Below are 197,196 nucleotides of genomic sequence, written 5' to 3'. Positions count from 1 at the left end.
GCCTCCGGGCCGAGCACCTCCGCGGTGGGAAAATCCACGTACTGCAACAGCCTCGCCCCGTGCAACATGCCGGTTATCTGCATCGCCTCGCCTCCTCGGGTTCTCACGCATCGCTTCCCCACCCTGCACGGTCGGGAGAACGATCGACTGGGGAACGGCGGGGTCGACCACCTTCGGGGTGGCAGTCCAGAACCGACGCCGTTCGTTGACATCAGGCACGAATCAAGATTTCGTGCATCAATAAACGTCATTATTGACGTGGAGAATATTTACAGCATTCCTTTGATGATTCAAATGCAAAAATTTTTATTTTTATTTATTTTAAGTTATTAATAGGTGCGCTCAGGGAAGAATGGAGTGCCACGCGGGCCGAGGAGCCCCGGTAGCCAGGGAGAAGGGCGTCAAGCCCGTTGAGCGTCGGGTCTGCGCAGCGCGTCTCGACGGGCCAGGCCCGATGCGCAGGACGAGTCGGGGCCATCGAACACCTTGTAGAGGCACGGGATCGGCGCCCGCGAAGCCGGGAGGCTCGACAGGGATGGCAAGCGGGCGCTCAACGCGCCCTACTCCACGACGACGGATACGTCAGCAAGCCGTAGGGCTAAAGGAGACGGGGGGCACGAAACAAGAGAGTGTTGACATCGAAACAAGGCTCGGCGTAAATGCAAATATTAAAATTATTATTTACATAAGAGCATGAATTACGACCTTCAAGATCTCCGCGCCTTCGTCAAGATCGCTGAGTTCGGCAGCTTCCACGAAGCGGCCCAATGGCTGCACCTCTCGCAGCCGGCGCTGACGCGACGCATGCAGAAGCTCGAAGAGAACCTCGGCATCCAGTTGCTGGACCGCACCACACGGCGCGTGAGCCTGACCGCGGTGGGGCGCGACTTCCTGCCCAAGGCGCGCCGCCTGCTGGACGATTTCGAGAACTCGATCCTCGGTATCCGCGAACTGGCCGAACGCCAGTCGGGCGTGGTCACGCTGGCCTGCATCCCGACCGCGGCGTTCTACTTCCTGCCGACGGTGATCAAGGCATACAACCGCGAGTACCCGAAGATCCGCATCCGCATCCTCGATCTCAGCGGCAACGAAGGACTGGAGAGCGTGATGCGCGGCGAAGCCGACTTCGGCATCAACATCACCGGGGGGCAGCAGCCGGAGGTCGACTTCCTGCCGCTGATCGACGACCCGTTCGTGCTGGCGTGCCGGCGCGACCACGAACTGGCCCAGCACGAGCGGGTGAGCTGGCGCGAACTCGAACCCTTCCGGCTGATCGGCGTCGGACGCAGCAGCAGCAACCGCATGCTGCTCGACCACGCGCTGGCCGATCTCACCTGGCGCCCGCGCTGGTTCTACGAGGTGCAGCACCTGTCGACCTCGCTCGGACTGGTGGAGGCTGGCCTCGGGGTATCGGTGCTGCCGGGCCTGGCGATGCCCGGCGACGATCACCCGATCCTGGTCAGCCGCCCGCTGGTCGAGCCGGTGGTCACGCGCAAGATCGGCTTGGTGCGCCGCCACGGTGCCTCCCTCTCCCCCGCCGCCGACAAGTTCGTCGGCCTGCTGCTGAGCAAATGGCCACAGGCAGCGGGCACCTGAAGCGCACGAAAGCCTCCGGGGAGATCGGATGGGCGGAAATGACATCACCGCCGCCGCGGGGGACCACGGCGGCGGTGATGGCGTCTTGCCGATGCGTGCGGGCCGCAGCGGCCCGGCTGCGGCGGCTCAGCGCTTGAAGCGCTCCTCGGCGAGGCGATCGGCGATCACCGCGGTCGACACGCCTTCGCTGGCGGCACGCTCGAAGATGGTGGCGAGCGTCGCCGCGATGCGCTCGACGTGCGCCTTCACCGCGGTGGCGTCAAAGCCGATGCGCTCGTAGCAAACGTCGATGATGCCGCCGGCGTTGATCGCGTAGTCGGGCGCGTAGAGGATGCCGCGGGCGCGCAGGGCCTCGCCGTGACGGGCCTCGGCGAGCTGGTTGTTGGCCGCGCCGGCGACCACCGCGGCCTTCAGGCGCGGGATGGTGTCGTCGTTGAGGATCGCGCCCAGCGCGCACGGGGCGAACACGTCGACGTCGAGATCGAAGATCGCCTCGGGCGCGACCGCGGTGGCGCCGAGCTCGGTCACCGCGCGGTCGAGGTTGGCCGGGAACACGTCGGTCACCCACAGCTGCGCGCCGGCGTCCTTCAGGTAGCGGCCGAGGCGCAGGCCGACGCTGCCGGTGCCCTGGATCGCCACGCGCAGGCCGCGCAGCTCGGTGCTGCCCAGGCGGTGGCGCACGGCCTCCTTGAGGCCGACGAAGCAGCCGTAGGCGGTCGCCGGCGACGGGTCGCCGCTGCGCGTGCTGCCGTCGGTGGTCGACTTCTCGTGGATGCCGGAGAGGTGCTGCGTGCGCTGCGCCATCACCTTGACGTCGGGCACCGAGGTGCCCGAGTCCTCGGCGCCGATGTAGCGCCCGCCGAGGCGCTCGATCGCCTCGCCCATCGCCAGCAGCAGCGCCTCGGTCTTGTCGTGGTGCGGGTCACCGATGATCACCGACTTGCCACCGCCGATCGGCAGCTCGGCCAGCGCGTTCTTGTAGGTCATGCCGCGCGACAGGCGCAGCGCGTCGCGGATCGCGTCGTCCTCGCTCGCGTAGGGGTACATGCGGATGCCGCCCATCGCCGGGCCGCGCGCGGTGTTGTGGACGGCGATGATGGCCTTGAGGCCGGCGCGCGCGTCGCGGGCGAACACCACCTGCTCGTGGTCGTCGAAATCGATCTGGGTGAAAACGCTCATGGGTGCCTCTCCTTCGTGTGGTGAGTGCAGGGCCGCGGCGGGGTCGCCGGCCGCGGCCGGGTGGGCCGCTCAGGCAGCCTTGTAGGCCTTGGGCGGATTGCGCCAGGTGGCGAGCAGCTCGCGCTCGCGCGCCTTGGCCTTGCCGAGGTGCTCGTCCTTCACGTGGCCGTAGCCGCGGATGTGCTCGGGGATCGAGGCGATCTCCACCGCCAGCGCAAGGTTTTCGGCATCCAGCCGGGCCAGCAGTTCGTCGACCGTCGCCGCGTAGTCGCCGATCAGCTCGCGCTCGCCGCGCCGCTCGGCGGTGTAGCCGAACACGTCGAACGGGGTGCCGCGCAGGCGCTTGCCCTTGGCCAGCCATTCGAAGGCACGCAGCATCCACGGCCCGAAGCTCTGCTTCTTCAGGTGGCCGGTGGCCGGGTCGCGCTTGGCGAACAGCGGCGGCGCCAGGTGGAATTCGAGCGTGTAGTCACCCTCGAAGGTCGCGTCGAGCTGCTCGCGGAAGGCGCCGCTGGTGTACAGGCGGGCGACCTCGTACTCGTCCTTGTAGGCCATCAGCTTGAAATAGTAGCGCGCGACGGCCTCGGTCAGGCGCGTGCTGCCGCCGGCCTTGTCGGCCTCGGCCTTGCGCACCTTGTCGACCAGGGCGCGGTAGCGCGCGGCATAGTCGGCGTCCTGGTAGTCGGTGAGGAAGGCGACGCGGCGCGCGATGAGCTCGTCGAGCGACACCGGCCGGCGCAGCTCGACCACGGTGCCGGGGTTGGCGATGCGCGCGACCGCGGCGAGGTCGACCGCCGCGCGGCGGCCCCACAGGAAGGCGGCCTTGTTAGCCTCGATCGCCGCGCCGTTGAGCTCGATCGCCCGCTCGATCGCCTCGCCGGACAGCGGCACCAGGCCCTTCTGCCACGCGTAGCCGAGCATGAACAGGTTGGCGGCGATGGAGTCGCCGAGCAGCTTGGTGGCGATGCCGGTGGCGTCGACGAAATCGGCGTGGTCGCGGCCGGTGGCCTCGACGATCGCCGCCTCCATCGAGCCCGCCGGGAAGACCAGGTCGGGATTGCGCAGGAACGCCGCCGTCATCGACTCGTGGGCGTTGATCACTGCGTGGCAGCTGCCGACGTCGACCTTGGCGAGCGCCTCGTAGCTTGCCGCCACCACCATGTCGCAGCCGAGCAGCAGGCTGGCACCGCCGGCGGCGACGCGCACCGCGTGGATCGCCTCGGGGGTGTCGGCGATGCGCACGTGGCTGACCACGGCACCGAACTTCTGCGCCAGGCCGGTCATGTCGAGCACGCTGACGCCCTTGCCGGCGAGGTGCGCGGCCATGCCGAGCAGCGCGCCGATGGTGACCACGCCGGTGCCGCCGATGCCGGTGATGACGATGCCGTAGGGCTGCGCGGTGCCCGGCAGCACCGGCTCGGGCAGCGGCAGGGTCCACTCGGCGGCCTGCGCGGACTTGTTCTTGCGCAGCTTGCCGCCGTGCACGGTGACGAAGCTCGGGCAGAAGCCCTTGGTGCACGAGAAGTCCTTGTTGCAGGCCGACTGGTCGATCGCGCGCTTGCGCCCGAACTCGGTCTCCTTCGGCACCACCGACAGGCAGTTGGACTGCACGCCGCAGTCACCGCAGCCTTCGCACACCGCGGCGTTGATCAGCGCGCGCTTGGGCGGATCGACCATGATCCCCTTCTTGCGCCGGCGCCGCTTTTCGGCGGCGCAGGTCTGCACGTAGATGATCACCGAGCAGCCCGGCACCTCGCGCAGCTCGCGCTGCACGGCGTCGAGGTCGTCGCGGTGGTGGAAGGTCACGCCCTCGGCGAAGGCCGAGCGCACGGTGAACTGCGCGGGGTCGTCACTGACCACGGCGATGCGGCGCACGCCCTCGCCGTAGAGCTGGTGGCTGATCTGCGGCACCGAGAGCTGGCCGTCGATCGGCTGGCCGCCGGTCATCGCCACGGCGTCGTTGTAGAGGATCTTGTAGGTGATGTTGACCTTGGCGGCGATCGCTGCGCGGATCGCCAGGTAGCCCGAGTGGAAGTAGGTGCCGTCGCCGAGGTTCTGGAACACGTGCGGCGTGTCGGTGAACGGCGCCTGGCCGATCCAGGTCACGCCCTCGCCGCCCATCTGCGTGAAGGTGTCGGTGCGGCGGTCCATCCACGTCACCATGTAGTGACAGCCGATGCCGGCCATCGCGCGGCTGCCCTCGGGCACGCGGGTCGAGGTGTTGTGCGGGCAGCCCGAGCAGAAGTGCGGCACGCGCTCGATCGTCTCGCGCGGCTTGGCGAGGGCGGCTTCCTTGGCTTCGAGGAAGGCGAGGCGCTTTTCGATGCGCTCGCTGGTGTGGAAGCGCGCGATGCGCCGGGCGATCACGCGGGCGATCATCGCCGGGGTGAGCTCGCCGGTGGACGGCAGGATCCACTCGCGGTTCTCGTCGAACTTGCCGATCACCCGCGGGCGCACGTCCTCGCGCCAGTTGTAGAGCTGCTCCTTGAACTGGTTCTCGATGACCGCGCGCTTCTCCTCGACCACCAGCACCTCTTCGAGGCCCTGGGCGAAATCGCGCACGCCGTCGCGCTCGAGCGGCCAGCTCATGCCGACCTTGTACACGCGCAGGCCGATGCGCCCGGCCTCCTGCTCGTCGATGCCGAGGTCCTCCAGCGCCTGCATCACGTCGAGGTAGCTCTTGCCGGTGGTGACGATGCCCAGCCGCGGGTTCGGGCTGTCGAGCACGATGCGGTCGAGCTTGTTGGCCTTGGCGAAGGCGAGCGCGGCGTACAGGCGGTAACGCTGGTGGATGTACTCCTGCTCCAGCGGTTTGGTCGGCCAGCGCCCGTGCACGCCCTCGGGCGGCAGTTCGAACTGCTCGGGCAGCACGATGCTGACGCGGTGCGGGTCGATGTACACCGAGGCCGAGGAGTCGACGGTCTCGGCGATGGTCTTGAAGCCGACCCAGGCGCCGCAGTAGCGCGACAGCTCCCAGCCGAAGATGCCGAGGTCGAGGATCTCCTGCACCCCGGCGGGATTCAGCACCGGGATCATCGCGTCCATGAACGCGTACTCGCTCTGGTGCGGCAGCGTCGAGGACTTGCTCGCGTGGTCGTCGCCCGCCACCACCAGCACGCCGCCGTGCTTGGCGGTGCCGAACATGTTGCCGTGCTTGAAGACGTCACCGGTGCGGTCCACGCCCGGCCCCTTGCCGTACCACATCGCGAACACGCCGTCGTACTTGGCCTGCGGGAACAGGTTGACCTGCTGGCTGCCCCACACGGCGGTCGCCGCGAGGTCTTCGTTGAGGCCCGGCTTGAAGGTGATGTGGCCGGCCTCGAGGTACTTGCGCGCCTTCCACAGCGCCTGGTCGAGCGCGCCCAGCGGCGAGCCGCGGTAGCCGGAAATGAAACCGGCGGTGTTGAGGCCGGCGGCGGCGTCGCGCGCCCGCTGCATCAGCGGCAGGCGCACCAGCGCCTGCGTGCCGGTCAGGAACACGCGACCGGATTCGAGGGTGTACTTGTCGTCGAGCGTGACGGCGGCGATGGTCATGCGGCGTTCTCCCATGACGGTGCTCCGGGGCATCGGCTCCCCGGCGAAGAGTGAGCGGGACGGAGGCGGATGCTCAGGACGTGGCGCGGGCCACGGCTGCGGCCGCCGGCAGCGGCAGGGGATCAGCGAACGGGCATGCGGCTGGGCCGCGACGCGAAAGCGCGTGGGGCATGGCGGTTCTCCTCGGGAGCAGGGTGGCTGCCTTGAGTCGTGCGTGCTTAGGTCTAGCCCTTTTGGGGCCGGAACGCCGCGCAGAGTAAGAACGGTTGACGTAAACGTCAATCGTCGGATTGACGTTTACGTAAAGTCGCGTGGACGCCCGCCGGCGCTCAGCGCCCGAGCACGCGGTCGTAGACGGCCGCGTACTGCGCCACCATCGCGGCGAGGCTGAAGTGCGCCTCGGCCCGCGCGCGACCGGCGCCGCCGTGGCCGGCGAGGCGGGCCGGGTCGTCGAGGTAGGCGAGGATCGCCGCCGCCATCGGCTCGGGCGCCGCCGGCGGGACCAGGACGCCGGTGACCCCCGCCTGCAGCAGTTCGGCATTGGCACCGACGCGGGTCGCGATCACCGGCAGCCCGCTCGCCATCGCTTCGAGGATGGTGTTGGAGACCCCCTCGGCGCGCGACGGCAGCACGAAGACGTCGAGAGCCCGCAGCAGGGCGGGCACGTCCTCGCGCGCCCCGGGCAGCCACGCGAGCGCGCGCGCATCGGCCGCCTGCAGGATCGCCTCGACCTCGGCGCGGTGTTCGCCCTCCCCCACGATCACCAGGCGCAGGCGCGCCCGCGCGGCGGGATGCTCGGCCAGCGCGCGCACGAAGGCGCGTGCGAGCGTCGGCTGGTCCTTGACGTTCTGCAGCCGCCCGACGGTGCCGAGCACCACGGCATCGGCGGGCGCGAACCCCGGCGGCAGCAGCGCGCGCCGCCCCGCTCCGCCGGGATGGAAGCGCTGCGTGTCGACGCCGTTGAAGATGCAGCTGATCCGCGCGCGCGGCGCCCCGACGCGGTCTTCGAGGTAGCGTGCGATCTCGCCGCCGAGTGCGACGTAGTGGCCGACACAGGGGCGCAGCAGGCGACGCAGGCGGTGGTGGCGCGCGGGTTCGCCTTCGGGGCCGGCGGCATTCCAGCCATGCTCGCCGTGCACCCGCCCGCGCACGCCGCCGAGGCACGCGAGCACCTGCGCCTCCAGCGTGCCGAGGTTGCGGGTATGGACGATCGCCGGGCGCAGGCGTCGCAGCACCCCCCATAGGCGCCGGTACAGGCCGACGTCGTGGCCGGGGCGCTTGTGCAGCGCGATCACCTCGACCTCGGGCGAGGCGATGCGGGCGCGGAACTCGGTGTAGTCGGTCAGGCACACCACCGCGTGCCGGAAACGCTCACGCGGCATGTGGTTGACGAGGTTGACCACGCCATTCTCGAGCCCGCCGATGCTCAGCCGATGGATGACGTGGGCGACCAGCGGCGGCGCCTGCGGTGCGACCGTCACGGCAGCCTCAGGGCGCGGCGACGTACTGTTCGCGCAGCGTCTGCCAGTGAGCCGCGACGAAGGCCGTCAGGCGCTCGCGGGCCTCGTCCGGGCGATCGGCCGAGGCGGTCGCCAGCGCCACGACGAGATCGCGACGCGGCCCTCCGGTCAGCGATTCCCAGGCCTGCCAGGCCTTCGCGGCGGGCATCGACACCACATGGCGCGGCCCGATCGCGTACCACGACCAGATCATGCGCCGCCGCTCGCCCGAGATCAGGCGCAGCTCACGCACCTCGAACGCCTGCCCGGCCACGCTGACGGTGCGCAGCTCCTCGCCGGCATGGATCCACTGTTCGGCGTCGTAGAGGAGGTTGCCCGAACTCACCAGCGGTGCCGCGCCGCGCCGCGCCGGGTAGGCAGCAGCCAGGAACTGCACGCGCCCCTCGCCGCCGTCGCGCAGGTAATCGGCGCGCACCTGGCCAGCGGCATTGCGGTAGGTGTGCCGCCACTCCCCAGCCGCGGTCACCGGCCATGCCCCGTCGGCCGCGGGCGGCGTCGGCAGCGTCACCGTGGCGTCGCGCTGCGCCTCGTCGAGCCGCATCACCAGGATCGGCCCCGCCGCGGTGGCGAGCAGCGCGGCCGCGAGCATGCCGCCGAGCGCGCGCCGCGTCGGCGCAGGCGCGGAATCGGGCGGCACCGCCGCCGCGGCACCGGCGACAGCGGTGTCGTCGGCCCAGAAGCGGCCGATCCAGAACATCAGCATCACCACCAGGCCGAAGAACAGCCAGCCGTAGATGATGTGGTCGACGCCGGTGGCGAGCTTCATGTCGGACAGCAGCGCGATCATCACGATGCCGTAGGCACGCACGCCGTTGGCGACGATGGGCATGACGATGGCGAGTGCGATGAAGGCGAGCCGTCGCCACGCGGCGCGGTAGGTCAGGTAGGCGTAGAGGCAGCCGAGGGCGACCGAGGCGATCAGGTAGCGGATCCCGCTGCACGCCTCGGCAACCTCGAAGTTGCCGGTCGGCGTGGTGATGTAGCGCCCTTCGGAGAACACCGGGATGCCGCTCAGGCGCAGCGCCTTGACGGTGAACACCGCGGTGAAGTCCTGCAGCGGCTCGACCAGGCTCTCGCCCATCGGCACGGCGAACAGCAGGTAGGCGAGCGGGAAGGCCGCCGCCCACAGGACGCGCCGGCCGAGCACGGCCCACACCATGGCCGGCACCATCACGGCCAGCGCGAGTTGCTGCACCACGCCCACTTCGGCCGCCGCCGCCACGGCCCAGCCGAGCGACAGCGCCAGCAGCGCCAGCACGCCCGCGCTGTCGGGGCGCGGGGTGATCCGCCCGATCTCGGTGCGCCGGCCGGCGAGCATGTACACCACGATCGGGCCGATCAGCATGCCGTGGGCAAAGGTGTCGGAACGCCACCAGATCGCGGCCATCGCCGCGAGCGTGTCGTGGAACAGGATGAACAACGCGAGCAGGCCGGCGCCGAGCGCCACCAGCGGGTGCCGCCAGATCCCGGCCCTGCGGGTCTGCTCGGCAGCGGACAGGTCCGCGAGGGGCTTGTCTGCGGGTACGGCCATCAGTCCTCCAGATAGGCGTCGAGCGCGCTCAGGTTGCGCGTCCAGTCGTAGTGCGCCAGCACGTGCGCACGCCCGAGCGCCCCCAGGCCGTCGCGGTCACCGTCGCGCAGCACGGTCACGGCGCGCGCTGCGAGTTCGGCGGGTACATCGGAAACCAGCGCGTCGAAACGGCGATCGGGCACGATGCCGTCCATCGCGGCGGGTGTTGCCAGCACCGGCCTGGCCATCGCCATCGCTTCGAGCACCTTGTTCTGCACCCCGCGGGCGATGCGCAAGGACGCCACGGCGCTACGGGCGTGCGCGAGATAGGGGCGGATGTCGGGCACGCCACCGGTGACGTGCACGCCGGGCAGGTCGCCCAAGGCGCGCACCTCGGCGGTGGGCCGTGAGCCGACGATCCAGAACACCGCCGTCGGGACCTTCGCACGGATGAGCGGCAGCACGTCGCGTGCGAACCAGGCCACCGCGTCGACGTTCGCCCAGTAGTCCATCGCCCCGGTGAACACCAGCGGCAACGATCCCGCCGGGTAGGGGTCGCTCCCCCCGTGGGCCGCATCGAAGTAGACGGCATCGACGCCGTTGTCGTAATGCGCGACCCGCCCCGCCGAGTCGGGCGCCAGGCGCCTGAACAACTCGGCCTCGGCGGCGGTCACGAACAGGGCGACGCGGCTCGCCGCGGCCACCCGGCGATCGAACGCGAGCAGGCGGGCAGCCTCGCGCCGATACACCCAATTCATCGGCCAGCGCTTGGCGGTCGCGTATTGCAGCCACTTGTCGGAATCGACGTCGACGAAGTCGGTGACGCGCGTGATACCCGGCACGTCAAGGACGTACTGGGCCATCGCCGACGAGAACACCACCGATTTGCGCACCCCGCGGTCGAGCACGCTCCGCACCCAGTTGCGCATGCCCCGATCCCGGTAGTACGGCAGGCTCAGGGCCTCGCCGGCGAGCAGCCCGCGCAGGCTGCGCAGGCGCGCCTTGCGCGTATCGAGCGGCAGCAGGTGGACGTCGGCACACCAAGCCCGCAGCGCCTCGGCGTGACGCCAGTCATCGGGGTCGTCGACGAAGGCGCCGAGATGCACGCGATAACGCGCCGCCAGGTGGCGCAGCAGGCGATACGAACGGATCTTGTCGCCCTTGTTCGGCGGATACGGGATCCGGTGCACGAGCAGCAGGAGGTCATCCATGGGGCGATCAACCGAGGCTGCGGGCGATCAGGGGTCCCAGCCGCCGGCTGAGCCACAGCGGCAGCTTCTGCCACGCCGCGATGAACAGGCGGTACTTCGGGTTGAGGGGATTGACGTCGGGCAGGTGCGTGGCCCTGACCAGATAGAACTCGTAGTACAGCGGCTCGGGTTCGAAGCCCCAGTTCTTCTTGAAGCTGAACGAACCGGTGCCCACCTTGCTGCGCCCGTAGTCGAAAACCCGGCAGCCCCGTTCGCCGGCGCGCCGCAGCAGGTCCCAGTACATGAAATCGTTGCCCTTGACGTCACGCGCGCTGGCCTTGCCGCCACCGTAGTAGGGCAGCACCTCGTCGCGGAAATAGAAACTCATCACGCTGGCAACCGTGGCCCCGTCCCGGGTCACCGTCAGCACTTCGCAATCGTCGCCGAACACGTCCTTGAGGATGCCGAAGTAACGCTTGGGGAACACCGGTGTGCCGAGATTGCGCACGCTCTCGGAGTAGGCATCGAACAGGCGTTCGACGTCGCGGTCGAGTTCGCCGACCAGCCCGGCGTCGATTCCCTTGCGCACCATCGCGCGCTGCTTGCGCGGAATCGCCTTGAGATTGGCGTCGGCATCGGCGGCGATGGCCCTGCGGAAGGTCACGTAGAGCGCGTCCTTGCATGGCCACTCCGGACACTGGCGGCTGCGGTTACGCAGTTCGAGATGATCGACGCCGAGTTCGCGGGCAAGCGCGCAGGCGGCCTCGATCAGCGGCCGTCGCACCAGCGGATCGGTGGCGGCGACACCGCCATAGACGCAGAACGGCAGCGAGATCAGGGCATCGCCGAACAGGCGGCTCTTCACCCGCCCGAGCGGCAGCACGCCGACGATCACCCCCTCGCGTTCCGCGTACAGGAAGTACGTGGGATGACCGAAGGCCCGCTCGAGCACGGTCTGCCAGCCGGCGCGGTGGAAGAACGTCGCTTCCGGGCAGGCGACGACAAAGGCATCCCAGCGGGCGTGATCGTCGGGCGTGAGTTGACGGATGACGATGGCCGTTGTGTCGCGATCGGTGATGGCGCTCATGCAGCGACGCTCGTGTGAATGGTGGTGGTGCCGTCGGCGAGGAACACCCGGTCCATGCGATCCCAGGCGAAATCGACCAGGAGGCGGCGCAGGCGCAATTCGGTGCGCTCGAGATTGAGGTAGTGGCGTACCCGCGTGCGCAGGCCGATCCCGGTCTGGCGTGGTTGCTGCGGATCGATTTCCCACGGATGGAAATAGAACAGCGCCGGGCGTCCATCGTATCCGTTCACCCGCCGCAGCAGGGTGCGTGACAGCGCGTACGGAAACAGCCGGAAGAACCCCCCGCCCGCCGCCGGCCAGCGGCGACCGGCGAACTCGACCGTGGTGATCGGGATCTCGAGCAGCCCCGGGGCGTTGTCCGGCCGGAATGCGAAACGCGGCGCCGCGGGCATGCCGTACAGGTCGTGCCGGCCGGGGAAAATGCTCGAACTGTATTCGTGACCCGCATCCGCCAGTTCGGCGAGCGCCCACAGATTGCGCTCACCGATGGAGTAACTCGCGGCACGATAACCGCGGACCTTGTGCCCTCCCAGATCCTCGAGCAGCGCCTTGGTACGCCTGACATCGGCGCGGAACTGTTCGGGCGTCTGGTGGATCACCCGCACATGCTCCCAGCCGTGGCTCGCGAGTTCGTGCCCCTCATCGACCACGCGTCGCACCAGGCCGGGAAACCGCTCGGCCACCCAGCCCAGCGTGAAGAAGGTCGCCTGCACGCCCGCCTCGGCGAAAAGGTCGAGCACCCGGTGGGTATTCGCCTCGACCCGGCAGGGCAGACGCTCCCAATCGTCGCGTCGAATGTGGGATTCGAATGCGGACACCTGGAAGTAGTCCTCCACATCCACCGTCATCGCATTCACGGGGCCGGGCGCGGCCATGGCAGGGTCCTCGACGTACAGCGGGGAAAATCGGAAAGCGGGCGGGAGCAGCCGTTCCGCCTGCAGCTAGGCGCGATCGTTCTCGGTGAGCCGCTCCAGCACCTCGGTGAGGCGCACGAAGCCTTCCTTGAGCGCCCGTACCGTCGGTTCGAGTTCGGACAAGCGTCGTTCGACGTCGGGCACCTCGGCACCACCGGCCGTCTGCGCCATCAACAGCCCGTTCACCGCACGCTCGATGCGTTCGAGCCGGTGATCGAGTCCGCTGTCGGGTGCGTACGGCGCCGCGGCCGGTCGCGGCGCCGCAACGCTGGCAAAGCCGGTGGCCGCCTTCCCCGGTTCGATGCTGAACACTTCCTGCCCGAACTCGCTTCGCGTCGCCTCGATGGCGGTCTCGTCGAATTCACGCAGTTCTTCGAGAAAGCCATGCAGCAGCACGCGGTCGCAGAACACGTTGATGCGCCGTGGCACGCCTTGCGCACTTCGGTGAATCGCCGCATACGCGCCGTCGGTGAAATGCGGCTGCCCGCTCCAGCCCACGCAGCGCAGGCGATGCTCGATGTACTCGCGCGTCTCGGCCTCGCTCAGCGGATTCAAATGGCACGAAGCGATGACGCGCTGGCGCAACTGCTCCATGCCAGGCCCACCGAGTGTTTGTCGGAATTCCTCTTGGCCGAGCAGGAAGCTCTGCAGCAGCGGTTTCTCGGAAATCTGGAAATTGGACAGCATCCGCAGTTCTTCGAGTGAACGCGGCGGCAGGTTCTGCGCCTCGTCGACGACCAGCAGCACGCGCCGGCCTTCACGCGCACAACTGCGCAGGAAGTCCTCGAAATATTTGAGCAGCGATGCCTTGCTGACACTCTCGTGGGCAAGGCCGAACGACGCCACCACCATCCGCAGCAGGTCGTCGGCCTCGAGCTGGGTCGTGACGAGCTGAGCGGCGACGACGGAGCTCGGGTCGAGCTCGGCGAACAGGCTACGCACCAAGGTGGTCTTGCCGGTACCGATGCCACCGGTAATGACGATGAATCCTTCGCCCTGGCTGATCCCGTAGCGGAGATAAGCCAAGGCGCGCTTGTGCCCGGAACTACCGAAGAAGAAGCGCGGATCGGGACTGAGTTGAAAGGGCTTGGCACTGAAGCCGTAGTAGTGCGTGTACACGCCTTCAGAACCTCATGTTGATGGTCATGGTGAGGCGGTTTTCGTCGTAGCCCAGGTCGGAATCGACGTCGCTGCGCGAATGCTTGTATTCCAGCAATCCGTCGACATCGGCCGCGAGCTGATGCGTCACTCCGATGGTTCCGACCAGGAGATCGCCGTCGGTGGCACCATCGCTGCTGGAGGTGCGCTCCCATTCGGTGCTGACGACCGAACGCGTGCGCGGTGCGAAGCGCCAGGACCAACTCAAATTGAAACCCAGCGATTTCTCCTGAGCGGCATCGCCGCTCAGGAAGTCGCGCTGTTCCTGGTAAATACTGCCATAGACCAGGCTGCGACCTTTCTCATAACTCGAGTTGAGCTGAAACCGTTTGCGCTCAAAACTGCCGTCGCGTAACGTGAAGGTCTCTTGACGATTCAACAGGCGTCCGGTCACAGGATCAAAAAACATGGTCTGCCCGGTCGCCGGATCGAGAAAGGAAATCAGACCGTTCGTATTTGCCGTGAGCTGCTGAACATTGGTCACTTCGTCAATGTAACTAGCCCCCCAGGACGAATACGCCGTACGATGTGAAAAGTCCATGTTCCAGCGCGGCCCGGAGTCCTCACCAACCGCACGATCAGAGAAACCAAGATGAAATGTCGTGCGCTCGGTCGGTTTCAAATCAAGCGTGTACTCTTGGTCCTTTCTGCCATACCATGCCGCTGCACTGACCTTGCGACTGGGCGACCAGCGCAGACCACCGCTCCAGTATGCGCCGTTCTCGATGATATTGTTAAGATCGCTGATGTTATCCTGAGTATAGCCCCAGCGCGCAAGTACGGCCCAGTCGTCGGAAATGGCGTAACTGGTGTTGGCTTCCGCAGAGTTCGACGAGTCACTCGGCGTATTGCCGGAGTAACTGGTCACTTCGCGATCGAGGTCAAGTGACCACTGCAGGCGCGTCGCGCCATCACCGCTTTTGATGTTCCAACTGGCAGAGCTAATGTCGCTATCACTTGCCGTGCTGTTTTCGAAACGCGTCAGCGCATAGAGCAAGGTAAGGTCGGACTCAGCGAAACTGCCGAAGCGCTCGCGCCAGCGCGGACTGATACGCGCCGAACCGACATTGGAGTAAGTGCCGTCGGCAAGCAGGGAATCCAACGACGCATTTACCCCTGGACTGTTCGCCGTCTGGAAGTAATTGGCACCCACATCAACAAACAGTCGCTCTTCGACAAGCTCGGTCGTCGAAAAAAAGTTGAGCCGGTTGGTGAATGATGAGAGGTCTGAGTTATCAGTATAAAAAGTTCCCTGCGCTTCGTAGTCGAGTCCCAGATCGACGCGACCACCGGTACCGCGTAACGAAATGCCCGGTCGAACCTCAATCACAAAATCGCCATTTTCCTCTCCTCTTGGCAATTGATCGACGTTGTCACTGAGAATGCCCGATACGGACACGAACGGCTGAGCCTTCCAGTCTGCGGCCCAAGCGTCTGTCGCGCCACCGAATGCCACCAATCCCGCGGCAGCACCCACCAACGCGGCCGCCCCCCCCATCCTCGATTTCCACTCACTCACGGCTCGGTTCGCCATATCCGTAATAGTAAGGTCCATAGTAATCATTGCCGAGTGTGCCACGGGATTTGTTGAGCACGAATCCCACCGTCATGTCCGGATCAAGCAGCGCCAAGGCCTCGCGCACCATCGACTGCCGAGTGCGCTCCGCCTCCACCACCATCACGACTTGTCCGACCAGGCTGGCGAGAACACTTGCTTCGGTAGTTGCCAGCAAGGGAGGCGAGTCCATCACGATGATGCGGTCGGCATAGCGCTGACTCATTTCCCGAGCGAGTTGGCGCATGTTCTCGGACGCGAGCAGTTCGGTCGACAGGTGGTGCGAATTACCCGCTGGCAATAGAACCAGCGACGGGATGTTGGTTTCGACCAGAACCTCGGACAGATCAATGTTGTCGTCGATCAGGAAGTCGACGAGCCCCGGACCGTTGTCGATTCCGAAGAACTTCGACACGCTCGGCTTCAACACGTCGGCATCGACCAGCAGTACCGTCCGGTCACGCTCGGTGGCCATACTGAGCGCCAGATTGATCGAAGTGAATGTCTTGCCCTCGCCGGGTTGCGAACTCGTCACCATGATCAGGTTGGAGTTCTCGTTGATCGCGGCTCCTTTGCCAGCCGCATTCGCCAGCAGCGGGCGCTTGATATGGCGGTATTCCTCCTTGATGCGGCTACGGTTACCGTCAGGAACTACCATGCCGGCATCACGGATGCGTTGCAGGTCGAGCGTGACCGAGCGTCGGGTACGGCGGATGGCCACGCGACTCGCCACGTTGTTGGTATCGAGTCGCGGGGTCGGGGCAGACGAGTTCACAGAGGCCGGTTGCGACGCAGCCATCGGCGGGCGCGTTTCGATCACCGGTTCGGCAGCGGCACGCGCCACATTTCCTTCGACTGCGGGTGATTTGCGAGCCGACAGGCGTTCGATTGCTTTCTCGATGGTATCCATCAGTCCATCCTCGGTCCGTCAAAGGAACCGGTAACCGGTGGCCTGCGCCACCGCGAGACCGGCATAAACGATCACCAGCATCGCACCTATACCAGCGTAACTGATCAACCCGATCTTCTGGCGCCGCAGGACTTGAGGCGAAACGATCATGCTGACGGAACCGAGGACGGGCAGACTGGTGATCTCCGTGAGAATGCGGCGGTTGTCGAAGGTAGGCCGCAGTTGCGACATCAGGAAGGCCAACACCAGACCGGCACCGAGCCCGGCGACGAACACCGTGGTCATCAGTGCAAGCCGATTGGGGCCGGTCGGCGTGTTCGGCACGCGCGGCGGATCGATCACCTTGAAACGGATGTCCTCGTTGGTCTGCCCCGCCTGCTGTGACAGACGCGCCGACTCCCGCCGGGCCAGAAGTTGGTCGTAATTTTGCCGTGTCACTTCGTAATCGCGGTTCAGCGCCTTCAATTGTGCTTCGATCTCGGGAACGCTGTTGACGAGCTTCTGCATCTCGGTCAGTCGGGATTCGTACTCCTGCACACGCACCTTGATGGCTGCGATGTTCGCCTCTTCCTGGCTGAGCGTCAGTTTGAGCTGCTGGTAAAGAGGATTGCTGACACCGGCGGGAACCGGCATTCCGTTCCCGTCGTTCTCGGCGGATGCCGTGGCGGTCATCGATCTGGTGATTTCTGCCATCTCCGCATCCCTCTGCTTCTTCAGATCCGCGAGGGTCTGACGCACGGCGATCACATCAGGGTGCTTGTCCGTGAATTGCAGCAGCAGTTGATCCAGGCGTTCCTGCATCCCTTGGATACGCGCATCCACCGGCAATGTGATATTGGCACGCTTGGGGTCGGCCGCAGGCGAGCGATTGCCGTAGCCGAAAGTCGGCAGTTCGCCTTCGATCTGTTGGCTCAAGGCATCACGCCGTTGTTCGGATTCGCGCAACTCCAGGCGTGCCGCAGCCAGTTGACCACTGAGCGTCTGCATGCGCGCATAGTGGTCCTGTCCGGAGTCGGGCATGACACCGACGTTCTGACGCTTGAAGGTCTTCACCCGCTCCTCGGCCGCGAGCAGGCGCGCTTCATATTCGGCGATCTGTTTGTCGAGGAAGCGCTGCGCGCTGTCGGAATCCTGCCGGGTCTCGCCCAGTGCGTTCTCGACGAAGATCGTGAGCAGAGACTGCACGACCTTCTTCGCAAACTGCGGGTCACGATCCTGATAGACGATCGAATACAGGTTCTCGCGACCGGCGCTGCGCAGCGAGATGTTCTTCGCGAGCCCGTCGATGAGTTCGTCCATCTGCTTGGTGTCACGCGCCTTCAGATCGAGGTCGGTCATGCGCGCGACCTTCTCCAGATTCGGCCGGCTCAACAGGGTACGCGTCATCAACTGCACCTGCGAGTCGGTGTTCACGTCGACGGTGAGCCCGCGCAGCAGTGGGCGCAGGATCGACTGCGTGTCGACATAGACGCGTGCCGACGCCTCGAACTGGTCGGGCAGACGCTGCACCCCCACCCAGCCGGCGATGCAGACGATCCATGCGAGCCCGAGCGCATACCAGCGATAACGCCAGATGCCACGCAGATAGCCCAGAAGCTGCTCAACGATGTCATGCATATACAAATACCGATCAGGAGGGCGCGCGGAGGCTGCTTACAGCCACGATTCAGGAACGATCAGGACGTCGCCGGGCAGCATGTCGATGTTGGCGGTGATGTCGCCATCCTTCAGCAGGTCGTCGATGCGCACCACGAACTGCTTCTGCTGACCGTCGACCAGCCGCACGATCTTGGCCTGGTTGCCGCTGGCGAACTGCGTCAGGCCACCCACCTGGATCATCACGTCGAGCAGCGTCATCTTCTCGCGGTACGGCAGGGCCTGGGGCCGCGCCGCCTCGCCGACCACGCGGATCTGCTCACTGTAGGGCCCGCCGAAGCCCCCCATGATGACGGTCACGATCGGCTGGCGAATATAGGTTTCCAGCACCTTCTCGATGTCGCGGGCAAGCTGGGTGGGTGTCTTGCCCGTCGCCGGGAGGTCCTCGACCAGGGGGGTGGTGATCTTGCCGTCCGGGCGCACGGTCACGCTCTGCGACACTTCCGGGTTGCGCCACACGAAGATCTGCACGCTGTCGCCGGGACCGATCAGGTACTGATACTTCGCGGGATCGGTCGTGCTGGACCCGTAGTTGGCCGTCGTGGGCAGGGTCGGCAGGTCCGGTGAACCCGCGCATCCGGCGAGTGTCGTCCCTATTGCTGCAGCCAGTGCGATACGGCTCAGTGGTGTCCTGCCCGAGTGCATCATCGTGGTACCCCATCCATCAAACGTTGAGTGGGCGGCAGTGTGCCAAGCGCCCGCAGGAGGTGTCGACCCGGAGCCGTGACGCCGGGCAGTTAAATGCTGTTTCCGTCAACGACTTCCATGCCGCTGCGCCATCGCGCCGGGAAGATCACGACCGGTACGTTCGGGAAACTTTACAATTATGGCCCTTCCATCGATCACAGCCAGTCCGCCGTCTTTCGCCGTCGTCATCGAGCAGGTCGCACACCACGTCACCGAAGGTGAGCGGCGGCGCGAACTGCTGGCCGGCGTCAGCGCCGCCATCGGGGCAGGCGAGAGCGTCGCCTTGCTCGGCCCGTCGGGCTCGGGCAAGTCCACCCTGCTGAATCTCGTCGCCGGCATCGACCTGCCCGACGCAGGGGTCGTATACGTGGCGGGACAGGCGATCACGGCCCTCGCCGAGCGCGAGCGCACCCTGTTGCGCCGCCATCGCATCGGCATCGTGTTCCAGGCCTTCAATCTGGTACCGACGCTCACCGTCGCAGAGAACATCGGCCTCGCGCTCGAACTTAACACGTGGCCGCGGGCCGCGGCCGCCGCGCGCGTCGACGAACTGCTCGCGGCGGTCGGCCTTGTGGAGGCCCGCGCACGTTTCCCCGGCGAGTTGTCGGGCGGCGAGCAGCAGCGGGTCGCGGTGGCGCGCGCCGTGGCGCACCGCCCCGCGGTGGTGCTCGCCGATGAGCCCACCGGCAACCTCGACGGCGCCACCGGCGCGCAGGTGCTCGACCTCCTGTTCGGTCTGTGCGGTGCAGGGGGCGGCGCCTGCCTGATCGTCACCCACAGCGCGGAAGTCGCCGCACGCGCCGACCGCCGCCTGCATCTCGTCGATGGCCGCCTGTGCGAGGAGGAGCGGTGACGCCGGCGCTGCTGCTGCGCGCCGGATGGCGGCAATGGCGCCAGCAGCCCTGGCAGCCCGTGCTTGCGATCGCCGGCATCGCGCTGGGGGTCGCCGTGGTGCTCGCGGTCGCGATCGCCACCGACAGCGCCCGCCTGAGCCTGCACGAGGCGCTCGAACGCCTCGGCGGCCGCGCCACCCACACGATCACCGCGGGCCCGGCCGGCGTGGCCCAGGACGTCTATCGCAGGCTGCGCGTGGACGCAGGGCTGCACGAGGCCGCACCGGTCGTCGAAGGCTGGCTGCAGCCGGTCGCGACGCCGGGACGCTGGCTGCGGCTGCTCGGCTTCGATCCGTTTGCCGAAACCGGCTTCGGGCGCCTGCCCGGCGTCGACGCGGACGTCGATACCGGCGCCCTGCTCACGCGCCCGCGTGCGATCCTGCTGCCCGCCGGACTCGCGGCGCAGCTCGGCCTGCGCGCGGGCGACACCGTGGAGGTGCGCATCGGCGAGCACGCCACCACGCTCGACGTCGCCGGCACGTTCGCCGCCGACGGGGGCAGCGGCGACTGGGTGATCGCTGACATCGCCACCGCGCAGGTGCTGCTCGGGCTCGGCGATCGCATCACCCGCATCGACCTGCGGCTCGACGCCGCCGCCGCCACGGCCCTGGCTGCCCGCCTGCCGCCCGGCGTCACGCTCGAAGCCGCCGGCGCACGCGCGCGCACCGGCGAGCGTCTCACCGCCGCCTTCGAGCTCAACCTGACCGCGATGAGCCTGCTCGCGCTGCTGGTCGGCACCTTCCTGATCTACGAAACGATGACCTTCTCGGTGCTGCGCCGGCGTGCGCTGTTCGGCAGCCTGCGCGCGCTCGGTGTCACCCGCCGCGAACTGCTCGCGCAGGTGCTCCTCGAAGCCGCCGCGCTCGGGGTGCTCGGCACCGCCGTCGGCCTGCTGCTCGGCAGCGTGCTCGGCGCGCGCCTGGTGCCGCTGGTCGGGCGCACCGTCAACGACCTCTACTACCCGCTGGTCGACACACGCCTGCACCTGCCGCCCGGCGTCTTCGCCGGCTGCGCCGCCCTCGGGCTCGGTGCCACCGTGCTCGCCGCCCTCGCCCCGGCGTGGGAGGCTGCCGGCTCCGCCCCGGGGCGGGCCAGCAACCGTGCACAGTACGAAAACCGCTGGCGACGCCTGTCGCGGCAGTTGCTGCTCGGCGCGGCCGCACTCGGCGCGGCGGCCGTGGCCGTGCTCGCGGGCAGCGACGGCCTGCCCGGCGGCTTCGGCGCGCTGCTGCTGCTGGTGCTCGCCGCGACGCTCGCCACGCCGCGGCTGCTGCTCGCCTTCACCGCCGTGCTCGCCCCGTCCGCAGAGCGCCGGACCGGGCCGCTGGCACGGCTCGCGGTGCGCGACCTGCGGCGCAACCTGAGCCGCACCGCGGTGGCGGCGGCCGCGCTGGCGGTGGCGTTCGGCGCCGCGCTCGGCGTGACGCTGATGGTCGACAGCTTCCGCGCCGGGGTGACGCTGTGGCTCGAAGACCTGCTGCGCGCCGACGTCTACGCGGCGCCGCTGGCGGGCACCGACGGACACGGTTTCGTGCCGCTCGCCCCCGCCGTGATCGCCGCGTGGCGGACCGTCCCCGGCGTCGTCGCCATCGCCACCTACCGACGCTTCGACACCCGCATCGACGAGCAGCCGGTGCAGCTCATCGCCGCCACCCTCCCCCCCGCCGCCCGTGCCGGCTACCGCCTGAGCGACGGGCCGCCGGAGCGTGCCTGGGCGGCCTTCGACGCCGGTGCGGTGCTGGTCTCGGAGCCCCTCGCCTACCGCCTGAAGCTCGCCCCCGGCGCCACGCTGCGCCTGCCCACCGATGCCGGCACGCGCGACTTCACGGTCGCCGGCGTATTCCACGACTACGGTTCGGAGCACGGCCGCATCCTGCTCGACCACGCGCAGCTCGGCCACTTCTGGGCCGACACGCGCATCGGCTCGGTCGGCGTGTTCGTCGCCGCGGGCGCCGACCCGACGGCAGTGCGCGCGCGGCTGGAAACCGCGGCGGCACCGCTGCAGGCGGTGAAGACGCAGGGCAACCGCGACATCCTCGCGCTCTCGCTCGCGGTGTTCGAGCGCACCTTCACGATCACCGCGCTGCTGCGCGCGCTCGCCGTCGGCGTGGCGTTCTGCGGAGTGCTGAGCTCGCTGCTCGCGCTGCAGCTCGAACGCGCACGCGACTTCGCCGTGCTGCGCGCGCTCGGCCTGACGCCGGCCGAGCTCGGGCGCCTGGTCAGCCTCGAATGCGGCGTGCTCGGCCTCGCCTCCGGGCTGCTGGCGCTGCCGCTCGGCCTGGGCATCGGCGTGCTGCTGATCGAGGTGATCAACCGCCGCGCCTTCGGCTGGACCATGCCGTGGGCGTTCGACCCCGCCGCGCTGCTGCAGACCGTGCTGCTCGCCCTCGTTGCCGCGCTGCTGGCCGGCGTCTACCCGAGCTGGCGGCTCGCGCACAGCCGCCCGGCCGCCGCGCTGCGCGAGGAGTGAACGCATGCGCACGCCCGTCGCCCTGCTGCTCGGCGCCACCGCGATGGCCGCGACGCTGTACGCGCTGCGCCCGCAGACGCCGCCGGCAGCGGCGATCAGCGTCTCCAGCGCGCTCGGCGCGACCGCGGACGCCGGCTTCCTGCGCGCCGAGGTCCCGCGTCCGTTCACATTCCCCGCCGACCACGGCCCGCACCCGGGGTATCGCAACGAGTGGTGGTACTTCACCGGCCACCTGCACGACGCCGCCGGCCGCGAGTACGGCTACCAGCTGACCCTGTTCCGCATCGCGCTCGCCCCCGGCGCGCCGCCGGACGATTCCGCCTGGCGCACGCACACGTTCTACATGGGCCACCTCGCGCTCACCGACGTGGCCGCCGGCCGTCACCGGGCCGTCGAGCGCTTCGCCCGTGCCGCGCTCGGGCTCGCCGGGGCCGGGTCCGCACCGCCGCAGGTGTGGCTGGAGCGCTGGGAGGCACGTCTTACCGACGCCGCCCGCGGTACCTGGCGCATCAGCGCGCAGGACGACGACATCGGGCTCGAGCTCGAACTCGTCCCGGCCAAGGCGCCGGTGCTGCAGGGCGAGGCCGGCCTGAGCCGCAAGAGCGCCGCCCCCGGCAACGCCTCGTACTACTACTCGGTGACGCGCCTGGCGAGCCGCGGCGAGCTGCGCGTCGACGGACGCCGCGTTGCCGTCGACGGCACGAGCTGGCTCGACCGCGAATGGAGCACCAGCGCCCTCGGCCCCGAGCAGAGCGGCTGGGACTGGTTCGCGGTGCAGCTCGACGACGGCCGCGAGCTGATGTTCTACCGCCTGCGCCGGCGCGACGGCGGCCTCGACGCCCACAGCGCGGGCACGCTGGTGGCCGCCGACGGCACCTACACGCCGCTCGCCGCCGGGGCCGTCGAACTCACCCCGGAAGGGCGCTGGAGCAGCCCCGCGAGCGGCGACGCCTACCCGGCGCGCTGGCGCCTGCGCGTTCCCGCCGCCGCCCTCGAACTGCAGCTCACGCCGAAGGTGGCCGACCAGGAGATGCGCCTCAGCGTGCGCTACTGGGAGGGGGCGGCGCGGGTCGAGGGGCGCGATGCCCGCGGCCCGGTGCGCGGCCAGGCCTACGTGGAGATGACCCGCTACGCCGAGTGAGGTGGGCGCGTCACGGGCGCAGCTTCGCGAGCTGCTCCTCGACGCGCTTCGCCGACACCGGATAGGCGGTCCTGAGCTCCTGGGCGAACTGCGACACGCGCAGCTCCTCGATCATCCAGCGCAGGTGGTCGAGCTCCGGGTCGTGGCCGCCGCGCCGGGCCTGGCGCTCGGCGCACTGGCGGTAGGCGTTCCACAGGCGCTGGATCTCGGCGCGGCGGGCACGGTCCTTGTCGAGCTGGCCGTTCAGGCGCTGCAGGCGCAGCTCCACCGCCTTCAGGTAGACCGGCAGCCGGCGCAGCGCCGCCGCCGGCGTGGCGCTGACGAAGCCCGGATGGACCAGCGCGTCGAGCTGCCCGCGGATGTCGGCGACGGCCTCCATCCACGCCAGCGGCACCTGCCCGCCGATGCGCTTGCGGATCTCGTGGTAGCTCGCGAGCGCCTGCGCCACCTGCGCGCAGACCTCGTTCGCGATCGCCATCAGGCGGCCGCGGCCGTGTTCGAGGGCGCGCTCGAAGGCCGCGCGCTCGCGCGGCAGGCCGTCGGCGAGGAAGGCGCGGTCGACGATCGCGCCCATCAGGTCCTCGCGCAGTTCCTCCTGCGTGCCGGCCTTGACGAAATGCAGGGCCATCGCGGCGAGCCCCGGCAGGTTGCGGCGCAGGTGCTTGACCGGCTCGCGGGCACGCAGCGCAATCAGCCGCCGCAGCCCCTCGCGGTGCGCCGCGGCGGCGCGCTCGGGGGCGTCGAGCACGCGCAGCGCGAGCCGCTCCCCTTCCGCCACCAGCGCCGGGTAGCCCTTGAGGGTGACGCCGTTGCGCACGAAGGTGAGCTCGTCCGGCAGCGGGCCGAAGTCCCAGTCGCCGACGTCGGCGCGCTCCAGGCGGGCGACCGGATCGTCGGCGGGCACGGCCGCCGGCGTGCGCGGCCCGCGCTGCGCCGCCCGGTCGCCTGTGGCCGGCGCCGGCGCGCCTGCGCGGGTCGCCGGCGCCTGCGCGCCCGCGGCGGCCAGCGCGCTCGCCAGCGCGCCGAAGCTGGTGCGGGCGGCATCGCCCAGCGTGCGGCGCAGCGCGGGCAGGTCGCGCCCCTCGCCGAGCACCTGGCCGGCGGGGTCGACCACGCGGAAGTTCATCGCCAGGTGCGGCGGCAGGGCGTCGGCGTGCCAGGCATCGTCGGGAACGGGCACCCCGGTGCTGCGCGTCAGTTCCGCCGCCATCGCCTCGGCGAGCGGCCGGTCGGCCGGGGCCAGCGCCTGCATCAACTGCTCGACGGTGTCGGGCACCGGCACGAAGTGCCGGCGCAGCGTCTTCGGCAGCGACTTCAGCAGCGCCGCGATGCGCTCCGGCAGCAGCCCCGGCACCAGCCACTCGCAGCGCGCCGCCGGCACCTGGTTGAGCGCGGCGAGCGGCACCACCAGGGTCACGCCGTCGTCGGCCGCGCCCGGCTCAAAGCGGTATTCGAGCGGGAAGGCCACGCCGTTCAGCAGCAGGTGATCGGGGAAGCGCGCGTCGGTGACGTCGGCGGCAGCGTGCGCCATCAGCACCTCGCGCGTGAGGTGCAGCACGTGCGGGTCGTCGCGCTCGGCGACTTTCAGCCACTTGAAGAAGGCCGGGCCGCTGTAGATGCCCGCCGGGATGCGCGCGTCGTAGAAGCGGTAGAGATCCTCCTCGTCGACCAGCACGTCGCGCCGCCGGGCCTTGGTCTCGAGCGCCTCGATCGCCGCGATCAGCGCGGCGTTGTCGTGGAAGAACGCCGCGCCGCAGGTGAAGTCGCGCTCCACCAGCGCGTGGCGGATGAACAGCTGGCGCGCGAGCGCCGGGTCGAGCGGGCCGTAGTTGACGCGCCGGCCGACCACCACCGGCAGGCCGTAGAGGGTCACGCGCTCCTTCGCGGCGACCTGCGCGGCGCGCTTCTCCCAGTGCGGCTCGCTGTAGCTGCGCTTGAGCAGGTGCCCGGCGAGCGGCTCGATCCACTCGGGCTCGATGCGCGCGCAGGTGCGTGCGTAGATCTTCGCGGTTTCGACGATCTCGGCGGCCATCACCCACCGCGGCGGCTTCCTGGCGAGCCCCGAACCGGGGAACACGTGGAAGCTGCGGCCGCGCGCGCCGAGGTAGGCACCGTCCTCCTGGCGCAGGCCGACCTGGCCGAGCAGGCCGGTGAGCAGCGCGCGGTGCAGCGCCGCGGCGTTGGGAGGCCACGGCGCTGCCTCGGGGTGTTCGTCGCGTCGCTGGCCGGGTTCGGGCGGGGGCGGCGCCGCTACCCGTGCTTCGAGCTTCAGGCCCATGCCTGCGACCAGTTCGGCGAGCTGCGCGTGCAGTTCGTGCCACTCGCGCAGGCGCACGAACGACAGGAAATTCGTCCGCGCGAGCTCGCGCAGCTTCGACTTCGACAGCCGCCGCGCCTGCGCATGCCACCAGTCCCACAGCCGCAGCAGCGCGAGGAAGTCGGAGCGCTCGTCGCGAAAGCGCCGGTGGCGCTCGTCGGCCGCCTGGCGGGCGTCGAGCGGCCGCTCGCGCGGGTCCTGCAGCGCCAGCGCGCTGGCGATCACCAGCACGTCGGCAACACAGCCCTCGTCGCGCGCGGCGAGCACCATGCGGCCGAGGCGCGGGTCGAGCGGCAGCCGCGCCAGCTCGCGGCCGAGCGGCGTCAGCTGCCGGCGGGCGTCGACCGCCTGCAGCTCCTGCAGCAACTGGTAGCCGTCGTTGAGGAGGCGCGCGTCGGGCGGCTCCACGAACGGGAACTCGGCCGGATCGCCGAGGTTCAGCGCCGCCATCTGCAGGATCACCGCGGCGAGGTTGGTGCGCAGGATCTCGGGCTCGGTGAAGCGCGGCCGCGCGGCGAAGTCGTCCTCGCCGTACAGGCGCATGCACACGCCGGCCTGCACCCGGCCGCAGCGCCCGGCACGCTGCGCGGCGCTCGCCTGGCTGATGCGTTCGACCGGCAGGCGCTGGATCTTGGCGCGGTAGCTGTAGCGGCTGATGCGTGCCGTGCCGGGATCGACCACGTAGCGGATCCCCGGCACCGTCAGCGAGGTCTCGGCGACGTTGGTGGCGAGCACGATGCGCGGGCGGCCGTGCGGCTGGAACACGCGGTTCTGCTCGGCCGCGGCGAGGCGCGCGAACAGCGGCAGGATCTCCACGCCCGGCGGATGGTGCTTGCGCAGCGCCTCGGCGGTCTCGCGGATCTCGCGCTCGCCGGCGAGGAACACCAGCACGTCGCCGGGGCCTTCGGCCCAGAGCTCGTCGACCGCGTCGACGATCGCCTGCTGCAGGTCGCGGTCGCGCGCGTCGTCGTCCTCGGCGAGCAGCGGGCGGTAGCGGGTCTCGACCGGGTAGGTGCGCCCGGACACCTCGATCACCGGGGCGCCGTCGAAGTGGCGGGCGAAGCGTTCGGGGTCGATCGTCGCCGAGGTGATCACGACCTTCAGGTCGGGCCGGCGCGGCAGGATGCGCTTCAGGTAACCGAGCAGGAAGTCGATGTTGAGGCTGCGCTCGTGCGCCTCGTCGACGATCAGCACCTCGTAGGCCTCGAGCAGCGGATCGCCCTGGGTCTCGGCGAGCAGGATGCCGTCGGTCATCAGCTTGACCGCGCACTCGGGGCCGGTGTGGTCGGAGAAGCGCACCTTGTAGCCGACGTGGCGCCCCGGCGGTTCGCCCAGCTCCTCGGCGATGCGCGCCGCCACCGAGCGTGCGGCGATGCGCCGCGGCTGCGTGTGCCCGATCAGTCCGGCGGCACCGAAGCCGAGTTCGAGGCAGATCTTCGGCAGCTGCGTGGTCTTGCCCGAGCCGGTCTCGCCGCACACCACCACCACCGGGTGGTCGCGGATCGCCGCCGCGATCTGCGCCCGCCGGCCGTTGACCGGCAGGCCGTCATCGAACGTCGGCCGCGGCAGCGCGGCGCGGCGTTCGGCGCAGGCGGCCACCGCCGCCTCGAGCGCCGCCGTCAGTTCGGCGAGCCCGCGGTCGATCGGCTTGCCGGCGGCCCGCCGCCGACGCAGGCCGTCGAGCCGGCGCGCGAGCCCGGCACGCATGCGCACCGGGCAGGCCGCGAGGCGAAACTGCAGTTCGGCAAGGGTATCCACGGATGGCGGCAGCGGGCGGGAACGGGCCGGCGATTATACGAGCGCCCGTCGCTTTGGCGGCGATGGTGCGGCACGACATCGAATTCGCTTGCCGCGTGTGCGGGCATCGCGTACTTTCGGCGCCGCGTTCATGCAGATGAGCGTCGTATAGCCGATCTTTACCTGGAGCCGCGTCATCACCCGTTTTGCCCGGCGCCCGGTTGGTTCAGCGCAGTAGCAGTAGTTTTTTTATTCAGAGGTTGTCTTAATGCGTTCTGGAACTGTTAAGTGGTTTGACGAGGCGAAGGGTTTCGGCTTCATCGCCCCCGAAGACGGCAGCGGCGATGTGTTCGTCCACTACTCCGCCATCGACGGCAAGGGCTTCAAGACGCTCGCCGAGGGCGAGAAGGTCGAGTTCGAATCCAAGGCCGGCCCCAAGGGCCCGCAGGCCACGATAGTCCGGAAGCCCGCCTGATCGGCGTCTTTCGTACGCTTCGACTCGACGACCCCGCCAGTTGGCGGGGTTTTCATTTCTGCGGCGTCCGCCGGCACCTGCCGCAGCGCACAAACCGGTATACTCCGCGCGTTTCCGCCCTCCCCGGTATTGGTCCCGTGATCGCAAAGCTCCGCAACATCGCCATCATCGCCCATGTCGACCATGGCAAGACCACGCTGGTCGACAAGCTCCTGCAGCAATCGGGCACGCTCGACGAACGTGCCGTGCCGACCGAGCGGATGATGGATTCGAACGACATCGAAAAGGAACGCGGCATCACGATCCTCGCCAAGAACACGGCGATCCGCTGGAACGATTACCGCATCAACATCGTCGACACGCCGGGCCACGCCGACTTCGGTGGCGAAGTCGAACGCGTGCTGAGCATGGTCGATTCGGTGCTGCTGCTGGTCGATGCCGTCGACGGCCCCATGCCGCAGACGCGTTTCGTGACGCAGAAGGCCTTCGCGATGGGCTTCAAGCCGATCGTGGTGATCAACAAGATCGACCGCCCGGGCGCCCGCCCCGACTGGGTGCTGAACCAGACCTTCGATCTCTTCGACCGCCTCGGCGCGACCGACGAACAGCTCGATTTCCCGGTGATCTACGCCTCGGCGCTGAACGGCTACGCCGGTCTCGACCCGGACATCCGCTCCGGCGACATGACGCCGCTGTACCAGGCGATCATCGACCACGTGCCGGCCCCCGACGTCGACATCGACGGCCCGTTCCAGCTCCAGGTCTCCTCGCTCGACTACAACAGCTACGTCGGCGTGATCGGCATCGGCCGCATCAAGCGCGGCAGCGTGCGCACCAACACGCCGGTGGTCGTGGTGGACCGCGAGGGCGGCCGCCGCCAGGGGCGCGTGCTGCAGATCCTCGGCTTCCACGGCCTCGAACGCGTCGAGTTCCCCGAGGCGTCGGCGGGCGACATCATCGCCTTCACCGGCATGGAGAAGCTCAACATCTCCGACACCCTCTGCGACCCGGCGGCGGTCGAGCCGCTGCCGCCGCTGACCGTCGACGAGCCCACCGTGAGCATGACCTTCCAGGTCAACAACTCACCCTTCGCCGGCAAGGAAGGCAAGTACGTCACCTCGCGGCAGATCCGCGAGCGCCTGCAGCGCGAACTGATCCACAACGTCGCGCTGCGCGTCGAGGACACGGACGACCCCGACAAGTTCAAGGTGTCCGGCCGCGGCGAACTGCACCTGGCGATCCTGATCGAGAACATGCGCCGCGAAGGCTACGAACTCGGCGTGTCGCGCCCCGAGGTCATCGTCCGCGAGATCGACGGCGAGCGCTGCGAGCCCTGGGAAACCCTGACGGTCGACGTCGAGGAGCAGCACCAGGGCAAGATGATGGAAAAGCTCGGTGAGCGCGGCGGCGAGCTGAAGGACATGGTGCCGGACGGCAAGGGGCGCGTGCGGCTCGACTACGTGATCCCGGCGCGCGGCCTGATCGGCTTCCAGACCGAGTTCATGACCGCGACCAGTGGCACCGGCCTGATGTACCACGTGTTCGACCATTACGGCCCGCTCAAGCGCGGCGACTTCGGCGCGCGCATCAACGGCGTGCTGATCGCCAACGCCGCCGGCAAGGCGCTGGCGTACGCGCTGTTCAACCTGCAGGAGCGCGGCCGCCTGTTCATCGGCCACGGCGACGAGGTCTACGAGGGGATGATCATCGGCATCCACTCGCGCGACAACGATCTGGTCGTCAACCCGCTGAAGGCCAAGCAGCTCACCAACATCCGCGCCGCCGGCTCGGACGAGAACATCATCCTGACGCCGCCGCTGCGGATGACGCTGGAGCAGGCGCTGGAGTTCATCGACGACGACGAACTGGTCGAGGTGACACCCCGCTCGGTGCGCATCCGCAAGAAGCTGCTGGACGAGAACGCGCGCAAGCGCGCGTCGCGCAAGTCCGAGGAGTAGAGGCGTAGCCGCCCCGGGCGACCCGCGACGGCCCGGGGCGGGCGCTGCGGCGTGGCCGCCTCAGTGCAGGCACGCCTCCAGTTCGTCGACCACCTCGGCCCAGTCGGAATCCTCTTCCAGGGCCTCGCGCAGGAAGCTGGCCTGCGCCGCCGTCCAGAACGGCGCATCGGCCACGCGTACGTCCGCGGCCAGGCGGTGCTCGCCGATGAAGCGGTCGATGCTGGCGGCATCGGCCGCCAGGCCGAGTTGCACGAACAGGTTGCTCAGGCTGTGGGCGCTGGTATCCATGATCGGTCTCCGGGGCAGCTTCGGAGCCACCTAGCGTAGTCGGTGTTTCGGCCCCGCGCCGGGGTGCCAGGGTGTAAGGTCCACGGCGGCGGGCGGACCGCCGCGCCATTCGAGGAGCCGCAACGTGTCCATCTCCGTCGCCGATCTGCGTCGCAACTACTGCCTGGGTTCGCTCGACGGCGCCGACGTCGATCCCGACCCGATACGCCAGTTCGCCCGCTGGTTCGAGGAAGCCGTCCGCGCCGAGGTGACCGAGCCCAACGCGATGACCGTCGCGACCGTCACCCCCGAGGGCCGCCCGCGCGCCCGGGTGCTGCTGCTGAAAGGCTTCGACGCCCGCGGCTTCACCTTCTTCACCAACTACGAGAGCGCCAAGGGCTGCGAACTCGCCGCCAACCCCACCGCCGCACTGTGCTTCTGGTGGGTCGAGCTGGAGCGCCAGGTGCGCATCGAGGGCACGGTGACCCGGCTCGACCGCGCCGAGTCGGCCGCCTACTTCATGAGCCGGCCGCTCGGCAGCCGGATCGGCGCGTGGGCGTCGCAGCAGAGCCACGTGATCGCCGATCGCACCACGCTCGAAGCGCGCTTCGCGGAGCTGGAAGCCCGCTACGCCGACGGTGACGTGCCGATGCCCGACTACTGGGGCGGCTACCGCCTCGCCCCCGACCGCATCGAGTTCTGGCAGGGGCGTCCCAGCCGCCTGCACGACCGCATCCGCTACCGGCTGGAGCAGGGCAGCTGGGTGATCGAGCGCCTCGAACCCTGACACGCCCTCCTCCGGCATGGATCCGTTCACGCACGCACAGGCACGCGTCGCCGCGCTGCTCGGCGTGAGCGCCGGGCGCTGCGCCGGCGTCTTCACCGCCCTGCTGCGCGCGCTGCTCGACGGGCACCTGCTCGACCGCTCGGCGAGCCTCGCCTACACGACGCTGCTGTCCCTGGTGCCGCTGCTCGCGGTCAGCTTCTCGGTGCTCAAGGCCTTCGGCGCCCAAGACGTGTTCGGGCCGCTGCTCGACCGCGCCCTGGAGCCGCTCGGCACGCAGGGCCACGAGGTCGCCGCGCGCATCCTCGAGTTCGTCGGACGGCTGCAGGTCGGCGTGCTCGGCTGGGTCGGCCTGATCCTGCTGTTCTATTCGGTGATCACGCTCGTCCACAAGATCGAACTCGCGTTCAACGCGATCTGGGGCGTGCCGACCGCGCGCGGGCCGGCCCGGCGCGTCGCCGACTACCTGAGCGTGCTGCTGATCGGGCCGGTGCTGATCTTCGCCGCCCTCGGGCTCACCGACACCGTGCGCAGCTGGGTGAGCGCACTCGGCCTCGGCACCTTCGCCCCGCTCGCCGAGGCGGGTGGCGCGCTGCTGAAGGGCCTCCCCCACCTGATCGGCGGGTGCACCTTCGCCTTTCTCTACGGCTTCCTGCCCAACACGCGGGTGCCCGCGGTCGCCGCCGTGGTGGGCGGCGCCGTCGCGCTGCTGCTGTGGCTGGTGGTCGGGCAGCTGTTCGGCACGCTGATGGCCAATTCCGGCAACTACCCGGCGATCTACTCGGGCTTCGCCGGTGCCGTGCTGTTCATCCTCTGGCTCAACGTCGCCTGGCTGATCGTGCTGCTCGGCGCCGAGGCCGCCCACGCCTGGCAGCGCCCGCCGCACCGCTCACCCGAGGACACCACGCGCGCCGAGCGTCTCGCCTTCGGCGCGCTGATCGAAGTCGGGCTCGCCTACCGGCAGCGCCGCGCGCCGCCCGACGCGCCGGCGCTCGCCACCCGCCTCGGCTGTGCGCAGACCCAGCTCGACGTCGTGCTCGACCGCCTGCTCACGGCCAGCCTGCTGCGCGAAACCGCGGCGCCGGCGGGAGGTCTGGCCCCGGGTTGCGACCCGGCCACCCTGCCGCTCACCGACGTACTCGCCGCCATCCAGGGAACGCCGGACGCGCACGACGCCGTCGGCACCCTGCTCACCGAGATGCACGCCGCCGTCGAGCAGACGCTCGCCGGGCGCACGCTGCACGATCTGCTCGACGCCGCCGAGCGCGCCGCGGTCGCGCCGTAGCCGCCGGCGGCGCCAGCGGGGCGCGCTGCCCCGCTACAGCCCGCGGCGCTTCGCTTCGTCCCAGAGTGCATCCATTGCCGCGAGCCCGGCCTGTTCGGGCAGCTGCCCGGCGGCGGCCAGGCGATCTTCGACATGCGCGAAACGGCGCTCGAACTTCGCATTGGTCCCGCGCAGCGCGGCTTCCGGGTCGACGCCGAGATGGCGCGCGAGGTTGGCGACCGCGAACAGCACGTCGCCGAGCTCGTCGGCGAGGCGCTCGGGCGTGGCGTCGCACTCGACTTCGGCACGGATCTCGCGGAGCTCTTCGTCGATCTTGTCGAGCACCGGGCCGAGGCTGCCCCAGTCGAAACCGACCCGCGCGGCCTTCTTCTGCAGTTTCAGGGCACGCGTCAGCGCGGGCAGCGCCAGGGGCACGCCGGCGAGCACGCGCGGCGGCCGCCCGCCGCCTTCTTCCGCCTTGATTTGCTCCCACGCCGCGCTATGCTCCGCGCGGTCACGGAACTTGGCGTCGCCGAACACGTGGGGATGGCGACGGATCATCTTGTCGGTGATACCGCGCGCGACGTCGGCGAAATCGAACAGGCCCTGTTCGGACGCGATCTGCGCGTAGAACACCACCTGGAACAGCAGGTCGCCGAGTTCCTCGCGCAGGTGGTCGAGGTCGCCACGCTCGATCGCATCGGCGACCTCGTAGGCCTCTTCGAGCGTATGCGGCACCACGCTCGCATAGGTCTGCTCACGGTCCCAGGGACAGCCGTGTTCAGGGTCGCGCAGACGCGCCATGACTTGTAACAACGCGGCGATTTCGCTCATAGATAATCCCGGCACTCGAGAACGGTAGATGGCGGCGCCGGCCGCACGGGAGGTGTCCGAAATGTCCAAATTCCAACCGGATTCCAAGCAACTCTGCGTTCTGGTGCTCGCGGTCGCGCTGGCGGTGGTCTCGTTGCTGGTGCCGCTCGATGCCCGCCAGCCGCCGTCGCCGACCGCCGTGACGATCGCCTCCGCCCGCTGAGCACCGACGGGCGCCTCAAGGGCGCCGCCGCTTGTCGAATCCCCTGCCCGAGGCCGCGCTCCGCGCGGCCTCGTCGTTTCGGGCCCCGCCGCCGCGCGGCACGCGGGTGCCATCGGCCCGCGGCGGCAACCCGGTGTGCTGCGTCGTGAAGGGCTGCTGCGCCGGGCGCTTGCCGATGCCGCGCCGCCCCTCCCCGCCGCTGAGCCCGGTTCCCGCCGGCTGGAACGCGGGGACCAGGTGATGCTTGCCGTTGCCGATCAGGTCGGCGCGTCCCATGGCCTTGAGCGCCTCGCGCAGCATCGGCCAGTTTTCGGGATCGTGGTAGCGCAGGAAGGCCTTGTGCAGGCGCCGCTGCCGCAGTCCCTTCGGCGACACCACCGTCTCGCCCCCTTCGCGCTTGATGCCCTTCAGTGGATTGCGCCCGGAATGGTACATCGCCGTCGCCAGCGCCATCGGGCTCGGCAGGAAAGCCTGCACCTGGTCGGCGCGGAAGCCGTTGCGCTTGAGCCAGCGTGCGAGGTTCATCATGTCCTCGTCGCTGGTGCCGGGGTGTGCGGCGATGAAGTACGGGATCAGGTACTGCTCCTTGCCCGCCGCCTGCGAGAACTGCTCGAACATCGCCTTGAAGCGATCGTAACTGCCGATCCCCGGCTTCATCATCTTCGACAGCGGCCCGGCCTCGGTGTGCTCCGGGGCGATCTTCAGGTAGCCGCCGACGTGGTGGGTGACGAGCTCCTTCACGTAGGCGGGGTCGCGTACCGCGAGGTCGTAGCGCAGGCCCGAGGCGATCAGGATCTTCTTGATTCCCGGCAGGCTGCGCGCCTTGCGGTAGAGCTGCACCAGCGGCGCATGGTCGGTGTTCAGGTTCGAGCAGATGTCGGGCCACACGCACGAGAGCTTGCGGCAGCTGCGCTCGATCTCCGGCGACTTGCACGCCAGGCGGTACATGTTGGCGGTGGGGCCGCCGAGGTCCGAGATCACGCCGGTGAAGCCCGGGGTCTTGTCGCGGATGTCCTCGATCTCGCGCAGGATCGAATCCTCGGAGCGCGACTGGATGATGCGCCCCTCGTGCTCGGTAATCGAGCAGAACGTACAGCCACCGAAGCAGCCGCGCATGATGTTGACCGAGAAGCGGATCATCTCGTAGGCCGGAATGCGCGCGGCGCCGTAGGCGGGGTGCGGCACGCGCGCGTACGGCAGGTCGAAGACGCGGTCCATTTCCGCGGTGCCGAGCGGCAGCGGCGGCGGGTTCAGCCAGACGTCGCGGTCGCCGTGGCGCTGCACCAGGGCCCGCGCGTTGCCGGGGTTGGTTTCGAGGTGCAGCGCGCGCGAGGCGTGCGCGTACAGCACCGGGTCGTCGCGCACCTGCTCGAACGCCGGCAGGCGGATCACCGTGCGCTCGCGCGGGTGCCGGCCGCGGCGCTCGAAGCGCAGCGGCTGCCCGCCCGCCTCGCCGGACGGGCGCGGCGCGCAGGCGGCAGCGGCCGGTGTTTCCGCATAGGGGTTCGGCAGCGCCTCGACCGCTCCGGGCGTGTCGATCGTGCTCGAGTCGAGCTCCAGCCAGTCCTCGGGCAGGCCGCCGCTGCGCACGAAGGCGGTACCGCGGATGTCGGTCATCGCGCGCGGCTGCTCGCCGGCGGCGCTGCGGTGCGCGATCTCGACGATGGCGCGTTCGGCATTGCCGTACACCAGCAGGTCGGCCTTGCTGTCGATCAGCACCGAGCGGCGCACCTTGTCCGACCAGTAGTCGTAGTGCGCGATGCGTCGCAGGCTGGCCTCGATGCCGCCGATCACCACCGGCACCTCCGCATACGCCTCGCGGCAGCGCTGCGAATAGACGATCACCGCGCGGTCGGGGCGCCTGCCGCCGGCGTCGTCCGGCGTGTAGGCGTCGTTCGAGCGCACGCGCCGGTCGGCGGTGTAGCGGTTGACCATCGAGTCCATGTTGCCCGCCGCCACGCCGAAGAACAGGTTCGGCCGCCCCAGCGCACGGAAGGCCGCGGCCGAGGTCCAGTCGGGCTGCGCGATGATGCCGACGCGAAAGCCCTGGGCTTCGAGCACGCGCCCGATCACCGCCATGCCGAAGCTCGGGTGATCCACGTAGGCGTCGCCGGTGACGATGATGATGTCGCAGCTATCCCAGCCGAGCGCATCCATCTCCGCACGCGACATCGGCAGGAACGGCGCCGGTCCCAAGCGGTGCGCCCAGAACTTGCGGTGCGAGAACAGGTTGCGCGGAACGGGCAGGGTCGACATGGGGGGCGTTTGTCCGAGTGTAACGTTCGGGAATTATACGGACCGCGGCCCCGGCTTGTCCCGCGCGCCGCAGCCCGGCCGATTGACGCCCGCGCCGGCCCCCCACCAGAATCCGCGCGCCCGCCCGCCGCCGGACGCCCCGCCATGACCGCCGCTCCCCGCCCTCTCGAAGGCCTCCGTGTCCTGGAACTCGGACAACTGCTCGCCGGCCCGTTCGCGGGCACGCTGCTCGGTTACTTCGGCGCCGAGGTGATCAAGATCGAGCCGCCGGGCGGCGACCCGATCCGCCAGTGGCGCGTGCTGCGCGACGGCACCTCGCTGTGGTGGCGCAGCCTCGGACGCAACAAGCGCAGCGTGCGCCTCGACCTGCGCACCGCCGCCGGGCGCGACCTCGCCCGGCGGCTCGCGGCGCGCTGCGACGTGCTGATCGAGAACTTCAAGCCCGGCACCCTCGAACGCTGGGGCCTCGGCCCCGAGGTGCTGAAGGCCGACAACCCCGGCCTGGTGATCGCGCGCATCTCGGGCTACGGGCAGACCGGCCCCGCCGCCGACAAGGCCGGCTATGCGTCGGTCTGCGAGGGCTACGGCGGCCTGCGCTACGTCAACGGCGTGCCCGGCGAGCGCCCGGTGCGGCCCAACCTGAGCCTGGGTGACACGCTCGCCGGCCTGCACGCGGCCTTCGGCGTGCTGCTCGCGCTGCAGGCGCGCGGCAAGACCGGCCAGGGCCAGGTGGTCGACGTCGCGCTGTTCGAGGCCGTCTACAACCTGCTCGAAGGCGTGGTGCCGGAGTACGACGGCGCCGGCGTGGTGCGCGAGCCGTCGGGTTCGACGGTGACCGGGATCGTGCCGACCAACACCTACCGCTGTCGCGACGGCAAGTTCGTGATCATCGGCGGCAACGGCGACTCGATCTACAAGCGCCTGATGCACGCCGCCGCCCGCCCCGATCTCGCCGAAGACCCGCGGCTCGCCACCAACCCGGGCCGCGTCACGCACGAGGCCGAGATCGACGCCGCGCTGTCGGCGTGGACCGCGACGCTGACCTTGACCGAGGTGCTCGCCGCGCTCGATGCGGCCCAGGTGCCCGCCGGCCCGATCTACAGCGTCGCCGACATGTTCGCCGATCCGCACTACCACGCCCGCGGGCTGTTCGAGCGGGTGGAGATCGACGGCGCGCCGCTCAGCATCCCGGCGCTGCTGCCGAAGCTCGCGGCCACGCCGGGCGCCACCACGTGGCCGGGCGGCGCGGTCGGCAGCCACACCGAGCAGGTGCTCGGCGACTGGCTCGGGCTCGACGCCGCGGCGCTCGACGCGCTGCGCGCCGACGGCGTGATCTGAGCGTCAGTGCCGGCTGCCGAGGCCGGCCGCCTCGGGCAGGCCGCTGACCAGGTTCAGCGACTGGATCGCCGCCCCCGAGGCCCCCTTGCCGAGATTGTCGAGGCGCGCCACCAGCAGCGCCTGCCCCGCCCGGTCGTTGGCGAACACGAAGAGTTCGAGGTCGTTGGTGTCGTTGAGGGCGTCGGGGCGCAGGAAGGCGCCGCGCTCGAGCGCCTCGGCGCCGCCGAGCGGCATCACGTGCACGAAACGCGCGCCGGCGTAGTGCGCGCGGTAGACCTCGACCAGCCGCGCGCCGTCCACTGCGCCGGCCAGTTGCTCGTAGTGCAGCGGCACCGTCACCAGCATCCCCTGTGCGAAATGCCCGACCGCCGGGAAGAACAGCGGCGCGTGGTCGAGCCGGCTGTAGCGGCGCATCTCCGGCAGGTGCTTGTGGGCGAGCGTCAGCGCGTACATGCCGAAGGGCTCGGCCTGGCCGGACTCGTGGATCTCGATCAGCGCCTTGCCGCCGCCCGAGTAGCCCGAGACGCCGCTGACGGCGAGGCGCGTGTCGGCCGCCAGCAGGCCGGCGTCGCGCAGCGGCCGCAGCAGGGCGATCGCACCGGTCGGGTAGCAGCCGGGGTTGGCGATGCGCTTCGACGCGCTCAGCGTCTCCCGCTGCGCGGCCGACAGCTCCGGGAAACCGTAGGTCCAGCCCTCGGCCACGCGATGCGCGGTGCTGGCGTCGATCACCACGGTGCGCGGATTGTCGATCATCGCAACCGCCTCGACCGCCGCCTCGTCGGGCAGGCAGAGGATGACCACGTCGGCGGCGTTGAGCAGTTCGCGGCGGGCACCGGTGTCCTTGCGGCGCTCGGCCGGGATCGACAGCAGTTCGAGTTCGGGGCGGCCGGCCAGCCGGCTGCGGACCTGCAGCCCGGTGGTGCCGGCTTCGCCGTCGATGAAAATGCGGATGCTCATGGCCAGGGTCCTCTGCGCCGCCAGCGGGCGGAATCGGTCGGGACCCACAGGATACGGGAAGCCGGCGGCGGCCCGCGACCGCACCGCCGCCGGGCGCACGCCGCCCTCAGGTGCTGGCGACCTGCTGCGGCGGCCGCGGCGTGGCGCTGCGCAGCAGGCGACGCACCACCAGCCAGTAGAGCGCGTACAGCAGCAGCACCATCAGCGCCGGGTGGGCACGGTAGCCGGTCAGCGCCGCGACGATGCCGCCGACGCGGGTGCCGTCGTCGAGCAGCCGCGAGCTGTCCCACAGCGGGTCGACCAGCGCCGGCAGCCAGTCGAGCGCGATCAGCTTCTCCACCCCGGTCACCAGCAGCGAGCCGCCGAGCAGCAGCAGCAGCGCCTCGCTGACGCGGAAGAAGCCGCGCCACGACAGCACCCGCCCGCCCAACTGCAGCAGGTGGAAGGTGGCGAAGGCGAGACCGAAGCCGGCGAGCGCGGAGCCCGCGAACACCAGTTGGTCGACGCCGCGCTGCTGCAGGCCGAGGCCGAACAGGAAGATCACCGTCTCGCTGCCCTCGCGGGCGAGCGCCAGCGCGACCACCGAGACCATGCCCCACCAGTTGGCGGTCTCGAAGCTGTCGCGCATGTCGTGCTCGAGCTCGGACTTCAGCGTGCGGCCGTGGCGGCGCATCCACACCACCATCTGCACGATCAGCGCACAGGCGACCAGCACCATCGCGAGCTGGAACACGTCGCCGGCATTGCCGTCGAACCACTGCGCCGCGTACATCAGGGCCGCGCCCAGCAGGCACGCGAGGCCGATGCCCACACCCACGCCGAGCCACAACCAGCGCAGCCCGCGCGCCGCGTCCGGCTGGCGGCGCAGCCACGCGTAGAGGATGCCCACCACCAGCAGCGCCTCGACGCTCTCGCGCCAGACGATGAACAGCACGTCACCCATCATCGCGGTTGCCCTCACCCGTACCCGGCGCGGCGCTCAGTGCGCCACGATCTCGCCCTGCCCCGCCTTTTCGGTCTCGCGGAACTCGTTGACGAACTTGTACCCGCCCGGCTTCAGCGCCTGGAACTCCAGCGTCGTGCTGGCGCCGGCGGCGATGATCTTCTCCTTCTTCAGCGGCTTGCTCTCGAACTCGATGGGCGCCTTGCTGGCGTTGGTGACGTCGAGCCGGAAGCGCTGGCCGGCGGTGACCTCGAGCGTGCTCGGCTCGAAGCCCGCGTCGGTGACCGTGAGCTTGTACGCCGGCAGCTCGTCGGCCTGCGCCGCCACGGCCACGCAGGCGGCGGCGAAGGCGAAAATGCGGATCATGCGGGTGGACATCCGGCAAGCCTCTCTCGGTAGCGAAGACAGATGATAATTATTATCAACTCTGCCTTACAAGCCCGCCGTGGGCAAACCGTTGTGTCGCCCCGTGCGCAGGGCGGCGGAGCGGACGCGTGCCGGCCGGCCGCTCCCGCGCCGGCCGGCACGCGCCGGGTTCAGCGCGCGCCGTGCTCGCGCGTGGCGCTGAAGCGCACCTCGGGCCAGCGCTCCTGCGTGAGCTGCAGGTTGACCCGCGTCGGCGCGATGTAGACCAGCTCGCCGTGGTGGTCGAGCGCGAGGTTGTCGAAGCACTTGTTGCGGAATTCCTCGAAGCGCTTCGCGTCGGCGCAGCTCACCCAGCGCGCGGTGGTGACGTTGACGTTCTCGAACAGGCAGTCGGTGTTGTACTCGCTCTTCAGCCGGTAGGCGGCGACGTCGAACTGCAGCACGCCGACCGCGCCGAGGATCAGGTCGTTGGAGTTCAGCGGCTTGAACAGCTGGGTCGCACCTTCCTCGCAGAGCTGTTCGAGCCCCTTGACGAGCGCCTTGGTCTTCAGCGGGTCGCGCAGGCGCGCGCGGCGGAACAGCTCGGGGGCGAAGTCGGGCACGCCGGTGAAGGCGAGCGCCTCGCCTTCGGTGAAGGTGTCGCCGATGCGGATGGTGCCGTGGTTGTGCAGGCCGATGATGTCGCCGGGGTAGGCTTCGGCGACGTGCTCGCGCTCGGCCGCCATGAAGGTCAGCGCATCGCTGATCTTGACCTCGCGCCCCAGGCGCACGTGGCGCGCCTTCATGCCCGCGCGCCACACCCCCGAGCACACGCGCAGGAAGGCGATGCGGTCGCGGTGCTGCGGGTCCATGTTCGCCTGGATCTTGAACACGAAGCCGCTGAAGGCCTCCTCGTGCGGGGCGACCGCGCGCGCGTCGGCGGCGCGCGGGCGCGGCGGCGGGGCGTAGCGACAGAAGCCGTCGAGCATCTCCTGCACGCCGAAGTTGCTGATCGCCGAGCCGAAGTACACCGGCGTCTGGCGCCCGGCGAGGTAGTCGGCGTGATCGAAGGGATCGGCCGCGCCCTGCACGAGCTCGATCTCCTCGCGCAGGGCGTCGATCACGTCGGGGCCGAGGGCGGCGGCGGCCTCGTCGCTGCCGAGGCCGGCGATGATCGCGCCCTCGTTGATGCGCCCGTCCTTCGACGGCGCGTACAGGTGGATGAAGTCTTCGAGCAGGTGGTAGACGCCCTTCAGCTCGCGCCCCATGCCGATCGGCCAGGTGACCGGCGCGCAGCGGATCCGCAGCACCTTCTCGACCTCGTCGAGCAGTTCCAGCGGTTCGCGCCCCTCGCGGTCGAGCTTGTTGATGAAGGTCATGATCGGCGTGTCGCGCAGCCGGCACACGTCCATCAGCTTGATCGTGCGCTCCTCGACGCCCTTGGCGCAGTCGATCACCATCAGCGCCGAGTCCACCGCGGTCAGCGTGCGGTAGGTGTCCTCGGAGAAGTCCTCGTGGCCGGGGGTGTCGAGCAGGTTGACGATGCGGTTGCCGTAGGGGAACTGCATCACCGAACTGGTCACCGAGATGCCGCGCTGCTTTTCCAGTTCCATCCAGTCGCTGGTGGCGTGGCGCGCGGCCTTGCGGCCCTTGACCGTGCCGGCGAGCTGGATCGCGCCGCCGAACAGCAGCAGCTTCTCGGTGAGCGTGGTCTTGCCGGCGTCGGGGTGGGAGATGATGGCGAAGGTGCGCCGCCGGTTCATCTCCTGGAGGAATTCGCTCATGGCTCGTGGTCCGGTACTGCGCGGGAAAGCCGCGCAGTCTACAGGACGCCCCCGCGCGGCGGGCAGCCGGCTTGGCCGCCCGCCGCCGCTTGCGGCACACTCGCGCATCCACTCCCCGCCCGTTTCCGCACGCCGATGACCGACCTGCTGCGCCGTCGCCTCCTGCTCGCCCTGGTGGCGTTACCCGCCGCCGCACTGCCCGCCTTCGCCGCCCCGGCGAAGACGACGCCCCCGCGCGCCGCACCGCGGCCGAAGCCCGCGCCCAAGGTCGCCGCCGCCCCGGCGCCCGCGCGCCGCAAGGCCGCCGCGCCGCGCAAGGCCACGCCCCGCGCCGCGCCGCCGGCACCGCCGCCGCTGCTCAACGCCAAGGTGCAGGAGCGCCTCGGCGAGCTGCGCAGCGCCGGCCTGCTCGGCCTCGGCGAGACCAGCGCGTGGGTGGTGCACGACCTCACCTGGAACCGCACGCTGGTGGCGATCAACGCCTCCACCGGCATGCAGGCGGCGAGCATGATCAAGCCCTTCGTCGCCGCCGCGTACTTCATCCAGTCCGCCCGCGGCACGCCGGCGCTGCGCTATACCGTCGAGCGCCGCGCGCGGCTCGAAGACATGATCGTGCACAGCGACAACGACGCCACCAACGGCTTCATCCGACTGTGCGGCGGCCCGGCCGGCGTGCACGCCACGCTCAGGCGCTTCGCGCCCGACGTGTTCCGCCAGACCGCGGTGCTCGAGTACATCCCCGGCGGCGGGCGCACCTACCGCAACCGCGCCTCGGCGCTCGACTACGCGCGCTTCATGCAGGCGCTGTGGGCGCGCCGCTTCCCGAACGCCACCGAGCTGCTGCGGGTGATGAACATCCCCAACCGCGACCGCCTCTACGAAGGCGCCGACGGCGTCGCCCGCACCACCGAGGTCTACGACAAGACCGGCACCACCGCGCGCCTGTGCGGCGACATGGGCATCCTCGTCGCCCGCGGGCGCAGCGGCGGCGAATACCCCTACGCCTTCGCCGGCATCATCCAGCGCAGCTCCCTGGCGCCCGACTACGGGCACTTCATGCGCACCCGCGGCGACTGCATCCGCGCGGTGTCGAGCCTGGTCTACCAGGAGCTGAAGACGATCCACGGCCTGGTGTGAGCCGCCGCGCGCGCCCTCACGACAGGCCGTGCGGCGCGCGCGCCACCCCCGCCGACACCACCTGCCGGCACGGGTTGAGGCCGATGCCGTAGGCGAGTTCGCCCGGCCGGTCGATCGCCCACAGCGCGAAGTCGGCCGCCTTGCCGACTTCGAGCGTGCCGAGCTGGTCGGCGAGCCCGAGCGCCCGCGCGGCGTTGCGGGTGACGCCGGCGAGCGCCTCCAGCGGCGTCAGGCGGAACAGCGTGCAGGCCATGTTCATCGCCAGCAGCAGCGAGCCCAGCGGCGAGGTGCCGGGGTTGCAGTCGGTCGACACCGCCAGCGCCACGCCGGCCTCGCGCAGCGCCGGCAGCGGCGGCAGCCGGGTCTCGCGCAGGCAGTAGAACGCCCCCGGCAGCAGTACCGCCACGGTGCCGGCGGCGGCCATCGCGGCGATGCCGTCCGGCGACAGGTACTCCAGGTGGTCGGCCGACAGGCCGCGGTAGCGCGCCACCAGCGCCGCCCCGCCCTGGTCGGAGAGCTGCTCGGCGTGCAGCTTGACCGGCAGCCCGAGCCGCGCGGCAACGCCGAACACGCGCTCGGTCTGCGCCACGCTGAAGCCGATGCGCTCGCAGAAGGCATCGACCGCATCCACCAGCCCCTCGGCGGCGAGCGTCGGCAGCAGCTCGTCGCAGACGAGGTCGATGTAGGCGTCGGCGCGCCCGGTGAACTCCGGCGGCAGCGCGTGGGCGCCGAGGAAGGTCGTGCGCACGCGCAGCGGCAGCCGCTCGCCGAGCGTGCGCGCCACCTGCAGCATGCGCCGCTCGGTGGCGAGGTCGAGGCCGTAGCCCGACTTGATCTCGAGCGTGGTGACGCCTTCGGCGAGCAGGCCGGCCACCCGCGGCAGGCTGGCGGCGAGCAGCGCGTCGGCGCTGGCCGCGCGCGTGGCGCGCACCGTCGACACGATGCCGCCGCCGCGCCGCGCGATCTCCTCGTAGGGCACGCCGTTCAGGCGCGCCTCGAACTCGTCGCTGCGGTTGCCGCCGTAGACGATGTGGGTGTGGCAGTCGATCAGCCCCGGCGTCAGCCAGGCGCCGCCGCCGTCGTGCTCGACCGCGGCGCGCGCCCCGGCCGGCAGCGCGGCGCGCGGCCCCAGCCAGGCGATGCGCCCGTCGCGCACGGCGATCGCGGCGTCACGGATCTCGCCGTAGTCGCCGGGTGCGGCCAGCGTGGCGAGGTGGACATTGCGCCACAGGGTGTCCCAGGCCGGGACCGGCGGGTTCTGTTCAGTCACTGGCATGCTCCCGTTTGCATGAGGTGCGCGGCGTACAGGCACGCGGCGGGCGCCGCGTGCAGTTCGAGGGTTCGCCCCTGTGCTCCGGTTGCAGGGACGATCAGCGCCTCGCCGGCCGCGAGCGCCAGCGACGCGCCGCCGCCCCGGCAGCGGACGCTGCCGCCGGCGCAGTACAGCACCAGCAGCTCGCCCTCCGGTGCGAGCTCGGCGCGCCCCTGCACGTGCAGGCACTGCAGGCGATGCGCCCAGCGCCCGCGCCGGGTCATCACGTTGAAATCGGTCAGCGGCCCGGCGTCGGGGTCCGCCAGCTCGGCCGTCACCGCCTGCTCGCCGGCGAAGACGAACGGCGGGTCCGCCGGCGTGAGCCGCACGCTCAGCGGCCCCGCCCCCTCGTCGACCGGCGCCACGTGCAGCAGCAAGGCCCCACCGTCGATCACGGCGAGCGAGCGGTCGACGCCGGGGAAGGGCGAGAACGGCCCCGCCGCCGACACCTGCGCGCTGCTGATGCGCCAGTCGAAGTCGGCCAGGTCCGCGCCCGGCGGGGCGATCGCCAGCTCGACGGTCTCGCCGCCGCCGTTCTTCCACGGCATGCGGCGATAGTCGGCGGGGCCCAGCCTGCGCATCGCCGGGCTCACGCGGCCGGCCGCACGGCGGCCACGCCGTCGGCCACCCGCGCCACCAGCCGCGCGGCCACCCGCGCGGTGTGGGCGTCGATGTCGAAGCGCGGGTTCAGCTCGGCCACGTCGGCCAGGCGCAGCTTGCCCGAGGCGACCACGGCGTCGATCAGCGGCTCGATCACCTCCAGCCCCACGCCGCGCGCGGCCGGCGCGCTCACGCCGGGCGCCACCGCGGCCGGCAGCACGTCGAGGCAGATCGTCAGGTAGACGTGGTCGACGCCGTCGAGGAAGGCGCCGAGCGTCGCCAGCGTGGCCTCGCGCTGGGCGAGGTCCATGTCGACGTCGCGCCGCCACACCGTGCCGAGCTGCCGCGCGCGCTCGAACAGCGCCTCGGTGTTGGCGTAGTCGCTGACGCCGAGGCAGCAGTAGTGGAACGGCCAGCCGCGCGCCGCGCAGTCCTCGGCGATCTGCCGGAACGGCGTGCCGGAGCTCGCGCGCGCCGCCAGGCGCAGGTCGAAGTGCGCGTCGAGGTTGACGATGCCGATGCGCGGCGCGCGCCCCGGCGCGTGCTGCGCCAGGTGCCGCGCCAGGCCGCCGAAGGAGCCGAAGGCGATCTCGTGGCCGCCGCCGAGCCCGAGCGGGAACAGCCCGCGCCCGAGCAGCCCGGCGAGCGCCTCCGCCAGCTCGGCCTGCGCGACCTCCAGCGCGGTGTCGTCGGCGGCGTGCGGATCGGCCGATGCGCACACCACGTCACCGGCATCGACCAGCGACTCGGTGCGGCGCACCGGCAGGTTGCCGAGCAGCGCGCGGATCGCCGCCGGGCCCGCGCTGGCGCCGGTGCGGCCGTGGTTGCGCGCCACCCCGGCATCGCAGGCGAAGCCGATCAGCGCCACGCCGCCGGCGTCGCCGGCATCGGGCGCGTCGAGCGCGCGCACCACCTGGTGCCAGCGCCGTCCGCGCGCGCCCTCCTCGGCATCGACGCGGCCCTGCCAGTCGTTCATGTCGGCCATCCGTCGCATCGCCGCAGCCCCCCCGTCACGCCGCCCAGACGGGCTCGAACAGCGCGCGGCAGGCCGCACCGGGCGCGCCCTGCAGCACCAGCCGGCGCGCCGCCTCGATGTCCGGCGCGAACAGCCGGTCGGCGTCATAGAACGGCACCTCGGCGCGCAGGCTCGCCAGCACCGCCTGCAGCCGCGGCGAGGTCGCCAGCGGACGGTGGAACTCGGTCCCCTGCGCCGCCGCCAGCCATTCGATGCCGACGATCGTCGCGGTGTTCAGCGCCATCTCGTGCAGGCGCCGGGCGCCGAAGGTCGCCATGCTGACGTGGTCCTCCTGGTTGGCCGAGGTCGGCAGGCTGTCGACGCTCGCCGGGTGCGCCAGCGACTTGTTCTCCGAGGCGAGCGCCGCCGCGGTGACGTGCGCGATCATGAAGCCGGAGTTGATCCCCGCCTCGCCGACCAGGAACGGCGGCAGCCCCGACAGCGAGGCGTCGATCAGCAGCGCGATGCGCCGCTCCGACAGCGCGCCGATCTCGGCGATGGCGAGCGCCAGCATGTCGGCGGCGAAGGCGACCGGCTCGGCGTGGAAGTTGCCGCCGGAGATCACGTCGCCGGCATCGGCGTAGACCAGCGGGTTGTCGGTCACCGCGTTGGCCTCGATCAGCAGCGTGCGCGCGGCCTGGTCGATCAGGTCGCGGCAGGCGCCCATCACCTGCGGCTGGCAGCGCAGGCTGTACGGGTCCTGCACGCGCTCGTCGTTGGCCAGGTGCGAGCGGCGGATCGCGCTGCCGGCGAGCAGTTCGCGGTACACCGCGGCCAGCGCGATCTGCCCCGGCTGGCCGCGCACCGCGTGCACGCGCGGGTCGAACGGCGCGTCGCTGCCCTTGGCGGCATCGACCGCCAGCGCGCCGACCGCCACGCCGGCCTCGAGCAGGCGCTCGGCCATGAACAGGCCGTGCAGTGCCAGCGCGGTCGACACCTGCGTGCCGTTGATCAGCGCGAGTCCTTCCTTGGCGGCGAGCGCCACCGGGGCGATGCCGGCCGCGGCGAGCGCCTCGGCCGCCGGCTGCACGCGGCCCTGCACGCGCACCTCGCCCTCGCCGAGCAGCGCGAGCGTCATGTGCGCGAGCGGCGCGAGGTCGCCCGAGGCGCCCACCGAACCCTTGGCCGGGATGCACGGCATGATGCCGGCGTTGTACAGCGCGATCAGGGTGTCGATGATCAGCGGCCGCGCGCCCGAGTGGCCGCGCGCCAGGCTGCCGATCTTCAGCGCCAGGATCAGCCGCACCACGGCGTCGTCGATCAGCTCGCCGGTGCCGACCGAGTGCGACAGGATCAGGTTGCGCTGCAGCAGTTCGAGCTGGTGGTCGGGGATGCGCGTCTTCGCCAGCTTGCCGAAGCCGGTGTTGATGCCGTAGGCGGCGTCGCCCTTGGCGACGATGCGTGCGATCGTCGCCGCGGCGGCCTCGATCGCCGGGTAGGCCGACGGCGCCAGCGCGAGCGCCGGTGCCTGCGCCCAGATGCGGCGCAGTTCGGCCAGGCTCAGGTGTCCGGGTTCCAGGGTCAGTCGTGCGTGGGTCATGGTCGTTCTCTTCCAGTGGTGTGCCGGGCGCTGCGGCGCCCGGTCCGGCCCGGCGGTCGCCGCTCAGGCGCCCGCCGGGGCCTCGGTCGGATAAATCGTCCGCGCCGGGACGTTCGCGGTCCTGCTGCCCCAGGCGTAGTACAGGCCCCCGGTCACCAGCAGGCCGATGATCCAGGAGATGTCGGCGCCGCCCAGCATCTTGGTCAGCGGGCCGGTGTACAGGTGCTGGGCGAGGAACGGGATCTGCACCACGGTGCCGGCCGCGTAGCAGCTCAGCGCGGTCACGTTCCAGCGCCCGTAGCGCCCGTTCGGGTCGTACAGCGCCGGGATGTCGATGCGCTCCTTCGAGATCAGGTAGTAGTCGACCAGGTTGATCGCGCTCCACGGCGTGAACGCCATCAGCAGCAGCAGCACGAAGTCGCGGAACTTGGCCAGGAAGTCGGCCGAGGCCAGCAGCGCGATCAGCACCGAGGCGGCGATGAAGGCGAAGATGAACGCCGCCCGTGCCGCCGACGACACCCGGTAGCCGCGGGTGACCGCCGTCACCGTGGTCAGCAGGGTCATGAAGCCGCCGTAGGCATTGAGGCAGTTCACCGCCAGCTTGCCGGTGACGATCACCATGTAGATGAGGATCGCCACGGCACCGCCGCCGGCCAGATCGCCGATGAAGGTCACCTGCGACTTCAGGAAGGCCGGCCCGGACACCGCGGCGACCAGTGCGCCGATCGTCATCGACCACTGCGAGCCGATCACGCTGCCGAAGAAGGTGTAGAGGAAGGTGCTGCGCTCCCTGGTGTGCTGGGGCAGGTAGCGCGAGTAGTCGGCGACGTAGGGGCCGAAGGTCAGCTGCCAGCCCGCGCCGAGGGCGATCGCGAGCAGGAACGTGCCGAGCTCGAACGGCTTGGCGCCGAGCAGGGCCGGCACGTCGTAGCTGCTGAACAGGCGGATGCCGAGATAGGCGAAGCCGATCGAGCCGACCACGCTGGAGAGGCGCCCCAGCGTGTGGATCAGGCGGTAGCCGACGGTGGCGACCAGCATCGTCAGCGCGCCGAAGATCAGGATGCCGAGCGCGCTGCCATCGGTGCCGATGATCCGGTTGATCGCCTGGCCGGACAGTACGGTGCCGGTGGCGGCGAAGCCGAGGTACATCAGGATCACCAGCAGCAGCGGCAGGCAGGCGCCGTAGACGCCGAACTGGGCGCGGCTGGAGATCATCTGCGGGATACCCATGCCCGGCCCCTGCGCCGAGTGCAGGGCCATGACGATGCCGCCGGCGACGTTGCCGATCAGCAGGCCGATGATCGCCCACAGCGGGTCGGCGCCGAACACGACCGCGAGCGCGCCGTCGACGATCGCGGTGATCTGCAGGTTGGCGCCGAACCACAGCGTGAACTGCCCGAAGGGTGTGCCATGCCGCTCGGCGTGAGGAATGAACTCGATCGTGCGTCGTTCGAGAACAGCCATCGGAATCTCCTTGCGCCGGCCGCGGCCGGCGCAATGTCGTGCGGGGTGGAGATGGATCAGCCCTTGGCCAGCATCGGCAGCTTCAGGCCCTGCTGCCGGGCGGTGGCGATGGCGCGCTCGTAGCCGGCGTCGGCATGGCGCATCACGCCCGAACCGCAGTCGTTGACCAGCACGCGGGCCAGACGCCGGGCGGCCGCCTCGGTGCCGTCGGCGACGATCACCATGCCGGCGTGCTGCGAGTAGCCCATGCCGACGCCGCCGCCGTGGTGCAGGCTGACCCAGGTGGCGCCACCGGCGGTGTTCAGCAGCGCGTTCAGCAGCGGCCAGTCCGACACCGCGTCGGTGCCGTCCTGCATCGCTTCGGTCTCGCGGTTCGGGCTCGCCACCGAGCCGGTGTCGAGGTGGTCGCGGCCGATCACGATCGGCGCCTTCAGCTCGCCGTTCCTGACCATCTCGTTGAACGCGAGCCCGGCCTTGTCGCGCTCGCCGAGGCCGAGCCAGCAGATGCGCGCCGGCAGGCCCTGGAAGGCGATGCGCTCGCGCGCCATGTCGAGCCAGCGGTGCACGTGGCGGTTCTCGGGGAACAGCTCCTTGATCTTGGCGTCGGTCTTGTAGATGTCCTCGGGGTCACCCGACAGCGCAGCCCAGCGGAACGGCCCCTTGCCCTCGCAGAACAGCGGGCGGATGTACGCCGGCACGAAGCCGGGGAAGGCGAAGGCGTCCTTCACGCCCATGTCGTGGGCGACCTGGCGGATGTTGTTGCCGTAGTCGACGGTCGGGATGCCCATCGCCTGGAAGTCGAGCATCGCCTGCACGTGCACCGCGCACGAGCGCGCGGCGGCGTCGGTGAGCCTGGCGTGCTGCTCGGCGTCGCGCTGCGCGGCCTTCCACTGCGCCACGCTCCAGCCGATCGGCAGGTAGCCGTGGACCAGGTCGTGCGCCGAGGTCTGGTCGGTGACCAGGTCGGGCCTGATGCCGCCGGCGCGCGCGCGCCGTACCAGCTCCGGCAGGATCTCGGCGGCGTTGCCGAGCAGGCCGATCGACACCGCCTTCTTCTCGGCGGTGTACTTGGCGATGCGCGCCAGCGCGTCGTCGAGGTCGCTGGCCTGCTCGTCGAGGTAACGCGAGCGCAGGCGGAAATCGATGCTCGACTGCTGGCACTCGATGTTCAGCGAGCTCGCCCCGGCGAAGGTCGCCGCCAGCGGCTGCGCACCGCCCATGCCACCGAGGCCGGCGGTGAGGATCCAGCGCCCGGCCATGTCACCGTCGTAGTGCTGGCGGCCGGCCTCGACGAAGGTCTCGTAGGTGCCCTGCACGATGCCCTGGCTGCCGATGTAGATCCACGAGCCCGCGGTCATCTGCCCGTACATGAACAGGCCCTTGCGGTCGAGCTCGTTGAAGTGCTCCCAGTTCGCCCACTTCGGCACCAGGTTGGAGTTGGCGATCAGCACGCGCGGCGCATCGGCGTGGGTCTTGAACACGCCGACCGGCTTGCCCGACTGCACCAGCAGCGACTCGTCGTCCTCCAGCTCGCGCAGGGTGGCGAGGATGCGGTCGAAGCACTCCCAGTTGCGCGCGGCACGGCCGATGCCGCCGTAGACGACGAGGTGCTGCGGGTTCTCGGCCACGTCGGGGTCGAGGTTGTTCTGCAGCATCCGGTACGCGGCCTCGGTGAGCCAGCTCTTGCAGTGGAGCTGGCTGCCGTGCGGGGCGCGGATCACGCGGGTGGCATCGAAGCGGGGATCCTGGTCGGCGGTGCTCATGGGGTTTCTCTTCTCTCGCGGTGGTCGGTGGTTCGGTCGGCGTCGGGTCGATCCGTGACGGGATCACGGCCCGCGCTACATGCCGGGTCCGGACTCGCGGCGGCGCCGCTACGAGGGCTGCTCGTGCGGCGCAGGGGCCCGCTCCTGCCCGTGGGTACGGCCGCCGCAGGGGTGTCCGGCGCGGCCGCTCCGGCTGTGGAGCTTTTATATCAGCACCAAGTTGTCTATGCAACTTACAAATTAACAGTTATATTTGTCTATACATTAATGTGGTTCTCGGGCTCCGCATCCGCGGGCACAATGGCGCCCACGGTGCGTGACGACGAGGAGGGCACAGGTGGACAGGCACAACGGGAGCGACAGCGGCAAGCCCGCGAGCGCGGCGGCAGCAGCCGACGGCGGTCGCGGCGCGGGCACGGCAACGCCCGCGTACCAGCGCATCAAGGACTACATCCTGAGCCAGGTGCAGAGCGGCCACTGGCGGGAAGGCGACGCGATCCCGGCCGAGCAGGCGCTGGCCAAGACCTTCGGCGTGTCACGGATGACGGTGAACCGCGCGCTGAGCGAGCTCGCGAGCGAGCAGGTGCTGATCCGCGTGCAGGGCTCGGGCACCTTCGTCGCGCAGCAGAAGTTCGAGGCGACGCTGGTCGACATCCGCAGCATCGCCGAGGAGATCCGCGCCCGCGGCCACGCCCACCGCAGCGAGCTGCACCGTCTGGAGCGTGGCAAGGCGCGCGAGCCGCTCGCCGGGCAGTTCGGCGTGCCCGTCGGTGCCGCGCTGTTCCATTCGGTGATCGTGCACTTCGAGAACGACCTGCCGATCCAGGTCGAGGACCGCTGGGTCAACCCGGAGCAGGCCCCCGACTACATGCAGCTCGACTTCACCCGCATGACCGCCAACGAGTACCTGATGCGCGCCGCCCCGCTGCAGGGCGTGCGCTACCGCATCGAGGCGCTGCTGCCGCCGCGCGAGATCGCCGACATGCTGCACATTCCGCCGCAGGAGCCGTGCCTGGTGCTGCACCGCCAGACGCTGTCGCAGGGCCGGGTCGCCTCGATCGCCACGCTGTGGCATCCGGGCAGCCGCTACCAGTTCGCCGGCGGGTACTAGCCGCCGCGACGGGGGGAAGGAAGGGAGGGAGGACGGGCGCCGCCGGTCAGTCGGCGAGCTTGCGGGCCAGGTTGACCAGCATCGCCGCGGTCGCGCCCCAGATGTAGCGGTTTTCGAACGGCAGCACGTAGAACTGGCGCGCCCGGCCGTCGACCAGCCGGCTGCCGCGCGTGTGGTTGCGCGGATCGAGCACGAAGTCGAGCGGCACCTCGAAGGCCTCGGCCACCTCGAAGGGGTCGAGCGCCAGCGCGAACGGCGGCGTGATGAACGCCACCACCGGCGTCACCAGGAAGCCGGTCACCGTCTGGTAGAGGTCGAGGTAGCCGACCACCTCGACGTGCCGGCGCGCGAGCCCGATCTCCTCCTCGGCCTCGCGCAGCGCCGTCTCGATCGCATTGCCGTCGGCACGCTCGCTGCGCCCGCCCGGGAAGCTCACCTGCCCCGGGTGGTGCGCGAGGTGGTCGGTGCGCTGCGTCAGCAGCACGGTCGGCCCGGCGGGGCGCACCACCAGCGGCACCAGCACCGCGGCCGGCATCAGCGGCCCCGCGGCGGGCGGCAGGCCGGCGACGGCGTGGTCGCCGGTCAGGGCGCGGGGGTCCGGCACCTCGAGCACGCGGCGGCGGATGTGGGTGAGCAGGTCGGTCGGGCGTTCGCGGTTCATGACGCTAGTGTGACGGTGACGCTGCTCCGACAAGCGCAGGTGTCACCTTGTTTCACAGCACCGCGCCCGCGACCGGCACGGCGTCGCGGAACAGGCGGAAGAAGTTGGCGGTGGTCGTCGCCGCCACCTGCTCGAAGCTCTCCTCGCGCAGTTTGGCGACGAACGTCGCGACCTCGCGCACCCAGGCCGGGTGGTTGGACTTGCCGCGGTGCGGCACCGGCGCCAGGTAGGGCGAGTCGGTCTCGACCAGCAGGCGCTCGGCGGGCAGGCGGCGCGCGGCCTCCTGGATCTGCACCGCGTTGCGGAAGGTGACGATGCCCGAGAACGAGATGTGGAAGTTCAGGTCCACCGCGCGCGCCGCCATGTCCCAGTCTTCGGTGAAGCAGTGCAGCACGCCGCCGACCTCGGCCGCGCCCTCCTCGCGCAGGATGCGCAGGGTGTCCTCGCGGGCCTCGCGGGTGTGCACGATCAGCGGCTTGCCGGCCTCGCGGGCGGCGCGCACGTGGATGCGGAACCAATCGCGCTGCAGCGCCGCCGAGTCGGCGCCGTAGTGGTAGTCGAGCCCGGTTTCGCCGATCGCGACCACGCGCGGCCGCGCGGCCAGCGCCACCAGTTCGGCGACGGTGGGTTCGCGCCCCGCCTGCTCGCTCGGGTGCACACCCACCGATACCGACACCTGCGGGAACGGCGCCACTTGCTCGACCATCGCCGGCCAGTGTTCGAGGTCGATGGCCACGCACAGGCAGTGGCTGACGCCGGCAGCCGCGGCCGCGGCGAGCACGGCTTCGAGGCTGCCGCCGAACGCGTCGAGGCGGACGCGATCCAGATGGCAGTGTGAATCGACGAGCATGGTACGGACTTCCGGGCCGCCGGCGGCGGCCGTGCTGGGGGTCGGCTGCAACGCTACAGCGTGTGCGTGGGACGCTCGGACTGCTGCATGCCGGCCAGGTAGGTATCGATCTTCTTCAGCACCGTGGCGCTCTCCATGCCGGTGAACTGCACGCCGATGCCGGCCGGCCGCGCGCCGATCGAGGTCTTCGGCGTCAGCCACACCACGCGCCCGGTGACCGGGTAGCGCTGCGGCTCGTCCATCAGCGTGACCAGCAGGAACACCTCGTCGCCGAGCTCGAAGGGCTTCTCGGTGGCGATGAACAGGCCGCCGTTCTTCAGGAAGGGCATGAAGGCCTGGAACAACGCGTTCTTGTCGCGGATCGCGACCGACATCACGCCCTGCTTGGCCGCCTTCGCGGACGGTTCCAGCATGCTTCACGCCCCTCGCGCGGCGCGCGCCGCCGCGGCGCCAGCCCAGCCGATGAAGAACTCCTCGAGCAGCAGCGTGGTGTTCGCCTGCGTGGTGGTGGCGAGTTCACGCGCACGCACCGCGGCGTCGAGCCGCTCGAACAGGAACACCGCCGGAACGCCGGCGGCGAGCCGCCGCAGCGTCGCGCCGACATCGGGGTTGGCGAGGCGCGGCGGGGTGCCGGCCATGGTAAGGCGGATCATGTCCTGGTGCCAGCCGACGAGCCAGTCGAGCGCCTCGGGCAGGGCGCCTTCGGCCCAGATCTCGGCGGTTCGCACCGGATCGGCACGCCCGCCGACGAGTTCGGCGAAGGCGTCGAACAGGCCGCGGCGCCGCGGCAGCGCGGCGCGCAACGCCCGCGCGCGCAGCGGCGCGCCGCCGGCGAGCGCGAGCAGGGTGCCGGCGTCGTCGGCGCCTTCCTGCGCGGCGAGCCAGGCGCCGGCCTCCTCCGCCGGCGGCACCGGGAAGGCGAGTCCCTGGCAGCGGCTGCGCACCGTCGCCGGCAACTGCCCCGGGCACTCGCTGACCAGCAGCAGCACGCTGTGCGGCGGCGGCTCCTCGAGCGTCTTCAGCAGGCTGTTGGCGGCGTTGACGTTCATCTGCTCGGCCGGCTCGATCAGCACCACCTTGTCGCCGCCGAACTGCGCGGTGCCGCCGAGGAACTCGGCCAGTTCGCGGATCTGGTCGACGCGGATCGGCTTGCGCGGCTCGGCCGGCGCCACGTGCCGCCAGTCCGGGTGATGCCCCGCCGCGCGCGTGCGGCAGCCGCGGCAGCGACCGCAGGCACCACCATCGGCAGTGGGCGTCGTGCACAGCAGCGCCGCGGCGACGGCGTGGGCGAAGTCGCGCTTGCCGACGCCGGCCGGGCCGCTGAGCAGCCAGGCATGGGCGAGCCGCCCGGCGGCACGGGCCTGCGCGAAGCGCGCCCAGGCCGTGCGCTGCCACGGATACGGCGCACTCATGCGCCGGCCCCGCCGCCGAGCAGCGGCGCGAGCGCGTCCAGCAGCCGCGCCTGCACGGCCTCGACCGACTGCGCGGCGTCGATCACCGCGTAGCGCGCCGGCTGCGCCGCGGCACGCTCGCGGTACACCGCGCGCACCCGCTCGAAGAACCCGAGCGTCTCCGCCTCGAAGCGGTCGGCCGCCCCGCGACGTCCGGCGCGGGCGAGGCCCTGCGCCACCGGCAGGTCGAGCACCAGCGTCAGGTCCGGACGCAGGCCGCCCTGCACCCAGTCCTCCAGCATGGCGATGCGCTCCGGCGCCACGCCGCGGCCGCCGCCCTGGTAGGCGTAGGTGGCATCGGTGAAGCGGTCGCACAACACCCACTCGCCGCGCGCGAGCGCCGGCCGGATCACGCGCTCCAGGTGCTCGGCGCGCGCGGCGAACATCAGCAGCAGTTCGGCGTCGCGCGCCATGCCACCGTCGCGCGGCGCCAGCAGCACGCGGCGCAACTCCTCGCCGAGGGCGGTGCCACCGGGCTCGCGGGTGGTGAGCACGCGCAGTCCGCGGGCCGCGAGCGCCTGCGCGAGGGCGTCGAGCTGGGTGCTCTTGCCGGCGCCCTCGACGCCTTCGAGGGTGATGAAACGCCCGCACGGGCGCGGCGTGTCGGGGTTCATGGCGCACTCCGCTGGCGTTGCAGATAGTCGCGCACGTGCCGGTTGTGTTCTTCGAGCGTGGCCGAGAACACGTGCCCGCCGTCGCCGCGGGCGACGAAGTACAGTTCGTCGCCGGGCAGCGGGTCGACCGCCGCGGCCAGCGCGGCGAGCCCGGGCAGCGCGATCGGTGTCGGCGGCAGGCCGCGGCGCGTGTAGGTGTTGTACGGGGTGTCGCTGCGCAGGTCGGCGCTCTTCAGGCGCCCGTCGTAGCGCTCGCCCAGGCCGTAGATGACCGTCGGGTCGGTCTGCAGCGGCATGCCGCGGGCGAGCCGGCGCACGAACACGCCGGCGACGCGCCGGCGCTCCTCGGGCACCGCGGTCTCCTTCTCGATGATCGAGGCGAGGATCAGCACCTCGTCGGGGCTCGCCAGCGGCAGGTCGGAGCGCCGCCGGGTCCACACCTCGTCGAGCCGCTGCTGCATCGTCCGGTAGGCCCGGCCGAGGAACTCCAGGTCGGTGGTGCCGGCGGCGAAGCGGTAGGTGTCGGGAAAGAAACGCCCCTCGGGGTGCTCGCCCGGGTGGCCGAGGCGCGCCATGATCGTCGCCTCGTCGAGGCCGGCCAGCGTGGCGCGCAGCTTCGGGTGCGCCTGCACGGCGGCGAAGGCCTCGCGGAAGGTCCAGCCCTCGACCAGCGTGAGATCGTACAGCACCACCCGGCCGGCGGCCCACTGCTCCAGCAGCGCCCGCGCGCTGGTGCCGGTCGCGAGCCGGTACTCGCCCGCCTTGAGGCGCGGCGCGTAGCCGCTGACCCGCGCGTAGACGACGAACAGGCGCGGCGCATCGAGCACGCCCTGCTCGGCGAGGCGGGTGGCGAGCTGGCCCACCGAGCTGCCCGGCGGCACCTCGAAGGTGAGCCCTTCCGGCGGCAGGTTCAGCGGGCGGTCGAGCAGGCGCTGCACCTGCAGCGCGCCGGCGAGCAGCCCCAGCACGACGAGCGCGGCGACGAGCGCGAGCAGACGCCCGCGCCGCGCGCGCAGCCGGTCGAACCAGCCGCCGCTCATGCGCCGCGGGCCACGGTGACGGCGGCGGCGAGGCGGCGCAGGTCGGCGTGCACCGCGTGCCAGGTCCGCCCTTCCAGTTCGCGCACCGGCCACAACCCGATCACGCTGTTGCTCAGGCCCACGCCGTCGGCCGCCAGCACCTCGGCCGGCCGCAGCGCCGCCTGCGCCACCACGAGGCCGAGCCCGCGGGCGGCTTCGAGCACCACCTCGCGCATCACCCCGGCGATGCCGGCGCCGTCCAGCGGCGGCGTGAGCAGGCGACCGTCGCGCAGCACGAACAGGTTGCTCATCGTGCCTTCGACGACGTGGCCGTGCGGATCGCACATCAACCCCTCGGCGATCGTCGGATCGTCCCACTCGGCGCGCGCGAGCACCTGATCGAGGCGGTTCAGGTGCTTCAGCCCCGCCAGCCGCGGGTTCAGCGACAGCGGGTGGGCGCACCAGCGCACGCGCACGCCGCCCGTGGCGTGGCCGGGCGGATGCGCCGGCCACGGGTGCAGGCTCAGCACCCGCGTCGGCCGGCACGGCCGCGGCGGCGCGTAGCCGCGCCCGCCGACGCCGCGCGTGACGATGAGCTTGAGCACCCCCCGGGCGACGCCGCGGCACAGCTGCTCCGCCTCGGCGGCGAGCAGGCCGGGGTCCGGCAGCGGCAGCGACAGGCGCTCGCCGCCGCGCGCGAGGCGGGCGAGATGCGCCGTCCACAACTCGGGGCGGCCGTCGCGCACGGCGAAGGTCTCGAACAGGCCGTCGCCATACTGCAGCCCGCGATCGGCGACCGCGAGGGCATCGGCCGGACGGCCGTCGACGAGCACTCCGGGCATGCTCATACCGCGGGCGCCCCCAGCGCGAGCAGCACGCCGCGGGCCTTGGCGCGGGTTTCGTCGAGTTCGCGCGCGGGCACCGAGTCATAGACGATGCCGGCCCCGGTGCGCAGCCGCAGCCGCTCGCCGTCGAGGCTCAGCGTGCGGATCAGGATGTTGAGGTCGAGGTCGCCGTCGCGGTTCAGGTAGCCCATCGCCCCGGTGTAGGGCCCGCGGCCCACCCCCTCCAGCTCGGCGATGATCTCCATGCAGCGCACCTTCGGGCAGCCGGTGATGGTGCCGCCGGGGAACACCGCGCGGATCGCACGCCCGGGCGTGATCCCCGCGCGCAGCTCGCCGCGCACGTTGGAGACGATGTGGTGCACGTGCGCGTAGCGCTCGAGCACCATCAGTTCGTCGACCCGCACCGTGCCCGGCCGGCACACCCGGCCGAGATCGTTGCGCTCCAGATCGATCAGCATCACGTGCTCGGCGCGCTCCTTGACGTGCGCGAGCAGTTCCGCCGCGAGGGCGGCGTCGCTGGCCGCATCGGCACCGCGGCGGCGCGTGCCGGCGATCGGCCGGGTCTCGGCGATACCGCCGCGCACGCGCAGCAGGCGCTCGGGCGAGGAACTCACCACCGCGGCCGCGCCGAAATGCGCCAGGCCCGCGAACGGCGCCGGGTTCGCGGCACGCAGCCGTGCGTACAGCTCCCCGGCATCGACACCGGCGGCGATGCGCCCCTGCCAGGCGCGCGACAGGTTCACCTGGAACACGTCGCCGTCGACGATGTAGCGCAGGATGCGCGCGACGCCATCGAGGTAGGCCGCGGCGTCATCCTCGACCAGCGCGCCGTCGAGCACCGCCGCCGTGCCCGGCGCGACCGCCGCGGTGACGCGTGCGACGTCGGCCTGCAGCACGTCGAGCAGGGCGTCCTGGCCGGCCTCGGCGACCGCCCAGGCGCACTGCGCGTCGTGGTCGATGACGATCGCCGCCGGGATGCGCGTGGCGCACGCCAGCGGCAGCGCCTCGGGTGGCGCCGGCAGGTGCAGGCGCGGTTCCACCTCGGCGGCGAGTTCGTAGCCGAGATAGACGAACCAGCCACCGCGGAACGGCAGCGCGGCGGCGGCGGGGTCGGCCGGCAACCGCTCGGCCGACCAGGCCGCGTCGAGCGCACCGAGAAAATCGACACCGGGCGCGGCGACGAGGCGCGCGCCGGGACAGGCGAAGACGATGCTGTGCCGCGCCAGCGGCCCGCCGCGCGCCGCGCTTTCGAGCAGATAGGGGTAACGCGCGGGGTCGAGGCGGTGCAGCGCCAGCGGATCGGGCACCGCGCCGAGGAGGCGATGCGGGGTCATCGATGAAACGCTCGCAGCCGGGTGGCGGAAGGGTCGCGACGGACTGCGGCAGGGCATCCCACGGCAACGTGCTGCGTACCGGCCGACCCGTCGGGGTCGGACCGGTACGCAGCACGCCGGGCAGGTGGATATCAGCGCAGCCGACGGAAGATCACGGTGCCATTGGTGCCGCCGAAGCCGAACGAGTTCGACAGTGCGACGTCGATCGGCATCTCGCGCGCCGTGTGCGGCACGTAGTCGAGATCGCAGCCCTCGCCGGGATTGTCGAGGTTGATCGTCGGCGGCGCCACCTGGTCGCGGATCGCGAGCAACGCGAAGATCGCCTCGATGCCGCCGGCGGCACCGAGCAGGTGGCCGGTCATCGACTTGGTGGAGCTGACGGCGACCCGGCGCGCGGCATCGCCGAAGGCCGCCTTGACGGCATCGCTCTCGGCGACGTCGCCCGCCGGCGTCGAGGTGCCGTGGGCGTTGATGTACTGGACGTCACCGGGGTTCAGCCCGGCGTCGCGCAGCGCATTCAGCATGCAGCGCCGCGCACCGTCGCCGTTCTCGGCCGGCAGCGTCATGTGGTAGGCGTCGCCGCTCATGCCGAACCCGGCGAACTCGCCGTAGATGTGCGCACCGCGCGCCCGCGCGTGCTCGTACTCCTCCAGCACCATCACCCCGGCGCCGTCGGCGAGCACGAAGCCGTCGCGGTCGCGGTCCCAGGGCCGGCTCGCCTGCTCGGGCGCGTCGTTGCGCGTGGACAGCGCACGCGCCGCGGCGAAGCCGCCGAGCCCGGTAGGGGTGGTGGCCATCTCGGCGCCGCCGGCGATCATCACGTCGGCATCACCGTAGGCGATCATCCGCGCGGCCTCGCCGATGTTGTGCGTGCCGGTGGTGCAGGCGGTGACGATGGCGATGTTCGGCCCCTTCAATCCGTAGCGGATCGACAGGTTGCCGGAAATCATGTTGATGATGCTGCGCGGCACGAAGAACGGCGAGATCTTGCGCGGGCCGCCTTTCAGGTAGGACTCGTGCCCCTCTTCGATGCCGCCGAGGCCGCCGATACCCGAGCCGATCGCCACGCCGATGCGCTCGGCGTTGGCCTCGGTGATTTCGAGCCCGGCATCCTCGATCGCCTGCACCGCAGCACCGATGCCGTAATGGATGAAGGTGTCCATCTTCTTGGCATCTTTCTTCGGGATGTAGCGATCGAGGTCGAAGTCGCGCACGGCGCCGCCGAAGCGGACCGGGAAGGCGCTGGTGTCGAAGCCCGTCAGCGGCGAGATCCCGCTCTTCCCGGCCAGGATATTGGCCCAGGCGCCCGGCACGCTGCTCCCGACGGGGGACACGATGCCCAGCCCCGTCACTACAACACGTCTCTTGGCCAAACGGTTGTCCTCTTTGTCGGACTGCGGTCGGCACCGCGCCGCAGCGCCATCACTGCGGCTTACGGACGCGGCCGCAAACGGCTCACCCCAGATGCGCGCTGACGTAGTCGATCGCCTGCTGCACCGTGGTGATCTTCTCGGCATCCTCATCGGGAATCTCGCACTCGAATTCCTCTTCGAGCGCCATCACGAGTTCGACGGTATCCAGCGAGTCGGCACCCAGGTCGTCGACGAAGGAGGCGTCGTTGGTGACCTGTTCTTCCTTCACGCCAAGCTGTTCGATGATGATCTTCTTGACGCGTTCTTCAATGCTGCTCATGGAGTCCTCGCAAACGAAAGGTCGGGGGCAAATGCCGCCGGTATTGTAGGTAAAACATCGTGTCCCATCCACCGCAAAGAAGCTCGAAGCAGCCACCATGTGGTGGGAAAGGCTCTTGAAAATCAGTAGCTAAACAACACGAGCGGAGCCGTTGACGGGCTCACGCCATGTACATGCCGCCATTGACATGCAGCGTCTCGCCGGTGATGTAGCCGGCGCGCTCCGAGGCCAGGAAGGCCACCGCGGCCGCCACGTCCTCGGGCGAGCCGAGGCGCGCGAGCGGCACCGCGCCGATCAGCACGGCGCGCTGCTCATCGGGCAGCGCACGCGTCATGTCGGTGTCGATGAAGCCCGGCGCGACCGCGTTGACCGTGATGCCGCGCGATCCCACCTCGCGCGCGAGCGACTTGGTGAAGCCGAGCAGGCCGGCCTTGGCGGCGGCGTAGTTGGTCTGGCCGGCATTGCCCATGCTGCCGACCACCGAGCCGACGTTGATGATGCGCCCGTACTTGGCCTTCATCATGCCGCGGATCACCGCCTTGCTGAGGCGGTACACCGACGTGAGGTTGGTGGCGAGGATCGACTCCCACTCCTCGTCCTTCATGCGCATCAGCAGGTTGTCGCGGGTGATGCCGGCGTTGTTGACGAGGATCGTCGGCGCCCCGAAAGCTTCGGTGACCGCCTTCACCGCGGCCTCGACCGAAGCGGCATCGGTGACCTGCAGCACCAGCCCCTGGCCGCGCAGGCCCTGGGCGAGCAGGTCCTGCGTGATCGCGTCCGCGCCGGCGGCCGACGTGGCGGTGCCGACGACGACCGCGCCCTCGCGGCCGAGTTCGTGCGCGATGGCGCGGCCGATGCCGCGGCTGGCGCCGGTGACCAGCGCGACCTGCTTGTCCAGACTCATCGTTCAGTTCCTCCCGAGTTCGGCGAGCACGCCGTCGACGCTCGCGCAGTCGGCGAGCGCCGGCGCCGCCAGCCCCTTGACGATGCGCTTGTTGAGGCCGGCGAGCACCTTGCCGGGACCGCATTCGACCACCGTGGTGACCCCCTCGGCCGCCATCCGCGTGATCGTCTCGACCCAGCGCACCGGGCTGTAGAGCTGGCGCACCAGCGCCTCGCGGATCGCCTCCGGCGCGTCGTGGCTGGCGACGTCGACGTTCTGCAGCACCGGGATCGCCGGCCGCTGCACCGGCACCTCGGCCAGCAGCAGCGCAAGGCGCTCGGCCGCCGGGCGCATCAGCGCGCAGTGCGACGGCACGCTCACCGGCAGCGGCAGCGCCCGCTTGGCGCCCCGCACCTTGGCGGCCTCGCAGGCCCGTGCCACCGCCGCCGCGCTACCGGCGATCACCACCTGGCCCGGCGCGTTGAGGTTGACCGGGCTCACCACCTCACCCTGCGCGGCCTCGTCGCAGGCCGCCTGCACGTCGGCGTCGGACAGCCCGAGGATCGCCGCCATGCCGCCGGCACCGACCGGCACCGCCTCCTGCATCAGCCGCCCGCGCGCCGCGACCAGCCGCACCGCGTCGGCGAATTCGAGGCTGCCCGCACACACCAGCGCGGTGTATTCACCGAGGCTGTGCCCGGCGAGCAGCGCCGGGCGCGCACCGCCCGCGGCCTGCCACACCCGCCACAGCGCCACGCCGGCGGCGAGCATCGCCGGCTGGGTGTTGTGGGTCTCGTTCAGCGACGCCTCCGGCCCCTGCTGGACCAGCGCCCAGAGATCGAAGCCCAGCGCGTCCGCGGCCTCCGCGAAGGTGGTGCGCACCTCCGCGCGCCCGGCGCCGTCGGCGAGCATGCCGACGGCCTGCGAGCCCTGGCCGGGAAAGGTGAACGCGAGGCTGGAAACGGTCGTCATCGATCCTCTCCTGTGGTGAACGTCGGGCGACGGCGCAGACCCGGCGGGCGCTTCAGAAGCGCACCAGCGCCGAGCCCCAGGTGAAGCCGCCGCCGAAGGCCTCGAGCAACAGCAGCTGGCCGCGCTGGATGCGTCCGTCGCGCACCGCGACGTCGAGCGCCAGCGGCACCGAGGCCGCCGAGGTGTTGCCGTGCTCGGCAACCGTGATCACGACCTTGTCGAGCGGCATGCCGAGCTTGCGCGCGGTCGCCGCGATGATGCGGATGTTGGCCTGATGCGGGATCAGCCAGTCGATGGCGTCGGGCGCGAGGCCGTTGGCCTCGAGCGTCTCGACGACGATCGCGCCCAGCGTGTTGACGGCCATCTTGAACACTTCGTTGCCGCGCATCTCGACGAAGGCGCGGTTCTGGCGGGTCTGATCGTAGCCGCTGGACACCCCGTTCGGCACCCAGAGCAGTTCCTTGTAGCGACCGTCGGCGTGCAGGTGGGTCGACAGGATGCCGGGCTCGTCGGCGGCTTCGAGCACCACGGCGCCGGCACCGTCGCCGAACAGGATGCAGGTGCCGCGATCGGTGTAGTCGAGGATGCGGGTGAAGGTCTCCGCACCGATCACCAGCGCGCGCCGCGCCGTGCCGAGGCGCACGTACTTGTCGGCGATGTCGAGCGCGTAGACGAAGCCCGCGCACACCGCCTGCACGTCGAAGGCCGGACAGCCGTAGCAGCCCAGCCGCTGCTGCAGCTGCGTGGCCACGCTCGGGAACACGTGATCGGGGGTGGTGGTGGCGACGACGATCAGGTCCACGCTCGCCGGGTCGACGCCGGCCATGTCGAGCGCGCGTCGGGCGGCCTGTTCGGCCAGGTCGCAGGTGGTTTCGCCCGGCGCGGCGACGTGGCGCCGCTCGATGCCGGTGCGCTCGCGAATCCAGGCGTCGGTGGTATCGACCAGCGCCTCCAGCTCGGCATTGGTCAGCACCTTCTCGGGCAGGTATCCGCCGGTGCCGGTGATCTTGGCGTGGCTCACTGGGCTTGTCTCTCGGCGTGGAGCGCCGCAAGGCGCGTGTGGATGCGCTGGGGCACCGCCTTCTCGACCTCCAGGATGGCGATCTCGATGGCATTGGCGAAGGCGAGCCGGTCGGCGCTGCCGTGGCTCTTGATCACGATGCCCTGCAGGCCGAGCAGGCTTGCGCCATTGTAGCGGCGCGGATCGATCCGCCGCCCGAAGGCTTTGAGTACCGGCATCGCCGCGAGTGCGGCGAGGCGCGTCAGCAGGTTGCGCTTGAACTCGAGCGTCATGAAGTGCCGCGCGAGCTTGGCGACGCCTTCGCTCGTCTTCAGCGCCACATTGCCGACGAAGCCGTCGCAGACCACCACGTCGACGTCGGACAGGAAGATGCCATCGCCCTCGACGAAACCGATGTAGTTGAGGCCGCTCGCCACCAGCAGGCCATTGGCGTCCTTGACCTGCTCGTTGCCCTTGATGTCCTCGGCGCCGATGTTGAGCAGCCCCACCCGCGGCCGTTCGATGCCGTCGACGGCATGGGCGAGCTCCGACCCCATCACCGCGAACTGCAGCAGGTGCTCGGCCTTGCTGTCGACGTTGGCGCCGAGGTCGAGCATGTGGGTATGCCCGTGCACCGAGGGGATCGACGTGCAGATGGCCGGTCGATCGATGCCCGGCAGGGTCTTCAGCACGAAACGGGCGGTCGCCATCAGCGCGCCGGTGTTGCCGGCACTGACGCAGGCGTCCGCCTCGCCGCTGCGCACGAGGTCGATCGCCACGCGCATCGAGGAGTCCTTCTTCGTGCGCAGCGCGAGCGCCGGCGCGTCGTCCATCGCGACCACTTCGCTCGCGTGACGCAGCTGCAGGTTCTCGCGCGCCGTGGCCTTGGCGGCCGCGAGACGCGACTCCAGCTCCTCGCGGCGCCCGACCAGGATCAGGCGCAGGTTGCTGTGCGCATCGAGAGCGGACAGTGCGGCGGGCACGACCACATCGGGGCCGACGTCCCCACCCATCGCGTCGAGCGCGATGGTCGGCGGTCTCGTCATGAGCGACAACCCGGGAACAAGGGAACAGTTCTAACGATCACGCCTCCGCAAGGGAGGCGTGGCGACGGCAAACGGCCCGGCACGGTGCCGGACGTCGCTCAGGCGTCGGACTTGGGCGCGATCACGCGCCGGCCGCGGTAGAAGCCGTCGGGCGACATGTGGTGACGCAGGTGGGTTTCACCCGAGGTCGGTTCGACGGACAGCGCGTTGGTCGCCAAGTGGTCGTGGGCGCGGCGCATGTCGCGCCTGGAACGGCTCTTGCGATTCTGTTGGACGGCCATCGTGGATTCACTCCTGAGTTTTCGATTCTTTCAACAAGGACGGCAGGGCCGCGAAGGGGTTGGGCTTCGCCTCGCTTACCGCCGTCGTCGCCGGCTGCGGCACGACGTAGCCGCAGGCCTCGCATTCGTGCAGCGTGTCATGCATCGCCACCAGCGGCAGGGCGAGGATCAGTTCGTCCTCGACCACGTCGGCGGGCACGACGCCTTCCTCCCCCACCACCAGCGGCTCGTAGGCCCCCGGCAGCGCCGCCGCGCGGCCGTCGTCGGCGATCGGCGCCAGCGTCGAGTGCGCGTGCAGCGCCGTGCGTACCGGACCGAGGCAGCGCTGGCATTCCAGCAGCACGTCGGCGTCGATTTCCGCTTCGAGCAACGAACGCCCGTCGGCATCCACATGCCCCGTCAGCCGGTAGCGCGCTTCGCCTTCCGCGCTCTGCAGCGCACCTGCCAGCCGTTCGAGGCGTGCCAGCGGCAGGGAGCCTTCGAGCGTCTGCCCGGTGCTTGCGAACTTCCAGGGATCGAACGTCGCGAAGGGGCGGCTACGCATAAGGCGCGCAACTATAGTGACTGGCCCGAACCAAGTCAAAGCGCGCGGACAGCGGCGCTTGCACCGATATCGGGCGCCGCCTACGCTGCGCGGCTCTCCCAACGACACCGCTCCTCACCATGTCCGACGCCCTGCCAGACGGCCGCCGCCTCGTGCTCGCCTCGACCTCCCGCTACCGGCGTGAACTGCTCGCGCGCCTCGGCCTGCCGTTCACGACCTGCGCGCCCGACTGCGACGAGACCCCGCGACCCGGCGAGGCGCCGGCGGTGCTGGTGGAGCGGCTGGCGCGCGCCAAGGCGGCGTCGGTCGCCGCCCGCGAGCCGCACGCCCTGGTGATCGGCTCGGACCAGGTGGCGGTGCTCGACGGCGCGATCCTCGGCAAGCCGGGCGACCACGCGCGCGCCGTCGCCCAACTCGCCGCCGCCGCGGGGCGCCGGGTCGAATTCCTCACCGGCCTGTGCCTGCATGACGGCGCGAGCGGCCACGTGCAGTGCGACGTGGTCCCCTACGCGGTCGAGTTCCGCGCGCTGACGGCGGCGCAGATCGACACCTACCTGCGCCGCGAGCAGCCCTACGACTGCGCCGGGAGCTTCAAGTCGGAAGGGCTCGGCATCGCGCTCTTCGAGCGCCTCGACGGCGATGATCCCAACGCCTTGATCGGACTGCCGTTGATCCGCCTCGTGCGAATGCTCGAAGCGGCCGGCGCGACGGTGCTCTGAGGGGCGGCATGTAACGCGACATTGACGAGCGGCAATGCGCCACGCAAAAGGGGCTGGTCAAACCAGATTTTTTTTTTCATGATGCGCACTCGATGCGTCGCCTCCTGGCGCATCGTGCTGTGTTTTACCCCCCCTCCGATGCGTGTCGGCTGTTCCCGCAACGGGTGCCGCCAAACGACACCGTCGTTAAGGCGACGCACGGATGTGTCGCCATTTTTTTCCGCCGCCCGCCTTGACGCCTGACTCCGCCACCGCATGACGCTGCGTTCGCTGCTGCAGGAGGACCCGCCGCCGCGCATCGTCGCGCTGATCGAACGCCATCGACGCTGGTGGCCGGTGTTCAGCTTCGCCTCGGGTGTGGCGAGTTACCTGCTGGTACAGCGCACCGACGCACGCGCGCCCTGGATCGCCGGCCTGCTCGCGCTGGGCTGGCTGTGGCTGCTGCTCGAACCCTGGCTCGCCCGGCTGCGCGGCTACCGCCTGTCGTGGCGACTCGGCCGGCTGCTGAGCCAGGCCGTGCACCAGGAAACGCTGTTCTTCACGCTGCCCTTCCTGCTCGCGGCGACCGACTGGTCGAGCCCGCAGGGCCTGTTCACGCTCGCCGTCGCCGGCGCCGCGCTGGTGTCGATCACCGACCCCGTCTACAACCGCCGGTTGCGCGCGCGACGCGGGCCCTACCTGTGCTTCCATGCCTTCACGCTGTTCCTCGCGGTGCTCGCCGTCGCCCCGATCGTGTTCCGGCTCGACACCGCGCGCAGCTACGCCTGGGCGGTGGCGATCGGCACTCTCGGCGCGCTGCCGGGACTGCTGCATCTATATGGGCGGCGGCGTTACTGGCTCGGCGTGCCGTTTGCCGCGGCACTGGCCGGGAGCGCCTGGCTGCTGCAGCCCTGGGTGGCGCCGGTCACGCTGTGGCTGACCGAGGCCGCCGTGGTGCGCGGCGTCGACGAGGCGCGCCGCCTCCCCGGGCCGGCGCTGAGCCACCTCGAAGCCGGCACGCTGCGCCGCGGCATCTACGCCTTCACCGCGCTGCACGCGCCGCTCGGCCTGCGCGAGCCGGTGTTCCACGTCTGGCGCCTCGACGGGCGCGTCGTCGACCGCATCCGCCTCGACATCGCCGGCGGGCGCCGCGAGGGCTACCGCGCCTGGAGCCGCAAGCAGGCCTTCCCCGACGATCCGGTCGGCGACTGGACGGTCACCGTGGAGACCGCCGGCGGCCAGCGCGTCGGGGTGCTGCGCTTCACGGTGGACCGCACCCGCTGAACCCAAGCGGGCACCGGCACCGTCATGCCACCAGCCGCAGGCCCGGCGGCAGCGCCTCGCCGAACACGCGCTTGCGGTCGGCCTCGTCGAGTTCGACCACCTGCTCCACCATCCGCACCCACGACTCCGGCTGGCGCGCCGCGCGCAGGCGCTCGGCGACGCGGGCGCGCAGCGCCGGGTCGACGTCGCGGGCGCGGTCGCCGCTCGCGCGCGCCAGCAGCGCGGCGGCGAGCGGGGCCGCGGGCGCGCCCTTCCAGTCGGCGGCGAGCGCCCGCTCGCACCACGCGGCGGCGCATGCCGCCGGCACCACCGCATGCGCGCTGCCGTGGAAGGGCACGCGCGCGCCCAGGCGCCCGAGCGCCCACCAGATCTGCGCCGGTTCGCCCTTGCGGCCGAGGCGCTCGCACAGCGCCTCACCGAGCGCCACCTTGCGCGCCGGGGCGACGCGTTCGAGGCTGCCGGCGAGGCGCACGCGGTCGTCGAGCGCCGCGGGCGCGCCCTTGCCGGGCGGCGCGCGCAGTTCGGCCTCGATCGCATCGAGCAGGGTCGTCTGCGCGGCGGCGTCGAGCCCGCCGCAGACGCGCCGCCACAGCGTCCACCACTCGGAGACGACCTGGGCATCGCCGGCGTACTGCACCCCCTGGCCGAACAGCGTCCACACCTGGGCGATGCGCCAGTCGTCGAGCGGGTAGCCGAAGCCGGGGCGCAGGCCGTAGCCGGCGAGCCAGAACCACAGGCGCTCGTGGTCGGCCGAGCGCCGCCGCCGCCGCGCGCCTTCCCACAGCACGCCGAACAGTTCGCGCAGCAGCGCGGTGTCCCACTGCTCGCGCGGGCCGAGCAGGCGTTCGAGGTCGAGCCGCAGGGTCTTGACCTCCTTCGCGGCCACGTCCTTCGACCGGCTGCCGTAGAGGCGCAGGATGCGCTCCGCGGCCTCGCCGAAGCGCGCGTGCACCGCGACCGCCGGCAGGGCCTCGGCGCCTTCGCCGCGCAACGCGAACTCGAGCTGCCAGCGGCGTTCGGCCGGCGCCGCGGCGACGCAGGCGAGCGCGAGCGTGCCGACCTCGGACAGCGCCGCGGCCAGCTCCACGCGCGCCTCGCCGCGGCCTTCGAGCAGCGTCGCGACCGGCGGCAGCGCGGTGAAGTTCTCGACGTCCACCGCCACCAGCTCGCCGGCCTTGCGCGGCGTCTCGTCGGCGCTCGCCACCAGTGCGAAGTGCACCGGCTCGCCCAGGCGCAGCGCGAACACGCGCTCGGGCAGGCGCAGCTCCTGCCCCTCCTCGCTGCCGCGCGGCAGCACGCACACGCCCTGGCGGCCGGCGTCGCCGTCGAGCAGCAGAAAGTAGCTGCGCGCCGAGCCGCCGCCGATGCGCACGCCCTCGCCGCGGCGTGCGCGCAGGAAGGCCACCGCCCCGCGCGCCACGGCGAGGTCGGGGTCGGCGTTGGCGAGCAGCCGCGGCGGCGCCCCGGCCCAGTCGCCGAGCGCGGCGAGCAGGCGCTCGCGCAGCGCCGCGGCGTGGAACACGCCACCGTTCAGCAGCACCGCGTCGGGCAGCGCCACGGCGTCGGCAACGTCGTCCGCGAGGTCCAGCGCGGTGCGCGCCGCAGCCTGGTGGCGGGCGAGGAAGGCCGCGATGTGGCGGGTGATCGCGGCATCGGCCGCGTACGGCAGGCCGAACTCGACCAGCGCCGCGCGCCGCCCCTGCGGGCGTTCGTCGAGACCGCAGCGCGGCAGGAAGCCCTCGACCAGCCAGTCGCGCACCTCCTCGCGGCCGAAGCCGACCGAGCGCGCACCGCCGATCAGCCGCCCGCCCTCGCCGAGCAGGGTCACGCTGACGCTGTCCGGGGCGTCGGCGGCGAGCAGGCGCTCCTTGGCGCGCCGGCACTGCTGCACCAGCGCGGCCAGCCGCGCGGCCGACAGGCGTTCGCCCTCGGCGAGCAGGCGCCGCTCGGCGACGTGGGCGAGCAGCAGGTCCATGTTGTCGCCGCCGAGCATCAGGTGATCGCCGACGCCGATGCGCGTCAGCCGCGGCGCATCGCTGCCCGGTTCGACGCGGATCAGCGTCAGGTCGGTGGTGCCGCCGCCGACGTCGACCACCAGCAGCAGGTGCACGTCGGCGAGCGCCGCGCCGAGCCCCTCGCCGTGGCGGGCGATCCAGTCGTAGCAGGCCGCCTGCGGCTCCTCGAGCAGGCGCACGCCGCCGAGGCCGGCCCGCCGCGCGGCCTCCACGGTCAGCAGCCGTGCGCCCTCGTCGAAGGAGGCCGGCAGCGTCAGCGCGACCTCCTGCGCCTCCAGCGGCGCGTCGGGAAAACGGTGGTTCCAGGCCGCGCGCAGGTAGGCGAGGTAGGACGCCGAGGCGTCGACCGGCGACACCTGTGCGACCCCGGCGGCCGCCCCCCACGGCAGGCACGCCGCGGTGCGGTCGACGCCCGGGTGCGACAGCCAGCTCTTCGCGCTGGTGACCAGCCGCCCCGGCACCTTGGCGCCGAGCTCGCGCGCGAGTTCACCGAACACCGCCGTGCCGTCCCAGGCCGCCCACGGTAGGCCGAGGTCGGCCGCGGCGAGCTCGCCGGCCGCCGGGTGGTAGCGCAGCGACGGCAGCTGCGGCCGTGCGGCGACCTCGCCGGGGGCGACGAGCTGGTCGACCGCGAACATCGCCACCGTCGCGGCGGGGTCGCGGGTGTCGGCGTAGGCGACGAGGCTGTGGGTGGTACCGAGATCGATGCCGACGAGGTAGCGGGACATGCGGGGCTCCGGCGGACAGCGCTGCGGACAGGGGGACGGACGGCGCGGGCGAGTCTAGCAGGGCGCCGCCGCGCTGCCGGCGCAGCACGGCCGCAACGAAAAGGGGCCTCGCGGCCCCTGTGTCGCCCCGGCGGCGCCGGGCCGGCGGTTCACCCGGCGTGCACGTCGAGCGTCGCATGCTCGCGCGCATCGCCGATCAGGTCGCGGTAGGCGTGCCACGAGGCGTACCCGAGCAGCGGCATCGTCAGCGCGAGCCCGATGCAGAAGGTGGCGAAACCGAAGATGCAGAAGACCACGATGAACAGCGCCCACAGCGCGCAGGCGAGCGGGTTGGTGCGCACGGCGCGCACGCTCAGCGCCATCGCGCTCAGCGGATCGAGGCGGCGGTCCAGCATCACCGGCACGGTGATCAGGCTGACGACGAACATGCCGGCCAGCGCCAGCAGCATGAGCGGCAGCAGCATCAGCACGTACTTCTGCCCGGCCGGCCAGGCGAGGATCTGCGCCGCGGTGTCCGGCAGGTTCGCCGGATCGGCACCGACGGTCCACGCGTACAGCAGGTTGTTGAGTCCGGCGACGGCGAACAGGGCCACGCCGACGATCAGGCCGAAGGTGATGATCGCGGCGAAGTTGCCGCGCCAGCAGACCATCGAGCCGACCAGGTCGACCGCCTCGCCGCGCTCGATCTGGCGGCTGATGTCGTACAGCCCCATCGCCAGCAGGCTGCCGAACATCAGGAAGCCGGTGGCGACCATCACGCCGTGGTGGAAGTGCCCGGACACCAGCTCCACCAGCAGGTAGCCCATCACCGCCATCAGCACGCCGTAGAACAGGCTCGCGAGCGGCGCTCGTCGCAGGTCGTCCAAGGCGTCGGTGATCCAGTTGCCGGAGGCCGCGTAGTGCACGTGGCGGACCGTGGGGCGCTCGGGGGAGATCGCATGGGCGCTGAGTATCGTGGTCATGATGCCCTCCTCATCGGTGCTCGCTGGGGAACCCGCTACCCGGCCGGGGGCCGGATAAGCGCTGTGATCGCGGCAGGTGCGCCAGGTTGCATCGGCGGACGAAAAAACCTGGCGCCGCGCGCCGGATTCGCGCTTGCCGCCCACCACGCCCTTGCCGATGATGCGCCGCCCCTTCCCGCGCCATCCGCCAGGTGTGTCATGACCGACTTCTCACGCCCGCTCGCCGACGTCTCCCGGCACCGCGACTTCACCCCCCTCACCGACGCCGACCTCGACGAACTCGACGCCGCCCTGCTCGCGCTCGCCGAGGCCGGCCGCGGCGCGCTGCCGCTCGACTCCGTCCACGGTTTCTTCGCCGGCGACCTCTGCGGCCCCGGCCCGCGCCCGCTGGCCGAGGCCGTCGACTTCGCGCTCGGCGCCGCCCCCGCCTTCGCCTCGCCGCGCCAGGCCGAACGCGTGCGCGCGCTGCTCCGCCGACTGTGGATGCAGGTGCGCGCCGAGCTCGAGGACGAAGCCTTCGAGCCCCTGCTCTACGCCGGCGACAGCGACGACGACGTGCCGGTGTTCCAGGGCTGGTGCCTCGGCTTCCTCGATGCGGTCGAATCCAGCGAGGCCTGGCAGGACGCCCTCGACGCCGAACCCGACGACGCCGAGGAGGACCCCGACAGCCTCGCCCACGCGCTGCTGCCGATCGTCACGCTGGCCTACCGCGCGATCCACGAAGCGCTCGAGGACGCCGCCGGCGACGACACCGCGCCCGACGACGAACTCCCGCCCGACACCCGCGAAATGGTCGCCGCGCTCGACGACGAGACCCTGCACGAGCTCGCCGACAGCCTCGGTCCCGCCGCCTGCCTGCTGCATGCCACCTGCGCCGGGCTGCGGGCCGCATGGGCCGAGCCGCAGCAGCCGGTGCGCGTCGACAAGATCGGCCGCAACGACCCCTGCCCCTGCGGCAGCGGCAGGAAGTTCAAGAAGTGCTGCGGGGCGAACGCCGACTGACACCGCCTCAGGCGCCGCGACGGCGCCCGCCGAGGCCGTGCTTCTTCAGCAGGTAGCGCAACTGGTCGTAGCCGAGCCCCAGCGCGCGCGCCGCGGCGCGCTGGTTGTGGCGGTGCGCGGCGAGCGCGGATTCGAGCAGGTGGCGGGCGTGGGCGTCGAGCGCGGCGCCGAAGTCGCCCGGCACCGCGGACGGCGACGCGACCTCCGCCGCCGGTGCGGGCAGGGCCTGCCACGGTGCGGCGAAGGGGTCGAGTTCGAGCGTGGCGATCGGGCGCTCGGGGTCGGCCTCGCGGTAGACGGCGCGCTCGACGACGTTGCGCAGCTCGCGCACGTTGCCCGGCCAGTCGTGGGCGGCGAGCGCGGCGAGGGTGGCGGGGGTGAAGCCGGGAAAGCCGTCGCGGCCGAGTTCGAGCGCCATCGCGCGGCCGAAATGCGCGGCGAGGCGCGGGATGTCGTCGCGCCGCGCCCGCAGCGGCGGCACCTGCAACACCTCGAACGCCAGGCGGTCGAGCAGGTCGGCGCGGAAGCGCCCGGCCGCCGCCTCGCGCGGCAGGTCGGCGTGGGTGGCGGCGACCACGCGCACGTCGACGGCGATCTCGGCGGCGGCGCCGACGCGCGCGAAGCGCCCGTACTCGATCGCGCGCAGCAGCTTCTCCTGCACGCTCGCGGTGGCGTTGCCGATCTCGTCGAGGAACAGCGTGCTGCGGTCGGCCAGCTCGAAGCGGCCGATGCGCCGGCGCAGCGCGCCGGTGAAGGCGCCGGCCTCGTGCCCGAACAGCTCGCTCTCGAGCAGGTTCTCGGCCAGCGCGGCACAGTTGAGCGCCACCAGCGGCCGCTCCCAGCGCCGCGACAGCAGGTGCAGGCGCGCGGCGACCAGTTCCTTGCCGGTACCGCGCTCGCCGATCACCAGCACGGGGCGCGCGAGCGGGGCGACCGCCGACACGCGTTCCTTGAGTTCGAGCATCGGCAGCGAGTCGCCGAGCAGCGGCGGCAGGTCGGGCGCGTGGGTTGGCACCTGGCTCCACTAAAAATTGCCGAAGATCGGCAGAATCTACCAATCCATGGCAACCCAAGCCAGCGGCAGCGCCCCCAAAGCCCCCATCGGCTCATGGACTTGCCGATGCGCTTCAGGGCTGGCACGGCCCTTGAGAGCCCCCGGGTGAACGCGGCGGCGTCCCCGCCGCGGTCCCGACCCCGACCCGAGGAGATCGCCATGGGCATTTTTTCGCGCTTCGCCGACATCGTGAATTCGAACCTCAACGCCATCCTCGACCGCGCCGAGGAGCCGGAGAAGATCGTCCGGCTGATGGTGCAGGAGATGGAGGAGACGCTGATCGAGGTACGCGCCACCGCCGCGCGCACCATCGCCGAGCGCAAGGAGCTGGAGCGCAAGCTGGCGCGGCTGCAGGCCGCCCAGGGCGACTGGCAGGGCAAGGCCGAACTCGCGCTCGCCAAGGGGCGCGAGGACCTCGCCCGCGCGGCGCTCGCCGAGAAGGCCAAGGTCGGCGAGGCGGTACGGGCGCTGCAGGACGAGCTCGCGCAGCTCGACGCCACCCTGGCGCGGCTCGGCGACGACATCGCCAAGCTCGAAGCGAAGCTGCGCGAGGTGAAGGCCAAGCAGAAGGCGATCGAGCTGCGCCAGCAGGCCACCTCGTCGCAGCTCGAGGTGCGCCGGCGCCTGCACGACAACCGCATCGAGGAGGCGCTGACGCGCTTCGAGAAGATGGAGGCCCGCATCGACGCCACCCAGGCCGAGATCGAGGCCTACGACCTCGGCCGCGGCCGCAGCCTCGGCGAGGAACTCGGTGCGCTCGCCGGCAACGCGGCGATCGACGAGGAGATCGAGCGCATGAAGGCGCGCCTCGCGGCGGACCGCAAACCCGCGGGCGGCGCCTGAGCCATGGGGGGCGTTGCAGCCATGTTGTTCAGCATGGCGCTGATCGCCTTCGTGGTGGTCGCGCTGCCGGTGTGGATCGTCGCGCACTACCTGGTGCGCTGGCGCGCCGCACGCGTGATCTCGGGCGAAGACGAAACCCTGCTCGCCGAGCTGCACCGCACCGCCGAGCGCCTGGAAGGCCGCGTGCAGACGCTCGAACGCATCCTCGACGCGGAACTGCCGAACTGGAGACGGGACCATGACTGAGCCTTACCCGCCGCGCCCGCGCGCCACGCGCCTCTACCGCATCCCCGAGGCCGGGCGCATCGCCGGGGTGTGCGCCGGCATCGCCGACTACTTCGGCCTCAGCACCACCGGGGTGCGCCTGGTGACGGTGCTCGCCGGCGTGTTCTTCACGCTGCCGGTGGTGTTCCTCTACACCTGCGCGGCGGTGTTCGTGCCGCCTCGCCCGCGCGCGCTCTACGCCAACCCGGCGGAGGAGGCGTTCTGGCGCGGCGTGCGCACCGAGCCGGCCGGCACCGTGCGCGACCTCGACCGGCGCTTCGAGCGGCTCGACCGCCGCCTGCAGGCGCTCGAAGCCGGCGTCACCTCGCCGGCGTTCAAGGTCGCGCGCGACATCCGCAACCTGGGCTGAAACGCCGCCGGGGCGGGGGCTCGCGTCCCCCGCCCCGGCGGCGCGTTGCGGCCGCGGCACGTCACGCGGTGCGCAGGTACCACTGGTAGTCGACGTCGCTGACGGTGGCGTTGAACTTCTCCCACTCCTGGCGCTTGGTCGCGCAGAACAGCGCCCGCAGCCCCTCGCCCAGCGCCTCGCGCAGGAACCCCGAGCGCTCGGCGCGCTCGAGGGCGTCCGGCCAGTGGATCGGCAGCGGCGCACCGCCCTGCGCATAGCCGTTGCCGACCAGCGGCGCCCCCGGGTCGAGCCGTTCGGTCAGCCCCTGGTGGATCGCCGTCAGCACCGCGGCGAAGGCCAGGTAGAGGTTGGCGTCGGCGCCGGCCACGCGGTGCTCGACGTGGCGGCTCGGCGCCGGCCCGACCGGCACGCGCAGGCTCACGGTGCGGTTGTTGATGCCCCAGCTCGCCGCCACCGGGGCGTAGCTGTTGGCACGGAAGCGCCGGTACGAGTTGGCGTTGGGCGCGAACACCGCCATCGCCTCGGCCATCGTCGCCATCATCCCGCCGACGGCGTGGCGCAGCAGCGGCGTGCCGGCGGGGTCCTCGGCGGCGAACACGTTGTGGCCGGCGGCGTCGTTGAGGCTGGTGTGGATGTGCAGCCCGCTGCCCGAGGTGCCGCCGAAGGGCTTGGCCATGAAGGTGGCAACCAGGCCGTGCTTCGCCGCCACGCCGCGCACCAGGCGCTTCCACATCACCGCCTCGTCGACCGCGCGCAGCGCATCGGCGCGGTGGTGCAGCGTGATCTCGAACTGCCCCGGCGCGAACTCCGAGATCGTCGTCTCGCTGGGGATGCCCTGCGCATCGGCCGCCGCGTGCAGCTCGGCGAGCAGCGGCGCGAGTTCGTCGAGCGGCGCGAGTTCGTACACGCGGGTGTTGTCGGTGCCGCCGGCCTCGCCGTTGTACGGGCGCGGCCGTCCGGCGCGCACGCTCTCGGCGTCGAGCAGGTAGAACTCGAGCTCCGCCGCCACCACCGGCGTGTAGCCCAGCGCCTGCAGGCGCTCGACCGCGCGCACCAGCGCGTGGCGCGGATCGCCGGCCACCGGCGTGCCGTCGAGCTCGTACAGCGAGATCAGCGCCTGCGCGCTCGGCACCGGTGCCCACGGCATCGGCACCAGCGTGCCCGGCACCGGCAGGCAGAGCTTGTCGGCGTCGCCGTTCTCCCAGGCGAGGCCGGCGGCATCGACGTCGTGGCCGAGCAGGTCGAGGCCGAAGATCGTGCACGGCAGGTAGCGCCCCTGCGCGTAGATCGGCGCGAGCTCGTGGCGGCGCACGGTCTTGCCGCGCTGGATGCCGTTGAGGTCGGTGAACAGCAGTTGGATGGCGTCGACCTCGGGATGCGCGGCGAGGAAGGCCTCGGCCTCGGTCGCGGAATGCGGGATACCGTTCATGCGCCACCTCCGGCGAGCAGTTCGTCCAGGCAGGTGCCGAGCGTGGCGACGAGGCGTTCGACGTCCTCGCTGCGCGTATCGGGACAGACCAGGGTCATGTTGTGGAACGGCGTGATCAGCACGCCGCGGTTCAGCAGATAAAGGTGTAGCGCGTGCTCGAGCGCGTGGATGCTCGCGTGGGCGGCCTCGGTGCCGTTGCGCGGCGGCGTCGGCAGGAAGCCGAACTCCGCGCGCGCGCCGAGCCGGGTGATGAACCACGGCAGCCCGCGCGCGCGGATGACGCCGGCGATGCCGTCGGCGAGGCGCGTGGCGAGCGGCAGCATCCGCGCGTAGGCCGCGGGCGTCATCACCGCTTCGAGGTTGGCGCGCATCGCGGCGAGGGTGAAGGCGTTCGCCGACAGCGTCGTGCCCATGCCCGAATGGCCGCCGTCGACGCTCGCGCGCACCGCGCGCAACCGCGTCGCCACCTCCGCCGAGCACCCCCACACCGCGGCCGGCAGCCCGCCGGCGATCGGCTTGCCGAGCACAAACAGGTCGGGTTCGAGCCCGTGGGTGCGCGTGTAGCCACCGTAGCCGGTGCTGATGGTGTGGGTCTCGTCGATCAGCAGCAGCGTGCCGTAGCGGCGCGTCAGCGCGCGCAGGCCGGCGTGGAAGCCCGGCTCGGGCAGCACGATGCCGATGTTGGTCAGCGCCGGCTCGGTGATCACCGCGGCGACGTCGCCGTCGCGCAGCGCCGCTTCGAGCGCGTCGAGATCGTTGAACTCGACCACCCGGGCGAGTGTGGTGAGGTCGGCGGCCTGGCCGAGCAGGCCCGGGCGGTGCACCGCGCGGCCGTCGCGCAGGCGCACGAAGGTCTCGTCGACCGCGCCGTGGTAGCAGCCGTTGAACACCAGGATGCGCGGGCGCCCGGTCACCGCGCGCGCCACCCTGAGCGCGAAGCGGTTGGCGTCCGATGCGGTGGTCGCCACCTGCCAGTACGGCAGACCGAAAGCCTCCTGCAGCAGGCGGCCGACGGCGATCGCGTCGGCGGTCGGCAGCATCGCGGTCAGGCCGCGGTCGGCGCGCGCCCGGATCGCCGCGGCGACCGGTTCCGGTGAATGGCCGAACATCGCGCCGGTATCACCGAGGCAGAAATCGGCGTAGTGGTGCCCGTCGACGTCGGTGAAGCCGGCGCCGCGGGCGGCTTCAAGGAACAGCGGGAAGGGCGTGCCCCAGTCGAGCATCCAGTGCATCGGCACGCCGTCGAGCAGGACGGCGCGCGCAGCTTCGGCGAGTTCGCGGCTGCGCGGGCGCCCGGCGGCGAAGCGGGCGCGCTCGCGGGCGGTGAGCGCCGCCAGCGCATCGGCGCGGATGCCGGCGATGAGTTCGGTGATTTCGAAGGTAATGTGATCATACATGGGCTCTCTCCAGATGGTATGAGAGCACAGATGTACACCGGAACAGGGGCTTGTGTGAACCCCTGCCCAGAAATTTTGATCACATTTCAGCGAGCATCACTCACCTCGCTTGCCGGCGCTGCGCCGACTCAGGCGGCATCCTCGCCACGCACGTCGAGTTCGACCTTCCAGCGCTCGGCGCCGTCGCGGCTGACGGCCTCGAGCGCGAGCGTGCCGATCTCGGTGACGCGCGCGTGCAGGTGCACGGGCACGACGTCGCCGGCGGTGCGGCCTTCGGCGGGCAGAGTCGCCTCGATCGCCGGCAGCTCCTCCAGTTCCTCGTCGCGCCAGAACTCCAGCACCGTGCCGACGGCATCCTCGCGCCGGGTGCTGGAGCCGAAGAAGCGGAAGCGCACCGGCTCGCCCACCACGAGTCCGACCTCCTGCGGCGGCAGCGCGGCTTCGGTCCCCTCCTCCATGCCGAACGGCGCCAGGCACAGCGCTTCGAGCGGCGGCTCCAGCCCCGGCACCGCGGGCATCGCGCTCTCCACGCCGACGTAGTAGGCGCGCGCCGTGCCGCCGCGGATGCGCACGCCGCGCCCGCGCCGCACGCCGCCGTAGTAGGCCGCTCCGCGCGCGACCGCGTGGTCGAGGTGGATGCCGGGCAGCGCCCGCACCGGCGGCGCGCCTTCGGCTTCGAGCCAGGCGTTGAGGGTGGTGAGCACGCGCGTGGCGAGCGCCCCGGCCTTGAACACGCCGCCGTTGAACAGCACCGCGGTCGGGTGCAGGAAGCTCGCCTGCGCCGGCAGCGTCACCCCGCAGGCGGCGGCGGCATCGAGCTGACGGGCGAGGAAGGCGGCCAGGTGGCGGGTGACGCCGGCGTCCTGCGCGTAGGGCAGGCCGAGCTTGGTCAGACCGGCACGCGCGCGCACCGCCGGGCGGGCGTCGGCGCCCACCACCGGGAAGAAGCCCTCGACCAGCGTGCGCTCGACCTCCTCGCGCGTGAGCTCGGTGCGCAGCGTGCCGCCGATCAGGCGCGAACCGCGGCTCGGCACCACCACCGGCACCGCCTGCACGCCGGCGTCGGCGAGGATCTGCTCCTTCGCCGCCCGGCAGCCGTGCACCAGGCCGTTGACCTGCCAGGGTTCGAGCTGGGTGCCGGCGGCGGCGAGCTTGGCGCGCAGCACGTGGGCGAGCGCGAGATCCATGTTGTCGCCGCCGAGCAGGATGTGGTCGCCGACCGCGACGCGGGTCAGTGCCAGTTCGCCATCGCGCTCGGTGACGGCGATCAGCGAGAAGTCGGCGGTGCCGCCGCCGACGTCGACCACCAGGATCACGTCGCCGAGCTTGACCTGCTTGCGCCAGCCGCCGGCCGTCGCCTCGATCCACGCGTACAGCGCCGCCTGCGGCTCTTCGAGCAGCGTGAAGTCGGCGAGACCGGCCGCGCGCGCGGCCTCGGCGGTGAGCTCGCGCGCCGCCGGGTCGAACGAGGCCGGCACGGTCAGGATCACCGACTGCGCGGCGAGCGGCGCCTCGGCGTGACCGGCGTCCCAGGCGCTGCGCAGGTGTTCGAGGTAGCGCACGCTGGCGGCGAACGGCGACACGCGGGCGACCTCCGCGGGCGCCTCGACCGGCAGGATCGCGCCGCGCCGGTCCACGCCCGGGTGGCACAGCCAGCTCTTCGCGCTCGACACCAGCCGCAGCGGCGTCTTCGTGCCGAGGCTGCGGGCGAGTTCGCCGACCGCGAAGCCCTCGCTCGCCCCCCACGGCAGCGTGAGGTCGCCGGCGGCGAGTTCGTCGGGGTGCGGCAGGTAGAGGAAGGACGGCAGCAGCGTGCGCGCCTCCACCGCCCCCGGGCCGGTGAGCTGCGCGATCTCGACGAGTTCGGGGACGGGCTCGGTGTCGACCTCCCGCTCGAGGTCCACGGCGGCCATCACGCAGTGCGTGGTGCCGAGGTCGATGCCGACGGTAAAGCGCTGTTCATTCATGGGTCAGGCGTCCATCAGGAGGGGGTGAACCGGTAGGGCCGCGTGCGGGTGGCACGCTACGGCCCCTGACGTGCCGGCCGCGCGGGGTGCGGCGACCGGCGTCGAGCGGAGCACCACGGCCGCGGCAGCGGCGTGGCGCGGGATGCTCAGAGTTCGACCTCGGCCGGGGCGATCACGCTCACCGCGTGGCCTTCGGCGAGCCGTGGCAGGCGCACCTCGGTGACGCGCCAGCCGCGGTGCACCAGGGTACCGTTGAACGGCGCGGCGCCGACCACGTTGCCGGTCAGGCGCAGGCTCGACGCATCGAAGCCGGCGGGCACGCTGAGGCGGCTGCCCTCGTTCTCGCTGCGCACCGGGGCAAGCGTGAAGTGCGTGCGCAGCACCTTGCGGCACCCGGCATGCACCACCCGCGCCGCGGCGCCGATGTCGGTGTCGGAGTAGCCGGCGACGTCCTCTTCGAGGAAATCGACGAAGCGCCCGTCCTGCTGCAGCAGGCCGAGCAGTTGCAACGCCGCGTCGGGGCTCGCCTCCTTCAGTACCGGCGCGGGTTCGCGGGCGGGCGCAGGCGGTGCGACCGGCTCCGGCGCGGCCGGCACCGGCGTCGCGACGACGGGGGGCAGCGGCTCGGCGGCCGGCGGCGGCGCTTCGCCGCTGCGCAGGCGCGCGACGCCGGCGGCGAAGGCCCCCGAGCACAGCGTGCGGCCGAAGGCGCTGAAGGCGAGGAAGCAGCGTTCGAAGAACGAAGGGTTGGGTTCCGACATGAAAAGCTCCGGGTCTGGCTGGAACGCCCCCGCGGCGCACGCGCGGGGCGCAACGGTCATTGCAGCGGTGGATCGAGACCGAGCACGCGGGCGAGGACGCGCCCGGAAGCGGCCTCGACGCGGCCGAGCAGGTGCTCGACCACGCGCTCGCGGTGGGTGAAGTCGCGGGTCTGCTCGACGCCGATCACGTCGCGGGCGACCGAACGCACGCTGCCGAGGCCGTCGACCAGCCCGAGGCCGACGGCCTGCTCGCCGGTCCACACCAGCCCGCTGAAGAGCTGGGGCGACTCCTGCAGGCGCGCACCGCGCCCCTTGCGCACGGCATCGATGAACTGGCGGTGGATCTGGTCGAGCAGGCCCTGCATGAACGCCACCTGCTCGGGGCGCTGCGGGCTGAACGGATCGAGCAGCGCCTTGTTGGCGCCCGCGGTGAGCAGGCGGCGCTCGACGCCGAGCTTGTCGAGGGTGCCGACGAAGCCGAAGCCGTCGGCGCGCACGCCGATCGAGCCGACGATGCTCGCCTTGTCGGCGTAGATCGACTGCGCGGCGGCGGCCACGTAGTAGCCGCCCGACGCGCCGGCATCGGCGATCACCGCGTACACCGGAATCTTCGGGTGGGCGGCGCGCAGGCGCAGGATCTCGTCGAACATCTGCCCGGCCTGCACCGGGCTGCCGCCGGGGCTGTTGATGGCGAGGATCACCCCGGCGGTGGCGCTGTCCTGCAGCGCGCGGCGCAGGCCGAGCAGGACGTTGTCGGCGCTCGCCTCGGTGCCGTCGGCGATCAGGCCCTCGACGTTCACCACCGCGGTGTACCGCCCCCGCTTGGCGACGCCGGCGTCGGGTTCGAAGGCACGCCCGATCAGGCCGAAGGCGAGCGCGGCGAACAGCCCCGCCCACAGGAAGCGGAAGAACAGCGACCAGCGCCGGGCGCGCCGGCGCTCCGTCACCGCCGCCATCGCGACTTCGGCCAGCAACTCGAGCGCGCGCCCCTCGCTGGTCGGCCGGGCGGGCGGAGCCGGCGGCGCTACCGGCGGGCCGTCCCAGTTCTCGCTCATGCCGGCGCCTGCGCGAGCCGATCGAGCACGGCGGGCAGCTCGGTGATCGCATCGAGCCAGGCCAGCGGCGCGTGTGCCGCCAGGTGCTCGCGCCCGTGCACGCCGTAGGTGGCGGCGATGCCGGGAACTCCGGCGGCCTGCGCCATCGCCAGATCGAAGGCGGTGTCACCGATCATCACCGCGCGCGCCGGCGCCACGTCGAGCTCGTCGAGCAGTTCGTGCAGCATCAGCGGATCGGGCTTGGAGGCGGTCTCGTCGGCGCAGCGGCTCGCCTCGAACAGCGGCGCCAGGCCGGTTTCGGCGAAGGCGCGCGCGAGCCCGGCGCGGCTCTTGCCGGTGGCGACCGCGAGCCGGTAGCCCGCCGCGGCGAGCTGCCCGACGACCTCCGCGGCGCCGTCGAACAGGCGCATCTCGACGCGGCTGTGCTGCAGGAACTGGCGCTTGTACGCCTCGGCCAGCGCCGCGTGCGCGACCGCCGGGTGCTGGGGGTACAGCGCCGCGCAGGCCTCGAGCAGCCCGAGCCCGATGATGTGGCGGGCCTCGGCGGCGCTGCGCGGCGGCAGCCCGAGCTCGGCGATCGCCGCCTGCAGGCAGGCGACGATGCGGTACTCGGAATCCATCAGGGTGCCGTCCCAGTCGAACACCAGCAGGTCGAAGCGCCGCGTCATGCGCCGCCCCCGAGCGCGTCGAGCAGCGCGGCGAGCTCCGGCGCGAGCGGCGCCGACAGGTCGAGGTCGCGCCCGCCGAGCGGCAGGCTCAGGTACTGCGCGTGCAGGAACAGGCGCCGGCAGCCGTAGCCCGCCAGCACGCGGTTGAAGGCGGCGTCGCCGTACTTGTCGTCGCCGGCGAGCGGGTGGCCGAGGTGCGCGGCGTGCACGCGGATCTGGTGGGTGCGGCCGGTGTCGATCTCGACCTCCACCAGCGCCCCGTGGCGGTACTGCTGGATCGGGCGGAAGCGGGACAGCGACGGCTTGCCGTCCTCGGCCACCTCGACCATGCGCTCGCCGCCGCGCACGATGCCCTTGCGCAGCGGCGCGTCGACGACGCAGGTGCCGCGCGCCCACTGGCCGCGGACGAAGGCGAGGTAGCGCTTGGTCGAGCTGCGCGACAGCAGCGCATCGTGGATCGCGCGCAGCGCGGTCGCCGACTTGGCGAGCAGCAGCACGCCGCTGGTGTCGCGGTCGAGCCGGTGCGCGAGTTCGAGGAAGCCCTCGGGGCGCGTCATCCGCAGCGCCTCGATCACCCCGAAGTGCACGCCGCTGCCCTTGTGCACAGCGATGCCGGCGGGTTTGTCGAGCGCCAGCACGTCGCGATCCTCGTACAGCACGGCGGCTTCCAGGCGCTCGGCGAGCGCGTACGGCACGGTCCGCTCGACGTTGTCGTCGGCGCTGACGCGCAGCGGCGGGATGCGCACCACGTCGCCGGCGTGCAGGCGGTGATCCGGTCGGGAACGGCCCTTGTTGACGCGCACTTCGCCCTTGCGCAGGCAGCGGTAGACGAGACTCTTGGGCACGCCTTTGAGGATGCGGAGCAGGAAGTTGTCGATGCGCTGGCCGTCGTGATCGGCGGAGACCTCGACGAAGCGCACACCGACGGGAGCATCGGGACTGGTCATGGACCGGATCATAACCAGCCGGTCCCCCCATTTGAAGGCGATGCAGGTGACTGTTATATTTCGTGCCGTTGTCGCCGGCCGGCTGCGTATGCCGGTGTGGTCGTTGTGAAACGACAGCAAGTTTCCGGTTCACGCCGCCGCGTCACGCGCGGCGGGTGCCAAAAGGGTTATCCCATCGCTCAACCCTCCCGATCCCGAGCGATGACCAGCCGTGCTCCCACTCCCCGCCCCGCGGATGGCGAGGTTCGATGCCAGGGCGTCGCCGTATCGATCCGCCGCTCGGATCGCCGCCCCCTGTCCTCCCCCGTTCCATCCCGACGTGCCTCCGGCGACAACGCGGGATGTGTGGTCGAGCGCCGGAGAACATCCCGCACATGAAGCGCATGCTGATCAATGCAACTCAGCAGGAAGAGTTGCGCGTGGCCCTCGTGGATGGCCAGAAGCTCTACGATCTCGACATCGAAACCCCCTCCCGCGAAACCAAGAAGTCCAACGTCTACAAGGGCCGCATCACCCGCGTCGAACCCTCCCTCGAGGCCGCGTTCGTCGACTACGGTGCCGAGCGCCACGGCTTCCTGCCGTTCAAGGAGATCGCCCGCAGCTACTTCCAGCCGGCCGCGCTCGCCGAAGGCAGCCGCCCGAGCATCAAGGAGGCGATCCGCGAGGGCCAGGAGATCGTCGTCCAGGTCGAGAAGGAGGAACGCGGCAACAAGGGCGCCGCGCTCACCACCTTCGTCTCGCTCGCCGGCCGCTACCTCGTGCTGATGCCGAACAACCCGCGTGCCGGCGGGGTGTCGCGGCGCATCGAGGGCGAGGATCGCCAGGAGATCCGTGAGGCGATGGCGGCACTCGACGTGCCCGAGGGCATGGGGCTGATCGTGCGCACCGCCGGCGTCGGTCGCTCCACCGAAGAGCTGCAGTGGGATCTCGACTACCTGCTGAACCTGTGGCGGGCGATCGAGGAGGCCGCGCAGAGCCGCAAGGCACCGCTGCTCGTCTACCAGGAGAGCAACATCATCATCCGCGCGCTGCGTGACCTGCTGCGCGGCGACATCGGCGAGATCCTCGTCGACGCGCCGGCGGTCGCCGACCAGGCGCGCGAGTTCATGCAGAACGTCATGCCGGGCAGCCTCGGCAAGCTCAAGGTCTACCAGGACAGCACGCCGCTGTTCACGCGCTACCAGATCGAATCGCAGATCGAGACCGCCTACCAGCGCGAGGTCAGCCTGCCGTCGGGCGGCGCCATCGTCATCGACTACACCGAGGCGCTGGTGTCGATCGACATCAACTCGGCGCGCGCCACCAAGGGCGCCGACATCGAGGAGACCGCGCTCAACACCAACCTCGAAGCCGCCGACGAGATCGCCCGCCAGCTGCGCCTGCGCGACCTCGGCGGGCTGATCGTCCTCGACTTCATCGACATGACCGTGCCGCGCAACCAGCGCGAGGTCGAGAACCGCCTGAAGGAAGCGCTGAAGATGGACCGCGCGCGCGTGCAGGTCGGGCGCATCTCGCGCTTCGGCCTGCTCGAGATGTCGCGCCAGCGCCTGCGCCCCTCGCTCGACGAGTCCACCCATGTGGTGTGCCCGCGCTGCAACGGCCAGGGCACCATCCGCGGCGTCGAATCGCTCGCGCTGTCGGTGCTGCGCCTGATCGAGGAAGAGGCGATGAAGGACCGCACCGCCAGGGTCGTCGCCCAGTTGCCGGTGAAGGTCGCGACCTTCCTGCTGAACGAGAAGCGGGCCGCGCTCGCGGCGGTCGAGGAGCGGCTCAAGGTCCGCCTGGTGCTGCTGCCGAACGAGAACCTCGAGACCCCGCACTTCGAGATCGAGCGCGTGCGCGTCGACGAACTCGCGAGCGGCACCCGCGGCGCCGGCGCGAGCTACAAGCTCGCGGTGCGCCGCGAGGAAGCCGAGCCGGGTCCGCGCGCGGTCAGCGCCCACCGCAACGGCAACGGCAACGGCGGCACCGAGGAAGCGGCGGTCAAGTCGGTGGCACCGGCCACGCCGGCACCGGCCCCCAAACCGGCACCGGTACAGACCCCGCACGTCGTCCCCGCCCCGGCGCCGAGCCTGGCGCCACCGCCCGCGGCGGGCCAGGGCGAGCCCGGCTTCCTGCGCTGGCTGTGGCGCAACCTGTTCGGCGGCCCCGGCGCCGAAGCACCGGCGGGCGTCGAGCCCGCCGCCGCCACGGCGGAGACGCCGCGCCCGGCCGAACGCAGCCCGCACGAACGTCGTGACCGCGACCGCAACCGCCGCCATCGCGGTGAGCGTGGCGAGCGCACGGAACGCCCCGAACGCCCCGAGCGACCCGAACGGCGCCCCGAACCGGAGGCCGAAGTCCCCGCCGAACCCGTGGCGGTCGCCCCCGCCACGCCGATCGAGGCCGAGCCCGCGGTCGAGCCGACGGCGCCCGAACCGGTCGCGGTCGCAACCGTGCCTCCCACCCCCGCCGCCACCGAGGAGGACGACGAGGCCCGTGCCGCCCGCCGTGGGCGCCGTGGCGGCAGGCGCCGTCGGCGCGGCGAGCGTACGCTGGAAGGCGCCGAGGAAGGGGCTGCCTACGGCACCGAGGAAAGCGCAGAGGAAGGCGCCGAGGAAGCCGAGGAGGCTGCCGCGGCGCCGGTGCCCGCCGCCCCCGCGGCGCGCGAGGAGGTGCCGCCGCCGCCGGCACGGCGACACGCCCCGCCGCTGCCGGCCGGGCGCTACATCCGCAGCGGCCGCCCGCGCCGCCCGCGCGGCGCACCGACCGAAACCGACAGCGGCGCGACCGAAGCCGCCAGCGAACGGGCCATCGGCGAGCCGGTCGGCGCGATGGCCGCCGCTGCGGTGACGGCCGCCGCGGCGGCCGTGGTGGTCAGCGAACGGGCCGCGGAAACGCCGCCCCTCGCCGACACGGGCACCGTCGCCGCCGTGCCGGCCGAGCTCGCCGCCCCGCCCGCGGTGCCGACCGGCGAGGCCGCGGCCGGGCCCGCGAGCGAAGCGCCCGCAGCGGCCGCCGAGGCCGGGGCTCCTGCCGCGCCGCCCGCCACTGCCCTTGAAGCACCGGCAGTCGAGACCTTCGAGGCAGCGGCGGCCGAGCCCGTGCCCGTCGAGCCCCCGGTCGCCGAGCCGGCGCCGAGCGAGGCTGCCGCCGGCATCGAGGCGCCCCCTGGCAGCGCGCCGCTCGCGCCCGACGTAACCGTCGGTGGCGAGCCGCCGGCACCGGAACCCGCCGCCGCGGCAGCGCTCGCCGTCGAGGCGCCCGTCGCCGAGCCGGCGCTGCCGGCCGCCGCAACCACCGTCGAGCCGCTGCCGGCCGACGCGGCCGCCGTCGAGCCGCTGCCGGTGACGTTCGAGGTCGCCCCGGCGCCCGACACCGGCACGCCCACCCCGGTCGAGCCCGAGGCCGCCGCGGCGACGCTGGCCGAAGCGGATGTGCCGGCGGCCGACGCCGGCCCCGAGGCCGCACCTGCCGACGCCCCGCCCGCCGCCGTCGAGGTCGCGCCGGTGCCCGCGCCGGCCGCCGAAGCGCCGGTCGCCACCGAGGTGAACGCCACCACGGCCGCCGAGGCGGCGCCCGCCGCCGCCGCGGCGGCGGACACCACTGCGACCGCGCCGGACGCCGACGCGGACACCGCCGTCGCGCCGGCGGCCCCTGCCGACGCCGACGCGGAGCGGCGTCCGCCGCCGGCGGCCTGACGCACACGGTGGACGCCCGCGACGGCCCGTTGCGGGCCGTCGCGGCGCGGCTCAGAAGCGGTGCTGGCGGCGCAGGTGATCGAACAGGCCGTCGACGCCGGCGTCGATCAGGTCGAGCACGCGCTCGAAGCCGCTGCGCCCGCCGTAGTACGGGTCGGGCACCTCGCGCACCCCCAGTTGCGGCGCGAAGTCGAGCAGCAGCCCCAGTTGCGCGCGGTGCGCGGCGCCCTCGGCGAGGGCCTGGATGCCGGCGAGGTTGTCGAGGTCCATCGCCAGCACGTAGTCGAAGCGGTCGAGGTCGGCGAGTTCGAGGCGGCGGGCACGCAGGCGGCTGAGGTCGACCCCGCGCCGCAACGCTGCCTCCTGGCTGCGGCGATCCGGCGGGCTGCCGACGTGCCCGGCATGGGTGCCGGCGGAATCCACGAGGACGTGCCGCGTCAGCCCGGCGCCCGCAAGGCGCTGGCGCAGCACACCTTCGGCGCTCGGCGAGCGGCAGATGTTCCCCATGCAGACGAACAGCACACCGGCAAGGTACTGATCCGGCTCAGCAGCGTCGGGTTTTTCAGGGCGGAAGAAGCGGTCGAGGATGCCCATGCGTATACCAATGGAATCAACCGCCTGGACGCGGAAGTGAGCGCAGTTTAACGCGTCGCGGCGCGCTCCGGAGGCGGCCCGATGGCCCTGCGGGCCAGGCCGGGATCCGGGCGTGGCTGCCGCAGCCCGGGGCTTCCACCCCTGCACCGCCACTTGCCCGGCCGTCGCCGGGGCTGCGATGCTCGACGCCCGCCCGTGCGAGGTCCTGCCATGTCGATCGATGCCGCCACGCTCGCCGGCCTGATCGGCCGCGAGCTGCGCTACTGCGGCCGCCGCTGCCGCGTCCTCGAGGTGCTGCCCGAAGGGCCGCTGCTGGTGCTGGTGCCGCTCGACGCGGCGCGCGTGATCCTTACCGACCAGTACGGCGAGGCGAGCCACCGCGGCCCGGAGCTGCTCGAAGTGCCGCTGCTGAACCCGCGGCGCGACGCCCCCAACCCGCTGCTCGAAGGCCTCGACGCCGCGCGCTGAGCGCGTTCAGCCGGCGGCGAGCGCGGCCTCGGCGCGGGCGAGATCGGCCGCGGTGTCGACGCCCGCCGGCGGCGCGGTGTCGGTGGCGAGCACGAAGATGCGGATGCCGTGCCACAGCGCGCGCAGCTGCTCCAGCGCCTCGGCCTGTTCGAGCGGCGACACCGGCAGCTGCGGGTAGCGGCGCAGCACCGCCGCGCGGTAGGCGTAGAGCCCGATGTGGCGCCAGTACGGCAGCCCCGGCGGCACCTCGCGGGCGCCGGCGGCGAAGCGGTCGCGGTGCCAGGGGATCGTCGCCCGCGAGAAGTACAGCGCGTAGCCGGCGGCGTCGCGCACCAGCTTGACCGCGTTGGGATCGAACAGTTCGTGCTCGCCGAGCGGCGCGGCCAGCGTGGCGATGCCGGCGTCCGGGTGCTCGACCAGCGCCGCGGCGGTGGCGCTGATCAGCGCCGGCGGCAGCAGCGGCTCGTCGCCCTGGACGTTGACCACCACCGCGTCGTCGGCCCAGCCGAGCGCATCGGCGACCTCGGCGAGGCGGTCGGTGCCCGAGGCGTGGTCGTCGCGGGTCATGCACACGCGCGCGCCGAAACCCTCGGCGGCGGCGGCGATGCGCGCGTCGTCGGTCGCGATCACCACCTCCTCGGCACCGCTCGCACAGGCCTGGCGCCACACGTATTCGATCATCGGCCGGCCGGCGAGCGGCAGCAGCGGCTTGCCCGGCAGGCGCGTGGAGGCGTAGCGCGCGGGGATCGCGACCTTGAAACCCATCGGCTCAGGCCTCCTCGTCGTTCGCCATCTGCCGCGCTTCCGACTCCAGCATCACCGGGATGCCGTCGCGGATCGGGTAGGCGAGCCGGCTCGCCTTGCACTTGAGTTCCTGGCGCTCCTTGTCATACACGAGCGGCGCCTTGCTGACCGGGCACACCAGGATGTCGAGCAGTTTCTTGTCCATCGTCGTCCCCTCCGGGGGTGAGAGTGGCGACCCGCGCGAGCAGGCGTTCGAGCAGCCGCGGGTCGAGCCGGGCGCTGACCGGCAGGTACCAGGCGTCGTCGCGCAGGCCGAGGCGGCGGCATTTTACGGCATCCTTCTCGGTCATCAGCAGCGTGCCGCCGCGCGCCCAGGCAAGATCGGCGGCGGCGTAGGCGTGGTGGTCGGGAAAGGCGTGCGGCACGCAGTCGAGCCCGGCGGCGGCGAGCGCGGCGAAGAAGCGCGCCGGGTCGCCGATGCCGGCGAGCGCATGCAGCGGCCGGCCGCGGAAGTCGGCGAGCGGGCGCGTGCGGGCGGGGTCGTCGAGCGCGTGGGCGGTGTCGCCGACGAGCTCCATGCGCCACTCGCCGGCCCCCGGCGCGGCGCCGTTGACGACGACGAAATCGGCCGCGGCGAGGCGCGCCGGCGGCTCGCGCAGCGGCCCGGCCGGCAGCGGCCAGCCGTTGCCGAAGCGCCGCCGGCCGTCGACGACGACGACCTCGACGTCGCGCCCGAGGCGGTAGTGCTGCAGGCCGTCGTCGGCGAGGAGCAGGTCGCAGTCGGGGTGGACGGCGAGCAGCGCGCGCGCCGCGGCGACGCGGTCGGGGCCGACGAACACCGGGCAGGCGCTGCGCCCGGCGAGCAGCACCGGCTCGTCGCCGACCTCGGCGGGGTCGGCCCGCGCGTCGACCGCCCGCGGCCAGTCGCGGGAGCGGCCGCCGTAGCCGCGCGCGACGATGCCCGGGCGGTGGCCGGCGGCACGCAGATGTTCGGCCAGCGCGACGAGCAGCGGCGTCTTGCCGGTGCCGCCGACGCTGATGTTGCCGACCACGATCACCGGCACCGGCACGCGCTCGACGGCGAGCCAGCCGCGCCGGTAGGCGAGGCGGCGCAGCGCCGCCAGCGCCGCGAACAGCGCGGCGAGCGGCAGCAGCGCGCAGGCGCCGGGGCCGCGGCGCTGCCAGAAGGCCGGCGCCTTCACTCGCCCGGCTTGGGCAGCGCGGCGATGCCGATCGCGCGCACGCCGAGCTGGCCGGCGACGTCCATCGCGGTCACCACCGCCTGGTGCGGCGTGCGCGCGTCGGCGCGGATCACGAAGCGTGCCTCGGGATCGGCGGCGAGCGCCGGGCCGAGCACCGCGCGCAGCGTTTCGGCGCGGCTGCCGGCGGGCTTGTCGCCGACCGAGAACAGCCCCTCGGCATCGATGCCGACCTCGACGCGGCGCGACTCGGGGTTGCTCGCGCGGATCGAGGCTTCCGGCAGCTCGACGCGCAGCCGCGACTCGTTGACGAAGCTCGTCGTCGCGACCAGGAAGATCACCAGCACGAGCATCACGTCGATCATCGGGATCAGCATGATCTCGGGCTCGTCGGAGCGGCGCGCGCGGAACTTCACGGCCGCCGCGCCTCGTCGGCGAGCAGGTCGGCGACCAGCAGCGCCTCCTGCTCCAGGCTCATCACCAGTTCGTCGACCCGGCCGCGGAAGAAGCGGTAGAAGATCAGGCTCGGGATCGCCACCACCAGCCCGGCCGCGGTCGCCACCAGCGCTTCCGACATGCCGCCGGCGAGCAGCCGCAGGTCGCCGCTGCCCTGCAGCGACACCACGCCGAAGATGCGGATCATCCCCGACACCGTGCCGAGCAGACCGAGCAGCGGTGCGATCGTGGCGATCGCGCCGAGCGCGTTGAGGAAGCGCTCGAGCTCGAACACCACGTGGCGGCCGGTGTCCTCGATCACGTCCTTGATCACGTCGCGGCCGTGGCGACGGTTGGCGAGCGCGACGCCGATCAGCCGCCCGAGCGGCGAGTGCACGAACTCGCCCTCGAGCTGGCGCAGCGGCAACTGGCCCTCGCCCGCCCAGCGGCGCAGGTCGGCGAGCAGCGGCGGCGGCAGCACGCGCGCACGGCGCAGCGCCCACAGGCGCTCGAAGACGATCGCCAGCGCGACCACCGAGCAGGCGATCAGGGGCGCCATCACCCAGCCCCCGGCCTTGATCAGCTCGAACACGCACACCTCCCTTCCAGCCCTTGCCCAACCGCGCCGGATGATAGCGGATCGGCCGCCGGCGGCGTGCGCACGCTTGCCGCCGGCGCGACGGCGGCGCCGCTGCGCTATCGTGCGCCTCCGTTGCCGCCACCGCGAGACGCCCACCGTGCGCCTGCTGCACACCTCCGACTGGCACCTCGGCCAGACCCTGCACGGCTTCGACCGCAGCCACGAGCACCAGGCCTTTCTCGACTGGCTGCTCGACACCCTCGAACGCGAGGCCGTCGACGCGCTGCTGGTGGCCGGCGACGTGTTCGACACCGCCAACCCGAGCGCGGCCGCGCAGCACCAGCTCTACGCCTTCCTCGGCCGCGCCAAGGCACGCCTGCCGCACCTGCACACGGTGCTGATCGCCGGCAACCACGATTCGGCCGCCCGCCTCGAAGCCCCCGGCCCGCTGCTCGCGGCCTTCGACGCCCGCGCCAGCGGGCAGCTCGTGCGCGATGCCGCCGGCGCGATCGACGTCGAGCGCCTGCTGCTGCCGCTCTGCGCACGCGACGGACGCAGCGCCGCCTGGGTGCTCGCCGTGCCCTTCCTGCGCCCCGGCGACGTGCCGCGGGTGGAAGGCGCCGCCGACCCCTACCCCGCCGGCGTCGCCGCGCTGTACGCGCAGGCACTGGAGCTGGCGCTGCAGCGCCGCGCCCCGGGGCAGGCGATCGTCGCGCTCGGCCACTGCCACATGGCCGGCGGCGAGGTGTCGGCGGACTCCGAGCGGCGGCTGGTGATCGGCGGCGCCGAGGCGCTGCCGGCCGGGCTGTTCGACCCGCGCATCGCCTACGTCGCCCTCGGCCACCTGCACCGCGCGCAGCGCGTCGGCGGCGATGACACCCGCCGCTACGCCGGCAGCCCGCTGCCGCTGGCCTTCACCGAGCGCGACTACCGCCACCAGGTGCTGCGCGTCGACCTCGACGGCGAGCACGTGCGCGAGGTGATCGCCCTGCACGTGCCGCGCACGGTGCCGCTGCTGCGCGTGCCCGAACGCCACGCGCCGCCCGACGCCGTGCTCGCCGCACTCGCCGCGCTGGCGCTGCCGCCGTGCCCGCCCGCGGCGCGGCCCTACCTGGAGGTGCGGGTGCAGCTCGACGCCCCCGAGCCGGACCTGCGCGCGCGCATCGACGCCGCGCTCGAAGGCCGCCCGGTGCGCCTTGCGCGCATCGACGCCCGCCGCAGTGCCGCCGCCCCTGCCGCCGCGCACGTCCCCGACGACCTCGCGCGCCTGCAGCCGGTCGACGTGTTCGAGCGGCGCTTCCACGAGCGCTACGGCGCGGCCGCGCCCGAACCGCTGCGCCGCGCCTTCGCCGAACTGCTGCACGCCGCCGCGGCCGGGGAGGCGCGATGAGGATCCTCGCCATCCGCGGCCGCAACCTGGCCTCGCTCGCCGGCGACTTCGAGGTCGACTTCACCCGCGAGCCGCTGGCGTCGAGCGGCCTGTTCGCGATCAGCGGTCCCACCGGCGCCGGCAAGAGCACGCTGCTCGACGCGCTCTGCCTCGCGCTCTACGACGACACCCCGCGCCTGCAGCGCGCCAGCGCCAAGGGCATCAACCTGCCCGACGTGCACGGCGAGACCGTCACCCCCCGCGACCCGCGCACGCTGCTGCGCCGCGGTTGCGCCGAGGGCCACGCCGAGGTCGACTTCGTCGGCAACGACGGCGCCGCCTACCGCGCCACCTGGCGCGTGCGCCGCGCCCGCGAGCGCAGCCACGGCAAGCTGCAGGCCGCCGAGATGAGCCTGCAGCCGCTGCCGCAGGGAGCGGCGCTCGGCGGCACCAAGACCGAGGTGCTGGCGGCGATCCACGAACGCCTGGGGCTGAGCTTCGAGCAGTTCACGCGCGCGGTGCTGCTGGCGCAGAACGAGTTCGCGAGCTTCCTCAAGGCCGACGACAGCACCCGCGCCGAGCTGCTGGAAACGCTGACCGGCATCGACGTCTACTCCGAGGTGTCGCGGCTCGCCTTCGAGCGCGCGCGTCACGAAACCGCGGCGCTGCAGGCCCTGCACGCCCGCGCCGCCGGCACGCAGCCGCTCGCCGCCGACGCCCGCGCCGCGCTGGAAGCCGCAGGCGCCGCCGCCACGGCGGCGCTGCAGGCGACCGAGGCGCGTGTGCAGGCGCTCGACGCCGAACGGCGCTGGCACGACGCGCTCGTCGACCTGCAGGCGCAGGAGGCGCAGGCCGAGACCGCGTTCGTCGCCGCGCGGCAGGCGCAGGCCGCGGCCGCCCCCCGGCACGCGCACCTCGTCGCGGTCGAACGCGCGCAGCCGGCGCGCACGCTGCTCGCCGACGCCGGGCGCTGCCGCGACGCGCACGCCGCGAGCGCCACCGCCCTCGCCACCGCCACCGCCGCGCACGCCGCCGCGCAGGACGCCTGGGCCGCGGCAGACGCCGCGCTCGCCGCCGCCACGCAGCGCCACGCCGAAGCCGAAGCGGCACGGCGCGCGGCGGCGCCGGCACTCGCCCGCGCGCGCGAACTCGATGCCCGCATCGATGCCCAGGCGCGGGCGCACGCCGCGGCGGCGCAGGCCCTCGTCGATGCCCGCCGCGAACACGCCACCGCCAGCGACGAACTCGCGGCGCACGAGCGCGCGCACAGCAGCGCCACCGCCGAACGGGCGGCAGCGCAGGACTGGCTCGCCACCCACGCCGGCCTCGCCGCGCTCGCCAGCGACTGGGCGCGCTGGGACACGCTGCTCGACCAGGCCGCGACCGCCGCCGACGAACTCGCCGCGCGCGCGCCCGCCGCGGCGGCGGCCGCCGCCGCGGCGGGCGCGGCCGGCGCCGCGCTCGAGCGTCATGCCGAGGCCCAGGTCGCCCGCGAACGCGAACTCGCCGCCGCCGAGACCGCGGCGGCGGCCTGCGACCCCGCCGCGCTCGACGCCGCGCGGCAGGCGCTCGATGCACGCCGCGACGCCCTGGCCGCGGCGACGCGCTGCCGGGACGAACGCCACGCCCGCCGCCGGCGCCGCGCCGAACTCGACGCCGACGCCGAACGCCGGCAGGCGGGCCGCAGCGAGGCGCTGCAGCGGGGCGACGCCGCCCGCGCCCGGCTGGCGCCCGCCGAAGCCGCGCAGGCACAGGCGCAACGCGCGGTGGAAGTCGCCGAGCGCGCCTGCGCGGCCAGCGTCGAGCGCTTGCGCGCCGACCTCGTCGACGGCGAGCCCTGCCCGGTGTGCGGCGCCACCCGCCACCCGTGGGCGCACGTCGACCCCGGCCTGCAGGCCGCGCTCGCCGGGCTGCGCGCCGAGGCCGAGCGCTGCCGGCGCGAGGCGCAGGCGCTCGCCACCGAGCTACAGACGCAGGACGAACGCGCGGCGCAGGCGGCGGCCGAACTCGCCGCGGCCGAGCCGGCGCGGGCCGCGGCGCGCACCGCCGCCGAGGCCGCCGACGCCGCCTGGCAGGCGCACCCGCTCGCCGGCGCATTCGCCGCGCCCGACGACGCCGAGGTCGATGCCCGCCTCGCCGCCGCCGTCGACGCGGTGCAGGCGCAGGCCACCGCGCTCGCCGCGCGCGAACGTGCGCAGCGCGAGGCGCTGCAGGCCCGCGACGCCGCCCGCGCCGCGCTCGATGCCGCGCGCCGTACGACCGACACCGCGCGCGAGCAGGCCACCGCGGCCCGCCACGCCTGCGAGCGGCTGGCCGCCGACGGGCAGGCGCTCGCCAGGCGCCGCGACGAGGGCCTCGATGCGCTCGACGCGGTGTGCGCCGGTGCCGGACCGGCGGGCCACGACTGGCGCGGGCACTGGCAGCGCGATCCGGCCGCCTTCCACGGCGCGCGCCGCGAGGACGCCGGGCGCTGGCGCGCCCGCGACGAGGCCGCACGCAACGCCGGCACCACGCTCGCACACCTCACGCTGCGCATCGAGGCCGCGCAGGCGGCGCTCGCCGCGGCCGCGGCGTGGGTGGACAAGGCGCAGGCCGGTACGGACGCGGCAGCACAGGCGCTCGACACGCTGCGCGCCGAGCGCGCCGGAGTGCTCGACGGACGCCCGGCGGACGCCTGCGAGAAGGCGCTCGACGCGGCGCTCACGGAGGCCGCGCGCGAGCACGCGGCGCGGGCCGGCGTGCTGCAGGACGCCGTCGCCACGCGCGCACAGTGCACCGAGGCGCAGGCGCAGGCCACGGCGCGGCGCGACGGCGCCGCCGTCGCCGCCGCGGATGCCGACGCCGCGCTCGCGCGCTGGCTCGCGGCGCACGCCGACGACATCCCCGATCGCGAGGCGCTGCGCGCCCTGCTCGACCACGATGCCGCGTGGCTCGCGGCGACCCGCGCCGAGCTGCGGGCGCTCGACGACGCCTGCCGCGACGCCGCGACGCGCCTCGACGAGCGCCGCGCGCGGCGTGCCGCCCATGCCGCGGCGCAGGCGCCCACCGCCACGCGCGACGCCGCGCAGGCGGCGCTCGCGACCGCGATCGAAGCCCGCGACCAGGCCCGCCAGCACGCCACCGGCGTCGAACTGCAACTGCGCGAGGACGACACCCGCCGCAGCGCGAACGCCGAGCTGCTCGCGACGATCGAGGCGCAGGCGGCGAGCACCCGGGTGTGGGAACAGATGAACGAGCTGATCGGCTCGGCCGACGGCCGCAAGTTCCGCAACTACGCCCAGCAGTTCACGCTCGACGTGCTGCTCGGCTACGCCAACCACCACCTCGCCACGCTGGCGCGGCGCTACCGGCTCGAACGCGTCGGCGACACGCTGGCGCTGCTGGTGATCGACCAGGACATGGCCGACGAGCCGCGCTCGGTGCACTCGCTGTCGGGCGGCGAGAGCTTCCTGGTGTCGCTCGCGCTCGCGCTCGGCCTCGCCTCGCTGTCGGCGAACCGGGTGCGGGTGGAGTCGCTGTTCATCGACGAGGGCTTCGGCAGCCTCGACGCCGACACCCTGGCGGTGGCGATGGACGCGCTCGACGGGCTGCAGGCGGTGGGGCGCAAGGTCGGCGTGATCTCGCACGTCGCCGAGATGGGCGAGCGCATCGGCGTGCAGATCCGCGTGCAGCGCGAAAGCGGCGGGCGCAGCCGGGTGTGCGTGCCGGGCGCCTGAGCCTCCCCGCCGGCGTCAGCGCGCGTCCCAGTGGCGGCGCGCGGCCTCGCGCCACGCGAGCGGCGTGAGCGCGGCGGGCGTCGCCGGCACGTCGAACAGGATCGCGCCGTCGCGCGCGGTGTCGAGCAGGCGCGCGCCGCCCGCGCCGTAGGCCGCGACGGTGGCCGGGCGCGGGTAGTCGTAGCGGTTGGCGTAGCCGGTCGACAGCAGCACGAAGCGCGGCGCCACCGCGCGCAGCAGGGCATCGTCGCGCGGCGTGCGGGTGCCGCGGTGCGGCGCCACCAGGATCTCGGCACGGATCGCCGCGCCGCGCGCGGCGAGCGCGGCCTCGGCGGCGGCGTCGATGTCGCCGGGCAACAGCAGCGCGCCGCCCGGCCCGGCCACGCGCAGCACGCACGACGCCGGCCCGTCGACCGCGTGGCCACCGGGCGGCGGGTGCAGTACCTCGAAGTGCACGCCGTCCCAGTCCCAGGCCAGGCCCTGCGCGCAGTCGGCGGCATCGCTCACGCCGAACACCGCGGGCGCCGGCGCCAGCACCCGCGCCACCGGCAGGTGGCTGCGCAGCGTGCGCGCGCCGCCGCTGTGGCCGCCGCTGCGGTGGCTCAGCAGCAGCGTGTCGACGCGGCGCACGCCCACCGCCTGCAGGTAGGGCAGCAGCACCAGCCGCCCGGCGTCGCTCGCGCCGAGCCGCGGGCCGGTGTCGACCACCAGCGTGTGCCGCGCGGTGCGCACCACGGCGGCGAGACCGTCGCCGACGTCGAGCAGCGCGAAGGCGTAGCCGCCGGGCGCCGGGCGCGGGTAGGGATAGGCGAACAGCGGCAGGCACAGCAGCGCACCGAGCCAGCGCGCCGGCCAGCCCGGCGGGGCGAGCAGCCAGGCGGCACCGGGCAGCGCGAGCGCGAGCGTCCACGCCGGCGGCGTCGGCAGCACCAGCGCCGACCAGCCGGGGCGCGCGAGCGCGTCGAGCAGGTGCATGAGCGCCTCGACCGCCGCCGCCGCGCCCGCCAGCAGCACGCCGGCGAGGCTGTCGGCGACCAGCGAGGCGAGCGTGCCGGCGAGCGCGAGCGGCACCACGGCGACGTCGACCCACGGGATCGCGATCAGGTTGGCGAACGGCGACAGCAGCGGCAGGCGCCCGAACAGCACCAGCGTCACCGGCAGCAGGCCGAGGGTGATCGCCCACTGCAGCCGCCACGCGGTGCCGAAGGCGCCGCGCCCGTCACGCTGCCCGCTCACCAGGTGGATGATCACCGCGACCGCGCCGAACGACAGCCAGAACCCCGCCGACAGCGGCGCGAGCGGGTCGCCGAGCAGCACCGCGAGCAGGGCGAGCGCGAGCGTGCGCCCCGACCAGAGCTCGCGCTGCCACCACACCGCGAGCATCGCCACCGCCACCATCAGCGCCGCACGCTGCACCGGCAGGCCGCCGCCGGCGAGCAGCGCGTAGCCGCACGCGGCGAGCAGCGCGGCGAGCGCCGCCGCGCGCAGCGCCGGCAGCAGGCGCAGCGCGCCCGGCAGCAGCGGCCAGAGGTAGCGCACCAGCGCGAACACCAGCGCGGCGATCAGCGCCACCTGCTGGCCGGAGATCGCCATCAGGTGCCCGGTGCCGGTGCGGAAGAAGGTGTCCCACTGCGCCGGGGTGATGCCCGACTCGTCGCCGATGGTGAGCGCGAGGATCACCCCGGCGGCCGGAGAATCGGGCAGCAGGCGGTGCACGTTGTCGGCGAGGCGCGCGCGCAGCCGCGTCAGCGGGTAGCGCTCGGCGGCGGCCAGGCGCTGCGGCGCGGGTTCGGCACGCACGCTGCCGCGGGCGTGGATGCCGTCGGCGTAGAGCTTGCGCGCGTAGTCGAAGGCGCCGGGGTCGCTGAAGCCGTGCGGCCGCGCCAGGCGCACGCCGAAGGCCCAGCGTTCGCCGACCGCCGGCAGCGGCGCCGGCGGCTCGTACCAGGCGAGCTGCACGCGGCCGCGGAACGGCACGACGGCGTCGCCGTGGGCGAGGCGCGCCACCTCGACGACCAGGCGGGTCGCGCGCGCGGAAGGCTCGGGCAGTTCGGCGATCCAGCCTTCGAGCGCGAGCGGCTCGCCGACCAGCGCTTCGGGCAGTTGCTCGTGCGCCGCGCCCGGCACGCGCGCGAGCGCCCACAGGAAGCCGCAGAGGAACACCGCCGCCGCCCGCAGCGGACGCGGCAGGCGCGGCAGCAGCGCGAGCGGCAGCGCGGCGGCGAGCGCCCAGGCGAGGCGCGCGTCGGGCAGCTCGGGCAGGCCGTGCAGGGCGAGGACGCCGAGCAGGAACAGGATCGCCGCGCTACGCATCCGTTCTCCCGGCCGCGCCGCTGGCGGGCCGCGCCGCCGCCGCTCAGGCGATGCGCGTCAGGCGGCCGCCATCGAGGCGCCAGGTCTCGTCCATGCGCGCGGCGAGCCGCTCGTCGTGGGTGACGATGACGAAGCTCGTGGCGAGCGCGCGGTTGAGTTCGAGCATCAGCTCGAACACCGCCTCGGCGCTGTTGCGGTCGAGGTTGCCGGTGGGCTCGTCGGCGAGCACGCAGGCCGGGTCGGTGATCAGCGCCCGGGCCACCGCGGCGCGCTGGCGCTCGCCGCCGGACAGCTCGCCCGGCTTGTGGCGCACGCGCTCGGCGAGGCCGACGCGGCCGAGCAGCGCGCGCGCCTTGTCGGCGGCGGGCGCGGGCTTCACGCCGCGGATCAGCAGCGGCATGGCGACGTTCTCGAGCGCGGTGAACTCGGGCAGCAGGTGGTGGAACTGGTAGATGAAGCCGAGGCGGTGGTTGCGCAGGCGCCCGCGCGCGGCGTCGGACAGCGCGCTGAGGCAGTCCGCGCCGAGCCAGACCTCGCCGCGGGTGGGCAGGTCGAGCCCGCCGAGCAGGTGCAGCAGGGTGCTCTTGCCGGAGCCCGAGGCGCCGACGATCGCCACCCGCGCACCGCGCGCGACGCTGAAGTCGAGCCCGCTGAAGATCTCCAGCTCGCCCGCGCCCTCGCGAAACACCTTGGTGAGGCCCGCGCAGCGCAGGGCCGCAACGTTCGCGTCATTCATAGCGCAGGGCCTCCGCGGGCTGGGTGCGAGCGGCGCGCCAGGCCGGGTAGAGCGTGGCGAGCACCGCGAGCGTGAAGGCGATCACGCCGACGGTGACGACGTCGCCGGGGATCACCTGCGACGGCAGGTCGGTGATCGGGTAGACCTCGGGCGACAGGAACTTGAAGCCGAGCAGCCCTTCGAGCCAGCCGACCGCCTCCTTGACGTTGAGCGCGAGCGCCACGCCGCCGGCGACGCCGAGCGCGGTGCCGATGAAGCCGATCGTGGTGCCCTGGACCACGAACACCGCCATCACCCCGGCGGGCGACAACCCCAGCGTACGCAGGATGGCGATGTCGGCCTGCTTGTCGGTGACCACCATCACCAGCGTCGACACCAGGTTGAAGGCGGCCACGGCGACGATCAGCATCAGGATCACCGTCATCGCGGTCTTCTCGATCGCCACGGCGCGGAAGAAGTTGGCGTGCTCCTGGGTCCAGTCGCGCACCCAGTAGGCGCCGGGCAGCGCGTTGGCGATCTCGCGCGCGGTCAGCGGTGCGCGGAACAGGTCCTTGAGCTTCAGCCGCAGGCCGCTGACGCTGCCCTCCATCTGGTACAGGCGCGCGGCATCGTCGATGTGCACCAGCGCGAGGTTGCGGTCGTACTCCCACAGCCCGGAGTCGAAGATGCCGACCACCTCGAAGCGCTTGAGCCGCGGCACCACGCCGGCCGGCGTCACGCTCGCCTGCGGCGCGACCACGGTGACCTTGTCGCCGAGGGTCACGCCGACGAAGGCGGCGAGCTGCTTGCCGAGCACGATGCCGAAGCTGCCCGGCGCAAGCGCGTTCCAGTCGCCGACGACGAGCTTGCCCATCACCTCCGACACGCCGCCCTCCTCGTCGGGCAGGATGCCCTGCACCAGCGCGCCACTGACCGTCGGCCCGTTGGTGAGCATCGCCTCGCCGCGGATGAACGGCGCGGTGGCGAGCACCTCGGGGTGGCGCTGCGCCACCTCGCGGGCCTGGCGCCAGTCGTCGAGGCGCCCGTCGACGCCGCTGATGGTGGCGTGCGCGGTCATGCTGAGGATGCGTTCGCGCACTTCCTTCTGGAAGCCGTTCATCACCGACAGCACGGTGATCAGCGCCGTGATGCCGAGCGCGATGCCGAGCATCGAACTGGCCGAGATGAAGGAGATGAAGTGATTGCGACGCTTGGCCCGCGTGTAACGCAGACCGATGAACAGGGCCAGGGGCTGGAACATGCGGGGTATCCGATGGGGGGCGCGGGCTGTGCTGCCGCGCGGGTGCGGATTATACCGGCTCGGCGGGCAGGCTGGCGGCGAGCGCGGTGAGCGCCGCGAGCGGGTCCGCCGCCGCGGTGACGGGGCGGCCGATCACCAGGTAGTCCGAGCCCGCGGCGAGCGCGTCGGCCGGGGTCACCACGCGGCGCTGATCGAAGGTGTCGGCGCCGGCGGGGCGGATGCCCGGCGTCACCAGGCGGAAGCCGGCGCCATGCGCGACGCGCAGTGCCGACGCCTCGCGCGCCGAGCACACCACGCCGTCGATGCCGTGCGCGGCGGCGAGCGCCGCCAGCCGGGCGACCTGCTGCGCCGGCTCGACGTCGAGCCCGATCTCGGCGAGGTCGGCGCGCTCCTGGCTCGTCAGCACCGTCACCGCGATCAGCAGCGGGCGTCGCGATGCCGCGTCGACCGCGGCCCGGGCCGCGTCGAGCATCCGGCTGCCGCCGCTCGCATGCACGTTCAGCATCCACACGCCGAGTTCGGCCGCGGCCCGGCAGGCGGCGGCGCAGGTGTTGGGGATGTCGTGGAACTTGAGGTCGAGGAAGACTTCGAAGCCGCGCGCCTGCAGGCGCTCCAGCAGCGCCGGGCCGGCCGCCGTGAACAGCTCCTTGCCGACCTTGAGGCGGCAGTGGCGCGGGTCGAGCCGCGCGGCGAGCGCCAGCGCGGGCGCCGCCGCGGGGAAGTCGAGGGCGATGATGAGGCGGGGTCCGAGGCTCAAGGTCAGGGTCTCTCCGGAGGGGGCTCAGGCGCGGCGCAGGCGGTCGGGCACTGGCTTGACGGTGCTCCAGGCCTTGCAGCCGGGGCACTGCCAGTGCAGCGCCTTGCCGACGAAACCACAGTTGTCGCAGCGGTAGCGCGGGCCGCGTTCGAGCAGGTCGCGGCCGATGCGGTAGAGCAGTTCGAGGTCGCCGATGCGCACCGGTTCCGCGGCGCCGAGCTTGAGGTCGATCAGGTAGCGCAGGCCGTCCATCGACGGGTGCACGCGGATCTCGGCTTCGAGGAAGGCGAGCGCGGCCGTCGGCCCTTCGAGCCGGCGCAGGGCCTCGGCGAGGGCGGCGGACACCGCGCCGGAGTGGTCGCCGGCGGCGATCTCGCGCAGCCACGCGAGCCAGTCGGCCTCGCACCCGAGCGCCAGGTAGCAGGCCTTCAGCGGTTCCAGCACCTCGGGCAGGTAGGCCGGCGCCTGGCGCACCGCCCGCCGGTAATGCTCGGCGGCCGCGGCGTAGTCGCCCTGCGCGCTCGCCAGCCGCGCCTGACGCATCGGCGCGCGCGCGCCGTGGCTGTCGAGCGCCAGCGCCTGTTCGAGCCAGCGGTGGGCGAGCTCGGTGTCGCCCGCGGCGATGGCCTCCTCGGCGAGCTCGCAGCAGTAGTGCGCGGCGGCGGTGCGCTTCGACAGCCCGGTGGCCTGCTCGACCAGCCGGCAGTGGTCGATCGCCTTGCGCCAGTCCTTCTCCTGCTCGTAGATCGACAGCAGGCGCGCCAGCGCGTGGGCGCGGTACTCGGGCTGCGCGACCACGTCCAGGAACAGTTCCTCGGCGCGGTCGAACAGGCCGGCCCGCAGGTAGTCCTCGGCCAGCTCGAACTGCGCCCGCGCGTGCAGCGTCGGGGTCAGGTCGTTGCGTGCGAGCAGTTCGCCGTGGAGCTGGATCGCGCGGTCGACTTCGCCGCGCCGGCGGAACAGGTTACCGAGGGTGAGCTGCGCCTCGACGGTGTCCGGCTCGGACGCGACGATGCGCCCGAACACCTCGATGGCCCGGTCGGGCTTCTCGTCGAGCAGGTAGTTGAGACCGCGGAAATACTCGGCACGCCGGTCATAGCCGGGACTGCGCCTGGCGGCGTCGCGCTGCGCCGCCCACCAGCCGGAGGCCGCGGCTACCGGCAGCAGCAGCCAGAGCAGTTCAAACATGCGGTGCAGGAAAACGGGCCGTCAGGCCCGGGGGGCGTCATTCTTGCGCAGGCGCTCGATCTCGTATTCACGTGCCGCCACGTCGCGACGCAGCCCGGCCGCCCGCAGCCGCAGCGGCAGCACCACCGTGGCGCCGACCAGCAGCGTCAGCAGGACGCCGACCGTGAAGGCGCAGACCACCACCAGCGACAGCGGCAGCGACAGCGTGCCGATGAAGTAGTTGACCGTCACCGGCGCCGAGTTGACGGTCGCGAATTCGATGCCGATCACCAGCACCACCAGGAACACCAGGATTCCGACGATCCGCACGATGCGGCTCCACATAATCGCTCCTCCGAAGTCTGGGCACAGCGGCCACCGCAGCGGCGGCGGGGAATCGGTCGCCGGCGGACCGTGGCGCGGTCGCGGTACTCACGAATCGGCGACACCTTCGGTCGCCGCGGGGGTTCGTTCAGGCCGGTTCGACTTCCCGGCTGGTCATATCGGCAGTGAGGCCGTTGACCCGCTCGCGCAGTTCCTTGCCCGGCTTGAAGTGCGGCACGAACTTGCCCGGCAGGGTCACCGCGTCACCGGTCTTGGGGTTGCGCCCGACGCGCGGCGGGCGGAAATGCAGCGAGAAGCTGCCGAAGCCACGGATCTCGATCCTTTCGCCTTGCGACAGCGACTGGCTCATGTGCTCGATCATCGCCTTGACGGCGGTCTCGACATCCTTGTAGCTCAGCTGGCTCTGCTTGCGGGCAAGCACTTCGATCAGTTCCGACTTGGTCATACGTCAGCGAAAACCGTTGGATCAGGCAGTTGAGCGTCCGCCGCGGACGGCGTGGCGGCCCCCTAGGGGGCCGCCGGCGCCATCATGCTCCGCCGGCGGACGCAGGGCGTGGCGGCGAGGGGACTCAGTCCTCGCGCCCCATCTGCTCCTTCAGCAGGTCACCGAGGGTCGCGCCGATGGTCGACTTGCGGCTGTAATCCTGCAGGACCTCGGCTTCCTCGGCGTACTCCTTGGCCTTGACCGACAGCGTGACGGTGCGGTTCTTGCGGTCGACGCCGATGAACTTGGCCTCGATCTCCTCGCCTTCCCTCAGCACCGTGCGGGCGTCGTCGACGCGGTCGCGCGACAGCTCGGACGCACGCAGCGTGCCCTCGACACCACCGCCGAGATCGATCGTCGCGCCGCGGGCATCGACCGAGGCCACGCGCCCCTTGACGATGCTGCCCTTCGGATGATCGGCGACGAAGTTCGAGAACGGATCCTTCTCGAGCTGCTTGATGCCGAGCGAGATGCGCTCGCGCTCGGGATCCACCGCCAGCACCACCGCCTCGACTTCCTGGCCCTTCTTGAAGTCGCGCACGGCTTCCTCGCCGGGGAGGTTCCAGGAAATGTCGGACAGGTGCACCAGACCGTCGATGCCGCCGTCGAGACCGATGAAGATGCCGAAGTCGGTGATCGACTTGATCTTGCCGACGACGCGGTCGTTCTTGTTGTGGGTCGCGGAGAACTCGTCCCACGGATTCGCCTGGCACTGCTTCATGCCGAGCGAGATGCGGCGGCGGTCCTCGTCGATGTCGAGCACCATCACCTCGACCTCGTCGCCGAGGCTGACGACCTTGCCCGGGTTGACGTTCTTGTTGGTCCAGTCCATCTCGGAGACGTGCACCAGACCCTCGACGCCCTCCTCGATCTCGACGAAGCAGCCGTAGTCGGCGATGTTCGTGACCTTGCCGAACAGGCGGGTGCCGACCGGATAGCGCCGCGCCAGCGCGACCCACGGATCGTCGCCGAGCTGCTTCAGGCCGAGGCTGACGCGGTTGCGGTCGCGGTCGAACTTGAGCACCTTGACGTCGATCTCGTCGCCGACGTTGACCACTTCGGACGGGTGCTTGACGCGCTTCCACGCCATGTCGGTGATGTGCAGCAGGCCGTCGATCCCGCCGAGGTCGAGGAACGCGCCGTAGTCGGTGAGGTTCTTGACCACGCCCTTGACGATCTGGCCTTCCTGCAGGCTGCCGAGCAGTTGCTCGCGCTCGGCGCTGTACTCCTGCTCGACCACCGCGCGACGCGATACGACGACGTTGTTGCGACGGCGGTCGAGCTTGATGACCTTGAACTCGAGTTCCTTGCCCTCGAGGTAGGCGGCGTCGCGCACCGGGCGCACGTCGACCAGCGAACCCGGCAGGAACGCCCGGATCTCGCCGATGTCGACCGTGAAGCCGCCCTTGACCTTGCCGCTGATGAGCCCCTTGACGATCTCCTCGCCTTCGAAGGCCTTCTCCAGCACGGTCCAGATGCGGGCGCGCTTGGCCTTCTCGCGGGACAGGCGGGTCTCGCCGAAACCGTCCTCGACGGCGTCGAGCGCGACCTCGACGTCATCGCCGATCTTGACTTCGAGAACCCCGTCGTCGTTGAGGAACTGCTCGAGCGGGATCAGCCCTTCGGACTTCAGGCCCGCGTTGACCACGACCGAATCGCCGCGGATGTCCACGACCCTGCCGGTGATGATCGCCCCCGGCTGCATCTGGTTGTTGGTCAGGCTTTGTTCGAACAGTTCGGCGAAGCTTTCGGTCATGTGATTGCTCGGAAAAAGGAAAGCCGCTCCACGTCGCCGTGGGCGGATTACGTTGCGTTGTCGGCGCGGCCCCATGCCGCGCCCCCGTACTGCCAATGGTGAGGTCTAGACGCTCAAGCGTTCCCTTACCAGTCCCAGTACTCGGTGGAAGACCGCCTCGATGTCGAGCGCGTCGGTATCGATCACGATGGCGTCGCCCGCCGGCCGCAGCGGCGAGGCCGTACGACCGGCGTCGCGCGCGTCGCGCTCGGCGATCTCCCGTTCGAGCGCGGCGAGGGTAGCACCGACACCTTTTTCGCTCAACTGCTTATGTCGTCGCCGCGCGCGCTCGGCGGGGCTCGCGACGAGGTAGATCTTGAGCGGCGCGTCGGGAAACACGGTGGTTCCCATGTCGCGGCCGTCGGCGATCAGGCCCGGGGGACGGCGGAAATCGCGCTGCCGCTGCAGCAGCGCGGCGCGTACCTGCGGTACCGCGGCGACGATCGAGGCGGCGTTGCCGGTGGTCTCGGCGCGCAGTTCGCGGGTCACGTCGGTGCCGGCGAGCCGGATCACGAGATCGTCGGCCCCCGGCGCGAAGCTCGCATCGAGCACCGCGGCGATGGCCGCGAGGCCCGCGGCATCGCCGAGATCGACCCCGCCCCGCAGCGCCGCCAGCGCCGTCAGCCGGTACAGCGATCCGGAGTCCAGCAGGTGAAAGTCGAGGTGCTCGGCGAGCCGCCGGCACAACGTGCCCTTGCCCACGCCGCTCGGGCCGTCGACTGCGATGACCGGAACGGTTCCTGACGCCTGTGCCACCATGCGGATGTCCTGAGGGTTCACGCGCGTGGATCGTGGCCGCAGCCGGCCACGGTCAATCGAACGCTGACGGGGCGCGGGCGACGAGCGCCCGCAACGTGGGTATGTACGGTGATGCGCAGCCGCGGCAACGGACGCCGCGGCCGGTGTGCTCAGGCGCTTTCGGCGCGGATCGCCAGGCCGGCGCCGCGCGCGAGTTCGACGAAGCCGGGGAACGAGGTCGCGACGAAGCCGGCATCGTGGATGCGGATCTCGCCGCCGGCACGCAGCGCCGCCATGGCGAAACTCATCGCGATGCGGTGGTCGTGGTGCGTGGCGATGTCGACGTCACCACCGAGGCGCCCGCCGCGGATCACGATGCCGTCGGCGGTGGGGCGCGCGTCGATGCCGAGCGGCACCAGCCCGTCGGCCATCACCTGGATGCGGTCGCTTTCCTTCGCGCGCAGCTCCTCGGCTCCGGTCAGCACCGTTTCGCCCTCGGCACAGGCCGCGGCGACGAACAGCACCGGGAATTCGTCGATCGCGAGCGGCACCAGCTCTTCCGGGATGCGGATCCCCTGCAGCGGCGCCGCACGCACGCGCAGGTCGGCCACCGGCTCGCCGCCGACGACGCGCTCGTCCAGCAGCGTGATGTCGGCGCCCATCAGCCGCAGGATGTCGATCACCCCGGTGCGCGTCGGATTGATGCCGACGTGCTCGATGATCAGATCGGAACCCGGCGCAATGCTCGCCCCCACCATGAAGAAAGCCGACGACGAGATGTCGGCCGGCACGTCGATGCGCGTCGCCGTGAGTGCGTGCCCCCCCTCCACCGCGAAGGTACGCGCGCCCTCGCGCCGCAGCGGGTAACCGAAGCCCTCCAGCATGCGCTCGGTGTGATCCCGCGTCGGCGCCGGCTCGGTCACACGCGTCGTGCCCTCAGCGTACAGTCCGGCCAGCAGCAGACAGCTCTTGACCTGGGCGCTCGCCATCGGCAGCGCGTAGTCGATGCCGTGCAGCCGGCGTCCGCCGCGGATGTGCAGCGGCGCGGTACCGGCGGGCGTGGCCACGATTTCGGCGCCCATCAGCGCCAGCGGCGCGGTCACGCGCTTCATCGGCCGCTTCGATAGCGAGGCATCGCCAACGAGCACCGAATCGAAGGCCTGGCCGGCGAGGATGCCGCTCATCAGGCGCATCGAGGTGCCCGAGTTGCCCATGTCGAGCGGCCCTACCGGGGCCGCAAGGCCGTGCAGGCCGACGCCGTGGATCGTCACGCGCCCGTCGTCCGGCCCCTCGATGCGCACGCCCATCGCGCGGAAGGCGTTGAGGGTGGCGAGGCAGTCCTCGCCCTCGAGAAAACCCGTCACTTCGGTCACGCCGCTGGCGAGGGAGCCGAACATGATCGACCGGTGCGAGATCGACTTGTCGCCCGGCACACGGATGCGCCCGGTCAACGCGCCACCGGGGCTGAGGACGAAACGTGTCTCGGACATGGGGGATCTCCGCAGGCGCAAGGGCGCTGCACGTTACACCGCGCCCGTAGCGCCGCCAAGCCGCGGCACCTGCCGGCCCGCCGCCGCCGTACCCTGGCACGCCCCCGATGCCGGCTGCCGGCCGCGGACCCCGACGGGTACCATGGCCCACCCCACCTTTCGAGGAACCGCGCCATGTTCACCGGCATCGTCCAGGCCACCGTTCGCGTCGCCGCCGTCGAGCGCGAGCCGCAGCTCAGCACGCTGATCCTGGCCCTGCCCGCCGCCCTGCGGGCCGGCCTTGCCGTCGGCGCGAGCGTCGCGGTGAACGGCACCTGCCTCACCGTGACCGTGCTGGACGGCGAGCACGTGCATTTCGACGTGATGATGGAGACCCTGCGCGTCACCAACCTCGGCGCGCTCGACCCCGGCGACGCCGTCAACGTCGAACGCGCGGCCCGTTACGGCGACGAGATCGGCGGACATCCGCTGTCGGGCCACGTCCACGGGCAGGCGGAGGTGGTCGCGGTCGACACCCCCGAGAACAACCGGGTGCTGACGCTGCGCCCGCCCGCGGAACTGCTGAAGTACATCCTGCCCAAGGGTTACGTGGCGCTGAACGGCTGCAGCCTGACCGTCGGCGAGGTCGGCGACGGCACCTTCACCGTCTACCTGATCCCCGAGACGCTGCGCGTGACCATCTTCGGCCATCTCGGTGCCGGTGCGCGGGTCAACCTCGAGATCGACGGCCAGACCCAGGCAATCGTCGACACCGTGGAGCGCGTGCTCGCGGCCCGCGCCGGCGCCTGAGCGGCACCGACGCCGCTCAGGCGCCGGCCTCCCCCTTCGGCCGGTGCGGGCATTCGGCATTCAGGCAGTCGCCATAAAGAATCAAGGAGTGCTCCACCAGCGCGAAACCGGCCGCCTGGACGATTTCGCGCTGTCGCGCTTCGATGGTCTGATCGACGAACTCCGCGATCCGCCCGCACTGCAGGCACACGATGTGATCGTGGTGCTCGCCCTGGTTCATCTCGAAGACGGACTGGCCGCCCTCGAAATGGTGGCGCTTGACCAGACCCGCGGCCTCGAACTGGGTCAACACACGGTAGACGGTCGCCAGACCGACCTCTTCGCCGCTCGCCAGCAGGCTGCGATAGATGTCTTCCGCACTCAGGTGGCGATCGGCGTGATCCTGCAGGATCGCCAGGATCTTCATGCGCGGAAGCGTGACCTTGAGGCCCGCCTGCTTCAGTTCTTTCGAACCCACTATGGACTCCATCCCGGCGCTGCCTAGCGTGGCGGGATTACGTTAAGATGCGGTCAGTCTATCAACGACGGCTCCCCGTTCACATGCATCGAATTCTCGCCTGCGCCCTGGTCGGCGCCTCGCTGACACTCGGCGCCGGCTGCAGCAGCACGATCGAGCACCTGCCCGTCTACAAGATCAAGGTCCGGCAGGGCAACTACCTCGACGCCTCGGCGGTTTCCGCCGTGCACCCGGGAATGAGCCGGCGCGAGGTGCAGACGCTGCTCGGCACGCCCCTGATCGTCGACCCCCTGCACCAGGGGCGCTGGGACTACGTCTACCTGTACCGGCCCGGCACCTACGACAGCGGCGAAGCCGAGGAGCGACGGCTGACCGTGTTCTTCGATCGCGACGTCGTCGCGCGCGTCGAAACCGGCTCCTGAGCAGCGCTTTCGTCGCGCGCGACGGCCCGCTCAAACCTCGGCAGGAGGTTCCGCCCCTCCCCCCTTACGCACCCGCTTGCCCTCGGCAGCGCGCTGCTTGCGTACCGCCTTGGGGTCGGCGAGCAACGATCGGTAAATCTCCACCCGGTCGCCTGCGCGCAGGGGGGTATCGCGCGCGCATACCTTGCCGAACACCCCGACGTCGAACGTCTGCCCCGCGAGTTCCGGAAAGCGCCGTTCGAGCCTGGCAGCGTCGACGGCATCTCCGACCGTCGCCCCCGCCAGCAATTCGAGCCGCACGATCACCTGCACCTCGGGGCGTGCGTAGACGACTTCGACCGGGAGGACATCAGCGCCGGCCATAGAGTTCGGCCGCCCGCTTGACGAAGGCATCCACCAGCGAATTCGCGATGGTGCTGAAGATCGAGCCGATCGCCGCACGCAGCAGCGCGTTGGCGAACTCGAACTCCATGTCGAGCGAGACCTTGCACGCCTGGTCACCCAGCGCCTCGAAGCGCCAGAACCCCTCCAGTCGCTCGAAGGGGCCATCGATCAGACGCATCTCCATCATCTTGTTGTTCTGCAAACGGTTGCAGGTCGAGAACGTCTTATTCACCGGTCCCTTGGCCATTTCGATGCTCGCCCGCACCTCATCCGGATTGCGCGACAGCACCCGTGTCGATCGGCACCAAGGCAGGAAGCGGGGATAGGCCTCGATGTCCGCGACCAGCGCATACATCTCCGCGGCCGAATATGGCACCAGCGCACTCTTGCGAACTGTGGGCACGCGCCTCATCTCCATGATCGGGTGGGGCCGATCAGCATACGCACTCGATGTCCGGCAGCCTGGGCACCGGGACCGCGCATTCTCGACCAATTCAGCCACCTGCTCAATCGAAGTGCCGTGCAGCCGGCAGGGCTCTCCTCTACAATCGACCGCCATGAGCAAGAAACCCGCCAACGCGCCTGCCAGCATTGCCGGCAACAAGAAGGCCTTTCACGACTACTTCATCGAGGAGCGGCTCGAGGCCGGGCTGTCGCTCGAAGGCTGGGAGGTGAAGGCCCTGCGCGACGGTCGTGCCCAGTTGAAGGAAGCGTACGTGTTGCTCAAGGATGGCGAGGCCTGGCTGTTCGGTTGCCATATCACGCCCCTGCTTTCGGCATCCACGCACGTGCGCCCGGACCCGACCCGCACGCGCAAGTTGCTGCTGCATCGCGAACAGATCGCGAAACTCGTGGTGGCCGTCGACCGCAAGGGCTACACCCTGATGCCGCTCAACCTCTACTGGAAGCGCGGCCGCGCCAAGCTTGAGATCGGGCTGGCCAAGGGCAAGAAGGACTATGACAAGCGCGCCGTTGACAAGGAGCGGGACTGGGAACGCGACAAGGCACGCTTGATGCGTCATTAGCGCCAGCGCTTCCCCAGACTGGCATGTTGGGTGCTTATCATGTATTCTTTGCAACGTAGGGGCCGACTTGGTTTCGACGTGGGTTACAAAACCTGAGGTGCATGCCGAGGATGTCGCTAGCCTCGTAAAAAATGCGGCAAGCCAATAGTTGCCAACGACGACAACTACGCTCTGGCCGCTTAACCCGGCCAGCCTCTGGCCCGGAACGTGTTCGTGAAGTCCGGGGTTCGCAAGAACATCCAGGGGTCGACCTAGCACGAAATCGCGCTAACGCCTGCCCTAGGCCGCAGCGTTAAATCCCCAAGGGACCGCCGCTCAATACCCTGCCCGTCGGGTTGCGATCGGTTAAATCAAAGACGAGGCTAAGCATGTAGTACCAAGGGCGGCGGACTTGCGGACGCGGGTTCGATTCCCGCCGGCTCCACCAATTACTGATCCGAAGTCGTCCGAAGAAGGCCGTAAGCACTGGTAAACCCAAGGCTTACGGCCTTTTTCACGTCCGCAGTGTTCCAGTGACAACCGCTGACAGCCGGGGGCAACTGGGGGCAACATGGGGGGCAACTCGGTTGCCCCCGCGAGGTGTTGCCCCCAAATGCCCCTGACCGACACCGCGATCCGCAACGCCAAACCCGCCGCCAAACCCGTACGCCTGGCCGATGAGGGCGGGCTGTACCTGGAAGTCGCCCCCAGCGGGGGCAAGTGGTGGCGCTTCAAGTACCGCGTCGACGGCAAGGAGAAGCGGCTATCGCTCGGCGTGTATCCCGCCGTCAGCCTGAAGATGGCCCGCGAGCGCCGAGACAAAGCGCGCACCCTGCTGGCGGATGGCATCGATCCGGGCGCGCAGCGCAAGGCGCAGAAGCTCGCCGGTGCCGAGCGCGCTGCGAACAGCTTCGAGGTGGTCGCCCGCGAGTGGTACGCCAAGCACTCCCCCACCTGGGCGCCCGGGCATGGCGAGAAGATCATCCGCCGGCTGGAGCGCGACGTGTTCCCGTGGCTCGGCGCCCGCCCGGTCGCCGACCTGAAAGCGCCCGAGCTGCTGGCCGTACTGCGTCGCATCGAGGCCCGCGGCGCCATCGAGACGGCCCACCGCGCGCGCCAGAACTGCGGGCAGGTGCTGCGCTACGCCATCGCCACGGGGCGCGCCGAGCGCGACCCCTGCGCCGATCTGCGCGGCGCCCTGGCCCCGGTCAAGGGCACCCACTTCGCCGCCGTCACCGACCCCGCCGGCGTGGCGGCCCTGCTGCGCGCGATCGATGCCTATGCGGGTGCCTTCGTCACCCGCTGCGCCCTGCGGCTGGCCCCGCTGCTGTTCGTACGCCCGGGCGAGCTGCGCAAGGCCGAGTGGTCCGAATTCGATCTGGAGGCCGCGCAGTGGAGCATCCCCGCCGCGCGCATGAAGATGCGCACCGCGCACCTTGTGCCGTTGAGCACGCAGGCGCTCGCGATCCTGCACGAGCTGCACGCGCTCAGCGGTCGCGGTCGCTACGTGTTCCCCGGCGCCCGCAGCGCCGCCCGCCCGATGAGCGACAACGCGATCCTCGCCGCGCTGCGGCGCATGGGCTACGGCAAGGACGAGATGAGCGGGCACGGCTTCCGGGCGATGGCGCGGACGATCCTCGATGAAGTGCTCGGCGTGCGCCCCGACTTCATCGAGCACCAGCTTGCGCACGAGGTGCGCGACCCCAACGGGCGCGCCTACAACCGCACGGCGCACCTGCCCGAGCGGCGGCGGATGATGCAGCAATGGGCGGACTACCTCGATGCGCTCAAGGCCAACAACGTGGTGCCGATGAGGCGCACGGGCTGAGCTGACCGGGTGCCGGATCACCCCCTTCGCGTGCTTCTCGAAAGCCTGTTTTGTGATCACTGTTTTCCCATCCATTCGCGCCATTCGCGCCGTTCGCGTCATCGGCGCCAGCCTCACAGAGTGGCGTGACTGGTGGCGCGACTGTCGCCGGCGGCGTTTCGACGGCTGTCTGGGCGTGTTCTGCGCTGGCAACGCGCCGGCTTGTGATCACAAATCGTGCGCCCTGCCGCACCGGCTGCCCGGCGCGACGCCGTGCCGGCAATTCCGGGAATTCCCGGAATTGAACCCATCAGTCACTTACGCGCTACCATCCCGCCAGCAGCGCTAGGGCGACGGCCTGAACGCCGGACCACTCCACCGGCCCGCGCTGCGTTCCCTTCTGGAGTCCGCCCGAGGAGTCGGCGCGATGGTTCACGCGGTCCTGCGTGCGCGGGCGCGCGCGCTGCCCGAGCGCATCCCGTTGCTTGAACTGCTGGGCTTGTTTGCCCCGGCAGGCGGCGCCGAGGCAGAGGTTTGGCGGGATTTCTTCAGACGAGCGATCGAAGGCGGCCGCCTTGTGGCCGAGCCTGAAGCGCGCGTGATCCCGGCGCGGCGTGTGCGCGTCGGGCGACGGGTCAGAAGCTACGGCCCTTTGAGTGATCGCCCGCCCGACCCATCGCATCGCGACATCCCCGAGCGTACCGAGACGATCGCGGTCTACTCGCGCGCGGCCGTGCGCGCTTGCCTGCAGGCGGAGGGCATCGGCCCGAGCGACTGCCCGCTGGCGTGGGTATGGCTGGAACCGGCCGCGCCAGCGCAGCCCGACCGCCTGCCGCCGACTGCCCCGCGCACCCGCCGGGATCGACTGAGCGAGGCCATCGAAGAGGCGCTGGACGAGCGGCGGCGGTGGCTCGGCCGAGAACCGACCGACCCGGAGCTTTACGAACGGCTGCGACCAGGCTGTGACGCCTCGGGCGCCGTCGTCGATGAAGACGACAGCGGGCTGATCTGGACCGACAGCCAAGGCAAGTCACACACCACCAGTCACGCGTTGCTTGCCAAGCGCTTCAAGCGAGCGCGTGACCGCTAGAAGCCGCTATTGCTTCTATTGCTTCTATTCACCCGGCCGGACACGGCCCCGCCATCGTCGGCCCGTCGTTCACCAACGCCGGAGCCGTCCCATGCCTTCCCCCGACACCCTGCCCCACCCCGGCGCCGCCGAGCGCCTGATCCGCCTGCGCGAGGTTCTGGCCCGCACGGGCCGCAGCCGCAGTGCGTGGTACGCCGACATGGCGGCCGGGCGTGCGCCTGCCGCGGTGCGCATCGGCGAGCGCTCCGTCGCCTGGCGCGAGCGCGAGATCGACGCCTGGATCGCCGCCCGTCCGGCGGCGCGTTCCGCTGCGTGAGGGCCGCGCCATGCCGACCCACACCGCCCGTGACCTGGCGCGAGAGCGCCACCACCAAGCCCGCCGCCGCGGGCTTGCCTATCAAGTCGCCGCCGTCGATTGGAATAATCGACTGGACCCGCCCGCGCCGGCCGTGGACCCTGCCGCGCAGGTGCTGAACACACCTCAACGAGCGGAACCCCACGACCGAGATCGTGGTTTTTTTGTGCCCGGCGCGAGCCGTGGCACGGCCCAGCGTGACCGAATCGCCTTCGGATCAAGCCGGGTGTCGGCCGTCATGCAAGACCCTCACGGGGAAAGCGGCCGGCCGTCTCGTTGCGGTGTTCAAGCACCCGGCGCCCGAACCCTTGAACAGGTTCGCGGCGAACTTGAACGAATCAACGAGGCCCGCCCCATGCCCACGCCCCACCCCGTACACGGCGCTACCGTGCTGCTCACCGTGGCCGTTCCGCGCCACACCTACGCCACCCTGCAGGCGCTGGCCAGCGCCGACACCACCTGCTCGGTCGACTGGCTCGCCCGCTTCGCGCTGGTCGACTTCGCCCGGCATTACGCCGCGCTCGATGCGCGTGAGCGCCAGCAGGACGGCGCCGCCGTCGCGGGGGTGCGTCATGGCTGACGTGACCGACATCCCGACCGTGGCGCAGTCCGCCGAGCTCGAAGCCGCGCTCGCCTTCACCCGCGAGTTGTTCGAGCTGCTGGTGATCCTCAGCGTGCTGCCGACGCACAACCCGCAGCGCAAGGCCGTGCTCAACGCCGCCTGCCTGAACGCCGCCAACGTGGTCGCCCGGCTCGACGTGGCGGCACACCGGCAGGGGCTGCGCTTCGCCCTCGCCGACGGGCGCGGCATCCGCAGCATCGGCGCCAGCCTGACCGGCGCGGCGCTGCAACTGGTGACGCTGATAGAGCCGGGCGACGGCTACGTGCTCCCCGAGCCGGCGCCGGGAGGTGAGGCATGAGCGCGACCGTGCTGTCTTCCGACCTGGCGGATGCCTACGGCCTGCTGCAGCAGCAGGACCGCACGCTGATCGGCCTGCGCGCCGTGCTGGAGGCGCTGAAGGCCGTGCCGCCCGCGCCTGGCGGTGAAGGGCTGCTGACCGCCGCGGGCGAACTGGCGGTGAGTGCTCTTGAACTGTGCAGCTTCGCGATGGGCGAAATCGAGTTGCTGGAACGGCTGCGCCGGGAAGGTGCGGCATGAGCGCCCCTGTCGTGACGACCCCGACCGGCGAGGCCACCCTGCTGCGCTTCAGCGTCGCCGAGCGGCTGCAGCGAGGCCTCGGCCGGATCGAGGAGACCGAAGCCGAGCGCTGCGCGTGGATCGCCGACTCGAACGCGCTGATCCGCGAGCACCTGACGTTCATGAAGGTCCGCGGCGGGCGGCTGCCGGGCGAATGGCTGTTAATCCTCGACGCGTGGCCGCTCGAATCCTGTGAGGTGATGCAGCAGGCCACCGCCGATCGCATCGCCGCGCTGCTCGGCTACCTCGCCGCCGGCGGCGGCTTGCAGGTGGTGAACGAGACGTTCATCGCCATCGGCGCGCACATCGAGCAGGCCGCGAGGGCGGGCGACAACCAACGGCTGCATACGGCGCAACAGGCCCTGCGCTTGCTGGGGAAAACGTTCGGTGAGGTGCTGGACAGTTGCATGTGCGAGCGCCGCCGCGACGGTCGCGGTGGGCTGCGGCTGGTCGAGTGGGCGCAGCGAAAAGCCGAGCAGGTGCGCCAGCGGCGGGAAGCGGCGCGCCGCGCGCTCGAAGCCCATTACGCCGCGTGCGCCGAACGCCGGCGGGCACGGTTGGCCACCGCCAGCGCCAAGGCTGCCGAGAAGCGGCGCGCCCGCCGGGCAGCGGACCAGGAGGCCGACGCATGAGCCGCAGACATGACAAGGCCCCGAGCGGCTGGCACCGATCGAGGCCCCTGGAGTCGTCACCGGGCGGCGCGACCGCGCCACGATACCGCGGAACGCACGGGAATGCAGCCGAGCCGCTGGCACTGGAGCGGCTGCGGGTCTACGCCGCCGGCGTGGTGTACCACGGCGCGGCGATCGCCCGCGGCGACGACGGGCCCCACTACCCGGCCCTGCTGGTGCTGCTCGAACGCCTGCAGGCCGAGGCCGCGCGGCTCTACCACGGCCGCCGCCGGGGCGGTCGCCCATGACGCCGGCCGAACGCTTGCTGGCGCGGCTGGAGCGCGTCAAGGCCGCCGGCGCCGGCCGCTGGATGGCCCGCTGCCCGGCGCATGATGACCGCAACCCGTCGCTGGCGATCCGCGAGGACGAGCGCGGGCGTGTGCTCGTGCACTGCCACGCCGGTTGCGCGACGGTCGACGTGCTCGCCGCCGTGGGGCTGACGCTCGCCGAGCTGTTCCCGGAACAGGATCGCCAGCGCTTCGGGCCCGAGCAGCTCTCGACCTGGCGCCGCGCCAAGCTGCTCGCCGAGGCCGAACACGAGCGGCTGATCCTGGAGCTGATCGACCAATACCGCGCCGCCGGGCGCACCCTGTCGCCGGCGGACCTCGATCGCGGCAGGCAGGCGCGCCGGCGGCTGCTGGCGATCGCCCGGGCACTCGGCATCGGGAGGCAGGCATGAACCCTGACGCCGCCCTTCCGACCGAGGACTACCTGCAGGCACTCGTCGATCATGATGGCGGGCAGCAGGCGGAGGCCGCCGGGCCGCGCCGCCGCCCGCCCGGCACGCGCGACGCGTCCGTGCTGGCGGAAGCGGCCGTGGAGCTGTTCGCCGCCGCCGAGGTGACGATGCTGCCGATCCGCTGGCTGTGGCACGGCTGGCTCGCCGCCGGCAAGTTCCACCTGCTCGGCGGGGCCCCGGGCACCGGCAAGACCACGCTCGCGCTCGCGCTCGCCGCCACGCTGACCACGGCCGGACGCTGGCCCGACGGTACGCGCTGCGCCACGCCTCGGCGCGTGGTGATCTGGTCGGGCGAGGACGACCCGGCCGATACGCTGGTGCCGCGGCTCGTCGCGGCCGGTGCCGACCTGGCGCACGTGCACATCGTCGGCGACGTGCGTGACCAGGAGGGGGAACGGCCCTTCGACCCGGCGCAGGACGTGCCCGTGCTCGCCGAGGCCTGCGCCCGGCTCGACGACCTGGGGCTGATCATCGTCGACCCCATCGTGTCGGCGGTCGCGGCCGACTCGCACAAGAACGCCGAGGTGCGCCGGGCGCTGGCGCCGCTGGTGGACCTGGGGCAGCGCCTGGGCGCCGCCGTGCTCGGCATCACCCACCTGAGCAAGGGTACGCAGGGGCGCGAGCCGCTGGAGCGCTTCACCGGCTCGCTCGCCTTCGGGGCGCTGACGCGCATCGCCTGGGCGACCGCCGTGATGCGCCGGGCCGAAGGCGCCGCCCCACGGCGCGTGTTCCTGCGCGTGAAGTCGAACATCGGCCCCGACGGCGGCGGCTTCGGCTACGACCTGCACGCCTGCGACCTGGCCGCGGGCATCACGACCTCGCAGGTGCTGTGGGGCGAGGCCATCGAGGGCGAGGCGCGCGAGATCATGGCGCAGGCCGAGACGCCGCCCGAGGCCGAGGACGAGCAGCACGCCGAGCGCAACGAAGTCATCCAGTGGCTGCGCGAGGTGCTGGCCGAGGGACCGCGCCCGGCGGCCGAGGTACGCAAGCTGGGCCGCAACGATGGGATCGCCGAGCGCACCCTGCAGCGAGCGCGGCCGCGCGCGGGGGTGGTGATCAGGCGCGTCGGTTTCGGCCGCGGGTCCGTCTGGGCACTCGCCGAAACGCCGCCGGCGGCATCCGCGCCACATCAGCGCCACCTTCTAGACCCTGGCGCCGCTGGCGCGAACGGCGCGAATGGCACGAATGGAGAGACGGAAGGCGATCACCCGAAGGGCTTCGAGCGATGAACGGGCACGCGCCGCGCATGGACATTGAAACCCTGTTGGCCGAACTGGAGAACGGCCCCGCCCTATCCCCGCAGGTTGCGCGCTGGCTGCACGACGGCGCCGTGCGCTTTGCCACCGGGGAGGCGCGCACCTTGTGCGCCGCCCTTGGCTTGCGCCGCCGCGGGCAGTCGTCGGCCGCCACCCGGCAAGCGCTCAAGCGCCGAAACGCCGCCCTTCAGCGAGCCTTCCGGCACATCGTCGGCGAGAGCACGCGGCAGCGCATGCTGACATTGCAGCGCTTGGTTCGCCCGCCGCTGGCGCTGCACATCGCCGGCCCGCTGCGCGAGGCCCTGGCCGATGCCTACCGCTCAGGCGCCTACGTGCCGACCAGCCTGTCGCGCCTCTACGAAATCGTCGAGCCGGAAGGCTCGCGGGGCAGCGGGTAACAAACAGCGCATGCCGTCCGGTTAAATCGTTGATTGATTTCGGATATTCGGCTTTACCCCTAAGTTGCGGGAAGGCCGAATACCGAGGATTCCAACGATGCCCCTATGCGCTTTCGATGCCGCGCTCGCCCGCGCCTGGCTGATGGAGCCGGCCGCGCTCGCGCAGTTGTTCGACATCGCCGACCGCCACGGCGACCCCGAAGCGCTCGCCGCCCGGCTCGGCCAGCCGCTCGACAACACCCGCGCCGTCGAGGTCCGCGACGGCGTGGCCATCGTGCCGGTCATCGGCCCGATCTTCCGCTACGCCAACCTGTTCACCGAGCTGTCGGGTGCCACCAGTACGCAGGTGCTCGCCACCGACATCCGCGCGGCGCTCGACGATCGTGGTGTGCGCGCGCTCGTGCTCGACATCAACAGCCCCGGCGGCGAGGCCACCGGCATCAACGAGTTGGCGCAGATGATCGCCACCGCCCGCGCCGAGAAGCCCGTAGTCGCCTACGTCGGCGGCATGGCGGCGTCGGCCGCCTACTGGCTCGCCAGCGCCGCGGGCGACGTCGTCATCGACCCGACGGCGCTGCTCGGTTCGATCGGCGTCGTCATGGCCCGCCAGCTTTCCGGGGCGGACCCGAAGGGACGGCGCACGCTGGAGTTCGTCAGTTCCAACGCCCCGCTGAAGCGCGCCGATCCCGAGTCCGATGCCGGCCGTGCCGAGATGCAGCGCCTCGTCGACGACCTCGAAGCCGTGTTCATCGGCGCCGTCGCCGGCTACCGCCGCACCACCCCCGCACGCGTCACCACCGACTTCGGCCGCGGCGGGCTGCTCGTCGGAAAGGCCGCCATCACCGCCGGCATGGCCGACCGTCTCGGCTCGCTCGAAGCCGTCATCGCCGGCCCCTTCGAGCGTGCCGGCTACCGCCCCTTCGGCACATCCCGTGCCCGTACTGCCACCACCCGAGGAACCCCGTCCGTGAACATCAGCACCACCGCCGAACTGCAAGCCGCCCTCGCCGCCGGCGCCGATCCCGCTGCGCTGGAAATCGCCACCGTCGACGTCGAGGCGCTGAAGGCCACCGTCATCGCCGCCGAGCGGGCCCGCATCAACGCCCTGCTGGCGATCAAGGCCGAGGGCTTCGAGCGCGAGATCGCCGCCGCCATCGCCGACGGCAGCAGCCCCGAAGTGACCGCGCTCGCGATCCTTCAGACCCAGCGCGACCGCGGCATCACGCTCGAAGACATCCGCCGCGATGGCCTGGCCCAGCGCATCACCCACGCCCCGGCGCCGAGCGGTGATCTGAGCAGCCGCAATGCCGTTCTGAACAGTTGGGACAGCGCTTTCGACAAGGCCAAGTGAGGCAGCCGACATGAGCGTACTAACCGAAACGCCCCGCCCCGGCGAATTCATCATTTCCGAAGCCAATGGCTCGCTGTCGCGCGAAACCGTCGTCATCGCCAGCGGGCAGAACCTCAGCGCCTGTGCCGTGCTCGGTAAGGTCACCGCCTCGGGCAAGTACAAGGAACTCAACCCGGCGGCAAGCGACGGCACGCAGATCGCCGCCGGCGTGCTCGTGGCGGCGGTGAACGCCACCGCCGGCGACATCGCGGCCGCCGCTGTCGTTCGCCTGGCCGAAGTGAACAAGGAGCGGATGGTCTGGAAAAGCGGCGCTACCAGCGGCGAACAGGCAACCGCGCTGACGCAGCTTGCAAGCGCTTACGTCATCGCCCGATGAGCACGCCCCCGAAACTTCACCAGTTGCGGGCCGAACGCGACCAGTTGCGTGCGGCCGTGCGCGACGCCGATATGCGCTTGCAGGAGCTGGCGCAAGCCATCGAGACGCTGGAAGCCAGAAACGAGGCGCTGGCAGCCGACGGCTTCAGTCTGCCGTGGGCCGAGTCGCAACGCCTGGCCGAGCTCGTCGACGAGCGGGGAGCGTGCACGCAGCAAACCGAAGGGCTACGCGACCGCCTGCGCCCTCTTGCGCAGATCGTGGCCCGTTGCGAGGAGGCGCTTCGATGAGCAGCAAACACCTTGCACAGATCGAGAGCGGCGCCGAAAGCCTGCGCGCGGACGTCGATCGCTTGCGCGCCCGCATCGCGGCGCTTCGGCAGGAAGCGGACAACGGGCGCGACCAGCCGCTGAACCTGGCCGACGCCACCGCCCGCGTCGACGCCTACCTGCAGCAGCAGCGCCAGCGCTACGCGGGGTATGCCCGGGTGCACCGCTTCATCACCCCGCAGCCGGTGCGCTCGTTTGAGCTGGTGCCAGACGGCGAGGTCGAAGCCTACATGGCGACCTTCTTCGGCGACACGCTCCGCTGCGCCTTGCTCGAACAGATCAAGGTGATCTGTTCGGATGGTCCGGGGCTCGAACAACGCCGGGCGCACCTGGCGAAGCTTGATCGCGAGCGCTTGGACTTGGAGCGGGAAGAAGAAGCCTTGATCACCGCGGCAGCGCGTAGCGGCCTGCACATCCCGCGTCGGGCCGATGCCGACCCGCGCGTATTCCTCGAAGACTGATCCGGGAGACGAACCATGCCCATGATGGACGTGTTCAGCAGCAACATCTTTTCCGCGGAGACCTTGACCGCGGCCGTCAACGCCAACCCGCACCAGCCCGGGCGCCTCGGCGCCCTCGGCTTGTTCGAGGAAAAAGGCGTTGCGACCACCAAGGTCATGATCGAGCGCCGCGACGGCAAGCTGGTACTGCTGCAGGCGCGCCCGCGCGGCGCACCGGTTCCGGTATACCAGCGCGGGCGGTCCGAGATGCTGGAATTCAAGGTTCCGTTCACGCCACTCGAAGAAACGATTTATGCACACTCCTTTCAGGACCGGCGCGTATTCGGAACCGAAAGCGAGCTGATGACGGCGCAGATCGTCGTCGCCGAAAGCCTCACCGGCATGCAGCGCAGCCACGCCGCGACGCTCGAATACCACCGCGTCGGCGCGATCAAGGGGCTGATCCTCGATGCCGATGGCTCGACGATCTACGACCTGTTCACCGAATTCGGCGTGGCGCAGCAAACGCAATCGTTCGCCCTCGCCGACGGTTCGACGCAGGTGCGCACGGTCTGCATGGCGACCCGGCGCAAGATCGAGGATGCCTTGGGTGACGAGAGTTACATGCAACTGCGGGGCTTCGCCGGCAAGGACTTCTTCGACAAGCTGATCAGCCACCCGGACGTGATGACCGCTTACGAGAACTACGCGCAGGGCGAGTATCTGCGCAACGACCCGAAAAGCGGGTTCCGCTTCGGCGACATCCTCTGGGAGGAGTACCGCGGCAAGGTCAACGGCACTGACTACATCGCCGCCGATCAGGCTTACGTGGTACCGGAAGGCGTGCCGGGGCTGTTCATCACGCGCTTCGCGCCGGCGGATTTCGTCGACGCGGCGAACACCTTGGGCTTGCCCCTGTATGCGAGACCGGCCTTCGATACCGAGTTCATGCGCTGGGTGAAGATCATGACGCAGCAGAGTGCGCTAAACCTCTGCACCCGCCCGCGGGCGGTGATCAAGTGCACGGTGAGCTGACGAACAAGGCGGTGTCTTGTCTCGCGCGCCGGGGCTGCGTTTCAAGCGCGGCCCCGGTTTCTGTCAGGGTTGGCCGAGTGCTGAAGGCGCACACGAGGGCGAGAAGCGGATCGATCGCGATGGCGGTGCGGCAGGCAGCGGGGGCGGCATGGCGCATAATTTGTGATCACAAATCGGCGCGTTGCCAGCGCACAAACCACCCAGACAGCCGCCGAAACGCCGCCGGCGCCAGTCGCGCCACCAGTCACGCCACTCTGTGAGGCTGGCGCCGATGACGCGAATGGCGCGAATGGCGCGAATGGATGGGAAAATAGTGATCACAAAACAGGCTTTCGAGAAGCACGCGAAGGGGGTGATCCACACTCGACATGCCCATGTCGATTTCAAATCGATGTGGTCTTCGACACTACTCGCGGCGCCTTCCATGTCCTGCAAGGATGGCGTGAACGGCACGCGGATAAGCAAAGCTGTGTTCGGAGCGTTGACGATGATGCGGTGTGCCGCTGGCCATGCCGCAAGGTCGGCGACCTGGATGTGCGCTGATGCTGCGGGTCCTTCCGGCAGACCCGTTGCACGGGTAATTCGAGCCGCGACAAGCGAGCAGCCGCGCGCCCTATAGGGGGTTGTATCCGTATCGGCATGGGGATCATCAGGATGAATCAGACAAGCAAGACCGCTCGCACCGCTTCGGCACTCGACTACCTGCACCGCCGCTTCCCGGTCGCCTTCGTCAACGATCCTGCGGCGGTTCATCCGCTGGCCGTGGGCACCCGTGAGGCCCTGCACACTGCCATCGCGGAAGATCCACTCGCCGACCCGGCGGCGTGCGATTGGGCGCTGCGCCGCTGGTGCCTGAGCCGTGCCTACACGGCCGCCCTCGCCGCCGGCCGGCCTCGCATCGACATCGAGGGGCACATCACCGGCGGCGTCGCCCCTGAGCACCAGGCTGCCGCCGCTGCGCGGCTGGCGACCGAGGGCGACCGCACCGCCGAACGCGCCAAGCGTCGCGACAAGGCCGAGCGCATGAAGGCGAAGGGCAAGGCGGCAGGAGCCGCGAACAGAAAGCCACCGGCCCCCACCACACCCGGCAAGGCAACCGCCGGCCGCGTCATCACCGGCAAGACTCGACCGCGGGCTACCGCTGAACCATCCCCTGCCGTGCCGAGCACCGGCACCACGAACGAGCGCACCGGCGCGCGGCCGACGATCACGATCAAGCGCCGCAGGCCATCCGTTCCCGAGTGATCCGCCTTCGTCCAATGGCAGCCAGCCCCTAGTGTCGCAACTTTGGGGGCAAATTCTGGAAATGCTTATTAGTTTTTCGTTCAAAAACAGATAGTTGTGCTTCTTATTCGGTAGACGCCGGCCCACCAGACAGCAGGCCCCGGGCTTCAAGAAGCCCGGGGCCTTTTTTCATTCTAGGAACACCAACCCTAGGGCCGTCTTGTCGCCGACGACTCAAAGAAAACCATCTCGGCAAAAATCGCCGTTTGCTCACACCGCCAGCAAGGTGGTTGCCGTGACTTAGCGATCGCGCAGCAGAACGACACACGCCTCGTCGCCGATAGGACGCCGCCCTACCGACGGCTCCGCCCGCGCTGTCCAGCTGGTCGATAAAAGCCGATGTGCTCAGGGGCTGGTGTATCAGCGCCGCCGCGCCCTAGGGTCTGTCATCAATTGAGCAAGATGACGGCGGCGGCCCAGTGGATCGCCCCGAGGAAGTTGCAGGCGGTTTTGTCGTATCGCGTGGCGATGGCGCGGTATTGCTTGAGCTTGGCGAAGAAGTTCTCGATCAGATGCCGGGCCTTGTAGAGGTCGCGGTCATAGTCTCGTAGCACCTTGCGGGTGGGATGCGAGGGAATGACGATCTGCGCCCCGATCCGTTGCATGGGCTCGATCACCCGCGCCTGAGCATCGTAGGCGCGATCGGCGATCAGCGCCTGGGTCGACAGGTTGGGCAGCAAGGCATCGGCGCCTTCCAGGTCGGAGGCTTGACCCGCGGTCAGATGAAAGGCCGTCGGATTGCCCAGCGCATCGACCAGCGCGTGGATCTTGCTGCTCAGTCCGCCGCGGCTGCGCCCGATGGCTTGCGCCGCCCCCCTTTTGCCCCAGCGCTGTGCTGGTGCGCCCGCACGATGGTGCTGTCGATCATCGCGTACTGGTTGTCCGCATCCTCGGCCAAGGCCTCGAACACCCGCTGCCAGACCCCGGATCGGCTCCAGCGCGTGTGCCGCAGGTGGATAACCCGGAAGTCGCCGAAGCGCTCCGGAAGATCGCGCCAGGCAATACCGGCTCGATAGCGGTACAGCACCGCTTCAACAAACCGTCGGTTGTCCTTGGCGGTCACCCCGACGTGACCCGGCCGGCCCGGGAGAAGATGCTCGATGCGGGCCCATTGATCGTCTCGAAGTCCGTAACGCCGGGTCATGCTTGCCTCAGAGTCTGAAGGGGATATCAAGCATCTCCTATTCAGGCAATTGATGACAGGCCCTAGCGCTTCGTCAGTTTCGAGTATAAATCTGTCAGCCAATTAAAACCGAAACGGTTACGCCTATCCGCGCCGTTTTAATGGCAACCACTGGTAACGAAAGACGAACCCGGGCAATGACGCCACCAGCCCTAAACTCAACAGAACCGCATAAAACTCCCAGTCCTGCGGATGCCTCGCACCAGTCGATCTATACTCTAAAATAATTCCTAATACACCACATAAGATAAGTAGAAATGCCCATTCCACCCACCGATGCCAGCTAGACTTTTTAACACCTCTGCTCCACAGCAACAAGGCACGGTCACTTACCCATGGAAAATTGAGACACACCAGTGCCACCAGCAGCCACGAGAAACCGTAGATATCCACTCCACTCATATATACGCTTGCCGAACCTTATTAATCCGGCAATTCTATACGCCCTCTCATGCAGCGTAGCGAATTCTCGGATGTTTGAAGTATGACTGAATATGTTTCGGACTTTCAGCCAGTTGGGTCATGATGCTCTTGACGTTTGAGGTCAACGCTTCCTTTGTGCGCGCCTGCGGCATCTGTGCGATGCGGTTCTTCAGATCGCCATTGAGGTACTCGTCGGGATTGAGTTCGGGAGAATACGACGGCAAGAAGAATAGTTCGATCTTCTCCTTGTTCTTGGCAACCCATTCCTTGACGAGCTTGGCGTGATGGACCTTCAGATTGTCCAGGATCAGAAAAACCTTGCCCTTGGTCGAGGCCTGGATCAACCGTTCGAGAAAGTCGATGCAGCGAGTTGCGTCGAAACTGCCATGATAGAGCATGAAATGCAGCGCGCCACGAGGGGACAGAGCGGAAATCATGTTCACACCGAATCGCTTGGCCGTCAGCGCCACTATCGGCGTTTTCCCCACCGGCGCGTAGCTGCTGCCATGCTGGCTGCGCGAGTTCACACCGGTCTCGTCGCCCCAGAAGATCTCTGCCTTTTCTGCCTTGGCGCGTCGTTCGATTTCCGGGTACGTCTTGTCCAGCCACTCGCGCACTTCGGCCGGCCGTTGTTCGTAGGCGCGTTTAACCGGACGCTGCGGCGTGTAGCCCCAGCGACTCAGGTACAAACCAACCGTTCGGATCGGCATGTCCACGCCCGTGACGTCCTTGATCAAGTCGCGCACCGCTTTGCGCGTCCACAGCGCATAAGGCATCTTCAATTGATCGGGCATGCGGTCGGTGATGTACGAGCGGATCTTCGATTCCTGCTCGGGCGTGATTTGCCGGAATTGACCCGGCGCGTACCCGCGGGGTTTGCCCGCAATCGCCGCGTCGACACCGTCCGCAGCCGCCCGTGCCAACCATTTCTGCACCGTTCGGCCATGCACGCCGATGGCCTCGCCGATCGCCACAAAGGAATACCCTTGCTCGCGCATGTTCAACGCAATAATGCGTTTCTCGCGTTGGGCTTCAGGAGTCATGCTGCGGGCGTCGATGTGTTTCATAAAAATATTATAACATGCTCTATAGAGTTGCCGAGTTAATAGCATGGCCTCTTATTGCAAAGCACTGATACATACCCCCATCAAGCCCGTCGGATACAGCCCGAGCAGGATCAAGATCAATCCGTTGGCGCCGATGACGATCTTCGTATCGAGGGCCGCCAGAATCGGTATCGAATCTTCCGACTTGTCAAAGTACATGACTTTGACAACCCGCAGATAGTAAAAAGCCCCCACCACCGACAGTACCACAGCGTATACCGCGAGCCCAACCATGCCGACGTTCACAATAGCCATCAGCACTGCGAACTTCGCGTAGAAACCCACCAGGAATGGAATACCGGCCGTCGACATCATCATGACCAGCATCAGAAACGCAAACCATGGGCTGCGGTCATTCAATCCGCGAAGATCCTGGATGTTTTCGACCTCACAACCGGAGCGTCCCGCAAGGATGATGATTCCGAATGAACCAACTGTCGTCAGAACGTAAGTCAAGGCATAAAACATTGCCGCCGAATAGCCATCTGCCGTCCCCGCAATGATCCCGAGCAGAATGAATCCGACATGCGAAATAGTCGAGTAGGCCAGCATACGCTTGATATTCGTCTGTGCGATCGCGATGACGTTCCCAACGGCAATCGACAGTACCGACAGAACAATCAACATCTGTTGCCAGTCAGATTCGAGGCCACCCAATCCTTCAACCAAAATACGCATCAGTAGAGCAAAGGCAGCAAGTTTCGGTGCAGAACCAACATAAAGCGTCACTGACGTTGGCGCCCCCTGATAGACGTCAGGCAGCCACATATGGAACGGCACAGCACCGAGTTTAAAAGCGAGACCGACAACCAAAAATGCAACGCCCAGCGCAGGCAACAGACTACCGTCACGATTTTCGATGGCGGCACCTGCGACCACTCTGAGGTCCAAGCTGCCAGTTGTGCCGTAAATCATAGAAATGCCATAAAGCAGCATTCCCGACGCCAAAGCACCAAGCACGAAGTATTTCATGGCCGCTTCAGAACATTGAGCATTATCTCGGTCAAATGCCACCAGCGCATAAAGCGATAGCGACAGGAGCTCAAGCCCAAGATACGCCGTCAGGAAACTGGCCGCCGATACCATGACCATCATGCCGAGCACGCCGAGCAAAGCCAGTACGTAGTACTCGCCACGGTGTATGCCTCGAGCGATCAGATAGTCCCGAGAAAAGAGGAGCACCATGGCTATGGCCACATAGATGCCTACCTTGAGAACATCCCCCATGGCATCGCGTATAAAGTGACCGTTGAAAGTCACCGTTGTATCCGTACCGTATCCGATCAGCGTCAGCAACAAGGCCCCCAGCAATGTCAACTGACAGAGCCCGAAAGTGATTCCTCGTTGCTCATCTTTGAGAAAGACGTCGATGACAAGCACCGCACACGCCATTGAAAGCACAAAGATCTCAGGCATTACCGATACGAAATCAGGCGGTACAAAAGTCATGGGAATCCCCATCAGAGCCTAAAGTTTCGATTCAAGCATGAGGTTTGCTCGGCTTCTTAAAACCAGGCTGAGCAACAACCTCTCAATCATATCTTTGATACGATGATGTGCCTTACTAAATTTTCAACTGTCGGATTCATGACATCGACCAAAGGCGCCGGCCAAATGCCAAGAATGAGAACGGCAATTGCGAGCAAGGCCAGCATGCAGAACTCTCGCACATTCACATCTTGCAGTTCAGCCACATGCTTATTACCTATGTCGCCAAATACAACCCGTTTGATCAACCAAAGCGTGTAAGCGGCCCCTAGGATCAACGTTAACGCGGCAAGGAATGCAATCCAAAAACTGGATTTGAAGCTCGACAGGATCACCAAGAATTCGCCAACAAACCCCGAAGTTCCAGGCAGACCCGAGTTTGCGAGCCCAAACAAAACCATGAAGGCCGCAAACATGGGCATAGTGTTGACGACGCCACCATAATCCTTGATTTGGCGCGAATGGACGCGGTCGTAAAGAACACCAACGCACAGGAACATGGCTCCTGAAATGAATCCATGCGAAACCATCTGGATCATGCCACCTTGGATGCCCATGACCGCACCATTGACACTTCCGGTAGAGCGCATGATCCCGAAAATCAGGAAGAATCCAAGCGTCACGAATCCCATATGTGCGATCGATGAATAGGCAATCAGTTTCTTCATGTCCTGCTGGACTAGCGCCACCAAGCCGATGTAGACAACTGCCACAAGTGACATCGTCAATATCAACCAGTCTAGATGCGCAGCAGCATCGGGAGTAATCGGCAAGGCAAAACGGACAAAGCCGTAGCCGCCGATCTTGAGCGTTATTGCCGCCAAGATCACTGAACCACCCGTTGGCGCCTCCACGTGAGCATCTGGCAACCACGTGTGCACGGGCCACATCGGGACCTTAACGGCAAAGGCCATAACAAAAGCCAGAAAAATAAGAATCTGCTCACTCATGCTAAGTTTCAAGGCATGGAAACCGATGATTTCGAAGCTTCCGGACTTAAAATACATATAAAGCAAAGCGATCAGCATGAATACTGAGCCAAAAAATGTATAAAGAAAAAACTTGATTGTTGCATAAACACGCCGAGGCCCACCCCAAATCCCGATTATTAGGAACATAGGGATAAGCATGGCTTCAAAAAAAACATAAAACAGCATGGCATCAAGGGACGCGAATACCCCGATCATGAGACCTTCCATGATCAGAAAAGCTGCCAAATATTGTGCAACCCGGTACTGCACCACTTCCCATCCTGCAATGACGACGATCACCGTCATGAACGCCGTCAACAGAATCAGAGGCATTGAGAAACCATCAATACCTAGATGATAGTTGACGCTGAATGCCGGAATCCAAGGCCAAAGTTCCTCGAACTGCATCAACGCGGTGGTGCCGTCAAAAGCAGTCCAAAGCGGCAGACTCACCGCGAATGTTGCGCAAGCTACAACCAAAGCCAATCTTCTCGCGGCGGCACTATTCTCATCGCCGACGAACAGGACCGCAGCGCCCCCGAGGATTGGCAGCCAGATGACGAGACTAAGGATAGGCAATTCGGATAGCATCGCTGCTCTCTTCCCCTAGGTGCTTACCTGACCACGATCCACGTCAGCAGTCCAAGCAATCCGACGATCATCGCGAACGCGTAGTGGAACAAGTAACCTGATTGGATGTGACGCACTACGGACGCAACCCAGCCAATGGTTCGTGCACTACCGTTGACCAACAGTCCATCAATCAAGCCCGCATCCCCAAACTTCCACAATGCGCTACCCAGTCGACGGCTTCCGTCGGCAAAGAACATCTGGTTGAAATCGTCGAAACCGTATTTGCGCTCAAGTATTTGATGGATCGGCCCTAGTTTAAGACGGATGTGCTCGGCGTACTCCGGGTGCTTCATGTAGATAAACCACGCACTCCACACCCCGGCCATGGCAAGCCAAAAAGGCAACCCCAGGATGCCATGCAATGCAAAGCTAATGGCCCCATGAAAATGCTCTGCCAAATGCGCCAACGCATCATGTTCAGGTGCCACGTATATCACGCCTTCGAAATAACTCCCGAACAGCATTGATCCGATAGTCATCCCTCCGATAAATATCGAAGGAATGGCCAGCATAATCAGTGGCACCGTAACGACAGCAGGCGATTCGTGCGGACGGTGTCCATGCCCATGCTGATGATCATGTCCATCAACATGCCCCCCATGCTCTTCGGCTCCGGCATGCCGAGAATCCCCGGCATGGGAATGCTGGAAGCGTTCTTTTCCGTGAAACACGAGGAAATACATGCGGAACGAGTAGAAAGCGGTTACGAATACGCCCACGATAACTGCAAAATAGGCGAAACCGGAGCCCGGAATGTGGGAGGCTTTTACCGCTTCGATAATACTGTCTTTTGAATAAAACCCTGAAAAACCAGGAAAACCGATCAGAGCCAAGGAACCGATCAAGGATGTAATCCACGTGATGGGCATGTACTTACGCAACCCACCCATCTTGCGCATGTCTTGCTCATGATGCATGCCGATGATGACTGATCCAGCGGCGAGGAAGAGCAGCGCCTTGAAGAAAGCATGCGTCATCAGATGGAAAACGGCAGCTGAGTATGCTGACACCCCGAGGGCCACGGTCATATAGCCCAATTGGGACAATGTCGAATAAGCGACAACTCGCTTTATGTCATTCTGGACAATACCGAGAAGCCCCATGAACAAAGCAGTTATCGAGCCGATGACAAGCACAAAGCTTAGCGCAGTGCTAGACAGTTCGAACAATGGCGACATTCTGGCCACCATGAATATCCCGGCGGTCACCATGGTTGCAGCATGAATCAATGCCGATATCGGAGTAGGGCCTTCCATGGAATCAGGCAGCCACACATGCAAAGGCACTTGGGCAGATTTACCCATTGCCCCAATAAACAGCAGGATGCAGGTAATGGTCATCAGCGACCATTGCCCTCCGCCTATCGAAATAGTCTTATCGGCATATAATGGTGCAGCATGAAAAACATCCGCATAATCGAGGCTATTAAAAAACATCAAAATTGAAGCAATGCCAAGCAGAAATCCGAAATCTCCAACGCGATTTACCAGGAAGGCCTTCATATTTGCGTAAATCGCGGTAGGTCGCTTGTACCAAAAACCGATCAATAGATAGGAAACGACCCCCACCGCCTCCCATCCGAAGAACAGCTGCAAAAAATTGTTTGACATCACCAACATCAGCATTGAAAACGTAAAAAGCGATATATAAGAAAAAAATCGCTGGTAACCATCATCCTCTTTCATGTAACCAATGGTATAGATATGAACCATTAGCGACACAAAAGTCACAACTGTAATCATCATTGCAGTCAATGAGTCTACAAGAAATCCGATCTCCAGCCTGACACCTTCCATCATAGCCCATGTATAAAGAGTTCCATTAAAGTCAGGCTCACCACTGAGAACATGTCGATTAAAAACGACGAGAGACAAAACAAACGAGCCGCCAACACCAAGAATGGTAATCCAGTGTGCCGCACGACGACCAATTTTCTTGCCAAACAAACCAGCAGCAATAGCACCGAACAGAGGCATTAAAACGATGAAGATATATACTGTAAGCATCTTATTCAGCCCTTCATTGTATCTAGGTCGGCGACGTTAATCGTACGGCGATTACGGAACAGTACAACCAGAATCGCCAAGCCGATAGCTGCCTCCGCCGCTGCGACCGTAAGAATGAAGAACACGAACACCTGCCCAGCCGTGTCCCCTAGAAAACGTGAGAAAGCCACAAAATTAAAGTTTACCGATAACAACATCAACTCAATAGACATCAACAGAACAATAATGTTTTTTCGATTCAGAAAAATGCCGGCAACACTCAGACAAAAAAGCAATGCCCCCAAAATAAGATAATCAGTAAGTGTAATCATTCGCACCCCCTCCAGATTCTGTTTAGTCTAAGTTCGGCGAGCATGCATGCATCTCGGCAAGATGCACTCTTTAACAGTCAGTGCAGTCTAAGCCAAAAATCCGGATAGAAGTTTACCCATGTGCGAAATCAACTTGGGTCCTTCTCTCGGCTTATGTTCACGAGCCGAACCCGCCCTTCGCGATTAATACGCACCTGGGCTGCAGGATTTACATATTTGACCCCTTCTCGATGCCGCATCGTAAGGGCGATGGCCGCAATAATTGCCACCAAGAGAATAACTGCAGCAACCTCAAAAGGATACGCATGCATAGTATATAATACCGAACCAAGTTCTCGTGTATTACTGAATCCTTTTGGATAAACCTGCAGAGCAACACCATGAGCATCAGCGCTGGATTGCGATACGATGATTAATATCATTTCAACAGCGATGATCAATGCGATCGTAATTCCCAACGGAGCGTTACGCACAAAACCTTCTCGCAGCGGAGCTGTATTAATATCAAGCATCATTACGACAAAAAGAAACAAGACCATTACTGCGCCGACATAAACCAACACCAACGTGATAGCTAGAAATTCCGCCTGCAGCAACAACCACAACCCAGAACTCGTAAAAAACGCGAGGACCAAGAATAACGCAGCATGCACAGAATTGCGGACCGTGATCACACGGACGGCTGAAAAAAGCAATATTGCAGAGAAAAAATAAAACAAGAATTTTTCAAAGCCCATTTTTATAGACCCGCCATATACTCAGGAAACAATGGGGTGTGCAGAATTAACAAAACATCAGCGATACCGTGCATCAGCGGCACGATCACTGGCAATTTGCTTTTCGTGGTGATCACCATGCGTTAATAACTTTGCTTTGGTCATGATTTGGTCACCGCGATTTTCAAAATGATAATCAAACACCCGGGTCTCGACAATGGAGTCCACCGGGCAGGACTCTTCACAAAATCCACAAAATATGCACTTGAACAAGTCAATATCGTATCTGGTCGTGCGGCGCGTACCATCGGCACGCTGTTCCAGATCAATGGTAATAGCCAATGCCGGGCACACCGCCTCACACAGTTTGCAAGCGATACAGCGCTCCTCGCCATTTGGATAACGACGGAGCGCGTGCAAGCCACGAAACCGCGGTGATTGCGGAGTTCTCTCTTCGGGATACTGGATCGTGAATTTCTTCGAAAACAAGTATTTGCCAGTCAAGCGCAACCCGATGAACAACTCCCAGAGTAAAAAACTCTTCAAATAGTGTTTGATTGTGCTCATTGCAGCCAACCTCACGCGAACCACGGACGAAGATTAGCCAGTATTGCCAACCCTTCAACGAATAGCCAAACCAAGGTTACTGGTATAAACACCTTCCAACCCAAACGCATGATCTGGTCATATCGATATCGAGGGAAAGTCGCCCGGAGCCAAAGAAAGAGAAACAAAAACAACGACGTCTTGAGAATCAGCCAAACAGCACCTGGTATCCAGGAAAATACTACACTCAGAACCGGAATACCCTCAAAAGGAGAAAGCCATCCGCCGAGAAACATGATTGCGGCAAGCGCCGAAATCAGGATCATATTGGCGTACTCAGCCAAGAAAAAGACGGCGAACGTCATTCCCGAGTATTCGACGTGGAAACCCGCAACAATCTCCGACTCTCCCTCAGCCACATCAAAAGGTGCTCGGTTTGTTTCAGCTACACCAGATATGAAATAGACAACAAACAGTGGTAGCAGCGGGAGCCAGTACCAGCACAACAATCCGCCTTGCTGTGCTTTTACGATTTCATTGAGATTTAAGCTACCCGCGGCCATCAAGACTCCGACCAATGCGAAGCCCATTGCAATTTCATAGGCAACGATCTGCGCAGCCGAACGCATTGCGCCAAGAAATGCGTATTTTGAATTGGATGCCCATCCAGCAATAATGACGCCATAGACACCCAGCGATGTCATTGCCAGAACGTACAGAAGCCCGGCGTCAATGCTTGAAATCTGCATCTGATCGCCAAACGGCACCACCGCCCACGCGGCCAAAGCTGGGCCGATAGATAACACCGGACCGAGTACAAACAGGAATCGATTCGCACCCGATGGAATTACCACTTCTTTCAACATTAACTTCAGCGCATCGGCGATCGGTTGAAGCCAACCTCCTGGACCCACACGGTTAGGCCCTAAGCGCACTTGTATATATCCGATAATCTTGCGCTCGGCGTATGTTAGATACGCAACTGATAACATCAGCGGAGCGACGACAGCTACAATTTTCAGTACGATCAGCGCAAGGGTCCAGGCTATTTCCACGGTTTCAATCCTGCTGGTTCTATATAGTATTCTGGTAACTCACGCTGCAAGCCCGTACAGCTTGGCGGAGCAGCCCCCCCTATAAATTGCCTTCAGGCACATCGAACTTCGATAGACCCAAACCATTCTCCAAGCGCAGCGGTTTCCGCTATGCAAGCGGGCACCCAGACGGCACCGTCTGCGATGGAACTATCAATGCGCACTCGCAGTTTCACGCTCCCTTTACCTTGGCTGACGACTGCTTCGTCATTTTCATTAAGCTGCAGTCGCGTTGCCAACGCCGGATTGATTCGCACTTCCGGCACTGTCGCAAGTTGCGTTTGCTGCAGCGGCACCGCTCTACGAACGACTGCATCGCAGGAATAGACTGGCGCCTCGGCAATGCGCTCCAACTGATCAGGTTGTGCACGGTATTCCGTCACGAGCAAATCCGGTTTTGGCGCAAGGTTTGCCGGTTGAATAGTAGGTGCCACGCTACAGTCATCGTGCATATCTTTAATGATCTGGTCTGATGACGTGTACTCAAAACCTTCCAAACCCAGCACATTGGCCATTACTCTAGATACTTTCCAGACTGGACGAGACTCCCCAACCGACCGGACGCCGCCCGCACTACTGGTTTGCCAATTTCCTTCGATATTAACTAGGGTACCACCCGATTCGGCATAAGCGCTGATCGGCAGAATACAAGTCGCAACTCGGTCAAGCACGCCACCGGGGCGCAGGTAACTGGTCAACGCCAGCACTTCCTGAGCCGAGCCAATCGCCTCTGATGCCAATCCTGGATTTATGCAATCAAATTCCGGCTCAATACCAATCAATACATAAGCCTTAAGCTTTTTCGAAAACATTGCCTGCGTATCAAGCCCCACGTTTTCTAATAATTTAGCGCCCGGACCGCGACAAGGAAGAACCCCAGCCATTACGGCTCCAGAAGCATTCGCGCCATCTCCAATATAAGCTACTGACGTACCTGTTTGATTCGAGATAAACTGCACAAGCGATCGCAAATCACTGTACGCGGGGTGCGCGATTGCCAACTGGCCGAATATAATCAGCGACCGCCGGCCATTGCTTAGCGCGTCTGCTATAACCCATTCGTTGTCTTTTTCTTCATTCAGAGGTTCATTTGAAATCGCTTTCTTCCCGGTTTTTTCAGCAACCATTAAAGCCACGCGCCTTAAGGAGGCTAACATCTCCGAGGGGCGAGCCGTGATTTTCGTTGTTAACGGGAAAGCAAATCCAAAATCACGCGGATTAATTGCGAAAACATGTGCACCGCGCATGGCTGCCTTTCGCAGGCGGTGCGCGAGCATAGGTTGTTCCATACGGATATTAGTTCCAATCAATAATATATTATCAATATGCTCTAGGTCTGCGATTGACATCTCAAGAGATGGGTACACAACATTTTCTGGATCGTTTGAAAAATCAACTTGACGGAGTCGGTGATCAATATTGAAAATCCCTAGCGTACGGGCAAATTTCTGTACCAGATAAAGATCTTCGAGAGCCAGATTAGGGGATGCCAAGACACCAACCTGCTCTGCTCCGTATGTTCCGATAATTTTTTTGATCCCACGCGTAGCGAACTGAACCGCAGTCTCCCAATCAGTCGCATGCAACTCGGCCTCTACCCGCACCATGGGCTTCTGAACTCTGTCTTCGCTATAAAGGCCTTGGTAGCTAAAGCGGTCGCGATCAGACAGCCATATCTCGTTTATCTGCTCATTTTCGCGGGGCACAACGCGCACAATATGTCCCCGACGCAGATGAAGGTAGGTATTTGACCCAACTGCATCATGTGTCGCTATGCTGGGATGCTGCACAATCTCCCACGCACGTGCTTTATAGCGCGATGGCTTAGCTGTTAACGCACCAACCGGGCAAAGATCTATGACATTGCCGGAAAGTTCAGAGGTCAAGCTTGTTTTGATATAGGTTCCGATTTCTGTATGCTCACCGCGCCCCGTAGCTCCCAACTCTCTACAGCCAGCAATTTCCTCACCAAAACGCACACATCGCGTGCAATGTATGCACCGGGTCATTTCAGTTGAAATTAGAGGGCCAATATCCTTGTCTTTTACAACCCTCTTGCGCTCGACAAAGCGCGACACATCCCCGCCATATCCCATGGAAACGTCTTGGAGTTCACACTCTCCGCCTTGATCGCATATAGGGCAATCTAGCGGATGATTAATGAGCAAAAACTCCATTGTTCCTTTCTGTGCCGCAATCGCTTTGGCTGATTGCGTATACACTTTCATTCCATCCATCACTGGCGTAGCGCAAGCCGGAAGTGGTTTTGGTGCTTTCTCGACCTCAACCAAACACATCCGACAGTTGGCTGCCACCGAAAGTTTTTTATGATAGCAAAACCTTGGAACTGTAATTCCTGCCTTATCGGTAATCTCGATAAGCATTTGTCCTTTTTTTGCTTCGAGAGGAACCCCGTCCACTTCGATTTTGATCAAATCGTCATTCATTCTTAAGCACCTGCCTCTAATAGTTCTATGGTTCGTGCGAAACTCAGCTTATGCGACCGCAACTTCAGATCCATTGATCAAACTACGTTTATGCTCAATGTAGTACTGAAACTCATGACGATAATGTTTGATAAAACTTTGTACTGGCATTGCGGATGCATCGCCTAAGGCACAAATGGTGCGCCCCATAATGTTTCCCGCCACACGATCAAGCAACTCGAGATCTTCCGATCGTCCTTTACCATCAACAATTCGCGAAAGCACACGAAACATCCATCCCGTTCCCTCTCGGCAGGGAGTACATTGACCACAAGACTCCGAATAATAAAACCGCGAGATGCGCTGCAGTACTTTTACCATATCGGTAGTTTCATCCATGACGATGACGGCCCCTGAACCCAACATTGAGCCGGCACCTTTTGAGATGGAATCATAGTCCATATTTAACTTTATCATGATTTCCCCAGGCACAACCGGGACTGAGGAGCCACCGGGAATTACCGCCTTGAGTTTACGCCGTTTCCACACTCCTCCTGCAAGCGCCAAAAGTTCACTAAAAGATGTGCCCAGTCTTATTTCGAAGTTCCCCGGGTTTTCAACATGCCCTGACACAGAGAAAATTTTGCTGCCTCCTGCCCCAGGAATGCCTAAATCTGCGAACCACTGTGCCCCATTGCGCACTATATATGGCACTGATGACAATGACTCTGTATTGTTTATTGTTGTCGGACGTCCGTACAGGCCATAGGTTGCGGGAAACGGCGGCTTATATCGAGGCTGTCCTTTTTTACCCTCCAATGATTCCAGCAACGCTGTTTCTTCACCGCAAATATAAGCACCCGCCCCTAAAGTCGGGTATAAATCAAAATCAACTCCAGAGCCTTGAATGTTTTTACCCAAAAGACCGGCTGCATAAGCGGCTTTTACTGCTTGCTCAAATCGAATGAACGGTTCATCCATGAACTCTCCACGCATGTAGTTATAACCGACTGTTGCACCAATCGCAAAACCAGCTATTGCCATTCCTTCTACGAGGGCATGCGGATTAAATCTAAGAATATCGCGATCTTTACAAGTACCTGGTTCAGATTCATCAGAATTACATACAATATATTTTTGCCCTGAAATGTTGCGTGGCATGAAACTCCATTTCAACCCAGTAGGAAATCCAGCCCCACCACGACCTCGCAGACCCGACGCCTTAACTATCTCAATGACTTGGTCCGAGCTGAGTTCGCCATTTAGTATCCGCTTCCAAGCCACATACCCGCCAAGCGCCAAATATGTCTCATAAGACCACGGATTGTCATGGCTACGCGTGGAATAGATGACCTCATTCAGCATGATAGTTACTCCAAGCTATCGAGAATATGTTCAACCTTCTCTGCTGTAAGATTCTCGTAGTAAACATGATCAACTTGCATCATCGGTGCATAGGCACAAGCAGCAAGGCATTCCTCCTCTTTTTTCAAATAGATTCTACCGTCAGAAGTGCTTTCACCTAGAGAGATTCCGAGTTTCTTTTCGATAAAGCTCAGCACTTCATCCGAGCCGCGCAGCATGCATGAAATATTGGTGCAAACGGCAACATGATGACGACCAACGGGCTTCGTTTCGTACATCGAATAAAAAGTTGCCACCTCATAAACTGCTATAGGTGGTAGATTAAGACGAAATGCTATTGCATCCATGAGATCGACGGTAAGATAACCATGGTTCTCATGCTGCGCGACCCTTAGTGCCGCCAGTAATGCCGACTGTTGTCGATCAGCAGGATAACGCGACAACCACTCGTCAATCTCTTCCCATGCATGGGCAGACAAAGCTTCTGATTTTTTCTTATTCATCAGCGATCAATCTCCCCGAACACAATGTCTTGCGTACCGATTATGGCAACAACATCAGCCAGCATATGGCCGCGCACCATTTCGTTAATCGAAGACAAATGAGTAAATCCGGGTGCACGCACCTTTACTCGGTATGGTTTGTTCGCCCCATCAGAAACGAGATAAACGCCGAATTCTCCTTTTGGATGCTCAACGGCAGCATAAACCTCACCAGCCGGAACGCAGTATCCCTCGGTAAAGAGCTTAAAATGATGGATAAGTGCCTCCATCCCCTCTTTCATCTCTGCTCGAGACGGAGGAGCCACTTTGCGGTCATTAAGCATCACCGGCCCAGGATGATCTTTCAACCATTTTACACACTGACGGATAATTCTATTGGATTGACGCATTTCCTCGATGCGAACCAAATAGCGATCATAGCAATCACCATTTTGTCCTATCGGAATATCGAAGTCCAAGCGGTCATAAATTTCGTATGGTTGCTTACGACGCAAATCCCAAACAATTCCGGACCCGCGAAGCATTGGCCCGGTAAACCCAAGCTGCAATGCTCGCTCAGGAGGCACCACACCGATCCCTACCGTTCGCTGTTTCCATATTCGGTTATCGGTAAGCAACGTTTCATACTCATCGATCCTGGCTGGGAACCGCTGTGTGAACGCGCCAATGAAATCCAGCAGACTTCCTTGGCGCGTTTGGTTCAATTCATCAACATCACTTTTAGAATGTTTTGACGAAGCCGCATATTCATAACACGGCATTGAGTCGGGCAAATCACGATAAACCCCACCGGGGCGATAGTAGGTTGCATGCATGCGCGCCCCAGATACCGCTTCGTAGCAATCCATCAAATCTTCACGTTCACGAAACGCATAAAGAAATACCGTCATTGCTCCGATATCAAGAGCGTGCGCACCGAGCCACATCAAATGGTTAAGAATTCGTGTAATTTCATCAAACATTACGCGTATATACTGCGCGCGCTCCGGCGGCGTTATATTTAATAGCTTTTCGATAGCAAGAACATATCCATGCTCATTGCACATCATCGACACATAGTCGAGTCTATCCATGTAACCTATGCTTTGATTGAATGGCTTGCTTTCAGCAAGCTTTTCTGTGCCTCTATGTAGCAGACCAATATGCGGGTCAGCTCGCTGGATTACTTCACCGTCCATTTCTAAGACTAATCGAAGCACACCATGCGCTGCGGGGTGTTGTGGACCAAAATTGAGTGTATAATTTCTGATTTCGGGCATACTAACATCCCCACATCAAGATTCTGCAATATAACGATGGTCGCGCCTAATTACCCGTGGCACAAGGACTCGCGGCTCTATGGAAACAGGCTCATACACTACGCGCCCACGCTCACCATCGTAGCGCATTTCCACATTGCCTATCAGCGGAAAATCTTTACGGAAAGGAAACCCAACAAATCCATAATCCGTGAGGATTCGCCTGAGATCCGGGTGACCTTCAAAGACAATGCCGAACAAATCAAACGCTTCTCGCTCATACCAGTTAGCTGACGCCCAGATATCTGTTACAGAGGGAATAACTGGCAGGTCGTCATCTTTTGCAAATACGCGTACGCGGAGCCGTTCGTTACGCGAGACAGACAGAAGTTGATACACAGCGGCAAAACGCGAAGCGCCGGAACATCCGTCAACTGCGCACTGTACAGACCCGGCGCTGCGCCCAGGGGCACACTCTATTACGCCACGACTGAAACCACGCGAGGTCGTGTCATCAGTGGCCCACTCGGCCACTCCGTATGCAGAATAATCTACGCCGGCAATATCGATTAGCTGTTCATAACAACACTCCGGATCTTCTCGCAGCGATTCGAATATTGCATGAGAATGATCAGGAGAAATTTCTACAGTAAGTTGCCCAACTGTTGCAGAATCAACAACCGACAACATCCCAGGGAAACGTATTGAAAGTAGTTCCGCGTGATGCTCAGCACTCTTTTTCATACCCCGCCCTCTTACCGCGCAATCGTATTAGTACGCTTAATCTTATTTTGCAGCTGCACAATTCCATATAACAGTGCTTCAGCGGTAGGCGGACACCCTGGCACATACACATCCACTGGCACAATTCGGTCACATCCCCGAACTACAGAATATGAATAATGATAGTAGCCTCCACCGTTTGCGCAGGACCCCATCGAAATGACCCAGCGTGGCTCAGCCATTTGGTCATATACTTTACGAAGCGCTGGAGCCATTTTATTGACCAAAGTCCCGGCTACAATCATGACATCTGATTGCCGCGGACTCGGTCGAAACACAATCCCAAAGCGGTCAAGATCGTAGCGTGATGCCCCTGCATGCATCATCTCTACAGCACAACAGGCCAAACCGAAAGTCATGGGCCACATCGACCCCGTTCTAGCCCAGTTGATAAGTTTATCGGCGCTGGTAGTTATAGCTCCTTTCTCAAAAACCCCCTCTATTCCCATTCCAAGGCCCCCTTTTTCCATTCATAAATAAAGCCAACAACCAAGACACCAAGAAATATCGCCATGGCCACAAATCCGAACAACCCAACATTATCGAGAGAAATAGCCCAAGGAAAAAGAAATGCTATTTCTAAATCAAAAATTATAAACAGAATTGCAACCAGATAATATCTAACATCAAATTTCATGCGCGAATCTTCAAAAGCTTCAAATCCACATTCATAAGGTGATAATTTTTCACTATCTGGATGTCGGGGACCCAGTATAAAACCAATGGCTATTGGACCAACTCCAACCAGAATTCCAACCACGACAAAAATCAGAATGGGAAGATAAGTCTCCAACATCACCCCACCTCAGTGTATATGTTTCAAGAAATCGAGTTGTTTGCATGGAGTCCATTGAGCGAACTCCGGAGTATCGTCCAAAAAAAGAGCATCTATTGAAGATGCTCGTAAGAATATTTGGTGCCGACGGCCGGACTCGAACCGGCACAGCATTAGCCACTACCACCTCAAGATAGCGTGTCTACCAATTCCACCACGTCGGCAAGATTCATGTACAGTTACTTCTTGTTCGTAGTTGCCTGATCCGGTTGAGGTATATCCGAAACTTTAGGCGAGACAAGCTTATCTGGTTTATCCGAAACAGACACCTCAGTTTTGACCACGCTTTGAGGCGACGATGTCATGGTCATCGCATAGGCTAGCAATAAACTCACCGCAAAGAAAGCGGTGGCTAACACTGAGGTGGTCCGGCTTAAAAACGATGCCGCCCCTCTTGCACCAAAAACCGTAGCGGAAGCACCGCTTCCGAACGCAGCTCCTGCATCGGCTCCTTTGCCTTGCTGCATCAATACCAAAGCTATCAACAGCAGCGCGACAAGCACATGGACAAACAACAACACTGTGTACATCAGAATCTGCCTATAGTCAAAGGCCTCCGCTCTAGCGACCTTCTGGCGCTTACTCTATACCAGCCGGGCCGCTACGCGCAGTAGGCTAATCGCGATGCTCAGTAAATGCAACGCCCAAGTCAGCTCAAAACCTCCTTGACAGCGCCGGCAAGCTGATTCGCGAGCGAACTCACAAGCGCATGATCCTCCCCCTCCACCATCACACGGACAACGGGCTCGGTACCTGAAGCTCGAAGCAAGACACGTCCTCGACCCATCATTGCATGCTCAGCCTCTTCGACAAGCTTTGTAATCCTATGATCACCAGACCAAGGTTGTTGTTTCGCGATGGGTACATTGACCATCACCTGTGGGTATTTCTGCATCCCTTGCTTGAGTTCGCTCAGAGAACAATCACTGCTGACCATAGCCGCAAGCACCTGCAGGGCTGACACGATACCATCCCCTGTCGTCGTTCGGTCGAGACATATCAGATGCCCCGAACCCTCGCCTCCCAGGTTCAGACCGAACTGTTGCAGCGCCTCCATAACATACCGATCCCCGACCTTCGTGCGGTGCAAGGTGACACCAAGATCGTGCAGAGCATTTTCTAACCCGAGGTTGCTCATCTGCGTGCCCACCACGCCAGAGCCCTGCAGCACCTGTCGACGAAGCCGATCTCTGGCAATGATGAAAAGCAATTCATCTCCATCGACCAACTCTCCCGCCGAATCGACCATTATGACGCGATCACCATCACCATCAAACGCGATCCCGAGATCCGCGCGCTCTGTCAGTACAGCTGCACGCAATGCTTCCGGGCTTGTCGATCCGCATCTTAAATTGATGTTCAATCCATCTGGTTTAGCACCTATAGTTGAGACTTTAGCCCCCAGTTCGGCAAATACGCTTGGGGCGACATGATAAGTCGCACCATTTGCGCAATCGATAACAATACGCACACCAGAGAGATCAAGCGGCGCGGGCACAGTACTCTTGCAGAACTCGATGTAACGCCCGGCGGCGTCCACCACGCGCTCCGCCTTTCCCAAATCCCGGGCTGGCACTGTTGTCATCGACTGCTCAAGCAGTGACTCTATTGCGAACTCCACCTCATCTGGCAACTTAAATCCGTTTCGCGAAAAAAATTTTACCCCATTATCGTCATAGGGATTATGAGAAGCACTAATAACGATCCCTGCATTCGCATGAAGCGTTCGCGTCAAATAAGCAATACCTGGCGTCGGCATAGGACCAAGAAGCGCTATATTGACACCTGCCGCCGAAAGTCCGGCCTCCAAAGCCGATTCAAACATGTACCCCGATATTCTTGTATCTTTACCAATCAATACCTTGCTTGCTCCATGCCCAGCAAATACACGCCCCGCCGCCCATCCGAGTCTCAGCATAAAATCTGCGGTAATTGGCGAATCACCAACACGCCCACGAATGCCATCCGTTCCAAAAAATCGACGCTGCATCACCACATCCCCAAAAAAATCGAGATCAATTTAGTTATCTAAATACTACCAAGCCCAGGCAGACACTTTCTATCACCGCATGCCCAGCATTATTGCCCCTCTACAGAACAATCAAAATCTTAATTATAAATAATGATCTGACATAAGATTCGACAAACAAAAGCCTTTAATCACCTATCAACTGCGACACATGCCCGTAATATTTTCAGCCCTTGAATCGTTTCGAAGACGTCATGTGCACGAACGACCTTGGCTCCGCCTTGAACTGCGAGCATCGCTGCCACCACACTGCCAACTGTTCTTTTTTCGACTTCCACATCAAGAACCGAACCAATCATCGATTTTCTTGACAATCCCACCAGTACAGGCATACCAATACCCGCAATTATCCTAAGTCTTTTTAACAATAAGTAGTTATGTTCGCAGGTTTTGCCAAATCCAAATCCTGGGTCTAGCAAGATTGACTCCCGCGACACTCCATGTCGCAAGCATGTCGCCAAACGCCCTTCAAGGTACGAACGCACTTCATCAACCACATTTGCATAGTGCGGTTGCACCTGCATTGTGTCAGGAGTCCCTTGCATGTGCATTAGGCAAACGCCGACCTTGGCAGTTGCGCAAATATCAATTGCACCCGGCGCGTGCAAAGCCTCGACGTCGTTAATGATATCCGCGCCAGCGTCAATCACAGCTTTCATCACATCAGCGTGCCGCGTATCTACAGAAATTGGCACAGGAAGTGAAGCTGCGGCCAAATGCTGAACCACTGGAACTATCCGGTTCAATTCCACGGCAACCGCTGGCCGAACCGCCCCTGGCCGGGTAGATTCGCCACCGATATCGATGATCGCCGCACCTTCATCAATCATCTGCCATGCGCGATCCAAGGCACTTTCCACATCCATGTAGCGGCCACCATCAGAAAACGAATCGGGGGTCACATTAAGGACCCCCATCACACGCGGCTCGGATAAATCTACCGCCTTGTTTCTGCATATAAACTTCATCAATCAGCACTCAGTGCTGCTGGGCAACCCCTCCAATCGTTCCATCTCCGGTCTTCTCGCCCTCACCGGACGAACCCGAGTGCGAACCCGTGCTGTTCGGGGGTTCATTCTCGGACAGCACATCTTTAGGCGGCCGCAACTCCCGCCCCATCATAATATCGTCGATTTGATCGGAGTCGATCGTCTCATATTTCATCAGGGCTTCTGCCATCTGATGCAACTGGGCCATTCGATCACGCAATATCTGTTCTGCCCGCATATAGTTTCTATCAATGACGGAGCGTATTTCTTCATCGATCACGTGCGCTGTTTCATCGGAAACATTCTTATGCCTCGTCACCGATCGCCCCAGGAAGACCTCACCATCGTCCTCACTATAGGTAAGAGGGCCCAAACGCTCAGACAAACCCCACTTCGTAACCATGTTGCGGGCGATTTCGGTCGCTCTCTCGATATCATTCGATGCTCCGGTCGTAACAAACTCAGGACCAAAAATGAGCACCTCGGCAATTCGTCCACCAAACAGGCTGGATATCTGACTTTCCAATCGCTGCTTGCTGTAACTGTAGCGATCCTGTTCGGGCAGAAACATCGTCACGCCTAAAGCCCGTCCGCGCGGAATTATGCTCACCTTGTATACCGGATCATGATCTGGGACCAATCTACCCACAATCGCATGGCCGGCTTCATGGTAAGCCGTCAATTTCTTCTCCTGTTCGCTCATGACCATGGACTTGCGTTCAGCCCCCATCATGAGTTTGTCCTTGGCTTTCTCAAACTCCTCCATCCCGACTTCACGACGATTCGATCGAGCGGCGAAGAGAGCCGCTTCATTGACCAAATTGGCAAGATCCGCACCCGAGAACCCCGGCGTTCCTCTTGCAATCAACGACGGTTTCACATCCCCGGCAATCGGAACTTTCCGCATATGCACTTTAAGGATCTGTTCGCGCCCTCTTACGTCGGGCAGTGGGACCACGACCTGCCGGTCAAATCGGCCGGGACGCAGCAGTGCGGGATCCAACACATCCGGCCGGTTCGTCGCAGCGATGACGATGATGCCCTCGTTGCCCTCGAAACCATCCATTTCCACCAGCAACTGGTTGAGCGTCTGCTCACGCTCATCGTGGCCGCCTCCCAATCCCGCTCCACGATGGCGCCCAACGGCATCGATCTCATCGATAAAGATGATGCACGGCGCATGTTTCTTTGCCTGCTCGAACATGTCACGCACACGTGACGCGCCCACGCCCACGAACATCTCGACGAAATCGGACCCCGAAATGCTGAAGAACGGCACCTTAGCCTCACCGGCGATTGCCTTGGCCAGCAAGGTCTTGCCAGTGCCCGGCGAACCGACCATCAGCACGCCTCGCGGAATCTTGCCGCCCAGACGCTGAAACTTTCCCGGATCCCGCAGAAACTCGACGAGCTCCGCGACTTCCTCCTTGGCCTCGTCGACGCCCGCGACGTCGGCGAAAGTCACCTTGATCTGATCTTCGCTCATCATCCGGGCCCGGCTCTTTCCGAAGCTCATGGCCCCGCGCCCGCCTGCGCCCCCCTGCATCTGCCGCAAGAAGAAGACCCATACACCGATCAGCAGCAGCATCGGGAACCAGCTGATGAAGATCTGCATCAGCAGCGACTGCTGCTCTGGAGGACGCCCCTCGATATCGACGTTATTCTCGAGCAGCGTGCCAACCATGGCCTTGTTGTCCGTCTCAGGGCTGTACGTGACAAACTTTTCACCGGTCGAAGTGCGCCCCTGGATCGAGCGTCCATCAATAGCGACATGCGCCACCCGCCCCTGCTTGACCTCTTCGAGGAACTGCGAGTAGCTCAACTGCTGTGAGGGGGCGGTGCGCGGCCCGAAGCTGTTGAAAACAGACATCAAAACAACAGCGATGACCACCCAGAGCAGGATGTTTTTTACCATGTCGTTCAAGGCCAGTACCTCCTAGGGCAATACACTCGGCGTCGACCGCCAGCGCGGCCTGCCCTTTGGTTCGACCTTACTACAGGCGATAGTTCCTCGCTAGGAGGTACAGTTCCGCGCTCCGCGCGCGCGAAGCCTTCGGTTTACGCGAGTTTACGGTGGCAAAGCTCCCCCGCAGGTCACGCAGCAAGGCATCGAAGCCCTCCCCCTGGAACACCTTGACCAAAAAGTCGCCCCCCGGGCGCAGGGCGCCGCGCGCGAACTCGACGGCAAGCTCGACGAGATGCATGGCGCGGGGTTGATCGACAGCACGCATGCCACTCGTATTCGGGGCCATGTCGGACAGCACGAGGTCGACGTGCCGTCCCGCGAGTCGCCGGAGCAAGGCATCGTAGACGGACTGCTCCCGGAAGTCCCCCTGGATGCACTCGACTCCTGCCAACGCATCCATCGGCAGCACATCGAGCGCCACGACGAGGCCGTCGCCCCCTACGCGCCTGGCGGCGTACTGGGACCACCCGCCGGGAGCGGCGCCGAGATCGACGACCGTCATGCCCGGCCTCATCAACCGGTCTCGCTCGTCGACCTCGCTCAACTTGTACACCGCGCGCGAACGCCACCCTTCCGCCCGTGCGCGCTGCACGTACTCATCCTGGAAATGCTCGCGCAACCAGCGTGCGCTGCTCTTGCTACGCATCCCCACCTCTCTTCTCGACGTATCGAAGCAGAATCCGCCGGGTACGAACGACGACCCAGATCAGTCCGATAATGCCGTAGCCGCCCAGCAAGCCCAACTGGGCGATCCGAACATGGGTTATACGATCAACCACGAGAAGCAACAGCAAACCTATAAACAATATCACCCCGAGATCGAACTTAACGCCGTTGAGAGGACTCGCCGCAACGGAAAATCCCTCTCGTGGCACCTTATTTTTTAAATTATCTTTCACTCAAGCTCTCTTTTTTAAAAAATTTGAATTTCGCCAAGCACATCAATGAGCCTGACTTACCCTCTACCAAAGGGTGCCACCTCACACTTCAATCATTCCATTCTTAAACCACCGCCCACCAAATTTATAAAACTCTCGAGCATAAGCAAGCCCCCATACACGCGTGTCCAGCGCGGACAACAGACTCTTCTTCGATCATCTTGGAGCGTTGATCCACCCTGCGCCTACAGCGCTGACCAACCGATTTCGCCACAACGGGCCATTATCACCTGACCCGACAAGCCTTCATGAACGACCTGAGACGCAAAGTGCTGGCGGCGTATCTGCGTCAGGAGGGTTCGGAACGGGCGCTGGCCAGACGCTTTGCCGTGAGCCTCCGTTTTGTCCGTGATCTGCTCAAGCGCTACCGCGGCACCGGCGATGCCATCCCCAATCCGCACGCCGGCGGTCGGGCGCACAAGATCGCGGAGGCCAATGCGCTGATCCTGCGCAAGCGCATCCGCCAACGCACGGTCTTCGTGAACCTGACCGGCCAAACGGTCAGCGCGGTCACGGTGGGCTTGAACCTGAGCCGTCTGGGGCTCACCCGCAAGAAGAAGACCGTGCGGGCCCGCGAAGCGCCGTCGGAGGCAATACAGGAGGCACGAGACGCCTTTCACAGTCCCTGCCAGATCGGGTTGCCCACGGCACGCTTACACGTAACCGAACCGCACTACCCGGCGACAGGTCGGCGCGTTCGTCCGCTGATGCTGCTGGAAACGATGTTGCAACCCTACTGCCTGCAACAGTGGCATACGCTGTCGGACCCGAAAATGAAGAGTACGTCGTAAACAGGTTTTTGCTGTAGAACCGCTTCCGATTTGCGGTTGATGCATACGTAGAAATGAGTTTGGAGCGTAGTCGCTGGCGAACTTGTCGTGATTTTACCTATGGAGGGAAATATCTTGGCGCCAACCCCAACAACTGGCCTGCTGAGAAGCGTGATAAGCCGATCGATTCTTTTCGGCACTATCGCCCTGGAAAAAAGCAGAAGCCAATGCTATCGATCACTTGGCAGCAGTCGCCGGAGGCATGCGAAACACTCGCCTTCCGTCAACAATGCCGACACGACTGAGCCAGATGCCGCGACATACTGGCACACAATCATTCGAGTGCTTATTAGCGATCAACGACGACGGCAGTCTTGGTGCCTAGGGCCGGGATCGAACCGGCATGGCCAAAAGGCCGGCAGATTTTAAGTCTGCTGCGTCTACCAATTCCGCCACCCAGGCGAGGATGGAGGCTAGGGTCGGAATCGAACCGGCGTCCACGGCTTTGCAGGCCGCTGCATGACCACTCTGCCACCTAGCCGAAAAGCGCACCGAACTAGCACTCCTTACAGAGCCCTAAATCGGCATCAAACAAAAAAACCTCGATGATCGAGGTTTCGATGTGGAGCGGGAAACGAGACTCGAACTCGCGACCCTAACCTTGGCAAGGTTATGCTCTACCAACTGAGCTATTCCCGCATCACCAGTGCGGCGCGCATTATAGCCTCAATGCCCGTCCCGTCAAGCCGACTGCGACGTCAACCCACTTACTTGCGTAGGGCCGACCACGCGGCGCCCAGGTAGATGAACATCGACCACAGGGTCAGCACGGCGGCCACATACAGCAGCGCGCGCCCCAACGGCAGTGTCGCCACCCCAAGCACCGGCTCCCGGTACAGCAGCAGCACGAGCGCGATCATCTGGACCGTGGTCTTGAACTTGCCCACCGTCGACACCGCTACCGCCGCACGACTGCCGATGCGGGCCATCCATTCGCGCAACGCCGAGATGGTGATTTCGCGGCCGATGATCACGACGGCCGACGCGGCCACCCAGGGAGAGTCGTCAGCGTACACGAGCAGCACGAGCGCAGCCGCCACCATCAGCTTGTCCGCGACGGGGTCGAGGAACGCGCCGAAGTCCGACGCCTGCCCGAGGCGTCGCGCCAGGTAGCCGTCGAACCAGTCGGTCAGCGCCGCCAGCGTGAACAGGGCCGTGCAGAAGACGTTGCTGCCGTCGAAGTCCAGAAAGAAGACCACCACGAAGACCGGTATCAGGGCGATACGCAAGAGCGTCAGGATCGTGGGGGTCGTCAAGGTCATCAGCTGAACCGGCGCTGGCTAGCCGTCTCCGTGGAGCGCATCGTAGATGCGTCGTGCCAGCTCGACACCGACACCGTCAACGCGCGCGATGTCCTCGACACCGGCGCGCGCGAGTTGCTGCAGGCCGCCGAACTGGCGCAGCAACGCGCTGCGCCGCTTCGCGCCGATGCCCTCGATTTCTTCCAGGACCGATGTGCGGCGAGCCTTGGCACGCCGCTGGCGGTGCCCCGTAATCGCAAATCGATGAGCTTCGTCACGGATTTGCTGCACCAGATGCAGGGCGGCAGACTCGGGCGGGAGTGTAGTGGCGCGGCCGGTACCGGACAAGTAAAGGACCTCCAGCCCCGGTTTGCGATCCGGCCCCTTGGCGATGCCCACGAGCAGCACGTCGCTGATCTGCAGTTCGCGCATCACGCCTTCCGCCTGCGCCAGTTGCCCCTTGCCACCGTCGATGAAGAGGATGTCGGGCAGGACTTCGTCCTGGTCACGCAGGCGCGTGTAGCGCCGGGTCAGCGCCTGCTGCATCGCAGCGTAGTCATCGCCGGGAACGATGCCCTCGATGTTGTAGCGACGGTAATCGGACTTGCGCGGTCCCTCCCCGTCGAACACCACGCACGACGCCACCGTAGCCTCCCCGCCGGTGTGGCTGATGTCGAAGCATTCGAGGCGCTCGGGCACGGCGTCGAGCCCGAGCGCCTCCTGCAAGGCCTCGAAGCGCCGCCGCATCCCGGTGCGGCTCGACAGTTCCGCGGCCAGGGCGTGCGCCGCATTGCGACGCGCCATCTCGAGCCAGCGTGCCCGGTCGCCGCGAGGACGCAGCACGAAATCCACGCGACGCCCCGCACGGGCACGCAGGGCCTCCGCGATCAGCGTCGTGTCCCTCGGCGCGTGGCTGAGGAGGATCTCGGCCGGCGGTTCGTGTGCCAGGTAGTACTGCACGAGGAAGGCCGCAAGGACGCGCTCGGGTGATTCGTCCGCGGGAATCAGCGGAAAGAACGGCTTGTTGCCGAGGCTGCGCCCGCCACGGAAAAAGAACACCTGGACGCACGCCGCACCGCCCTCGGCTGCCACGGCCACGACATCGAGGTCACCGCGCTCGCCGCTGATGTACTGACGCTCCTGGACGCGGCGGATCTGCGCGATGCGGTCACGGATCACGGCCGCCTCCTCGAAGCGCAGCACCTCGGCGGCCCGCTCCATGCGGGCGACGAGATCGTCGACAACCTCGTTGCTGCGACCTTCCAGGAAACGCACGGTATCGGCGACATCGGCAGCATAGGCCTTCGCGTCGATCTCACCGGTGCAGGGGGCCGAGCAGCGCCTGATCTGGAATTGCAGACACGGGCGGCTGCGGTTGGCGAAGAAACTGTCTTCGCACTGGCGCAACTTGAAGACCTTCTGCATCAGATGCAGCGTGTCGCGGACCGCCCCCGCCGAAGGATACGGTCCGAAATAGCGCCCGGGTGCCTTCCGCGCCCCGCGATGCAGGGAGAGGCGCGGGAACGTGCCGGCGGACAGGTATATCCACGGATAGCTTTTGTCGTCCCGCAGCAAGATATTGTAAGGAGGCCTGAATTCCTTGATCAGCGAATGCTCGAGCAGCAAGGCTTCGGCCTCGGTGTGGGTCACCGTGACCTCGATACCCGCAATCTGTGCCACCAGGTGATTCGTCTTTTCCGACACGTGATGAGCACGAAAATAGCTGCCGACCCGGCGCCTGAGATTCTTCGCCTTGCCGACATAGAGCACCTTGCCCGCGGTATCGAGCATCCTGTAGACCCCCGGCAGGGGCACCAGCGTGCGCAGGAACTCGCGAAAATCGAACGCGCCGGCGGCCATCACACACCTGCGGACATCGCATCGCGGCCTGATCTGCCGAACCGCCTGCATTCTTTACATCGCCACAAGACCCAGTCTCCTGAAAAACGCCGCAACGATTTGACCGTAAACATTATTTTAAATCTGCCACGGCTTTTGCATGTTAGCCTCGTCAAAGAGGTGAGCGGCGACTGTCCATTGCGGACCGCGGTCGCGCGCCACGCGCATCAACACATTCAAGGTCATCCACCATGCCGCAACCATCGGTACGCACCCGCGCCCTCGGGCTTGCCCTGGCCCTCCTCGCCGCGGTCGGCGTCTGCAGTGACGCCTCGGCGTTCGTTTCAGTCACCTTCACGGGGTCAGGGACCAACAGCACATCCGGCCACAGCCTGTCGGCATCGGTGACGTTCACCGACCTCACCGGGGGCTTGTTCCAGGTCGACCTGAAGAACACGGCGCCCGCCTATGGCAGCGCCACCGTGCCATCCGATGTGCTGACCGCCGTGTTCTTCGGCTTCAACACCACCGTGACCCTCTGCTCGACGCAGGCCTGCAACGCCCAGAACTCGGCCCGCCTCGCTCCGGGGAGCGTCGTCGTCGACAACGCCGGCAACCCGCTCGCGACCCAGCCCACCAACGGCGACATCGACGGCGAATGGGGCTATTCGCAGACCGGCATCTCGGTCAACGGTGCCGACCGCGGTATTTCGAGCAGCGGGCTCGGCGGGCTGTTCGGCAATCCCAACTTCGGCGACAGCAACCCCAACATGTCGGGGCCGTCGGCGCTCGACGGCCTGCAATACGGCATCGTGTCCTCGACCTACACGGGTGGCAACTCGTCGTCGACGTTCGACCAGGGCGTGATCAAGAACAGCGCCCGCTTCATCCTGAGCGGCCTGCCGGCCAACACCGACATCTCGAAGGCCATCGCCAACGTCAGCTTCCAGTACGGCACGGGAATGAGCGAGCCGAACATCACCGCCCAGCGCGCAGGATTGCTCGCCAACCAGCAGGTGCCGGAGCCGGCTTCACTCGCGCTGCTGGGCTTCGGCCTCGCCTGGATGAAGACGCGCTCGCGGCGTCGCACCAGCGCCTGACTTCGTGTAGAACGCGGTTCGAAACGGCCGGCACCCGCCGGCCGTTTCGCTTTTGCAGCGAAGCAGCGCCCGCCCCGCCGATCCACTCTAGACCCACGGCCGCCATGCTCTACGAACTCGTCCGCTCCGCCCTGTTCCGCCTCGACGCCGAGACGGCCCACGATCTCGCGCTGGCCGCCCTGGCGCGGCTGGGCGAGGGCACGCGGCGGCTGGCCGGGGCGGTACCGCGCCGGCCACGGGTGGTGATGGGGATCGAGTTCCCGAACCCGGTCGGCCTCGCCGCCGGGCTCGACAAGAACGGGGCGGCCATCGCCGGCCTCGCCGCCCTCGGCTTCGGCTTCATCGAGATCGGTACCGTGACGCCGCGCCCGCAGCCGGGCAATCCGCGCCCGCGGCTGTTCCGCCTGCCGCAGGCCGAGGCCCTGATCAACCGCTTCGGCTTCAACAACCGCGGGGTCGATCACCTGGTCGAGCGGGTGCGCACCGCGGGGTACCGGGGCGTGCTCGGGATCAACATCGGGAAGAACAAGGACACGCCGAACGAGCACGCCCTCGACGACTACCTCGCCTGCCTGCGCAAGGTGTACGCGCACGCCGGCTACGTCACCGTGAACATCTCGTCGCCGAACACGCCGGGCCTGCGCGACCTGCAGTACGGTGAATCCCTCGATCAGTTGCTCATGGCGCTCAAGGCCGAGCAGGCGCGGCTCGCCGACACCCACGGCCGCTACGTGCCGCTCGCGCTGAAGATCGCGCCGGACCTCGCCGACGCGGACATCCCGGTCGTCGCCGCAGCGCTCGCCCGCGCCGGCATCGATGCCGTGATCGCCACCAACACCACGCTCGATCGCCGTGCGGTGGCCGGTCTGCCGCACGCCGACGAGGCCGGCGGCCTCTCCGGCGCGCCGCTGGTGACGCGGTCGACCGAGGTGATCCGCCGCCTCGCCACCGCCCTCGACGGGCGCCTGCCGATCATCGGCGTCGGCGGCATCCTCAGCGGCGCCGACGCCCGCGCCAAGATCGACGCCGGCGCGAGCCTGGTGCAGCTCTACACCGGGCTGATCTACCGCGGTCCGGCACTGATCCGGGAAGCGGTCGACGCCATCGGCTGAAACAGGCGCCGCCGCCCGCCACGCCGGCACGCGCCGCTAACGGCGGCCGCGCGGGCGCTCCAGGCTGAACACCCCGTCCAGGCCGAGGTAATCGTTGCCGGCCATGCGCCCGATCGGGCGCAGCCGGTCGGTGGCGATGTGCCGGCCGTCGAACAGGTCGTCGCGCACGTGGATGCGCAGCACCCGCGCGAACACGGCCGAACCGCTGCCGAGACCGCCGTCGCCGCAATCGACGATGCGCTCGACCCGGCACTCGAACGCGACGGGCGCCTCGCCCACCCGCGGCGGCCGGACCACCTCGCTCGCCACCGGCGTCAGGCCGGCGAACGCGAATTCCGATTCGCCGTAGGGGAGATCGGCCGAGCTCAGGTTCATCGCCCCCGCCGTATCGGCGTTGGTGATGTTCACCACGCACTCCCCGCGCCCGCGCAGGTTGCGCAGGGTGTCCTTCTCGCCGTGCGCGGCGATCTGCGGACAGAACACCAGCGTCAGCGGCTGGCTCGCAGCGACGGTGAAGAACGAGAACGGCGCCAGATTGGGCCGCTCGGCCGCATCGCAGGTGCTCACCCAGGCGATCGGGCGCGGCAGCACGCTGCCGATGGCCAGGCGGTAGCGCGCATCCTGCGGAAGCTCGTCGGGGTCGAACGTCATGGCGCTGCTCGTGTCGGTAGGGCCGATTGCCGCCCACCAGCGTAGGCCAGAAACGCTGCCGGCGGCTGAACCGGGATCGACGATGTCCCATGCCGCGGTGGCGCCGGACATCACCGCCGATCCCGACTACAGTACTGCCGCCACCCCCGGCAGCGCCCCGCGCTGGTAGCCGCCCGCCCCGCCGGCGGGGCTCCATGCGCGTGGCACGGCCGCGCCACGCCCACACCGAGGACACCATCGATGCCGACGCTGGAGTGGTATTTCGACTACCTGTCACCCTTCGCCTACCTGCAGCTCGAAACCTTCGAGCGTCGCCCGCCCGCCGCGACCATCGTCTACCGGCCGGTGCTGCTCGGCGCGCTGCTCGAAGCCACCGCCACCCGCGGGCCGGCCGAGGTGCCGGGGATGCGCACCCTCACCTACCGCCACTGCCTGTGGCGCGCGCGCCACCTCGGCATTCCCTACCGGATGCCGCCGGCGCACCCGTTCAATCCGCTGCGGGCGCTGCGCCTCACCGTCGCGCTCGGCGCGACACCCGCGGTGGTGCGCGACGTCTTCCGCCACTTCTGGGCCGACGGCCGCAGCCTCGACGATCCCGCCGACTGGGCGGCCCTGTGCGCACGGCTGGGGCTCACGGTGGCCGACGCCGAGGCCCGCCTGAACGCGCCCGAGGTCAAGGACGCGCTGCGGCGCGCGACCGACGACGCGATCGCACGCGGCGTGTTCGGCGTGCCCACCGCGATCGTCGACGGCGAGTTGTTCTGGGGCCTCGACACCACCGACATGCTGCACGACTTCCTCGCCGACCCGGCCCTGTTCGCCGACGCCGAAATGGCGCGCGTCAGCACGCTGCCGGTCGGCGTGCAGCGCCGCATCTGAGCCGCGCCGCACAGGAGCCCGCCGTGAGCCGCATCCCGCTGCCGGAGTTCGAGGAGCTCGCCACCACGCACGTGCCGTTCATCGGCCAGCTCGGCATCCGCGTCGAGCAGCTCGACGCCGGGCGCTGCGTCATCCGCATCCCCTTCCGCGACGATTTCATCCGCCCCGGCGGCACCGTGTCGGGACCGATCCAGATGGCGCTGGCCGACATCATCATGTACGGCGTAGTGCTGTCGCTGATCGGGCGCGTCGAGCTCGCCGTCACCACCAACCTCAACTGCAACTTCCTGCGCCGGCCGCGGCCCGCGGACCTGATCGGCGAGGGCCGCATCCTCAAGCTGGGCAAGCGGCTCGCGGTCGGCGAGGTGCTGCTTTACTCGGAGGGCGAGGCCGAGCCGGTGGCGCACGTCACCTGCACGTACTCGATCCCGCCGCAGCGGGGCTGAGTGCGCAAGCCACGGGCCGGGCTGTGGATGTTGCAGCGCAACATGCCGTTTTCGGGTAGCATGCGCGATCTTTTTCGCTGACCAGCGGACGCCACGATGGACCTTTCCGTAGTCGTACCCGTACACAACGAGGGCGAGAACATCGCCCCGCTGCTCGACGAGATCACCGCCGCGCTCGATGGCCGCTACGCCTACGAGATCATCTACGTCGACGACGGCAGCCGCGACGACACCGCGGCGCGCCTCGCCGAGGCGCGCCAGCGCCTGGCGCAGCTGCGCGTGCTCACCCACGCGCGTGCCTGCGGCCAGAGCACCGCGGTGCGCAGCGGCATCCGCGCCGCGCGGGCGCCGTGGATCGCCACCCTCGACGGCGACGGCCAGAACGACCCCGCCGACATCCCGCGGCTGCTGGCCGTGCTGACCACGCCCGAGCGGGCGCCCCGGCTGGTGATGGCCGCCGGCTACCGGCGCAAGCGCCAGGACAGCTGGATCAAGCGCATCTCGTCGAAGATCGCCAACGGCGTGCGCTCGCGCCTGCTCGGCGACGCCACCCCCGACACCGGCTGCGGCCTCAAGGTGTTCTCCCGCGAGGTGTACCTGGAGCTGCCGTACTTCGACCACATGCACCGCTTCCTGCCGGCGCTGATCAGGCGCGCGGGCTACGATCTGGTGTCGGTGGAGGTCAACCACCGCCACCGCACCCGCGGCGTGTCGAAGTACGGCACCCTCGACCGCCTCGCGGTCGGCATCGTCGACCTGCTCGGGGTGATGTGGCTGCAACGCCGTGCGCGCGTGCCCGAATCCGTGGAGGCCGGTGATGTTCAAGCTTGACCCGCTGTGGACCTCGGTCGGGCTGCTGGCGCAGGCGCTGTTCTCGGCGCGCTTCCTGGTCCAGTGGATCCTCTCCGAGCGCGCGCGCAAGAGCCTGATGCCGATTCATTTCTGGTACTTCAGCATCGGCGGCTCGGCGCTGCTGCTGGCGTACGCCGCGCACCAGCGCGACCTGGTGATCGTGCTCGGGCAGATGCTCGGCCTCGCGATCTACCAGCGCAACCTCGAGCTGATCCACCGCGCCGAGCCGGGCCGGCGGGCGCTGTCGTGGTTCTGGCCCTGGCTCGGGTTCGTCGTGCTCGGCCTCGCCGCCGGCTACGCCTCGAACCCGGCGCACACCACCAAGGTGGTCGAGTTCCACCCGTTCTGGAGCGTGTTCGGCCTGGTCGGGCAGACCCTGTTCACCGGCCGCTTCGTGCTGCAGTGGTTCGCCAGCGAGCGCGCGCAGGGCTCGGTGACGCCCATCCACTTCTGGTACCTGAGCATGATCGGCAGTTCGATGCTGCTGACCTACGCGATCGCCCAGCGTGACCCGGTGATCATCCTCGGCCAGACCTTCGGCATCGTCGTCTACCTGCGCAACCTCCGGCTGATCCGCCGCCAGGACCGCCGCCGTACCAAGACCGCGGCGGCAACCGAGACCGCCTCCTGATGCGGACCCTGCTGCAGCGGCTCGCCCCCCTCGTCGCGCTGGCGGCGCTGGTCGCCGTCGGCCTCGTCTGCCGCGGCCCGGTGCCGATCGACGAGACCCGCTACACCGCCGTCGCCTGGGAGATGTGGCTGCGTGGCGACGTCCTGGTGCCGCACCTCAACGGCGCGCCCTACAGCCACAAGCCGCCGCTGCTGTTCTGGCTGATCAATGCCCTGTGGGCGTGGCTCGGCGTGCACGACTGGGTGCCGCGGCTGGTGCCGGCGCTGGCGGCGGCGGCGAGCCTGCTGCTCACCGGCACGCTCGCCCGCACCCTCTGGCCCGACGATCCCGGCACTCGCGTGCGCGCGCCCTGGCTGCTGCTCGGCAGCCTCTACGTGGCGCTGTTCGCGACCTTCCTGATGTTCGATCTGCTGATGACGGCCTGCGTGCTGGTGGGGCTGATCGGGCTTGCGCGCGCGTGGCGCGCGTGGCGCGGCGGCTGGACGCTGTTCGCGCTCGGCATCGGCTTCGGCGTGCTCACCAAGGGCCCGGCCGTGCTGGTCTACCTGCTGCCGGCCGCGCTCGCCGCGCCGTGGTGGGCGACCGCACCGCGCCCGCTCGCGTGGCGCCGCTGGTATCGCGCGCTGGGGCTCGCGGTGCTCGCCGGCGCGGCACTGGCACTGGCCTGGGCGATCCCCGCCGCGGTGCTCGGCGGCGAGGAGTACCGCCACGCGATTCTCTGGGGGCAGACCGCCGGGCGCATGGTCAAGTCCTTCGCACACCAGCGGCCGTGGTGGTGGTACCTGCCGGTGCTGCCGGCGATCCTGCTGCCGTGGGCGCTGTGGCCGCGCTTCTGGCAGGCGCTGCTCGGCCGGCTGCGCGCCGGCCTCGGCGCCGGCGAGCGCTTCTGCCTCGCCTGGCTGCTGCCGGGGCTGCTGGTCTTCTCGGCGATCAGCGGCAAGCAGGTGCACTACCTGCTGCCGCTGCTGCCGGCGGTGGCGCTGCTGATCGCCCGCGGCCTCGGCGACCTCGAACCCGCCGGCCCGCTCGCCGCCCGCATCGGTGCCTGGCTGCTGGTGCTGCCCTACGCGCTGCTCGGCGTGGCGCTGGCACTGGCGCCGCTGCTGGCGGTACGTCAGGGCTGGCCGGCCTGGGTCGGCGAGGTCTCGCCGCTGTGGGGCGTGCTGCTCGCCGCCGTCGCGCTGGCCTGGCCGTGGCTGCTCGCGCGCGGCGATGCCGTGCCGCGGCTGCCCCTGCTCACCGTGCTGTGCGGCGTGCTGGTGTACGCCGGGCCGATCCGTGCCGCCGCGCCCACGCTCGACGGCGCCCCGCTCGCCGCCCGCATCGGCGAGCGCCAGCAGGCCGGGCAGCCGGTGGCGCACCCCGGCAAGTACCATGGCGAGTTCCAGTTCGCCGGCCGCCTCGCCGCGCCGCTGGTGCTGATCCCGAGCGGCGGCGAGCTCGACTGGGCACGCGCGCACCCCGATGGCGCGCTGGTGCTGCGCCACACCCGGCTGAGCCCCGAGCAGCGCGCGGCGGCGCGCTACACCCAGCCGTACCGCCAGCGCCACGCCGTGCTGTGGGACGCCCGCACCCTGCTCGAACACCCCGAGTTCCTCGCCGGCGAGGACGCCCCGGTCGACGCCGCCGACGACACCGAGTGAGCCCCGGCGGCCCGCGGCGACGCCTGCCGCCGCGGAGCGCCCCGACCGCCATGACGCCGCCCGCCCCCCGCGGACATGCCCGCCCCCGGCGCCGTCGCTGGTACCTGCCGGCGGCGCTCGCCGCGCTCCTCGCCGCCGGCGCCGTCCTCGCGCCGCCGGGGCTCGGCTGGCTCGCCGGCCGCGCGCTGCGCGACGCCGGTTTCGCGGTGGCCGAGCTCGACATCGACCACCTCGCCCCGAGCGGTGCGCGGGCGACGCTCGACCTCGGCGCGGCGGGACACATCGCGCGCATCGAACTCGACTACGGCCTGCGCGACCTGCTCGCCGGCCGCGTCGAGGCCGTGCGCCTCGATGGCGTGCAGCTGCGCCTGACGCAGGATGCCGCCGGCAGCTTCGGCCTCGCCGGTCGCACGCCACCCGGGCCGTCCGCCGCCGTGGTGCTGCCGGCGCTGCCGGCGCGGCACGTGACGCTCAGCGCCGCCACCGTCACGCTCGAGCGCGCCGGCGCCCCGTCGCTCGACGTGCCGCTCGCACTGACGCTCGAACCCGCCGCCGACGGCACCACGCGCATCGAGGGCCGGCTCGGCCCGGTCGCGGACGCGACCGCGCAGCTGGCCGGCACCTTCGATGCCGACGGACGGCTGGCGCTCACGCTGGAGGCCGGGGTCGACGATGCCGGCGCGCTCGCCGCCCGCCTCGGCCGGCGCGAACCGCTCAGCGGCGCCCTGCGCCTGCGGGTGCAGGTGGCGGGCCGGCCGGGCGGGCCGCCCGCGTCGGTCGCCGTCGCGCTCGACGGCCAGGGCCTCGGCTGGGGCGACTGGCTGCAGGACGGCAGGCTCGCCGCGCACGGCCGCTTCGACCTGGGCGAGGGCGGGCGCTACGCCTGGCGGGCCGACGCGCCGCTGTCGCTGGAGCTCGTGCCCGGCCCGGCGCTGCGCGCGCACCTGCCCCCGGCGCTGGCGCGCGAGCCGCTGCGCCTCGCGCTGCAACCGACCGCGGCGGACGCCGCGCTGTTCGATGTCACCGCGGACGGCGGGGCGCTGCGCGGCAGCGCCCGCACCGCCCTGACGCTCGGGCGGGCCGGCCTCGGCGGCACGCTCGGCCTGCGCTGGCAGGGCGGGCGCCTGGAACTCGACCTCGTCGACGGCGAGATCGGGCTGCCCGACGTGGCGATGGCCGGCAGCGGGCTCGCGCTGCACCTCGGCGTGGCCACGGCCGCCCCCCGCCCGGTCGACGGCACGCTGCGCATCGACGCGCTGCACAGCACCGCGCGTCCGGCGCTGCACGCCCCGCTGCGCCTCGACGGGCGCCTGGACGGCGCGCTCGACGACACGCTCGCGCTGCACCTCGACCTCGACGCCCTCGCCGGCCGCGCCCAGGCCCGGCTGGAAGCCCGCCACACCTTCGCCGACGGCCGCGGCGAGGCGCGGCTGCGCAGCGCGCGCCTCGAACTCGCCCCGGACACGCTGCCGCTGCCGGCGCTGCTGCCGGCGCTCGCCGGGCAGGTGCGCAGCGCCCGCGGCACCACGGCGCTCGACCTGCGCTACGCCTGGAGTGCCGACGGCACCCGCGAGCGCGCCGAGTGGCTGCTGCAGGACCTCGATCTCGACACGCCGCTGCTGCGCGCGCGACGCATCAACGCGGTGCTGCGCGCCGACCGCCTGCTGCCGCTGCGCATCCCGCGCGGGCAGACCATCGCGATCGCCGCGCTCGACGCGGGGCTCGCGCTGCACGACGGCGAACTGGAGTTCGCGCTCGACGACGACCGCCTGCAACTGCTGCGCGCGGGCTTCGACTGGGCCGGCGGCCGGCTGCGGGTGGCGCCGTTCACCACCCGCCTCGGCGCGCGCGAGTACCGGCTGGACGTCGAGGCGCAGGACCTCGACCTCGGCGAGCTGTTCGCGCTGGTGTCGCTGCCGGGCCTGAGCGCCGAAGGCCGCATCCACGGGCGCCTGCCGGTGCGGCTGCGCGCCGACGGCCGACTCGCCGTGGCGGACGGCCGGCTCGCCGCCGACGCGCCGGGGCGCATCCGCTACCGCCCCGAGACGCCGCCGAGCTTCCTCGCCGAAGGCCAGGCCGCGATCGCGCTGCAGGCGCTCACCGACTTCCGCTACACCGCGCTGAGCCTCGGCCTCGACGGCGACAGCGGCGGCGAGATGCGCCTGCAGCTCGCGCTGCGCGGCGCCAACCCGGACTTCCACGGTGGCCACCCGGTCGCCTTCAACCTGAATCTTTCCGGCGCACTGGCGTCCATCCTGCAGCGCAGCCTGGAAAGCTACCGCCTTCCGGACAGCGTCCGCGAACAGATCGAACAGTATGGGAGGAGCCCATGAAACCGCGTCCAGCCCTGATCCTGCCGGCGAGCGCCTGGCTGGCCCTGTCGCTCGCCGGCTGCGCGCCGACCGTCAAGGTCGAGGCACCCGACAAACCGATCGAGATCAACCTGAACGTGCGCATCGAGCAGGAGGTGCGCGTGCGCATCGACCGCGAACTCGATGCCGTCTTCAACGACAACCCCGAACTGTTCGGCCTGCCCGCGGGCAAGCCGAAGACGGAGCGCACCCCATGACGGCACGTCCGCACCGCCTCCTGGCCACCCTCGCCCTGAGCCTCGCGCTGGGCTTCGCCGCCGCCCCCGTGGCCGGCGCCGCCGACGCGCTGAGCACCGCCAAGGCCGCCGGCCAGATCGGCGAACGCCCCGACGGCCTGCTCGGCCCGGTCGGCAGCCCGGCGCCGGCGGTGAACGCGCTGATCGAGCGCATCAACGCCGAGCGCCTCGTCCGCTACCGCGAAGCCGCCGGCCGCAGCGGCCGCCCGCTCGCCGAGGTCCAGGCGGTCGCCGGCCTCAAGCTGATCGAGGCGACCCCCACCGGGCAGTACGTGCTGGACGCCGCTGGCCGCTGGCGGCGCAAGTGAGCGCGGGCGCCGCCAGCGGCCCGATGCCGGGCCAGTTTTTCTAAGGCCTGCGTATAGAAAGCCTCGCTTGTTGCATCGCAACATGGCTTTATACTGCGTTTCGACATCTTCGGATGTTTCTCCTCTCCTCTGGTGGTTTGGCCGGGATCTCCATCCCGGCCTTCTTTTTTTGTGGCGCCGCCACGGTCACGCCACCCCAGGCTCCGGCCGCTCCCCCGGCCCGCTGGGCCGCGCGCCCGCTACAATGTCGGCCCCCGGCTCGGCCAGGCGCATCGATCGCCGCCTCCGCCGCACGCAACAGGTCCACCCGATGACGACGTTCGCCCCGCCAGCCCTTTTGCCCACCGATGCCGGCCCGCCCCCCGCCGACGCGGCGCGGCGGCTGTCGGTCGCGCCGATGCTGGACTGGACCGATCGGCACTGCCGCTACTTCCTGCGCCTGATCACCCGCCGCAGCCTGCTCTACACCGAGATGATCACCACCGGCGCGATCCTGCACGGCGACCCGGCGCGGCAGCTCGATTTCGACGCAGCCGAGCATCCGCTGGCGCTGCAGCTCGGCGGCAGTGACCCGGCTACGCTCGCGGCCTGTGCGCGCATCGGCGCCGAATGGGGCTACGACGAGATCAACCTGAACTGCGGCTGCCCGTCTGACCGCGTGCAGGAGGGGCGCTTCGGGGCCTGCCTGCTGGCCGAGCCCGACCTGGTCGCCGAGTGCGTGGCGGCGATGCGCGCCGCGCTGCCGGCACCGGTGCCGGTGACCGTGAAGACCCGCATCGGCATCGACGACCGCGACGCCTACGAGCACCTGCACGATTTCGTCGCCCGCGTGGCCGCGGCCGGCTGCCGGACCTTCGTGATCCACGCGCGCAAGGCCTGGCTGTCGGGGCTGTCGCCGAAGGAAAACCGCGAGATCCCGCCGCTGCGCTACGACGTCGCCGAACGCCTGAAGCGCGATTTCCCGGCGCTCGCGATCGTGCTGAACGGCGGCGTGCGCACGCTCGACGCGGCGATCGTGCAGCTCGACTGGGCCGACGGCGTGATGCTCGGCCGCGCCGCCTACGAGAACCCCTGGCTGCTCGCCGACGCCGACCGGCGCCTCTTCGGCGACCCCACCCCGGCGCCCGCGCGCGGCGAGGTGATCGAGCGGCTGATCCCCTACGTGGAACGTCATCTCGCCGGCGGCGGCCGGCTCGGGCACATCAGCCGGCACCTGCTCGGCCTGTTCCAGGGGCTGCCCGGCGCACGCGGCTGGCGCCGCCACCTGTCGGAGCACGCCCATCGCGCCGATGCCGACGCGGCGCTGCTGCGCGCAGCGGCCGCACGGGTGTCGGCACGGGTGTCGGCACGGCACAGCGCCGACGACGCCCGCGCCTAGACGCGGCGCGACTGGTGCCGGTGTCGGGCAGGGGCCAGAATAAGCGATGACACGTACGCCTTCCGCCCCGGGAGGCGTGTTCGTTCCGGGCCCCCGCACCCGCACGGAGTCGCCGCATGCACGCAAGCCCCCCGCCCGAGCACGCCCTCGCCGCCACCCGCGCCTGGGTGGAGCGCGTGGTGATCGGCCTCGACCTGTGCCCCTTCGCCGCCGCACCGGCACGCCAGGGGCGCATCCGCTACCGCGTGAGCGCGGCGACGACGCCCGCCGACCTGCTCGCCGACCTGCGCGAGGAGCTCGCGCTGCTCGTCGACGCCGATCCGGCGGAGATCGGCACCACGCTGCTGATCGCCCCGTACACGCTGGCCGACTTCCTCGCCTACAACGACTTCCTCGACGAGGTCGACGCGACGCTCGCCGAACTCGACCTCGACGGCATCGTCCAGGTGGCCTCGTTCCACCCCGACTACACCTTCGCCGACGCCGAACCCGATGATCCGGCGGACTACTCCAACCGCTCGCCGCACCCGATGCTGCACCTGCTGCGCGAGGACGAGATCAGCCGCGCGGTGGACGCCCACCCCGACATCAACGGCGTGCCGACGCGCAACGTGGCGCGCCTGCGCGCACGCGGCCTCGACGCGCTGCGCGCGCTGCTCGCCGAATGCCGCGCGGTCACGGAGCCCGGCCGGTGAGCGCCACTGCCGGGCGTGAACCCTGGCGCACCGACCTGCTGCTGGTGTGCGCGGTGCTGCTCGCCGCGCACGCGCTGCCGCTGCTCGTGCACCGCGACCTGTGGGTGCAGGACGAGGCGCGCTACGGCGAGATCCTGCGCGAGATGCTCGGCTCCGGGCGCTGGCTGGTGCCGCACCTGAACGGCCACCCCTACCCCGACAAGCCGCCGGTGTACTTCTGGATGGTGGCCGGCGTCGCGCACTGGGTGCAGCCGGTGGAACTGGCGTTCCGCATCTTCACCGTGTTCTCCACCGCGCTCGCCACGCTCGGCACCTGGCTGCTCGGGCGCACGCTCGCCGGCCGCGCCGCCGGGCTGTGGGCGGCGCTGGTCTACCTGACCGTGCTGGTGAGCCTGGTGGTCGGCCAGATCGCGCGCATGGACATGCTGCTCGCCGCGGCGGCGGTGTTCGCGTGGCTCGCGCTGCTGCGCCTGCGCGAAGGCGGCGGCGGGGGCGCGGCGCTGGCGTTCTGGCTGTGCAGCGCGCTCGCGCTCGCGGTCAAGGGGCCGATCGCGCTCGCTTTCACGCTGCTGCCGGCGCTGGTCTGGCTGCCGCTGGACGGCGGCCGGGAAGCGCTGCGCCGCCTGCGCCCGCTCACCGGCATCGCCGGCCTCGCGCTCGGCGTGCTCGGCTGGATCGGCGCGGTGCTGCTCGCCGGCGAAGGCGATTACCTGCGCACGATCTGGCACGAACAGCTCGTCGGCCGCGCGGTGAACTCGTGGAGCCACAAGGAGCCGGTGTGGTTCTACGCCGCGCTGCTGCCGCTGCTGTTGCTGCCGTGGACCGGGCCCGCCTGCACCGGCGCCCGGGCGCTGTGGCGCGAACGGCCGGCGGGCACGCGCTTCCTCGCGCTGTCCGCGGCGCTGCCGCTGCTGGCGATCTCGCTGGTGTCGGGCAAGCTCTTCATCTACGTGCAGCCGCTGGTGCCGGCGCTCGCCGTGATCGCCGGCATCGGCTGCGCGCGCCTGGCACAGGCCGAACGCCTGGGGGCGCTGCAGTTCGCGCTGCCGCCGCTCTACGCCCTGCTGCTCGCGCTCGGCATCGCCTTCGGCACCCATGACCAGCTCGCCGACGACTGGCGCGGCCATGCGATCGCCCTCGCCGCGCTCGGGCTCGCCGGCTTCGCGCTGTGGCTGCCGCGGGCACGGCCGCGGCGCTGGCTCGCCGGGACGGTGGCGCTCGGCGCCGCCTGCGGCTGGCTGCTGTTCGCGGCGCTGCTGCCGCTGGTCGACCCGCTGTTCTCGGCGCGCGCGCTCGGCACGGCGATCGCCCGCGTCGCCCCGCAGCCGCGCGAGGTCGCGATCGTGCACTCCACCCGCGGCATCCTGAACCTCTACGCCGGGCGGCTGCTGACCGAGGTCGACCGCGAGGACGCGCGCGCCTGGTGGCAGGCGCACCCGCAGGGCGTGCTGGTGATCCAGGCCGCGCACCTGAAGTACGTGTTCGACGACGCCGCGGTGCCGGCGAGCTGCAAGGTCAACGACACCCACCGCGTGGAGCTCAAGGCCTACCATGTCATCGCCGACTGCTGAGCGCGGGGTCGCGCCGCGCGCGCGCATCGAAGGGCGCCTGTGGCAGACGCTCGGCATGCTCGCCGCGCTGCTCGTGGCCGGCGCCCTGCTGGTGTGGGCGGTCGGCGACGAGGCGCTCGGCCGCCACCTGAGCGGCCTGTGGTGGGTGGACGAGCACCGGCGCTTCCTGCGCTGGTGCACCGACGCCGGGCTCTACCCGCTCTACGGGCTGTTCCTGGTGCTGCTGCTGCTCGGCTGGCGCCTGCGCCAGCCGCTGTGGCTGGCGGTCGGGCGTGCCTACCTGTTCGCAGTGCTCGGCGGGGCCTTCGTGCTGGTGCGCGTGCTGAAGATCGGCATCGGCCGCCTGCGCCCCGACGCCACGCCCGACGAACTGCCGACGACGTGGTGGGCGCGCTTCACCGATTCCGACTTCCACAGCTTCCCGTCGGGGCATGCCGCCGACGTCTTCACCGGCGCGATCTGCCTCGCGGTGCTGCTGCCGCGGCCGTGGATGCGCGCCTACGCCCTCGGCTACGCGCTGCTGATCGGGCTGACCCGCGTGCTGCTCGCCAAGCACTGGCCGAGCGACGTGCTCGGCGGCGCGGCGCTGGCGGGGCTGTGCTGCGCGGTCGCGCTGCACCTGTCGCTGCGCCGGCTGCCGCCCGGCACGCCCCCCCGCTGAGCCGCGGCGGCGTCAGTCGACCTCGATCTCGGGCGTGTTCTTCACCTCTTCCATCACCACGTAGGTGTGCGTCTGCAGCACGCCGGGCAGGGCGGCGAGCTTTTCGCCGAGCAGGTCGCGGTAGGCGGCCATGTCGGCGCAGCGCAGCTTGAGCAGGTAATCGAAGCCGCCGGCGACCATGTGGCACTCCTGCACCGCGGGCACGTCGTGCACCACCGCGGCGAAGCGCTGGAAGACGTCGGGAGTGGTGCGGTCGAGCGTGATGGTGACGAACACCAGGAGCCCGGCGTCGAGCTTGGCCGGGTCGAGTTCGGCGCGGTAGCCGCGGATGTAGCCCTCGCGCTCCAGCCGCCGCACGCGCTCCAGGCACGGCGGCGGGCTCAGGCTGACCAGGCCGGCCAGCTCGGCATTGGTGATGCGGCCGTGCTTCTGCAGCAGCCGCAGGATGGCACGGTCGATGCGGTCGAGCGTTCGGGAAGAGCGTGATTTCATGGCCCCTGACTACCGGAGGGCAGCGACGGATGCGTAATTTCGTTAGCTTAAGTCAATTCAATTCAAAACGTTATTCGGTACGGTCTCGAACATAATCCCGCTGCCGTCGCGCCCCCGAGAAGCGCACGCCCGACCACCGAGGACACCCCGATGCAGACCTTCCAGCCCGAACTCGTGCAGCACCCGCGCTTCGCCGCGCTGAATGCCGCCTACCGCGCCGACGAGACCAGCGTCGTCGCCGAACGCCTGCAGCTCGCGACGCTGCCGAGCGACATGCGCGACCGCATCGCCGACCGCGCGCGGCGCCTGGTCACGCAGGTGCGCACCGAGCGCGTCAAGGGCTCGGGCATCGACGCCTTCATGCACGAGTACCAGTTGTCGAGCACCGAGGGCGTGGTGCTGATGTGCCTCGCCGAGGCGCTGCTGCGCATCCCCGACGACGCCACCCGTGACCGCCTGATCCGCGACAAGATCGGCTCGGCGGACTGGGAGAAGCACCTCGGCAAGAGCGAGTCGGCCTTCGTCAACGCCTCGACCTGGGGGCTGATGCTCACCGGGCGCATCATCGGCCTGCGCGGCGAGGACAGCCGCAGCATCCTCAAACGCCTGATCCAGCGCAGCGGCGAGCCGATCATCCGCCAGGCGGTGGCGCAGGCGATGCGCATCCTCGGCCGCCAGTTCGTGATGGGGCGCAACATCCGCGAGGCGCTCGACCGCGCCCGCGACTGGGAGGCCAGGGGCTACCGCTACTCCTACGACATGCTCGGCGAGGCGGCGCGCACCGCCGCCGACGCCGAGCGCTACATGGACGCCTACACCAAGGCCATCCACGCCATCGGCAAGGCCGCCGCCGGCCGCGGCCCGCTCGACGCGCCGGGCATCTCGATCAAGCTCTCGGCGCTGCACCCGCGCTACGAACCGTTCCAGGGCGCGCGTGTGCAGCGCGAGCTCGGCGGCCGCCTGCTCGACCTGGCGCGGCTCGCCAAGGGCTACGACATCAACCTGACCGTCGACGCCGAGGAGGCCGACCGCCTCGACCTCTCGCTCGACCTGATCGCGCACACCTTCCGCGACCCCTCGCTGGCCGGCTACGAGGGCTTCGGCCTCGCGCTGCAGGCCTACCAGAAGCGCGCCGTCCACGTCGTCGACTGGCTCGCCGACCTCGCGCGCGGCGAGCATCGCCGGCTGATGGTGCGCCTGGTCAAGGGCGCCTACTGGGACACCGAGATCAAGCGCGCGCAGGAGCGCGGGCTCGACGGCTACCCGGTGTTCACGCGCAAGGCCAGCACCGACGTCTCCTACCTCGCCTGCGCGCGCAGGCTGCTGGCCGCGCCCGACGCCTTCTACCCGCAGTTCGCGACCCACAACGCGCACACCGCGGCGAGCGTCATCGAGATGGCCGGCAGCCACCGCGGCTTCGAGTTCCAGCGCCTGCACGGCATGGGCGAGGCGCTGTACGAGCAGATCACCGGCCCCGACGCGCTCAACATCCCCTGCCGCATCTACGCGCCGGTCGGCAGCCACGAGGACCTGCTCGCCTACCTGGTGCGCCGGCTGCTGGAAAACGGCGCCAACAGCTCGTTCGTCAACCGCATCGTCGACGAACGTGCGCCGATCGACGAGATCATCGCCGACCCGGTGGCGAAGGTGGCGCGGCTCACGCAGATACCGCACCCGCGCATCCCGCTGCCGCGCGCGCTCTACGGCGCCGAGCGGCCCAACTCGCACGGGGTCGACCTCTCCGACCAGGCCCAGCTCGCCGCCCTGCTCGACGGCATGCGCGAGGTGCAGGACCGCCACTGGCAGGCCGCGCCGCTGATCGGCGGCGTCAGCCAGGGCGGCACGCCGCGCCTCGTGCACGAACCGGCGGATGACACGCGCGTGGTCGGCGCGGTGATCGAGGCCACGCCCGAGCAGGCCGGCCAGGCCCTGGAGCGCGCGCTGCGCGCCTTCCCGGCCTGGGACGACACCCCCGCCGCCGCCCGCGCCGACTGCCTCGACCGTGCCGCCGAGCTGCTGGAGGCCGACGCGCCGCTGCTCTTGTCGCTGCTGCAGCGCGAGGCCGGCAAGACGCTCGCCGACGCCATCGCCGAGTTGCGCGAGGCGGTGGACTTCTGCCGCTACTACGCCGCCCGTGCCCGCGCCGACTTCGCCGAGCCGCAGACCATGCCCGGCCCGACCGGCGAGTCGAACCGCCTCGGCTGGCGCGGACGCGGCGTGTTCGTCGCCATCAGCCCGTGGAACTTCCCGCTGGCGATCTTCACCGGCCAGGTCGTCGCCGCGCTGGTCGCCGGCAACGCGGTGATCGCCAAGCCCGCCGAGCAGACCCCGCTGGTCGCTGCCTACGCGGTAGAGACGCTGCACCGCGCCGGCGTGCCGGTCGACGCGCTGCAACTGCTGCCCGGCGACGGTGCGATCGGTGCCGCGCTGGTCGGCGACGCCCGCATCGCCGGCGTGGCCTTCACCGGCAGCACCGAGACCGCCTGGGCGATCAACCGCACCCTCGCCGCGCGGCGCGCGCCGATCGTGCCCTTCATCGCCGAGACCGGCGGCCTCAACGCGATGATCGTCGACTCCTCGGCGCTGCCCGAGCAGGTGGTGGCCGACGTGCTGGCGTCGAGCTTCCAGAGCGCCGGCCAGCGCTGCTCGGCGCTGCGCCTGCTGCTGGTGCAGGAGGACATCGCCGACAAGCTGCTGACGATGCTCGCCGGGGCGATGGCCGAGCTGGTGGTCGGCGATCCCCGCGACCTGGCCACCGACGTCGGCCCGGTGATCGACGCCGAGGCCCGCGCGATGCTCGACGCCCACGCCGCCGAGATGGAGCGCAGCGCGCGCTTGGTGTACCGCTGCCCGCTGCCCGAGGCCACCGCGCGTGGCAGCTTCGTCGCCCCGCAGGCCTTCGAGCTCGGCGACGCGGCGCAGCTCGAGCGCGAGGTGTTCGGCCCGATCCTGCACGTGGTGCGCTTCCGCGCCGACGAACTCGACACCCTCGTCGACACGGTCAACGCCAGCGGCTTCGGCCTGACCTTCGGCATCCACTCGCGCATCGACGCCACGGTGCAGCAGGTGCTCGCGCGGGTGCGCGCCGGCAACTGCTACGTCAACCGCAACATGATCGGCGCGGTGGTCGGGGTGCAGCCCTTCGGCGGCGAGGGGCTGTCGGGTACCGGCCCCAAGGCCGGCGGCCCGCACTACCTGTACCGCTTCGCCGCCGAGCGCACGGTCAGCATCAACACCACCGCGGCGGGTGGCAACGCCAGCCTGATGTCGCTCGGCGAGGACTGAGCACGCCAGCGGACACCCCCCGCGGGGCGGGCGCGACGGCGTCCGCCCCGCCCTGCGTTACGGAGGGCCTGCCATGCCTGCGCTGTCGTCACGCCTGCGCCGCCGGGCGGTCGCCTTGCTGCGCCCGCGCCCGGCGCTCACCTTCGTGCTGATGGGGGTGGCGTTCTTCGGCTTCGGCATCGCCTCGGTCAACCTGGTGACGCTGTTCCGCGCCAACCTCGGCCTGATCGTCGACTACGGCTGGATGGCGCTGGTCGAGGGCGCCTTCGTGCAGTTCCTGCAGCTGTGCGGCTCGGCGGCGCTGGCGCTGGCGTTCTGGGTGGTGTTCAAGTGCTGCGAGAAGCTCCTGGTCGACCGCCTGACGCGCGACGGCGACTGAGGGGCCCGCGCGCCGGTCGGAGGACGTCCGGCGCGCGGGCCGCGGTGGGCCCTCAGCGGTAGCTCCGGGGCTCGCGCCAGAACGGCTGCAGCCCCTCCTCCAGCGCCTCGGCACGGCTGATGCCGATGTCCTTCAGCGCGGCGTCGTCGAGCCGCAGCAGCGCGCGGCGCTGGCGGTACACGGTCAGGGTCTGGCCGATGCGGGCGAAGACACGGCGCAGCAGGCCGGGGCGCCGGGCGGCAGGCGGGCACAGGGCGGACAGGTCGGCGAGCGTGCGGCTGTGGATGGCGTTCATGGTGCGATCCTCGGGTGGGTGGGCGGTGAGGACAGCCTGCGCCCGGGGCACTTGATCGGTCCAACGAATAGGTTTTATATGACCCATCACAAATCAAGATGGGTCGCCACGATGACGCCGAACCTCGACATCGACTGCCTGCGCACCTTCGCCGCGATCGCCGACAGCGGCGGTTTCACCCAGGCGGCGAAGCACGTGCACCGCACGCAGTCCGCGGTGAGCATGCAGGTACGCAAGCTCGAGGAGGCCATCGGCCGCCCGCTGTTCCTGCGCGACGGCCGCGGCGTGACCCTGACCGCCGACGGCGAGGCCCTGCTCGCCTACGCCCGCCGCCTGCTCGGCCTGCACGACGAGGCGGTGGCGAGCCTGACGCGGCCGGACATGGTCGGCGTGGTGCGCATCGGCACCCCCGACGACTACGTCGCGCGCTTCCTGCCCGAGGTGCTCGCGCGCTTCGCCCGCACCCACCCGCGGGTGCAGGTCGAGGTGCTGTGCGAATCGAGCATGACGCTGCGTGAACTGCTGCCGCAGGGGGCGATCGACCTGGCCCTGATCACCTGTGCCCCCGGCGCCGAGAGCGGCGAGGTGGTGCGGCACGAGCCGACGGTGTGGGCGACCTCCGAGCGCCACCTCGCCCACGAGGCCGAGCCGCTGCCGCTCGCCCTGTTCCAGAAGGGCTGCTGGTTCCGCGACTGGGCGATCGCGTCGCTGACGCGCACCGGGCGCGCCTACCGCATCGCCTACACCAGCCCGAGCATCGCCGGGGTGCTCGCGGCGGTCAGCGCCGGGCTCGCCGTCACCGTGCTCGGCCGCGCGATGCTGCCGTCCGGGGTGCGCGCGCTGAGCGCCGAGGACGGTTTCCCGCCGCTGCCGTCGGCGGCGATCACGCTGCACCGCTCCACCGAGCGACGCTCGCCGGCGCTCGACGCCCTCGCCGAGCACATCGCCGCGGCCTTCGACGGCGAAGGCTTCGTGCAGGGCGTCACCCCGCTGCGCGTGGTGGCCGGCGCTTAAGCCCCGGTTCAGACTCGCGCGGCAGACTCGGGCGGCATCCACCCTCGCCAGGAGAAACCCACATGTCCCTGCGCAACACCCCCGACCGCTACGGCGCCGTCGCGCGCCTGTTCCACTGGACCGTGGTGGCGCTGTTCATCGCCCTCTACGTGACCATCGAGCTGCGCGAGGGCCTGCCCAAGGGCCCCGGGCGCGACGCGCTGATGGCGCTGCACCGCTCGCTCGGCGTGACCACGCTGCTGGTGGTGCTGGTGCGCCTCGGCTGGCGCGCCCTCGACCCCGCGCCGGCGCCGCTGCCGATGCCCGCGCTGCAGGCGCGCGCGGCGCACCTCGCCCACCTGGCGCTGTACGCGCTGATGCTGCTGATGCCGCTGTCGGGCTACGCGGCGACCGTGGCACGCGGGCGCCCGGTGGCGTTGTTCGGCGTCGAGCTGCCGATGCTGCTGCCGCAGAGCGAGCTCTTCGGCGCGATCGCCAAGGGCGTGCACGAATTCGGCGCCACGGCGATCTACGTCGTCGTCGCCGCGCACGTCGCCGGGGCGCTGTACCACCACCTGGTGCTGAAGGACGCCACGCTGACACGCATGGCGCCGTTCCCGCGCGCATCGCGCTGAAGACCGCCTCACGCCGCGGCCGGCGCCGCCCGGCGCCGCGCCAGGATGGCGTGGAACAGTTCGAGCTGGCCGCGCGTGGTCGGCGCCCAGCCGAAGCCCTCGGCGTAGCGCCGGGTGGCATCGCGCGACGGCGGCGCCGCGAGCAGCGCGGCGAGCGCGGCGGCGAGCGTCGCCGGCTCGCGGTCCGGCACCAGCCGCCCGGCCTGCGGTGCGGCGACGATCTCCGGACATCCCGACACCGCCGTCGCCACCACCGGCGTGCCGCAGGCCATCGCCTCCAGCAGCACGTTGGGCCAGCCCTCGTGGCCGGTGGCGAGCACCAGCGCATCGGCGGCGCCATAGACCTCGGCGAGGTGCTCGTGGCCGACCACGCCGAGGAAGCGTACGCGCCCCTCGACACCGAGCTCAGCGGCGAGTGCGGCGAGCATCGCGCGCTCCGGGCCGTCGCCGGCCAGCAGCAGCGTCACGCCGGGCAAGGCCGGCAGCGCCCGGATCACATAGGCGTTGCCCTTGCGCGGAATCAGGTGCCCGACCGAGGCGATCACCGCACCGTCGACGCCCAGGCGCGCACGCGCCGCCGCGCGGTCGACGGGATGAAACTGCTCCAGATCGACGCCATTACGCAACACCGTGACGCGCTCGCGCCCGATGCCGAGCGCGACCAGCTCGTCCTGCAGCGACTTCGAGACGGTGATCAGCCCGTCGGCGCTCTGTGCCGCGCACCGGATCAAGCGCCCCGGCAGCGCGAACCTGGCGATGGTGACGAGGTCGCTGCCGCGCGCGGTGACCACGTAGGGCTTGCCGAGCCAGCGCGCGAGCAGCCAGGCGGCGACCCCGTCGGGGTAGAAGTAGTGCGCGTCGAGCAGGTCGAAGTCGAAGCCTTCGCGGATCAGCCGACGCAGCAGCGGCAGCACCGCGGCGGCGAGGCCGAAGGGGTGCAGGCTCATGCCGATGCGCGGCAGCTGCGGGTAGCGCGGGTGCAGCACGGTGAGCCCGTGGCGCGTCTCGGCCGCCGGCACCCGCGCGAGCCGCGCGTAGCCCACCGGCAGCGGCAGCCCGCGCGGCACCCAGGGCACCGGCGCCACCACCCGCGCCTCGACCCCGCCGCTGTCGACGAGCTGGCGCAGGCGGTTTTCGACGAACACCCCGAAGTGCGGTGCGGTGGCGTTCGGGAACAGCGTCGAGAAGGTCAGGATGCGCAGCATCGGCGGCTCCGGGGCCGGGGCGGTCGGCGGCGCGATTATAGGGGGCGGCCCCGCGCGGGGCGCCGATATACTGCCGCGAACGCTGCTTCAGCCGAGGAAACCCCGCATGCCCCCCGCCCCCGACACCCTGCCCTTCGCCCGCGGCGCGCACGAGATCGCCCTGCTCGCGCGCATGGCCAACCGCCACGGCCTGATCGCCGGCGCCACCGGCACCGGCAAGACCGTGACCCTGCGCACCCTGGCCGAGCAGTTCTCGGCGCTCGGCGTGCCGGTGTTCCTGGCCGACGTCAAGGGCGACCTCTCCGGTCTCGCCGAAGCCGGCGGCGACTCGCCGCGGGTGCGCGAGCGGCTCGCCGACTTCGGCATGAGCGAGGCCGACTTCGCCCCCTGCCCGGTGGTGTTCTGGGACGTGTTCGGCGACAGCGGCCTGCCGGTGCGGGCGACCGTGTCGGACATGGGCCCGCTGCTGCTCGGCCGCCTGCTCGGCCTCAACGACACCCAGGCCGGCGTGCTGACGATGGTGTTCCGCATCGCCGACGACAACGGCCTGCTGCTGCTCGACCTCAAGGACCTGCGCGCGATGGTGCAGTACGTCGGCGACCACGCCGCCGAGTTCAGGACGCAGTACGGCAACGTCTCCGCCGCCAGCATCGGTGCGATCCAGCGCGGCCTGCTGCAGCTCGAACACGAGGGCGCCGAGCGCTTCTTCGGCGAGCCCGCGCTCGACCTCGACGACCTGATCCAGACCGAGGACGGCGCCGGCGTGGTCAACATCCTGGTCGCCGACCAGCTGATGCACGCGCCGCGGCTCTACGGCACCTTCCTGCTGTGGCTGCTCGCCGAGTTGTTCGAGCGCCTGCCCGAGGCCGGCGACCTCGACCGCCCCAGGCTGGTGTTCTTCTTCGACGAGGCCCACCTGCTCTTCGACGACGCCCCCAAGGTGCTGGTCGACAAGGTCGAGCAGGTGGTGCGGCTGATCCGCTCCAAGGGCGTCGGCGTGTACTTCGTCACCCAGAACCCGCTCGACCTGCCCGAGACCGTGCTCGGCCAGCTCGGCAACCGCGTGCAGCACGCGCTGCGCGCCTTCACCCCGCGCGACCAGAAGGCGGTGCGCGCCGCCGCCGAGACCTTCCGCAGCAACCCCGGGCTCGACGTGGCGCGGGCGATCGGCGAGCTCGGCGTCGGCGAGGCGCTGGTCTCGGTGCTCGACGCCAGGGGCACGCCGACGCCGGTCGAGCGCGCCTACATCCGCCCGCCGCGCACCCGCCTCGCGCCGCTCGACGCCGCCGCGCGCGATGCCCGGGTGCGCGCGAGCCCGCTGCACGGCCACTACGCGCAGGCCATCGACCGCGAATCGGCGTACGAGATGCTCGCCGGGCACGGCGGCGGCGCGGCGGGCGGCGAAAGCGGCGGTGGCCTGCTCGGCGGCGTGTTCGACACGGTCAAGGACAGCGTGCTCGGCGAGGCCAGCGGCGGCCTGCTCGGCGGCGGCGGCAACCCCCGCGGGCGCGCCGCGGCGGCGAGCCCGCTCGGCGGCATCGTCGAAGCGATGGCGAAGAGCGCCGCGCGCTCCATCGGCAGTTCGGTCGGCCGCCAGATCGTGCGCGGCGTGCTCGGCTCGCTGTTCGGCGGCGGTGGCCGACGCCGCTGAAGGCCGCGGAACCTTCCGCGCCGGCACCCGCCCAAGCGGGCGTCCGCGCCGTGCCGGCGACGCCTGCGCCGGCGGCGGCCCCGTTCCCTCCCTTCCGGAACCCCCATGGAACAAAAGCTCTTCGACCGCGCCTACGCCGCCCGCGTCTGGCGCCTGACCTACAGCTACTGGACCTCGGAGCAGAAAGTCAGCGCCTGGCTGCTGCTCGTCGTGGTGATCGCCGGCAACCTGTCGATCGTGGCGGTGACGGTGTGGCTCAACAACTGGAACCGCGACTTCTACGACGCGATCCAGAACCTCGACCGCGACGCCTTCTACGCCCAGCTCGTCGTCTTCGGCTGGATCGTCGCGGTGTACATGGTGGTGGTGGGCGTGCGCTTCTACCTGCGCGAGTGGCTGCGCATCCGCTGGCGCACCTGGCTCACCGAGCGCTACCAGACGCGCTGGCTGCAGGACAAGACCTTCTACCGGATGAAGCTGCTCGGTGACACCACCGACAACCCCGACCAGCGCATCTCGAGCGACATCGGCAGCTTCACCGAGCTGACCATGAGCCTGGTGTTCGGGCTGATCAACGCGGTGTCGACGCTGGCGAGCTTCATCGTGATCCTGTGGAACCTGTCGGCCAACGTGCCGCTGACCATCGGCGGGCAGGCGTACGACATCCCCGGCTTCCTGATGTGGTGCGCGATCGGCTACGCGGCGTTCGGCACCTGGATCACCCACCTGCTGGGGCGGCGGCTGATCCGCCTGAACTTCCAGCAGGAGAAGCTCGAAGCCGACTACCGCTTCGACCTGATGCGGCTGCGCGAGAACCTCGAGAGCGTCGCACTGTACGGCGGCGAGCAGACCGAGAACCGCCGCTTCATGCACCACTTCCGGCGCATCGTCGACAACTACTTCCGCATCATCCGCGTCGGCCTGCGCGTCGACATGTTCGGCAGCGTGCACGGCCAGGTGGCCTCGGTGTTCCCGCTGGTCGTCGCCGCACCGGCGTACTTCGGCAAGGCCATCAAGCTCGGCGACCTGATGCAGACCGCGAGCGCCTTCGGCCGCGTGCAGGACGCGCTGACCTTCTTCATGGACGCCTACAAGAGCATCGCCGCGTGGCGCGCGGTCACCGACCGCCTGCTCGGCTTCGTCGAGTCGCTGGAGCAGACCTCGCCGCGCTTCGCCGCCGCGAATGCCGTGGCGCGCCCGCCGGCGGCCGACGCGCTGCGCATCGGCGCGCTCGACGTCACCCGCCCCGACCGCCGTCCGCTGCTCGCCGGGCTCGACCTCGACCTCGGCCCCGGCACCAGCCTGCTGATCACCGGCCCCTCGGGCAGCGGCAAGAGCACGCTGCTGCGCGCGCTCGCCGGGCTGTGGCCGTTCGCCCGCGGCGAGGTCGCGCTCGCCGAGCCCGATGCGCTGTTCGTGCCGCAGAAGCCCTACCTGACCATCGGCCCGCTGCGCGAGGCGCTGCTCTACCCCGGCCTCGACCGCCCGGTCGACGACGCCGAACTCGCGCGCGCACTCACCGACGCCGGCCTGGAGAGCTTCGCCGGGCGCCTCGACGACGAGGCCGACTGGGCGCAGACGCTGTCCGGCGGCGAGCAGCAGCGCATCGCCTTCGCGCGCATCCTGCTGCGCCGGCCGCGCTGGCTGTTCCTCGACGAGGCCAGCTCGGCGCTCGACGAGCCCTCGGAGCAGCGGCTATACCGCCTGCTGCGCGAGCGCCTGCCCGATACCGCCATCGTCAGCGTCGGCCACCGCAGCACGCTGAAGGCCTTCCACGACCGGCAACTGCAGCTCGGTGGCGACGGCGGCTGGACGCTCGCCGCGGCTCCCGCCTGAGCGCGCGCCCCCGAGCGGGGCAACGCGCACTAAGCTAAAGCAAGACGGCCGGGCGACGACCCGGCCGCGAGGAGGACGCAACCATGCGCGCACATTGCGCCGCGTCGGCCCGCCCACACAGGGCCCGGCCATGACGACGCACATCTACTGGCACCCCCACTGCTCGGAGCACGACACCGGCCGCGGCCACCCGGAGCGCGCCGCGCGCATCCAGGCGGTGCTCGACGCGCTCGGCGGCGAAGGCTTCGAGGCGCTGGTGTGGCGCGAGGCCCCGGCGGCGAGCTTCGAGCAGATCGAGCGCGTCCACCCGGCGCGCTACGTCGACCGCATCATGCACGGCATGCCCAACTGGGGCCTCGGCTACGTCGACGCCGACACCGTGGTCTCGCCCGGCAGCTTCGAGGCCGCGCTGCGCGCCGCCGGCGCGGTGTGCGCGGCGGTCGACGCGGTGATGCGCGGCGAAGCGCGCAACGCCTTCTGCGCGGTGCGCCCGCCGGGCCACCACGCCGAGCCCGAGCGCGCGATGGGCTTCTGCCTGTTCAACAACATCGCCATCGGCGCGCTGCACGCGCAGGCCGTGCACGGCGTGACGCGCGTGGCGGTGATCGACTTCGACGTGCACCACGGCAACGGCACGCAGGCGGCCTTCAGCGAGCGCCCCGACTGCCAGTACGTCTCCACCCACCAGTGGCCGCTGTACCCCGGCACCGGCGCGGCCGGCGAGCGCGGCGTGGCCAACAACATCCTCAACGTGCCGCTGCCGCCGGGCGCCGACGGCGAGGACCTGCGCGCCGCCTGGCACGAGGAGATCGCCCCGGCGCTGCGCGCCTTCGCGCCGCAGCTGCTGCTGGTCTCGGCGGGCTTCGACGCGCACCGCGACGACCCGCTGGCCGAGCTCGCGCTGACCGAACGCGACTACTTCTGGATCACCCGCGCGCTCACCGAGATCGCCGACGAGGTCGCCGGCGGGCGCCTGGTGTCGGCGCTCGAAGGCGGCTACGACCTCACCGCACTCGCCGCGAGCAGCGCCGCCCACGTGCGCGCGCTGCTGGAGGCGGACGGGGGCTGAGAGCCCGTGGGGCGCGCGGGCGCCCTGCCACGCCGGCCGGAGGGCGCGTCGCACGCACCCGGCCCGCCCCCCACGGGGGGAAGAACGCCGCCGCCGATCGGCGCAGGCGTTCAGGCCAACCCCGCCGCCACCGTCGCCCGGGAATGCGACGGCCGCAGCGGTGTAAGTCCCAGCGGCGCAGCGCGCCCCCGTCGGCCACGGCCGGCGGGGATGCCCGCTCGCCAGACCCGGGCGCGGAACGTCCCGGCATGCGATGCGCCGCCCCCGTGGCCGGCACAGGCATCGCCTTACCGGCCGCAGTTGCGGCCGGACCTGCGGCCGGCTGCGGCGCCAGCGCCCGGCATCGGCCGCGCCCGCCTCTGGCAGGAGGACCCACCGATGACCGCACCCTTCCCGACCGGCCCCACGCTGCGCCGCCTCGCCCTCGCCGGCCTGCTCGCCGCCCCTGCGCTCGCCGCGCAGGCCGCCTACGTCGAAACCGACCTGGTCTCCAACGTGCCCGGCCGCGCCGCCCAGCTCGACCCCGACCTCGTCAACCCGTGGGGGCTCTCCGCCAGCCCCACCAGCCCGTGGTGGGTGTCGGACAACGGCACCGGCCTGAGCACGCTGTACAACGGCAGCGGCGTCAAGCAGGGCCTGGTGGTGACCATCCCGCCATCGCCGGGCAGCCCGCCCGGCACGACGTCGACCCCGACCGGCCAGGTCTTCAACCCGACCACCGACTTCCAGATCACCCCCAACACGCCGGCGCGGTTCCTGTTCGCGACCGAGGACGGCACGATCGCCGGCTGGAACCCCGGCACCGGCACGGTCGCCCCCCTCAAGATCGACAACAGCGCCAGCGGCGCGGTCTACAAGGGGCTCGCGCTCGGCAGCACCGGCAGCGGCAACCTGCTCTACGCCGCCAACTTCACCGGCGGCAAGATCGACGTGTTCGACGCCGCCTTCACCCCCACCACGCCCGGCGGCGGCTTCCTCGACCCGAACCTGCCGGCCGGCTACGTGCCGTTCAACATCCAGAACCTCGGCGGCCAGCTCTACGTCACCTACGCGCTGCGCCAGCCCGGCGCCGACGACGAAACCGCCGGCCCCGGCCTCGGCATCGTCGACGTGTTCGACACCGACGGCAGCCTGATACGCCGCCTCGCCACCGGCGGCACGCTGAACGCGCCGTGGGGCCTCGCGCTGGCCCCGGCGGGCTTCGGCGAGTTCGCCGGCGCACTGCTGGTCGGCAACTTCGGCGACGGCCTGATCAACGCCTTCGACGCCGCCACCGGCGCCTTCCTCGGCCAGATTGCCGACGCCACCGGCACCCCGATCGCCATCGACGGCCTCTGGGGCCTCGCCTTCGGCAACGGCGGCAACGCCGGCAGCCCCAACGAGCTGTTCTTCACCGCCGGCCTCGACGACGAGGCGAACGGCCTGTTCGGCAAGCTGAGCGCCGTATCGGTACCCGAGCCGGCGAGCTGGACCCTGCTCACCCTCGGCCTCGCCGGCCTGCGCCGCCGCACCAGGCGCTGAGCGACACCACTCTTCCTCTCATCCTTCCTTCAACCCCTCTCCCACTGGGAGAGGGGCCGGGGGTGAGGGTTCCTTACCGAGGCGTCTGGGCTATCCACAAGGCAGACGAGGGTTCTTCCCGGCCCAGCGCCACCCTCGGCGACGACAAAGAACCCTCATCCCCGCCCCTTCTCCCAGCGGGAGAAGGGTGCCATCGCACTCCCTCCCCCTCCGGGGGAGGGTCGGTGTGAGGGTGCCTTTCGCCGGCACCGGCTACTTGACCAGCGTCACCGGCACGTCGGCGAGGCGGATCACGTCGCTCGCGACCGAGCCGAGCACCAGGTGGGTGAGGGCGCTGCGGCCGTGGCTGCCCATCACGATCTGGTCGCAGGCCTGCTCGCGGGCGAAGCGGGCGATGGTCTCGCCGGCGTGGCCGACGACGACGTGGAAGGTGTAGGGCACGCCGGCGGCGTCGAGGCGCTCGCGGGCGGCGCGCAGGGCGTCGAGGCCCTGTTCGCGCTGGTAGGCGGCGATCTCGTCGGGGCCGAAGAACAGCTTCGCGTGGCCGGATTCGAGCGGCAGCTGCACGTTCAGCAGGTGCAGGTCGAACGCGCCGAGCTCGGCGCGCCGCTGCAGCACGTGCTCGACCGCACGCCCGGCGTGGGCCGAGCCGTCGATGGGGAGCAGGATCTTCAACATGGCATGGACTCCTCGTGGCGGGGTGGCGACCTCAGTCGTGGCGCGGGCCGTCGCCCTGATGGCCGACCGCGAGTTCCTCGATCGGTGCCGGCGCCGCGACCGGCGCGCGGCGGGCGAGCCAGGTGCCGACCGCCACCACCAGCCCCGCCCCCATCGCCGCGGTGACGTGGTGCAGCCAGCCCGGCGCGCCGTCGACGTAGGCCTTGAGGAACACGTCACCGACCAGCATGCCGCCGGCGATCCAGCCGAGCAGCGCCGCGCCCAGCGTGATCACCGCCGGGAAGCGGTCCATCAGCTTCAGCACGAGGGTGCTGCCCCAGACCACGATCGGGATGCTGATGACGATGCCGAACACCACCAGGCCGAGATGGCCCTTGGCCGCACCGGCCACGGCGATGACGTTGTCGAGGCTCATCACCGCGTCGGCGACGATGATCGTCTTGATCGCACCGAGCAGGTGGACCGAGGGCTCGATCTTGCCGTGCGCGTCCTCGGCCTCGGGCTGCAGCAGCTTGACGCCGATCCACAGCAGCAGCAGCGCGCCGACGATCTTCAGGAACGGCAGTTCGAGCAGTTGCAGCGCGAAGAAGATCAGCAGCACGCGCAGCGCGATGGCGCCGGCCACGCCCCAGATGATGCCCTGCCTGCGCTGCGCGTCGGGCAGGCGGCGGCAGGCGAGCGCGATCACCACGGCGTTGTCGCCGCCGAGCAGGATGTCGATGGCGACGATCTGAAGCACGGCGATCAGAAAGCCGCCGTCCAGTGCAATCTCGTGCATGGGTCCCCCGGGGTTGTCGTGAAAGGGCGGCGCGGCGGCCCCGCGCCGGCTGCGCAGCATCGCACGACCCGCGCCGGCGGCTTACCCCTGGAGTTGCCGCTCCACCCACGCCACCACGCCGTCGAGGCTGCGGAATTCGTCCACCGCGCGCACCGCGAGCTCGGGATGGCGCTCGCGGGCCATGCGCGCGAGGCCGCTGCCGGGGCCGAGTTCGAGCAGCACGCGGCAGCCGGCCTCGACCAGCCCGTCGAGGCACGCGGCCCAGTCGACGGTGTGCGCGATCTGCCGCGCCAGCGAGTCGACGGCCCGCGCGCGATCGTACACCGGCGCGCCGTCGATGCCGGCGAGCACCGGCACCAGAGGCGCGCGCAGGCCGCTCGCCGCGAGCGTCGCGGCGAAGGCCTCGGCCGCCGGCTGCAGCAGCGGGGTGTGCGAGGCCACCGAGACGCACAGCGGCGTCAGCGCGCCGCCGGCGGCGCGCGCGGCGGTGGCGAAGGCGTCGAGTTCGGCGCGGCGGCCGCCGACCACGCAGCGGTCGGCGTCATTGATGATCGCGATCGTCACGCCGTGCGCGGCGCACAGCGCGGCGAGCGGGCGCTGCGTCAGGCCGCGCACCGCGACCAGGCCGCTGGGCTCGGCGCAGGCGAGGTCCATCAGCTCGGCGCGGCGCACCGCGAGGCGCACCAATTCGTCGGCGTCGAGCGCGCCGGCGCAGGCGTAGGCGGCGAGCTCGCCGACGCTGTAGCCGGCGCAGGCGCGCGGCGCCGGCAGCCGCGTGCGCAGCGCCGCCCAGGTGGCGAGCTCCACGGCACACAAGAGCGGCTGCGCGAGCGCGTTGCGGAAGAGGTCATCGGGCCGCTCGCGCAGCAGTTCCGCCGGCGCGCGGCCGAGCACGGCGGCGGCGCTCGCCAGCACCGCCCCGGCGGCCGCATCGCCGGCGAGCGGCGCGAGCATCTGCGGGTGCTGCGCGCCCTGCCCCGGGCAGAGGATGCCGAGCGCCATGCTCAGCGCCCGCCCAGCGCGTGGACGAAGCAGGCGGCGGCGAGCACGTCGGCGCTGCCGCCCGGCGACAGGTGGCGCGCCACGCAGGCGCGGTGCAGCGCGACCGCGCGCACCTCCCAGCCGGCCGCGAGCACGCCGCCGGCATCGAGGAAGCGCCGCGCCTCGCCCTGCACGAAGGCGAGCCCGGCCGGCCCGCCGCGGTAGAGCAGGTTGGTGTCCTCCAGCGCCGCCAGCAGCGCGAACAGCGCCTGCACCCGCGCCCGTCGCGGGCAGCCGGTGCGCGCCAGCACCTCGCGCAGCGGCGGCAGCGCCACCTCGAACAGTGCCGGGAAGCCGCGCAGCGCCTCGGCGCGCGCACCGCCGGCACCGTAGCGCTGCGCGGCGACTTCGCCGTGGCTCGCCGGCGGCGCCGTCGGTGGCGGTGCGGCGGCGGCGATCGCCGCGCCCCAGCGCTCGACCACGGTCGCGGCGAGCGCCGCGCCGCCGAGCGGCAGGCCGTGCGCGCGGTGCCAGCCGGCGGCGGCGGCGAGCAGGCCGATGCCGAACACTGCGCCGCGGTGGGTGTTGATGCCGCCGGTGGCGGCGAGCATGCGCTGCTCGGCGATGCGCCCGAGCGCCTGCAGCGTGGCGAAATCCGCACCCTGGGCACCGGCGGCGGCGATGTCGCGGAAGTAGCTGCGCAGCGCGAACAGGCTGCGCATGAAGGTGCGCATGTCCATGTCGTGGTGGCTGCCGGCATCGACCGGGCTCACCAGCCCCGGCTTGGGGTACAGCGCGAGCTCGTCGTAGAGCGCGCGCACCGCGGCGCGGCCGATCGGCTGGGCGACGACCGCCGGCATCGCGCTGCCGGGGTGCGGCGCGTGCCGGCGCGCCGGCAGGGACGACAGGGGGTGATGCATCACGCACCTCCGAAAGCGGCGATCACGCCGGCATGACTGCGAAAACCGACGCGATCCGGGCCCTTGACCAGCACCCGCGCCGGCCGCGCCGCGAGCTCGCGCCAGGCGACGGCGTCGCCGTCGGGCAGCAGCACCTCGCCGTCGAGGCGCGGCACGGTGGTCTCCGCGAGCCGCCCGAGCAGGCGCTCGAGCGCGGGCCAGACGTCTGCCGCGAGCAGCAGGTCGACGTCCGACGCCGGCCGCAGGTACTCGGCCCCCGACAGGAACTGCCAGGCGAGCGAACCGTAGACGCGGCAGTCGACCCCGAGCCCGGCGGCAGCGGCGGCGAGCGCGGCAAGCGCCTCGCGCCACGCCGGCGGGGCCGCGACGAGCGCCGCGGCGAGCGGCGGCGGTGGCGCCACGCGCGCGACCGCCGCCGTGTCCAGGTGCAGCCCGATGCGCCGGCGGCCATCGCACGTCGGCAGCGCGAGGCCGAGGCGCAGCGTCGCCGCAGCGTCACCGGGCTGGCGGCGCGCCGTCACCAGCGGCCGCCCCGCCGCGCACCAGCCCGCCACCGCCGCCTGCGCGGCGGCGTCGAGCGGGGACGCCAGGTGCGCCGCCCAGTCCGGGTGCAGCCACACGCTGTCGTGCCGGCGCGGCGCGCAGGAGTGCCTTTCGCCTGTGCCGGCGGTCTGGAAAGGAACCCTCATCCCCGGCCCTTCCCCCAGAGGGGGAAGGGAGTCACCGCGCCCCCTCCCCCTCTGGGGGAGGGTTGGGGTGAGGGTGCCTTTCCCCGGCACCACCGGCGCTTCAGCCGACGGCATCGGTGCGCACCCGCTCGGCGACGCGGCGGGCGAGCAGGCGGCCGCCGCGGGCCTCGCCGACCGCGCGGCGGCGGTCGCCGTCGACGGGGGCGGCGAGCGCGGCGTCGAGGCGCTGGGCGAGGTCGCCGTCCCACAGCGCCTCGACCGCGCCCATCGCCAGGTAGTTGGCGACGCCGGGGGCGAACACCGGCGAGGTCTGGCTGAGCGCCTGCAGGCGTTCGAGCGCGATCTTGGTCACGCGCGACATCGCCGGCAGGTTCATCACCATCACCTCGGCGTCGGGCAGCGCGTAGCAGACGTCGGCGAGCAGGCTGCTGGCGAGGAAGCCGCCGCTGACCGCCTTCGAGTACACCAGGCCGAGCACGCGGTGGCCGCGGTTGCGGGCGAGCGCGATGCACTTGGCGAGGTGCGCCATGTAGCCGTTGATGCCGAGCAGTTCGTCGCGGTGGCTCAGGCGCTGGCCGGAGGTGTCGACGGCGAGCAGGATCGGCCGGCCCGGGTGCTCGCGCACCACGTCGAGCACGGCGCCGGCCATGCGATGCGCGAGCTCGATGCCGATCGGCGCGGCGTCGACGCTGCCGATCACCGCGACGCTGCCGGCGCCGCAGCGGCCGCTGCCGGCGAAGTACGGACCGTCGAAGACCACGTCGTGGCCGGCGGGGAAGAGCTGGTCGAGCAGGGTGCGGGCGTCCATCTCAGGCCCTCCGGTCGGCGGTGGCAGCGAGGAACTCGGCGGTGTCGAGCAGCGGCAGGCGCTCGGGCGCGGCGATGCCGAGCCGCGTCCAGATGTCGCGCGCGTCGCGGCAGTCGCCGAAGCGGTCGATGCGCCGGCCGAGGCGTGCGTGCTCGGCCTCGAGCGCGGCGAGCGACAGGTCCGGGCGGGTGTCGAGCAGCTCGCGCGCCGCCGCGCGGAAGGCGGCGATGTCGTCAGGCACCAGGCGGTCGGCCTCGCCGAGCAGGTAGCGGTGCTTGCCGCCGACGGTGCGCCACACCAGCGCGCGGTCGCGCGAGTCGAACTCCTCGACGCCGCAGGTGGTTTCGATGACCTCGGGGCCGGACAGGCCGAGGCGGCCCTCCTCGCTGATGACGATGGCGTCGCAGCAGCGGCTGACGATGCCCATGCCGCCGAAGCAACCGTACTGGCCGCCGATCAGCACCAGCACCGGGATGCCGGCGCTGCGCGCCGCGAGCACCGCGCGCATCACCTCGGAGACGCCGATCAGGCCGGCGTTGGCCTCGTGCAGGCGCACGCCGCCGCTCTCGACCAGCAGCAGCACCGCGGCCGGGCGCTCGTCGAGCGCGCGTTCGAGCAGGCCGGTGAGCTTGGCGCCGTGCACCTCGCCGACCGCGCCGCCGTTGAAGCCGCCTTCCTGCGCGCCGACCAGCACCGGGCGGCCGTCGAGCGTGCCGGCACCGACCACGACGCCGTCGTCGAAGGCGACCGGGGCGTCGAGCGGCGGCAGGTGCGGGCTGGTCATGCGCGCGCCGGGCGGCAGCAGCTCGCGGAAGCTGCCGGCGTCGAGCAGTTGTGCCAGGCGCTCGCGCGCGTTCGCCTCGAAGTAGCTGTGACTCATGCCACACCTCCGCGGAAGGCCTCGACCGCCTGGTCGAGGCGCAGGCTGACCACCGCCGGCGTGGCGCCGACGTCGTTGATCGAAATCTGCACGTCGGCGAGCGGGTGGCGGGCGAAGAAGTCGTCCATCACCGCCTGCCAGATGCGGCCGAAACCGACCGCGGCGGTGGTGACCTCGACCCGGCAGGCGCCGTCGAGCGCGGCGGGCTCGACCAGCACCTCGAGGTTGCCGGAGCCGACCACGCCGGTGAGGGTGGCGGCGGCAGGCGCGGCGAGCGCCCGCCCACCACGGTATTCGAACGTCAGGGTTTCCATGCTGCGTGTCCTCTGATGCGCTTGTCTGTTACCCCCGCCCCCCCGGGAGAGGGTCGGGGTGAGGGTGCTTTCGCCTTCGCCGGCGCCCCGGAAGGAACCCTCATCCCCGGCCCTTCTCCCCCGGGGAGAAGGGGGCGCTTACCAGTTGCGGAAGCGCTTCGGCGGGTCGTAGAGCCCGCCGGAGGCGCGTACCAGGTCCTTCATCGAGCGCGCGGCGAGCAGGTCGCGCGTCGCCAGGCGCTTGTCGATGCCGAGATCCTCGGCGCGGCGGATGACGCCGCGGTCGCGCAGGTTCTCGACCATGCGCTTGTCGCGGCCGAGGCCCACCGGGGTATAGCCGGCGACGCCGCGGATCGCCTGCTCGCGCTCCTCGTCGGTGCGGCACAGCAGCAGGTTGGCGATGCCCTCCTCGGTGAGGATGTGGCTGACGTCCTCGCCGTAGATCATCACCGGCGGCAGCGGCATGCCGGCCTGCTCGGCGAGTTCCCAGGCGTCGAGCGTGTCGACGAAGGCCGGCGCCATGTGTTCGCGGAAGGTCTCGACCATCTGCACGACGAGCTTCTGCCCGCGCGGGATGGTGTTGCGCCCGGCGCGCGCCTCGCGCCCGGCCTTGAGCCAGGCAGGGCTGGCGTGGCGGCGGCCGCGCGCGTCGGCGCCCATGTTCGGCGCGCCGCCGAAGCCGGTGATGCGCCCGAGGGTGGCGGTGGAGCTGTTGCCGGCGAGGTCGATCTGCAGCGTCGAGCCGATGAACATGTCGCAGGCGTAGTGGCCGGCGGCCTGGCACAGCGCGCGGTTGGAACGCATGCTGCCGTCCGCCCCGGTGAAGAACACGTCGGGGCGTGCCGCGGTGTAGGCCTCCATGCCGAGTTCGCCGCCGAAGGAGTGCACCGACTCGACCCAGCCGGCCTCGATCGCCGGGATCAGCGCCGGGTGCGGGTTGAGCGCCCAGTGCCGGCAGATCCTGCCCTTCAGCCCCAGCGACTCGGCGTAGGTCGGCAGCAGCAGCTCGATCGCCGCGGTGTCGAAGCCGATGCCGTGGTTCAGGCGGTTGACCTCGTACTCGGCGTAGATGCCCTTGATGGCCATCATCGCCATCAGCACCTGCACCTCGGAGATCTGCGCCGGGTCGCGGGTGAACAGCGGCTCGATGTAGTTCGGCGTCGGCGCCAGGATCACGTAGTCGACCCAGTCGGCCGGGATGTCGACGCGCGGAAGCCGGTCGACGATCTCGTTGACCTGGGCGATGACGATGCCCTGGCGGAACGCGGTGGCCTCGACGATCACCGGGGTGTCCTCGGTGTTCGGGCCGGTGTAGAGGTTGCCGGCGGCGTCGGCGGCCTGCGCGGCGACCAGGCTGACCTTGGGCGTGAGGTCGGTGAAGTAGCGCCCGAACAGCTCCAGGTAGGTGTGGATCGCGCCGATCGTGAGCTTGCCGGCGCCGAGCAGCCTGGCCAGCCGCGCGCCCTGCGGCCCGGAGAACGAGAAGTCGAGCTTGCGGGCGATGCCGCGCTCGAACACCTCGAGGTGCTCGGGCAGCGCCAGCACCGACTGCACCATGTGCAGGTCGTGCACCCGCGCCGGGTCGACGCTGACCAGCGTCTTCGCCAGGAAGTCGGCCTGCTTCTGGTTGTTGCCTTCGAGGCAGACGCGGTCGCCGGGCTCGAGCACGGCTTCGAGCAGGGCGCGGGCGTCGGCGCTGGCGACGTGGCGGCCGCGTGCCAGCGCTGCCGCGCGTTCGCGCCGGGCGGCGCGGTTCTGCGCCTGGGTGTTCCATTGACGGACCGTCATGTCGGGGCTCCCGGGTGGAGGTTGAGGCCACGCTGCGGGCGGCGGGGCCGCGGCCGCAGCGATGGGGCGCGGCTCAGGCGCCGAACGCGGCCTTGGTGGCGAGGAACAGCACCGAGGGCCCCATCAGGCAGCCGAGGCCGGTGTAGAAGGTCGAGGTCATCGCGCCGTAGGGCACGAGCTTCGGGTCGATCGCGGCGAGCGCGCCGCAGACGCCGCTGGTGGTGCCCATCATGCCGCCGAAGACCATCGCGGTACGCGGGTTGTCCAGCCCGATCATCCGGGCACAGAACGGCGCCCCGACCATCACCAGCACCGCCTTGACCAGGCCGGCGGCGATGCTGAGCGCCATCACCTCGGAACTCGCACCGATCGCCGCACCGGTCACCGGGCCGACGATGTAGGTGACGGCGCCCGCGCCGATCGTGGTGATGCTCACCGCGTCGGTGTAGCCGAACGCCACGGCCACCGCCGCGCCGATGACGAAGGACAGCACCACGCCGACCAGCAGCGAGACGATGCCGCTGAGTCCGCACTTGCGCATGTCGCTGATGGTCGCGCCGTAGGCGGTCGAGACGATCGCGAAATCCCGCAGCATCGCGCCGCCCATCAGGCCGATGCCGCTGAGCAGCTTGATGTCGACCACCCCGTTCTTGCCGCCGGTGGCGACGCCGCCGATGTAGGCCAGCAGCAGGCCGAACATGATCGCGAGCGCCGAGCCGTGCAGGTGGCCACGGGTCAGCCGGTCCGACAGGAAGTACGACAGCCAGATGGTGATGCCGACGACCGCGAACGCCGTCAGCAGGCCGTTCTTGGCGAAGGTGGAAACCAGCAGATCGAGACTGTTGTTCATGGCGGCGGCGCTCACGGCTCGTTCGGGGTGGGGACGGACGCATCGGCGACGGCTTTCGGACGGCCGATGCGCTCGATGGCGGGAATCAGCACGAAGCAGCCGACCGTCGCCAGGGCACCGGCGAGCAGGGCCATCGGACCGCCGGTGACCGCACCGAGCACGTTCTGCTGCGCGGCCATCGCGACCACGATCGGGATGTACATCGCCGACCAGAAGCCGATGCCCTGCGCCGACACCGGCACCAGCTTGCCTTCACGCTTCAGGCGGTCGGTGAGGAACAGCAGCAGCAGCATCGCGAAGCCGACGCCGCCGACATTGGCCTTGACGCCGAGCGCGACGCCGAGGAGGTCGCCCACGAACAGGCCGACCAGGGTGCATATAGCCAGCAGGGCTACGCCATAGATGATCACGGGGTTCTCTCCTCAATCTGGTGTTCTGGATGTTCTGGTCGAAACGGCTGTGCGCTCTTGCGGCGCTCGCGCCTTCCCTGGGGCGCCCGCGGCCGTCCCGGCCCGGGCATGCACCGCGGCGTGACCGGATGGCCGGGCGGACGCTGCGGGCAAGACGATCCCCCGCCGGCCCGCGGCACGGGCCGGATCACGGCGATCCAGGGGGTGGGGGCCGACGCCGTGGCGCCGGCGGGGCCGGGGCTCAGCCCGAACTGCGATCGCCGACGGCGCTGTCGGCGGCCATGCGCGCGTCGTACTCGGCGAGGGCACGGCGCTGCTGCATCAGGTGGAACTCCATGATCCGCGCCGCCCCTTCCGCATCGCGCTGGTGGAAGGTCTCCATGATCATGCGGTGCTCGTTGAGCGAGGCCTGCATGCGGCCGGGCAGGTTGATCTGCCGCCCGCGCTGCAGCTTGAGGAACTTGCGCAGTTCGTCGGTGATGCGCTGCAGCCAGGGATTGCCGGCGAGCTTCTGCACCGCGGCGTGGAACAGGTAGTTGACCTCGTAGTACGCGCTGCGGTCGCCGGCGGCGGCGTGGACTTCGAGCTGGGCGTGCAGGTCGTCGAGGCGCCTGATGTCCTCGGGCGTGCACTTGAGCACCGCATCGCGCGCGCAGCGCCCTTCCAGCATCGCCATCACCGGGAAGATCTCGTCGAGGTCGCGCTCGGTCATCTCCTTGACGAAGCAGCCGCGGCGCGGCACCAGCACCACCAGCCCCTCGACCGCGAGCGCCTTCAGCGCCTCGCGGATCGGCGTGCGGCTGATGCCGAACTCCTCGGACAGGGCGTTCTCGTCGATCAGTTCACCGGCCTTGAAGCGGCCGCCGTAGATCAGCTCGCGCAGCCGCTGGGCGACTTCCTGGTAGAGCGCGACCGATACGATCTTCGAACTCATGGGCTCTCTCCTCGGGCGATCAGGATCATCATGTAATCCTGTAATTATGGAAGAATAATTATCACGTAATTATGGAGGCGTCAAGCGCCCTCCCCCGCCCCGCGTCCCACCGCCGCGGGACGCCCCCCGAGGCGTATGGCGAGCGCCACCGCACGCCGTGGCAGATGCCCCACGCTGGTGCGACGACGGGGCGCGCGGCGGCAGCGGCGGCTACGCTTGCGCTGGGCCGCGGCCCGCCCGGATGCCGTCCACAGGGAACCCCGTCAATGAAGCCACTGCAGAACCTCAAGCTCCGTGCCCAGTTCGGCCTGCTGCTCGCGGTCATCGTCGCCGGCATGGGCCTCAGCGCCGTCGGCACGCTGTCGCGCCTGCACGCCAACCTCGACGCCGAGCGCCGCGCGCGGGTGCAGGAGCTGGTCGAGATCGGCAGCGGCGTGCTGGCCCGCTTCCACGCCGAGGAAGCCGCCGGCCGCCTCAGCCGCGCCGACGCCCAGGCACGGGCGGGCGAGGCGCTCGCCGCGCTGCGCTACCGCGACATCTACTACTGGGCGCACAACCGCGACGGCGACTACGTGATGCACGGCGCGCGGCCGGAGCTGGTGGGCAAAACGATCCGCATCCGCGACCGCAACGGCCTCGACCTGTTCGAGGCCTTCGAGGCGGTGATCCGCAAGGACGGCCAGGGCTTCGTCGCCTACACCTGGCCGCGCGCGGGCAGCGACACACCCGAGCCCAAGGTGTCCTTCGTCAAGCTGTTCGAGCCGTGGGGCTGGGTGCTCGGCTCGGGGCTGTACGTGTCCGACGTCGACGCCGCCTACGCCGCCGAGCGCAACGGCGTGCTGCTGGCGATGGGGGCGGTGACCGTGGTGGTGGCGGTGCTGCTGTGGTGGCTGAGCCGGCGCATCGTCGGCCAGGTGCGCGCGGTGCTCGGGCTGGCGCAGCGCATGGCCGCGCAGGACCTGTCGACGGCCCTGCCGGTGAGCTCGCGCGACGAGTTCGGGGAGATGGCGCAGGCGCTGAACGACGCCGTCGCGGCGATGCGCACGGCCTTCGCCGAGGTCGAGGCCGCCGCCGCGCGCGACCGCGAGAAGATGGAGAAGCTGCGCGCCGCCGAGGCCGCGCAGGAAGCCCAGGCGCAGGAGATCCGCGCCCAGGCCGAGCGCCTGCGCGAAACCGCCGAGCGCGAGCACCGCGCCGCCGAGACCCTGCAGGCCAAGGTCGAGCAGATCCTGGTGGCGGTGGACGCCGCCGCCCGCGGCGACCTCACCACGCCGCCCGCGGTCACCGGCGAGGACGCCATCGGCCGCGTCGGCGAGGCGCTGCGCCGCCTGCTCGGCGACCTGCGCGACAGCCTCGCCGGCATCGCCAGCAACGCGCGCTCGCTGCTCACCGCCTCCGAGCGCTTCGCCGGCGTCAGCGCCCACCTCACCGACATCGCCCGCGGCACCTCGGAGCGCGCCGAGCGCCTCGCCGGCGCCGCGCAGGACGTCGACCAGAGCATCCAGACCGTCGCCGACTCGACCGACCAGATGAACGCCGCGGTCACCGAGATCTCGCGCAACGTGCACCAGGCGGTGGAGGTCGCCGCGGTCGCCGGGCAGGCCGCCGGCGCGGCCGCCGACAGCGTCGCCAAGCTCGCCACCAGCGGCGAGCGCATCGGCCAGATCAGCCGCGTGATCACCTCGATCGCCGAGCAGACCAACCTGCTCGCGCTCAACGCCAGCATCGAGGCCGCGCGCGCCGGCGAGGCCGGGCGCGGCTTCGCGGTGGTGGCGCACGAGGTGAAGGAACTCGCCCAGGGCACGGCGCAGGCCACGCTCGACATCGACGCGCGCATCGGCGCGATCCGCGCCGACACCGCCGAGGTCGCCCGCGCGATCGGCGCGATCCGCGAGACCGTCGACAAGGTGCACGAGATCGCGACGCTGATCGCCGCGGCGATCGAGGAGCAGAGCGCCACCACCGCCGAGATCGGCCGCAGCATCGGCCTCGCCGCGCGCGGCAGCACCGAGATCAGCACCGCGGTGCAGCGCCTCGCCGAGACCGCGCAGGAGGTCAGCGGCGGCGCCGGCGAGATCGCCGCCACCGGCCGTGAACTCGCCGCTCTCGCCGCCGACCAGAACGCGCTGGTCGCCCGCTTCCGCCTGTAGCGGCGGCGCGCCGGCTCAGGGCAGCAGCACGGTCGAGCCGGTGGTCCTGCGGCTTTCGAGGTCGCGGTGCGCGCGGGCGGCCTCGGCCAGCGGGTAGGTCTGGTTCACCTCGACCCTCACCACGCCCTGCTCGACCACCTCGAACAGCTCCGCGGCGGCGGCGAGCAGGTCGGCGCGGGTGGCGGTGTAGTGCATCAGCGTGGGCCGGGTGAGGAACAGCGAGCCCTTCTGCGACAGCAGCAGCGGCTCGATCGCCGGTACCGGGCCCGAGGCGTTGCCGTAGCTCACCATCGTGCCGAGCGGGCGCAGGCAGTCGAGCGAGCCCATGAAGGTGTCCTTGCCGACGCCGTCGTAGACCACCGCCACGCCGGCGCCGCCGGTGAGCGCGCGCACGCGGGCGACGAAGTCCTCCTCGCGGTAGAGGATCACGTGGTCGTAGCCGTGCGCGCGCGCCAGCGCGGCCTTGTCGGCGCTGCCGGCGGTGCCGATCACGGTGGCGCCGAGGTGCTTCGCCCACTGCCCGGCGAGCAGGCCGACGCCACCGGCCGCGGCGTGGATCAGCACCGCGTCGCCGGGCTGCACGCGGTAGGTGCGGCGCAGCAGGTACTGCGCGGTCAGGCCCTGCAGCATCATCGCCGCGGCGGTTTCGAAGGCGATCGCGGGCGGCAGCCGCACCGCCTTTTCGGCCGGCAGCAGGCGCTCCTCGGCGTAGGCGCCGAGCGGCCCGGACGCGTAGGCGATGCGGTCGCCGGGGACGAACCCGGTGACGCCGGGGCCGACCGCGAGCACCTCGCCGGCGCCCTCCAGGCCGAGCCCGCTCGGCAGTGGCACCGGGTACAGGCCGCTGCGGTGGTAGGTGTCGATGAAGTTCAGGCCGACGGCGCGGTTGCGTATGTGCAGCTCGCCGGGCCCCGGCGCGGGCACGGTGACGCTCTCCCAGCGCAGCACGTCGGGGCCGCCGGTTTCATGGAAGCGGATGGCATGGGGCATGGCGAGGCTCCTCGGCAGGTCGAGCCGATCTTCTAGCACCCGCACCGGGCCGCGGCCACGCCGCGCGCGGTCTGGCGGCCCTGCCGCCGTGCATGGCGCGCTCAGGCACGGCGCAGCTCGAGCACGGTGACGCAGCCGCCGGCGACCTCGCAGCGCACGTCGAACTCGAACAGGCGCACGCCGAAGGCGCCGTCGCTGCCGGCCTTGTAGGCCGGGCGCGGGTCGAGCCCGAGCGCGGCGGCGAGCCATTCGCGCAGGCGCGGCTCGGGGTGCGCGGCGAGCACCGCGGCGGCGGCCGGGGCGAACGTCACCGCCAGGCGCGGCGGCGGCCCATCGGCGGCGAAGCCGGCACGCGCGTCGGCAAGGGCGTCGGCGTAGGGCAGGTACGGCTTGATGTCGAACACCGGCGTGCCGTCGAGCAGGTCGGCACCTTCGAGTTCGAGCACCACGCCGGGGGCGGTGCGGATGCCGACGAGCCGCACCACCGACAGACCGAGCGGATTGGGGCGGAAGGTCGAGCGCGTCGCGAACACGCCGACACGGGCGTTGCCGCCGAGCCGCGGCGGGCGCACCGTGGGCTTCCAGCCCTGCGCGGCGGTGGCGTGGAAGGCGAAGATCAGCCACACGTGCGAGAACGCCTCGAGCCCGCGCACCGCCTCGGCGCGATCGTACGGCGGCAGCAGTTCGAGCGTCGCCGGCAGCGCCGCGAGCCCCGGCTGGCGCGGCACCGCGAACTTCTCCCGGTACGGCGAGCGGACCACGCCGACGGGCTCGACCACCATCGCCGGCCGGGCCCTATTCGCCGGCGATGGTCATGCGTTCGAGCAGGATCGAACCGCAGCGGATGTTGCCACGGGTGTCGACGTCGCGGCCGACCGCGACCAGGTCGCGGAACATCTCCGGCAGCCGCCCGGCGATGGTGATCTCGTGCACCGGGTAGGCGATGCGGCCGTCTTCCACCCAGAAGCCGGCGGCGCCGCGCGAGTAGTCGCCGGTGACGGCGTTGACGCCGTGCCCCATCAGCTCGGTGACCAGCAGGCCGCGGCCCATGCGCGCGAGCAGCGCGTCGGCGTCGTCCGCCCCCGGCTCGACGATGACGTTGTGCACGCCGCCGGCGTTGCCGGTGGTGTGCAGGCCGAGGCGGCGCGCCGAGTAGGTGTCGAGCACGTAGCCCTGCAGCACGCCGTCGCGGACGATGTCGCGCGGGCGCGTCGCCACCCCCTCGCTGTCGAAGGGCGCGCTGCCGAGCGCGCGCGGCAGGTGCGGGGCCTCGCGGATCTGCACGTGCGGCGCGAACACCGGCTGGCCGAGCGCGTCCACCAGGAAGCTCGCCTTGCGGTACAGCGCGCCGCCGCGGATCGCACCGAGGAAGTGCCCGACGAGCCCGCGCGCCAGCTCCGGCGCGAACAGCACCGGGGCGCTGCAGGTGCCGAGGCGGCGCGCGTGCAGGCGGCGCAGCGCGCGCTCGGCGGCGCGCCGGCCGACGGCGGCGGCGGCTTCGAGCACGGCCGGGTCGCGGTCGCTGGTGTACCAGTGGTCGCGCTCCATGCCGCCCTCGGCACCCTGGGCGATCACCGAGCACGACAGCGAATGCCGCGTCGCCGGGTAGCCACCGAGGAAGCCCAGCGAGTTGCCGTAGACGACCAGCGCGGCGTGCGTGCCGACGCTCGCCCCCTCGGAATTGGTGATGCGCGGGTCGGTGGCGCGGGCGGTGTCCTCGCACGCCGTGGCGAGCGCGATGGCGTCCTCGGCGCGGATGTCCCAGGGGTGGTAGAGATCGAGGTCGGGCGGATCGCGCGCCAGGTCGGCGGCATCGGCGAGGCCCGCGCACGGGTCCTCGGCGGTGTGGCGGGCGATGTCGCAGGCGGCGCGCACGGTGTCGCGCAGCGCCTGCGGGCGCCAGTCGGAGGTGCTCGCCGAGCCCTTGCGCGTGCCGAAGTACACGGTGACGCCGAGGCCGCGGTCGCGCTGGTATTCGAGCGTCTCGACCTCGCCGAGGCGCACCGTCACCGACAGCCCGGTGCTGAAGCTCACCGCGGCCTCGGCGGCGCTCGCGCCGAGCGCGCGCGCCTGCGCGAGGATGTCGCCGACCAGGCCATCGAGCCGGGCGCGCTCCGGCAGGGTGCGCGAAGGGGGGGAATCCGGCGTTGCGAGTGTCGTCATGTGCTCCGTCCGTCCGAATCGAGCCAGAATGCCGTGGACCTGCCCGCGACGCCGCGGTGCCGCGCCCAAACCCGCGGCGACGCGCTACCATCGCGCCCCACCCCTGCCGCCGAGCCGCGCATGAACCGCCCCGACGACCCCGACAGCGCCGAGCTTGCCCCGCAAGGCCCGAGCAAGAGCCAGTTGAAGCGCGATGCCCACGCGCTGCAGGCGCTGGGCGAAACCCTGGTCGCCCTGCCCGCCGCACAGCTCGCGCAGGTGCCGCTGACCGAGGCGCTGCGCGAGGCGATCGAGCAGTGCCGGCGCATCACCGCGCACGGCGGACGCTATCGCCAGATGCAGTACATCGGCAAGCTGATGCGCGGCATCGACCCGGCACCGATCCGCGCCGTGCTGGCGCGCTTCGACGCCACCAGCGCCGAGGCGCGGCGCCGGCAGCACCAGGTCGAGCGCTGGGTGGAGGCGCTGGTGGCCGGCGACGAAGCCGTGCTCGGCGCCTTCTTCGACGCCCATCCGCACGTCGATCGCCAGCACCTGCGCACGCTCGCGCGCAACGCGGCGCGCGAACTCGCCGCCGGCAGGCCGCCGAAGGCACGCCGCGAGCTGTTCCGCTGCCTGCGCGACGCCGCCTTCGGCAACGAGCCCCTCAGCGACGCGTGAACGCCGCGCGGGCGCGCCGGCGCACCCGCGCGGCCAGCGCCGGCACGCCGCCGAGCACGAGCGCGAGGCTGCCGGGCTCGGGCACCGAGAAGGTCACCACGCCGGCTTCGGTGGCGGACAGGATGAAGGTGTTGCCGATCGGCAGCACCGGCAGCAGCGGCCCCAGCGTGGCCGAATCGAGGAACAACTGCTCGGCGAAGGCGGCATTGCCGAACGCCGCGGTGCCCAGTGCGGGCAGTATCCACGACGCGAAGCCGAGGTGCGAACTGCCGTCGAGCAGCCCCGGTATGCCGGTCGCCGACGGCGTCAGCAGCGTCGCCCCGCTGATCTTGTTGGCGGTGTTGTCGGCGAGCAGCCGGTCGTCACCGTTCGCCTGACGATCCACGGCCAGGCTGCCGGTGACGGGGTTGAAGATCGCCTGGATGCTGGAGTCGTTGTTGCGGTCGGCCCAGAGCTTCACGTCACCCGAGGTGAAGGTGATGGCCTGGTTCGGCGTGCCCGGGACCGGCTGGACGTTGCCGAACAGGTTGAACACCACGTACAGGCCGTAGGCGCTGCCGACGCCCGAGGCCACCGGCTGGCCGGCGGAGTCGAGGAAGCCGGTGACCTTCAGCACGCCGACCTCGTTGAAGCCGCCGAAGGCGTTGGTGGGCTGGATCAGGCTCGACGACGTGAACAGCCACTGGTCGGCGTTGTGGATCAGCCCGCCCGTTCCGCTCGCCGACAGCACCGACTGGTCGAGCGTCAGCGCCGCCGCCCCACCGCACCATCCCCCCAGGGCCAGCAGCCCCGCCATACACGCCCCGCGCACCACCCGCATCGCCGCCATTGTCCTTCTCTCCATCACCGCAAGAACCTTGCCTGCACACCTGCGCACACCATCGGGGTGCATCCACCCATCGCGCGCACCCGTCGGGAACCCGACCCGGATCCGGGTCATCCCCGATGACATGAGCAAATGTCACGCCGTTATGACGTAAAACCGTCATCGACAAGGTGCGGGCGGGCGTGGCGGGGCTCCGCCGGCGGGGCCGGTGGTCGCGGAAGGTCACTCCGGGGCAGCCGATGTGACGCGTTTCGGCACCTTGTACCGTCAGGCGCTCACGCCCCGCCGTCGCAGGTCTCGTCCGCCGCGCAGGCGCCGTGTTCCATCTGCAGCGTGCAGTGGCGGATACCGAAGCCCTCGCGCAACGCCGTGCCGATGCGCACCAGCAGGTCGCCATCGAGCTGCGGCCGGGTCTGCACGACGTGGGCGGTCAGCGCGACCTCGGTGGTGCTGAGGCGCCACACGTGCACGTGGTGCACCGCGGCGACCCCGTCGACCGCGGCGATCGCGCGCTCGACCGCGGCGAGGTCGATGTGGCGCGGCACCGAGTCGAGCAGCATGTCGAGCGACTCGCGGGCGAGGTCCCAGGTGCTCCACACGATCACCGCGACGATCGCCAGGCTCAGCGCCGGGTCGAGCCAGGTCGCGCCGGTCCAGGCGATCGCCAGGCCCGCCAGCACCACGCCGAGCGAGACCAGCGCGTCGGCCGCCATGTGCAGGAAGGCGCCGCGGAGGTTGAGGTCGTGCTCGCGCCCGCCGGCGAACAGCCACGCGGTGACGCCGTTGACGACGATGCCGACGGCGGCGACGACGACGACCGTGGTCGCCGCCACCGACGGCGGCTGCGCGAAACGCTCCAGCGCCTCCCAGGCGAGCCCGCCGCACAGCACCAGCAGCGTCGCGGCGTTGATGAAGGCGGCGAGGATCGTCGCCTTGCGCCAGCCGTAGCTGCGGGTGCGGGTGGCGGCGCGGCGCCCGAGCCAGGCACCGAACCACGCCAGCGCGAGCCCGAACACGTCGCCGAGGTTGTGGCCGGCGTCGGCGAGCAGCGCGAGCGAGTCGGCGGCGATGCCGTAGCCGGCCTCGATCGCGACGAAGGCGGCGTTGAGGCCGATGCCGATGGCGAAGGCGCGGCCGAAGTCCGCCGGTGCGTGCGCGTGCGCCGCGTGTCCATGCCCCGCGTGGGCATGGCCCGCGTGGGCATGGCCCGCGTGCGGGGTGTGGTGGTCGTGCGCGTGCATCGGCGCTCGCCCGCCGTCGCGCCGTTCAGGCGCGGGTGCCGCCGACGGTGAGGCCGTCGATGCGCAGCGTCGGCTGCCCCACCCCCACCGGCACGCTCTGCCCTTCCTTGCCGCAGGTGCCGACGCCTTTATCGAGCGCGAGGTCGCTGCCGACCAGACTCACGCGCGTCATCGCCTCGGGGCCGTTGCCGATCAGCGTCGCCCCCTTCACCGGGCGGGTGACGCGGCCGTTCTCGATCAGGTAGGCCTCGCTCGCCGAGAACACGAACTTGCCCGAGGTGATGTCGACCTGGCCGCCGCCGAAGTTGACGGCGTAGAGCCCCTGCGCCACCGAGGCGATGATCTCGGCCGGGTCGTGCGCGCCGGCGAGCATGTAGGTGTTGGTCATGCGCGGCATCGGCAGGTGCGCATAGGACTCGCGCCGGCCGTTGCCGGTCGGGCGCACGCCCATCAGCCGGGCGTTGTGCTTGTCCTGCAGGTAGCCGCGCAGCACGCCGTTCTCGATCAGCACGGTGCACTCGGTGGGGGTGCCCTCGTCGTCGATGCCGAGCGAGCCGCGCCGCTCGGGCAGGGTGCCGTCGTCGACGATGGTGCACAGCGGGCTCGCCACCCGCTCGCCGATGCGCCCGGCGAAGGCCGAGGTGCCCTTGCGGTTGAAGTCGCCCTCCAGGCCGTGGCCGACGGCCTCGTGCAGCAGCACGCCGGGCCAGCCGGGGCCGAGCACCACGCTCATGCTGCCGGCGGGCGCGTCGACGGCCTCGAGGTTGACCAGCGCCTGGCGCACCGCCTCGCGGGCGTAGCCGAGCGCGCGCTCGTCGTCGAGGAACCAGCCGTAGGCGACGCGCCCGCCGCCGCCGCTCGAACCCTGCTCGCGCCGGCCCTTGTGCTCGACGATCACCGACACGTTGCAGCGCACCAGCGGGCGCACGTCGCCGGCGAGCGTGCCGTCGGAGGCGGCGACCAGCAGGGTCTCGTGCACGCCGGCGAGGCTCACCATCACCTGGGTGACGCGCGGGTCCTGGCGCCGCGCCTCGGCGTCGAGCGCCTCCAGCAGGCGCACCTTCTCGGCGGCGGCGAGGCTGTCGATGGGGTCGAGCGGCGCGTACAGCGCGCGCCCGCCGCTGATGCGGCGCACCGGCATGCCGCCGTCGCCACCGCTGCGGGCGATCGCCCGCGCCGCCTGCGCGGCTTCGAGCAGCGCCGGCAGCGCGATCTCGTCGGAGTAGGCGAAGCCGGTCTTCTCGCCGGCCAGCGCGCGCACGCCGACCCCCTGGTCGATGCTGTGGCTCGCGCCCTTCACCGCGCCGTCCTCGAGCGACCACGACTCCACGCGCCGCACCTGGAAGTACAGGTCGGCGGCGTCGATGCGGTGGCCGAGCAGGCAGCCGAGCGCGCGGTCGAGGTCGTGGTCGTCGAGGCCGGCGGGGGCGAGGATCGCGGAGCGGATGGTGTCGAGGGCGGTGTTCATCGGCGGACTCCGGCGGCCGGGGCGCACGCGCCAGCCGTCCTGCGGGGGTTCAGTGCGAGGTCATCAGCAGGGCCTGCGCGCCGAGCACGTGCTCGCGCCAGACCTTGCCCTTGAGGTGCTCGGCGACGGTCTCGGCCACGCTGGCACTGACCGGCAGGCGGAAGGTCGCGGCCGGCTGCGAGCCGTCGCCGGGGACGAGTTCGAGATCGCTGGCATCGCTCATGCCGTGCCCGGCGAGAAAGTCGCGGAGTTCGTCGACGCTCGCGTCGGCCGGGACGTTGAACAGCATGATGACCATCGTGGCGGCTCTCCGGGCGTGACGGTGGAAGCGGGCGGGCGCGGGCACCCGTCGCCGCCACTATAGCGCCGGGGGCGCCGCGTCACAGCCGGCGGTGGTCGAGGCAGGGGAAGCGCCGCACCAGCGTGCGCCGGCGCTCGCGGTCGATCGCGGCGAGCACCACGCCCTCCCCCGCGGCGCGGCGCGCCAGCACCTCGCCCCAGGGGTCGACGATCAGGCTGTCGCCCCAGGTGTCGCGGCCGTTCGGGTGGTGCCCGCTCTGCGCCGGGGCGATCACCCAGGCGAGGTTCTCGATCGCGCGGGCGCGCAGCAGCACCTCCCAGTGCGCGCGCCCGGTGACCGCGGTGAACGCCGCCGGCACCACGAACAGCTCCGCCCCGGCGGCGCTCATCGCGCGGAAGAGTTCGGGGAAGCGCAGGTCGTAGCAGACGCTGAAGCCGAGGCGCCCGCACGGCGTGTCGGCGACGACGATGCGCTCGCCCGGCTCCACCGTGGCGCTCTCGCGGTAGGCGCCGGTGGCATCGTCGACGTCGACGTCGAACAGGTGCACCTTGTCGTAGCGCGCGCCGATGTGCCCGCGGGCGTCGAACAGCAGCGACGCCGCGCACACCCGCCCGGGCTCCTCGCCGTGGAGCGGCAGCGTGCCGCCGAGCACCCAGACGCCGTGGCGGCGCGCCTGTGCGGCGAGGAAGTCCTGCAGCGGCCCGTGCCCCTCGGCCTCGGCCAGCGCGAGCTTGTCGGTGTCGGCGTGGCCCATCTGGAACCAGTTCTCGGGCAGCGCGACCAGCTCCGCCCCGGCCGCCGCGGCCGCGGCGATCAGGCGCTCGGCCGCCGCGCAGTTGGCGGCCACCTCGGGTACCGAACACATCTGGATGGCGGCGACGATCGGCATCGGGGGTTCCTCGGCAGGGTCGGTTCAGAAGATCGAGATGCCGCTCAGCGTGGTGAAGCGCTCCAGCGCCTCGACCCCGGCGAGCGAGTTGCCGCGCGGATCGAGCCCCGGGCTCCACACGCACAGGCTCATCCGCTGCGGGATCACCGCGAGGATGCCGCCGCCGACACCGCTCTTGCCGGGCAGGCCGACGCGGAAGGCGAAGTCGCCGGCGGCGTCGTAGGTGCCGCAGGTCAGCATCAGCGCGGCGATCTGCTTCGCCTGGCTGCGCGTCAGCCACGACTCGCCGGTGATCGGCGAGCGGCCGTGGTTGGCGAGCAGTGCGCCGGCGCGGGCGAGCTCACGGCAGCTCATGCGGATCGCGCAGTGGTCGAAGTAGGTCTGCAGCACGCGCTCGACCGGCGCCTGCAGGTTGCCGCAGCTCTTCATGAAGTGCGCGAGCGCGGCGTTGCGGTCGCCGTGCGCGCGCTCCGACGCCGCGACCTCGGCGTCGATCGCCACCCGCGCGCTCGCGCTCTCGCGGCGCAGCCACGCCACCAGCTCCGCCGAGGGGTCGGCGTGCAGGCCGAGCAGCCAGTCGGTGATCACCAGCGCGCCGGCGTTGATGAAGGGGTTGCGCGGGATGCCGTGCTCGTATTCGAGCTGCACCAGCGAATTGAAGGGGTTGCCGGACGGCTCCCGCCCCACCCGCTGCCAGATCTGCTCGCCGAGCGCGCCGAGCGCCAGCACCAGCGCGAACACCTTCGACACGCTCTGGATCGAGAACGCTTCGTCGACGTCGCCGACGCCGTACTCGCGCCCGTCGAGCAGGTGCAGGCACAGGCCGAAGCGCTCCGCCGGCACCCGCGCGAG

Annotated in this window: 190 protein-coding genes, 4 tRNA genes, 1 other RNA gene and 1 pseudogene (1 of these 196 cut by a window edge); 71 read left to right on the top strand and 125 right to left on the bottom strand. The window is 69.4% G+C overall.

The genetic code is table 11. The features are described 5' to 3' along the window. Both EV699_RS20070 and EV699_RS03530 read left to right on the top strand, forming a co-directional pair. Positions 1-333 (top strand): hypothetical protein (locus EV699_RS20070; RefSeq protein ID WP_207922986.1); only part of this gene is annotated, 333 nt, incomplete at its 5' end. Between the two features lie 360 nt (positions 334-693). Then, positions 694-1,596, top strand: a complete 903-nt coding sequence (locus EV699_RS03530) for a LysR family transcriptional regulator (RefSeq protein ID WP_132538997.1) — start codon at positions 694-696, stop codon at positions 1,594-1,596. Positions 1,597-1,722: 126 nt separating this feature from the next. Here EV699_RS03530 and EV699_RS03525 read toward each other — a convergent pair whose 3' ends face one another. The 12 genes from EV699_RS03525 to EV699_RS03470 all read right to left on the bottom strand — a co-directional run bounded on the left by EV699_RS03525 (position 1,723) and on the right by EV699_RS03470 (position 18,454). Further along, positions 1,723-2,775 carry a Leu/Phe/Val dehydrogenase gene (locus EV699_RS03525; protein ID WP_132538995.1) on the bottom strand — a complete coding sequence of 351 codons (1,053 nt, stop codon included), beginning with the start codon at positions 2,773-2,775 and terminating at the stop codon, positions 1,723-1,725. A gap of 69 nt (positions 2,776-2,844) precedes the next feature. Beyond that, complete coding sequence (locus EV699_RS03520; RefSeq protein WP_132538993.1) at positions 2,845-6,309, bottom strand: indolepyruvate ferredoxin oxidoreductase family protein; 3,465 nt, start codon at positions 6,307-6,309, stop codon at positions 2,845-2,847. Positions 6,310-6,638: 329 nt separating this feature from the next. Beyond that, the gene (locus tag EV699_RS03515) at positions 6,639-7,790 is read right to left on the bottom strand and encodes a TIGR03088 family PEP-CTERM/XrtA system glycosyltransferase (protein WP_132538991.1); all 1,152 of its coding nucleotides are present in this window, start codon (positions 7,788-7,790) and stop codon (positions 6,639-6,641) included. A gap of 7 nt (positions 7,791-7,797) precedes the next feature. Then, a complete protein-coding gene (gene xrtA / locus EV699_RS03510; protein WP_132538989.1) occupies positions 7,798-9,360 on the bottom strand; it encodes an exosortase A in 1,563 nt (520 codons plus the stop codon). After that, positions 9,360-10,550, bottom strand: coding sequence for a TIGR03087 family PEP-CTERM/XrtA system glycosyltransferase (locus EV699_RS03505; protein ID WP_132538987.1), 1,191 nt, complete (start codon positions 10,548-10,550; stop codon positions 9,360-9,362). The genes xrtA and EV699_RS03505 overlap by 1 nt, the downstream gene beginning before the upstream one ends. Positions 10,551-10,557: 7 nt before the next feature. Continuing rightward, the gene (locus EV699_RS03500; RefSeq protein ID WP_132538985.1) at positions 10,558-11,616 is read right to left on the bottom strand and encodes a FemAB family XrtA/PEP-CTERM system-associated protein; all 1,059 of its coding nucleotides are present in this window, start codon (positions 11,614-11,616) and stop codon (positions 10,558-10,560) included. Continuing rightward, positions 11,613-12,491, bottom strand: coding sequence for an XrtA system polysaccharide deacetylase (locus EV699_RS03495; RefSeq protein WP_132538983.1), 879 nt, complete (start codon positions 12,489-12,491; stop codon positions 11,613-11,615). The genes EV699_RS03500 and EV699_RS03495 overlap by 4 nt, the downstream gene beginning before the upstream one ends. Positions 12,492-12,557: 66 nt before the next feature. Further along, positions 12,558-13,649 carry an XrtA/PEP-CTERM system-associated ATPase gene (locus tag EV699_RS03490; protein ID WP_132538981.1) on the bottom strand — a complete coding sequence of 364 codons (1,092 nt, stop codon included), beginning with the start codon at positions 13,647-13,649 and terminating at the stop codon, positions 12,558-12,560. 4 nt (positions 13,650-13,653) lie between these two features. Beyond that, the gene (locus EV699_RS03485; protein ID WP_165904011.1) at positions 13,654-15,207 is read right to left on the bottom strand and encodes a TIGR03016 family PEP-CTERM system-associated outer membrane protein; all 1,554 of its coding nucleotides are present in this window, start codon (positions 15,205-15,207) and stop codon (positions 13,654-13,656) included. Further along, positions 15,200-16,153 carry an XrtA-associated tyrosine autokinase gene (locus EV699_RS03480; protein ID WP_132538979.1) on the bottom strand — a complete coding sequence of 318 codons (954 nt, stop codon included), beginning with the start codon at positions 16,151-16,153 and terminating at the stop codon, positions 15,200-15,202. Before EV699_RS03480 ends, EV699_RS03485 begins: the two co-directional genes overlap by 8 nt. Positions 16,154-16,171: 18 nt before the next feature. Next, the gene (locus tag EV699_RS03475; protein WP_132538978.1) at positions 16,172-17,770 is read right to left on the bottom strand and encodes an XrtA system polysaccharide chain length determinant; all 1,599 of its coding nucleotides are present in this window, start codon (positions 17,768-17,770) and stop codon (positions 16,172-16,174) included. 36 nt (positions 17,771-17,806) lie between these two features. Beyond that, on the bottom strand, positions 17,807-18,454 hold the full coding sequence (locus tag EV699_RS03470; protein ID WP_132539025.1) for an XrtA/PEP-CTERM system exopolysaccharide export protein: 648 nt from the start codon (positions 18,452-18,454) through the stop codon (positions 17,807-17,809). A gap of 181 nt (positions 18,455-18,635) precedes the next feature. Here EV699_RS03470 and EV699_RS03465 point away from each other — a divergent pair, with 181 nt between their 5' ends. Genes EV699_RS03465 through EV699_RS03455 form a run of 3 tightly spaced genes read left to right on the top strand, consistent with a single transcriptional unit; the run spans position 18,636 to position 23,000 of the window. Continuing rightward, positions 18,636-19,349 (top strand): ABC transporter ATP-binding protein, encoded by a 714-nt coding sequence (locus tag EV699_RS03465; protein ID WP_132538977.1) that lies wholly within the window; start codon positions 18,636-18,638, stop codon positions 19,347-19,349. Further along, on the top strand, positions 19,346-21,859 hold the full coding sequence (locus EV699_RS03460) for an ABC transporter permease (protein WP_165904010.1): 2,514 nt from the start codon (positions 19,346-19,348) through the stop codon (positions 21,857-21,859). The genes EV699_RS03465 and EV699_RS03460 overlap by 4 nt, the downstream gene beginning before the upstream one ends. 4 nt (positions 21,860-21,863) lie before the next feature. Next, positions 21,864-23,000, top strand: a complete 1,137-nt coding sequence (locus EV699_RS03455; protein WP_132538974.1) for a lipocalin-like domain-containing protein — start codon at positions 21,864-21,866, stop codon at positions 22,998-23,000. A 10-nt stretch (positions 23,001-23,010) separates the two neighbouring features. Here the strand turns inward: EV699_RS03455 and hrpA are convergent, their stop codons facing one another. Further along, entirely contained in the window at positions 23,011-27,075 is a 4,065-nt protein-coding gene (gene hrpA, locus EV699_RS03450; protein ID WP_243662537.1) for an ATP-dependent RNA helicase HrpA, read from the bottom strand. 247 nt (positions 27,076-27,322) lie between these two features. On the opposite strand from hrpA, the gene EV699_RS03445 reads away from it, so the two are divergent. Together EV699_RS03445 and typA are read left to right on the top strand one after the other, a co-directional pair. Next, positions 27,323-27,529, top strand: coding sequence for a cold-shock protein (locus tag EV699_RS03445; RefSeq protein WP_132538972.1), 207 nt, complete (start codon positions 27,323-27,325; stop codon positions 27,527-27,529). Between the two features lie 137 nt (positions 27,530-27,666). Then, the gene (gene typA / locus EV699_RS03440) at positions 27,667-29,487 is read left to right on the top strand and encodes a translational GTPase TypA (protein WP_132538970.1); all 1,821 of its coding nucleotides are present in this window, start codon (positions 27,667-27,669) and stop codon (positions 29,485-29,487) included. A 60-nt stretch (positions 29,488-29,547) separates the two neighbouring features. On the opposite strand, the gene EV699_RS03435 is transcribed toward typA, so the two are convergent. Beyond that, a complete protein-coding gene (locus tag EV699_RS03435) occupies positions 29,548-29,775 on the bottom strand; it encodes a DUF2789 domain-containing protein (protein WP_132538968.1) in 228 nt (75 codons plus the stop codon). A 130-nt stretch (positions 29,776-29,905) separates the two neighbouring features. Between EV699_RS03435 and pdxH the strand changes: the two genes are divergently transcribed. Both pdxH and EV699_RS03425 read left to right on the top strand, forming a co-directional pair. Beyond that, positions 29,906-30,541 carry a pyridoxamine 5'-phosphate oxidase gene (pdxH, locus tag EV699_RS03430; RefSeq protein ID WP_132539023.1) on the top strand — a complete coding sequence of 212 codons (636 nt, stop codon included), beginning with the start codon at positions 29,906-29,908 and terminating at the stop codon, positions 30,539-30,541. A 16-nt stretch (positions 30,542-30,557) separates the two neighbouring features. Further along, positions 30,558-31,823 carry a YhjD/YihY/BrkB family envelope integrity protein gene (locus tag EV699_RS03425; RefSeq protein WP_132538965.1) on the top strand — a complete coding sequence of 422 codons (1,266 nt, stop codon included), beginning with the start codon at positions 30,558-30,560 and terminating at the stop codon, positions 31,821-31,823. A gap of 33 nt (positions 31,824-31,856) precedes the next feature. Here the strand turns inward: EV699_RS03425 and mazG are convergent, their stop codons facing one another. Continuing rightward, positions 31,857-32,636: a nucleoside triphosphate pyrophosphohydrolase gene (mazG, locus tag EV699_RS03420; RefSeq protein ID WP_132539021.1), complete on the bottom strand. Its 780-nt coding sequence runs from the start codon at positions 32,634-32,636 to the stop codon at positions 31,857-31,859. Positions 32,637-32,697: 61 nt separating this feature from the next. Here mazG and EV699_RS19815 point away from each other — a divergent pair, with 61 nt between their 5' ends. Beyond that, entirely contained in the window at positions 32,698-32,838 is a 141-nt protein-coding gene (locus tag EV699_RS19815; protein WP_165904009.1) for a hypothetical protein, read from the top strand. Positions 32,839-32,853: 15 nt separating this feature from the next. Here EV699_RS19815 and EV699_RS03415 read toward each other — a convergent pair whose 3' ends face one another. Further along, the gene (locus EV699_RS03415) at positions 32,854-35,094 is read right to left on the bottom strand and encodes a YgiQ family radical SAM protein (RefSeq protein ID WP_132538963.1); all 2,241 of its coding nucleotides are present in this window, start codon (positions 35,092-35,094) and stop codon (positions 32,854-32,856) included. A gap of 144 nt (positions 35,095-35,238) precedes the next feature. Between EV699_RS03415 and EV699_RS03410 the strand changes: the two genes are divergently transcribed. Beyond that, complete coding sequence (locus EV699_RS03410; protein ID WP_132538961.1) at positions 35,239-36,432, top strand: CaiB/BaiF CoA transferase family protein; 1,194 nt, start codon at positions 35,239-35,241, stop codon at positions 36,430-36,432. A gap of 3 nt (positions 36,433-36,435) precedes the next feature. Here EV699_RS03410 and argC read toward each other — a convergent pair whose 3' ends face one another. From argC to EV699_RS03390, 4 genes are all read right to left on the bottom strand, one after another. Further along, positions 36,436-37,395 carry an N-acetyl-gamma-glutamyl-phosphate reductase gene (gene argC / locus EV699_RS03405; RefSeq protein WP_243662545.1) on the bottom strand — a complete coding sequence of 320 codons (960 nt, stop codon included), beginning with the start codon at positions 37,393-37,395 and terminating at the stop codon, positions 36,436-36,438. 100 nt (positions 37,396-37,495) lie between these two features. Then, entirely contained in the window at positions 37,496-38,332 is an 837-nt protein-coding gene (locus tag EV699_RS03400; protein ID WP_132539019.1) for an FTR1 family iron permease, read from the bottom strand. 36 nt (positions 38,333-38,368) lie between these two features. Continuing rightward, a complete protein-coding gene (locus EV699_RS03395; protein WP_132538956.1) occupies positions 38,369-38,698 on the bottom strand; it encodes a cupredoxin domain-containing protein in 330 nt (109 codons plus the stop codon). Between the two features lie 170 nt (positions 38,699-38,868). Next, entirely contained in the window at positions 38,869-40,461 is a 1,593-nt protein-coding gene (locus EV699_RS03390) for a peptide chain release factor 3 (protein ID WP_132538954.1), read from the bottom strand. Positions 40,462-40,596: 135 nt separating this feature from the next. Between EV699_RS03390 and EV699_RS03385 the strand changes: the two genes are divergently transcribed. Continuing rightward, on the top strand, positions 40,597-41,598 hold the full coding sequence (locus EV699_RS03385) for a serine hydrolase (RefSeq protein ID WP_132538952.1): 1,002 nt from the start codon (positions 40,597-40,599) through the stop codon (positions 41,596-41,598). A gap of 16 nt (positions 41,599-41,614) precedes the next feature. On the opposite strand, the gene hutI is transcribed toward EV699_RS03385, so the two are convergent. From hutI to hutU, 6 genes are all read right to left on the bottom strand, one after another. Further along, the gene (hutI, locus tag EV699_RS03380; protein ID WP_243662536.1) at positions 41,615-42,868 is read right to left on the bottom strand and encodes an imidazolonepropionase; all 1,254 of its coding nucleotides are present in this window, start codon (positions 42,866-42,868) and stop codon (positions 41,615-41,617) included. Continuing rightward, positions 42,865-43,491 carry a HutD/Ves family protein gene (locus tag EV699_RS03375; RefSeq protein WP_132538948.1) on the bottom strand — a complete coding sequence of 209 codons (627 nt, stop codon included), beginning with the start codon at positions 43,489-43,491 and terminating at the stop codon, positions 42,865-42,867. The genes hutI and EV699_RS03375 overlap by 4 nt, the downstream gene beginning before the upstream one ends. Positions 43,492-43,499: 8 nt before the next feature. Further along, positions 43,500-44,504: a formimidoylglutamase gene (hutG, locus tag EV699_RS03370; protein ID WP_132538946.1), complete on the bottom strand. Its 1,005-nt coding sequence runs from the start codon at positions 44,502-44,504 to the stop codon at positions 43,500-43,502. A gap of 16 nt (positions 44,505-44,520) precedes the next feature. Continuing rightward, positions 44,521-46,065 carry a histidine ammonia-lyase gene (gene hutH, locus EV699_RS03365; protein WP_132538944.1) on the bottom strand — a complete coding sequence of 515 codons (1,545 nt, stop codon included), beginning with the start codon at positions 46,063-46,065 and terminating at the stop codon, positions 44,521-44,523. Between the two features lie 63 nt (positions 46,066-46,128). Then, on the bottom strand, positions 46,129-47,529 hold the full coding sequence (locus EV699_RS03360) for a purine-cytosine permease family protein (protein WP_132538942.1): 1,401 nt from the start codon (positions 47,527-47,529) through the stop codon (positions 46,129-46,131). 56 nt (positions 47,530-47,585) lie between these two features. Then, positions 47,586-49,292, bottom strand: a complete 1,707-nt coding sequence (gene hutU / locus EV699_RS03355; protein WP_132538940.1) for a urocanate hydratase — start codon at positions 49,290-49,292, stop codon at positions 47,586-47,588. A 337-nt stretch (positions 49,293-49,629) separates the two neighbouring features. On the opposite strand from hutU, the gene hutC reads away from it, so the two are divergent. Then, positions 49,630-50,403: a histidine utilization repressor gene (gene hutC / locus EV699_RS03350; RefSeq protein WP_132538938.1), complete on the top strand. Its 774-nt coding sequence runs from the start codon at positions 49,630-49,632 to the stop codon at positions 50,401-50,403. A gap of 46 nt (positions 50,404-50,449) precedes the next feature. Here hutC and EV699_RS03345 read toward each other — a convergent pair whose 3' ends face one another. The 16 genes from EV699_RS03345 to EV699_RS03270 all read right to left on the bottom strand — a co-directional run bounded on the left by EV699_RS03345 (position 50,450) and on the right by EV699_RS03270 (position 63,595). Next, a complete protein-coding gene (locus tag EV699_RS03345; RefSeq protein ID WP_132538936.1) occupies positions 50,450-51,064 on the bottom strand; it encodes a CoA pyrophosphatase in 615 nt (204 codons plus the stop codon). A 52-nt stretch (positions 51,065-51,116) separates the two neighbouring features. Then, positions 51,117-51,914 (bottom strand): TatD family hydrolase, encoded by a 798-nt coding sequence (locus tag EV699_RS03340; protein WP_132538934.1) that lies wholly within the window; start codon positions 51,912-51,914, stop codon positions 51,117-51,119. Between the two features lie 53 nt (positions 51,915-51,967). Continuing rightward, entirely contained in the window at positions 51,968-52,327 is a 360-nt protein-coding gene (locus EV699_RS03335; protein ID WP_132538932.1) for a PilZ domain-containing protein, read from the bottom strand. 3 nt (positions 52,328-52,330) lie between these two features. Further along, positions 52,331-53,326, bottom strand: a complete 996-nt coding sequence (locus EV699_RS03330; protein WP_132538930.1) for a DNA polymerase III subunit delta' — start codon at positions 53,324-53,326, stop codon at positions 52,331-52,333. Then, positions 53,323-53,979 (bottom strand): dTMP kinase, encoded by a 657-nt coding sequence (tmk, locus tag EV699_RS03325; RefSeq protein ID WP_132538928.1) that lies wholly within the window; start codon positions 53,977-53,979, stop codon positions 53,323-53,325. The genes EV699_RS03330 and tmk overlap by 4 nt, the downstream gene beginning before the upstream one ends. Continuing rightward, positions 53,976-55,019: an endolytic transglycosylase MltG gene (mltG, locus tag EV699_RS03320; RefSeq protein WP_132538926.1), complete on the bottom strand. Its 1,044-nt coding sequence runs from the start codon at positions 55,017-55,019 to the stop codon at positions 53,976-53,978. Before mltG ends, tmk begins: the two co-directional genes overlap by 4 nt. Beyond that, positions 55,016-55,846, bottom strand: coding sequence for an aminodeoxychorismate lyase (pabC, locus tag EV699_RS03315; RefSeq protein ID WP_243662535.1), 831 nt, complete (start codon positions 55,844-55,846; stop codon positions 55,016-55,018). The genes mltG and pabC overlap by 4 nt, the downstream gene beginning before the upstream one ends. Beyond that, a complete protein-coding gene (locus EV699_RS03310; RefSeq protein ID WP_132538924.1) occupies positions 55,843-57,177 on the bottom strand; it encodes an aminodeoxychorismate synthase component I in 1,335 nt (444 codons plus the stop codon). The genes pabC and EV699_RS03310 overlap by 4 nt, the downstream gene beginning before the upstream one ends. A 131-nt stretch (positions 57,178-57,308) precedes the next feature. Continuing rightward, positions 57,309-58,550, bottom strand: coding sequence for a beta-ketoacyl-ACP synthase II (gene fabF / locus EV699_RS03305; RefSeq protein ID WP_132538922.1), 1,242 nt, complete (start codon positions 58,548-58,550; stop codon positions 57,309-57,311). Positions 58,551-58,632: 82 nt separating this feature from the next. Then, positions 58,633-58,869, bottom strand: a complete 237-nt coding sequence (gene acpP, locus EV699_RS03300; protein WP_132538920.1) for an acyl carrier protein — start codon at positions 58,867-58,869, stop codon at positions 58,633-58,635. Positions 58,870-59,029: 160 nt separating this feature from the next. After that, entirely contained in the window at positions 59,030-59,773 is a 744-nt protein-coding gene (gene fabG / locus EV699_RS03295; RefSeq protein ID WP_132538918.1) for a 3-oxoacyl-ACP reductase FabG, read from the bottom strand. 3 nt (positions 59,774-59,776) lie between these two features. Then, positions 59,777-60,724, bottom strand: coding sequence for an ACP S-malonyltransferase (gene fabD / locus EV699_RS03290; RefSeq protein WP_132538916.1), 948 nt, complete (start codon positions 60,722-60,724; stop codon positions 59,777-59,779). Positions 60,725-60,776: 52 nt separating this feature from the next. Then, positions 60,777-61,745, bottom strand: coding sequence for a beta-ketoacyl-ACP synthase III (locus EV699_RS03285; RefSeq protein WP_132538914.1), 969 nt, complete (start codon positions 61,743-61,745; stop codon positions 60,777-60,779). After that, entirely contained in the window at positions 61,742-62,770 is a 1,029-nt protein-coding gene (gene plsX / locus EV699_RS03280; protein ID WP_132538912.1) for a phosphate acyltransferase PlsX, read from the bottom strand. Before plsX ends, EV699_RS03285 begins: the two co-directional genes overlap by 4 nt. Positions 62,771-62,868: 98 nt before the next feature. Further along, positions 62,869-63,051, bottom strand: a complete 183-nt coding sequence (rpmF, locus tag EV699_RS03275; protein WP_132538910.1) for a 50S ribosomal protein L32 — start codon at positions 63,049-63,051, stop codon at positions 62,869-62,871. A 7-nt stretch (positions 63,052-63,058) separates the two neighbouring features. Further along, entirely contained in the window at positions 63,059-63,595 is a 537-nt protein-coding gene (locus EV699_RS03270) for a YceD family protein (RefSeq protein ID WP_132538908.1), read from the bottom strand. Positions 63,596-63,714: 119 nt separating this feature from the next. On the opposite strand from EV699_RS03270, the gene EV699_RS03265 reads away from it, so the two are divergent. After that, positions 63,715-64,314, top strand: coding sequence for a Maf family protein (locus tag EV699_RS03265; RefSeq protein WP_132538906.1), 600 nt, complete (start codon positions 63,715-63,717; stop codon positions 64,312-64,314). A 255-nt stretch (positions 64,315-64,569) separates the two neighbouring features. Further along, the gene (locus tag EV699_RS03260) at positions 64,570-65,577 is read left to right on the top strand and encodes a DUF5924 family protein (RefSeq protein WP_132538904.1); all 1,008 of its coding nucleotides are present in this window, start codon (positions 64,570-64,572) and stop codon (positions 65,575-65,577) included. A 22-nt stretch (positions 65,578-65,599) separates the two neighbouring features. On the opposite strand, the gene EV699_RS03255 is transcribed toward EV699_RS03260, so the two are convergent. Beyond that, positions 65,600-68,320 (bottom strand): Hsp70 family protein, encoded by a 2,721-nt coding sequence (locus EV699_RS03255; RefSeq protein WP_132538902.1) that lies wholly within the window; start codon positions 68,318-68,320, stop codon positions 65,600-65,602. A 149-nt stretch (positions 68,321-68,469) separates the two neighbouring features. Beyond that, positions 68,470-69,282, bottom strand: coding sequence for a DUF2189 domain-containing protein (locus tag EV699_RS03250; protein ID WP_132538900.1), 813 nt, complete (start codon positions 69,280-69,282; stop codon positions 68,470-68,472). Between the two features lie 198 nt (positions 69,283-69,480). Between EV699_RS03250 and EV699_RS03245 the strand changes: the two genes are divergently transcribed. Beyond that, the gene (locus tag EV699_RS03245; RefSeq protein ID WP_165904008.1) at positions 69,481-70,284 is read left to right on the top strand and encodes a UPF0149 family protein; all 804 of its coding nucleotides are present in this window, start codon (positions 69,481-69,483) and stop codon (positions 70,282-70,284) included. A 7-nt stretch (positions 70,285-70,291) separates the two neighbouring features. On the opposite strand, the gene EV699_RS03240 is transcribed toward EV699_RS03245, so the two are convergent. After that, positions 70,292-71,299 (bottom strand): sigma 54-interacting transcriptional regulator, encoded by a 1,008-nt coding sequence (locus EV699_RS03240; RefSeq protein ID WP_424450017.1) that lies wholly within the window; start codon positions 71,297-71,299, stop codon positions 70,292-70,294. 198 nt (positions 71,300-71,497) lie between these two features. Here EV699_RS03240 and pspA point away from each other — a divergent pair, with 198 nt between their 5' ends. The 3 genes from pspA to pspC are packed head-to-tail and all read left to right on the top strand — an operon-like array spanning position 71,498 to position 72,815. Further along, positions 71,498-72,181 carry a phage shock protein PspA gene (gene pspA, locus EV699_RS03235; protein ID WP_132538898.1) on the top strand — a complete coding sequence of 228 codons (684 nt, stop codon included), beginning with the start codon at positions 71,498-71,500 and terminating at the stop codon, positions 72,179-72,181. Between the two features lie 21 nt (positions 72,182-72,202). Beyond that, the gene (pspB, locus tag EV699_RS03230) at positions 72,203-72,427 is read left to right on the top strand and encodes an envelope stress response membrane protein PspB (protein ID WP_132538896.1); all 225 of its coding nucleotides are present in this window, start codon (positions 72,203-72,205) and stop codon (positions 72,425-72,427) included. Beyond that, the gene (pspC, locus tag EV699_RS03225) at positions 72,420-72,815 is read left to right on the top strand and encodes an envelope stress response membrane protein PspC (protein WP_132538894.1); all 396 of its coding nucleotides are present in this window, start codon (positions 72,420-72,422) and stop codon (positions 72,813-72,815) included. The genes pspB and pspC overlap by 8 nt, the downstream gene beginning before the upstream one ends. Positions 72,816-72,876: 61 nt before the next feature. On the opposite strand, the gene EV699_RS03220 is transcribed toward pspC, so the two are convergent. From EV699_RS03220 to EV699_RS03190, 7 genes are all read right to left on the bottom strand, one after another. Beyond that, positions 72,877-74,244 (bottom strand): glutamine synthetase family protein, encoded by a 1,368-nt coding sequence (locus EV699_RS03220; protein WP_132538892.1) that lies wholly within the window; start codon positions 74,242-74,244, stop codon positions 72,877-72,879. After that, complete coding sequence (locus tag EV699_RS03215; RefSeq protein WP_132538890.1) at positions 74,241-75,641, bottom strand: aspartate aminotransferase family protein; 1,401 nt, start codon at positions 75,639-75,641, stop codon at positions 74,241-74,243. The genes EV699_RS03220 and EV699_RS03215 overlap by 4 nt, the downstream gene beginning before the upstream one ends. Before the next feature lie 128 nt (positions 75,642-75,769). Further along, positions 75,770-77,608 carry an Hsp70 family protein gene (locus tag EV699_RS03210; RefSeq protein WP_132538888.1) on the bottom strand — a complete coding sequence of 613 codons (1,839 nt, stop codon included), beginning with the start codon at positions 77,606-77,608 and terminating at the stop codon, positions 75,770-75,772. A gap of 146 nt (positions 77,609-77,754) precedes the next feature. Then, the gene (locus tag EV699_RS03205) at positions 77,755-78,369 is read right to left on the bottom strand and encodes a DUF2760 domain-containing protein (protein WP_132538886.1); all 615 of its coding nucleotides are present in this window, start codon (positions 78,367-78,369) and stop codon (positions 77,755-77,757) included. 56 nt (positions 78,370-78,425) lie between these two features. After that, the gene (locus tag EV699_RS03200; RefSeq protein ID WP_132538884.1) at positions 78,426-79,424 is read right to left on the bottom strand and encodes a S49 family peptidase; all 999 of its coding nucleotides are present in this window, start codon (positions 79,422-79,424) and stop codon (positions 78,426-78,428) included. Further along, complete coding sequence (locus EV699_RS03195) at positions 79,421-80,092, bottom strand: HAD-IA family hydrolase (RefSeq protein ID WP_132538882.1); 672 nt, start codon at positions 80,090-80,092, stop codon at positions 79,421-79,423. Before EV699_RS03195 ends, EV699_RS03200 begins: the two co-directional genes overlap by 4 nt. After that, positions 80,089-81,039, bottom strand: coding sequence for an RluA family pseudouridine synthase (locus EV699_RS03190; protein ID WP_132538880.1), 951 nt, complete (start codon positions 81,037-81,039; stop codon positions 80,089-80,091). The genes EV699_RS03195 and EV699_RS03190 overlap by 4 nt, the downstream gene beginning before the upstream one ends. A 374-nt stretch (positions 81,040-81,413) precedes the next feature. Between EV699_RS03190 and rne the strand changes: the two genes are divergently transcribed. Further along, positions 81,414-84,719, top strand: coding sequence for a ribonuclease E (gene rne, locus EV699_RS03185; protein ID WP_132538878.1), 3,306 nt, complete (start codon positions 81,414-81,416; stop codon positions 84,717-84,719). A 51-nt stretch (positions 84,720-84,770) separates the two neighbouring features. Here rne and EV699_RS03180 read toward each other — a convergent pair whose 3' ends face one another. Continuing rightward, positions 84,771-85,313: a low molecular weight protein-tyrosine-phosphatase gene (locus EV699_RS03180; RefSeq protein ID WP_132538876.1), complete on the bottom strand. Its 543-nt coding sequence runs from the start codon at positions 85,311-85,313 to the stop codon at positions 84,771-84,773. A gap of 210 nt (positions 85,314-85,523) precedes the next feature. Here EV699_RS03180 and EV699_RS03175 point away from each other — a divergent pair, with 210 nt between their 5' ends. Continuing rightward, a complete protein-coding gene (locus EV699_RS03175) occupies positions 85,524-85,781 on the top strand; it encodes a hypothetical protein (protein WP_132538874.1) in 258 nt (85 codons plus the stop codon). Positions 85,782-85,787: 6 nt separating this feature from the next. On the opposite strand, the gene kdsB is transcribed toward EV699_RS03175, so the two are convergent. From kdsB to EV699_RS03150, 5 genes are read right to left on the bottom strand one after another with little or no spacing between them, the layout of a single operon-like run. Next, positions 85,788-86,546, bottom strand: coding sequence for a 3-deoxy-manno-octulosonate cytidylyltransferase (kdsB, locus tag EV699_RS03170; protein ID WP_132538872.1), 759 nt, complete (start codon positions 86,544-86,546; stop codon positions 85,788-85,790). Positions 86,547-86,550: 4 nt separating this feature from the next. Beyond that, complete coding sequence (locus EV699_RS03165; protein WP_132538870.1) at positions 86,551-86,730, bottom strand: Trm112 family protein; 180 nt, start codon at positions 86,728-86,730, stop codon at positions 86,551-86,553. Next, positions 86,669-87,727, bottom strand: a complete 1,059-nt coding sequence (gene lpxK, locus EV699_RS03160) for a tetraacyldisaccharide 4'-kinase (protein ID WP_132538868.1) — start codon at positions 87,725-87,727, stop codon at positions 86,669-86,671. The genes EV699_RS03165 and lpxK overlap by 62 nt, the downstream gene beginning before the upstream one ends. After that, on the bottom strand, positions 87,724-88,140 hold the full coding sequence (locus tag EV699_RS03155) for an ExbD/TolR family protein (protein WP_132538866.1): 417 nt from the start codon (positions 88,138-88,140) through the stop codon (positions 87,724-87,726). The genes lpxK and EV699_RS03155 overlap by 4 nt, the downstream gene beginning before the upstream one ends. Beyond that, complete coding sequence (locus EV699_RS03150) at positions 88,137-88,751, bottom strand: MotA/TolQ/ExbB proton channel family protein (protein WP_132538864.1); 615 nt, start codon at positions 88,749-88,751, stop codon at positions 88,137-88,139. Before EV699_RS03150 ends, EV699_RS03155 begins: the two co-directional genes overlap by 4 nt. A 145-nt stretch (positions 88,752-88,896) precedes the next feature. Between EV699_RS03150 and EV699_RS03145 the strand changes: the two genes are divergently transcribed. Further along, positions 88,897-90,129, top strand: coding sequence for an exonuclease SbcCD subunit D C-terminal domain-containing protein (locus EV699_RS03145; RefSeq protein ID WP_132538862.1), 1,233 nt, complete (start codon positions 88,897-88,899; stop codon positions 90,127-90,129). After that, positions 90,126-93,824, top strand: a complete 3,699-nt coding sequence (locus EV699_RS03140; RefSeq protein WP_132538860.1) for an AAA family ATPase — start codon at positions 90,126-90,128, stop codon at positions 93,822-93,824. Before EV699_RS03145 ends, EV699_RS03140 begins: the two co-directional genes overlap by 4 nt. A gap of 15 nt (positions 93,825-93,839) precedes the next feature. Here the strand turns inward: EV699_RS03140 and EV699_RS03135 are convergent, their stop codons facing one another. From EV699_RS03135 to aroA, 10 genes are all read right to left on the bottom strand, one after another. Beyond that, positions 93,840-96,137 carry a DNA internalization-related competence protein ComEC/Rec2 gene (locus tag EV699_RS03135; protein ID WP_132538858.1) on the bottom strand — a complete coding sequence of 766 codons (2,298 nt, stop codon included), beginning with the start codon at positions 96,135-96,137 and terminating at the stop codon, positions 93,840-93,842. A gap of 43 nt (positions 96,138-96,180) precedes the next feature. Then, complete coding sequence (gene lolD, locus EV699_RS03130) at positions 96,181-96,873, bottom strand: lipoprotein-releasing ABC transporter ATP-binding protein LolD (protein ID WP_132538856.1); 693 nt, start codon at positions 96,871-96,873, stop codon at positions 96,181-96,183. After that, the gene (locus EV699_RS03125) at positions 96,866-98,113 is read right to left on the bottom strand and encodes a lipoprotein-releasing ABC transporter permease subunit (RefSeq protein ID WP_132538854.1); all 1,248 of its coding nucleotides are present in this window, start codon (positions 98,111-98,113) and stop codon (positions 96,866-96,868) included. The genes lolD and EV699_RS03125 overlap by 8 nt, the downstream gene beginning before the upstream one ends. Before the next feature lie 49 nt (positions 98,114-98,162). After that, the gene (gene pyrF / locus EV699_RS03120; RefSeq protein WP_424450016.1) at positions 98,163-98,870 is read right to left on the bottom strand and encodes an orotidine-5'-phosphate decarboxylase; all 708 of its coding nucleotides are present in this window, start codon (positions 98,868-98,870) and stop codon (positions 98,163-98,165) included. Between the two features lie 24 nt (positions 98,871-98,894). Beyond that, positions 98,895-100,058, bottom strand: coding sequence for a lipopolysaccharide assembly protein LapB (gene lapB / locus EV699_RS03115; protein WP_132538850.1), 1,164 nt, complete (start codon positions 100,056-100,058; stop codon positions 98,895-98,897). Positions 100,059-100,079: 21 nt separating this feature from the next. Next, complete coding sequence (locus EV699_RS03110) at positions 100,080-100,382, bottom strand: LapA family protein (protein WP_132538848.1); 303 nt, start codon at positions 100,380-100,382, stop codon at positions 100,080-100,082. 127 nt (positions 100,383-100,509) lie between these two features. Beyond that, positions 100,510-100,827 carry an integration host factor subunit beta gene (locus tag EV699_RS03105; RefSeq protein ID WP_132538846.1) on the bottom strand — a complete coding sequence of 106 codons (318 nt, stop codon included), beginning with the start codon at positions 100,825-100,827 and terminating at the stop codon, positions 100,510-100,512. 124 nt (positions 100,828-100,951) lie between these two features. Next, the gene (gene rpsA, locus EV699_RS03100; RefSeq protein ID WP_132538844.1) at positions 100,952-102,622 is read right to left on the bottom strand and encodes a 30S ribosomal protein S1; all 1,671 of its coding nucleotides are present in this window, start codon (positions 102,620-102,622) and stop codon (positions 100,952-100,954) included. Positions 102,623-102,727: 105 nt separating this feature from the next. Then, positions 102,728-103,441, bottom strand: a complete 714-nt coding sequence (gene cmk, locus EV699_RS03095) for a (d)CMP kinase (RefSeq protein WP_424450015.1) — start codon at positions 103,439-103,441, stop codon at positions 102,728-102,730. A gap of 128 nt (positions 103,442-103,569) precedes the next feature. Continuing rightward, on the bottom strand, positions 103,570-104,889 hold the full coding sequence (gene aroA, locus EV699_RS03090) for a 3-phosphoshikimate 1-carboxyvinyltransferase (protein WP_132538840.1): 1,320 nt from the start codon (positions 104,887-104,889) through the stop codon (positions 103,570-103,572). A gap of 174 nt (positions 104,890-105,063) precedes the next feature. Here aroA and EV699_RS03085 point away from each other — a divergent pair, with 174 nt between their 5' ends. Then, positions 105,064-105,678, top strand: coding sequence for a riboflavin synthase subunit alpha (locus EV699_RS03085; protein WP_132538838.1), 615 nt, complete (start codon positions 105,064-105,066; stop codon positions 105,676-105,678). A gap of 16 nt (positions 105,679-105,694) precedes the next feature. On the opposite strand, the gene fur is transcribed toward EV699_RS03085, so the two are convergent. Beyond that, positions 105,695-106,147 carry a ferric iron uptake transcriptional regulator gene (fur, locus tag EV699_RS03080; protein WP_424450014.1) on the bottom strand — a complete coding sequence of 151 codons (453 nt, stop codon included), beginning with the start codon at positions 106,145-106,147 and terminating at the stop codon, positions 105,695-105,697. 71 nt (positions 106,148-106,218) lie between these two features. On the opposite strand from fur, the gene EV699_RS03075 reads away from it, so the two are divergent. Further along, a complete protein-coding gene (locus EV699_RS03075) occupies positions 106,219-106,557 on the top strand; it encodes an outer membrane protein assembly factor BamE (protein WP_132538834.1) in 339 nt (112 codons plus the stop codon). 30 nt (positions 106,558-106,587) lie between these two features. Here the strand turns inward: EV699_RS03075 and EV699_RS03070 are convergent, their stop codons facing one another. Together EV699_RS03070 and EV699_RS03065 are read right to left on the bottom strand one after the other, a co-directional pair. Further along, positions 106,588-106,920 carry an RnfH family protein gene (locus tag EV699_RS03070; RefSeq protein WP_132538832.1) on the bottom strand — a complete coding sequence of 111 codons (333 nt, stop codon included), beginning with the start codon at positions 106,918-106,920 and terminating at the stop codon, positions 106,588-106,590. Further along, positions 106,907-107,353, bottom strand: a complete 447-nt coding sequence (locus EV699_RS03065; protein ID WP_424450013.1) for a type II toxin-antitoxin system RatA family toxin — start codon at positions 107,351-107,353, stop codon at positions 106,907-106,909. Before EV699_RS03065 ends, EV699_RS03070 begins: the two co-directional genes overlap by 14 nt. A 145-nt stretch (positions 107,354-107,498) precedes the next feature. On the opposite strand from EV699_RS03065, the gene smpB reads away from it, so the two are divergent. From smpB to EV699_RS02975, 18 genes are all read left to right on the top strand, one after another. Next, positions 107,499-107,966 carry an SsrA-binding protein SmpB gene (gene smpB / locus EV699_RS03060; RefSeq protein WP_132538828.1) on the top strand — a complete coding sequence of 156 codons (468 nt, stop codon included), beginning with the start codon at positions 107,499-107,501 and terminating at the stop codon, positions 107,964-107,966. A gap of 58 nt (positions 107,967-108,024) precedes the next feature. After that, positions 108,025-108,393, top strand: a transfer-messenger RNA (tmRNA) gene (gene ssrA / locus EV699_RS03055). A 165-nt stretch (positions 108,394-108,558) separates the two neighbouring features. After that, on the top strand, positions 108,559-109,773 hold the full coding sequence (locus tag EV699_RS03050; protein ID WP_132538826.1) for a tyrosine-type recombinase/integrase: 1,215 nt from the start codon (positions 108,559-108,561) through the stop codon (positions 109,771-109,773). A 406-nt stretch (positions 109,774-110,179) separates the two neighbouring features. Then, complete coding sequence (locus tag EV699_RS03045) at positions 110,180-110,842, top strand: hypothetical protein (RefSeq protein ID WP_132538824.1); 663 nt, start codon at positions 110,180-110,182, stop codon at positions 110,840-110,842. Positions 110,843-110,933: 91 nt separating this feature from the next. Next, positions 110,934-111,158: a helix-turn-helix transcriptional regulator gene (locus EV699_RS03040; RefSeq protein ID WP_132538822.1), complete on the top strand. Its 225-nt coding sequence runs from the start codon at positions 110,934-110,936 to the stop codon at positions 111,156-111,158. Positions 111,159-111,552: 394 nt separating this feature from the next. Further along, positions 111,553-111,777 carry a hypothetical protein gene (locus EV699_RS03035; protein WP_132538820.1) on the top strand — a complete coding sequence of 75 codons (225 nt, stop codon included), beginning with the start codon at positions 111,553-111,555 and terminating at the stop codon, positions 111,775-111,777. Further along, positions 111,770-112,117 (top strand): hypothetical protein, encoded by a 348-nt coding sequence (locus EV699_RS03030; RefSeq protein ID WP_132538818.1) that lies wholly within the window; start codon positions 111,770-111,772, stop codon positions 112,115-112,117. The genes EV699_RS03035 and EV699_RS03030 overlap by 8 nt, the downstream gene beginning before the upstream one ends. Beyond that, positions 112,114-112,356 carry a hypothetical protein gene (locus EV699_RS03025; RefSeq protein ID WP_132538816.1) on the top strand — a complete coding sequence of 81 codons (243 nt, stop codon included), beginning with the start codon at positions 112,114-112,116 and terminating at the stop codon, positions 112,354-112,356. The genes EV699_RS03030 and EV699_RS03025 overlap by 4 nt, the downstream gene beginning before the upstream one ends. Continuing rightward, positions 112,353-113,027 carry a hypothetical protein gene (locus EV699_RS03020; RefSeq protein ID WP_132538814.1) on the top strand — a complete coding sequence of 225 codons (675 nt, stop codon included), beginning with the start codon at positions 112,353-112,355 and terminating at the stop codon, positions 113,025-113,027. The genes EV699_RS03025 and EV699_RS03020 overlap by 4 nt, the downstream gene beginning before the upstream one ends. Beyond that, on the top strand, positions 113,024-113,314 hold the full coding sequence (locus tag EV699_RS03015; protein WP_132538812.1) for a hypothetical protein: 291 nt from the start codon (positions 113,024-113,026) through the stop codon (positions 113,312-113,314). The genes EV699_RS03020 and EV699_RS03015 overlap by 4 nt, the downstream gene beginning before the upstream one ends. Next, complete coding sequence (locus tag EV699_RS03010) at positions 113,311-113,745, top strand: hypothetical protein (protein WP_132538810.1); 435 nt, start codon at positions 113,311-113,313, stop codon at positions 113,743-113,745. The genes EV699_RS03015 and EV699_RS03010 overlap by 4 nt, the downstream gene beginning before the upstream one ends. Beyond that, positions 113,742-115,034, top strand: coding sequence for an AAA family ATPase (locus tag EV699_RS03005; protein ID WP_132538808.1), 1,293 nt, complete (start codon positions 113,742-113,744; stop codon positions 115,032-115,034). The genes EV699_RS03010 and EV699_RS03005 overlap by 4 nt, the downstream gene beginning before the upstream one ends. A 17-nt stretch (positions 115,035-115,051) precedes the next feature. Further along, complete coding sequence (locus EV699_RS03000; protein ID WP_132538806.1) at positions 115,052-115,459, top strand: hypothetical protein; 408 nt, start codon at positions 115,052-115,054, stop codon at positions 115,457-115,459. Between the two features lie 97 nt (positions 115,460-115,556). Beyond that, entirely contained in the window at positions 115,557-116,810 is a 1,254-nt protein-coding gene (locus tag EV699_RS20405) for a S49 family peptidase (protein ID WP_132538804.1), read from the top strand. Between the two features lie 10 nt (positions 116,811-116,820). Next, on the top strand, positions 116,821-117,186 hold the full coding sequence (locus EV699_RS02990; RefSeq protein ID WP_132538802.1) for a head decoration protein: 366 nt from the start codon (positions 116,821-116,823) through the stop codon (positions 117,184-117,186). Then, positions 117,183-117,473 carry a hypothetical protein gene (locus tag EV699_RS02985; protein ID WP_132538800.1) on the top strand — a complete coding sequence of 97 codons (291 nt, stop codon included), beginning with the start codon at positions 117,183-117,185 and terminating at the stop codon, positions 117,471-117,473. Before EV699_RS02990 ends, EV699_RS02985 begins: the two co-directional genes overlap by 4 nt. Beyond that, positions 117,470-117,973 carry a hypothetical protein gene (locus EV699_RS02980; RefSeq protein WP_132538798.1) on the top strand — a complete coding sequence of 168 codons (504 nt, stop codon included), beginning with the start codon at positions 117,470-117,472 and terminating at the stop codon, positions 117,971-117,973. Before EV699_RS02985 ends, EV699_RS02980 begins: the two co-directional genes overlap by 4 nt. 15 nt (positions 117,974-117,988) lie before the next feature. Further along, positions 117,989-118,987 carry a major capsid protein gene (locus tag EV699_RS02975; RefSeq protein WP_132538796.1) on the top strand — a complete coding sequence of 333 codons (999 nt, stop codon included), beginning with the start codon at positions 117,989-117,991 and terminating at the stop codon, positions 118,985-118,987. Between the two features lie 63 nt (positions 118,988-119,050). On the opposite strand, the gene EV699_RS02970 is transcribed toward EV699_RS02975, so the two are convergent. Further along, positions 119,051-119,452, bottom strand: coding sequence for a hypothetical protein (locus EV699_RS02970; protein WP_132538794.1), 402 nt, complete (start codon positions 119,450-119,452; stop codon positions 119,051-119,053). 189 nt (positions 119,453-119,641) lie between these two features. Here EV699_RS02970 and EV699_RS02965 point away from each other — a divergent pair, with 189 nt between their 5' ends. Next, a complete protein-coding gene (locus tag EV699_RS02965) occupies positions 119,642-120,232 on the top strand; it encodes a ProQ/FINO family protein (RefSeq protein WP_165904006.1) in 591 nt (196 codons plus the stop codon). Between the two features lie 428 nt (positions 120,233-120,660). On the opposite strand, the pseudogene EV699_RS02960 reads toward EV699_RS02965, so the two are convergent. The 23 genes and pseudogenes from EV699_RS02960 to EV699_RS02850 all read right to left on the bottom strand — a co-directional run bounded on the left by EV699_RS02960 (position 120,661) and on the right by EV699_RS02850 (position 143,474). Then, a pseudogene (locus EV699_RS02960) lies at positions 120,661-121,415 on the bottom strand (IS5 family transposase). Positions 121,416-121,538: 123 nt separating this feature from the next. Continuing rightward, a complete protein-coding gene (locus tag EV699_RS02955; RefSeq protein WP_132538788.1) occupies positions 121,539-121,856 on the bottom strand; it encodes a DUF2818 family protein in 318 nt (105 codons plus the stop codon). 47 nt (positions 121,857-121,903) lie between these two features. Next, positions 121,904-122,944: an IS630 family transposase gene (locus EV699_RS02950; RefSeq protein WP_132538786.1), complete on the bottom strand. Its 1,041-nt coding sequence runs from the start codon at positions 122,942-122,944 to the stop codon at positions 121,904-121,906. Positions 122,945-122,995: 51 nt separating this feature from the next. Beyond that, positions 122,996-124,432: an NADH-quinone oxidoreductase subunit NuoN gene (gene nuoN, locus EV699_RS02945; RefSeq protein WP_132538784.1), complete on the bottom strand. Its 1,437-nt coding sequence runs from the start codon at positions 124,430-124,432 to the stop codon at positions 122,996-122,998. A gap of 86 nt (positions 124,433-124,518) precedes the next feature. Next, entirely contained in the window at positions 124,519-126,033 is a 1,515-nt protein-coding gene (locus tag EV699_RS02940; RefSeq protein ID WP_132538782.1) for an NADH-quinone oxidoreductase subunit M, read from the bottom strand. A 23-nt stretch (positions 126,034-126,056) separates the two neighbouring features. After that, the gene (gene nuoL, locus EV699_RS02935) at positions 126,057-128,081 is read right to left on the bottom strand and encodes an NADH-quinone oxidoreductase subunit L (protein WP_207922985.1); all 2,025 of its coding nucleotides are present in this window, start codon (positions 128,079-128,081) and stop codon (positions 126,057-126,059) included. 5 nt (positions 128,082-128,086) lie between these two features. Continuing rightward, positions 128,087-128,392: an NADH-quinone oxidoreductase subunit NuoK gene (nuoK, locus tag EV699_RS02930; protein ID WP_132538778.1), complete on the bottom strand. Its 306-nt coding sequence runs from the start codon at positions 128,390-128,392 to the stop codon at positions 128,087-128,089. 128 nt (positions 128,393-128,520) lie between these two features. Continuing rightward, complete coding sequence (locus EV699_RS02925; protein WP_132538776.1) at positions 128,521-129,129, bottom strand: NADH-quinone oxidoreductase subunit J; 609 nt, start codon at positions 129,127-129,129, stop codon at positions 128,521-128,523. A gap of 57 nt (positions 129,130-129,186) precedes the next feature. Next, positions 129,187-129,675 (bottom strand): NADH-quinone oxidoreductase subunit NuoI, encoded by a 489-nt coding sequence (gene nuoI / locus EV699_RS02920; RefSeq protein ID WP_132538774.1) that lies wholly within the window; start codon positions 129,673-129,675, stop codon positions 129,187-129,189. Between the two features lie 11 nt (positions 129,676-129,686). Then, positions 129,687-130,709 (bottom strand): NADH-quinone oxidoreductase subunit NuoH, encoded by a 1,023-nt coding sequence (nuoH, locus tag EV699_RS02915; RefSeq protein ID WP_279389395.1) that lies wholly within the window; start codon positions 130,707-130,709, stop codon positions 129,687-129,689. A gap of 92 nt (positions 130,710-130,801) precedes the next feature. Continuing rightward, positions 130,802-133,195 carry an NADH-quinone oxidoreductase subunit NuoG gene (gene nuoG, locus EV699_RS02910; RefSeq protein ID WP_132538770.1) on the bottom strand — a complete coding sequence of 798 codons (2,394 nt, stop codon included), beginning with the start codon at positions 133,193-133,195 and terminating at the stop codon, positions 130,802-130,804. A gap of 48 nt (positions 133,196-133,243) precedes the next feature. After that, the gene (gene nuoF, locus EV699_RS02905) at positions 133,244-134,539 is read right to left on the bottom strand and encodes an NADH-quinone oxidoreductase subunit NuoF (RefSeq protein WP_132538768.1); all 1,296 of its coding nucleotides are present in this window, start codon (positions 134,537-134,539) and stop codon (positions 133,244-133,246) included. A gap of 5 nt (positions 134,540-134,544) precedes the next feature. Next, positions 134,545-135,042, bottom strand: a complete 498-nt coding sequence (locus EV699_RS02900; RefSeq protein WP_132538766.1) for an NADH-quinone oxidoreductase subunit NuoE family protein — start codon at positions 135,040-135,042, stop codon at positions 134,545-134,547. Next, positions 135,042-136,301: an NADH-quinone oxidoreductase subunit D gene (locus EV699_RS02895; RefSeq protein WP_132538764.1), complete on the bottom strand. Its 1,260-nt coding sequence runs from the start codon at positions 136,299-136,301 to the stop codon at positions 135,042-135,044. Before EV699_RS02895 ends, EV699_RS02900 begins: the two co-directional genes overlap by 1 nt. Positions 136,302-136,316: 15 nt before the next feature. Continuing rightward, positions 136,317-137,024 (bottom strand): NADH-quinone oxidoreductase subunit C, encoded by a 708-nt coding sequence (locus tag EV699_RS02890; protein ID WP_132538762.1) that lies wholly within the window; start codon positions 137,022-137,024, stop codon positions 136,317-136,319. Positions 137,025-137,035: 11 nt separating this feature from the next. Further along, on the bottom strand, positions 137,036-137,512 hold the full coding sequence (locus tag EV699_RS02885; RefSeq protein WP_132538760.1) for a NuoB/complex I 20 kDa subunit family protein: 477 nt from the start codon (positions 137,510-137,512) through the stop codon (positions 137,036-137,038). Then, the gene (locus tag EV699_RS02880) at positions 137,503-137,859 is read right to left on the bottom strand and encodes an NADH-quinone oxidoreductase subunit A (protein WP_132538758.1); all 357 of its coding nucleotides are present in this window, start codon (positions 137,857-137,859) and stop codon (positions 137,503-137,505) included. Before EV699_RS02880 ends, EV699_RS02885 begins: the two co-directional genes overlap by 10 nt. Before the next feature lie 118 nt (positions 137,860-137,977). Further along, a tRNA-Leu gene (locus EV699_RS02875) sits at positions 137,978-138,062 on the bottom strand. A 15-nt stretch (positions 138,063-138,077) separates the two neighbouring features. Further along, positions 138,078-138,428 carry a preprotein translocase subunit SecG gene (gene secG / locus EV699_RS02870; protein ID WP_424450012.1) on the bottom strand — a complete coding sequence of 117 codons (351 nt, stop codon included), beginning with the start codon at positions 138,426-138,428 and terminating at the stop codon, positions 138,078-138,080. 119 nt (positions 138,429-138,547) lie between these two features. After that, a complete protein-coding gene (glmM, locus tag EV699_RS02865; protein WP_132538754.1) occupies positions 138,548-139,888 on the bottom strand; it encodes a phosphoglucosamine mutase in 1,341 nt (446 codons plus the stop codon). A 170-nt stretch (positions 139,889-140,058) separates the two neighbouring features. Beyond that, on the bottom strand, positions 140,059-140,898 hold the full coding sequence (folP, locus tag EV699_RS02860) for a dihydropteroate synthase (RefSeq protein ID WP_424450011.1): 840 nt from the start codon (positions 140,896-140,898) through the stop codon (positions 140,059-140,061). A gap of 7 nt (positions 140,899-140,905) precedes the next feature. Beyond that, complete coding sequence (ftsH, locus tag EV699_RS02855; RefSeq protein ID WP_207922987.1) at positions 140,906-142,831, bottom strand: ATP-dependent zinc metalloprotease FtsH; 1,926 nt, start codon at positions 142,829-142,831, stop codon at positions 140,906-140,908. A gap of 79 nt (positions 142,832-142,910) precedes the next feature. After that, entirely contained in the window at positions 142,911-143,474 is a 564-nt protein-coding gene (locus EV699_RS02850) for an RlmE family RNA methyltransferase (RefSeq protein WP_243662539.1), read from the bottom strand. Here EV699_RS02850 and EV699_RS20160 point away from each other — a divergent pair. Next, positions 143,383-143,769 carry a hypothetical protein gene (locus tag EV699_RS20160; protein WP_243662546.1) on the top strand — a complete coding sequence of 129 codons (387 nt, stop codon included), beginning with the start codon at positions 143,383-143,385 and terminating at the stop codon, positions 143,767-143,769. The genes EV699_RS02850 and EV699_RS20160 overlap by 92 nt on opposite strands. A gap of 299 nt (positions 143,770-144,068) precedes the next feature. Then, positions 144,069-144,611, top strand: coding sequence for a helix-turn-helix domain-containing protein (locus tag EV699_RS02840; RefSeq protein WP_132538744.1), 543 nt, complete (start codon positions 144,069-144,071; stop codon positions 144,609-144,611). 354 nt (positions 144,612-144,965) lie between these two features. On the opposite strand, the gene EV699_RS02835 is transcribed toward EV699_RS02840, so the two are convergent. From EV699_RS02835 to uvrC, 5 genes are all read right to left on the bottom strand, one after another. After that, positions 144,966-145,052: transfer RNA gene (locus tag EV699_RS02835), tRNA-Leu, on the bottom strand. Between the two features lie 5 nt (positions 145,053-145,057). Then, positions 145,058-145,131, bottom strand: a tRNA-Cys gene (locus tag EV699_RS02830). Positions 145,132-145,213: 82 nt separating this feature from the next. Continuing rightward, positions 145,214-145,289: transfer RNA gene (locus tag EV699_RS02825), tRNA-Gly, on the bottom strand. A gap of 68 nt (positions 145,290-145,357) precedes the next feature. Then, the gene (gene pgsA, locus EV699_RS02820) at positions 145,358-145,912 is read right to left on the bottom strand and encodes a CDP-diacylglycerol--glycerol-3-phosphate 3-phosphatidyltransferase (RefSeq protein ID WP_132538742.1); all 555 of its coding nucleotides are present in this window, start codon (positions 145,910-145,912) and stop codon (positions 145,358-145,360) included. A gap of 18 nt (positions 145,913-145,930) precedes the next feature. Then, positions 145,931-147,751, bottom strand: a complete 1,821-nt coding sequence (gene uvrC / locus EV699_RS02815; RefSeq protein ID WP_132538740.1) for an excinuclease ABC subunit UvrC — start codon at positions 147,749-147,751, stop codon at positions 145,931-145,933. Between the two features lie 230 nt (positions 147,752-147,981). Here uvrC and EV699_RS02810 point away from each other — a divergent pair, with 230 nt between their 5' ends. Further along, a complete protein-coding gene (locus EV699_RS02810; RefSeq protein WP_132538738.1) occupies positions 147,982-148,830 on the top strand; it encodes an XDD4 family exosortase-dependent surface protein in 849 nt (282 codons plus the stop codon). A gap of 104 nt (positions 148,831-148,934) precedes the next feature. After that, entirely contained in the window at positions 148,935-149,942 is a 1,008-nt protein-coding gene (locus EV699_RS02805) for a quinone-dependent dihydroorotate dehydrogenase (protein WP_132538736.1), read from the top strand. 36 nt (positions 149,943-149,978) lie between these two features. Here EV699_RS02805 and EV699_RS02800 read toward each other — a convergent pair whose 3' ends face one another. After that, entirely contained in the window at positions 149,979-150,593 is a 615-nt protein-coding gene (locus EV699_RS02800) for a flavin reductase family protein (RefSeq protein WP_132538734.1), read from the bottom strand. Here EV699_RS02800 and EV699_RS19810 point away from each other — a divergent pair. The 13 genes from EV699_RS19810 to EV699_RS02740 all read left to right on the top strand — a co-directional run bounded on the left by EV699_RS19810 (position 150,592) and on the right by EV699_RS02740 (position 162,265). Beyond that, positions 150,592-150,762: a hypothetical protein gene (locus tag EV699_RS19810; protein ID WP_165904005.1), complete on the top strand. Its 171-nt coding sequence runs from the start codon at positions 150,592-150,594 to the stop codon at positions 150,760-150,762. The genes EV699_RS02800 and EV699_RS19810 overlap by 2 nt on opposite strands. Positions 150,763-150,833: 71 nt before the next feature. After that, positions 150,834-151,472, top strand: a complete 639-nt coding sequence (locus EV699_RS02795) for a 2-hydroxychromene-2-carboxylate isomerase (protein ID WP_132538732.1) — start codon at positions 150,834-150,836, stop codon at positions 151,470-151,472. 23 nt (positions 151,473-151,495) lie between these two features. Beyond that, on the top strand, positions 151,496-151,918 hold the full coding sequence (locus EV699_RS02790) for a PaaI family thioesterase (protein WP_132538730.1): 423 nt from the start codon (positions 151,496-151,498) through the stop codon (positions 151,916-151,918). A 96-nt stretch (positions 151,919-152,014) separates the two neighbouring features. Next, positions 152,015-152,749, top strand: coding sequence for a glycosyltransferase family 2 protein (locus EV699_RS02785; RefSeq protein ID WP_132538728.1), 735 nt, complete (start codon positions 152,015-152,017; stop codon positions 152,747-152,749). Then, on the top strand, positions 152,736-153,401 hold the full coding sequence (locus EV699_RS02780; protein WP_132538726.1) for a lipid-A-disaccharide synthase N-terminal domain-containing protein: 666 nt from the start codon (positions 152,736-152,738) through the stop codon (positions 153,399-153,401). The genes EV699_RS02785 and EV699_RS02780 overlap by 14 nt, the downstream gene beginning before the upstream one ends. Further along, positions 153,401-155,044: an ArnT family glycosyltransferase gene (locus tag EV699_RS02775; RefSeq protein ID WP_132538724.1), complete on the top strand. Its 1,644-nt coding sequence runs from the start codon at positions 153,401-153,403 to the stop codon at positions 155,042-155,044. Before EV699_RS02780 ends, EV699_RS02775 begins: the two co-directional genes overlap by 1 nt. A 50-nt stretch (positions 155,045-155,094) precedes the next feature. Further along, a complete protein-coding gene (locus EV699_RS02770; protein ID WP_132538722.1) occupies positions 155,095-157,377 on the top strand; it encodes an intermembrane phospholipid transport YdbH family protein in 2,283 nt (760 codons plus the stop codon). Beyond that, positions 157,374-157,613 carry a YnbE family lipoprotein gene (locus tag EV699_RS02765; protein ID WP_132538720.1) on the top strand — a complete coding sequence of 80 codons (240 nt, stop codon included), beginning with the start codon at positions 157,374-157,376 and terminating at the stop codon, positions 157,611-157,613. Before EV699_RS02770 ends, EV699_RS02765 begins: the two co-directional genes overlap by 4 nt. Continuing rightward, entirely contained in the window at positions 157,610-157,960 is a 351-nt protein-coding gene (locus EV699_RS02760; protein ID WP_132538718.1) for a YdbL family probable chaperone protein, read from the top strand. Before EV699_RS02765 ends, EV699_RS02760 begins: the two co-directional genes overlap by 4 nt. Before the next feature lie 310 nt (positions 157,961-158,270). Next, positions 158,271-159,338 carry a tRNA dihydrouridine(20/20a) synthase DusA gene (gene dusA, locus EV699_RS02755; protein WP_132538716.1) on the top strand — a complete coding sequence of 356 codons (1,068 nt, stop codon included), beginning with the start codon at positions 158,271-158,273 and terminating at the stop codon, positions 159,336-159,338. A gap of 116 nt (positions 159,339-159,454) precedes the next feature. Beyond that, positions 159,455-160,033, top strand: a complete 579-nt coding sequence (locus EV699_RS02750; protein WP_132538714.1) for a DUF1415 domain-containing protein — start codon at positions 159,455-159,457, stop codon at positions 160,031-160,033. Then, positions 160,030-161,604, top strand: a complete 1,575-nt coding sequence (locus EV699_RS02745; protein WP_165904004.1) for an ArnT family glycosyltransferase — start codon at positions 160,030-160,032, stop codon at positions 161,602-161,604. Before EV699_RS02750 ends, EV699_RS02745 begins: the two co-directional genes overlap by 4 nt. Next, positions 161,585-162,265 carry a phosphatase PAP2 family protein gene (locus EV699_RS02740; RefSeq protein WP_132538710.1) on the top strand — a complete coding sequence of 227 codons (681 nt, stop codon included), beginning with the start codon at positions 161,585-161,587 and terminating at the stop codon, positions 162,263-162,265. The genes EV699_RS02745 and EV699_RS02740 overlap by 20 nt, the downstream gene beginning before the upstream one ends. A 12-nt stretch (positions 162,266-162,277) precedes the next feature. Here the strand turns inward: EV699_RS02740 and EV699_RS02735 are convergent, their stop codons facing one another. Next, positions 162,278-162,757 carry an Lrp/AsnC ligand binding domain-containing protein gene (locus EV699_RS02735; RefSeq protein ID WP_132538708.1) on the bottom strand — a complete coding sequence of 160 codons (480 nt, stop codon included), beginning with the start codon at positions 162,755-162,757 and terminating at the stop codon, positions 162,278-162,280. 150 nt (positions 162,758-162,907) lie between these two features. Here EV699_RS02735 and putA point away from each other — a divergent pair, with 150 nt between their 5' ends. Both putA and EV699_RS02725 read left to right on the top strand, forming a co-directional pair. Beyond that, positions 162,908-166,042 carry a bifunctional proline dehydrogenase/L-glutamate gamma-semialdehyde dehydrogenase PutA gene (gene putA, locus EV699_RS02730; protein WP_132538706.1) on the top strand — a complete coding sequence of 1,045 codons (3,135 nt, stop codon included), beginning with the start codon at positions 162,908-162,910 and terminating at the stop codon, positions 166,040-166,042. Between the two features lie 73 nt (positions 166,043-166,115). Further along, positions 166,116-166,421 carry a hypothetical protein gene (locus EV699_RS02725; protein WP_132538704.1) on the top strand — a complete coding sequence of 102 codons (306 nt, stop codon included), beginning with the start codon at positions 166,116-166,118 and terminating at the stop codon, positions 166,419-166,421. A gap of 52 nt (positions 166,422-166,473) precedes the next feature. Here the strand turns inward: EV699_RS02725 and EV699_RS02720 are convergent, their stop codons facing one another. Then, a complete protein-coding gene (locus EV699_RS02720; RefSeq protein ID WP_132538702.1) occupies positions 166,474-166,716 on the bottom strand; it encodes a DUF1127 domain-containing protein in 243 nt (80 codons plus the stop codon). A 78-nt stretch (positions 166,717-166,794) separates the two neighbouring features. Between EV699_RS02720 and EV699_RS02715 the strand changes: the two genes are divergently transcribed. Next, a complete protein-coding gene (locus EV699_RS02715; RefSeq protein WP_243662534.1) occupies positions 166,795-167,730 on the top strand; it encodes a LysR substrate-binding domain-containing protein in 936 nt (311 codons plus the stop codon). 62 nt (positions 167,731-167,792) lie between these two features. Next, positions 167,793-168,344, top strand: coding sequence for a cytochrome b (locus EV699_RS02710; RefSeq protein WP_132538700.1), 552 nt, complete (start codon positions 167,793-167,795; stop codon positions 168,342-168,344). Between the two features lie 8 nt (positions 168,345-168,352). Here EV699_RS02710 and EV699_RS02705 read toward each other — a convergent pair whose 3' ends face one another. Next, positions 168,353-169,549, bottom strand: a complete 1,197-nt coding sequence (locus EV699_RS02705; RefSeq protein ID WP_341540210.1) for a glycosyltransferase family 4 protein — start codon at positions 169,547-169,549, stop codon at positions 168,353-168,355. 106 nt (positions 169,550-169,655) lie between these two features. Between EV699_RS02705 and EV699_RS02700 the strand changes: the two genes are divergently transcribed. The 4 genes from EV699_RS02700 to EV699_RS02685 all read left to right on the top strand — a co-directional run bounded on the left by EV699_RS02700 (position 169,656) and on the right by EV699_RS02685 (position 175,626). After that, on the top strand, positions 169,656-171,200 hold the full coding sequence (locus EV699_RS02700; protein WP_132538698.1) for a helicase HerA-like domain-containing protein: 1,545 nt from the start codon (positions 169,656-169,658) through the stop codon (positions 171,198-171,200). 105 nt (positions 171,201-171,305) lie between these two features. Beyond that, positions 171,306-173,036: an ABC transporter ATP-binding protein/permease gene (locus tag EV699_RS02695; RefSeq protein ID WP_132538696.1), complete on the top strand. Its 1,731-nt coding sequence runs from the start codon at positions 171,306-171,308 to the stop codon at positions 173,034-173,036. A gap of 130 nt (positions 173,037-173,166) precedes the next feature. Beyond that, positions 173,167-174,105: a histone deacetylase family protein gene (locus tag EV699_RS02690; protein WP_132538694.1), complete on the top strand. Its 939-nt coding sequence runs from the start codon at positions 173,167-173,169 to the stop codon at positions 174,103-174,105. A 378-nt stretch (positions 174,106-174,483) separates the two neighbouring features. Continuing rightward, positions 174,484-175,626, top strand: coding sequence for a TIGR03118 family protein (locus EV699_RS02685; RefSeq protein ID WP_132539007.1), 1,143 nt, complete (start codon positions 174,484-174,486; stop codon positions 175,624-175,626). A 252-nt stretch (positions 175,627-175,878) separates the two neighbouring features. Here EV699_RS02685 and EV699_RS02680 read toward each other — a convergent pair whose 3' ends face one another. The 12 genes from EV699_RS02680 to EV699_RS02625 form a co-directional block, all read right to left on the bottom strand. Then, positions 175,879-176,304 carry a universal stress protein gene (locus EV699_RS02680; RefSeq protein WP_132538692.1) on the bottom strand — a complete coding sequence of 142 codons (426 nt, stop codon included), beginning with the start codon at positions 176,302-176,304 and terminating at the stop codon, positions 175,879-175,881. 31 nt (positions 176,305-176,335) lie between these two features. Next, positions 176,336-177,082 carry a TerC family protein gene (locus tag EV699_RS02675; RefSeq protein ID WP_132538690.1) on the bottom strand — a complete coding sequence of 249 codons (747 nt, stop codon included), beginning with the start codon at positions 177,080-177,082 and terminating at the stop codon, positions 176,336-176,338. Between the two features lie 81 nt (positions 177,083-177,163). Beyond that, the gene (mdcH, locus tag EV699_RS02670; RefSeq protein ID WP_132538688.1) at positions 177,164-178,084 is read right to left on the bottom strand and encodes a malonate decarboxylase subunit epsilon; all 921 of its coding nucleotides are present in this window, start codon (positions 178,082-178,084) and stop codon (positions 177,164-177,166) included. Between the two features lie 2 nt (positions 178,085-178,086). After that, positions 178,087-178,983: a triphosphoribosyl-dephospho-CoA synthase MdcB gene (mdcB, locus tag EV699_RS02665; RefSeq protein ID WP_132538686.1), complete on the bottom strand. Its 897-nt coding sequence runs from the start codon at positions 178,981-178,983 to the stop codon at positions 178,087-178,089. Further along, on the bottom strand, positions 178,983-179,672 hold the full coding sequence (mdcG, locus tag EV699_RS02660; protein WP_279389394.1) for a malonate decarboxylase holo-[acyl-carrier-protein] synthase: 690 nt from the start codon (positions 179,670-179,672) through the stop codon (positions 178,983-178,985). Before mdcG ends, mdcB begins: the two co-directional genes overlap by 1 nt. 100 nt (positions 179,673-179,772) lie before the next feature. After that, positions 179,773-180,480: a biotin-independent malonate decarboxylase subunit gamma gene (mdcE, locus tag EV699_RS02655; RefSeq protein ID WP_132538681.1), complete on the bottom strand. Its 708-nt coding sequence runs from the start codon at positions 180,478-180,480 to the stop codon at positions 179,773-179,775. A gap of 1 nt (position 180,481) precedes the next feature. After that, positions 180,482-181,360, bottom strand: coding sequence for a biotin-independent malonate decarboxylase subunit beta (locus tag EV699_RS02650; protein ID WP_132538679.1), 879 nt, complete (start codon positions 181,358-181,360; stop codon positions 180,482-180,484). After that, the gene (gene mdcC, locus EV699_RS02645; RefSeq protein WP_132538677.1) at positions 181,357-181,674 is read right to left on the bottom strand and encodes a malonate decarboxylase acyl carrier protein; all 318 of its coding nucleotides are present in this window, start codon (positions 181,672-181,674) and stop codon (positions 181,357-181,359) included. Before mdcC ends, EV699_RS02650 begins: the two co-directional genes overlap by 4 nt. A 138-nt stretch (positions 181,675-181,812) precedes the next feature. Then, positions 181,813-183,462, bottom strand: coding sequence for a malonate decarboxylase subunit alpha (gene mdcA, locus EV699_RS02640; RefSeq protein ID WP_132538675.1), 1,650 nt, complete (start codon positions 183,460-183,462; stop codon positions 181,813-181,815). A gap of 73 nt (positions 183,463-183,535) precedes the next feature. Next, entirely contained in the window at positions 183,536-184,312 is a 777-nt protein-coding gene (gene madM, locus EV699_RS02635) for a malonate transporter subunit MadM (RefSeq protein WP_132538673.1), read from the bottom strand. Positions 184,313-184,323: 11 nt separating this feature from the next. Further along, a complete protein-coding gene (gene madL, locus EV699_RS02630) occupies positions 184,324-184,722 on the bottom strand; it encodes a malonate transporter subunit MadL (protein WP_132538671.1) in 399 nt (132 codons plus the stop codon). Between the two features lie 241 nt (positions 184,723-184,963). Then, entirely contained in the window at positions 184,964-185,656 is a 693-nt protein-coding gene (locus EV699_RS02625; RefSeq protein ID WP_132538669.1) for a GntR family transcriptional regulator, read from the bottom strand. A gap of 266 nt (positions 185,657-185,922) precedes the next feature. On the opposite strand from EV699_RS02625, the gene EV699_RS02620 reads away from it, so the two are divergent. Next, a complete protein-coding gene (locus EV699_RS02620; protein WP_165904002.1) occupies positions 185,923-187,806 on the top strand; it encodes a methyl-accepting chemotaxis protein in 1,884 nt (627 codons plus the stop codon). 15 nt (positions 187,807-187,821) lie between these two features. On the opposite strand, the gene EV699_RS02615 is transcribed toward EV699_RS02620, so the two are convergent. From EV699_RS02615 to pmbA, 3 genes are all read right to left on the bottom strand, one after another. Beyond that, on the bottom strand, positions 187,822-188,796 hold the full coding sequence (locus EV699_RS02615) for a quinone oxidoreductase family protein (protein WP_132538665.1): 975 nt from the start codon (positions 188,794-188,796) through the stop codon (positions 187,822-187,824). A 101-nt stretch (positions 188,797-188,897) separates the two neighbouring features. Beyond that, a complete protein-coding gene (tsaA, locus tag EV699_RS02610) occupies positions 188,898-189,578 on the bottom strand; it encodes a tRNA (N6-threonylcarbamoyladenosine(37)-N6)-methyltransferase TrmO (RefSeq protein WP_132538663.1) in 681 nt (226 codons plus the stop codon). Positions 189,579-189,591: 13 nt separating this feature from the next. Continuing rightward, positions 189,592-190,959 carry a metalloprotease PmbA gene (gene pmbA / locus EV699_RS02605; RefSeq protein ID WP_132538661.1) on the bottom strand — a complete coding sequence of 456 codons (1,368 nt, stop codon included), beginning with the start codon at positions 190,957-190,959 and terminating at the stop codon, positions 189,592-189,594. Between the two features lie 120 nt (positions 190,960-191,079). Between pmbA and yjgA the strand changes: the two genes are divergently transcribed. After that, complete coding sequence (yjgA, locus tag EV699_RS02600; RefSeq protein WP_132538659.1) at positions 191,080-191,619, top strand: ribosome biogenesis factor YjgA; 540 nt, start codon at positions 191,080-191,082, stop codon at positions 191,617-191,619. Here yjgA and pepA read toward each other — a convergent pair. From pepA to EV699_RS02570, 6 genes are all read right to left on the bottom strand, one after another. Then, the gene (gene pepA / locus EV699_RS02595) at positions 191,606-192,463 is read right to left on the bottom strand and encodes a flocculation-associated PEP-CTERM protein PepA (RefSeq protein ID WP_165904001.1); all 858 of its coding nucleotides are present in this window, start codon (positions 192,461-192,463) and stop codon (positions 191,606-191,608) included. The genes yjgA and pepA overlap by 14 nt on opposite strands. 257 nt (positions 192,464-192,720) lie before the next feature. Beyond that, positions 192,721-193,686, bottom strand: a complete 966-nt coding sequence (locus EV699_RS02590; protein ID WP_132538655.1) for a cation diffusion facilitator family transporter — start codon at positions 193,684-193,686, stop codon at positions 192,721-192,723. Positions 193,687-193,711: 25 nt separating this feature from the next. Continuing rightward, positions 193,712-195,154, bottom strand: a complete 1,443-nt coding sequence (gene tldD / locus EV699_RS02585; RefSeq protein ID WP_132538653.1) for a metalloprotease TldD — start codon at positions 195,152-195,154, stop codon at positions 193,712-193,714. Positions 195,155-195,203: 49 nt separating this feature from the next. Then, complete coding sequence (locus EV699_RS02580) at positions 195,204-195,452, bottom strand: hypothetical protein (RefSeq protein ID WP_132538651.1); 249 nt, start codon at positions 195,450-195,452, stop codon at positions 195,204-195,206. Positions 195,453-195,534: 82 nt separating this feature from the next. After that, positions 195,535-196,344, bottom strand: a complete 810-nt coding sequence (locus tag EV699_RS02575) for a carbon-nitrogen hydrolase family protein (RefSeq protein ID WP_132538649.1) — start codon at positions 196,342-196,344, stop codon at positions 195,535-195,537. Between the two features lie 24 nt (positions 196,345-196,368). Next, a protein-coding gene (locus tag EV699_RS02570; protein WP_132538647.1) for a glutaminase crosses the window boundary here: on the bottom strand, positions 196,369-197,196 show its 3' portion. Its footprint extends 87 nt past the window's final position; 828 of the gene's 915 nt are visible here — the last part of the coding sequence; its start codon lies off the right edge, out of view — the gene reads right to left on this strand; the stop codon is at positions 196,369-196,371.

It is taken from the genome of Plasticicumulans lactativorans (assembly GCF_004341245.1).
Taxonomy (GTDB): domain Bacteria; phylum Pseudomonadota; class Gammaproteobacteria; order Competibacterales; family Competibacteraceae; genus Plasticicumulans_A; species Plasticicumulans_A lactativorans.
The sequence above is the reverse complement of the archived record's forward strand: the minus strand, read 5'-3'. Positions and strand labels throughout refer to the sequence as shown.

Excerpts from the sequence above, each read along its gene's own strand:
- EV699_RS03530 (WP_132538997.1), top strand. The coding sequence starts at position 694 with ATGAATTACGACCTTCAAGATCTCCGCGCCTTCGTCAAGATCGCTGAG.
- EV699_RS03525 (WP_132538995.1), bottom strand. The coding sequence starts at position 2,775 with ATGAGCGTTTTCACCCAGATCGATTTCGACGACCACGAGCAGGTGGTG.
- EV699_RS03520 (WP_132538993.1), bottom strand. The coding sequence starts at position 6,309 with ATGACCATCGCCGCCGTCACGCTCGACGACAAGTACACCCTCGAATCC.
- xrtA (WP_132538989.1), bottom strand. The coding sequence starts at position 9,360 with ATGGCCGTACCCGCAGACAAGCCCCTCGCGGACCTGTCCGCTGCCGAG.
- EV699_RS03505 (WP_132538987.1), bottom strand. The coding sequence starts at position 10,550 with ATGGATGACCTCCTGCTGCTCGTGCACCGGATCCCGTATCCGCCGAAC.
- EV699_RS03500 (WP_132538985.1), bottom strand. The coding sequence starts at position 11,616 with ATGAGCGCCATCACCGATCGCGACACAACGGCCATCGTCATCCGTCAA.
- EV699_RS03495 (WP_132538983.1), bottom strand. The coding sequence starts at position 12,491 with ATGGCCGCGCCCGGCCCCGTGAATGCGATGACGGTGGATGTGGAGGAC.
- EV699_RS03480 (WP_132538979.1), bottom strand. The coding sequence starts at position 16,153 with ATGGATACCATCGAGAAAGCAATCGAACGCCTGTCGGCTCGCAAATCA.
- EV699_RS03475 (WP_132538978.1), bottom strand. The coding sequence starts at position 17,770 with ATGCATGACATCGTTGAGCAGCTTCTGGGCTATCTGCGTGGCATCTGG.
- EV699_RS03470 (WP_132539025.1), bottom strand. The coding sequence starts at position 18,454 with ATGCACTCGGGCAGGACACCACTGAGCCGTATCGCACTGGCTGCAGCA.
- EV699_RS03465 (WP_132538977.1), top strand. The coding sequence starts at position 18,636 with ATGGCCCTTCCATCGATCACAGCCAGTCCGCCGTCTTTCGCCGTCGTC.
- EV699_RS03455 (WP_132538974.1), top strand. The coding sequence starts at position 21,864 with ATGCGCACGCCCGTCGCCCTGCTGCTCGGCGCCACCGCGATGGCCGCG.
- EV699_RS03445 (WP_132538972.1), top strand. The coding sequence starts at position 27,323 with ATGCGTTCTGGAACTGTTAAGTGGTTTGACGAGGCGAAGGGTTTCGGC.
- EV699_RS03435 (WP_132538968.1), bottom strand. The coding sequence starts at position 29,775 with ATGGATACCAGCGCCCACAGCCTGAGCAACCTGTTCGTGCAACTCGGC.
- EV699_RS03425 (WP_132538965.1), top strand. The coding sequence starts at position 30,558 with ATGGATCCGTTCACGCACGCACAGGCACGCGTCGCCGCGCTGCTCGGC.
- mazG (WP_132539021.1), bottom strand. The coding sequence starts at position 32,636 with ATGAGCGAAATCGCCGCGTTGTTACAAGTCATGGCGCGTCTGCGCGAC.
- EV699_RS19815 (WP_165904009.1), top strand. The coding sequence starts at position 32,698 with ATGTCCAAATTCCAACCGGATTCCAAGCAACTCTGCGTTCTGGTGCTC.
- EV699_RS03415 (WP_132538963.1), bottom strand. The coding sequence starts at position 35,094 with ATGTCGACCCTGCCCGTTCCGCGCAACCTGTTCTCGCACCGCAAGTTC.
- EV699_RS03410 (WP_132538961.1), top strand. The coding sequence starts at position 35,239 with ATGACCGCCGCTCCCCGCCCTCTCGAAGGCCTCCGTGTCCTGGAACTC.
- EV699_RS03400 (WP_132539019.1), bottom strand. The coding sequence starts at position 38,332 with ATGGGTGACGTGCTGTTCATCGTCTGGCGCGAGAGCGTCGAGGCGCTG.
- EV699_RS03395 (WP_132538956.1), bottom strand. The coding sequence starts at position 38,698 with ATGATCCGCATTTTCGCCTTCGCCGCCGCCTGCGTGGCCGTGGCGGCG.
- EV699_RS03390 (WP_132538954.1), bottom strand. The coding sequence starts at position 40,461 with ATGAGCGAATTCCTCCAGGAGATGAACCGGCGGCGCACCTTCGCCATC.
- EV699_RS03385 (WP_132538952.1), top strand. The coding sequence starts at position 40,597 with ATGACCGACCTGCTGCGCCGTCGCCTCCTGCTCGCCCTGGTGGCGTTA.
- EV699_RS03375 (WP_132538948.1), bottom strand. The coding sequence starts at position 43,491 with ATGCGCAGGCTGGGCCCCGCCGACTATCGCCGCATGCCGTGGAAGAAC.
- hutG (WP_132538946.1), bottom strand. The coding sequence starts at position 44,504 with ATGCGACGGATGGCCGACATGAACGACTGGCAGGGCCGCGTCGATGCC.
- hutH (WP_132538944.1), bottom strand. The coding sequence starts at position 46,065 with ATGACCCACGCACGACTGACCCTGGAACCCGGACACCTGAGCCTGGCC.
- EV699_RS03360 (WP_132538942.1), bottom strand. The coding sequence starts at position 47,529 with ATGGCTGTTCTCGAACGACGCACGATCGAGTTCATTCCTCACGCCGAG.
- hutU (WP_132538940.1), bottom strand. The coding sequence starts at position 49,292 with ATGAGCACCGCCGACCAGGATCCCCGCTTCGATGCCACCCGCGTGATC.
- EV699_RS03345 (WP_132538936.1), bottom strand. The coding sequence starts at position 51,064 with ATGAACCGCGAACGCCCGACCGACCTGCTCACCCACATCCGCCGCCGC.
- EV699_RS03340 (WP_132538934.1), bottom strand. The coding sequence starts at position 51,914 with ATGCTCGTCGATTCACACTGCCATCTGGATCGCGTCCGCCTCGACGCG.
- EV699_RS03335 (WP_132538932.1), bottom strand. The coding sequence starts at position 52,327 with ATGCTGGAACCGTCCGCGAAGGCGGCCAAGCAGGGCGTGATGTCGGTC.
- EV699_RS03330 (WP_132538930.1), bottom strand. The coding sequence starts at position 53,326 with ATGAGTGCGCCGTATCCGTGGCAGCGCACGGCCTGGGCGCGCTTCGCG.
- tmk (WP_132538928.1), bottom strand. The coding sequence starts at position 53,979 with ATGAACCCCGACACGCCGCGCCCGTGCGGGCGTTTCATCACCCTCGAA.
- mltG (WP_132538926.1), bottom strand. The coding sequence starts at position 55,019 with ATGAGCGGCGGCTGGTTCGACCGGCTGCGCGCGCGGCGCGGGCGTCTG.
- pabC (WP_243662535.1), bottom strand. The coding sequence starts at position 55,846 with ATGAGCATGCCCGGAGTGCTCGTCGACGGCCGTCCGGCCGATGCCCTC.
- EV699_RS03310 (WP_132538924.1), bottom strand. The coding sequence starts at position 57,177 with ATGACCCCGCATCGCCTCCTCGGCGCGGTGCCCGATCCGCTGGCGCTG.
- acpP (WP_132538920.1), bottom strand. The coding sequence starts at position 58,869 with ATGAGCAGCATTGAAGAACGCGTCAAGAAGATCATCATCGAACAGCTT.
- fabG (WP_132538918.1), bottom strand. The coding sequence starts at position 59,773 with ATGAGTCTGGACAAGCAGGTCGCGCTGGTCACCGGCGCCAGCCGCGGC.
- fabD (WP_132538916.1), bottom strand. The coding sequence starts at position 60,724 with ATGACGACCGTTTCCAGCCTCGCGTTCACCTTTCCCGGCCAGGGCTCG.
- plsX (WP_132538912.1), bottom strand. The coding sequence starts at position 62,770 with ATGACGAGACCGCCGACCATCGCGCTCGACGCGATGGGTGGGGACGTC.
- rpmF (WP_132538910.1), bottom strand. The coding sequence starts at position 63,051 with ATGGCCGTCCAACAGAATCGCAAGAGCCGTTCCAGGCGCGACATGCGC.
- EV699_RS03270 (WP_132538908.1), bottom strand. The coding sequence starts at position 63,595 with ATGCGTAGCCGCCCCTTCGCGACGTTCGATCCCTGGAAGTTCGCAAGC.
- EV699_RS03265 (WP_132538906.1), top strand. The coding sequence starts at position 63,715 with ATGTCCGACGCCCTGCCAGACGGCCGCCGCCTCGTGCTCGCCTCGACC.
- EV699_RS03260 (WP_132538904.1), top strand. The coding sequence starts at position 64,570 with ATGACGCTGCGTTCGCTGCTGCAGGAGGACCCGCCGCCGCGCATCGTC.
- EV699_RS03255 (WP_132538902.1), bottom strand. The coding sequence starts at position 68,320 with ATGTCCCGCTACCTCGTCGGCATCGATCTCGGTACCACCCACAGCCTC.
- EV699_RS03250 (WP_132538900.1), bottom strand. The coding sequence starts at position 69,282 with ATGACCACGATACTCAGCGCCCATGCGATCTCCCCCGAGCGCCCCACG.
- EV699_RS03245 (WP_165904008.1), top strand. The coding sequence starts at position 69,481 with ATGACCGACTTCTCACGCCCGCTCGCCGACGTCTCCCGGCACCGCGAC.
- pspA (WP_132538898.1), top strand. The coding sequence starts at position 71,498 with ATGGGCATTTTTTCGCGCTTCGCCGACATCGTGAATTCGAACCTCAAC.
- pspB (WP_132538896.1), top strand. The coding sequence starts at position 72,203 with ATGTTGTTCAGCATGGCGCTGATCGCCTTCGTGGTGGTCGCGCTGCCG.
- pspC (WP_132538894.1), top strand. The coding sequence starts at position 72,420 with ATGACTGAGCCTTACCCGCCGCGCCCGCGCGCCACGCGCCTCTACCGC.
- EV699_RS03220 (WP_132538892.1), bottom strand. The coding sequence starts at position 74,244 with ATGAACGGTATCCCGCATTCCGCGACCGAGGCCGAGGCCTTCCTCGCC.
- EV699_RS03215 (WP_132538890.1), bottom strand. The coding sequence starts at position 75,641 with ATGTATGATCACATTACCTTCGAAATCACCGAACTCATCGCCGGCATC.
- EV699_RS03210 (WP_132538888.1), bottom strand. The coding sequence starts at position 77,608 with ATGAATGAACAGCGCTTTACCGTCGGCATCGACCTCGGCACCACGCAC.
- EV699_RS03205 (WP_132538886.1), bottom strand. The coding sequence starts at position 78,369 with ATGTCGGAACCCAACCCTTCGTTCTTCGAACGCTGCTTCCTCGCCTTC.
- EV699_RS03200 (WP_132538884.1), bottom strand. The coding sequence starts at position 79,424 with ATGAGCGAGAACTGGGACGGCCCGCCGGTAGCGCCGCCGGCTCCGCCC.
- EV699_RS03195 (WP_132538882.1), bottom strand. The coding sequence starts at position 80,092 with ATGACGCGGCGCTTCGACCTGCTGGTGTTCGACTGGGACGGCACCCTG.
- EV699_RS03190 (WP_132538880.1), bottom strand. The coding sequence starts at position 81,039 with ATGACCAGTCCCGATGCTCCCGTCGGTGTGCGCTTCGTCGAGGTCTCC.
- rne (WP_132538878.1), top strand. The coding sequence starts at position 81,414 with ATGAAGCGCATGCTGATCAATGCAACTCAGCAGGAAGAGTTGCGCGTG.
- EV699_RS03180 (WP_132538876.1), bottom strand. The coding sequence starts at position 85,313 with ATGGGCATCCTCGACCGCTTCTTCCGCCCTGAAAAACCCGACGCTGCT.
- EV699_RS03175 (WP_132538874.1), top strand. The coding sequence starts at position 85,524 with ATGTCGATCGATGCCGCCACGCTCGCCGGCCTGATCGGCCGCGAGCTG.
- kdsB (WP_132538872.1), bottom strand. The coding sequence starts at position 86,546 with ATGGGTTTCAAGGTCGCGATCCCCGCGCGCTACGCCTCCACGCGCCTG.
- EV699_RS03165 (WP_132538870.1), bottom strand. The coding sequence starts at position 86,730 with ATGGACAAGAAACTGCTCGACATCCTGGTGTGCCCGGTCAGCAAGGCG.
- EV699_RS03140 (WP_132538860.1), top strand. The coding sequence starts at position 90,126 with ATGAGGATCCTCGCCATCCGCGGCCGCAACCTGGCCTCGCTCGCCGGC.
- EV699_RS03135 (WP_132538858.1), bottom strand. The coding sequence starts at position 96,137 with ATGCGTAGCGCGGCGATCCTGTTCCTGCTCGGCGTCCTCGCCCTGCAC.
- lolD (WP_132538856.1), bottom strand. The coding sequence starts at position 96,873 with ATGAATGACGCGAACGTTGCGGCCCTGCGCTGCGCGGGCCTCACCAAG.
- EV699_RS03125 (WP_132538854.1), bottom strand. The coding sequence starts at position 98,113 with ATGTTCCAGCCCCTGGCCCTGTTCATCGGTCTGCGTTACACGCGGGCC.
- lapB (WP_132538850.1), bottom strand. The coding sequence starts at position 100,058 with ATGTTTGAACTGCTCTGGCTGCTGCTGCCGGTAGCCGCGGCCTCCGGC.
- EV699_RS03110 (WP_132538848.1), bottom strand. The coding sequence starts at position 100,382 with ATGTGGAGCCGCATCGTGCGGATCGTCGGAATCCTGGTGTTCCTGGTG.
- EV699_RS03105 (WP_132538846.1), bottom strand. The coding sequence starts at position 100,827 with ATGACCAAGTCGGAACTGATCGAAGTGCTTGCCCGCAAGCAGAGCCAG.
- rpsA (WP_132538844.1), bottom strand. The coding sequence starts at position 102,622 with ATGACCGAAAGCTTCGCCGAACTGTTCGAACAAAGCCTGACCAACAAC.
- aroA (WP_132538840.1), bottom strand. The coding sequence starts at position 104,889 with ATGTCCGAGACACGTTTCGTCCTCAGCCCCGGTGGCGCGTTGACCGGG.
- EV699_RS03085 (WP_132538838.1), top strand. The coding sequence starts at position 105,064 with ATGTTCACCGGCATCGTCCAGGCCACCGTTCGCGTCGCCGCCGTCGAG.
- fur (WP_424450014.1), bottom strand. The coding sequence starts at position 106,147 with ATGGAGTCCATAGTGGGTTCGAAAGAACTGAAGCAGGCGGGCCTCAAG.
- EV699_RS03075 (WP_132538834.1), top strand. The coding sequence starts at position 106,219 with ATGCATCGAATTCTCGCCTGCGCCCTGGTCGGCGCCTCGCTGACACTC.
- EV699_RS03070 (WP_132538832.1), bottom strand. The coding sequence starts at position 106,920 with ATGGCCGGCGCTGATGTCCTCCCGGTCGAAGTCGTCTACGCACGCCCC.
- EV699_RS03065 (WP_424450013.1), bottom strand. The coding sequence starts at position 107,353 with ATGAGGCGCGTGCCCACAGTTCGCAAGAGTGCGCTGGTGCCATATTCG.
- smpB (WP_132538828.1), top strand. The coding sequence starts at position 107,499 with ATGAGCAAGAAACCCGCCAACGCGCCTGCCAGCATTGCCGGCAACAAG.
- EV699_RS03050 (WP_132538826.1), top strand. The coding sequence starts at position 108,559 with ATGCCCCTGACCGACACCGCGATCCGCAACGCCAAACCCGCCGCCAAA.
- EV699_RS03045 (WP_132538824.1), top strand. The coding sequence starts at position 110,180 with ATGGTTCACGCGGTCCTGCGTGCGCGGGCGCGCGCGCTGCCCGAGCGC.
- EV699_RS03040 (WP_132538822.1), top strand. The coding sequence starts at position 110,934 with ATGCCTTCCCCCGACACCCTGCCCCACCCCGGCGCCGCCGAGCGCCTG.
- EV699_RS03035 (WP_132538820.1), top strand. The coding sequence starts at position 111,553 with ATGCCCACGCCCCACCCCGTACACGGCGCTACCGTGCTGCTCACCGTG.
- EV699_RS03030 (WP_132538818.1), top strand. The coding sequence starts at position 111,770 with ATGGCTGACGTGACCGACATCCCGACCGTGGCGCAGTCCGCCGAGCTC.
- EV699_RS03025 (WP_132538816.1), top strand. The coding sequence starts at position 112,114 with ATGAGCGCGACCGTGCTGTCTTCCGACCTGGCGGATGCCTACGGCCTG.
- EV699_RS03020 (WP_132538814.1), top strand. The coding sequence starts at position 112,353 with ATGAGCGCCCCTGTCGTGACGACCCCGACCGGCGAGGCCACCCTGCTG.
- EV699_RS03015 (WP_132538812.1), top strand. The coding sequence starts at position 113,024 with ATGAGCCGCAGACATGACAAGGCCCCGAGCGGCTGGCACCGATCGAGG.
- EV699_RS03010 (WP_132538810.1), top strand. The coding sequence starts at position 113,311 with ATGACGCCGGCCGAACGCTTGCTGGCGCGGCTGGAGCGCGTCAAGGCC.
- EV699_RS03005 (WP_132538808.1), top strand. The coding sequence starts at position 113,742 with ATGAACCCTGACGCCGCCCTTCCGACCGAGGACTACCTGCAGGCACTC.
- EV699_RS03000 (WP_132538806.1), top strand. The coding sequence starts at position 115,052 with ATGGACATTGAAACCCTGTTGGCCGAACTGGAGAACGGCCCCGCCCTA.
- EV699_RS20405 (WP_132538804.1), top strand. The coding sequence starts at position 115,557 with ATGCCCCTATGCGCTTTCGATGCCGCGCTCGCCCGCGCCTGGCTGATG.
- EV699_RS02990 (WP_132538802.1), top strand. The coding sequence starts at position 116,821 with ATGAGCGTACTAACCGAAACGCCCCGCCCCGGCGAATTCATCATTTCC.
- EV699_RS02985 (WP_132538800.1), top strand. The coding sequence starts at position 117,183 with ATGAGCACGCCCCCGAAACTTCACCAGTTGCGGGCCGAACGCGACCAG.
- EV699_RS02980 (WP_132538798.1), top strand. The coding sequence starts at position 117,470 with ATGAGCAGCAAACACCTTGCACAGATCGAGAGCGGCGCCGAAAGCCTG.
- EV699_RS02975 (WP_132538796.1), top strand. The coding sequence starts at position 117,989 with ATGCCCATGATGGACGTGTTCAGCAGCAACATCTTTTCCGCGGAGACC.
- EV699_RS02965 (WP_165904006.1), top strand. The coding sequence starts at position 119,642 with ATGAATCAGACAAGCAAGACCGCTCGCACCGCTTCGGCACTCGACTAC.
- EV699_RS02955 (WP_132538788.1), bottom strand. The coding sequence starts at position 121,856 with ATGAGTGGAGTGGATATCTACGGTTTCTCGTGGCTGCTGGTGGCACTG.
- EV699_RS02950 (WP_132538786.1), bottom strand. The coding sequence starts at position 122,944 with ATGAAACACATCGACGCCCGCAGCATGACTCCTGAAGCCCAACGCGAG.
- nuoN (WP_132538784.1), bottom strand. The coding sequence starts at position 124,432 with ATGACTTTTGTACCGCCTGATTTCGTATCGGTAATGCCTGAGATCTTT.
- EV699_RS02940 (WP_132538782.1), bottom strand. The coding sequence starts at position 126,033 with ATGCTATCCGAATTGCCTATCCTTAGTCTCGTCATCTGGCTGCCAATC.
- nuoL (WP_207922985.1), bottom strand. The coding sequence starts at position 128,081 with ATGCTTACAGTATATATCTTCATCGTTTTAATGCCTCTGTTCGGTGCT.
- nuoK (WP_132538778.1), bottom strand. The coding sequence starts at position 128,392 with ATGATTACACTTACTGATTATCTTATTTTGGGGGCATTGCTTTTTTGT.
- EV699_RS02925 (WP_132538776.1), bottom strand. The coding sequence starts at position 129,129 with ATGGGCTTTGAAAAATTCTTGTTTTATTTTTTCTCTGCAATATTGCTT.
- nuoI (WP_132538774.1), bottom strand. The coding sequence starts at position 129,675 with ATGAGCACAATCAAACACTATTTGAAGAGTTTTTTACTCTGGGAGTTG.
- nuoG (WP_132538770.1), bottom strand. The coding sequence starts at position 133,195 with ATGAATGACGATTTGATCAAAATCGAAGTGGACGGGGTTCCTCTCGAA.
- nuoF (WP_132538768.1), bottom strand. The coding sequence starts at position 134,539 with ATGCTGAATGAGGTCATCTATTCCACGCGTAGCCATGACAATCCGTGG.
- EV699_RS02900 (WP_132538766.1), bottom strand. The coding sequence starts at position 135,042 with ATGAATAAGAAAAAATCAGAAGCTTTGTCTGCCCATGCATGGGAAGAG.
- EV699_RS02895 (WP_132538764.1), bottom strand. The coding sequence starts at position 136,301 with ATGCCCGAAATCAGAAATTATACACTCAATTTTGGTCCACAACACCCC.
- EV699_RS02890 (WP_132538762.1), bottom strand. The coding sequence starts at position 137,024 with ATGAAAAAGAGTGCTGAGCATCACGCGGAACTACTTTCAATACGTTTC.
- EV699_RS02885 (WP_132538760.1), bottom strand. The coding sequence starts at position 137,512 with ATGGGAATAGAGGGGGTTTTTGAGAAAGGAGCTATAACTACCAGCGCC.
- EV699_RS02880 (WP_132538758.1), bottom strand. The coding sequence starts at position 137,859 with ATGTTGGAGACTTATCTTCCCATTCTGATTTTTGTCGTGGTTGGAATT.
- secG (WP_424450012.1), bottom strand. The coding sequence starts at position 138,428 with ATGTACACAGTGTTGTTGTTTGTCCATGTGCTTGTCGCGCTGCTGTTG.
- glmM (WP_132538754.1), bottom strand. The coding sequence starts at position 139,888 with ATGCAGCGTCGATTTTTTGGAACGGATGGCATTCGTGGGCGTGTTGGT.
- ftsH (WP_207922987.1), bottom strand. The coding sequence starts at position 142,831 with ATGGTAAAAAACATCCTGCTCTGGGTGGTCATCGCTGTTGTTTTGATG.
- EV699_RS20160 (WP_243662546.1), top strand. The coding sequence starts at position 143,383 with ATGCCCGGCCTCATCAACCGGTCTCGCTCGTCGACCTCGCTCAACTTG.
- EV699_RS02840 (WP_132538744.1), top strand. The coding sequence starts at position 144,069 with ATGAACGACCTGAGACGCAAAGTGCTGGCGGCGTATCTGCGTCAGGAG.
- pgsA (WP_132538742.1), bottom strand. The coding sequence starts at position 145,912 with ATGACCTTGACGACCCCCACGATCCTGACGCTCTTGCGTATCGCCCTG.
- uvrC (WP_132538740.1), bottom strand. The coding sequence starts at position 147,751 with ATGGCCGCCGGCGCGTTCGATTTTCGCGAGTTCCTGCGCACGCTGGTG.
- EV699_RS02810 (WP_132538738.1), top strand. The coding sequence starts at position 147,982 with ATGCCGCAACCATCGGTACGCACCCGCGCCCTCGGGCTTGCCCTGGCC.
- EV699_RS02805 (WP_132538736.1), top strand. The coding sequence starts at position 148,935 with ATGCTCTACGAACTCGTCCGCTCCGCCCTGTTCCGCCTCGACGCCGAG.
- EV699_RS19810 (WP_165904005.1), top strand. The coding sequence starts at position 150,592 with ATGGCGCTGCTCGTGTCGGTAGGGCCGATTGCCGCCCACCAGCGTAGG.
- EV699_RS02800 (WP_132538734.1), bottom strand. The coding sequence starts at position 150,593 with ATGACGTTCGACCCCGACGAGCTTCCGCAGGATGCGCGCTACCGCCTG.
- EV699_RS02795 (WP_132538732.1), top strand. The coding sequence starts at position 150,834 with ATGCCGACGCTGGAGTGGTATTTCGACTACCTGTCACCCTTCGCCTAC.
- EV699_RS02785 (WP_132538728.1), top strand. The coding sequence starts at position 152,015 with ATGGACCTTTCCGTAGTCGTACCCGTACACAACGAGGGCGAGAACATC.
- EV699_RS02780 (WP_132538726.1), top strand. The coding sequence starts at position 152,736 with ATGTTCAAGCTTGACCCGCTGTGGACCTCGGTCGGGCTGCTGGCGCAG.
- EV699_RS02775 (WP_132538724.1), top strand. The coding sequence starts at position 153,401 with ATGCGGACCCTGCTGCAGCGGCTCGCCCCCCTCGTCGCGCTGGCGGCG.
- EV699_RS02770 (WP_132538722.1), top strand. The coding sequence starts at position 155,095 with ATGACGCCGCCCGCCCCCCGCGGACATGCCCGCCCCCGGCGCCGTCGC.
- EV699_RS02765 (WP_132538720.1), top strand. The coding sequence starts at position 157,374 with ATGAAACCGCGTCCAGCCCTGATCCTGCCGGCGAGCGCCTGGCTGGCC.
- EV699_RS02760 (WP_132538718.1), top strand. The coding sequence starts at position 157,610 with ATGACGGCACGTCCGCACCGCCTCCTGGCCACCCTCGCCCTGAGCCTC.
- dusA (WP_132538716.1), top strand. The coding sequence starts at position 158,271 with ATGACGACGTTCGCCCCGCCAGCCCTTTTGCCCACCGATGCCGGCCCG.
- EV699_RS02750 (WP_132538714.1), top strand. The coding sequence starts at position 159,455 with ATGCACGCAAGCCCCCCGCCCGAGCACGCCCTCGCCGCCACCCGCGCC.
- EV699_RS02740 (WP_132538710.1), top strand. The coding sequence starts at position 161,585 with ATGTCATCGCCGACTGCTGAGCGCGGGGTCGCGCCGCGCGCGCGCATC.
- EV699_RS02735 (WP_132538708.1), bottom strand. The coding sequence starts at position 162,757 with ATGAAATCACGCTCTTCCCGAACGCTCGACCGCATCGACCGTGCCATC.
- putA (WP_132538706.1), top strand. The coding sequence starts at position 162,908 with ATGCAGACCTTCCAGCCCGAACTCGTGCAGCACCCGCGCTTCGCCGCG.
- EV699_RS02725 (WP_132538704.1), top strand. The coding sequence starts at position 166,116 with ATGCCTGCGCTGTCGTCACGCCTGCGCCGCCGGGCGGTCGCCTTGCTG.
- EV699_RS02720 (WP_132538702.1), bottom strand. The coding sequence starts at position 166,716 with ATGAACGCCATCCACAGCCGCACGCTCGCCGACCTGTCCGCCCTGTGC.
- EV699_RS02715 (WP_243662534.1), top strand. The coding sequence starts at position 166,795 with ATGACCCATCACAAATCAAGATGGGTCGCCACGATGACGCCGAACCTC.
- EV699_RS02710 (WP_132538700.1), top strand. The coding sequence starts at position 167,793 with ATGTCCCTGCGCAACACCCCCGACCGCTACGGCGCCGTCGCGCGCCTG.
- EV699_RS02705 (WP_341540210.1), bottom strand. The coding sequence starts at position 169,549 with ATGCTGCGCATCCTGACCTTCTCGACGCTGTTCCCGAACGCCACCGCA.
- EV699_RS02700 (WP_132538698.1), top strand. The coding sequence starts at position 169,656 with ATGCCCCCCGCCCCCGACACCCTGCCCTTCGCCCGCGGCGCGCACGAG.
- EV699_RS02695 (WP_132538696.1), top strand. The coding sequence starts at position 171,306 with ATGGAACAAAAGCTCTTCGACCGCGCCTACGCCGCCCGCGTCTGGCGC.
- EV699_RS02690 (WP_132538694.1), top strand. The coding sequence starts at position 173,167 with ATGACGACGCACATCTACTGGCACCCCCACTGCTCGGAGCACGACACC.
- EV699_RS02685 (WP_132539007.1), top strand. The coding sequence starts at position 174,484 with ATGACCGCACCCTTCCCGACCGGCCCCACGCTGCGCCGCCTCGCCCTC.
- EV699_RS02680 (WP_132538692.1), bottom strand. The coding sequence starts at position 176,304 with ATGTTGAAGATCCTGCTCCCCATCGACGGCTCGGCCCACGCCGGGCGT.
- EV699_RS02675 (WP_132538690.1), bottom strand. The coding sequence starts at position 177,082 with ATGCACGAGATTGCACTGGACGGCGGCTTTCTGATCGCCGTGCTTCAG.
- mdcH (WP_132538688.1), bottom strand. The coding sequence starts at position 178,084 with ATGGCGCTCGGCATCCTCTGCCCGGGGCAGGGCGCGCAGCACCCGCAG.
- mdcB (WP_132538686.1), bottom strand. The coding sequence starts at position 178,983 with ATGCATCACCCCCTGTCGTCCCTGCCGGCGCGCCGGCACGCGCCGCAC.
- mdcG (WP_279389394.1), bottom strand. The coding sequence starts at position 179,672 with ATGAGGGTTCCTTTCCAGACCGCCGGCACAGGCGAAAGGCACTCCTGC.
- mdcE (WP_132538681.1), bottom strand. The coding sequence starts at position 180,480 with ATGGACGCCCGCACCCTGCTCGACCAGCTCTTCCCCGCCGGCCACGAC.
- EV699_RS02650 (WP_132538679.1), bottom strand. The coding sequence starts at position 181,360 with ATGAGTCACAGCTACTTCGAGGCGAACGCGCGCGAGCGCCTGGCACAA.
- mdcC (WP_132538677.1), bottom strand. The coding sequence starts at position 181,674 with ATGGAAACCCTGACGTTCGAATACCGTGGTGGGCGGGCGCTCGCCGCG.
- mdcA (WP_132538675.1), bottom strand. The coding sequence starts at position 183,462 with ATGACGGTCCGTCAATGGAACACCCAGGCGCAGAACCGCGCCGCCCGG.
- madM (WP_132538673.1), bottom strand. The coding sequence starts at position 184,312 with ATGAACAACAGTCTCGATCTGCTGGTTTCCACCTTCGCCAAGAACGGC.
- EV699_RS02625 (WP_132538669.1), bottom strand. The coding sequence starts at position 185,656 with ATGAGTTCGAAGATCGTATCGGTCGCGCTCTACCAGGAAGTCGCCCAG.
- EV699_RS02620 (WP_165904002.1), top strand. The coding sequence starts at position 185,923 with ATGAAGCCACTGCAGAACCTCAAGCTCCGTGCCCAGTTCGGCCTGCTG.
- EV699_RS02615 (WP_132538665.1), bottom strand. The coding sequence starts at position 188,796 with ATGCCCCATGCCATCCGCTTCCATGAAACCGGCGGCCCCGACGTGCTG.
- tsaA (WP_132538663.1), bottom strand. The coding sequence starts at position 189,578 with ATGGTGGTCGAGCCCGTCGGCGTGGTCCGCTCGCCGTACCGGGAGAAG.
- pmbA (WP_132538661.1), bottom strand. The coding sequence starts at position 190,959 with ATGACGACACTCGCAACGCCGGATTCCCCCCCTTCGCGCACCCTGCCG.
- yjgA (WP_132538659.1), top strand. The coding sequence starts at position 191,080 with ATGAACCGCCCCGACGACCCCGACAGCGCCGAGCTTGCCCCGCAAGGC.
- pepA (WP_165904001.1), bottom strand. The coding sequence starts at position 192,463 with ATGGAGAGAAGGACAATGGCGGCGATGCGGGTGGTGCGCGGGGCGTGT.
- EV699_RS02590 (WP_132538655.1), bottom strand. The coding sequence starts at position 193,686 with ATGCACGCGCACGACCACCACACCCCGCACGCGGGCCATGCCCACGCG.
- tldD (WP_132538653.1), bottom strand. The coding sequence starts at position 195,154 with ATGAACACCGCCCTCGACACCATCCGCTCCGCGATCCTCGCCCCCGCC.
- EV699_RS02580 (WP_132538651.1), bottom strand. The coding sequence starts at position 195,452 with ATGGTCATCATGCTGTTCAACGTCCCGGCCGACGCGAGCGTCGACGAA.
- EV699_RS02575 (WP_132538649.1), bottom strand. The coding sequence starts at position 196,344 with ATGCCGATCGTCGCCGCCATCCAGATGTGTTCGGTACCCGAGGTGGCC.